At 59.4% G+C, this 171,265-nt stretch carries 133 protein-coding genes and 15 pseudogenes; 76 read left to right on the top strand and 72 right to left on the bottom strand.

Annotated elements, in window-relative coordinates; genetic code table 11:
• Positions 1-245 precede the first annotated feature (245 nt).
• From J2W46_RS28910 to J2W46_RS28895, 4 genes are all read left to right on the top strand, one after another.
• Positions 246-710: a GFA family protein gene (locus tag J2W46_RS28910; RefSeq protein WP_310358477.1), complete on the top strand. Its 465-nt coding sequence runs from the start codon at positions 246-248 to the stop codon at positions 708-710.
• Positions 711-956: 246 nt separating this feature from the next.
• Positions 957-1,571 carry a GNAT family N-acetyltransferase gene (locus tag J2W46_RS28905; protein WP_310358475.1) on the top strand — a complete coding sequence of 205 codons (615 nt, stop codon included), beginning with the start codon at positions 957-959 and terminating at the stop codon, positions 1,569-1,571.
• A 266-nt stretch (positions 1,572-1,837) separates the two neighbouring features.
• Positions 1,838-2,641, top strand: a complete 804-nt coding sequence (locus J2W46_RS28900) for a lipid II flippase Amj family protein (RefSeq protein WP_310358472.1) — start codon at positions 1,838-1,840, stop codon at positions 2,639-2,641.
• 133 nt (positions 2,642-2,774) lie between these two features.
• Positions 2,775-3,662: a bifunctional GNAT family N-acetyltransferase/NUDIX hydrolase gene (locus J2W46_RS28895; protein ID WP_310358469.1), complete on the top strand. Its 888-nt coding sequence runs from the start codon at positions 2,775-2,777 to the stop codon at positions 3,660-3,662.
• A 114-nt stretch (positions 3,663-3,776) separates the two neighbouring features.
• On the opposite strand, the gene J2W46_RS28890 is transcribed toward J2W46_RS28895, so the two are convergent.
• Positions 3,777-3,917, bottom strand: coding sequence for a hypothetical protein (locus J2W46_RS28890; protein WP_310358467.1), 141 nt, complete (start codon positions 3,915-3,917; stop codon positions 3,777-3,779).
• Between the two features lie 77 nt (positions 3,918-3,994).
• Here J2W46_RS28890 and J2W46_RS28885 point away from each other — a divergent pair, with 77 nt between their 5' ends.
• The 3 genes from J2W46_RS28885 (at position 3,995) to J2W46_RS28875 (ending at position 14,127) form a co-directional block, all read left to right on the top strand.
• Positions 3,995-5,113: an FUSC family protein gene (locus tag J2W46_RS28885; protein ID WP_374726883.1), complete on the top strand. Its 1,119-nt coding sequence runs from the start codon at positions 3,995-3,997 to the stop codon at positions 5,111-5,113.
• A gap of 1,774 nt (positions 5,114-6,887) precedes the next feature.
• Complete coding sequence (locus J2W46_RS28880) at positions 6,888-8,474, top strand: ShlB/FhaC/HecB family hemolysin secretion/activation protein (protein ID WP_310358462.1); 1,587 nt, start codon at positions 6,888-6,890, stop codon at positions 8,472-8,474.
• Positions 8,475-8,511: 37 nt separating this feature from the next.
• Positions 8,512-14,127, top strand: coding sequence for a YDG domain-containing protein (locus J2W46_RS28875; RefSeq protein WP_310358457.1), 5,616 nt, complete (start codon positions 8,512-8,514; stop codon positions 14,125-14,127).
• Positions 14,128-14,715: 588 nt separating this feature from the next.
• Here the strand turns inward: J2W46_RS28875 and J2W46_RS28870 are convergent.
• The 4 genes from J2W46_RS28870 to J2W46_RS28855 all read right to left on the bottom strand — a co-directional run bounded on the left by J2W46_RS28870 (position 14,716) and on the right by J2W46_RS28855 (position 18,024).
• Positions 14,716-15,519, bottom strand: coding sequence for a hypothetical protein (locus J2W46_RS28870; RefSeq protein ID WP_310358456.1), 804 nt, complete (start codon positions 15,517-15,519; stop codon positions 14,716-14,718).
• A 3-nt stretch (positions 15,520-15,522) separates the two neighbouring features.
• Positions 15,523-16,071, bottom strand: a complete 549-nt coding sequence (locus tag J2W46_RS28865; RefSeq protein ID WP_310358454.1) for an ankyrin repeat domain-containing protein — start codon at positions 16,069-16,071, stop codon at positions 15,523-15,525.
• A 536-nt stretch (positions 16,072-16,607) separates the two neighbouring features.
• Positions 16,608-16,994: a response regulator transcription factor gene (locus J2W46_RS28860; protein ID WP_310358452.1), complete on the bottom strand. Its 387-nt coding sequence runs from the start codon at positions 16,992-16,994 to the stop codon at positions 16,608-16,610.
• Between the two features lie 808 nt (positions 16,995-17,802).
• Positions 17,803-18,024, bottom strand: a complete 222-nt coding sequence (locus J2W46_RS28855) for a hypothetical protein (protein WP_310358450.1) — start codon at positions 18,022-18,024, stop codon at positions 17,803-17,805.
• 61 nt (positions 18,025-18,085) lie between these two features.
• Between J2W46_RS28855 and J2W46_RS28850 the strand changes: the two genes are divergently transcribed.
• On the top strand, positions 18,086-18,304 hold the full coding sequence (locus tag J2W46_RS28850) for a hypothetical protein (protein WP_310358448.1): 219 nt from the start codon (positions 18,086-18,088) through the stop codon (positions 18,302-18,304).
• Between the two features lie 13 nt (positions 18,305-18,317).
• On the opposite strand, the gene J2W46_RS28845 is transcribed toward J2W46_RS28850, so the two are convergent.
• A complete protein-coding gene (locus J2W46_RS28845; protein WP_310358446.1) occupies positions 18,318-18,581 on the bottom strand; it encodes a hypothetical protein in 264 nt (87 codons plus the stop codon).
• A 307-nt stretch (positions 18,582-18,888) separates the two neighbouring features.
• Between J2W46_RS28845 and J2W46_RS34430 the strand changes: the two are divergent.
• The 3 genes and pseudogenes from J2W46_RS34430 (at position 18,889) to J2W46_RS28830 (ending at position 23,205) form a co-directional block, all read left to right on the top strand.
• Positions 18,889-19,985 (top strand): annotated as a pseudogene (locus tag J2W46_RS34430) (sensor histidine kinase).
• A 666-nt stretch (positions 19,986-20,651) separates the two neighbouring features.
• Positions 20,652-22,823: a PAS domain-containing sensor histidine kinase gene (locus J2W46_RS28835; RefSeq protein ID WP_310358442.1), complete on the top strand. Its 2,172-nt coding sequence runs from the start codon at positions 20,652-20,654 to the stop codon at positions 22,821-22,823.
• A 10-nt stretch (positions 22,824-22,833) separates the two neighbouring features.
• The gene (locus tag J2W46_RS28830; RefSeq protein ID WP_114200472.1) at positions 22,834-23,205 is read left to right on the top strand and encodes a response regulator; all 372 of its coding nucleotides are present in this window, start codon (positions 22,834-22,836) and stop codon (positions 23,203-23,205) included.
• Between the two features lie 285 nt (positions 23,206-23,490).
• Here J2W46_RS28830 and J2W46_RS28825 read toward each other — a convergent pair whose 3' ends face one another.
• On the bottom strand, positions 23,491-23,745 hold the full coding sequence (locus J2W46_RS28825; protein ID WP_310358438.1) for a DUF378 domain-containing protein: 255 nt from the start codon (positions 23,743-23,745) through the stop codon (positions 23,491-23,493).
• Positions 23,746-24,069: 324 nt separating this feature from the next.
• On the opposite strand from J2W46_RS28825, the gene J2W46_RS28820 reads away from it, so the two are divergent.
• Positions 24,070-24,873 (top strand): alpha/beta fold hydrolase, encoded by an 804-nt coding sequence (locus J2W46_RS28820; RefSeq protein WP_310358436.1) that lies wholly within the window; start codon positions 24,070-24,072, stop codon positions 24,871-24,873.
• Between the two features lie 2 nt (positions 24,874-24,875).
• Positions 24,876-26,459 carry a hybrid sensor histidine kinase/response regulator gene (locus J2W46_RS28815; protein WP_310358433.1) on the top strand — a complete coding sequence of 528 codons (1,584 nt, stop codon included), beginning with the start codon at positions 24,876-24,878 and terminating at the stop codon, positions 26,457-26,459.
• A 20-nt stretch (positions 26,460-26,479) separates the two neighbouring features.
• Here J2W46_RS28815 and J2W46_RS28810 read toward each other — a convergent pair whose 3' ends face one another.
• The 3 genes from J2W46_RS28810 to J2W46_RS28800 all read right to left on the bottom strand — a co-directional run bounded on the left by J2W46_RS28810 (position 26,480) and on the right by J2W46_RS28800 (position 29,896).
• Positions 26,480-26,911: a response regulator gene (locus J2W46_RS28810; protein ID WP_310358430.1), complete on the bottom strand. Its 432-nt coding sequence runs from the start codon at positions 26,909-26,911 to the stop codon at positions 26,480-26,482.
• Positions 26,912-28,021: 1,110 nt separating this feature from the next.
• Positions 28,022-28,339, bottom strand: a complete 318-nt coding sequence (locus J2W46_RS28805) for a hypothetical protein (RefSeq protein ID WP_310358427.1) — start codon at positions 28,337-28,339, stop codon at positions 28,022-28,024.
• A 1,422-nt stretch (positions 28,340-29,761) separates the two neighbouring features.
• The gene (locus J2W46_RS28800; RefSeq protein WP_310358425.1) at positions 29,762-29,896 is read right to left on the bottom strand and encodes a hypothetical protein; all 135 of its coding nucleotides are present in this window, start codon (positions 29,894-29,896) and stop codon (positions 29,762-29,764) included.
• An 80-nt stretch (positions 29,897-29,976) separates the two neighbouring features.
• Here J2W46_RS28800 and J2W46_RS28795 point away from each other — a divergent pair, with 80 nt between their 5' ends.
• Positions 29,977-33,996 carry a YadA-like family protein gene (locus J2W46_RS28795; protein ID WP_310358423.1) on the top strand — a complete coding sequence of 1,340 codons (4,020 nt, stop codon included), beginning with the start codon at positions 29,977-29,979 and terminating at the stop codon, positions 33,994-33,996.
• Between the two features lie 94 nt (positions 33,997-34,090).
• Positions 34,091-34,522 (top strand): outer membrane protein assembly factor BamE, encoded by a 432-nt coding sequence (locus J2W46_RS28790; RefSeq protein WP_310358420.1) that lies wholly within the window; start codon positions 34,091-34,093, stop codon positions 34,520-34,522.
• A gap of 203 nt (positions 34,523-34,725) precedes the next feature.
• Here the strand turns inward: J2W46_RS28790 and J2W46_RS28785 are convergent, their stop codons facing one another.
• A complete protein-coding gene (locus J2W46_RS28785; RefSeq protein WP_310358418.1) occupies positions 34,726-36,255 on the bottom strand; it encodes a PAS domain-containing sensor histidine kinase in 1,530 nt (509 codons plus the stop codon).
• Positions 36,256-37,369: 1,114 nt separating this feature from the next.
• Between J2W46_RS28785 and J2W46_RS28780 the strand changes: the two genes are divergently transcribed.
• The 5 genes and pseudogenes from J2W46_RS28780 (at position 37,370) to J2W46_RS28755 (ending at position 41,473) form a co-directional block, all read left to right on the top strand.
• A complete protein-coding gene (locus tag J2W46_RS28780) occupies positions 37,370-37,657 on the top strand; it encodes a DUF1488 family protein (protein WP_310358417.1) in 288 nt (95 codons plus the stop codon).
• 513 nt (positions 37,658-38,170) lie between these two features.
• Positions 38,171-38,491, top strand: a complete 321-nt coding sequence (locus tag J2W46_RS28775) for an oxidoreductase (RefSeq protein WP_310358415.1) — start codon at positions 38,171-38,173, stop codon at positions 38,489-38,491.
• A gap of 11 nt (positions 38,492-38,502) precedes the next feature.
• Complete coding sequence (locus tag J2W46_RS28770; protein ID WP_310358413.1) at positions 38,503-38,946, top strand: oxidoreductase; 444 nt, start codon at positions 38,503-38,505, stop codon at positions 38,944-38,946.
• Positions 38,947-39,087: 141 nt separating this feature from the next.
• Positions 39,088-40,099, top strand: a pseudogene (locus J2W46_RS28760) (chemotaxis protein CheB).
• A gap of 678 nt (positions 40,100-40,777) precedes the next feature.
• Complete coding sequence (locus tag J2W46_RS28755; RefSeq protein WP_310358410.1) at positions 40,778-41,473, top strand: ferritin-like domain-containing protein; 696 nt, start codon at positions 40,778-40,780, stop codon at positions 41,471-41,473.
• A 661-nt stretch (positions 41,474-42,134) separates the two neighbouring features.
• Here the strand turns inward: J2W46_RS28755 and J2W46_RS28750 are convergent.
• Positions 42,135-42,599, bottom strand: coding sequence for a DUF2269 family protein (locus J2W46_RS28750; protein WP_310358407.1), 465 nt, complete (start codon positions 42,597-42,599; stop codon positions 42,135-42,137).
• Between the two features lie 7 nt (positions 42,600-42,606).
• Positions 42,607-43,935, bottom strand: coding sequence for an SDR family oxidoreductase (locus J2W46_RS28745; RefSeq protein ID WP_310358404.1), 1,329 nt, complete (start codon positions 43,933-43,935; stop codon positions 42,607-42,609).
• Here J2W46_RS28745 and J2W46_RS28740 point away from each other — a divergent pair.
• Positions 43,934-44,452, top strand: coding sequence for a hypothetical protein (locus J2W46_RS28740; protein ID WP_310358403.1), 519 nt, complete (start codon positions 43,934-43,936; stop codon positions 44,450-44,452). The genes J2W46_RS28745 and J2W46_RS28740 overlap by 2 nt on opposite strands.
• A gap of 375 nt (positions 44,453-44,827) precedes the next feature.
• On the opposite strand, the gene J2W46_RS28735 is transcribed toward J2W46_RS28740, so the two are convergent.
• The 10 genes from J2W46_RS28735 to J2W46_RS28695 form a co-directional block, all read right to left on the bottom strand.
• A complete protein-coding gene (locus tag J2W46_RS28735) occupies positions 44,828-45,427 on the bottom strand; it encodes a ParB/Srx family N-terminal domain-containing protein (protein ID WP_310358401.1) in 600 nt (199 codons plus the stop codon).
• Positions 45,428-45,477: 50 nt separating this feature from the next.
• Entirely contained in the window at positions 45,478-45,762 is a 285-nt protein-coding gene (locus J2W46_RS34425; protein ID WP_374726882.1) for a DUF6566 family protein, read from the bottom strand.
• Positions 45,763-46,202: 440 nt separating this feature from the next.
• Positions 46,203-46,511: a DUF6723 family protein gene (locus J2W46_RS28730; RefSeq protein WP_374726881.1), complete on the bottom strand. Its 309-nt coding sequence runs from the start codon at positions 46,509-46,511 to the stop codon at positions 46,203-46,205.
• A gap of 56 nt (positions 46,512-46,567) precedes the next feature.
• Positions 46,568-46,750, bottom strand: a complete 183-nt coding sequence (locus J2W46_RS28725; protein WP_310358398.1) for a DUF2934 domain-containing protein — start codon at positions 46,748-46,750, stop codon at positions 46,568-46,570.
• A 592-nt stretch (positions 46,751-47,342) separates the two neighbouring features.
• Complete coding sequence (locus J2W46_RS28720; protein WP_310358396.1) at positions 47,343-48,527, bottom strand: MFS transporter; 1,185 nt, start codon at positions 48,525-48,527, stop codon at positions 47,343-47,345.
• Positions 48,524-49,306 carry a DeoR/GlpR family DNA-binding transcription regulator gene (locus J2W46_RS28715; protein ID WP_310358393.1) on the bottom strand — a complete coding sequence of 261 codons (783 nt, stop codon included), beginning with the start codon at positions 49,304-49,306 and terminating at the stop codon, positions 48,524-48,526. The genes J2W46_RS28720 and J2W46_RS28715 overlap by 4 nt, the downstream gene beginning before the upstream one ends.
• Before the next feature lie 499 nt (positions 49,307-49,805).
• Entirely contained in the window at positions 49,806-50,120 is a 315-nt protein-coding gene (locus J2W46_RS28710; protein WP_310358391.1) for a DUF1488 family protein, read from the bottom strand.
• 85 nt (positions 50,121-50,205) lie between these two features.
• Positions 50,206-50,829, bottom strand: a complete 624-nt coding sequence (locus tag J2W46_RS28705) for a hypothetical protein (RefSeq protein WP_310358390.1) — start codon at positions 50,827-50,829, stop codon at positions 50,206-50,208.
• Positions 50,826-51,086, bottom strand: a complete 261-nt coding sequence (locus J2W46_RS28700; RefSeq protein WP_310358389.1) for a hypothetical protein — start codon at positions 51,084-51,086, stop codon at positions 50,826-50,828. The genes J2W46_RS28705 and J2W46_RS28700 overlap by 4 nt, the downstream gene beginning before the upstream one ends.
• Before the next feature lie 323 nt (positions 51,087-51,409).
• A complete protein-coding gene (locus J2W46_RS28695) occupies positions 51,410-51,694 on the bottom strand; it encodes an H-NS histone family protein (protein WP_310358388.1) in 285 nt (94 codons plus the stop codon).
• Between the two features lie 117 nt (positions 51,695-51,811).
• Here J2W46_RS28695 and J2W46_RS28690 point away from each other — a divergent pair, with 117 nt between their 5' ends.
• On the top strand, positions 51,812-52,255 hold the full coding sequence (locus J2W46_RS28690; RefSeq protein ID WP_310358387.1) for an SET domain-containing protein: 444 nt from the start codon (positions 51,812-51,814) through the stop codon (positions 52,253-52,255).
• Positions 52,256-52,726: 471 nt separating this feature from the next.
• On the opposite strand, the pseudogene J2W46_RS28685 reads toward J2W46_RS28690, so the two are convergent.
• Positions 52,727-53,745: pseudogene (locus tag J2W46_RS28685) on the bottom strand (SDR family oxidoreductase).
• A gap of 1,073 nt (positions 53,746-54,818) precedes the next feature.
• Between J2W46_RS28685 and J2W46_RS28680 the strand changes: the two are divergent.
• The 6 genes from J2W46_RS28680 (at position 54,819) to J2W46_RS28655 (ending at position 56,280) form a co-directional block, all read left to right on the top strand.
• The gene (locus J2W46_RS28680) at positions 54,819-55,079 is read left to right on the top strand and encodes a hypothetical protein (RefSeq protein ID WP_310358384.1); all 261 of its coding nucleotides are present in this window, start codon (positions 54,819-54,821) and stop codon (positions 55,077-55,079) included.
• On the top strand, positions 55,076-55,261 hold the full coding sequence (locus J2W46_RS28675; RefSeq protein WP_310358381.1) for a DUF2513 domain-containing protein: 186 nt from the start codon (positions 55,076-55,078) through the stop codon (positions 55,259-55,261). Before J2W46_RS28680 ends, J2W46_RS28675 begins: the two co-directional genes overlap by 4 nt.
• A gap of 65 nt (positions 55,262-55,326) precedes the next feature.
• Positions 55,327-55,458: a hypothetical protein gene (locus tag J2W46_RS28670; protein WP_310358378.1), complete on the top strand. Its 132-nt coding sequence runs from the start codon at positions 55,327-55,329 to the stop codon at positions 55,456-55,458.
• Positions 55,459-55,537: 79 nt separating this feature from the next.
• Positions 55,538-55,813, top strand: a complete 276-nt coding sequence (locus tag J2W46_RS28665; RefSeq protein ID WP_310358376.1) for a site-specific integrase — start codon at positions 55,538-55,540, stop codon at positions 55,811-55,813.
• Positions 55,814-55,835: 22 nt separating this feature from the next.
• On the top strand, positions 55,836-56,021 hold the full coding sequence (locus J2W46_RS28660) for a site-specific integrase (protein WP_310358373.1): 186 nt from the start codon (positions 55,836-55,838) through the stop codon (positions 56,019-56,021).
• Between the two features lie 22 nt (positions 56,022-56,043).
• Positions 56,044-56,280, top strand: coding sequence for a site-specific integrase (locus tag J2W46_RS28655; RefSeq protein WP_310358371.1), 237 nt, complete (start codon positions 56,044-56,046; stop codon positions 56,278-56,280).
• 562 nt (positions 56,281-56,842) lie between these two features.
• Here J2W46_RS28655 and J2W46_RS28650 read toward each other — a convergent pair.
• Both J2W46_RS28650 and J2W46_RS28645 read right to left on the bottom strand, forming a co-directional pair.
• A pseudogene (locus J2W46_RS28650) lies at positions 56,843-57,005 on the bottom strand (nitrate ABC transporter substrate-binding protein); the annotation flags it as partial.
• A gap of 42 nt (positions 57,006-57,047) precedes the next feature.
• Positions 57,048-57,989: a TauD/TfdA dioxygenase family protein gene (locus tag J2W46_RS28645; RefSeq protein ID WP_310358369.1), complete on the bottom strand. Its 942-nt coding sequence runs from the start codon at positions 57,987-57,989 to the stop codon at positions 57,048-57,050.
• Positions 57,990-59,075: 1,086 nt separating this feature from the next.
• On the opposite strand from J2W46_RS28645, the gene J2W46_RS28640 reads away from it, so the two are divergent.
• Positions 59,076-60,110 carry an IS481 family transposase gene (locus J2W46_RS28640; RefSeq protein WP_310358368.1) on the top strand — a complete coding sequence of 345 codons (1,035 nt, stop codon included), beginning with the start codon at positions 59,076-59,078 and terminating at the stop codon, positions 60,108-60,110.
• Between the two features lie 113 nt (positions 60,111-60,223).
• On the opposite strand, the gene J2W46_RS28635 is transcribed toward J2W46_RS28640, so the two are convergent.
• Positions 60,224-60,778 carry an OsmC family protein gene (locus tag J2W46_RS28635; protein WP_310358365.1) on the bottom strand — a complete coding sequence of 185 codons (555 nt, stop codon included), beginning with the start codon at positions 60,776-60,778 and terminating at the stop codon, positions 60,224-60,226.
• Positions 60,779-60,990: 212 nt separating this feature from the next.
• Positions 60,991-62,142 carry an alkene reductase gene (locus J2W46_RS28630; protein WP_310358363.1) on the bottom strand — a complete coding sequence of 384 codons (1,152 nt, stop codon included), beginning with the start codon at positions 62,140-62,142 and terminating at the stop codon, positions 60,991-60,993.
• A gap of 84 nt (positions 62,143-62,226) precedes the next feature.
• On the opposite strand from J2W46_RS28630, the gene J2W46_RS28625 reads away from it, so the two are divergent.
• The 7 genes from J2W46_RS28625 to J2W46_RS28595 all read left to right on the top strand — a co-directional run bounded on the left by J2W46_RS28625 (position 62,227) and on the right by J2W46_RS28595 (position 68,643).
• Positions 62,227-62,652, top strand: coding sequence for a winged helix-turn-helix transcriptional regulator (locus J2W46_RS28625; RefSeq protein WP_310358361.1), 426 nt, complete (start codon positions 62,227-62,229; stop codon positions 62,650-62,652).
• A 349-nt stretch (positions 62,653-63,001) separates the two neighbouring features.
• On the top strand, positions 63,002-63,622 hold the full coding sequence (locus tag J2W46_RS28620) for a TetR/AcrR family transcriptional regulator (RefSeq protein ID WP_310358359.1): 621 nt from the start codon (positions 63,002-63,004) through the stop codon (positions 63,620-63,622).
• A 105-nt stretch (positions 63,623-63,727) separates the two neighbouring features.
• Entirely contained in the window at positions 63,728-64,450 is a 723-nt protein-coding gene (locus tag J2W46_RS28615) for an SDR family oxidoreductase (protein ID WP_310358357.1), read from the top strand.
• 52 nt (positions 64,451-64,502) lie between these two features.
• Positions 64,503-64,805 (top strand): hypothetical protein, encoded by a 303-nt coding sequence (locus J2W46_RS28610; RefSeq protein ID WP_310358355.1) that lies wholly within the window; start codon positions 64,503-64,505, stop codon positions 64,803-64,805.
• A gap of 444 nt (positions 64,806-65,249) precedes the next feature.
• Positions 65,250-65,672: an NUDIX hydrolase gene (locus J2W46_RS28605; protein WP_310358352.1), complete on the top strand. Its 423-nt coding sequence runs from the start codon at positions 65,250-65,252 to the stop codon at positions 65,670-65,672.
• A gap of 734 nt (positions 65,673-66,406) precedes the next feature.
• Positions 66,407-67,327: a hypothetical protein gene (locus J2W46_RS28600; RefSeq protein ID WP_310358347.1), complete on the top strand. Its 921-nt coding sequence runs from the start codon at positions 66,407-66,409 to the stop codon at positions 67,325-67,327.
• 1,118 nt (positions 67,328-68,445) lie between these two features.
• Positions 68,446-68,643: an SET domain-containing protein-lysine N-methyltransferase gene (locus J2W46_RS28595; RefSeq protein ID WP_310358345.1), complete on the top strand. Its 198-nt coding sequence runs from the start codon at positions 68,446-68,448 to the stop codon at positions 68,641-68,643.
• Positions 68,644-68,702: 59 nt separating this feature from the next.
• Here J2W46_RS28595 and J2W46_RS28590 read toward each other — a convergent pair whose 3' ends face one another.
• Positions 68,703-69,692: a zinc-dependent alcohol dehydrogenase family protein gene (locus tag J2W46_RS28590; RefSeq protein WP_310358342.1), complete on the bottom strand. Its 990-nt coding sequence runs from the start codon at positions 69,690-69,692 to the stop codon at positions 68,703-68,705.
• A 102-nt stretch (positions 69,693-69,794) separates the two neighbouring features.
• Between J2W46_RS28590 and J2W46_RS28585 the strand changes: the two genes are divergently transcribed.
• Positions 69,795-70,688, top strand: a complete 894-nt coding sequence (locus J2W46_RS28585) for a LysR family transcriptional regulator (protein ID WP_310358340.1) — start codon at positions 69,795-69,797, stop codon at positions 70,686-70,688.
• 53 nt (positions 70,689-70,741) lie between these two features.
• Positions 70,742-71,140 (top strand): annotated as a pseudogene (locus J2W46_RS34420) (HAD family hydrolase); the annotation flags it as partial.
• A 157-nt stretch (positions 71,141-71,297) separates the two neighbouring features.
• On the opposite strand, the gene J2W46_RS28580 reads toward J2W46_RS34420, so the two are convergent.
• Positions 71,298-71,618, bottom strand: coding sequence for a hypothetical protein (locus J2W46_RS28580; RefSeq protein WP_310358338.1), 321 nt, complete (start codon positions 71,616-71,618; stop codon positions 71,298-71,300).
• A 9-nt stretch (positions 71,619-71,627) separates the two neighbouring features.
• Here J2W46_RS28580 and J2W46_RS28575 point away from each other — a divergent pair, with 9 nt between their 5' ends.
• From J2W46_RS28575 to J2W46_RS28555, 6 genes and pseudogenes are all read left to right on the top strand, one after another.
• On the top strand, positions 71,628-72,143 hold the full coding sequence (locus J2W46_RS28575) for an alpha/beta fold hydrolase (protein WP_310358335.1): 516 nt from the start codon (positions 71,628-71,630) through the stop codon (positions 72,141-72,143).
• Positions 72,089-72,457 carry an alpha/beta fold hydrolase gene (locus tag J2W46_RS34415; protein ID WP_374726884.1) on the top strand — a complete coding sequence of 123 codons (369 nt, stop codon included), beginning with the start codon at positions 72,089-72,091 and terminating at the stop codon, positions 72,455-72,457. The genes J2W46_RS28575 and J2W46_RS34415 overlap by 55 nt, the downstream gene beginning before the upstream one ends.
• A 492-nt stretch (positions 72,458-72,949) precedes the next feature.
• Entirely contained in the window at positions 72,950-73,228 is a 279-nt protein-coding gene (locus J2W46_RS28570) for a hypothetical protein (protein ID WP_310358332.1), read from the top strand.
• A gap of 468 nt (positions 73,229-73,696) precedes the next feature.
• Positions 73,697-74,281 (top strand): annotated as a pseudogene (locus tag J2W46_RS28565) (cation:dicarboxylate symporter family transporter); the annotation flags it as partial.
• Positions 74,282-74,886: 605 nt separating this feature from the next.
• A complete protein-coding gene (locus J2W46_RS28560) occupies positions 74,887-75,846 on the top strand; it encodes a hypothetical protein (protein ID WP_310358492.1) in 960 nt (319 codons plus the stop codon).
• Between the two features lie 191 nt (positions 75,847-76,037).
• Positions 76,038-77,052 (top strand): annotated as a pseudogene (locus J2W46_RS28555) (IS1182 family transposase); the annotation flags it as partial.
• Between the two features lie 491 nt (positions 77,053-77,543).
• Here J2W46_RS28555 and J2W46_RS28550 read toward each other — a convergent pair.
• From J2W46_RS28550 to J2W46_RS28540, 3 genes and pseudogenes are all read right to left on the bottom strand, one after another.
• Entirely contained in the window at positions 77,544-78,092 is a 549-nt protein-coding gene (locus tag J2W46_RS28550) for a hypothetical protein (protein WP_310358331.1), read from the bottom strand.
• 775 nt (positions 78,093-78,867) lie between these two features.
• A pseudogene (locus J2W46_RS28545) lies at positions 78,868-79,591 on the bottom strand (SDR family NAD(P)-dependent oxidoreductase).
• Between the two features lie 73 nt (positions 79,592-79,664).
• A pseudogene (locus tag J2W46_RS28540) lies at positions 79,665-79,862 on the bottom strand (hypothetical protein); the annotation flags it as partial.
• 1,375 nt (positions 79,863-81,237) lie between these two features.
• On the opposite strand from J2W46_RS28540, the gene J2W46_RS28535 reads away from it, so the two are divergent.
• The 5 genes from J2W46_RS28535 to J2W46_RS28520 all read left to right on the top strand — a co-directional run bounded on the left by J2W46_RS28535 (position 81,238) and on the right by J2W46_RS28520 (position 87,431).
• Complete coding sequence (locus tag J2W46_RS28535) at positions 81,238-81,687, top strand: CesT family type III secretion system chaperone (protein WP_310358326.1); 450 nt, start codon at positions 81,238-81,240, stop codon at positions 81,685-81,687.
• 641 nt (positions 81,688-82,328) lie between these two features.
• Positions 82,329-82,961: a GTP cyclohydrolase I FolE gene (folE, locus tag J2W46_RS28530; RefSeq protein WP_310358324.1), complete on the top strand. Its 633-nt coding sequence runs from the start codon at positions 82,329-82,331 to the stop codon at positions 82,959-82,961.
• A 740-nt stretch (positions 82,962-83,701) separates the two neighbouring features.
• Complete coding sequence (locus tag J2W46_RS34410; protein ID WP_374726880.1) at positions 83,702-83,917, top strand: DUF2934 domain-containing protein; 216 nt, start codon at positions 83,702-83,704, stop codon at positions 83,915-83,917.
• A gap of 72 nt (positions 83,918-83,989) precedes the next feature.
• Positions 83,990-85,147 (top strand): methionine aminotransferase, encoded by a 1,158-nt coding sequence (locus tag J2W46_RS28525; RefSeq protein WP_310358322.1) that lies wholly within the window; start codon positions 83,990-83,992, stop codon positions 85,145-85,147.
• A gap of 1,600 nt (positions 85,148-86,747) precedes the next feature.
• Positions 86,748-87,431 (top strand): HD domain-containing protein, encoded by a 684-nt coding sequence (locus tag J2W46_RS28520; protein WP_310358320.1) that lies wholly within the window; start codon positions 86,748-86,750, stop codon positions 87,429-87,431.
• A gap of 128 nt (positions 87,432-87,559) precedes the next feature.
• On the opposite strand, the gene J2W46_RS28515 is transcribed toward J2W46_RS28520, so the two are convergent.
• Positions 87,560-88,486 (bottom strand): anti-sigma factor, encoded by a 927-nt coding sequence (locus tag J2W46_RS28515; protein WP_310358317.1) that lies wholly within the window; start codon positions 88,484-88,486, stop codon positions 87,560-87,562.
• Positions 88,483-89,028 (bottom strand): RNA polymerase sigma factor, encoded by a 546-nt coding sequence (locus tag J2W46_RS28510; RefSeq protein WP_310358316.1) that lies wholly within the window; start codon positions 89,026-89,028, stop codon positions 88,483-88,485. Before J2W46_RS28510 ends, J2W46_RS28515 begins: the two co-directional genes overlap by 4 nt.
• Before the next feature lie 766 nt (positions 89,029-89,794).
• Here J2W46_RS28510 and J2W46_RS28505 point away from each other — a divergent pair.
• The 5 genes and pseudogenes from J2W46_RS28505 (at position 89,795) to J2W46_RS28490 (ending at position 96,452) form a co-directional block, all read left to right on the top strand.
• Positions 89,795-90,676: an anti-sigma factor family protein gene (locus tag J2W46_RS28505; protein WP_310358314.1), complete on the top strand. Its 882-nt coding sequence runs from the start codon at positions 89,795-89,797 to the stop codon at positions 90,674-90,676.
• Between the two features lie 823 nt (positions 90,677-91,499).
• A complete protein-coding gene (locus J2W46_RS34405; RefSeq protein ID WP_374726879.1) occupies positions 91,500-92,000 on the top strand; it encodes a DUF3331 domain-containing protein in 501 nt (166 codons plus the stop codon).
• Between the two features lie 1,136 nt (positions 92,001-93,136).
• Complete coding sequence (locus J2W46_RS28500; RefSeq protein ID WP_310358312.1) at positions 93,137-93,985, top strand: methyltransferase domain-containing protein; 849 nt, start codon at positions 93,137-93,139, stop codon at positions 93,983-93,985.
• 124 nt (positions 93,986-94,109) lie between these two features.
• A complete protein-coding gene (locus J2W46_RS28495; RefSeq protein WP_310358488.1) occupies positions 94,110-94,667 on the top strand; it encodes an RNA polymerase sigma factor in 558 nt (185 codons plus the stop codon).
• Positions 94,668-95,087: 420 nt separating this feature from the next.
• Positions 95,088-96,452 (top strand): annotated as a pseudogene (locus J2W46_RS28490) (IS3 family transposase).
• A gap of 1,107 nt (positions 96,453-97,559) precedes the next feature.
• Here J2W46_RS28490 and J2W46_RS28485 read toward each other — a convergent pair.
• Positions 97,560-99,023, bottom strand: a complete 1,464-nt coding sequence (locus J2W46_RS28485) for a catalase (protein ID WP_310358309.1) — start codon at positions 99,021-99,023, stop codon at positions 97,560-97,562.
• Between the two features lie 1,636 nt (positions 99,024-100,659).
• Between J2W46_RS28485 and J2W46_RS28480 the strand changes: the two genes are divergently transcribed.
• The 3 genes from J2W46_RS28480 to trpC all read left to right on the top strand — a co-directional run bounded on the left by J2W46_RS28480 (position 100,660) and on the right by trpC (position 105,397).
• On the top strand, positions 100,660-101,796 hold the full coding sequence (locus J2W46_RS28480; protein WP_310358306.1) for a branched-chain amino acid ABC transporter substrate-binding protein: 1,137 nt from the start codon (positions 100,660-100,662) through the stop codon (positions 101,794-101,796).
• 1,272 nt (positions 101,797-103,068) lie between these two features.
• Positions 103,069-104,034 (top strand): homocysteine S-methyltransferase family protein, encoded by a 966-nt coding sequence (locus J2W46_RS28470; protein ID WP_310358303.1) that lies wholly within the window; start codon positions 103,069-103,071, stop codon positions 104,032-104,034.
• A 574-nt stretch (positions 104,035-104,608) separates the two neighbouring features.
• Positions 104,609-105,397, top strand: a complete 789-nt coding sequence (gene trpC / locus J2W46_RS28465; protein WP_310358485.1) for an indole-3-glycerol phosphate synthase TrpC — start codon at positions 104,609-104,611, stop codon at positions 105,395-105,397.
• An 882-nt stretch (positions 105,398-106,279) separates the two neighbouring features.
• Here trpC and J2W46_RS28460 read toward each other — a convergent pair.
• Together J2W46_RS28460 and J2W46_RS28455 are read right to left on the bottom strand one after the other, a co-directional pair.
• Positions 106,280-106,940 (bottom strand): annotated as a pseudogene (locus J2W46_RS28460) (dioxygenase).
• Between the two features lie 35 nt (positions 106,941-106,975).
• Complete coding sequence (locus tag J2W46_RS28455) at positions 106,976-107,158, bottom strand: YciI family protein (protein WP_310358301.1); 183 nt, start codon at positions 107,156-107,158, stop codon at positions 106,976-106,978.
• Positions 107,159-108,638: 1,480 nt separating this feature from the next.
• Between J2W46_RS28455 and J2W46_RS28450 the strand changes: the two genes are divergently transcribed.
• Together J2W46_RS28450 and J2W46_RS28445 are read left to right on the top strand one after the other, a co-directional pair.
• Complete coding sequence (locus J2W46_RS28450) at positions 108,639-109,502, top strand: alpha/beta fold hydrolase (protein ID WP_310358299.1); 864 nt, start codon at positions 108,639-108,641, stop codon at positions 109,500-109,502.
• Positions 109,499-110,002: a VOC family protein gene (locus J2W46_RS28445; protein ID WP_310358296.1), complete on the top strand. Its 504-nt coding sequence runs from the start codon at positions 109,499-109,501 to the stop codon at positions 110,000-110,002. The genes J2W46_RS28450 and J2W46_RS28445 overlap by 4 nt, the downstream gene beginning before the upstream one ends.
• Positions 110,003-110,811: 809 nt before the next feature.
• Here J2W46_RS28445 and J2W46_RS34400 read toward each other — a convergent pair.
• The 11 genes from J2W46_RS34400 to J2W46_RS28395 all read right to left on the bottom strand — a co-directional run bounded on the left by J2W46_RS34400 (position 110,812) and on the right by J2W46_RS28395 (position 126,224).
• Complete coding sequence (locus J2W46_RS34400) at positions 110,812-111,282, bottom strand: DUF3331 domain-containing protein (RefSeq protein WP_374726878.1); 471 nt, start codon at positions 111,280-111,282, stop codon at positions 110,812-110,814.
• 439 nt (positions 111,283-111,721) lie between these two features.
• Positions 111,722-112,921: a porin gene (locus J2W46_RS28440; protein ID WP_310358294.1), complete on the bottom strand. Its 1,200-nt coding sequence runs from the start codon at positions 112,919-112,921 to the stop codon at positions 111,722-111,724.
• An 87-nt stretch (positions 112,922-113,008) separates the two neighbouring features.
• Positions 113,009-113,677, bottom strand: a complete 669-nt coding sequence (locus tag J2W46_RS28435) for a YoaK family protein (RefSeq protein WP_310358483.1) — start codon at positions 113,675-113,677, stop codon at positions 113,009-113,011.
• Positions 113,678-113,798: 121 nt separating this feature from the next.
• Positions 113,799-114,275, bottom strand: coding sequence for a DoxX family protein (locus tag J2W46_RS28430; protein WP_310358292.1), 477 nt, complete (start codon positions 114,273-114,275; stop codon positions 113,799-113,801).
• Position 114,276: 1 nt separating this feature from the next.
• The gene (locus tag J2W46_RS28425) at positions 114,277-116,163 is read right to left on the bottom strand and encodes an amidohydrolase (RefSeq protein WP_310358290.1); all 1,887 of its coding nucleotides are present in this window, start codon (positions 116,161-116,163) and stop codon (positions 114,277-114,279) included.
• A complete protein-coding gene (locus J2W46_RS28420) occupies positions 116,160-116,450 on the bottom strand; it encodes a XapX domain-containing protein (RefSeq protein ID WP_310358287.1) in 291 nt (96 codons plus the stop codon). The genes J2W46_RS28425 and J2W46_RS28420 overlap by 4 nt, the downstream gene beginning before the upstream one ends.
• Positions 116,451-117,072: 622 nt before the next feature.
• The gene (locus tag J2W46_RS28415) at positions 117,073-117,726 is read right to left on the bottom strand and encodes a hydrolase (protein ID WP_310358285.1); all 654 of its coding nucleotides are present in this window, start codon (positions 117,724-117,726) and stop codon (positions 117,073-117,075) included.
• Positions 117,727-118,567: 841 nt separating this feature from the next.
• Positions 118,568-119,518 (bottom strand): AraC family transcriptional regulator, encoded by a 951-nt coding sequence (locus tag J2W46_RS28410; protein ID WP_310358282.1) that lies wholly within the window; start codon positions 119,516-119,518, stop codon positions 118,568-118,570.
• Between the two features lie 253 nt (positions 119,519-119,771).
• A complete protein-coding gene (locus J2W46_RS28405) occupies positions 119,772-120,413 on the bottom strand; it encodes an HD domain-containing protein (protein ID WP_310358279.1) in 642 nt (213 codons plus the stop codon).
• Between the two features lie 1,219 nt (positions 120,414-121,632).
• Entirely contained in the window at positions 121,633-124,695 is a 3,063-nt protein-coding gene (locus J2W46_RS28400; RefSeq protein WP_310358278.1) for a winged helix-turn-helix domain-containing protein, read from the bottom strand.
• A gap of 785 nt (positions 124,696-125,480) precedes the next feature.
• Entirely contained in the window at positions 125,481-126,224 is a 744-nt protein-coding gene (locus J2W46_RS28395) for an SDR family oxidoreductase (protein ID WP_310358276.1), read from the bottom strand.
• A 772-nt stretch (positions 126,225-126,996) separates the two neighbouring features.
• On the opposite strand from J2W46_RS28395, the gene J2W46_RS28390 reads away from it, so the two are divergent.
• Positions 126,997-127,572, top strand: coding sequence for an NADPH-dependent FMN reductase (locus J2W46_RS28390; protein ID WP_310358274.1), 576 nt, complete (start codon positions 126,997-126,999; stop codon positions 127,570-127,572).
• Positions 127,573-128,049: 477 nt separating this feature from the next.
• On the opposite strand, the gene J2W46_RS28385 is transcribed toward J2W46_RS28390, so the two are convergent.
• Positions 128,050-128,289 carry a putative quinol monooxygenase gene (locus J2W46_RS28385; RefSeq protein WP_310358268.1) on the bottom strand — a complete coding sequence of 80 codons (240 nt, stop codon included), beginning with the start codon at positions 128,287-128,289 and terminating at the stop codon, positions 128,050-128,052.
• 608 nt (positions 128,290-128,897) lie between these two features.
• On the opposite strand from J2W46_RS28385, the gene J2W46_RS28380 reads away from it, so the two are divergent.
• A complete protein-coding gene (locus J2W46_RS28380) occupies positions 128,898-129,443 on the top strand; it encodes a TetR/AcrR family transcriptional regulator (protein ID WP_310358265.1) in 546 nt (181 codons plus the stop codon).
• A 707-nt stretch (positions 129,444-130,150) separates the two neighbouring features.
• Here the strand turns inward: J2W46_RS28380 and J2W46_RS28375 are convergent.
• Entirely contained in the window at positions 130,151-130,420 is a 270-nt protein-coding gene (locus tag J2W46_RS28375) for a DUF1488 family protein (RefSeq protein WP_310358260.1), read from the bottom strand.
• A gap of 309 nt (positions 130,421-130,729) precedes the next feature.
• Here J2W46_RS28375 and J2W46_RS34395 point away from each other — a divergent pair, with 309 nt between their 5' ends.
• On the top strand, positions 130,730-130,939 hold the full coding sequence (locus J2W46_RS34395) for a hypothetical protein (RefSeq protein ID WP_374726877.1): 210 nt from the start codon (positions 130,730-130,732) through the stop codon (positions 130,937-130,939).
• Between the two features lie 172 nt (positions 130,940-131,111).
• Here J2W46_RS34395 and J2W46_RS34550 read toward each other — a convergent pair.
• Positions 131,112-131,316, bottom strand: a pseudogene (locus tag J2W46_RS34550) (IS5/IS1182 family transposase); the annotation flags it as partial.
• Between the two features lie 124 nt (positions 131,317-131,440).
• Positions 131,441-132,590, bottom strand: a pseudogene (locus J2W46_RS28360) (IS30 family transposase).
• A 423-nt stretch (positions 132,591-133,013) separates the two neighbouring features.
• Here J2W46_RS28360 and J2W46_RS28355 point away from each other — a divergent pair.
• Together J2W46_RS28355 and J2W46_RS28350 are read left to right on the top strand one after the other, a co-directional pair.
• Entirely contained in the window at positions 133,014-133,823 is an 810-nt protein-coding gene (locus J2W46_RS28355) for an MOSC domain-containing protein (protein WP_310358257.1), read from the top strand.
• A gap of 538 nt (positions 133,824-134,361) precedes the next feature.
• On the top strand, positions 134,362-135,105 hold the full coding sequence (locus J2W46_RS28350) for an FUSC family protein (RefSeq protein ID WP_310358254.1): 744 nt from the start codon (positions 134,362-134,364) through the stop codon (positions 135,103-135,105).
• Between the two features lie 235 nt (positions 135,106-135,340).
• Here J2W46_RS28350 and J2W46_RS28345 read toward each other — a convergent pair whose 3' ends face one another.
• Positions 135,341-135,799 (bottom strand): universal stress protein, encoded by a 459-nt coding sequence (locus tag J2W46_RS28345; RefSeq protein WP_310358481.1) that lies wholly within the window; start codon positions 135,797-135,799, stop codon positions 135,341-135,343.
• Between the two features lie 1,165 nt (positions 135,800-136,964).
• On the opposite strand from J2W46_RS28345, the gene J2W46_RS28340 reads away from it, so the two are divergent.
• Positions 136,965-137,834, top strand: a complete 870-nt coding sequence (locus tag J2W46_RS28340; protein ID WP_310358253.1) for an intradiol ring-cleavage dioxygenase — start codon at positions 136,965-136,967, stop codon at positions 137,832-137,834.
• Positions 137,835-138,096: 262 nt separating this feature from the next.
• On the opposite strand, the gene J2W46_RS28335 is transcribed toward J2W46_RS28340, so the two are convergent.
• Entirely contained in the window at positions 138,097-138,471 is a 375-nt protein-coding gene (locus J2W46_RS28335; protein WP_310358251.1) for a lysozyme inhibitor LprI family protein, read from the bottom strand.
• A gap of 168 nt (positions 138,472-138,639) precedes the next feature.
• On the opposite strand from J2W46_RS28335, the gene J2W46_RS28330 reads away from it, so the two are divergent.
• The gene (locus tag J2W46_RS28330) at positions 138,640-138,840 is read left to right on the top strand and encodes a hypothetical protein (protein ID WP_310358250.1); all 201 of its coding nucleotides are present in this window, start codon (positions 138,640-138,642) and stop codon (positions 138,838-138,840) included.
• Between the two features lie 203 nt (positions 138,841-139,043).
• On the opposite strand, the gene J2W46_RS28325 is transcribed toward J2W46_RS28330, so the two are convergent.
• The 6 genes and pseudogenes from J2W46_RS28325 to J2W46_RS28300 form a co-directional block, all read right to left on the bottom strand.
• The gene (locus J2W46_RS28325; protein ID WP_310358249.1) at positions 139,044-141,266 is read right to left on the bottom strand and encodes a TonB-dependent siderophore receptor; all 2,223 of its coding nucleotides are present in this window, start codon (positions 141,264-141,266) and stop codon (positions 139,044-139,046) included.
• Between the two features lie 277 nt (positions 141,267-141,543).
• Complete coding sequence (locus J2W46_RS28320) at positions 141,544-142,116, bottom strand: cytochrome b (RefSeq protein WP_310358247.1); 573 nt, start codon at positions 142,114-142,116, stop codon at positions 141,544-141,546.
• A 159-nt stretch (positions 142,117-142,275) separates the two neighbouring features.
• Positions 142,276-143,010: pseudogene (locus J2W46_RS28315) on the bottom strand (ABC transporter substrate-binding protein).
• Between the two features lie 37 nt (positions 143,011-143,047).
• Complete coding sequence (locus J2W46_RS28310) at positions 143,048-143,941, bottom strand: GntR family transcriptional regulator (RefSeq protein ID WP_310358244.1); 894 nt, start codon at positions 143,939-143,941, stop codon at positions 143,048-143,050.
• A 40-nt stretch (positions 143,942-143,981) separates the two neighbouring features.
• On the bottom strand, positions 143,982-146,606 hold the full coding sequence (acnA, locus tag J2W46_RS28305) for an aconitate hydratase AcnA (protein WP_310358241.1): 2,625 nt from the start codon (positions 146,604-146,606) through the stop codon (positions 143,982-143,984).
• Between the two features lie 87 nt (positions 146,607-146,693).
• On the bottom strand, positions 146,694-147,566 hold the full coding sequence (locus J2W46_RS28300) for a GntR family transcriptional regulator (RefSeq protein ID WP_310358239.1): 873 nt from the start codon (positions 147,564-147,566) through the stop codon (positions 146,694-146,696).
• Positions 147,567-147,960: 394 nt separating this feature from the next.
• On the opposite strand from J2W46_RS28300, the gene J2W46_RS28295 reads away from it, so the two are divergent.
• The 4 genes from J2W46_RS28295 to J2W46_RS28280 all read left to right on the top strand — a co-directional run bounded on the left by J2W46_RS28295 (position 147,961) and on the right by J2W46_RS28280 (position 152,583).
• The gene (locus J2W46_RS28295; RefSeq protein ID WP_310358238.1) at positions 147,961-149,331 is read left to right on the top strand and encodes an NAD-dependent succinate-semialdehyde dehydrogenase; all 1,371 of its coding nucleotides are present in this window, start codon (positions 147,961-147,963) and stop codon (positions 149,329-149,331) included.
• Between the two features lie 39 nt (positions 149,332-149,370).
• Positions 149,371-149,796, top strand: a complete 426-nt coding sequence (locus J2W46_RS28290) for a cupin domain-containing protein (protein ID WP_310358236.1) — start codon at positions 149,371-149,373, stop codon at positions 149,794-149,796.
• 15 nt (positions 149,797-149,811) lie between these two features.
• The gene (locus J2W46_RS28285; protein ID WP_310358233.1) at positions 149,812-150,915 is read left to right on the top strand and encodes an isocitrate/isopropylmalate dehydrogenase family protein; all 1,104 of its coding nucleotides are present in this window, start codon (positions 149,812-149,814) and stop codon (positions 150,913-150,915) included.
• 108 nt (positions 150,916-151,023) lie between these two features.
• The gene (locus tag J2W46_RS28280) at positions 151,024-152,583 is read left to right on the top strand and encodes a serine hydrolase domain-containing protein (protein ID WP_310358231.1); all 1,560 of its coding nucleotides are present in this window, start codon (positions 151,024-151,026) and stop codon (positions 152,581-152,583) included.
• An 84-nt stretch (positions 152,584-152,667) separates the two neighbouring features.
• On the opposite strand, the gene J2W46_RS28275 is transcribed toward J2W46_RS28280, so the two are convergent.
• The 8 genes from J2W46_RS28275 to J2W46_RS28240 all read right to left on the bottom strand — a co-directional run bounded on the left by J2W46_RS28275 (position 152,668) and on the right by J2W46_RS28240 (position 162,411).
• Positions 152,668-153,630 (bottom strand): LysR substrate-binding domain-containing protein, encoded by a 963-nt coding sequence (locus J2W46_RS28275; protein WP_310358230.1) that lies wholly within the window; start codon positions 153,628-153,630, stop codon positions 152,668-152,670.
• 105 nt (positions 153,631-153,735) lie between these two features.
• Positions 153,736-154,869: an ornithine cyclodeaminase gene (locus J2W46_RS28270; protein ID WP_310358227.1), complete on the bottom strand. Its 1,134-nt coding sequence runs from the start codon at positions 154,867-154,869 to the stop codon at positions 153,736-153,738.
• A gap of 32 nt (positions 154,870-154,901) precedes the next feature.
• Positions 154,902-155,852: a LysR family transcriptional regulator gene (locus J2W46_RS28265; RefSeq protein WP_310358225.1), complete on the bottom strand. Its 951-nt coding sequence runs from the start codon at positions 155,850-155,852 to the stop codon at positions 154,902-154,904.
• A gap of 66 nt (positions 155,853-155,918) precedes the next feature.
• On the bottom strand, positions 155,919-157,037 hold the full coding sequence (locus J2W46_RS28260) for a succinylglutamate desuccinylase/aspartoacylase family protein (protein WP_374726876.1): 1,119 nt from the start codon (positions 157,035-157,037) through the stop codon (positions 155,919-155,921).
• Between the two features lie 168 nt (positions 157,038-157,205).
• Positions 157,206-159,029 (bottom strand): ABC transporter ATP-binding protein, encoded by a 1,824-nt coding sequence (locus J2W46_RS28255; protein WP_310358221.1) that lies wholly within the window; start codon positions 159,027-159,029, stop codon positions 157,206-157,208.
• On the bottom strand, positions 159,029-159,862 hold the full coding sequence (locus J2W46_RS28250) for an ABC transporter permease (RefSeq protein WP_310358218.1): 834 nt from the start codon (positions 159,860-159,862) through the stop codon (positions 159,029-159,031). Before J2W46_RS28250 ends, J2W46_RS28255 begins: the two co-directional genes overlap by 1 nt.
• Positions 159,863-159,867: 5 nt before the next feature.
• Positions 159,868-160,809, bottom strand: coding sequence for an ABC transporter permease (locus tag J2W46_RS28245; protein ID WP_310358214.1), 942 nt, complete (start codon positions 160,807-160,809; stop codon positions 159,868-159,870).
• A 9-nt stretch (positions 160,810-160,818) separates the two neighbouring features.
• Positions 160,819-162,411, bottom strand: a complete 1,593-nt coding sequence (locus J2W46_RS28240) for an ABC transporter substrate-binding protein (protein ID WP_310358211.1) — start codon at positions 162,409-162,411, stop codon at positions 160,819-160,821.
• Between the two features lie 457 nt (positions 162,412-162,868).
• Between J2W46_RS28240 and J2W46_RS28235 the strand changes: the two genes are divergently transcribed.
• The 3 genes and pseudogenes from J2W46_RS28235 to J2W46_RS34570 all read left to right on the top strand — a co-directional run.
• Positions 162,869-164,038 carry a GDSL-type esterase/lipase family protein gene (locus J2W46_RS28235; RefSeq protein ID WP_310358207.1) on the top strand — a complete coding sequence of 390 codons (1,170 nt, stop codon included), beginning with the start codon at positions 162,869-162,871 and terminating at the stop codon, positions 164,036-164,038.
• 366 nt (positions 164,039-164,404) lie between these two features.
• Positions 164,405-164,626 carry a hypothetical protein gene (locus J2W46_RS28230; protein WP_310358204.1) on the top strand — a complete coding sequence of 74 codons (222 nt, stop codon included), beginning with the start codon at positions 164,405-164,407 and terminating at the stop codon, positions 164,624-164,626.
• Positions 164,627-165,107: 481 nt separating this feature from the next.
• A pseudogene (locus tag J2W46_RS34570) lies at positions 165,108-165,406 on the top strand (IS110 family transposase); the annotation flags it as partial.
• A 278-nt stretch (positions 165,407-165,684) separates the two neighbouring features.
• On the opposite strand, the gene J2W46_RS28225 reads toward J2W46_RS34570, so the two are convergent.
• From J2W46_RS28225 to J2W46_RS28215, 3 genes are all read right to left on the bottom strand, one after another.
• On the bottom strand, positions 165,685-166,653 hold the full coding sequence (locus J2W46_RS28225) for an AraC family transcriptional regulator (RefSeq protein WP_310358201.1): 969 nt from the start codon (positions 166,651-166,653) through the stop codon (positions 165,685-165,687).
• Between the two features lie 506 nt (positions 166,654-167,159).
• The gene (locus J2W46_RS28220) at positions 167,160-167,294 is read right to left on the bottom strand and encodes a DUF1427 family protein (protein ID WP_310358199.1); all 135 of its coding nucleotides are present in this window, start codon (positions 167,292-167,294) and stop codon (positions 167,160-167,162) included.
• 128 nt (positions 167,295-167,422) lie between these two features.
• Positions 167,423-168,112, bottom strand: a complete 690-nt coding sequence (locus tag J2W46_RS28215) for a hydrolase (RefSeq protein WP_310358196.1) — start codon at positions 168,110-168,112, stop codon at positions 167,423-167,425.
• A 463-nt stretch (positions 168,113-168,575) separates the two neighbouring features.
• Here J2W46_RS28215 and J2W46_RS28210 point away from each other — a divergent pair, with 463 nt between their 5' ends.
• The 3 genes from J2W46_RS28210 (at position 168,576) to J2W46_RS28200 (ending at position 171,191) form a co-directional block, all read left to right on the top strand.
• Entirely contained in the window at positions 168,576-168,872 is a 297-nt protein-coding gene (locus J2W46_RS28210) for a DUF1427 family protein (protein WP_310358195.1), read from the top strand.
• Positions 168,869-170,716 carry an amidohydrolase gene (locus J2W46_RS28205; protein ID WP_310358193.1) on the top strand — a complete coding sequence of 616 codons (1,848 nt, stop codon included), beginning with the start codon at positions 168,869-168,871 and terminating at the stop codon, positions 170,714-170,716. The genes J2W46_RS28210 and J2W46_RS28205 overlap by 4 nt, the downstream gene beginning before the upstream one ends.
• Positions 170,717-170,795: 79 nt before the next feature.
• Positions 170,796-171,191, top strand: coding sequence for a DoxX family protein (locus tag J2W46_RS28200; protein WP_310358478.1), 396 nt, complete (start codon positions 170,796-170,798; stop codon positions 171,189-171,191).
• Positions 171,192-171,265: the final 74 nt, after the last annotated feature.

Below are 171,265 nucleotides of genomic sequence, written 5' to 3'. Positions count from 1 at the left end.
GATTGGGAGTCAGCGCGCGAATAGCCCATCAGGGTCCTTGCCTCATAGAGGCATAGCTGCAACAGACCGGATATACGTGAGCGATCGATCCTGAGGCTTAAAAGGCGACGTGTTTGCAAACGAGGAGGAGGCCATATACGGTCGTTCGACAATGGTCGGCGGATCGTCGACAATTCTCGCTGGCTCGCGCACGTTCCGAACTAACAAAATTACCGTTTTTAATCTGCGGCATTTAGGAGGCTTGTATGCCGGCACCCTACATCGGTAGCTGCCTCTGCGGTCAGATCAAGTTTGAGCTCCGGCACGAACCACTCACTTTTTATGTTTGTCATTGCACCACCTGTCAGCGAAGAACAGGCGGTGCTGCGCTGCCCGTGATGTGGGTCCGTCGAGCCGATTTGCATGTCCTGGAAGGTGAGCCGATCATGTTGACCTTTGACTTTGGTCATGGGCGGCAGCGGCGTAGCAAGGCATGCGCGCGCTGTGACACGCGGCTTTGGGCCGAGCCCGTTGATCAGCCCGATCTGGCGATACTCAGACCAGGCACATTGCAAAACCAAAGCGAATTTTCTCCGATAGCGCACATATTCACCCGTAGCAAACAGCCATGGTTTCTGATTCCAGATGGCATTCCTAGTTTTGAAGGAAGTGCCGGCGAGCAGGAAGAATTGCTTCGCTTATGGCGCGAACGGAACATCGACGAGCGCTAAGGAACCCGGAATTAACGCCGGACGGGCGGTGCCCAGATCGCTTGTCGCCAAATTAGCGAGCCGATCGCCTGGTTCAGCATGATCCAGTCGTCTTGGGCTCAGTCCGGCCAGGAATGGCCGATCGACGGCAGGCGTTAGATCGCCGACAATCTGAGTCATCGCCGCTGCTTCATCGCAAGCTTGTTTTTGACGTCGTCGAGCAGGCAGCACCTTGCAGCGGATCGTCAATTCACTTCACTCACTGTTATGAACGACACACCTCGGCCGACTCTCGTTGGTAAGACCATTGATCTTCGCGTCCTCGAACTCGAAGACGCGCCCCGGCTCATCAACGCTGCGGCAGACGGCGAGTTATGGAACTTGAAAGTGACCGTCGTGCCGGGGCCGTCGACTATCGACCCATACATCGCTACAGCATTGCGGGGGCTTCACGAAGGTCACGTGATCCCGTTCGTGGTTATCGCTCGTGACAGCGGCCGCATCGTCGGCAGCACACGCTTCTGGAAGATCGACAGGGGTAATAGGAAGCTCGAAATCGGCCACACCTGGCTGAGCAAGTCCGTCCAACGAACGGCGGCAAACACTGAGGCGAAATACCTTCTGTTGAAATATGCGTTCGAAGTAATGCAATGCGTTCGCGTGCAGTTCACAACCGATGAGCTGAACGAGAAATCGAGGGCGGCGATATTGCGCATCGGTGCAAAGCAAGAAGGTATCGTTCGCCATGAGCGGATCATGCCTGACGGCCGCAAGCGGAATTCGGTGCGGTTCAGCATCATTGATACCGAATGGCCTGATGTGAAAGCAACGCTGGAAGCCAAGCTAGCGCGCTCAACAGAAGCGCCGAATACAGTTCTCTAGATTACTGGGCGGGGCGCGCCGTGGTGACCGCGATCGCCATCGATTGATATCCGGCCAGCGTAACCGCTGACCGAGCGAAACTGAGACGTCCTGTCTGAACGGCTGCTTTGGAGATCGGCCACTGTCCCTAACGGGTCGGAGTCAGCCGACCGCGTCAGGCAGGGACCGGCCAATTCCGGTCACACGATCAGTGAGCTAGGATCGCCCACAAACGGGCCGCGGGTACTCCGATAGACTTCGGTTCTTGCCAACCTCGCGGCGACAACATGGACACCCAGCTTTTGGTCATATGCGGGCTTACATTCGTAATCCATGTGATCGCGACACTTGCGTATGCAGTGCGGATTGCTGGTGTTCGCACGCGCCGCATCGCCGTGTCATTTTCTCTATTCGGGATCATCGCCTTGGTTTCCCGAACGGCGAATTCCTTTCAAGGACCATTCATAGCGAAGCGGGTTGAGCTTGATATTGCTCGTCACATGGAGCATGGTCTGCTCGGCGACTTTCGGCTTTTCCTGCTTACCGCCACGGTGGCAAGCACTGCGGGCGCGTTTCTCATTCCTACGTTCCAGCGTTATTTCAGCCGCGCTGTCGATCACTTTCAAGCGAACCGCTCGATCCCTCGTCTGCTACTCCATATCTTTAGCCGCGGGGGCGTCAGCTATATTCGGCTTGGAGCGCGGCTTCCGTCCCGGCGCAACGTCACCCAACTGGCAACTGGCGCGGGCGTTTCCTGGAGGGTTATAGGATTGAACGTAATCGCGATGGCGATCTGGACGGTGGGCGTTTTCGCGTCACTATATGCTGGATTCTTGAAGCCTGACTTGCGAGTTACATGCGCAAACCTGTCATCCGTTATCAATGGCTTCGCGACCGTGGTATTGGCAGTCGTCATCGATCCGCAAGTTTCAGTGATGACGGACGATGTAATCGAAGGTCGGATCTCCGAAAATAGCTTTCGACGGGCCATTACCACTCTCGCGGGCGCACGCGTTCTCGGGACACTATGCGCACAGGCGGTGCTCGTTCCAGCGGCGTTGATCATTGTTCGCATCGCCGAACTCATTTAGCGGCGCGTTTTTTCATTTCGAAGACTCCTTAACGGAGATTTGAGCGATGGCCTCGAAAAGTATCCGCCGGGCAACGGGAGATGACGTACCCGTACTTACACAGATTCGAAACGATGCGCACGCTAGGAAGGTCATGTACGGCGACTATGCGTGGGGGAAGGACGGACACGGGTTTTCGGAAAACTGGGTACGAAACAATGTCTCTCAAGAGGAAGTTTATGTAGTTGAGCTGGAAGGCACTCCAGTCGCAACGTTTTCACTCGTTCTGGATGAGGACAAGCATTGGGGTCCTCAAGAACCGATCGCCGGTTATGTCCATGGCCTTTCTGTCCGGAAAGACTTCAACGGACGTGGACTCGGCAGCTTTATGCTTGATTGGTGCGGTGACAAGATTAGCGCCTTGAATCGGCGTTTTATTCGACTCGACTGCGCCGGCCACAACGCAAAGTTGTGCGCTTATTACGAGTCGCTTGGATTCATCCGTGTAGGGCAGTACGCCGAGCCAGAAGCTGGCGGCTATGTATGGTCACTCTACGAGAAATCGGCGAATCCGTTGCGCAAGCGGCCATCGGCCAGGCTTCCAATAACCACTCCAAAGCGACGCGTGTTGTTGTTCCGTTTCGCCCACAAATCTGGCCCGCTCGCTGGGAAGGCCTATTGGGCAACGCCGGGCGGTGGTGTCGAGCATGGCGAGACGTTTGCAGACGCGGCGATACGCGAGCTTCGCGAAGAAACAGGCATTCGCAAAGCGCGGTTATCACAACCAGTGGGACGACGCGAACTGCTCTTGCAGTTGCCGGACGGCGAGGACGTGTTCGCAGTCGAGCAGTATTTCGTCGTCGATACCGACACGGAATCTATTTCACGCGACAGTTGGACCGCAGACGAGAAGGACGTGATGGCGGATCATCAATGGTGGAGCCGGGAAGAGCTGTCCAGCACCACCGAGACTATCTATCCTGAAGGACTGGTTCAGATGCTCGATAACGCCGGAATTTTCAGCGCTGAACGTCCGCTTTGAAGCAAACCAGACGACCGAAACGGGTCGCGTTGCGTCTGTCCGCTCTTCAAGCTCATCGCCGGAAAGCGGCCAGTGGGATTCGATGCCCGGAAACGGCCGGTCGCCGGTGCGTATTTACGACCCGTTACGGCCTGTCGCCATTCTCTGAAGCGGACCTCCGCTCCAAGGCGGGCCTGCCGCGTCGAGCAGATCGATCGCACCGATTTCCGAATTCGCGCGGATTTTCTGGTTCGCGAGCGTAAACTGCGTTCTCATGATATGGCTGCAAAGATCCATAGGTTGGACGAACGCTGTTCGCAAATCCCCCGAAGAGATCCATCCCTAACGCTTTTATGAACGACCGCCCACGAAGCTGGCCTGATGAAGCCAGAAAATCTCTCCGGGGTATGGTGCAACCCGTCGCCGCACTTGGCCATTGGCTGGACAAGGTCGATCCGGGTACGCATCGTCGGATCAAAGGGCTGCGGCTCGTGACGGCGTACGGAATTGCGGCTGCGCTTGGAACGTTGCAGGACATCGCCAAGAGTGTTCCCAGCAGCGTGTCGCTAAGCTATCTCGCGGGCAGCTTCGCGCTCTGGGCGAGTGTCTCCGAGAGCAAAACGACGCGAACTGAATCCAGTCGTGACCTCATGCTGCTGAGCTTTGCTGCCGCGCTCGGTGCAGTTCTGTTCGTTGTGTTATCCAAGCCGCTGCAACTTATAGGTCGGACAGGGCCGGAACTGGTTCTCGTGACAGGCGCGTTTCTTGTTGGATATCTCAAACGATTTGGTGTCCTGGGCGCGGGCATTGGATCGCAAATTTATATAGGACAATTACTCGCATACGGCGCCCGTTTAGCGACGGACGATCTGTCGGCCATTGGGATCGCCGCGTTGGTTGCGGTTTTGGCGTCAGTCGTACCGCGCATGCTGAGCGGTCCCGCAGAGCGGCCTGCCAACGCTGTGATGCTCGCCGCCGGACCGGAACCGTTGCCCGGGAGATGCTCGCCGGAGTTCATCATGGGACTGCAGGCGACCATCGGCGCGTTGCTTATCTGCCTTCTGAGCGGCCCGATTCATCTCCAGGAGTCTGCCTGGGCGATTACCGCGTGTACGTACGTTGTCGCCGGTTCAGCAACCGGCACGATACAGCGTGTGCGTCGCCGGATTCTCGGTACGCTGGTTGGTGTTCCAATAGGCCTTGCCTGCCTGCCGATTGCTGAGCACGCGCCATTGCTAATTTGGGCTGCAGCCGCGCTCGCGATGGTGATCTATGCGATGGCGTTACCGGAACGCTACGACATCGCCTGCGGAGCGTTCGCCTTCACGCTAATCGTCACGCTTGCAGCAAGTGGGGTTCACTCAATTTCCCTGCTTGCGGCCCGAGCTTGGGAGACGCTCCTGGGTGGATCGCTTGGCTTGGCCGCCGCGATGCTGATTTTCCCACTCCGAACCTCGAGCCCCACTAAATAGGTGGCGGCCTGAACGGCACGCAGTTCCGACCAGATACAGCGGCGAAGCAGCGTTTCGCAGCCTGACTTTGTTGGCAATTTTGCTGGATGCCTCGAGCGGCCGTTCCTAGGCGCCTTGAGGCAACACCGCTGTCATTTTGCTCGCCGCAAACCGGCCATTGCGAAGGCACGGACGAGACCGCAGGAATGCCAGTGGATAGACGCCTCGAGCGGCGACTCTTGGCCGAGCTCGGAAACCCCGCGGCCGGGACGGTGGGTCATGAGACGAGCCAATTACCTTCGGTGTGGCGTGGCGCGTACCGGGCAGTCGCTTCATCACATCTGCGCCTGCAGTTGACAACTTTATTGCGCCCCATCGATTCCGTATGCGGCCAAGCTTTTCAGGCGATGACGCGCCGTACGACCGGAGAGTGACATATTTATTGTCGCAACGGTGACAGAATTAATACGGTCTACGTCACCGTCAGAGACGACTTTGAAATGTCGAAGATAAACGCGTCCCTACGGCGTTCTTCAATTGGAGCTGCCGCGCCGCGATGAAACGCGGCCACGGCGGATCGAGGTTAGGATGACCGTGTTGAAACGGTTGAGGAACTGCTCTCGGTCTGAAAGGTATAGGGGGCAGGCCTGAATGACGCGCAGGCAGCGCCCTACTTTCAGCGTCAATCAACAACCGCGTCAGCGTCAATGAGCATAGACGTCATCAACCTCGCCGCGACATTTATCTCGTTTGTGGCGCGCCTTTAGGATTGCTGTAACCGGTAGAAGCGCTGCCTTCTCGACCGAAAATGTTAAATATAGTCAAACGCACACCTTCCAACGGCTTTCTGTAGACAAAGCAAAAACCTTGTGAGAAAGTTCCGGTCAACAAACTTTCATCTTGTTACATATCCGGTAATTGAATCGATTCGATTAGCGGAGCCGTTGTATCAACGAGAGAAGAAGGGGCGCTTTGCGGGGCGGCACGAAGCCGCTTCTCAGCGAGACGCCGAACGAACGACGTAGCGCACCCGAGAAGAGATTGCCAAACATGAGTAGGGGCTGGATAAGATCATCAGGCTTGCGGCGGGCGAAAACCGACTATCAGCGAATTAGCCGCCTGACGCGCCACCGGGTAATGATCTTAATGGCGTTTCGGTCCAGACCTTCGTAGCGCACCCTCGCGGACAGTGTAATCACGGTAGCCGCCGGACGCTCGATAGCCGCATTTCCCGTCATCGATTGAATTTGCCACGCGCCTTTCCATTTAGGGACGGTGTGCTTTGCTCACGCCAGTCTTCAGGTTTGCCGACACGGTCGCCAAGCGCTATGCCGTAGTGAGCAATGCGCCAGCAATCGGGTAATAGCATTTCACATAATGAGCAATCCTGAAGAAGTGGGTACGTGCACACGCTTGCGGTTGTCAACGGCCATTTTTTTAGCCACAGGAGCGGTATTGGTGTCTGCATACGGACGCGAGTGCCGGCAGTGAAGCCGATCGAATTGTGAGCTGTTTGGTGGTGGACGCCAAATCGATCTCGCTCACAAACCACGGATCGCTCGCGTCCAATGCGGCTTCGAACGACTGATTCAACAGAAGCAGATTTTATGTCTCAACCAACGGCCATAACCCACCTATGACGTTCAGAAGAAAAATTCCTACACCTATTGGTCTGGCGATCCTTATCCTCGCGGCTCCTGCATATGCGCAATCTTTACCGAATGCAGGTTCGATCCTGAACGAGCAGCAAAGCGCCCCACAACCCCGCGCACCGCAAGCTACAACCCCGGAAGAAGTGATCCCGTCCGAAGCCGCACCGGGCGCAGCCGAACCAGAAGCCGGCCCGACCGTGACGCTGAAGTCCGTCACCTTCGACGGTGACAAGAGTGTGGCAGATGCACAAGACTTGCAGTCTGTTACTGCCTCGATGGTCGGCAAGACACTGACCCACGCGGGCTTGCAGAAAATTGCAGACACGATCACCCAATATCTGCGCGGACGAGGCTACGCACTCGCTTACGCCTACCTCGCCCCCCAGGACCTGACGGCGGGCAATCTCGTCATCACGATAGTGGAAGGCCGTCTCGAATCGGGCAAGAATCGCGTAACCATCCACGGCAAAACGCGCAGCAGCAACGAACGTATCGCTGCCATCGCGAACGCAGCCCTTCCGACCGATCGCCCGCTGAAGAAGGAAGACCTTGAACGTGCACTTCTGCTCATTAACGACCGTCCAGGCGTGAGCGCGAAGGCCATCCTGCAGAAGGGCGCGCAACCGGGCACCAGTAAGCTTCTCGTCGAAACGACGCCGACCCCGATCGTCAATGGCCAACTGTTCATCGACAACTATGGCAGCCGAAGCACGGGCATCGAGCGCGGCACGGCGACGTTCTTCGTGAACGATCCGCTTGGTATGGGCGATCAGGTCACGCTCGGTCTGAGCAAGAGCCAAGGCACAGAAGTCGCCAACCTCGGCTACAGCCTGCCGCTGACGCCCACTGGCCTGACCTTGTTGCTGGGCGGCTCGTATCTGCATTATCGCGTCGTTCAGGAGGCTTACTCAGCTCTCGACCTGCGCGGTTCGGCCGTGACTGGTTCGGTCGGTTTGAATTACCCGATCATCCGTACGCGCACGCAGAACCTCAATGCGACCGTGATGTACGACCACAAGTATCTGAAGGACAACGCGCTTGATGTGAGCCTGAGCAAGCGCAAGCTTGACAACGTGACGTTCTCGCTTTCGGGCAACCGTTACGACGGTCTGCTGCAAGGCGGTGTGACGGAAGGCCGGGCCGCAATGACGTTTGGTCACGTCGACCTGTCGGGCAACCCGGTCGATCAACTGGCGGACTCGATGACGGCGCGCACGCAAGGCACGTTCACGAAACTCACTGCGACCTTCAGCCGTCTGCAATCGCTCGACCCGAACTGGAGCGTCTACGGCGGTTGGGCGGGTCAATTGTCGAGCACCAATCTCGACAGTTCGGAAAAGTTCCTGCTCGGTGGTCCTACTGGCGTTCGCGGTTATCCGGTCGGCGAAGGTTCGGGCGACGAAGGCTGGATGGGGACGGTTGAACTGCGCCGTTTCGTGAATATCGGCGTTCCGTCCGTCAAGGTTCAAGCGCTTGGCTTCGTGGATGTCGGCCAGATTCGTTTGCACCACACGGGCTACCCCGGTTCGCAGCTCAACGAAGGCCACACGAACAGGGTGACGTTGACCTCGGCAGGTCTGGGCGTGAACGTGTGGAGCGGTCGTTGGAACGCACACGCGGCTGTTGCACGGACGATCGGCCGCAATGATGGCGCTTCTCTGGCGGGTAACAACGCCGATGGCCTCGATACCAGCTGGCGCGCGTGGCTCCAACTCGGCATGGCGTTCTGACCGAACGGCCTTCTGATCGATTTTAAAAGGACGACAAATGAAAAAAGCATCAATGAATCACGTCTATCGGCTGGTATGGAACACCACGATCGGTGCATTCGTCGCCGTAGCCGAGAACACGAACGCTCGCGGCAAACGCAGCGCATGTAGCGCGGTCCTGCTCGCAGCCCTCGGCGTCGTTGCCGTGGCAGATGCAGCGTATGCAGCCCCGCCGCTTCCGACTGGCGGTCAAATCGTGGCGGGCCAGGGCTCCATCACGCAAAATGGTTCGTCCATGACCATCAACCAGAATTCCGGGAAGATGGTCACGAACTGGAACGGCTTTGACATTGGCCAAGGCAATACCGTCACGTTCGCACAACCGAACAGCGCTGCCGTTTCGCTGAACCGTGTCATCGGTGGTAACGGTGCCAGCCAGATTCTTGGCAACATGAACGCGAATGGTCAAGTATGGCTGATCAACCCCGGCGGCGTGGTCATCGGCAGGGGGGCGACCATCAACGTCGCCGGCCTCGTTGCTTCGAGCGCGAACATCAGCGACAGCGACTTCCTCGCAGGTAAAACGAAGTTCACCGGGGCAATGGGGAACATCGTCAACCAGGGCAAGATCAACAGCCAGGGTGTCGTCGCCCTGATCGGTCAGCAGGTCACGAACCAGGGCACCATTAATGCGAAAGGCGTTGCACTCGCAGCCGGGCAGGATGTCAATCTGGACTTCAACGGGGACGGCCTGATCAGCGTTCAGGTCACGAAGGGCGCGCTCGACGCATTGGTGAGCAACGAAGGTCAGATTTCGGCTGACGGCTCCACCGTCTTCCTGACGGCGCGTGCTGCTGACGCGGCTATTAGCAGCGTGGTCAACAACACGGGCGTGATCGAAGCGCGTTCCCTGCAATCGAAGAACGGCCGTATCGTTCTGGACAACGACGCAGCAAACGGCAATACGACCGTCTCGGGAACGCTGAACGCCTCATCGGCTGACGGCGTGGGCGGTAACGTCGTGATCGAAGGCAAGACCATCGCGATCGACAATGCGGCGATCAAGGCGGATGGTGAATTGGGTGGCGGTACGATCAGGATCGGCGGTGGTCTTCATGGTGAGGACGCTACTGTCAGCAATGCGACCGCGGTCGCGACAGGCAGGAACGTTGTTCTGTCGGCGGATGCGACGCAAAAGGGCAATGGCGGTACGATCGCCGTCTGGTCGGACGGCACCAATGCATTCTCGGGCGAGATCTTCATCCGTGGCGGCAAGGACGGTGGTGACGGTGGTTTCGCCGAAGTCTCGGGTCTCGGTAGCCTGAGTTATAGAGGCTATACCAATGGCTTGTCCGCGCACGGTTTGACTGGAACCCTGCTTCTCGACCCGACGCGCATTGATGTTTATGGCGGCTCCGATCCCAATGGCGGCACTAGCGTCACCGGTGCTGCCGTTTATGAAAAGTCGCTCGAAGCCCAGGATGTGTCGGTGGTGTTGTCGGTAAACGCCAAGGGTAGCTCCACGATCACGAATGGTATTAGCGATGGCGCAGGTGCAGGCGTTATCGAGTTTCACGACCTGAATGGTAATGGTGGTGACGGCAAGATCACGATGAAGCCCAATGTTAGCTTCACGGCTCAAGCTGATGGCGGGGTTAATCCCTCGAACGCGTCCAATGGACTGGATACGTCGAATAGAATTCTATTCGATAATCCGCACAACACCCTTGAGGTTTCGGGAACCGGTCACATCCTCATTGAAGCAGGTGCGCTCGGCGGTGGTGCCATCGGTAATGGGGGAAATGATCCGAATACCAATCGGGGCGTATTCAATCTGATCGCCCACGGTGGCCTGGACGCAAATGGCAAATCGACATCCACGAGCGCTTACGGCAGCACCGATTGGGCGGGCGTGAATACGGCTACGCCGGGAGCAGGAACGATCACGCTTCTGGGCGCAGACGGTCTCGCCATTTCTGGAGACCTGACGACGTATTGCGGCTACGTTTACCTCCATGCTGATTCGGATCACGCAGGTGGCGGCAATCTGGTGGTAAGCAGCAAGATCAAGACCAACGGCGGCGATTTTAACTACGCCTGGGGTTTCAACTCGGGCCAAACCGCAACATTCACCTTTGGAAGTGCCGTCGATCTGGTCTGTACCGATGGTAGTTGCTCCCGTCAAGCGGGCACCTTCCGGGCTGTCCCGGATGCAGGCGGTCCGGGTGGAACGAAACCCGCAAACAAGACGATTCTCGGCGGTGACCTTAACGTAGGCGGTAACGTCAATACCTCCGGTTGGGAGATTCACGGCGGCGCGACGATCAAGACGGACAAGGACAGCACCGTCACGCTCGGCTCGGGTACGACGCTCGACCCGTCCGTTCTGGACAGGACCGGCGCGGCAACGACCACCACGGGTCTCGTCGGTCTGGAAGGTGGCACGATCGCAATCAGCCACACGGGCGTGACGGGCCTGCCGACGACCGGTCTGCAACTGAAGTCGGCCGACAAGGGCACGAACATCTTCGTCAGCAACGACCAGGGTGTGGTCCTCGGTAACGGCACGGTCAACCGCGACGGTTCGGTTACCGGCAACACGACTTCCAGCACCTTCCTAAGCGCAAGCGACCTCGCTTATCTGCAACAGCAAGGCACGCCTTCGCTTGCGATCGGCAGCACTGATCACCTCGGTACAATCGAAGTCGGTCACATAGACGGTACGTCCTCGCCCTTCACCTTTAACGCATCCGGTCAGGTTGGCCTGATCGGTGGCACGGCTGTCGTGAATGGCGCGGTCACGAACAACAACGGTTCCGTGCTCATCCAGGCAGCGGATTCCGTTGACCACAACACGGCCAATGTCGGCAGCGATGCAAACGCAGACCAAACGGCAACGAGCACGGGCCGTGGCAACGTCGTGATCACGAAGAATGGCACGGTCACAGCCGAAACGAACGCCATCCTCGCAGCAGCAACGGCAGACCACAAGGCCACCGACGTGCAAGAGTCGCAAGGCGGCAACTTCGTGAACGACCGTGGCTCGGATGCGATGACGGTAGGGACGGGCGGTCGTTGGCTCGTCTACTCCACGACGCCGGACAAAGATGTCGGCCGCGCCCTGAACGTCGATTTCAAGGTCTATGAAGCGACGTATAAGGAATCGGACGGCACGTACAAGAACGTCAACGGAAACTGGGTCGGCAGCGACGTTGCATCGCTTGACGACCGTGGTCAACCGGACCTGAATGGTGTCATAACCGATCCGGTGGGCAATCGTGCGGACCTCGTTCAAATCCTGAACGGCGACCAGGCGGGCAAGAACGGTTACCTGTACTCGCGTTCTGCGGTCCTGACCGGTACGCTCGTCGGCAACGTCACGAAGACGTATGACGGCACGACGGCCACGCAAACGAACACGACCGTTGTCACGGATGCAAACGGTACGCAAACTGGCAACACGGTTACGCTCGGTAACGTCGCGGTCTCGGGTCTCGTCGGTATTGACGGCGACAAGGTTCCGCTCGCGATCCTGAATGACGCGAACCTGGCGAACGCGCAATTCAGCGACAAGAACGCAGGTACGGGCAAGACCGTTACGCTGTCGGGTGTAAAGCTGGGCGTCGCGCAGAACCAGGGCAGCACGAACCCGGACGGCTCGAAGGTCGTGCAGGTCTACGGCTATCGTCTCGCGGAAGACACGCTTTCAGGCGACATCGGCACGATCACGCCGAAGGCTCTCACGAGCGTTACGACCGTGGACGGCAAGGTCTACGACGGCAACACGGCAACCACGGCTCACACGACCGTAACCGGCGTTATTGCCGGCGACAGCGTGAGCACGGCTGCAAGCGGCCAGTTTGCCGACAAGAATGCGGGCGTCGGCAAGGATGTGACGGTCACTACGTCGCTGACGGGTAACGACGCGGGCAACTATGTACTGGCCTCGGGATCGCAGGCCGCAACGCTGCACATGACGGCCGATATCAGCAAGCGCGCGATCACCGGAACGGCTGCTGCACAGGACAAGGTTTACGACGGCACGAACCATGCGGATCTGACGAACGTCGCACTCGACACGGCTGGCATTGTTGCTGGCGATAACCTGTCCATCTCGGGCAACACCGGTTCGTTCTCTGACAAGAATGCCGGTACGGGCAAGTCTGTTGTCGGTTCGGGTCTGTCGCTGGCTGGTGCGGATGCACAGAACTATGATCTGACGACGACGGTCACGGGTGCTTCGATCACGCCAAAAACCATCACGGCAAGCGCTACGGCCGATAACAAGGTCTACGATGCGACGACCACAGCCACGATCGGTTCGATCACGCTGAACGGCACCATTAACGGCGACAACATCGGTTCGACTGCGACGGGCGCTACGTTTGAAGACAAAAACGCAGGTACGGGGAAGGCTGTCCACGCAACGGGCCTCGGGCTGACGGGTAACGACGCCAACAACTACGTTCTCGCGAACGACACGGTTGCGCAGGCCAACATCGATCGGAAGGTCATCACGGCTACCGCGAACGCAAAGGACAAGACCTATGACGGCAACGTCACGGCTGACCTGAGTAACGTAAAGCTGACTGGTGTCATCGGCAAAGATGTTGTTGCCGCGGGCGGCACGACCGGCAAGTTTGACACGAAGAACGTGGGGAAGTCCAAGTCCGTCAACGGCGAAGGTCTCTCGCTCGTGGGTGACGACTCGGGCAACTACGTTCTGGACACGAAGCATGAAGTCGCTACGGCGGCCATCACACCGAAGTCAATCACGTTGACGGCTACCGCATCCGATAAGGTCTACGACGGCAATACGGTCGCAGAACTGAAGAATGCGCACGCGAACGATGTGGTGGCAGGCGATGATCTGCGTGTGGACGGGACGGTCGGTACGTTCGCAGACAGGAACGTAGGCAAGGGCAAGTCGGTCGATGGCAGTGGCCTGACGCTCGCAGGAGAAGACGCGCAGAACTACGTCTTCGACAACACGGCTGAAGTCGGTAAGGCTGCGATCACGCCGGGGTCCACCTACAACCCGTCTGCGCTCGTTGCTGACGCCACGGGTGCGAACGGTACGGCGCAAGCCACGAATAACGCAGGCAAGGTCGTCAGCGACGGCGCAATCGCGAAGACGGAAGCTCCGTCGCTCGTCGCTGGTCTGCCGGTGACCCTCGCTCAACGTGGTGATGCAGTCGATATCGCTGACGGTGCGCTCTCGACTTCTGTCCTGAGTATGGACGGCAAGGCGAGCCTGGGCCTGAATGACGCACTTGAAGAACGCCCACAACGTAACACGCTCGTCGTGTTCCGCTCGGATCGTCCGGAAGCACTGGACAACCGTGGCACATTCCACGTTGTCGATCGCGGTAATGCCATTGAACTGGAAGGTACGCCGAGCCTGATCAACAAGACGCCGGATCTGAAGGGCACGGGCAGCGACTGGAAGAACGGCACGGTTGTCCGTGCGGACGGCGCGGTGACGGAATACCGCGTTCGGATGCTCAACGACGGTACGCTGGTCGTCATTGTGCCCAACGGCGTCAACGATAGCGACGAAATCGCTGCGAGCTACGGTCTGGCCGTCGCGAAGAAGCAACTCGGTATCGGCGTCAAGGCAGTGAAGGCCGTCGTTATCGAAGCGCGCAACGGTAGCGACGCGAACAACGCCTGACGCTGTCACCGCTGAAACTCGGCGGTCTCCGGAAGCCCGGCGAGACATCGCCGGGTTTTTTTTGTTCGAATTAAGCACCGGTTGATCATGCGTAGCACGAGGAATGTTGGCACTCGACCGTGCCCGCAGGGGCAACGGATCTAGCGATTGAATTGGCGACATTGCTTCGCTAGCTAGCGAAGTAAAGTCGTCACTTCGCGTTATTGCGAATTAAGATTGTCAACTCACGTTCGTCCTGAACCACGAAATCGTCACGCAGGTGGTGCAAATGATCGACGCTTTGCGAAGCTTCGAACCACTCAGGCTGCCGCGTCCCCGCGGCGCGCACCGTTACGAAGTCTTCAGTCCGAAACTGGGGCGACGTCTGACTTGATACAGGCCCAGCGCTTTCGAAGTATGGCTAATGTTCGCGCCGGGAAGGTCAACTAGCGGGCGAATTCTGTCGCTCGTATCGCACCTTCCTGAAAGCTGAGCGCCTCGGTTCTTCCCGATCAGGTTATTTTGAGGCCGGCGCTGGGCGCGTTGAACGCATAGAATGGCGAGATTGTTCAACAGTCCCCATCGGCCGGATTCACCGTAACCTGCCGCTCAGGATTCTCGCAACCTCGCCGCCCGACACGACCGACGGGCGCGCTCGCGTTCTCTTACCCAGGTGCGTGCGGGCCAGCAGACAATCACAATCGCGGGAGTGAGGACACTCAGAAGGATCGACAAGTCTGTCGAGAACTGGTCGTTGTTCTCCAGCAGTACCCGGGTAGCGGGATACGCCAGCAGATAAACGGAAAATAGAGTAACAAAAAAACATTTAACCGACAGGCGATTCGCGCCTGATACCCGATACAGGTCGATAATCGTGCGATAAAAAAAGTCCCAAAATGCGATTGACAACAGGACGCACCCGACGGTGAAGACGAGCCATGGAGACACGCCCCACGCGAACTCTATATGCCCGACATCACCATGTTTCGTAATGGACCGGAGGACGACGTAACTTATTAGCTCAGACAGGTTGGTGATGTTGACCCAAAGGAGGAAATAGAAGAGCAAAGGTCTATGCTCCGTTTCCTTCCAACGAATGAGGCGCCAGGATACCAGGTAGAGCAATGACGTGGCGATAAACGGCCCAGCAAAAGCGATCATTCCTATCGCAAATCTGTTGCCAAGGAGGTAGATCAGGAAATAATTAACATGTTCATCGATGCCGTCAACGAATAGCACATTCTTCCAGTCAAAGCTGCCGTAATCGATATCGAACGCGTTTAGCTTGTACCCAAGTAGCCACGCTGTTATCGAATGGGCGTACTCGTGCGGAAAGACGGAGATCCACAGTGAAAAAAGATAGAAAACAGGCGTGAGGACGACAAAAACAACGGGACGTCTTGATTTACGCATCTATCAGTTCCTATTGCAGTTCAGTCGGGCAAGGCTTTTGTTCCTGCCTATGACACGCGAAGTTTCCTGTCTGCCGCGCCATTGGTCCGCTGTCTGGCGCGCGGTCAGGGAATGTCTGTCCCTCATGCATGGGTCTGCGCCATACGACAATAGCAGTTCAGCTGTCTGCCAGTTGTCCGATGCCACGGCGGCCATGAGCGGCGTAATGCCATCTCTTGTAGCCTGATTCACCGCGGCGCCGTGCTGTTGCAAAGTCTGAGCAATCGCGAGGTCGCCTACCGTTGCAGCGATAATCATGGGCGTGATCCCGCTGACATTGGTCGTGTTTGCGTCTGCCCCGCGAATCAGCAAGTACTGCACTACCTCCGGGTGCTCATTGATGACTGCGTAAGACAGAGCGTCCAGACCTGTATCGTCCTTTGCGCCAATATCGGCACCTTCATTCAACTGGTGCTGAACCCCGGGCAGGTCACCGTGTTCTGCCGCTAGAGAAAGCGGGGGCCTCTCCGGTGCCTTCGTGCACGCGAAGAACAGGAAAAGAACAGGCAGCATGGAAAAGACACCGCGTTTTGAGCGTGTAGTCTTCTTATACGTAAGCATTATCACAATTTTCTCCGCCGGGCACCGCAAACTGGCCGCTCAGGCTTCTTGAGGCGCTGCGCAACCGCGCGAGATGCCGGCATGGCCTCTGGCCCCTAGCATTCCAACTATTCGTCTGTCCGAATATTTACCGCCATCTCCCCAATCTCGCCGATGTTCTCATGCACATTGCCTTCGATCGTGTGCTACCTCTCGCGAAATCGCCTCGCGACCGGCCCGAGATGGCAGTCGCCGAGCTGCCACTACGTCAGATTAGGATCCCACACACGAGGCCAAGTTCGGACTTCCTGTCATGGTGATCGTCCATTCCGCCCGCCACCTGGACGCCGAACTGATCGGCTGCGGCGAAGCCGGAGAAACCCGGTAGAAGAGTTGCGCACGCAATGTTGAGAGCCAGACCGCGGCCAGCATTCTTTCTCTTGCGTATCTTCGCAAAGAGGAGCGGTTCGAGGTTTGAACGGACCTTCAACGACTACCGGTGAACCGCGTTATGGAAGTCTGTCGAGCCCGACCGTTATTTGTAAGGCCCTGATCAAAGCCGCGCCGTCCAACGGTTTTGTCAGAAAACCTGCGGCACCTTGCGCGAGCGCCTTCTCCCGAACGGCCGGTTCGTCGTTGCCAGTAATGAAGATGATCGGCACGCCGGTCCGGATCATGCGACGCTGCAGCTCCAACCCGTCTATCCCTGGCATCTGGAAGTCCGTGATCACACAGACAGGGACGGACGAAGTCGCCGACGACAGCGCGTCCAGCAATGATTCGCCACTGGAAAAAATTTCTGCCTCTACCCCGGCGGAGCGCAGCAAACGCTTGAGGGCGCGCCGAACTGATTCGTCATCATCGACCACCGCGACAGTTTTATTGAGGTTGATCATTTAACGCCGTGCCGCGCCACTGAGCCAGTTCTAGCTACAGCTTAACCGGGAATATGTCGCTCCGCCATGGGACTTTCACCCACCAGATCGGCCGCAGCGACGCCGATGTCCGCGCCAGCTCGTCGCATTGTGTCGGCTCAACTGCGGCGGTCGCTACCAACTGAGTGCGCTGCTACGACGCGTACGGCAAGCAGAGGGGCTTGAGCGACTTTCCTCCGCTCTCGTAGAACTGAATCGCAATCAGCAGATCCGTGAGCGGCGCGCACTCGACGGCATCGTTGCGGGCGGACTCGAAAGCGCAATCGCGAAGTGCTCAAACACCTGAGCCAGCGTTCCGAGCAACAACTGCGGTCAGCACCAGCACAGGACCGAGATGCTGCGCGCGGCCTCCGTTCTCAACGGAGGCACGACATGCTGACGGACTGCCAGCGTCAGTGCAGGGCGCGTGTCCGCGTGTTTGGTTCTCGTTACAAAGCCGGCTTTTACCAGCTGCCGAAGTCGTTGTTTTGCACCGCTTCATCGTCAGGTCGAGATGCGGGTGAGATAGCGCTGAGAATGCTTCCGCATTTATCGCACTGAGCTTTGATGTCCCTGTATTGGGCCCTGTCGCCGGGCCTTCCGCCGAAGAAGAGCGGGGTCATGGCACCGTTCGCGCATATTTTGCATGTCACAAGCACGTCCTGCATACTCCCGGAGTCATTGGCGACACACATTATGCCCCGGTCGTCACCGATGCGCGCCGGAGCCGGTCGTACTTGTTCCCGCTGGGCTTGGGCTTGCGCGGGACGAAATAAGCCGAACACAAACGTCAAAGGTTGCTCTGGCCCAGCTCGTCCGGGTCGCCACCCATCGCTCTGTACACGTCGCGCATAAACTCGGCACCGACGACGTCCCACTCTGGGGAGCCAAACGGAACGTCCTCGGGATTTTTCTTTCCCCGCGCGCGGCGCATGATACGGACGGTTGAAGTGAGCGCCACCATTTCCTCGAAGAGGGGATGACTGGGTCCAATGCGGCGACGTTTATCCATGGTTGATTTTTGTTGGGGGACCCATACACTTTAGGCGATGACGTCGCGTAGGGGAAACCTCATGGACCCACTCAGTATGCGCCTGTCTCTGACCCTGGCTCCCGATTTCGTAGAGGACCTCACAGCCTGGGCGAACGCTGGCGGGATAGACCCGCACCTCTCCATAATCGGCGGGCTGGGCGGCACGACCGACAAGGGATCGCCAATTCTGTATGAGGTGCATGCGAACGAAAGCTTCTTCGATCAGTTCCCGGAATGGAGGATCTACATCGAGCAGTGAAAATGCGCCGTTCTCACGCATTGGCCGCGTCGTCGATCAGCCTCTGGCCAGCGCTATACCCAGCCATCAGTGCTTCCGCTTCTGTCGCAAAAGGTTTTGAACGTGCTCCCGTAAGACGCAGCGGTGCAAAAATCGGGACGCCCGCGGTCCGCGTGCTGATGCGCACTACGGCCAGATAGCCTTCTGCGCCAGCCAAGGATGCCCCGTCGACGGGCTTCCAGATGGGTTCCGGTTGGACGTCGATCTGAAATCCCTTGTACTCGTAGATCCGCTTCATGACCGCCCCTGTGTCGGGTCGATTATCGCACCGCCAGATTAGACGCGGTAGCCCGGCTAGACGCTCCACCTTTGTTGTTTCTGGCTGGATTTGCGATGCGTTGGCTAAGCAAGTGGACGGTGAGTCCGGCCTCGTCTGACAGAATTTCCGACTTCAGGGCGGGTAATTCTTCGAGAGCGTTTTGGCAATTTGCGTTAACCAGCCGCAGACCGGGCCCGTATGATCGGAGGACGAATCGCAACCCCAGGAGCCTTTAAGCGTCTGCTTCCGCGAGCAATGACATGCCACTGATTTCATCGTGCACGATATGGTGAGCTTCCTGACGCGATGAGAGGCGTTCGCCATGAGCTTGCTGCCAGCGGCGGCAACCATGGATTCGCCGGCTTGGCGTGACCACGCCCCTCCGCTGCTTGAGGCGATGGTGGCAGACCTGTCGACCTCGCAGACCCCCGAGGCGCAATCGCAGAGAGCATGGGGATCTGCTCCGCAGGTGGCCGGTGCGCCGCATACAGCGGCACAAACGCACGCCATTCTGCGGCGCGAAGCGGTTCTGACATCAACCAGCTGGTCGCCGCATACCGCGAGTTGCGCGCCAGTGTGCTGCGGTTGTGAATGGCCGATCGCCAGCCTGACGTGGCCCATCTAGATGGCATCATCCGCTTCAATGAGGCGATGGACCAGGCGATTGCCGATTCGGCCCGTTCCAGCGCCGGGGCCGAGCGGGAGCGCGGCCTGTTCCTCGAGATGCTTGGCCATGACATTCGCAGCCCGGTGCAGCCTATCCAGGCGACGGCTTCATATCTTGGAGGAGTGAATGCCGGCGAACGCGTATCGGCTGCCGGAGACCGTCTGACTCGGACCGGTGCCCGGATGCAGGCGCTGCTGGACGATCTGTGCGATTTGAACCTGATGGAGCTTGGGCTGGGAATCAGGATAGTGCGGACTGACGTCGACCTTGCGGCGGTGTCTGCCGACGGGACGGACCAGCTACGCGCGGCTCATCCCGACCGGCGGATCGTGCTAGTGGCAACCCTCAGCGAGCGGGGGTCTGGGACGGTCGACGCCTGCAGCAGGGCAGCAGGTGCTGGCCAACCTCGGCGTCAATGCGATCAGATGTGGCGAGCACGACACGCGGGTGCGGGTGGTGATGACAGGTGACGGGAGGGCGTCCGGTTTGAGGTGAGGAATACCAGTGCCGCCATTGAGCCATCGCTGCTCCAGACGATTTTTGACCCGCTTTAGCGCGGCCCGGATGCCGGAGCCGCGCAGGATGGCAGTCTCGGTCTCGGACTGTACATTTCCCGGGAGATCGTCACAGCGCACGGCGGCACGATCGAGGTGCGGTCGGACGATCAGGAGACTGTCTTTACAGTAAGCCTGCTGCGGCAGGCCGTTGCCCGATGAGTACGGTGATGACGTGAGTCGCCGGGCCGGTGACCAGCGTTCCCGCGCATACCCGTCGAAACGGTTTTGGTAACGCAGCGGTGCGTCTAACCCTCATCCGCGTGCTACCGGCAGTGAGTGTTACTACACCGGTATCGAACCATGCCGCAGCGCAGGAACCGCCCAACACCCGTTGCAGCGCGGCTTAGCGATGTCCTTCAGGACCACGATCAGTCCAGCGTCACGAAAAGCCGTATCCGACCCGTTGCACCGGGCATCGTGAAGTCCGAGATGCGTCCGGCGCGAACATCGAGCAGCAGTCGCTCCAGCTCCGCGAGCCTGATTTCGTCATCGCCTGATCTGTCCGCACTCCGGCCACCGCTCGCGTATTTAAGCAGGGCCTGCTGGCAGCAACTATGCGCGATACGGCGCTTGACTGGAAACAAAGAATTCGTCCATTTCGGTACATCCTGACAGCACGTTGCCGATTCTACGGCGGCAGCCGGCATCGCGGCTCCGGTGCTAAATTCTATGCTGTGGCGCACCGAGTGTATGCTCTGTAATAATCGCGATCTCGGGCTGCAAGGACGACCAGTCACAGGTGCTATGGTATTTCTGGCGCTGCGGGGTCTGTCTTATCATATGGCCGCCGGGGGTTACCCGTGCCAGTCTTCATCCGGTTGGACCATGTCGAATGTTGAACGAATCCCGGACACCATACAAACGATGACGGAACTGCAGGCGCTTCTGGCCGCGACGCCGGGTGCGCTCGACGCGATACCCGGCGCGGTGTACCTTTGCGACCGCGAAGGCTGGCTGCTTCGTTGCAATTCACAGGCCGCCGAGCTTTGGGGGCGAACGCCGACGATGGGCGAGGAGCGCTTTTGCGGGTCACACCAGCTTTTTTTGCCGGACGGCACGCCTGTTCCGCACGAGCAATGCCCGATGGCCGACGCCATCTTCCACGGCACGGTGACGCAAAACGCCGAGGTTGTGATGGAAAGGCCTGACGGCTCACGCATTGTTGCACTCGTCAACATCCGGCCTTTGAGAGACGCACACGGCAACATCGAAGGCGCCATCAACTGCTTTCAGGACATCACGGCCCGCAGGCACCTCGAAGACGAATTCAGGCGGAACACCGAGGACCTCGAGGATTTCTTTGAAAACGGCGCGGTTGCTTTGCATATCGTCGACCGTGAAGGAATTATCGTTAGAGCAAACAGGGCCGAACTCGATCTGCTTGGCTACACGAAAGGAGAATACGTCGGCCGGCATATCGCGGAGTTCCACGCCGACGAGTGCGTCATCACCGAGATCCTGCAACGCCTGGCTATGAATGAGCCGCTTGTCCGGTTTCCGGCGCGGCTGCGCGCGAAGGACGGGTCCATCCGGCACGTTCTGGTGACCTCCAACGGACGCTTTGTCGACGGAAAACTGCTCAACACGCGGTGCTTCACAACCGACGTGACGATGCTGCACCAGGCCGAGACCGCCCGGCGCGAGAGCGAAGAGCGTCTCGCCGCAACCTATGAGGCGGCAACCGTCGCCATCGCCGAAACTGACGCAGATGGCCGCCTCTTGCGCGTGAATAATGCTCAATGCCGGATACTGGGACGCAGTCGGGACGAACTGCTCAGTATGCGCTTTACCGATTACACGCACGAGGAAGACCAGCAGAAAGACGCCGCAATGTACGCGCGTCAGGTAAGCGGCGACCTGGCACATTATTCGATTCGCAAGCGAGCCCGGCGCTCCGACGGAACCATCGCGTACCTGGATGTTTTCAGCTCGTCAGTGCGCGACGCGCAGGGCCGGTTCCGCTATGGCGTGCGGGTAATCCAGGACGTCACGGCAACACAGCGCCTCGAGGACCGGCTGCGCGAACGGGAGCAACACATGCGCGAACTGCTGGAGGCACTACCTGCGGCCGTTTATACCACTGACGCGCATGGACGTATTACGTTTTACAACAAGGCTGCCGTGCAGATGGCTGGGCGTACGCCTGTGGCGGGTGACCATTGGTGCGTGACCTGGCGGCTCTTCTGGCCCGACGGACGGCCACTGCCCCACGACCAATGTCCTATGGCTGTAGCACTGCGCGAAGATCGGCCCGTGCGCGGCCTGGAAGCCGTGGCGGAGCGCCCCGACGGGACGCGCGTGCCTTTCCTGCCGCACCCCACGCCCCTGCATGATGCCGACGGAAGACTGGTGGGCGCCATCAACATGCTCGTGGACATCACCGAGCTTAAGCAGGCGGAAAACCGCCAGAAAACGTTAATCGACGAGCTGAACCACCGAGTCAAGAACACATTGGCTACCGTTCAGTCGTTGGCAACACAGACGGCAAGGCATGCCAGAAACGTCGACGAGTTCGTGGGCGCATTTGAATCCAGGCTTCTGTCGCTTGGACGGGCCCATGAGCTGCTTGCGACGCGGCATTGGCAGGACGCGCCGCTCGAAGCGCTCGTACGCGAGATCACGACTCCGCTCACGGGTGCCATGCAGGAGCGCACAGTCATCGCCGGGCCTCCCATTACCGTTGCCCCGCGCATCGCGCTGAACCTGACGATGTGCATCAACGAGCTGCTGACGAACGCGGCGAAATATGGCTCCCTTGGCGCCGCCGAAGGATCGCTGGCCATCCGTTGGGATGTGCGTCCAGAAGAACGCGGCAGTACGCTCGATCTATGCTGGCTTGAACGCGGCGGGCCCCCGGTCAAGCCGCCCGAGCATCGCGGCTTCGGGACGCGCCTCATCGAACGATGCATCGAGCGGGATCTGGGCGGCCTGGTTGAACTGTCCTTTCACGAGGAGGGGCTGCACTGCCGTCTCACCATTCCTTTAACGATAAATTAGCGGGGAACCCATGACCGGGCTGGTCGGCTTGAAAGCGTTGGTAGTAGAGGACGAGGGCAGCGTGGCTTTGCTGATCGAGGACATGCTCGAATCGTTCGGGTGCGAGATCGCAGCTTCGTTGGCACACGTCGACCAGGCTTGCGACTTTGCCAGCAAGGAGATATTCGACTTCGCGGTGCTGGACATCAACCTGCATGGACGACCGGTATTTCCTGTTGCGCACATTTTGCGGGAGCGCCAGATTCCGTTCGTCTTCAGTACCGGGTACGGGCGCAGCGGCGTGCCGGCGGAATTCGATGCTTGTCTCGTGTTGGCGAAGCCGTTCGGAATGGCCGATCTGGAAGGCGCCGTCTCATCGGCACTCGCCGCGTCGGGCCAGTAGCGCCGCGGGTGTCTGAATCTGACGCACGCGTGCGGGGGCTGATTGAAAAAACATCCCGGTCCAACCTTCGCTGCAGGAAGACGGCGCTCGTCGCTGCGAACGACCTTTGCCGCAGGTTCCCTCCTGCTGCCCGGAGTGATAGCACGGACGACGGGAAGGAGTTGGAGCAGGCCGGTTACCTGGCGACCTTGGTAGCAGGCGTCGGCATCGACGTCCCCAACGTGCTTTTCTAGTCACGTTAAAGGTGATCGGCGCAATGTGTGAGTTGTACACTGCATCTGACACCTACCTGCTGGCGACGGGGCCGCTCTTTGGGGGCATGAAGGCTCGAACCAGGCAGTAGATACCCGAGATGCCGACAAGGACATAGACGGCGCGCGTGGGCACAGTTCCGCTGCCGAAGATGGCCGCTACAACGTCTAACTGGAGAAGGCCGATCAGCCCCCAGTTGAGGGCGCCGATGATGACGAGCGCCCCAGCGATCCAGTCCACAGGTGTGCGATGAACGTGAACGGTGCCGGGCGATGGTGCGGTGGCCATGATTACCTCCATGTGCATACGACGTTACAATCGATGGTCCGGGCGGACTTGCCGTTTTACCAGCAACCGACGTGCCGCCAGGGGGCTGCCCTTCCGTAAATGCATCGCCCACGTTCAGGTTGCTCTCGCAAGTCCGACCTCGCCAGACTGCAGGTAAGCCGGTCGCGGGTCGGTCGGCTCGAGGCCAGTGCCTACCTGCGCCCCTGTTCATCGCGGACCATGTCGCGCCGGTGAGAGCGCCGGAGAAGTTGCTGTAAAAAACGCGAATCGTCAGGCTCGTTTGTCTGACGCTTGTGCGATTCCTCTTCGGGCGCGGAGCCTCAAATGAATATCCATCAACGCAATAACCTGAATGTCATTGGTGAGGGCGCTACAACCCTGGTGTTTGCACACGGCTTTGGCTGTGATCAGAACATGTGGCGGCGCCTCGTTCCCACTTTCAGCGACCGTTTCAGGATTGTGCTGTTTGACCTGGTTGGCTGCGGCCAGTCGGACCTGAGCGCGTATGACCGCGACAGGTACAGTAGCCTGCAAGGGTATGCAGCCGATGTCCTTGAGATTATTACGGACGTGGCGGAAGGTCCTGTGATCTTCGTCGGTCATTCGGTCAGTGCGATGATCGGGCTGCTGGCCGAAATCGAGGCGCCCGACCGGTTCGCCGCCCAGATCATGATCGGGCCTTCGCCGTCGTACATCAATGACGGCGACTACATCGGCGGCTTCACTCGCGAGGATATCGAGGGCCTGCTCGAGACGATGGACGGCAACTACCTTGGATGGTCCAGCACCATGGCGCCGGCAATCATGGGCGCGCCAGACCAGCCGGAACTTGGCGAAGAGTTGACGAACAGTTTCTGCCGCACCGATCCCGAGATTGCCTCGCACTTTGCGCGCGTTACTTTCCTCTCGGATCATCGCAACGATCTGGGTCGTATCAACAGTCCCGTCCTGCTGCTTCAGTGCAGCGACGACCTGATTGCGCCACGCCCGGTTGGAGACTACATGCACCGGGTCATGCGTAACAGCACGTTGCGGATTATCGAGAACGTCGGCCACTGCCCGCATCTGAGCGCGCCGGCCGCCAGTATCGACGCGATGGAAGAATTCCTGCAGCAGCTGGAGCGTTGACCATGACCGGCCCACCCGAGGATCGCGCATCATGGCCTGAACTGCTCGAATACGCACCTTGCGGACTGCTCGTCACCGAACCCGATGGGACGATCCGGCTGGTCAACGCGACGTTCTGTACATGGACGGGCTACCGGGCAGCCGAACTGGTCCATGAGCACCGCATCCAGGACCTGTTCACGGTCGGAGGCCGCCTGTTTCACCATACTCACTGGCTTCCGCTGATGCAGATGCAGGGGTCCGCAGCGGAGGTCAAATTCGACGTACTGCATCGGGAGGGACAGCGTGTGCCAATGCTGTTCAACGCGATTGCCCGCCAGCGTGGAACACGTATCTATCATGAACTGGCGGTCGTCGTGGTCCATGACCGCCAGAAGTATGAGCAGGAGCTGCTTCGGGCCCGGAAGAGCGCCGAATCCGCGCTTGCCGAGCAGCAGAAAGCGCAGCAGGCCCTCGCGCGCAGCCGTGACGAGCTCGCGCAGGCTGATCGTCGCAAAGATGAGTTCCTCGCTACGCTGGGACATGAACTGCGCAATCCCCTGTCTTCCATGCACAATGTGCTGGCGATCCTGCGTCGCCAGTCACCGGGCACCCCCGAAATGGACCGGCTGCACGGCATGCTCGGGCGCCAGGTGCACTATCTGAGCCGGCTCGTGAGCGACCTGCTTGACGTGTCACGCATCGCGCAGGGGAAGCTGCAAATGCGCAGGCAGCCCACGGAGCTGGCAAGCGTGGTGCGCGACGCCGTGGAACTGGTGCAGTCTCCCATCGACTCGGCGGCACAACGTCTGGACATATCGCTCCCCCCCAAACCGGTTGTCGTCGACGCAGATCCGGTCAGGCTCACGCAGATGTTGCTGAACCTGCTGCATAACGCGACCAAATACACGCCGCACGGCGGGCAGATTACGCTGGGCGTGACCTGCGATGATGACTATGCGGTGATCCGCGTCCGCGACTCGGGCGTCGGTATCGCCCGGGAAGACCTCGGCAGTGTTTTCGAGATGTTCTCGCAGGTTTCAGGCTCGGCCGGGCACTCGCAGGGAGGGCTGGGTATCGGGCTGGCACTTGTGCGCGGTCTTGTTGACCTGCATGACGGAATCATCGAAGCGGGCAGCGAAGGCCCTGGAAAGGGAAGCGAGTTCGTCGTCCGGCTGCCGGTGTTGCGCACCAAACCGGAGGACGAGGCTGTTCCGCCCGTTTCCGCCGCGCAGTCGCCGGGGGGGCGCTGCCGGGTTGTGGTGATCGACGACAATCAGGACGCCGCAGAGAGTCTGGCCATGCTGCTGGAACTGGAGGGCCATGAAGTTCGCGTCGCCGGCAGCGGTCTGGCCGGGCTGGAACTCGCCCGCAATTCCGATGCTGAAGTCGTCCTGCTCGACATCGGGCTGCCGGACATCGACGGCTATGAAGTGGCCCGCCGTATCCGGCAGCAGCCATGGGGCAGGAAGCTGCTCCTCATTGCGGTATCCGGGTGGGGCCAGGAGCGCGACAGGCAGGCCGCAGCGGATGCGGGCTTTGACCGTCACCTGACAAAACCGGTTGACATCGGCGAGCTGACGGCGCTGCTACGGGCTGCCGGCTGAAACGGTGCGCGCGGGTGCAGCTACCGTGATTGCGCCGGGCACTCGACGAAAGCTTGCACCAGTCGGACCAGGTGCCCGACTGGCTGCCCTTTCTGGATATATCCGTCAAATTCGTCGCCCCTGACATGCCCGCGGACCTCACCCTGCTTGAGGGACGTATGGGCAATGATAACGATTTTGCCGGTGAGTGCGCCCTGTCGCAGGACGCGCGCGACGTGGTAGCCGCTATACCCCGGCATTGAAATGTCCATCAGGATCACATGCGGCAACCATCGGACAGCACCGTCAACAGCTTCGGTGCCTCCGGTCGCCACGCGCGCGTGCATGTCTTCAGACACCAGGCAGGCCGCTAGCGCCCTCGCCTGAGTGTCCTCATCGTCGACGATCAGTACGCGCAGCGGCCGACCATGGGTGCAGATCTGCCGCCCGGTCCAGCGATGATGGTCGGTCATGGTACGAACTGGATACATGTAAATCTGGGCGTCCGGAGGAATGCAATGACCCTTAACTGGCGGTCTCGGGTGCCAGAAAAAGATCGCCGGTCCGGGACATTGGACCGGCGGAGAAAAAGCCCTGACCAGTTCCGATGGAAACATTTGCGGTCAGGACCTGAGAGAGCGGAGGCGATACGGCCGGTCGGGTCGCCCTACCTGACTTCTTCGGAGGCGGCCTGCGTGCGGTAGGCGGCACACACGGTCGGACACATTGTTTATGCCTTTCGCATGAAATGCAAGCGAGAAACAGCGCGAAGTTAGAATCCAGAATGAGCGCAGAACCGGGGCGAGCGCAGGCAGGGCGAGAAGCGGCAGAAGCGCACGCGCGTCCGCGCATTTCGCACCGGCAATCGGTGCATTGAATCGATTGAACGAGCGGACGCGGCTACCAGCGAACGTTCGAGGCCTACCCAATCGCGACCAGGAAAGATTTTCGTTGCGCCCCCTGGACAAAGCAAGCCACTGGTCACGCTCGCAGCGCTTTTGCGAGGTCCGCAAGGCGATGGGGCTTGGGGACGAACAGCACATCGCTCAGTCCGCCTTTCCCGTCGCGAAGCGCGGCAGGCAAATATCCGGACGTAAGCACTACCCTGATCTTTGGATGGTCTGAGCGCGCCAGACGTCCAGTCTCGAACCCATTCGTGCCATGCGACATCGGAATGTCGTTGAAGAGGCGTCAATGTCGCGGCGCTCCCGGATGATTTCCGCTGCGTCGGCGGCACCGCTTGCCGGCACGGCGTCAACCCCGATGCTGTCCGGTAGTTCCGACGCAACCACCAGTGTATCGGCATCGTTCGCGACAAGCAGACCCATCTCCCCTTGAGCGCTGGCGGCAAATCCACGCCCGCTGCTGGTTGCGCGGCAGGCATAGTTCCTTGCCTATCCCGTAGGCGATTGGCGCCGAGGGGCCGGGCTCGCTCGGCCGCACGTTGCGCGCTTCGTCGGATGCAAGTGACGTCCGCGGCAATCAAGGTGGGAGCGCGTGTTGCCTCACGAATGATGTAACTCCCGATATTTGTCCTGCCTGATTTGCGCGGTCCGTGCGGAGTTTTGTAGCTGAATCAGCCTTCACCGCGTCCGCATGACAAATATTCTGTTGACCAGCTCGCTTGCACGGTTCGAGCGCCATGCCTTCACGCGACGCTGCAGGGTGCGCAACTCGGCACTGGAACACATCGCCGGAGTTATCGCGACGAGGCTGCTCGACTCGTCCCGGTTGTTCTTCTTGTACGGTAGCGAGCGGGTGACTCGATACCCGTTGCCTTGCAGAAAGGCCTCATTCATGAAGGCACTATCATTACCGTAATCGATACCGCACAGCGGAAACGGTGAGGTACGGCTGACGCGCTTGATGTCAGGAACAAACGCACCGCTGGGACACGGCATGGCCAGGCACCCGATTCATCCGGTCGCGATGTTTGTCATCGCAAAGCTGTACACGACGTCGCCGTCAATCCTGATGCCACCGCAATGCCCGACGATATCTGGCTCGAGATAGCCGGGTAGCGGATCTTTTCCAGTCGGCGAACGTGCGGACCGCCACGGCGCAGCGAATTGCGTTGCCGACTCCACCAGCGCCGGCTTGTTCGCCGAAGGCCTTTCCGCGGACGGCGCGCCGCTGCCGGTCAATGGTGGCGGCGCTCAACTGGTCCGTGCGTTGGCGCAGTTCGCTCCGACAACGTCGGGTAACCATGCCGGGTCATCGAGTCAACAAACGTAGGGATAAGCTCCTCGGGACCTTGCCGCACATCCGGTCGGCGGCTTTCCATAGCGTGATCAGGGCATCCCGGCACTCATTGTCATAACGCCGTTGCGGCCCGGCTCTTTCCCTCGGAGGTTGACGCTACCGGTATGGAACGCGGATGACGTGCCTGCGGTGACAGCCGGTTACTGAATAAAGTCGTCAACAAGCTGGCGCTTCCCACACGGTTGAAACGACGGTACGGCTCACCTACCGCCTCCAGTCAGACTTCGGCCACGCCGGCTGGCCCGCCAATCGTAGTCAGCCTGTCAGCATTCTGGCGGATAACAAATACATGAGGCAACAGCCGTCGCGCGGTAGGTAACACCTGGAGTCAATGCGCTTCCATTCCAGATCGCCGCGCCATAGCAATTGCGTCAGGCACGCCTTGGAAATGCTAAACGTTCTTATTTACGACGCAATGAACTGGGCAATGGACCATTCGCTATTCCGCGCTTCTTTAAACGCAAAGATGGATTGAAAAATCGCTGAAAAAGCTTTAACGAATTCATCTCACATATTGCTATGGCGATGGGCCCGGAGGACGCTTGGGGGCGCCAGCGAAGGCGCGCTTCCGACCAAAGCGCCGGCCGGAGCCCAGCGCCGACATGCGGAGCAGCGCTGCGGCCTCCGTCATAAAATGTTAAATAAAGTGAAACGCGGACACTAGGGCGGCTTTCTGTAGACAAACGAAAAGTCTTATGAGAAAGTTCCGCTCAACAAACTTTCTTTTTGTTACATGCCCGGTAATTGAGTTGATTTGAATGAGCGGCTCCTCGTATTAGCGAGAGAAGAGCGGGCGCCTTGCTGCTGCATGAAGCAGCTTTGTCAGCGATACGCCAGATGAACTGACGTAGCAACTCAAGAAGAGATTGCCAAACATGAGTAAGGGCCCCATAAGATCGTCACGCTTGCTCCAGGCGAAAAGCGACTATCAGCGAGGTAGCCGCCTGGCGCACCACCGGGCAATGACCTCCATGGAATTTCGGCCCGGACCTTCATAACGCACCCCTTGCGGACAGTGCAACCGGATTAGTTGCCCGACGCACGCTAGTGGCATTGCCTCATCAATAGATTAACCATGCGCCCTCGATGTTGGGGGGTGCGGTCTGATCGCGCCAGTTTAATGTTCTCTGCGGCTGGTGGCAAAGCGCTATGCCGTCGGTCAGCAACGCGCCAACAGCCAGGTAGTTGTGTTTCATATAAATAGTAATCCTAAAGAAAGGATGAGTGCACACGCTCGTGGTTGCTCATAGGCATCTTCTATCTACAGGAAAGAATCATGAATACGGTGTACCGGACAATCTGGAATAAGGCGCTCAGCGCGTTCGTGGCCACATCGGAGCTGGACGGGTCGCCCGCCAGGGGCCGCTCAGGTGTGGCAGCCTCGGTATGTGATGCGCGCATCGGTGGACCTGCGGAAGGCGGTGCTTTGCCACTGCGCAGCGCCTATCCACGTGTGCTGACAGTGCTGGTCGCAATGGGGGTAGGCGGATGGGGCGCGCAGGTCCAGGCTCAGGCGAGCTGCTCCACGGCACCGTACAACTTCTACAGTGGGAGCACCACCTGCGTGGGCCTTGCGTCAACAGCCAATGGTGGCGGAGCCACCGCGGTCGGGTATGGCGCGAACAGTACGGGACTTAACGCCGTGTCGTTCGGCTTCCAGGCGATTGCGTCCAACACCAACACTATTTACGTGGGCGCTCGCACCGCAGCGGGGACGGGCGCGACTGCGCAGTCGGCAATTGGTATCGGTACGGACGTCACCGCGAGCGGGTCGGCGGCAATTGGTATTGGCCTTGACGTGGTTTCAAGCGGCAATTCCTCGACTGCAGTCGGTCCCCTGGCTAAAGCAACCGGAGACCACGCCATCGCGCTTGGCGACTCTTCCCAGGCAGCGAGCAGCTACACGACCGCTGTAGGTGAAGGTTCACGGGCAACGGCCGGCAATACCACTGCGCTCGGTGCAGGTGCGCTGGCGACGGCCGGTAATGCCACAGCGCTCGGCGTCAGTGCAAACGCAAACGGAGGTAATGCGACCGCCGTCGGTGAGAATGCTACGGCCGGCATCGGTTCGACTGCATTAGGTGGCAGCACCAACGCCAACGGCAATGGTGCGACCGCGGTAGGACTGTCGACCCAGGCGACCACGACTCATGCGACGGCGATTGGGTGGCAGGCGTATTCGACTGCCCTCAACGCCATTTACGTCGGCGCGCGCACGACCGGGGTGGGGGCTGCCGCAGAATCTGCTATTGCCATCGGCACAGACGTGCAATCTTCCGGTGTCTACGGTATCGGAATGGGCATTCAGGCAAATGTCGCTGGCGCAAGTGCCGTTGCCATCGGGGCCTTCTCAAATGCGTCCGGCAATTTTGCGCTGGCTTTTGGTAATCAGGCTATTGCGTCAGGCGTGGCCGCCATTGCGCAAGGATCGGGTGCTCAAAGTACGGGCACGGCCGCTGTGGCGATCGGTAACGGTGCCAACGCGAGTGCTGCCCAGGCCGTTGCGATTGGCCGTTTGTCCAATGCGCAAGGCGCTTCGACGGTGGCCATCGGTGACAGCAACACGGTTGCGGCCGCGGCCGGCACCGGTTCAATAGCGGCAGGCCACAATTCTCAGGTCACGAGCGGTACCGGCGCGGTCGCGCTGGGTGAAGGTCAAACGGCAAGCGGCAATGGCGCGGTGGCGATTGGCGATCCGAATTCGGCGATCGGGAATGGCGCCGTTGCCGCAGGTGCAGACGATACGGCGATCGGGAATGGCGCCCTGGCGATGGGCAATGGCAACACCGCAACAGGCCAGGGGTCGGTCGCGCTAGGCAACGCCTCACAGGCCAATACAGCGGGTTCCGTCGCGATTGGGGATGCCGCAGTAGTTCAAGGCGCAGCAACGAAGAGCCTCGCACTCGGCTCTGGTGCGACGGCAAGTGTCGCGAACAGCGTTTCGCTTGGGGCGGCGTCGACGACCACAACGGCTACGCCGACTGCGGGCGCGACCATTGGCAGCGTCAACTACACCTTCGCAGGGGCGACGCCGGCGGGCGTCGTGAGCGTCGGTGCGCCTGGCGCCGAGCGCCAGATCCAGAACGTCGCGGCGGGCCAGTTGAATGGCAGCAGCACGGATGCGATCAACGGCTCGCAGCTCTATGCGACCAACCAGCAGGTGACGGCAAACTCGACAGCTATCACAAACATCGAGAACGGCGCGGGGATTAAATATTTCCATGCGAATTCGACGCTGGCTGATTCGTCGGCTTCCGGCATCGATGCCATCGCAGTGGGAGGCAACGCGCAGTCGACTGCAGCGAATGCGGTAGCCGTGGGCACCGGCGCAGTGGCAAGCGTCGCCAACAGCGTCGCGCTTGGCGCGGGCTCGACAACAACAGCCGCTACGCCCACGGCAGGCGCTACGATCGGGAGCGTCAACTATGGCTTCGCGGGCACAGCACCGGTGGGCGTCGTGAGCGTTGGGGCAGTGGGCGCCGAGCGCCAGATCCAGAATGTCGCAGCCGGCCAGTTAAGCGGAACCAGCACCGACGCGGTCAACGGCTCGCAGCTTTATGCGACCAACCAGCAGGTGACGGCGAACTCTACCGCGATCAACAACATCGAGGCCGGCGCGGGCATCAAGTACTTCCACGCCAACTCGACCGCCGCCGACAGTCAGGCGACAGGTACAGATAGCGTTGCAATCGGCCCGCTCGCGGTCGCGACCGGCACAGACAGTTTCGCCGCAGCCAACGGCGCGCAGGCACAAGCCGCAAGCGCGCTTGCGCTTGGCGCGCAATCGACAGTGTCGGTGACGGGCGGCGTGGCCATCGGCTCGGGCTCGCTGTCCAATCGCGCGGTTGCGTCTGGCACCGGTTCGATCGCCGCGGGAAGCTACTCAATCCCATACAACACGACCGACGCAACCCTGCTAGGTGCCGTTTCGTTTGGGAACTCGACCGCCGGCAGCGCGACCTACCGGCAACTGACCAACGTCGCCGATGGCACGCAGGCGCAGGATGCGGTTACGGTCAGGCAGCTGGCAGGAGCGCTACAAGCCTTTGCGGTCACGCCAACGCTGTACTTCCACGCGAATTCGACTAAAGCGGACTCTTTAGCGATTGGTACCGATTCGGTCGCTGTCGGTCCGGCGACGGTCGTCAACGGTGACAGTGGCATCGGAATGGGCAATGGCGCGACCGTCGACATGAACGCGCCAGGGGCAGTGGCCATTGGCGAAAGTGCGCATTCAGGCCAGGCGGACGCGATGGCGCTGGGCAGCGGCGCGTCGGCGCTCGGAGCGCAGTCGATCGCTCAGGGCGCCAACGCGACTGCGACAGCTGCCGGCGGCATTGCATTCGGTTCGGCCGCGAACAGCAGCGCGGTTGATGCCGTCGCCGTCGGCGCCGGTGCAACGGCTTCGCTTGCAAACAGTGTGGCGCTAGGGGCAGGGTCGCTGACTACGGTGGGTGCATTGAGCAGCTATATCGCCTATGGATTGAGCAGCCCCCAGTCGTCAGCCGGCGAAGTCAACGTCGGCAACCGCCAGATCACCGGCGTTGCTGCCGGACGCCTCGGCACCGATGCTGTCAACGTCTCGCAACTCGCTGCAGTGACAACCCAACTGACTACCCTGATCGATCAGCGCACCAGCAATGGCGGGAGTTATACCTCGACGCCGCCAGGCGGCACCACAGTGCCGCCGTCGTCGACTGGCGCGAATTCGTCTGCGGGCGGCTCAGGCGCGGTTGCATCGGGCTCTAACAGTACTGCAGTCGGCAACGGCTCGCAGGCGACTGGCAACGGATCTACGGTGGTCGGCACTGGTGCGACGTCGACGGGGTCCGGTTCGGCGGCGGTCGGCGCTGGCAGTAACGATGGCGGGCGCTCCAACGTTGTTGCTGTGGGCTCGGCAGACTCGACACGGCAGGTAATCAATGTCGCAGCGGGGACTGCGCCCACTGACGCGGTCAACGTCGGACAGCTGAACGCAAGCGTCAACAACGTGCTGACGCAGGCAAACAGCTACACGGACAGTCAGGTCGCAGGCCTTCGCAACAGTCTGGACTCGTATCGTCACGACGCCGATGGCGGCACGGCGACGGCGATGGCCGTAGCCGGTCTGCCTCAGCCCTCGGGCCCTGGTAAGAGCATGGTGGCCATAGCGGGCAGTGTCTATCGTGGTCAGTCCGGACAGGCGCTTGGCGTCTCGACGATTTCAGAGAACGACCATTGGGTCTACAAGGCGGCCGTGTCAACGAATACGCGGGGCACCTATGGGGCGGTAGTCGGCGCCGGCTACCAGTGGTAAGCCGGCTCGGTGACAGCGCGGGCGTTAGCCATCGACGATGCGCTCCACGTCCGCTTCGTTCCCAGTACCTTTCAACATCTGGATGCTTATTATCATGAACATGAGATCGATCACGGCGTTATTAGTCACGCTTTCCTGTCTCGTTGGCCTCGCTGCATGTGCGGGGCCAGGTGCCGCCGATACCGCGTTCCCAACAACGGACGCATCGACGTGGCCGGAAGGCTCTTTTCCGAACACCGAGAACCTGAGCAAGGTTGCGCCAGGCATGACGAAGATCCAGCTATACCAGCTGATAGGAGCCCCGCATTTCCATGAATCGGTCTTCCATGTGCGTGTCTGGAATTACCTCTTTCACTTCCGTACGACCGATAGGATAGCCACCTGCCAGTATCAGATCCAATTCGACGATCAGAGCCGGGTAAGCAAGGTGCGCTGGGCCGAACAGACCTGCGAGAAATACGGCAGTACGCACGGTCGCGCGCCAGACGAGAACGCAGCCATGCCGTCGGTGCCAAAAGCCCCTTAACTGAACACATTGCGCGCTGCGCCCTTCGCCGCGGGAAGGGCACAGCTTCATTCCCGGAGAAGGAGATAGAAGTGCTTCCCGCTGTCAACGGCGGGGGAGGATAGGCAGACGAGGTAACGGCAGCATTCCACACCGTTCGCCTTGTCTCTTTCTCCGAGAGTGTAACCATGGGCGCTGGCGTGCGCACCGCATAGAGTGGCTGTTCACGCTCGCAACGCTTTCGCGAGGTCCGCAAGACGATAGGGTTTGGGGACGAACAGCACATCGCTCAGTCCGCCTTTCCCGTCGCGAAGCGCGGCAGGCGAATATCCGGACGTAAGCACTACCCTGATCTTCGGATAGTCTGAACGCAACAGACGTGCAAGCTCGATCCCACTCATGCCGTGGGACATTGAAATATCGCTAACTACGACGTCAATGTCACGGCGTTCCCCCAGGATTTCCGCTGCCTCGGAGGCACTGCTTGCCGGCACGACGTCATACCCGATGCTCCCCAGCAGCTCGGACGCAACGCCCAACATGTCCGGTTCGTCCTCGACGAGCAGAACCGTCTCCGCCCTCGGTACCGGCGCGACGTCTGCGCTTTCTGCACGCTGCACGACGGGCAGATAAAGATCAACGGTCGTGCCCTTGCCCACTTCGCTCGAGAGGTGCACGTCGCCGCCTGACTGGGTAATGAAGCCGTAAACCTGGCTCAGCCCCAGTCCTGTTCCCTTGCCTTGCTGCTTGGTCGTGAAAAACGGCTCGAACGCCTGTGCAAGAACATCGCCTGACATGCCCGTGCCTGTGTCCGACACCGAAACGCGAACGTAGCGGCCTTCTGGCAGGGCCGGGGTCATCGTGGCGTTTGCCTGGACCGTATCAGTGCGGATCGTGATGATGCCGCCCGTCGGCATGGCGTCGACCGCGTTGACAACGAGATTGAGCAGCGCCGCCTCGAACCGCGCTGCGTCAACCGATGCAAACGCATCTCCGGGTTGGAGGGCAAGTTCAACATGCGTGCTGCGGTTGCCCGCGCGCGACAGCATGGGCGCGAACTCGCGGATCAGAGCATTCAGGTCGTGTACCTGCGGCTGCAAGGGCTGCTGGCGCGCGAATGAAAGCAATTGCTGGGTGAGCGTCGCGCCGCGGTCAATCGCGCGCCGCATGCCTTCGATCATTTTCGTGTGAACCGGTGTAGGCGACTGGATTGCAAGCACCTGCAGACCGTTGGAGAGAACCGCCAGCAGGTTGTTGAAGTCATGGGCGACGCCGCCCGTCAGGCGTCCGATTGCCTCCATCTTCTGCGCCTGGAAGAGCGCTGCGTTCGCTTTCTCGAGGGCGGCCGCGGCTTCCTTGCGCTCGGTGATGTCGCGCGTGACTTTTGCGAAACCAATCAGGGCACCTTCTGCGTCCCGGATGGCATCCACTACGACGTGAGCCCAGAAACGGCTACCGTCCTTACGGACCCGCCATCCTTCGCGTTCGGCACGGCCGGTCTTCGCTGCCGAGGCAAGGATCAGGGCCGGCAGGCCAGCCGCCTTGTCCTCGTCGGTATAGAACCGCGAAAAGTGCTCGCCCACGATTTCGGGCTGCCTATAGCCCTTGATTCGCTCGGCGCCGAGGTTCCAGCTCGTAACGACTCCCGCAGGCGAAAGCATGAAGATTGCATAGTCCGTAACGCCTTGCACCAGAATCCGGAAAAGCTCTTCTGTTTCGACTGCACCGCCGTGCGGGTTCGGAAGCTGGTCCATATTGTCTGTCCTTGTTCAGGTACCGGTGTCGCTGCGACGTAAATTCTACCGCTCACAGCCTCGCAGTTTGTGTCCTTCCTCGCATGTACCGACGCCGACGCGTTCACACCGTTTCGGTGCTGCCCAGGTGCACCCTTCATTTATTGCCGTGCGATCCCGTAAAGCGAAGTGATGTCGTCACGGGTCAATGCCCGCCAGGACAGGGCTCGCTCGCCCTGAATCGACTACTTTGCTTCGCTACTGCAAAGCAAAGTAGTCGATTCGCATCGTACGTAGTAACGCTGTCAATTCCCATTCGCCCGGGGCCATCGCATCGGCTCGCGCAGGGCGGGCTGGGCGGTTCTCCATGATCCGCGAGCTGCTCACGTGTTACCGCGTCCACGCGACGCCGGTCGCTACTGATGGGTTCAGTCCGCAGTTGAGATAAGGTCGACACTTTACAGTCGCGGGCCATTCACTGCACGAGCAGCAATCGATTCATTACTGCTGGAAAGGCGTCACAGGCGGTCGTGGCTCTCTGGCGCTCCGGGCACGCGATACGTCGTCGGTTTCCCTCCAACAAGCTGGACGTGTCTGTCGACAAAGGCCTATTGATCGTTGCGGGCCACGCCTGACGCGCGATAGTGCGTTGCCCGAAGGCATATGCGCGAGTATGCACAGAGCTCCTCAGCGGCTCTTTCCGGCGCGCCATCGAACTCAGGAATTTCATGTTGCTGTTACCGGTGACCAGTACGGCCCCGACGATACCTGATCGGCTCATGCTATTCACCTTGCGGATCAGCTTCTGAAAAAATCTTCAGACCTATGGCCATTTGTCACCGTCCAGGAATCAGCGCCTGCATAACCGAAACTGAACCTCAACCAGCCCAGGTAGATAAAGACGTTATGGCGCGTTAAAGGGTATACAGTGAGGATACCGGCCGCCCATTCGTGGCCTACAGCTTCAGGACGCTATCATGCAATCGCAAATAAAACGTACGTCGGGTGCAATTCGCAGCGAGAGTCCAGACGCCGTAGAACGCAGGGCACGTGCCCACATACTCGGCACTGCGGACGCTGCGAGAGCGGAGAAAAGACGCGCCAGTTACGCCACGATTGACTCCAACGCCACTAAATGGCGTTACTCGGCCGTGTACGGAAAAAGCTGATCGCGGTGCTTAACTTTCCCAACCCCAGCCGTAGCTACGATACCGCCCGACATTGCGTGTGTTTCTGGGGGTATGACAATTCGCGTGAAATCACCTTCATGGTCGACGACACGTTGCTCAGAACTCTGCAGCCTGGTCTTGGAACCGACGAGCGCTCGGTGCTTGGCGCCTTCGACGAGTTCCGTGAAAAGGTCCTCCAACTCGCCAACAAGCAGTATGTCGCCGGGCCACAGAATCGGTATTCGATTTCATGAGCTACCGCTCTGCCGCGACAATGCTTCCTGATCTGTCAGCTCCCGGCCTCGCGCAGCGCCCTGTCCTCCTCTAAAGGGTGCAACGCCGCTTGGCTTCTGACAGCGATAAGAAGTGCCACTATCGCCTGTGCTGCGTTCAAGAGCAAGGTAGCCTGAATCGCCTTTCGTCCAGGCGCCCCCTCAATGGTAGTGTCGCAGGTGCGGCGGTCATACGTGCCAAGAGCCTTACCGTTCCCTTCTGTCAGATGTGCCGCGACCCCGAGCAGGCGAACCGCATGCGCTCCTGGTTCTCGCATACGAAATGCAAGGTAGATTTACGGACTAACACGGGTCATTGGATCATGCGGCATCGCCGGGACGACGTGAACTCAGCGATTACCGCGTGGATCGACGCCTCTATCAACGGCCTTTGTCAACTGGGGTCCGGAGCCCCGGTGCCCGATCTCTAACATTCTGCTAAGCCCTTATCAACTCAATGGCCTCGCCGTGCCGAATCGCGTAGTCATCGCTCCGATGGCACGGTCGTTCTGCCCAGGCGGCGTACCGACCGCCGAGGTTGCCGCGTACTATCGGCGACGTGCGACGCACCGCGTCGGTCTCATCATCTCCGAGGGAACCGGTGTTGGTCGCGCGGCTGCGCTCGACGATCCGAACGTCCGGCACGTTAATGGCGAGGCGGCACTGGCCGGCTGGAAGAAGGTGGTTGAAGATGTTCACGCGGCTGGAGCACGCATTGCACCGCGACTGTGGCACGTGGGAAATGAGCATTCGAACGGAGCGGGCGAGCGGGCATTGTCCGCTTATCGCTACGAGAGCCCGTCGGTCTATCTATAACCGGCGAACGCGTGGCTCGGCCCATCAGCGAGTCAGACGTCGCGGACACGATTGACGTATTCGCACTAGCCCCAGCGAATGCAGAGCGACTCGGCTTCGACGGCGTCGAGCTGCGCTGCGGCCATGGCTATTTTTTCTCGGAGGATATCAACCGGCGCGGCGACCGGTATGGCCGATTGACGCTCCTCGAACGTTCGCGGTTCGCTGTGGAGGTGCTGAAGGCGACGAGGTCGGTGGTGGCACCGGGATTTCCAGTGATTCTTCGCCGCTGGCAATGGGAGCCAAAGGACTTCAGCGCACGGCTCCCGGGGACGCCAGGAGTGCTCGAAGAGTGGCTCGGCCTGCTCGTGGACACTGGCGCCGATGCTTTCCACCTTTCCATGCCAGCCTACTGGCAGCCCGCGTTTCCGGAGTTGATGCAAACCTTATCCTGGCAGGCTGAGCAAAAAAAGTAACGTGCGTTACGACCATTACGTTTTGGTCTGTTGGACCGGCAGGCGACAACACCCGGAACGCCTGAATCCGACCGAACGGTAGTCGTGTGACGGCAAGCGACACGCTCGTCGTTTGCTGCGCTTTGCGACGGAGGGCGACACATGGATCAAGGACGCAACGCGGGCCATGTCGTGGTAGTGGCGGCGTCGCTGGGCGGGCTGCAGGCGCTGCAAGCGATCGTCTCCACACTGCCGGCCGATTTCCCGGCGAGTATGTTCATCGTCATGCATATTGGCACGCAAGCCAACTGCCCGCGCTGCTCGCACCAAGCAGCTGCCTGCCGGTCGTCCATGGCTTCCACGGTACAGCCATCACCGCAGGGACTGTTTATATTGCTCCGCCAGATCGGCACATGCTTCTTGCTACGACAGCACTGGCCTGTCGAGCGCGCCGAAGGAAAACTTTACGCGTCCCGCCGCTGACCCGCTTTTTCGCTCGGCAGCGGCCAATTATGGGAGCCGCGCAGTCGGCGTTGTACTCACCGGAAAGCTGGATGACGGCGCAGCGGGATTGAAGGCCATCCATGCCTGCGGCGGCTTTACGATCATTCAAGAGCCGTCGACGTGCGTTGCTGCCGACATGCCGCAAGCTGCTCTAAAAGCCGTTCTCCCGGACCTGGCTCCCGTCGAGGACATCGGCCCGGCCATCGTCAAAGCGTTGACAGACCATTTGTCCAGGGGCTTTGACATGAACGAGAGGGAGCGCGCTGCGCTTGAAGTGAAAATTGCCGCCACCGGCCATTCGACACCAGCCGAGCTGGAACGACTCGGACATCGAACGAGTATGACCTGCCCGGACTGTGGCGGCGTCATCTGGCGCATCGGAGTGGGTTATCCGCTCAAATACCGTTGCCATACAGGCCACGCATTTTCCGCAATGTCGCTGGAGGCAGAGCAACGCGCAGGTGCGGAGAATGCGCTGTGGTCAGCGGTTCGACGCCTGCAGGAAAAGCTGCTTTTGGCGCAACAACAACTTCATCTTGCGGAGACTGAGCACAGTGCCGACGCATCAGCGTTTCTCGCCGAGATAGTTCCGTTGGAGATCGCGATCGAGACGGTCAGACGCCTGGCGATCGAATCGGCCGCCACCATCCCGAATCAAAGTATTGAATAATGGAGCGGCCGGACTTCCCATCGTCGGCACCTTCCCGCAGGACTGTCGTGTCTCGTCGAGCACAACTGAGACCGGGGTACTCCAAGGCCGCTTCGGATTCTGTGAGTAAGGCAATGGTGTCAGTATTGCCCAAATCCAGCTAGCCGCGTGCCAAGCGGCTCATCCCGGTATCAAGTGCTAACGCGGCCGGTGCCGTCGCTTTGCGACGCCGCCAACGTCGCGGTCCTTGCCTGAGTTTGCTTCGGCCTTGGCGTCGTGCCCGGTGCCATCATCGTGGGGCGCGGTCTTCACGATCAATCCCCATTCGCGCATGGCAAGGTAACGACCGAGTGGTTGTGCGTGTCGCACGCGTCGATAGTCCAGAAGAGCAGCCGCCGCCTCGCGAGCGGCGCTTCGATAAGTCGTCTCGACGAAGATACCGCGAGGGTTTGCGCCAGCTTGGCTGCATGTTTCCGATGTTCCTTGCCGACAGGCACACCGGGGGCCACGAACGCATTGACGTCCGAGCCCTCGCACTGCGCGGCTGCGCTAACATCAAGCGAGTTGCCGACCCGATGAATGTGCAATCGAGATCGGATATCCGCAAGGGGATCGTAGCGCCGTCGTTACGATTCATTGTTGGGAACTCCTGCACAACCGTCCGCGATGCGTGGGCAGCGTTGTTGCTTGCGAACTCCGATGGCGGCTTCGCTCTCCCATTCGATACGCGGTGCCTGGCGCAAGGCCGTTATTCGTCTTTGCGGCCATAGCGCAAGTCGAGGCGTCACCGGCAGCTCCGTTGGAACCGCGACGCCTCTGCGCGGCATGTCAATTGCGCAGGGAAGAACACGCGCATTCGAGCGCGATTGTCTTAATAGGAGCACATTCATGCCCGAACCTGCTGAACACCTGCTTGACGGGCTGCGCGACGCTCACGCAATGGAGCAACAGGCGGAGCAGATGCTTCGCGCGCAGTCAGGAAGGCTCGAACACTATCCGGAGCTGAAGACACGTATTGACCAGCACCTGGAAGAAACACTCGGCCAGCAAAAAATCGTGGCGGAGTGCATTGAGCGTCTTGGCGGCTCGACGTCCGTCATGAAGGATCTAACCGGCAAGATCATGGCGTTTGGTCAAGCCGTAGGCGGCATGACGCAGACCGACGAAGTCGTGAAGGGCGCCAACATGAGCTATGTCTTCGAGAATCTGGAAATCGCGTCCTATACGGCGCTCATCGCCGCGGCCGACCGTTGCGGCGATATGGCGACCAAGGCCGCGTGCGAACGTATCCTGCCGCAGGAGCAGGCGATGGCGCATTGGCTGCTGGAACATATCCCTATGATCACCGCGCAGTATCTTGAGCGCTCTGCCGCAGGCATCGAGGCAAAGAAGTGACAGTCGTGCCACCCACTCAGGAGGTAACGGGCGGCTATCGGTTTTTTTCCTAATGTTGGGCTGGTCGTGCCAACCGTCTCGTCAAGCGGAACACTCTGGGCCCTGCAGGGTGACCGGCAATTCGCGGACGTCCTGGCGCAGGCAAACAGAGCCGGCACGCCAAGCTTCCGGTGTGTGCGAGCCTCGCGACCCGCCCGCAAGTGTCATTGATTTCGTAGCGGTGGCGAGTGGCCCTCTACAGTGCGAGCGGGCCCCGATGCGCAAAGAGATACTGCCAGCGGCACCCCACTTGACCGTTCCGGCCATCCAGTGCGATCCGCCGCGATAGTAGGGCCGAGGCGAGCGCGTCTGCATCCGTTGAGACGTAGCGACCGGCTTCAGCGCGGGGGTCACGCTGACCAGCACCGGCTATGCAAGTGCAACTTGTTGTTTCCTCTGTTGCCATCGCGCCATCCCCGCGCGAGTGGACGAGCGACACCGATCATCTTGGCCTCTTTATACTCGAGCCTGACTGCGCAGAACGCCCTTGCGATAGCTGCGGTGCCATCGGGAGCTTAGAATATCTGGCTCGGGTCCGCGTACCACGCAACACTGAGAGCCAGATGCGCGGCTTAGGGACGGGATCGGTCCGTGCCGCTGCGTCCAGCGGTACGTGAGCGCGTCAAGCCTGCTTCGTCACCATTAGCCAGAAAATGCCTAGGAACGCGAAGAACGCCACTGCGCCGAGCGCGGCCCATATCGACAGCAGGCGCCAGTATGCGGCACTCAGCGGGCGGCCGCTGTTGGCGCTGACACCGGCCGATGCCGCGAGGCGTATCTGCAGAAATACGACCGGGAGCCAGCAGGCGATAGCCAGCAAGTACAAGCCGATCGACCACGAGAGCCATCGGTTGCCCAACTGCAAATTGGCAAGATGTGCGAGATAGAGGCCGGTAACGGGCTGCATAATCGCGGTGGGCGTCGTAAAGAGCCAATCGGCGAGCACGACGAGCCGGCAGACGCGCGCCACCGTCTTCGCATCGCGGCCGAGACTGGTGAACAGCATGTAGAACGCGGAGCCAACGCCTGTGCCAAACAGGATCGTCGAAGACAGTACGTGCAGCCATTTGATAACAAGATAGGTCACGGCTAACTCAGCGTTTGCAGGTAGAGCCGGATCGGCCGTCAAGCTGTATCAGTAAGGTCAGCAGCGCAATCATGGGCAGATTCTTGGACAGTGGCCCGTACGGATGCAGCCAGAACTCCGGCAAGCGCCAGCTGATCAGCGCCGTATAAAGCACGATCAGCGCGATCTGAAGCGTCCACAACCGCGCGCGCGGTCCGAGGCTTCGTGGCCACCCGAGCGAAAACACGCCGAAAGCGAGGTCGAGAAACGCCGCGCCGTAAAGCAGCAGAGGTGCGAGTGCCCCCGGCGCGCCGACCCGAGCGAGAAGCTCCACGCTGGATGCGCGCGGATACAAGCCCGCCGACACGACCCCGGTCCAGATCCACACCGCCGCGATGGATAGCCGCAGCATCGGCAGCAGCCACATCAGGCGCGCCGGCACGCCAAAACGCTCGCGGTCGGCGGCCATTTCCGAGAGAGCGCGCGGAGCGTGGCCGACTAGCCGCTCGAAGCGTCCAGTCGGTGCTACATTGCCGCGCTCGAGCATCGCGAGCGCATCGGCGCTCATCAACGAGCCCGGCAGAAGCTCGCCAATCCGAGTTGCAAGCCGGACTAGCGGCATCGGAACGGGCAAGAACCAGCCTGGCGAATCGCCTGCGACGCGCCGTAGAACCGCAAGATATTCCTTCAGCGTCAGCGGCTCCTTGCCGACGGCGGCGACCCTTCGCGACGGACCCTCCGACGACACTTCCTGCGAAGGGGATGCAAGCGCTCCGGCCACGATGAGCTCAACAACATCGTCGATATGGACCGGCTGAATGCGTTGCGCGCCGGCGCCGGGCAGCGGCACCACTGGCAAGGTCGCCCATGCGGCGAAGAAGCGTGTGCTGCGTCCCTCCGGCGCAAACACGAGCGACGGCTGCACGATCAACGACGACACCGGCAACGCCAGCAGCGCCTCATCGGCTGCCAGCTTGCTGCGATGGTATGGGCTCTGCGCGTTTGCATCGGCGCCGAGCGCGGAAATCTGCACGATGCGCCGCACACCCGCTGCGACGGCCGCCTTGAACAGCACGACCGGCGCAACAGTATGCAATTGCCGGAACTCCTTGCCGCTTGCATCGCTAAAGATGCCCACGGCATTAATCACGACGTCGACGCCGTCCATAAGCGGCACCAGGCTTGCTATATCACAGAGGCTGGAGAAGTCGAGAGTAACGAGCCGGCAGTTTCCCAGTCGAGGCGCGGCGGCGACCGGGTCACGCACGCCACACACCACGGAGTGGCCGACCGCGGCGAGCGCCTCCGCGACTCGAGCGCCAATCAAGCCGGTAGCACCTGCAAGGAAAATTACCATGGGTCGGGACGTTAGGCCGTTAGAAGACATTGTGCTGCCTGGCATAGTCGCAGGCGTGTTCTCGACACTGGCGCTCAGCGCCCTGGCGCGCCTCGTCGGCAAGTGCCCGGCCGCGCCCGTGAGCGCCGTAAGTCACTGGATATGGCCGCAAGAAGTGAACCAGACGGCGCGGCCCCGTGCGAGGCATCTTGTGACGGGGCTCGCGATTCATCATCTGATGTCGATCGGATGGGCCGCCGCTAATGCGTTCACGCTTGCAGTCGTTCAGGAATCCACGCAGCCGTGCCGCGGCTCACGTTCGGACCACCTGCAACGTACCGTGCTGGCTGGGGCGATGACGCTTGCCGCCGCCTTCAGCGACTACATGGTGGTGCCGAAGCGCTTCACGCCGGGGTTCGAGTTTCATTTGCGGGCACCGCAGATCGCAGCGGTCTACGTTGCTTTCGGCGCTGGCCTGGTTGCGCCGTTTGCAGTGGAAGATCTGTGCCACCGGGGGCCGCGCGCGCCGTCGCGATAAGACGCTGACGCGAGGCATGCGGCGCGCCCGAGGCGATTCGTGAGGCTGACCGCCGCAGTTCAGAAAAACTCGATGCGCACGAAACGTTGCTTCATTGCAAGAAGACGCCAAATCAGGGGCGCGTACGGAGTCCGGCCGATTCTCCCGAAGTTGGCGCTGCTGCCCAATGGCGGGGCACGACGGTCTGTATGCGAACTGGGACGCAAACGCAGGGTAGCGCCATGCAACGCCACGATTGAGCGGGATCAGAAACAATGCACCTCGCACTACAAGCGTCGACGCGTGACCGACGGCCAGACGCTGTCGCCGGCCGGCTCGAGTAGCCTATGACCGCCTCGCAGTGCGTACCGCACGAGCCTCGGATGTCGCTTTTGATTAGCTGTTCTTTCGGCCGATGTAGCCGGGGAGTTTCCGGGCAGCCCGGCTCTGTGCAAGGCGGATGGACTCGAGCAACGCCAGGGAAAACGCTCCGGGATCTTCGCCCGCGATTGCTACACGTGTCCTGAGAAAGTCGGACCAGACAAAGCTGCCGTAAGCGCTGTCCGGCTTCCGATAGGCGCCTGCCCTCCTGGCAAAGGCAGCCAGACTGTGATAAGGATCGTCAGTCATGCCGCCCACGTCCATCGGGAGATCACTGACGTCGCAACGCCTGCCCTTGGCGTCAAACGGATGCACCCAGCCCTTTGTTTCCATTTTCCTCCAGAACTTCACATGCCCCAGACGTCTCCAGTCGGCGACGATCATGACCGGTGCTTTGAGGTGTCCGAGATCGTGCCAGGCTCGTGCCCAATGATGATGATCAACGATATACGACCTGTCATCGGGGCCCATGACAATATGGATCGCATGGGCGCTCATGAAATGCTCCAGTCCTGAGCCCGCGTGGCGCGCAGTGATCAACGCTTTTGCCTTGACATAGTCCAGCCCGACGGTGATCTGCGTCGGCCTCAAAATTGACAACGCGAGGTAGTTCATGTTTCACCCAATGATTTCAGCAACTGGTTGGTCAGCTACTTGATAGACGGCTACCGTTTTCCGGTCAGCAGGACGTTGCCAATTTCTGACACTGGCACTTCGCGCTCATCGATCAACCGAATGCCCCAGGCGAGTGCCTGGCATATCGCTGCCTCCCTGGTCAGGTGCGCCCGATCGGGACGCTCGCGACTCAGCCCAATGCGTCTTCCGGGCAGAGTTACCGTAACGCACGGAAGCCATTGGCCACGCCCATTTGTCAACGCCGTTGATGAAATGACGTACCCGCGATATTCGGCCTGCCGCGACGTCAGTTCTGTGCTCTCCCGGTCTTCCATGATGCCTCCGTCGCCCGTTCTGTGGACAGGTCGATACAGTGGGGAAGCGAGCAAGGCCCGTACCGTGCGGCATTGGTCTATCATTACTCGGCTTGACAGGGGACAGCGAACGACGCGGCAGGCGTTGACCATCGTGGCGAGCGGCCTGCACATCGATGTGCTATCGCGAACAGGATGATGCCGGGCGCCGGCGCGGTCCCAGAATGGCCGGAGCGCAGTTAGAGGTTGCTGGAGGGATCAAAAAGGGGGAAACCGGCAACCGGGCGGATAACCTGCCAGGAGCCACCGGAAATGGCCCTGCCTGCGCGTTCTGCGCGTAAAGAAGCCGCTGCGTCTGTCGAGGCAACCTGCGAACTTCCTGGGCTGGGCACGGTGTGTTGCAGCGTCGCCCTATGCGCCCAATCGGGCTGCCGGTAAATCGGTGGATAGCGTGGTGGCAGTTATTCCGGGTTGTGCAAATCCGCTTTGACCACTTCTTGCCCCTTGCTGCTGGCGGCCTCCCTGGCCGCGGATGCCTCCTCAAACGGGCCGATTGTCGGTGCTCCGTCAAAGGGGTATAGCAGCCGGTCATCCGATGTCCGCACCACCTTCAACTCGCCCACGTATGCACCGGTGGACGTGCGCCGGCACGTGGCATAGATACGATAACCTCCCGCGCCACCAGGGCAGCCGTCGTACGGTGGTCTCGGCGGCCTCGCGAAGATCAGTTTTGGTCTCGCCACGTTGGTCCTCCATCTGATTGCAGGCATCCTGCGGCACTATCTGCTATCCATTGCGGCAGACGCAGCGGTGCGGCGATGCACAACTATTTTTCGGGGCTGTTGCCACCATTGACATCCGGTGACGGCTCCCGGCTGGCAATCTCCTTTTCGACCAATGCACGAGCGATATGCCAGTATTCATCAGCGCATCCTTCGAGGCTGCCGTCCTCTTGCCACAGTTCGTACGCTCGCGCCCTGATCCGTTCCTCCACGGTCTTTCGATCCATTGCATATCCTCGCGAGTCGATGACGAAGCAGTGTGTCGATGGGGAAACGCTACACCTCATGCCGGCGCTTGACAAAATACCCACACACGCGACTTGGGTGTTGCTGGCAACATCGCGGCACCGATCGTGGGCCTCTCGCCTGCCGCACCTTTTGGTTCGATTGAGGAGGTCGACATGCAACCCGTGGCGGAAGTCTCGCGCAGTGGCTGAGCGACACGCACGCGATCGAAAATCAATCCCATCCGGTGTGCGATGACCGCATCATAGAATAATCCATCGCCGGTAGTTCGGGGCGCGCAGACGAGTAAGCCATCGCATTACTGCGTTGCGCCCGTTAATCGACCGCAGGAGCGTCCCTCAATCAAATCGCCAGATCATCCCAGCGAACTTGGTCCGTCGTGGAACCGTTGTCGATCCGGGACCTTGTCATGAGTTCGATGCGAGGCAATTTACCGGCAGGTGACGAAGCGCGAAACTAATTCTGGCCTGCGTGTGCTCTGATAGCGCGGCCTGAGATCGGCATTGAGATATCGACGTCAGAACGCTGCGGCTTCGCCGAGATCGGACGTCCACAGGGCAACGTGGGCGATCTTCATGGGCGGTTGGGTTGCCCGCGCCGCGTTACCAGATGCGCGCATGCCGGAACGAGACAGAGCAGTGCGGCCAGTGTCCAGAAGGCAGCAGGCAGACCGATCGCCTTCGCAATAAAGCCCACGCCCGCTGGTCCGGCGAGATGCCCCGCGTAACCAGTTGTCGTGATCGCGGCAACCGCGAGTGTGGAAGGCATCGCGCGCTGCGACCCGGCGCGCCGGAACAACACCGGCACGACGTTCGATGCACCGAGTCCGATCAGCACGAATTCGCTCATCTCAAGCGCCGCGCTCCGTGCAGTCAGCAGCACCATGAAACCGGCGGTTGCGAGCACTCCGCCCCAGAACATAGTGGCTCGGTCGCCGATGCGGGCAGTCAGCGTGTCACCGCCGAACCGGCCTGCGGTCATGGCGATCGAGAAGAAGATATACCCAAGTCCGCCATGCGCGTTGGCAACCAGTCCCTTGCCGGTAAGCAGCAGCGCACTCCAGTCGAGCAATGCGCCCTCGACGAGAAAAGTGATCGCGGCCAGCCCGGCAAGCACGAGCACGATGCCGCGTGGCCAGGCGAACAGCGGTCCATCGCACGCGTGCCTCGACACGATCAGACGAGGGCGCGCCGCCGCGATCGCAATGAGCATCAGAACGGTGCAGGCCAATGCGCTGGCGAGCGTTCCGACGTGCAGCGAAAGCAGAAAGGTCATCGCCGTTGCCCCGGCGAATCCGCCGACGCTGAAGAGCGCGTGGAAGCCTGACATGAGTGGCCGGCCTTCCGCCCGTTCGACATCGACCGCATGAATGTTCATGGCGACATCGAGGGAGCCGAGGCACGCGCCGAAAGCAAGCAACGCACTTCCCAGCGCGGGCGACGTACTGGCGATGGACAGGAGAGGCAGAACGATGGCCAGCCCGAAGCCGCCTGCAACGATGATCGGCTTTGCTCCGTATCGCGCACTGACCGCCCCGGTGAGCACCATCGCCATGACTGAACCGAGTCCGATGCAAAGCAGGAGCAGGCCGAGCACGTCGTCGCCGACGCCGAGCCGCTGCTTGGCGAAGGGCACGAGCGGCGCCCAGCACGCCACGCCAAAGCCCGCCACGAGGAACGCAAGGCGTGTCGCAAGCCGGGCCGCGGGCAAGCCCGGTTCGGTTGCTGGCGGCGTTGAAACTTCTGACCGGGTGCTCATGGATTCGCTGGCTCCTGTGCCTGCACGACCGACGCGCCGGCTTTCGACAAGGCCACGCGCTGAGCGCGCGGCAGATCATGCTCGACGACGACACACTCGATCTCTTTGATGGCCCCCACCTTGTGAGCGGCGCGATTATCGAATTTCTCAGACAGCGCTAGCACCACGCTGTGCTCGCTAGCCGCGAGGACAGCGCGTTTGAAGGTTGCGTCGGCGAGGTCGAACGCGCTGATGCCGCTGTTCGGGGAAATTGCACAGGACCCGATGAAGCACCGATCGATGTTCATTCGCATAACATTCTGTACGGCGCTGGCATCCACGCATCCGCCGACCGCTGGATCTACCGCACCGCCGATAACGAGCAGACCAATGTCCGATCGGCGCAGCACTGCCGCGGCGATGTCGACCGAATTCGTCGCAACGGTGATGTCGGCGTCTTCAGGCAGGAGGTCAACGAGCGCGAAATTGGTGCTGCCGCTATCGAGAAACAGGAGTTCGCCACGCTGGATGAACGGCACGGCCGCACGCGCCAGTGCTGACTTCTGTGCGAAGGCGGTATCGAGGCGGCTCGCCATTGGCGCGGACGCGGGCGTGATGGGCAGTGCACCCCCATAGACGCGCCGGCACAGTCCCTCGGCGGCGAGGGCGCGCAAATCGCGGCGAATGGCGTCTTCGGATATGTCGAACTCGGCGGCGAGCGCTACCGCGCCGACGGGTTGGCCGTTGGCAAGCCGTCTGGCGATCTCGTCGCGCCGTGAAAGAGGAATGTCGTCGTTCATGCTTCATGGTAACGTGCATGAACGAGAATGTAAACGTGCATAAACGTGCACTTGCGTGGTTGACTTAATTGAGTCACACCCGCAGTGCTGGCACCGGATCTCATCTGAAACGGTCCGCTATGCCCGGAGAGATAATCGCCGGTCGGCCACGCTCGCTAACCGCAACGATGCTTCCGGGTGCCAGAGCCCTTCCGCATCTTTCGCATGCGGGTTTCAATAATGCGAAAACCTCGTCCTTGCCAGCGTAGCCTCCCTGACAGGACAGCTTCCTAAGCGTGAAGCGGGATTGTGCGTGAGTTTCGAGCGGCAGGCTTGCGTCGCAAAGCTCGACGATGGATCCACGGCTCCCGCATTGGCACTGTAGATAGAAAATGATGCGTCTTTCCATTTGCGTTGCGATGCGAGAACCAGGCGATATAGCTCCTGGTGGCAGCGCTCTATTTGTCCGCGAGCCGAAAGGTACTTTGGTTATTGCAGCAGTGAAAGCCGACAAACGCTTTTAGCGGCCGGATAACCTTGCAAAGTCCGCGGGCGTGATTTCTATACGATCGCCAGGTTGCGCGCGAAGTGACTTACGTTGTGCTACCGCGTGGATCCTTCGAAAGCCGTCGCGGAATGTCTGCAGTATTCGCGCATCGCCAGCATCTGGTTGCAACCAGAAGTACGTTTGCAGCGCGGCGATGGTGACGACGCATTCAATGCGATTTATCCCGGACAGCACCGAAAACGCTACTCCGCGCCGTCCCTCGAGAACGTAGGGAGCGTCACCGAAGCTCTGCACTTCCTGTCGGTGGCTTGAGGTGTCAGTGTTCATCGTAACCAGTCCCGCTTGCGCGTCCGGGGGACGGATATCTCCAGCATGCCGCGAGCCCGCCAGCCCAATAGCGAAAAAAACGTGGTCATGGTGGACAGTGGTCGAGCAGCGGGCTGCCGTGAGACGAGGCCATGCGTGCACGAACGTCGACTTCATTTCGCTTCACGTCTGTACTCGATTCGTCGAGCGGGAATGAAGGTGGAGTGATGCAGGGCGAAGCAGCCAACCGGACGATCGCACCGAGGAGCAAATCGTTGATCGGCTTGTCGTCTGTACGCGGTGGGAAAAGAAGCGCGCCGTCGGGTAACCGATGAAGCCGTTGCCATGCCGCAAGCGCAGGCGTCGAGAAAGCGGGAAGGGCAACGTCCTCTCGAGACGTGTCCCTCGCTTCGGGACGGATACCTGCGGCCTGATCCCTTCGACGACGACGTCGCGCGCCGCGCAGTTCAGCCGCAGTGAGATCCACGCCCAGCAGCAGCGCCACAACAGCGCGGTTGCGGCACAGGCGGGCATCGTCGCCGGCGTCGGGTTGGACATAGCACTGGAGGGCGGTGTCCGCGTCGGTATCGAGAAAGAGCGGTTCAGGCTCGTCCTCGGGCGAGGCTGCCGAGAGCGCGAAGGTTGCCGAGAGCGCGAAGGTTGCCGCCGGATTGCTGTGACGCAGGCCGACGTCGACCAGATGGCGGCACAGCCGGTCGATCAGCTTCACCTACCGCAGGGGCATGGTCGTCCTTGGCGCACAACGGTTTTCGACGTCGTCAAAGAATGACTCAAGGTGCTCGGCCCAAACGTCGCGAGTGCCACGCCGCGGGTCACCAGATGGCGCAGGAACCGGTCGAACATCGCCTTGTGTTGCACGATCGAGCGTTGGGAGAACCGGCGGCGGTCCGCTCCGGCCGCCTCCGTCGTCTGCCACTGCAGGTAGGCGGTGCGTGGCTCGGCTGTCCACAGATGCGATTCGTTCATGGCACCCAGCACCTTATATACTGAAATGGCGTCAACCCTACCCCTGGCGAATCTGCGATCCGCCATTCTGCCTGCAAGAGAGGGGGCTGTCGTCCCACACTCATAGGCGCCGTAAGCGTCGGAGATTGCACGCAGGCACTCGGCAGGACCGCCGCGGACGATCTTTGCCGCGCACGCGAGCCAGCCCCAGGTTGAGGGCAAGCTCGAAATTGTCCACCAGATACCCGCTGGAGCGAGCGATCACAGTCCAGTGCATCAACACGGAAAACGTCGAACTCCCGCGAGATAGATCCGGGCCTTCGCAATGCCGTGCGGCGCGCCGCTCATTCAGTGATGCGAAAGCGTTCGAGGTCCTGATCCTTGATCCAGCGCGGTGCGCGGCCGCGTCCGCTCCACGTCTCGCCGGTCTCGGGATTGCGATACTTCGGCGCCGCCGCCCGACGGCCATTCCTGCGAGGCTTGCGAAAGATGTCTTCCGGCGTGAAGCCGAACTGCGCAACGGCCTCGCGCACCCGTTGGAGCGCCGCTGCAGCTTCTATCTTGTGCGCTTCGGCGATCAGCTTTTCCAGCTGTTCCTTCTGCGCAAGCAGGTCCTTATAGCGTTCCATTTCCTTGAAGTTTCGCTGGTTATGATGGACGATTCTACCAGGCTCCAGCTGCTGTCAAGTTGCCAGCCGGGGCCATGCCAATGAGCGCACGCTCCACATTCGCTGCAACAGGTATTGATGAAAAGAATTGTTGTCCGCCGCTCGGGCGTTCACGGTCGCGGCGTCTTTGCGCTACGCCCCATCAGCGCGGGCGAACTCATCCTCGAGTACGCCGGCACGGTCATGAGCTGGAAGCAGGCGATAGCTCGCCATCGACGTTTCGGCAAGGAAGGTCACACGTTCCTTTTCGGACTATCCGATGGCCGGGTCATCGACGGCTCGCTTGGCGGCAACAGCGCGCGCTGGCTCAACCACGCGTGCGTCGCCAATTGCGAAGCTGTCGAATCCAATGGGAGGGTATACATCCACACGGTCTGGGATATCGAACCGGGCGAGGAGCTTTTCATCAAATATGGGCTCACTGTAGAGGGCCGCCTGTCGGCAGCCGTGCGGGCGCAATACGAGTGCCGCTGCGGTCACCGTCGATGTCGCGGGACGATGCTGGCCGCTACCGGGCGCTAAAACTAGCACCGTTAGCAGATGCCACCCGCTGCTTCCAGAATTGGCGAGCCGAGACGAGCCGCCGTCTTTCTCCGATAGCATTTTCCAGCGCGGCGCCACAGCAAAAGCAGTTACTCCCGTCCCGGGCACGTAAGCGTCCCTGGACGCGACGACTGCTTCGTCTGACCGGGATCAGTGGCGTCTCGCGGTCTGCGTGAAGACGACGGAGCTGTCGCAAACGCAACGCAACTGCGCATCGAATAGCGTCCCGCCATTGATGGACTCAACATGAGGGCGCCCGACGATAAGGTGACCAATGCCCTCACGACCCGCACGGTGACTCACTTCATCGCCCGGGATTCCGGTGTCCGCGCTAGTTGCGCGCGTTGGCCAGATGGTCCGAATGGTGACCGGCAAACGCCGCGAGTTAGCGCTGCACCGGGCAGTTCGCGACTGACGCGACGGCCAACGCTGATAGCGACGTGCCCAAGCTCACGGATTGCCGGCCCCGCCCGACGCGCCGTACACCTGACCGGTCACATAACTTGCCTGCGCTGACGCGAGCTGCACGTATAGCGGCGCGATTTCGGCGGGCTGCCCCGGACGTCCCATCGGCACCTGCTCGCCGAACTTCTGCACGTTCTCGGCAGTTTGTCCGCCGGTGACCTGAAGCGCGGTCCAGAAGGGCCCGGGCGCAACCGCGTTCACACGGATGCCTTTCTTAATCATCTGCTTCGCAAGTCCCTTTGTGAAGTTGGCGATAGCGGCCTTGGTCATCGCATAGTCGAGCAGATTCGCGGATGGATCATAGGCATTGACAGAACTCGTGTTGATGATTGCCGACCCCGGCGGCATGTGTGGAATGGCGGCCTTCGTAATCCAGAACATAGCGTACAGAGTTGTGCGCAATGTCCAGTCGAATTGCTCGGTTGAGATGTCAAGAATCGAGTCGTGGCTTTGCTGACGACCTGCGTTGTTCACGACAATGTCCAGACCGCCTAGCTGCTGCACCGCGTTGTTCACGAGCGACTGGCAAAACGACTCGCTGCGAATGTCGCCTGGCAACGCCACTGCCGTCTGCCCTGCCGCGCGGATGAATTGCACCACTTCTTTCGCGTCAGGCTCTTCGGCAGGCAGATAGACAATTGCGACATCGGCGCCTTCGCGCGCGAAAGCGATGGCCGCCGCGCGTCCGATGCCCGAGTCGCCACCTGTGATCAGCGCGCGTCTGCCGTTCAGCCGGCCGGTTCCGCGATAACTTGTCTCGCCATGATCGGGGCGCGGCGTCATGCGCCCGCAAGCCCAGGCCACGGCTGCTCTTGCGCAGGGAACGGCGGATGCGGGTAGAGCCCGCGAGGATCAACCGGCGCTGTCGCGCCTGCCGTGCCGGTTGCATTGGCGCTGCTTTCGGATTGCGCCAATGCGTGGCCCGCCACCGCTGTCATCAGACCGGCGGTGGCGCCTTGCATGAGCTTGCGGCGCGATGGCGACATGGTGTTATCGGAAGGCATGAAGGACTCCTTGGTTCAGGGTTGTAAGGAGCCCGCTTTGCCTTGCCCCAACGCGTTACTTCAACGCTTGCTTTCTACCCGAAAGCCGCAATCGGGCTCTTTGACGAGTTGAGCAAGGGCGATTCCCGGTCCGCGGTTCGCTGGCCGCATGCCGCTGCGCGGCCGCGCAGCTTCGTCCATGTCCGAGGTCTGAATAGATGTGAGGCGCCTGGCAAATGAAACAGTAGACAGAGCCAGCCGACGCACTGAAGACCCGCGCGAAACGCGAACACTGCGCCAAGCTTTAAGGCGTCCTTCGGGTTCCTTACTCGACAGTTCCCTGACATTCGGCCAGTCGATCCTACCAGCGGCGCCCTGAGGATTTCAGAAGCTTGGACCAATACGATTGGGCTACTTCACTGCGATCTGGGCCCATTAAGCATTCGAAGCGCTAAACCGCGCATTCTTTCTGTCGATCAACGCGACACCCCTCGACGCCCGTTTGGCTCATCGACGCGGCGCGCATTACCGCCGACGATGTGATTTACCTCATGCGGCTCGCCGTCGCGGCCCGCACACTTTAGACGTGTCACGCACTTTTGGATTCTTTTTGTCTTCTCCAAGACAGTTAAAAACTGCCTCGGAGGACACGGAGCGCTGGCGCACATGGACACCCCCGATGCGGATCATCGGGGTCACGGGCTGGCGCTCCGCGTCTCCAGCTGCGGCCTCGGAGAAGCACCTTTTTGGGTAGCTCCTGATCGGGGATAGAGAAAGCGGGCAGGCAAAGCGGTACAACAGCGGCAATTACTTGCGTGTACAACGGGAACCTCGGCCGGGCTCGAGAGGAAGCAATGTGACTTCAAGCGCGGTTGGGCTTTTACTCAACTCATGCTGTGTCCGGATCCAAAAAGGGTACCGGGCACCTATCTGTACTACGTAATCTTGATACTTCATCACGCCGCTGTCGGCCTGATTGAAAACATACACAAGAATGCAGGTGGCACAAGTACCTGCTTGGACCGCGCCAAGGCGCGATGTAGAAACCCGTATGTATATGGATAATGTCCTTTATCAAGTATAAGAGACTGCCCATGGCAACTGGACTGGACGACTTGGTTCGACAGCTGAAGGACGCTTCTCGAGCATTCGAATCGTTGAAGGGGGAAATTGCTCAGGTCCGGGTTGTGCCGGGGGACCACGCCACCGTGCAGGCGGCGATCGAACAGATAGAGGCGGCCATTGACCAGAAGGCCGCTCTTTACCGGGGCAATCCATTCCTGGAGCCGGTCGTCAAGGCGCTCAAGGAAAAATGTCGCGCACACATCATTGAACGCGGCCGGGAGGGTGTATGAAGCGCGACATGGATCTGATCCGCGAGTTGATGCTGAAGCTGGAAGCGTTGCCGGTATCGCCGGGAAGCACCGTGCATCTTGCTCCAGACTCCCGGGAGGTTCAGGTGGATGGTTACGATGCCGACCAGGTCGGCTATCACCTCTTGGTCATTCACGGCGCGGGGTTCATCACTAAAACCTGAAGCCCGCGCCGTCCGGAATCTACTTTCGCCGGCTGACGTGGGTAGGGCATGATTTCCTGGATTCTGTGCGCAGCCCCGATGTGTGGGAGAGGACCAAGCAGGCAGCGTCGGCGGCCGGCGGTTTCACGGTCGACCTGCTGGTGCTTGCTGCGAAGACCTGTCTCGAAGGGAAAATCAAAGGGATGATCGGTGGTTAGTGCGAGCCTTGTCATTCCCGTTGGCGCGAAGTGCCCGCACTCGTCAAGGCAGCCGGCGACCGGGCTGGTATCCGCTTTCTTGAATTCTTTTGCGTCGGCGATCCGCAATCCGCACACGCGGCGGGCGTATGCGCGCACCGCGGGCGATTTCCTGACCTGGTGCGCGCGCCGGCGTGACGTCCATCACCGCGGTGCAGCCGCTGCGTGTGGCTGCTGGATCGAACTGCAGACGCAGAGCCTGTCGGCGCCGACCGTCAAGCAGCGGCTCGCGACGATCCGCCGCCTGTTCGACTGGCTCGTTACCGGCCATCGTGCCGCACAACCCGGCCGCGTCGGTGCGGGCTCCCAGTCATAACGCAAAGAAAGGGAAAACTCCGGTGCTCGATGCGAGCGAGGCGCGGCAGCTGCTCGACGGCATCGATATGACGACGTCGATCGGCCTGCGGGACCGGGCGCTGATTGCCTTGATGGTGTTTTCGTTCGCGCGGGTGGGGGCGGCGCTGGCGATGCGGGTTGAGGACGTCTACGTGGCAGCAGCGGCGCCTGTAGGTGCGCCTGCGTGAAAAAGGCGGCAAGGCGTGCAAGATGCCGTGTCACCACTCACTGGAACTCTATCTGCACGAGTATCTGGAACAGACCGGCTTGCGCAACGAACCAGGGCCGCTGTTCCGCAGGATCGCGCGCGGCACCGCGCAGCTGAGCCCGCGGCCGCTGCCCCAGGCGAGCGCGTATGCGATGGGGCGCCGGCGCGCGCTTGCCGCAGGGATCGGCACCGTGATCGGCAACCACACGTTTCGCGCGACCGGCATCACGGCTATCTGAAAAATGGCGGTACGCTGGAGAACGCGGCGGCGATGGCGAACCATGCCTCGACGCGCACCACCCAGCTGTACGACCGACGCCGCGATGACATCAAGCTAGACGAAGTGGAGCTCATAAGGGTGTGAGATTGCATGCACGACGTTGCCGTTCGGAAGTTACGTTGCGCCGATAGCTCCTGCTTCGATGCAGGTTGGGCTTGCCAGAAGCCGGCCTGTAACGCAGCTGTCAAACCGATCGTGATCCCGCGCCGAAAGATCAATAAAGTGAAATAATCGTTCCGCTCTGCTTAAAGTAATTGAAATGCTCCCATCCGGTTCTCACTGACCTGCTTTTGATGCTCGCTGGACCAAGCAACCGCTCAATAGACGCACGTAGAACGTCGAATTCTCGCACCGAAGGGAAACATGCTTAAGTTCCAAATCCCGGCTGCAGGTGTAGATCTTATATACGAGGGAGATCAGATTGGCGATAACCGATGCGTCTTGGATGAGCTCGCAAAGAACAATGTAGTGAGAGTATCTCGCGTATTTTGGTTCAAACCCGTGGATTTGCTAAATCCGCCCACAGTCGCTGCCGACGACCCGCCGAACGTCGGCGGAATCGCCGTTGCCTTGCTGGGCGACGGCGATGTGGATAGTCGAGGGTTTGTCGGCGAACGCGGCGTTCGCCACGAGAGCGAACGCGCAAGCAAACACGACGCTTCTGAAAAGACGCGAAGGAGTCATCGAGAAAAGAATCGAAGTGAAAAGAAAGTGCAGCGAGCGCCGTTATTGAAGCAAGGCCGCCGTTTTGAGCGCCACGCTGCGCTTGCCGTCGATACCGACCGGCACGTCGCCTTGCACGGTTGCACGGCGCACGACCCGACGGGCATCGCCATAATCGTTGATCGCGTAATGCTGCGTCGCGCGGTTGTCCCAGATCGCGACGTCGCCCTCGGCCCATTGCCAGCGCACTGTGTTTTCAAGGCGCGTGATGTGTTCGTGGAAGATTTGCAGCAGACTCGCGGAGTCCTGCGTGGACAAGTCCTTGAAGCGTTGCACGAAGTGGCCGAGCACGAGCGTGCGCTCGCCCGTCACCGGATGCACGCGCACGACCGGATGCTCTGTTTCGTACACCTTCGAGGTGAATACTTCGCGATAACGCTTGAGCTGCGTTTCGTCCGCATCCGCATGCGTCGATGCGTAGTCGTAGGCGTTGGTGTGGATGGCGCGTGCATGGTCGGCGAACACGCGCAGCGGCTCGGGCAAGCGCTCGTACGCGGCGGCCGTATTGGCCCAGACCGTATCGCCCCCCACCGGCGGGATCGTGATCGCGCGCAGGATCGACACTTTTGGATAGGCGTCGACGAACGTGACGTCCGTATGCCACGAATTAGCGCGTGCGCCGTGGGTGGAGTCGAGGTCGAGCAGGTCCGAGCTGTCCGCACGCGAGGGAATGGTCGGGTGCGCGACCGTGTCGCCAAAGCGTCGCGCGAAGCCTTGATGCGCCGCGTCGTCGAGATGCTGCTGCCCGCGAAAGAACAGAACCTTGTGCGTGTGCAGCGCGGCTTCGATCGCGTCGAAGGTCGGCTGATCGAGTGTCGGCGAGAGCGTGACGCCATCGATTTGCGCGCCGATACGGCCCGCGACACGACGCAGTTTCAACGCTGCTTTAGCTGCATTTCTGACGCTGGCGGAAGCTTCCTGATGCACGGACTGAACCTCAGACATCGACTTTCTCCAGAAGGGCATGGTGAAGGTCTTATTGAAGCAGCGCGGCCCGTAAAGTTAAACTGACGATTTGTGCGTCGTTAAGCGGGAGAAGTGGAATAAGCTAAGAAGCTGATGTTCGCCGCTGTAAAAGCCACGCATGGCGCATGCTGTTGGCGTCCGTTAATTCTGCTAGCGATGTTCATAGAATCGCTAATGGGAGATCAGCCGAATAGCCCGCCAGCATGACGGCGAGGGGAGACTGCCAGTAGAGTCATCCGTTGCGTTCCTGCAACGGGTGGCCAGGAGGATGTTGGTCAATACTGCAAGCGCGTCGTCATGTCCTCTAATTCGGCTAATGTGGCTGACGATCGACGCGACAGGTCCGCAAGCCACAGGCGGCGGCAAGTGAGGTGACGAAGGCCAACTATTTCGATATTCGGGCGGTGCCAATCTTTTTAGGTGAACGAAAACGCCGTACAGGGAGGGACTTCTTGCTTTATGTCGACCCCTTATCAAGTGCATGTTCAGATGTCGACAACCGAAGTGCCGTGCTGCGCCTAGTTAGTCGTTCCGGGCGGAGTCTCGCTGTACCGCTGCAAAAGCCACGCTAGCAGAATGAATGGACACCATTAGCGCCGTTATGGGCACCCCTCGCAGAACCAGCGATCCGCAACACGAGCACGCATGCAACTTTCCATTGTGTACACGCTTGAACGAAACGAACCTCAAATCGTGACACACATGAACACCGCAAAAGCGGGCGCATGGGTCAGCCCCTACACGCCGCAAAACGTTGACGCCGCAATCAGGCACCTCGAACGGGATATGCGACGCGCGGACTCGTGCGGCCCCAGAAGAACGGCTGCAGCGATTGCTCGAGAGGGTCGCCACCTCGTGAGCAGATGCCGGGCGTCGGAGGTGACGGGCTGCCGCTTGGGTGCTCTCCGCGACTACGAGCCTCTGATGGGAGAGGCTAGCAACGGTTGAATTGCGCCAAGCTTGCATGGCGACATATCGGTCTTCCAATTGCATCCGTCTCTGATTCTCCACGGCCGATTACTAATGTGTGTGATTCATAGACATCGTTTCAACTAGAATGAGCCTATGGATCGAGAAATTGCCGCGCGATTACGTTGGGTGCGCATGTATCAGGAGACCGGCAACGCCGGTCTCGTTTGCGCGCGGTGTGGCATCTCGCGACCGACACTGCGCAAGTGGCTACGCCGCTATGGGGAAGCTGGAGAAGAAGGACTCTGTTCTCAAAGCCGCCGCCCTCTCAACAGCCCTAACCGGAAGGTCACGGAGGCTGATCGCGCAACGATTCTTCGACTGCGCACCGAGCACAAGGGGGCACGTCGGATCCAGAATGAGTTGCGGCTGCACGAGCAAAGAGAACTGTCCCTCGCGACTATTCACAAGATTCTGTGCGAGGCCTGTGTGAAGCCGTTGATTCGTTCCAGGCGGCCGGCACAAGCGAAACGCTACAGCCGTCCGGTTCCGGGGGATCGGGTCCAGATGGACACGATGAAGATCGCGCGAGGCGTCTATCAGTACACGGCTGTCGACGACTGCTCTCGCTTTCGCGTGCTGGCTGTTTACCCGCGCAGAAATGCTCGTAATACGCTGCTTTTTCTTGATCGCGTCATCGAGGAAATGCCGTTTCCGATCCAGCGTGTCCAGACTGATCGCGGTGGTGAGTTTTTCGCCGAATCAGTGCAGCGACGTCTGATGGGTGAATGCATCAAATTTCGACCGATCCCGCCGCGCTCGCCACACCTCAATGGCAAGGTTGAGCGTTCACAACTCACCGACCTGAATGAATTCTGGTTCCATCACGAACCGACCGAGAACGAGATCGACCAGCGAATTGAGGAGTGGCAGTTTGACTACAACTGGCGTCGCCCTCACGGTTCGCTCGGCGGTAAGACTCCCATTGATCGCGTCGGCGAGTTGGGCGAAATCATACCCCTCCGGGAGGACGTGGAAAGCGCCTACGACAAACTGAAAGAGCGAATCCGGCACCGCGAATGGCGAGTTGACAAGATTCTTGCCGAACATCAACGGCGCATGTCAGAGCTCGTAGCTCCTACCGGAACTACGAACTCTGACATGCCAAGAAAACGGCCTTCAAAGAATTGAAACCATGTCTGTGAATCGCACAACTAATGGGAATCACATTGTGGTGCTGCTCACGGAGCTGGGCTTCGGGTGGCTCAAAATTCAGCCGCTGCGGGCAGTAAATCACTCTGCGGCTATCCTTCACGAATTTCCAGAATAGACAACATACGGATCGGCTTGGAAAAATTTGCGAGGTTGACCGACGTTCTGGTCACAACCGTGTGAAGCTCCGCTACCCTCTCGCGCGAAGCGTCAGTGTGCAGGCGAACGACATAGCTTACTTCGTTGTAACCAGGGTTCACCGTCTCGTCGAGACCCAGGAAACCGCGCAGATCCAGTTCGCCGCTAGTTTCAATCTCCAGACTATAAACTGTGATACCCATGGCCGCAGCATTGGCAACGTAGCCCACTGACAGGCATGCATTGAGTGCGGCCATCAGCAACTCCTGAGGATTAGGCGCGCTGTTCAGGCCTAACAGTTCAGTTGGTTCGTCGGCAGCGATTTCAAAATGCCGCTGACGTCTTGTTCCCCCCAACGTGTAGTGACTGACGGTTGCTACGGAACGAGTCTGGTGCTCCCATCTCGTCTTGACGTTGAACCGCGCGTTGCCTTTCGAGGCGTCACCGGCGACTGCTTGCGCAAACTGGTGCAAGGCCGGCACATTGATCCCATTGGGGTTGATGGTCATCTGGTGGTCCTCCCGGAAGCGCATTTACGCAATAAATACTGGAAAAGTTTGAAGCATGCCGACATAACCTTGCTACGTTAAAGGGCGCCGGGACATCGCACAACCGCAGCGCCAGAACAGGTCGCTTTACGACACAGACATGTGACCTTATCGCCTTATTGGCCGCACGCGGGCACTGCGGCCGAGCCCCGTGCGGCCCCATCAAGCCAGATTCATCTGGTTTCCCGTGCTACCGAATAGACCGGGTAGTCGGTGTAACCAATGTGGCCGCGTCGAGTGTAATAAGTTGACTGATCTGCTTCCGCCAAAGGCCAGCCGTGCTTCAGACGCTCGGCAAGATCCGGGTTTGCGATGTATGGTCTGCCAAAGGCAATGAGGTCTACTAATCCTGTGTCGAGCGCAGCTTGAGCGCTCTCGCGCTCAGTAAAGCCGCCGCACCAGATGATTGCGCCGTGAAACGCCCCCCGAACCTTGGCGAGCAAAGCGTGGTCGATGTGGCGTTCCTTGAACTCGATGCTCTCCATGTTTCCCGCTGGCATCAGTTGGTACACCAGATGGATGTATGCGACGCCGCGGCGACCCAGCTCCTCGCAAAGGTACAGCAACGTTTCCTCGACAAGTGGATCGGCCGGCATGGAGCCGTACTCGCCGAATGGAGACAGGCGGACGCCAACTCGCCCCGGGCCTAATTCACGCACTGCCGCGTCAACGACTTCAATCAGGAAACGGGTGCGATTTTCTACGGTGCCCCCACCGTATTGATCCGTGCGCGTATTCAGAACCGAGTTCATGAACTGGTCAAACAGGTAGCCGTTCGCGCCGTGGATTTCCACACCATCGAAACCGGCCTGGCGCGCATTGGCGAAAGCTTGGGAAAAGGTGCCGACCAACGCCGAAACTTCGTCCGTTTCGAGGGGCCTCGGAGTGCCTGCACGCGTATAGGTCAGCTTGCCATCCGCGTCGTGGGCAAACACATCTGAGTGCTCAGCCCTTTGTTCGGTCACCCCCCACGGGGCCTCGCCGTTGGGCATGAGCGACGGATGCGCCATCCTGCCGACGTGCCATATCTGCAAGAATATCGTTCCGCCATTGCGGTGAACCTCATCGGTCACCAGACGCCAGCCTTGTCGCTGGCCCTCGCTGTATATGCCGGGTGTCAGCGCGTAGCCTTTGCTGGACGGAGCAACGTCAGTAGCTTCGGTCACGATCAGGCCGGCACTGGCTCGCTGCCCGTAATAGGTCGCCATCAGCTCATTGGGGGCGTCGCCTTCTGATGTCCGCGTGCGAGTCATCGGCGCCATTGCAATACGGTTTTTCAGCGGGACGGTGGCACCAAGCAGTTGAGGTTCGAACAGGTCTATCATAGATCTTCCTTCGGTGAGATTTGCACCAGAGCTTATTCGTCTGTAGCCTTTCCCATCTACCTACACTTTGGTTAGTGGTCGACAATGAAGATCACCAAGAGGCTGCCGGGCCTACCGGTCGAGCGCGCGCTCGCCGTCCTTTCAGGACGCTGGAAGGCGGTCATCCTTTATGTGCTGTTAGACGGCAAGCAACGCACTTGCGAACTGGAGAGGCGCATTTCCAGCATCTCCCAGAAGGTATTGATTGAGCAACTGCGAGCGCTGGAGGAACATGCATTGGTGAGCCGGCAGCCCAGCGCCGACGATAGTCAGGGCATTGAATACCTGCTCACCCCGCTCGGCGAAAGCCTGCGACCCATCCTCGATTCCCTGATCGAATGGGGAGTGCATCACGCCAGGGAACTGAACGAGGACCATAAGCTGCTGCCCTGCGATGCTGTCGTTCTATCCGACGCGGATTGGCAATCTTTGTCCGATATCAGGCGGTCAAGGTGTGAACGAACCGCATGATGGAGCCTCGTTATATCTGCAAGCGCATGCCCCGTTGCATCAAGTGCCGCTACACCGGGCAGCTTGATACCGGCACTGAAAACACTTCAAGCGCCAACTGTCACCTATCCTCTAGCAGGGCTCAAGGTTCCGGCCATGCCGATAGTCAGGTTCTCACCGACCAGTGCGATCCGTGACTGATGCCCCGCAACTTTCCTGCTGCGAAAAACATTGGTACCCCACGATGGCCGGCGGAATCTCTACGGGCGCCCGTCTTTTACACTTGTGTTTTATGACGACCGTTATATAATTGCGACATCGGCCTTGGCGGAACGGCCCCAAGTAAGCAATAGTTCGAGAGAAGCAGCTGATGGCGCGACCACGCGAGTTCAATGAAGAGCAGGTGCTTGATGCGGTGACCGACGCGTTCTGGGCGAGAGGTTACGAAAACACATCAGTGCGCGATCTTCTGATGCTCACCGGCTTAACGCAGCCAAGTTTGTACAATGCGTTCGGCGATAAGCGCGCCCTGTTCCGTCGTGTACTCGAGCATTACGTCGACAGAACGCTAAGAGAGAGAATTGCGAGGATCGAGTCTGAACTCGCCCCGGCGGCGGCGATTACAGCGTTTTTTAGCGAAGTAATCGCCCGGTCGCTTTCGGACCCGCAGCAGCGGGGCTGCCTGCTGGTCAACTCGGCGCTGGAAGCGACGCCCGATGATGCCGAGTTCCGCCGTGCGCTATCAGGCGAACTCGCCCAGTTAAAATCTTTTTTCAGGCGTTGCGTGACTGCAGGGCGGCAGGACGGGGAAATACCAGCGACGGTATCACCCGACGATGCCGCTTCGCACCTGCTGGCGGTTCTTGTTGGCGTGCGCGTGCTGGCGCGCGTCGATCCGCAGCGCGGCCTGCTGTTGGGCGCCGTAGCGCAAGCATTGGCGGCGCTCGGTTTGCCAGCGCTGCCAGCGGCGGTGTCGCGCACTCGCTCGTGATGACGATACATCCCATCGTTTCGCTGAGGCAGCCTCGGCGGAGCCCTCATCTATAGCGGTGTCAGCAAGCTTAATCTCTTTCGTGTTTATATTAAGGATACCTACATGTCAAAACGTACCTTTCTTGTTACCGGTGCTACCAAGGGAATCGGCCGCGCATTGTCGAACCGGCTGGCCGCCGCTGGCCATCACGTGGTCGGACTCGCACGCCGTACCGATGATCCCACGTTCCCGGGTACGCTGGTGTCTGTCGACCTCGGCGATCGCAGCGCAACGGAGGAGTCTCTTGCGGCACTCACCGCACGCTTCGCGTTCGACGGAGTCGTCAATAACATGGGCTTCGTCCGCCTCGCGCGGGTGGGGGAGATTGATCTCGACGACCTAGAAGCAAGTTTTCGGATCAATCTGACTCCGGCAGTTCAGACCATGCAGGCCATTCTGCCTAACATGCGCAAGCAGGGTTGGGGGCGTGTGGTTAACCTGTCGAGTTTGACGATTTTGGGGGTTGCGCAGCGCTCCGCTTATGCAGCCGCAAAAGCCGCGATGGTCACCATGACGCGTACGTGGGCGCTGGAACTCGCAGACGCCGGCATCACTGTCAACGCTATCGCGCCGGGACCGGTGGAAACCGAAATGTTCCGCGAGAACACACCTGTCGGAAGCGAGGCGGAGCAGCGCTTCCTTTCGTTGATCCCAATGAAGCGGCTTGGCAAGCCCGATGAACTGGCTGCGGGCATCGAATTTCTATTGTCGGAGGACGCAGGATTCATCACCGGCCAGACGCTGTTTATAGATGGCGGTGGATCGATCGGAAAGGCACTCCTGTAAAACGTGCACAACGTACAAGGGGCAAGGCGGATGCTGGAATAGAGGGAAGAAAATGCTCATCGAGCAGATTACGAATCATCTCCTGCATTTTCCACTCCGTTCACCGGTGGGCGGATCTGGCGTATCAGCTGTCGATGTGCTGACCACGCAGCTTTCGCTCGCTTCCGGTGCAAAAGGCCTCGGCTTTTCCTTCGTTTTAGTTGGCGCCGGAAAATCCGCATCGTGCTGTGCGGAACTTCTGGCTGCGGCCATGGTGGGCACACATCTTCATCATCCCGCAGCGGCATGGCGAGCCATGCGTGCAACCCTCAACCGTATCGGAAGAGGCCCAACAATACTTCAAGGCGGCTATTGACGTAACGTGTTGGGACGCATACGCGCGAGGGCGAGGTGAGGTTCTCGTGGTTGAAGTGGGAGGCGCACCGCGCGCGCTTTCGGTTTATGGCGCCTTCGGGAGGGCCGAAAACAGGCTCATGACGAGGGACGCTACTGCCAGCGATTCTTCTCACCGTCCACGGGGAGCGATGAACTCCCATTGCACCTGGGGCCGTCTCTGATTGCCGTAATCAACACGCCAATGACCGATAGCCGCACTTGTCATGCCATATCCGAGCTAGCGAGGCTTCTAAATCGCAGATGCCTCTGCCCAAGCTGGCCTTTCCTGTTTGTGCAATCCTCGGCTTTTCGATTGGCACGAACTTACGGTAGCTACAAGGCCGAAAAGCCGTTTCTCAAGGAGCGAAACTATCATCAAAGTGTTCCATTTTCAGCGCCTTGTGCCTGCAGTCGGACAGATGTGATGAAAGACGGAGCAACCAGCTTGTGCGTCCGAGACAGTCGTATTTTGCTGGTTGCCGGGCTCAGATCACGATGGGCGCTTCCGGGCGGCCGTGTCCGTCGAGGCGAAGCGCCCCACGAAGCCGGTTTCCGTGAACGGGAGGAGGAGACGACATTAACGGCGACCGGATTGACTTACCTGTTCCAGTTCCGCGGTTTCAACACGGTGCACCACGTATTCTTCGTCGAATTGCAAGATGAATCAATTGCGCAGCCAAGCAACGAAATCGCGAGATGCAAATGGTTTGCCCCCGTCAAAGTCAGGACGCTCTCCACGAGCGGGTCGACCCGCGGCATCGTTGAACTCTTGCTGCGACACGTCGCCGCTGTGGAGCACGCCGGTTTGCGGTGGCAGTCGGAGCAAGTAATAGACGTCGCGCCATGAACTGCCGATATCAATATGGGGCGGGCGTCCTCCATGACAGGCCCCTTCGTATCCGGCGGTTTGCAAATAGATTGAATCCATTTGACGCCCAACGGCTGAAACGGGCGTACGAACTGCCGTTCTGCTATTTCTCGCAGGTGTGGGCTCATGGCCGATTAGATGAGGCCGCCAACGGCCGTTCACCGGCACCCTCAGTTCGCAAACCTGAATTTGGCTGATGGACCGGATTCCACGAACTTGTTCGGCCTGAGCGGGTCGTCGAGGCCGCTCCCCGTTCGCGGAAGCCAACGGTTAGGTGATGCATCCCCAATGACAGAGATGCGGTGGGCCGCTGCCGTGCGGCGACGAAACCGCGAGCGTCGGCTTTGGTCGAGCCGTCAGCATTCGGGATATATACTCACGAAGAGGGCACTGCCTTACCCGTCAGTCCGAGTTACTTCCTGACCACGCCCTCGAAAATGTCCAGGGACGCGGCGGTTCAATCATGCGGCAAAGGGCCGTCAATTTATCCAAACTCGAATAACCCGTTGCGTCGTACCCGGGCGTGGCGGCTAGTGGTCGGTGGCGAATTCGCGCACCTAAAGTCAGCAAATACGGCCAACGATGGCTGGGCACGGTGACTGCTGAGGTCCAGCCATCAGCTCTCGCGAGAAAAAACCGTCATCATCACGTGGCTCCTGCGGGAACGCATGCGTTCTTTTCTGTGGCGGACCAGCCGCGGGGGAGGTAGCCCGATGCAAGCTGTCAATGTTGTGGAAACCGGATTTGACATCGGTTGGGATTTCGCTCGATTTGGCCGGGGATTGGACCGCGCGTCCAGCGAGCGAAGTGTACTTGCTGGATACCGTGCTGGACGCGAGCATTTTCGAGTTCCGCAGCATGTTCCCGATCGCTTCGTGTCGAAATGGTTGCAACTTCGTCTGAACGCATTTCGACGCCGCCGCATTCTCGACCAGGAAGTTACGCCCGACTACCTAAAAAGGATCGACTGCGCGAGGTGTCCGATCACATTGATCGCCATGACACATGCCGCCTTGGCCGAGAGTGACTGGTCGGTCGACAGGATCAACAATCATGGAGCCTATGCGCCTGGCAACCTTATGGTGATGTGCGTCAGAGCGAATCGAGCCAAGGGAGCGAAGGGCTTCACAGAGGTTGTTGAACTGGCGTCGAGAAGCGCGGAGGGCCCGGTGCTCGGTCTTTCGAAGCGTGAGTGGGCACGCCTTGCCTGCGTGATGGCCGGCGCGGCGAACATGCCCGGGCCTAGGCCACTTCTCCCGCTTTTTACCCGCCTCCCAGAGGACTCTCGGGCGCCGCTGTTCTTCGTTTTCCAGCAGATGCTCCTGCTTTCGGCGCCTTTGGCTAGAGAGCGCAATCGGGTTATGAAGGTCTTGTGTCGATTGCACCCTTCCAGCGAGCGGTCCGCTGTTCTGAGATGCGCAGTGGAAAGGCTGGCAGTGAATTTGAGAGATGCCGCTTACCCCTACGACGCGTTGTGCGACGAAAGCGTCCAGCGCCCGATGAGGAACTGGTTCACGACTGTCCCGGCAGACAGCGTCCCCGGATTGCTCCAGCTATGTTCCCGATACGGCGCCGGGCTTTGCGAACCTGCGCCTCCAGCTGCATGGGCGCTAGAAACGAGCGGCCGCTTTTAATGCAATTTCTCAGGAGACGCGCGAACCCGTCACTCCGACCAGGCAGTTAGCAAGCTTTACACGCGTGTTCGAGTTCGCGCCGTCGAACCGGCATCTGAAGCTTTCGGCGGACGCAGTCGCTCCAACGAGGACATAGGCCCAACTATCTCAAAGCCTTGACAGACCATTCATCCAGAGGGCTTTGACATGAAACAGAGAGGGCGCGCGCACCGCTCTCGAAGTGCAAATTGCCGCCGTCGGCCATTCGACACCAGCCGGGCTGGAACGACTCGGACATTGAACGAGTATTGACCTGCCCGGAGTGTGACTGCGCCATCTGGCGCATCGGAGAGGGTTACCGCACAGGTCTCTGTGTCATGCAGGCCACGCGTTCTCCGGAATGTCGCTGGAGGCGAAGCGACGTTCAGGTGCCGAGAATGCACTGTCGTCAGCCGCTCGACGTCTGGAGGAAAAGCGGCTTTTTGCGCAAGAACAACAGAACAACTCCATGTGGCGGAGACTGCGCGCAGGGCCGACGCATCAGAGTTTCTCGCGGAGATAACTCCGTTGGAGATTGCGATTGGAGACGGTCACGCTCTTGGCGATCGAGTCGGCCGCTACGATCCCGATCAGAGCACTGGGTAATGGAGCGCCGATCGGCCCGCTGCGGGCCTGTCGGCCGCGAGGGTTCAAAATGACCACCCTGACACATGCCGAGACCCGCATGCACCGACGCGATGTGGACTTCGCACGTGAGCCACAACCGCTGCCTTCTTTTGCTCCTCGAGGTCGGGCCGAAAAGGAAAGCGAAGGCTGGTACTAATCCAAAGCTGACGTTAGAACGTCGTGGACCGACTGCTAGCGAACGTCGCTTCATGGCGTGCGTCGTGAAAAGGTAGAGCTTTCCCAGTGGGCGCAAGCCCCACTCGGCATCCGCTCCAGCCGGAAGCAACCGGAGCAATCGTGGACGTAACGAAGCGGTTGAAGCGTTCGGTGAAGCGTGTCACGGAATACGGTGGCAGCGCAAGTGCGCAGGCCGTAACGCGAGTGAACGCCGAGCAAGCCTCGAAAAGGACGATGTGTTGATTTGCATGGAATCCTGACCCTCGGGGCACACATTCCTTTTTTTGGACTATCCGATGTGCGTGTCATCGACGGTTCGCTCGGCGCCACAGCGCGCGCTGCGCATCCACGCGTGCGTCGCCGATTGCGAAGCTGTTGCGTCCGATGGAAGGGTGCACATTCATGCGGTCTCGGATATCGGGCCGGGCGAGGAGCTTTTCATCAAATATGGGCTCTCAGTAGAGGGCCGTCTGTCGGCAGCCGGTCGGCGATAGCCTGAGACCTTGAGGTCGTGAGCCGCTCGGCCCCTTCTCTCAAATTCCGCTAGAACAGCTCACACGGTGACAACGATCTTCCCGAACTGCTGGTTAGACTCAAGATAATGATGAGCGTCGACAATTTGTTCGAGCGGAAAGACCTTGTCGATCACCGGCTTCAGCACGCCCGACGCAAGACCGTCGAGAACGAAGCGCTTTGCCCTTTCCAGACGCGCCGGATCGCTGACGATCAGCTTGTACTGGTAGCCATACACGGTCAGCATCTTGCCGAGGATCGCGAAAAGCGGGAACGGCGTCGGGTCGGGGCTCAGCGCGCCGTAGGCGAACACAATACCGCGCTCGGCCAGCGTACCGGCCACTTTTTCGAACTCGGGCCCGAGCACGGGATCAAACGCGACGCGCGCGCCCGCGCCGCGGGTGATCTCATTGACGCGCGCGACCAGATCTTCCTGCTGCGTGACAATCACGTGGTCGGCACCCGCTTCCAGCAGCGCATTTTTCTTCGCCTCGGTGCGGGTCGTTGCAATTGCGATGGCGCCCACGCTCTTTGCCACCTGGATCGCCGCAAGCCCCACGCTGCTAGACGATGCCGTGATGATCACCGCTTCGCCTGCGCGCAGTTTCGCGATCTCGATGAGTGCGCCCCACGCCGTCACATACTGCATCCATACTGCGGCGGCCTCGGCGAATCCTAGCGACGGCGGATTTTTCACCGCGTGCGCCGCAGGGAAATTGCCGGTGTCGCCATAAGCGCCCCAGCGCGTGATCGACATGGGCGGAATGATGGCGACCGCGTCGCCGACCGCGACATTGGTAACGGACGAACCGACAGCGCTGACGACGCCGGACGCTTCATAACCGAGCCGCGCGGGAAACACGGGCGACTCCACATAGAGCCCGGAGCGGAACATGGACTCCGCTCGATTCACGCCCAGCGCACGAATCTGCAACTGGATCTCGCCCGCGGCGGGCGGCGGCACTTCGACCTCATCGATCCGCAGCACTTCGGGACCGCCATTTTCATAAAAACGCACGACACGCGGCATGTTCGCTCTCCAACGAGTAAGTGACGAACTCACCATAATTTGAGTCGGTCGCTCGATAAATGGCGCGTTCGCTCTGACAATCGAACTCAACTGTTTCTAATCATGGATCGTCTCACCAGCATGGCGGTCTTCGTCAAAGCAGCGGAAACGGGCTCATTCGCCGCGGCGGGAGCGGCGCTCGGCCTGACATCGCAGGCAGTCGGCAAGCATGTGCGGTTGCTCGAGGAGCGCTATCGCATGCAGCTCATCAACCGGACGACGCGCCGCCAAAGCCTCACCGAAGCCGGCCGCGCGTTTTACGAGCGCAGCAAGTCCGTGCTTGCCGAAATGGAAGCGGCGGAGGCGCTGGCCGCGAACCTTCAGGCCGCGCCGCGCGGCAAGCTGCGCATCAACGCGCCGGTAAGTTTCGGCGCGCACAGCCTTGTACCGACGCTCGCGCAATACATGCGGCAACATCCCGAGGTCAGCGTGGACCTGACGCTGAGCGACCGTCTGATCGACGTAATCGACGAAGGTTACGACGCGGTCGTGCGCATTGCACCGATCGCCGACTCCCGGCTCATCGCGCGCCCGCTCGGGCCTTATCGACTGACGATCTGCGCATCGCCTGCCTATCTGGCGGAGCGCGGCACGCCTGAACGGCCCGAAGATCTGACGCGGCATGAGTGCCCCGGATTCTCTTACTGGGGTCGCGGGCCATTGCGCGAATGGCACCTGGCCGGGCCGGATGGCCGGCACGTGGTGCCGGTCAGCAGCCGCTTTTCGATCAACAACGGCCAGGCGTTGCGCAACGCCGCGGTCGAAGGCGCGGGCATCATCCTGCAACCGTGCGACATGCTGCGCGACGATCTGGCTGCCGGGCGCCTCGTGCGCGTGCTGCCGGACTACGAACCGCCGCCGCTGCCAATCCACCTATTGTTCGCACCCGACCGCCGACCCACGCCGAAGCTGCGCAGCTTCATCGATTTCGTCGTATCGCGCTTCGGCGGGGGATAGACCTGTCGACGCAAATCGTGGTTCGCGCGCATGCCGGGTTGCTAAACCAGCTTATGTTTGGCCGTGCGCATGCGAACCTTGGTCGGTGCGCTGGACGCCCGAGCGTCCCGACCATGATCTCGATCACCAGGGTGTGTAAAGAACGTGCGATCAACGCGTGCCGCGCGGCGGTGCGTCACTGGCTGCGCAGCCTGATGAGCCGCTATATTTCGTTCGAGCAGGTGACGGAAGAAGCATTGCGCTTCACGCTGCGTCTCAAGCTGGAGCTGGACGAACGTGCGTGCCGGGCGTTGTCGCATGCGTATCTGCGCCTTCAGCCGTATCCGGAAGTGTCCGATCCGCTACGTGCTCTGCGCGATCGTGGACTGAAGCGCGCCATCCTGTCGAACGGCTCACCGCACATGATCGACGCGGTGGTCGGCAATGCGAGGCTGCGGCACTGCTTCGACCAGGTGCAATCGACCAGGCTGTGCCATCCGAACGCGGCACAGCGCGCGAACGGGTATTTGGCCGCTTGTCAACCTGTCTGCGCCGTGCGATGCCTGCACTGCCTGAGTGCCAGGTCGCGGCATAGTCTTGTGCAGAAGGCAAGGCCAGAACCTGCAAGCGCTAATTCGCGCGGAACATGTCATCGAGCACCTTACAGGCTGCGGCTGCGGGCTTATCTTCTAGTGAAGCGGATCGGCTTCCGCCGTTGCCACTACTGGAGAAGTCATGGCGCGCTCTCTCAACAAAGTTCCTGTACCGTCCAAAGCAATCGGAGCTCTCGCGGCTGTCGCAACCGCCGCCGCCGTCGGTGCACTGTGGGTTCGACATCGTGCCCTCAAGGCCGAACGCGATCATCCGCCAGTCTGCCGTTTTGTCGAAGTTGAGGGTGTACCGCTTCATTACATCGACAAGGGTGAAGGCCCCGCAGTCGTGCTTCTGCATGGAAATGTCGTGCTGCTGCCAGATTTCATCGCCAGCGGGCTAGCCGACCGGTTGGCTGAGCGGCACCGCGTGATCGCGTTTGACCGCCCGGGCTTCGGATTCGGCGGACGACCACGCGAGCGGCTGTGGACCGCACAAGCCCAAGCGGCAGTGACACTACAGGCGCTCGCGCACATCGGTGTGAAGCAACCGGTCGTGCTCGGACATTCCTGGGGCACTCTCGTCGCACTGAACATGGCGTTCGGCGACGCCGCAGACCTGCGCGGCCTCGTGCTGGTCTCCGGTTATTACTACCCGACTTCCCGCGCAGACGTAGCGCTGGCTGCGCCAGCGGCGCTTCCCGTCCTCGGTGACGTCCTCCGGTACACGGTTTCGTCGTTAAGCGGCCGCCTCCTGTTCAGGCGCACGTTGCGAGCAATGTTCGCCCCGGCCCCCTTTCGGACGGCTTCGTGCAATCCATCGCCCGTGAAATGGTGCTGCGTCCAGTGCAGATCAGAGCTGGGGCAGAGGACGCCGCATTCATGATCCCCGCTACCACGCAGTTGCGTGCCCGTTATTCGGACCTCAAGATACCGGTCAGCATCTTTGCGGGGGCGGATGACAAGGTCGTTGACCCCGAGTCGAATTCTCTCCAACTGCATCAGGCGATCCCTCAAAGCACGCTCCTCGTTGCACACGGGGCGGGTCACATAGTGCACTATGCGATCCCCGCTCAAATAGCCGATGCGACTGAACGCATGAGCGCAAGGTCCCCCGCCATACCCGGCGATAGCGGTGCCGCCGTCGGCGAGACGTCGGGCACAGCTGGAAAGGTCCGGGCCAAGCCGGCGCAGGCATAGGGCGCACTCGCGCTTGTCCAGGTGGGGGTGGAGGCGAACGCTGAAACGGCGGGCAGCGCAGAACCGGGCAGCGGACGATCGCCTAGCGGTGCTTCGACGGTGCGAGTGGGCTTCCGGCTAAGGGATCATCCTTCCCGTCCGCATCGCGCTGCGTTGCCGGCTGTGCGAGCGCCCCTCACGGAAGTTTGAAGTGTCCGATGGACTGTCCTGCGCTAATGGCCTGTTTCAGCCATTGAGGCGTTTCCCCTCCACCGCCTAGGGTTTCACCACTCGGGCTATGGTAGCGACCGGTATTCGATCCCGCAGGTTTGTCGCCAGAAAGGAAGCGACGCACCCGGGTTGAGGCCAAAGTCATCTATGCGGTGGCGGAGATACGCAATCATGCTGTCCCGTTTCCTCTCGTCCATCAGGATTCCTGTAAGGTGTTTTGCCGTTGCTTCTCTCTTCAGTCAAAGCCAGTGAGGTCGAGCGCGCAGCGATACGCGCCTCGTGATGAAGATATGGAGGCTCTACATCACGGGTCTCGCAATCGGTTTCCAGAACGCCGCACGCTACCCGTTGGTGGTCTGGATGCCGGTCCATTTTCTCGCCATGGACTGGAAGACGCCATCGGCGCTGGTCGACCCGAAGTGGATCATGGTCGCATTACCGGTAAGCATGGCGCTCGGCTGTCTGTCGAATAGCTGGATATCCGACATATTGTTTCAAGGGCGCCTCTTATGGCAATTTTCCAGTACATGGTGCGAGCCTGCGCGACGGCGATCGTCATGATGTTCGTGCCGCACGGTAGTATGTTTGTGATCGTGCTTGTGTTTTTTTGCGGCTATTTTTGTCTTCGGGCCGGTGTTCTCGTTCTGGACCTTGTGTCCTGATATTTTCGGGCACCGCTCTGCGGGGACAGCAACAGGTGTGCTCGACACCATGTCGTACAGTTCGCTGGCATCGGCGAACCGGTTATCGGCCACATTATCGATGCCACCGGCCATACGGCGATCATCTTTCCGATTGTCGCGGGACGTTGCGCAGCAATCGCAGTGCTTTCGATGCTGATCATTTCAGAGCGGCCGTTTGGTCGCGCCGACTAGAACGGCCGAGTTGGGCCGGAAGTACTCGCTGGCGAACGACCGCTTCCGGGCTAGTGACTCCCAAGGGGCCGCTTCGCGGTGATGAGTTCCAGCAGCCGACAGGCGCACGCCAGCCCTTACTGCCGTTCCCCACCAGTTGGCCTCGATCTCCATCCATCTCAAGGAAGAACTGTTTATCGTTCTGGGAACCTCCTCGTCCGAAGCCGCGCTGCCTCGCGTTATGGTGAAGCTGGAGAATCTTGGCGCGAAGAAATCAGTGGTCGGACTCGTCATTCCCACCGGATACTCTTTCAATCTCGATGGCACGTCGATCTATCTCACACTGGCGGCCATCTTCATCGCCCAGGCGACGAATACGCCGCTGGACCTCACACATCAGCTGACTTTGCTCGCCGTATTGCTGCTGACCTCTAAAGGCGCTGCGGGTGTGACGGGCAGCGGGTTCATCGTGCTGGCGGCAACGCTGTCCGCTGTCGGCCATGTACCCGTTGCAGGTCTTGCGCTTATCCTGGGCATTGACCGCTTCATGTCCGAAGCGCGCGCGCTGACGAATTTTATCGGCAACGCTGTGGCTACGTTGGTAGTCGCCAGGTGGACCAACGAACTAGACCAACCCAGATTGCGCCGGGTGTTGGATAACGAGACTCCGGAGGAAGCGGACGAGCCGGAAAAGGTGTTTGACCGTACGGATGAGAGGATGCCCATCGCGACGGCAAGACCACGATCGCAAAACCTCTAACGAGCGTGTGCACAGTGTAGTCTCTGCTTCTGGACCGTACACATTACATCACCTCAAATGTATCTCCCAAAAGGAGATCCGGCCGATCGCGAGAAGGCTTTTGCGAGAGGTGCTGCAGGCTACCTGAAAAAGCCGTTGCCACGGCGACGCGTTGATTAGGGCTGTAGAAAAAGCGCTAGAGCTACACGTACTCCCACAAAGCTCTTCGCCCAGTTGCGGCTGAATGTCAGGTTTAGGCCCACTTTCGGACGCACCAAGCCTCGCGGCAAAGTCGTGCGGTTTCGCCCCAGGGCATAACAGATAGTAGAAAACAATGGACGTTTAAACGTAACCGATCTGCGCGACAAGGCGGTCGTGGTTACTTCGGCGAAGAGGGTCATTGTTTACATCGGCGCTAACAGGTACGTTCGCCAACACACATATCGGCCCATGTCGGAGCGGTATTTTTCGCGTATCGTGTGTCTCACTTACTACCTTCGTCGCTGCAAATATCGCGTCGGGAAACGTAGCTAGTCCCGAGACGCTGTCTTTCTTATTTCCAGTCTGCCAATGGTGGGGTAGTGTCCGCAAACCGAAGCGGAAACGAGCATATTCCTTCCCTGCCGATGTTTCTGATCGGCATCTTCCTCGTCCTGTCTTCGCCCGCAAGTGCACAGGAATTCTCGCTGCTGGCCGGCCCCCTCATCAGTGACAGTGCAAACACCTATTCGTGGAACGCCACTTATCGCGAAGGCCTCGGCCGCTTCGCCGCGTGGAGCTTTTCCTGGATCAACGAAGGTCACATTCCACAGCATCACCGCGACGGCCAAGCCGTGCAAGCCTGGGGGCGTCTGCCACTGTGGAGCAACCGGCTGGAGTTATCGGCCGGCACAGGGCCGTACCGATACTTCGATACAACCGCAGCGCAGTCCGGAGGCGACTACTCAAACACGCATGGTTGGAGTCTGTTGTGGAGCATGCGCGCCGCATATTATTTCGATCGCCGTTGGATTGCCCAGGCGCAGCTAAATCACGTCCAGGCATTTGGCGGCCCCGACACGACCGCGCTGCTGTTCGGCATCGGCTATCAACTCGAGAACAAGGGCGAGCCCGGTCCACGACAGCGCCCGATACCACGGACATCGAAGGTAACGAGTAACGAAGTCAGCGTGATGCTCGGCAAGACGATCCTGAACAGCGAGAACTCCGAGCCGGCCAATGCCGGAAGTCTCGAATACCGGCGCGGGTTGTTGCGCTATGTTGACGTGACGGCCTCATACATCCACGAAGGAGGGAAAATCCAGTCGCGCCGCGACGGCATTGCCGCGCAGCTTTGGGCCACCCGCGCTTTCTTCGACGACGGGTTCACGCTGTCAGTGGGCGTCGGGCCGTATGTTTCCATCACACAGAACGATGGGCTTGCGCAAAACCGCACCGGTGACGGTCGCATCTCGGCGCTTGTTGCAGTATCAGCGAGTTATAGGCTCGGCAATCACTGGCTCACGCGCATCACATGGAATCGCGTCGTCACGCGCTACAACCGCGACACGGATCTGATCGAAGCCGGAGTAGGCTTACGCTTTTGACTGCAGCCTCACGGCAGTTCCCAAGGCAGAGCCGATGTTCGAACGTCACTGGGAAAGCGCGGGCCGGTGTCCGCTTCTGGCCGAGGTTGTGTAAAAACTCAGTTGATCATCTAGACTGTATCAACCTGCTGGAGCGAGAGGCGCAGATGGGGTGATTTGTCGAAGGTGCGGAACGCAGTCAGACGACACTCCTGCCAGAATGTCTAGATGACTTTATCGCTGGAGATAATCCTGTGCGGATTGTCGACGCATTCGTCGAAGAACTCGAACTGGCATCCCTCGGATTCGAAGGCACTACGCCAGTAAGCACCGGGCGACCTTCTTACCACACAGCCGTACTGCTCAAGATCTATATCTAGCTATCTCAACCGCGTGCAGTCTGGCCGACGCCTGGAGCGGGAGTGCCAGCGCAATGTCGAACTGATGTGGCTGACCGGCCGGCTTGCGCAGGACTTCAAGACGATTGCCGAGTTCAGGCGGAGCAATGGCGAAGGCATTCGCAACGTGTGCAGTCGCTTCGTGATGATATGCCGTGACCTGAAGCTGTTCACACAAGCGGTCGTAGCCATCGACGGTAGCAGGTTCACGGCCGTCAACAGCCGCGACAACAACTTCACGCCCAACAAGATTGCACGGCGTCAGGAGCAGATCGGGCAAAGCATCCGGCGTTATCGGGACGCGCTGGAGACCGCCGATCGCACTCAGCCGGCCGAGGTAGACGCGAAGACTGAACGCCTACGGGAGAAGATCGAGACGCTGCGTGAACAGATGCGCGATCTGAAACGCGCAGCGGAACTCCTGAACGATCTGCCGGAAAAGCAGATCTCACTGACCGACCCGGACTCACGCTCGATGATCTCCCAAGCCAAGCGTACGGGCGTGGTTGGCTATAACGTTCAGGTCGCCGTCGACGCCCGGCACCATCTCATCGTTACCCACGAAGTCACGAACGCCGGCAACGACCGGACGCAGTTGAGTGCGATGGCCAAAGCGGCGCGCGACGCGATGGGGAAGAAGGAAATCAAGGCACTGGCAGACCGTGGATATTTCAGCGCACCAGAGATCAAGGCGTGCGACGACGCGGGTATCGCGGCACCGGTACCTAAGACGCAAACATCCGGCGCAAAGGCCGACGGCCGCTTCGATCGGGCTGACTTCATTTATATCGCCAAAGACAACCAGTATCCATGTCTGGCGGGCCAGCGTGCGCAGATCCGCCTGCTGATGCGGAATGCTCACCGGCAGCGGATCGGGATATTCACAGCCGCCTGCTTTCTGCGCCATATTGAATGCACGGACACGCTCATGACCAACACTCATTATGAATCGGGACAATCGGACGTCGTTGCCGCCGCATAGATGCGCGGGACGGGTCAAGGTCCAGCGTAGGGTTGTGAATTCGGCGTACCCGTCGATATGTGTGCGGAGTACGACATGTGAGTCGCGGGGCGCGCGCATTCTCAACACAGTGATCGGTACGGCAGCATCGAATCCGTCTGCTACAGGGCGTGTGCCAGACTAGGCAGATCCAAAAACGCTGAAGGAGCGGCTGGGCGACAAGGCCAGCGACGAGCAGCGAGTCAATGACTGCAACGTGCTGGCGGAAGAGCGCGGCACAAAGCCGCCCCCGGATAACTGCAGGTGAGCGCTCCAAGAGGGCGTTGAAGGTTCACCGGTGAGTTTGCCCTCAATTGCCCTTAGTACCCTGACCCGTACCCGCCAAACTGTCCGGGATACGGCGGTCCAGGATAAGGTTGGCCCGGATGCAACCGGCCAGAATATGTCTGCCCCATGCGCTGCATCAGCTGCGGCGGCTGCGGCGGCATTCCCGCATCGCTCAACGGCCGATGAACGACGGTCAGAAGACGATGGTTGGGCGGCGCCTGCACGCCGCCTCGCTGCCAGTTGAGACCGTTCGCGAGATCCAGGTTTTCCCAGCCGATGGGATTACCCACACCGACGCAGTCGTTCTTATTGCCTGAAGCTCTGCCCGCTCCGGTCCTGACCATCACGTGAACCAGCCGGTCCCCGTCGTAAAAGCCGATCGAGTGGCCGGCTGGAATACTTGCCATTTCATGCGCGCTACTGATCCTCGAGTCGTGCAAGCTCACCAGATCGTGCTGCGGATTGATCGGGCGCGTCACAAGACCGGTGAGCTGGCCGAACGAGCTGACTGCATCCCAGCACATCTGCGACGACAGCATGGGGTGGTGCAGGTGCATCGCCAGGTGACTAGGGTTAGCCATCGGCGGTTGCGCAGACGGCTGCTGCGATATATTCGGGCTGCTGTGAGGTCCCATCGGTCGCAGTGCGATGCCTCCGCCCGGCGGCGGCGAAGGCGAAGGTCTGCACGGACCGCATGACGCGTAATAGCCGAAGCCGTGCTGCGGCTGTCCTGTCTGTTGCGTGCGAGCACTGCGCGGTTGCAGGCCCCCTAGCGCGGCCGGAACCTGACGTGCGGGCGCCGCGTGAGATGGGGGGTGTTGTGGAAGCGAATGGCTCGATCCGTAAGGGCTTGAGTGACCAACAGAATGGCCGCCGCCAAGCGGTGGTTGCGGAAACCGCGAATTGAAATTCGACGACATATCAGAAAATCTCCCGATGAATGTTGCGCAGGGCAACGCCACCGTACCTCGATTACGGCTCATGAATGTGACGGTTGCGAAGCAGTGAGCGCGGACGCGCAGTTGATGCATTTGTTAGTCGATGTCATGAATGACCGCGAAGTCCCACGCGGAGCGATGCGAGTCCGGGTGGGAACCTCGTGACAGTGCCCGGCCCAACCAGTGGATTGCGCTTAGCGCGATGCCGCTTCCGTGACATGTCCGGCGGTGCGATGCGCTGCGACCTACACACGTTGATAAACCGTCGTTAGCGCCGCGTGGGCCGTCGAGTTCGATATCCTGGTACTCGCCGATAGTGTGATACTGACATCCCGGTGCTGCCGCCCCGGCGGGTGTCATCGCGACTATTGCCTGTTACTGCACGGCGATCAAAAAATCGGCGAGTCCCAAATCACCGTCAAATTCTGACAAGCGTGTTCAGATGAGTGCGTGAGCGAAGCCGGGTCAAGCGCCTCGCGCTGATTGCAATGGAGATGCCGCGACGCCAGAGCAGTCCCTCCGACAATAAGAATTCGATGCCCGCAGCGAGTTCATGGGGCTTGCCCAGTCGCTTTATCGGGATCAACGATAGGAAGCGGTGCTTCGCGTCGCTCCGGCAGGAGTGTTCTCGCGAAACATCTCGGTCTCCACCGGTCCGGGCGCGATAGCGTTGACAGTGATGTCAGCGTCTGCGAGTTCCAGCGCCCATGTTCGCGTCATGGTGACCGTCGCGGCTTTGGCGGCTGCCTAAGCGGAGCGCTGCGCATGAATCGTCAAACTGGACAGGTTAACCACACGCCCCCATCCCTGTTTGTGCATGTTAGGTAAAATGGCTCGCATCGTCTGAACTGCGGGAGCAGATTGATGCGAAAACTTGCTTCTAGGTCGTCGAGATTGATCTCGCCCACCCGTGCCAACCGGACGAAGCCCATGTTATTGACGACATCATCGAACGTGTAGCGTGCGGTAAGTGTCTCAAGAGACTCCTTAGTTGCGTTGCAATCGCCGAGGACGAGAGACACCAGCGTACCCGGGAACGTTGGATCATCGGTACGTCGTGCGAGTCCGACGACGTGATGACCAGCGGCGGCAAGCCGGTTCGATAATGCGCGACCAATGCCTTTGGTAGCACCGGTAACCAGAAAGGTACGTTCTCCGAAAGTGCACGCCGGAACTCGACATCCTCAGACGTCGCTTCCGACGTTGAATTGACCATCAAGCGGCCCCGCTGCTGCGGATCTGAAAGCGACCGCCCAAATTACTTTTGTTAAAAAAGCCGTGATTGCTCTTAGCGTTCTCTCGAGCTAATGCTCCAAGGCACGGCGAGACAAGCGCCCGCTTATCGCCGAACGCGTTGTACAAACTGGGCTGCGTTAAGCCGGTGAGTAATGCGAGATTGCGCACTGAAGTGCTTTCGTATCCTCTCGACTAGAATGCGTCGGTCATAGCTTCAGCACCCGCTCTTCATTAAACTCGCGCGGTCGCGCCGTGAGCTGTTTCTCTCGACAATTGCTTGGTTGAGGCCGTTCTCCCGCCGCCTATGTGACAATTATATCGATCGGTACAGAACGCAGGTAGAAATAGATAACAGGCCCCTTACACTCGTCAGTGGTGGGATTCAGTTCGCGGATCCCACTGTTTATCGGGTACCGCTCGATTAGACCACCAGGACACGAGGACGTGGCTCCAATGACCGACGAAAAGATCGACGAGCATCGACATGCAACCGCTACGACTGAAAGTCGCGCCGAAGACTTACCCGCACCTGCGAGCGCTGCAAGAAGGGGAGCTGACTGATCCGTCTGTGCACCCGACATTCGAGGATATCGAACCGATTCACCGCGCGTTCGCTCCCATGGCGCGTCGTCAGGCTTGACGCCGATCGTTCGACTGACGGTCGCCTTGCACGGCACGCGCAACAACAACGACGTGAAGTATAAGTACGTCTTCGGACCATTGCTTTTCGAAGCCTTTTGGGGAGGATCTGCGCGATGCGGTCGCGCCGCATCAGGCCACCACCAACGGCTTCGGCGGCCTTTCGTGGATCATCACGCCGGATCTGGTGTCCCGCGGCGGCTAGTTGTTATCCACGCGGGCTACTGTTTATCCCGAGTTCGATTACACGCCATACCGGCGTGCAGTGGTCAGCACGCTTCACCCGCCGCATTGATCACCTGTTCTAGACAACCACTGTGGTGGAACGCGGGCTAGCTCGCATGTTCTACGGTCGGGGAGTCAAGTACTACCCGAGAGCGCCGCACGATCCGCTACCGCAAGAAGGCAACGCCGACCAAGAGACGTCCTGCTCACCGGTTGCCATGTCGGAGAGCGGGCCAGATCAGGCGTCGATGGCGTCGCACTGCAAACGCCATTGCGATGGAAACTAATGCGACGACGTCAGGAAGCAGCGCCATTGCGTTTGGCAACCGGGCGGTCACGAGCCATGTCAATGTAACGTTGGTTGGCTTTACGTCCGACCTAGTCCACGCCGACGGCGATGCCGACATTCGCATGAGTTGGTTCGCGGACGCAGTGGGCTCCCTCGCATTAGGCGTAGGCACTGCGCCGCAAGCCGAGCCCGACGGCACGCGAGTTCCGTCGCGGTCTCCCGGCACTGTTTCTCCAGTCAACGAGGTCATCGCCGACGTGCACAGTCACCTAAAGATCGCGCGCATGCTCAGTGGAACGTGATCGTGCTGCAAGCCGGCGCCTTCGCCCCTGAGATCACGCCTGATGAATTTCCCTGTCGAGAACGTCTGGTTACAACGCCAAGCGGATCGGGTGCGCCGTGGACATCGATTACTACAGGCCGCTGATTGAAGCGCTATGCGCGACGGTCGGCTTGCCCGATGCCGATCATATGCTCGACAAGCGCTTGATCAAAGTGGAAGGCTTTGACATCCGGCTCGATCATTTCAATGACGACACCGGGTTACACATCGTGTTCGAGCTCGGAGCAGTCGCGCCCGAACGCATGCTCGACATGTATCGGCTCATGCTGGAAGCCAACGTGCTCGTCTATGCGCAAGACAAGGCGCAACTCGGCGTTGATCGGGGCACAGGCAACTCCGTCCTGCTGGTGCGCGCGGAACTGCCCGAACTAACCGGGGAAACACTCGCGGACTTGCTCGCTCACTACGCGAAACACGGCCGCTACTGGCAACAAAACATTTTCAGAGCCACCGACGGACAGTATCAGGCGGTCGTGTCGGACGCGTCTGTGTGGATCCGCGCGTAGTGCACATGTTCGCGCGCCTCGGTCGAACGCTCTCATGCCGGAACCGCATTGACTGCGATTTGGAAACGCTCGGCACGCATACATTGACTGGGCTGGAAGGGCAGGTGCGCGCGTCTTGACCTGAAACCGGGCAGCGTATGCTGCCCGTGATTGTTGCCGCACGACCTCGCCGAACCTTCGCTACTCGGCGCGATCGATCGCATCTTCGCGTGGCATAGATCGCTGATGGGCGATAGCCTGACTGCCGCAACCTCGGCGCTGCGCTGAAGGGCCTCTGCGTTTTGGGCACGCGTCGTTCGCCGCGCCCGTTACGTCCAGTCACGCCATGCGACCTGCGCGTGCTCGTTCAGCCAGTTACTCGGAGCTGCCGAAATCGACGGCGGCGGCGGCCGAGAGTAATGGGCTGCCACGTGCATGCCTGGCTGGGTTGACAAAGCCTCATAACGACAGACGACGTCCACGCCGTCCGAATCACTGAAGCGCGGCAGACTGTTGCGCGGCAACGAACCCTGCCTCGGTCCTTGCCTCCGCGCTTGATGCGGCACGTGCAGGTGGAATATTCGTTTCCTTGAACTGTTATCTCCAATATGACAGCAACCCGGTGCGGCGTCCGCCATCGCCAGACCGACTAGGAGTGATGAATGCCTTACCACGAATTTCAACCCGCCCCCGGCGAAACGCCGCCGACCTGCGTCGGTGTTGAGCGCGTGAGGTCCTTTGACTCGGCTGCGTTCGAGCAAGCCGTGATTGGCATGCTGAAAGCCGCAGGTTTTGATGCGCAAAACGAACAATTTCGCGCCTCTGCGCGAAGTGCGCGGGAACTATGGCAAAACCGCCTGCTGGACGGCTACGAGAGCGACCCAGCCACTGCGCTCGGCTGCGGTTTCGCGGACCCTCGCCGCGACATGGTGGTCATGCGCGGCATTACAGTGCATGGAATGTGCCCACATCATCTACTGCCGTTCCGCGGCGTCGCGCACGTCGCGTATCTACCCGGAAGCCGACTGTTCGGGTTCGGCCGTCTCACGCGGCTCGTTGACGTTGTGTGTCATCGATTTATTTATCAGGAGCACGCGACCGACGCGGTTGCTCGCGCGCTGGTGGAAGATGGCGATGCTCGCGGCGCTGCATGCGTGATCGAGGCGGAGCAACTGTGTCTTTTGCTTGGTGAGGTACGGCGCGGCGACGAACGGGTCGTTACCCAGTCGTTTGTGGGGGAACTCGCGAGTGACCGGAGTGCTCGCGCCGAATTCCTGCGCGCAATCGGTGTCTGACACGCCCACCTGCAAACTCTGGACACTGCACAGCAGGCGGGCCACTCGCCCGAAAAATCGCGACATAGCGCCGCATTGTTCCCGACCTTCCGCCAGACCGTCTTATCGAAGCCGTCCAAGTTTCTCGACGACCCGGCGGCCGTTGCGTCGGCCGTATGGCCGGCCGCCCAGGCGAACCTCGACTATATGCGCGAACGGCGATCGTGTCGCGCCGAAGCTCATGTGCTCGGCCGCCGGTTTCATTGCCGTCCGGCACACTTGGCGCCGAGATCCACGTCGTGTTGGCGTTGTCGCGTCGCTCACCGAAGCTTTCCGGGCCGGCGCTGTCCGATCCTTAACCCACGATATATGCAAGATCGAGCGTATTCCGGCGCAACCGAAACTGTGATGAGGAACGGCCGAGATCGGCACTTCAGACGCGAGTGGCACCATCGGAAATTTCGGCTTGTCCCGTCCGATCACCGGCAGGTCGACTTCAGATAGCAGTCCCTCTCACCGCGCCGATCGACGGTTTCGAAATCCGTCGCACACAGACGACGAAATGCAACGCAGAGTCTCACGTTCTGACTCCCATTAAGAAGCCGTAGACACTTTGGCGTCGATAGTTGTCCACTTGCAGGAAGTTTGACTTCTGCGGGAATAAGGCCGCGTCTCAAGTGTTCACTAAGTAATCGCGGCAAATTTCTATCTTCCAATGGCCGCACGCGACACTTTTGTTCAGATGCGAGAGGAACCCAGTGATGACCGACCAAAGGACCCTTGAAGCGAAGCTTCGCATACGTGCCGTTTACCTATGGGAACGGGATGGTCGACAGGAAGGCCGATTGGCCGACTACTTTCCCAAAGCGCAGGAGTTGCTGGATCGGGAGGCCTCGACTACCACGCCAATTGACGAATCGACCGGAGCTCGCGATCTGTTGACCGGACCGCTCCTATGTCCATCCGGCCGTAAGTAACCAGTGGTTTGGGGATGTCTTGCAAATCCTAACCCGCCAATCAACCCTACAGGTTCATTCTCGACCCCGACGATGCAAAGCTCTCTTGTTCTGAAGTCCAAGCTGAAAAGCGGAATTTCTATTTTTTCAACAGTCGGCCAACTCGCTGCTGAATACAATGCGATCAACCTGTGGCAAGGTGCGCCCGGCTTCGTGCCCGACCAGGTTCTCGTCGAATCTGCGTTTCAGGCAATACGGGATGGCTTGAACCAATATGCACCGATGCCTGGCCTACTTTCGTTACGCCAAGCGCTGGCCGCCAAAACCGCAAAGCTGTATGGTGCTCAGTACGACCCCAACACCGAAATCACGATAACCGCAGGCGGCCTCGAGGCCGTATATGCCGCGATCACAGCGCTCGTGCATCCAGGCGACGAAGTGATCTACTTCGACCCCGGGTTTGAATGCTATCAGCCGACGATTCAGTTGCAAGGCGCGACAGCGATTCCGATTAAGATTCCTCTCGATACGATGAGAATAGACTGGAATTTGGTCCGAGCGGCTATCACGGCGCGCACACGAATGATCATTATCAACACACCGCATAACCCATCGGGCGCCGTGTTCGATCGGCACGACATCGAAAACCTGATCTCGGTGACGCGCGGAACAGATATAGTCGTTTTGTCCGACGAAGTGTATGAGCATATGGTCTACGATGGAAAGGTCCATCAGAGCATGGCCCGTTATCCAGAGCTGGCAGAACGCAGTGTGATTGTTTTTTCATTGGGCAAGACCTTTCATGTCACTGGCTGGCGCGTTGGGTATTGCGTCGCGCCGGCCGAGATCACGAAAGAGATACGGATGATTCACCAGTATCTCGTCTACTCGGCTCCTGCACCGTTTCAAGTTGCCCTTGCAGCCGCTCTGGCGGATGAAACCAACTATCTTAATTTGACCGACTTCTACCAGAAGAAGCGAGATCTCCTGATCGATTCGCTCAGCGAATCGGCGCTTAAAGTGCAGCCCTGCGCCAGCGGGTTTTTCTTGCTGGCTGATTTCCGCGCCGTTTCAGATCGCAGCGACCGTGATTTCGTGCTTGATTTGTTACGGCGTAAGCGTGTCGGCACGATCCCTTTATCGCATTTTTATAGCGATGGCGCCGACACGGGCATGATACGTCTCAGCTTCTGTCAGCCTGATGAAGTGCTCCGCGAAGGCGGGCGTCTCTTGTCACAGCGCGATTTATAGTACCGTCGCATCTCGTGCCATGTTAGTGCATGCGTGATCGCGCGATCCAGTGTTAGTGACCAAAGCGGCCCAATCGCGAGCGATTGCAACGCGGTGTGGACCGCATCCTTTGGTAATCGATTGTGCATGTCCCGGGTTTCAGCGCTGCGCACTCTCGCGGCGGTGGAAGATGGGGTGTCGGTAGAGTCAACCACCCGACCGGATCTGTTTTCCGACGGGCAGGAGGCACTGATGGCAGTGCACGTATAGCGACCCAGGCGCCCTGACAGCTAAGCCAACGGCGGTACCAAGAGCCCCCGGCTTTCGACGCCCGACAATTGATTTCTTTGTATATGGTTTGCCAATCACTCTGCCCAGATCGCGCTGACCAGCCATTTTTGCAGCATCGTGCGCAAGAGTCGCAGCTCCCGATTTATCGCGGAAACGGCGCAAAGTAGTATCGACATACAAGCGTACGGCTGGCAACGGATCGTCACCCCGACGGAGCATATCTGTTCAGCCTAATGCTCGCCGTTTCCGCGCGCGTGAGAACGGCTCTGCGACGATGTCGCGATGGGGCGCGTCGGCCGACGCCTCTGCGTTCGCCAGCCCGCAGGAAGAAGAGGGCGATATTGGCCCGCACATTGCCTGCGAGTAGCATCGTTCAGCGCATTGATTATGTTTAACTCAGTATTTAAATGCGCGTGATAGTCACTGCGAATGCCGGTTCAGTCCCTGTTGAAGGAGGTAACGCTGAAGCCAAACGTCTTTCGGACGCGTGAATGTTTCTTGCAAAAGGTCAGGAACACGAGGCTTCGACCACACATTGAGCAATGGCCGATCTGCAAGTACGGCCTTAATGTCGCTTGTACCAGCACTTGGCGCGCTCGATCAAGCGTGGTGACGCCTGAGAGGAATCGGCGGCGACCGTCGAGACCGTCGATCCACGACACCGCCGCGCGTTGGTCTGAGACGCACCGCTCGCTTAATTACCGATCCTTCGAGCTTCAAATTTTCTCGTCACATTCGATTTCTTTGGGTGACTTATGGGGATCTGCGAAGACGGCCGCTGAATCGGGTTCAGTCACACAGGGGCGCGCTCACGCTCCTTGGGCACGCGAGATTCGACATGTCCAATTGTTTGAACTGGATCCATCGTCAAATTGAAAACGAACGGTGTACAAGTCTCTCGATGCCTAAGCTAGATGGCTCGCGCGTTGATTCTGAAGGGCACGCAGTGCAATGGCTGCAATCTGGTCACTAGCCGATGGAAAGTGGGGGTAGCTTCTCTGTGATGCTCTTTGAAGTCAACCCTTCCCTTTATCGAGCCCCGATTTGCCGCGGTTGCAGGGCAACGTGGACTTGGCAGAAAACACTGGTGTATTGGCCGTGTTCCGCGTATCTATCAAGTTGAAAGCAGGTGGCTGCAGTCCGATACTTGTTCGATGGTTGACCTCCATCTTCGAATTCCTTTGCCAAGACGGACGGCGCATAGGCGCGCGCAGTGCGACCAAAGAGCGGCAGTCCAGACTCGCTAGAAGAGGGGGGGCATGCCCCAAAGCGTCCTGTAGCCGCTTCAGAAGAGGTGCGGTCAGAGCAAGCAAATATTGGAGCAACAGCTATGACGACAATCGCAGGTGTAGAGATCCCCGATAGCGCAATGGCACGCGCGGCCTCTGAACTGGTTCGCGACACGGAGTCGGACCTGCTTTTTCACCACTCGACTCGCGTGTTTCTTTTCGGCGCTCTCACGGGCGAGCGTAAGCAATTGAAGTATGACCCAGAGCTTCTGTACATCGGCGCGATGTTCCACGACATGGGGCTCACCGAACAATTCAGGACGTCCCAGAACCGCTTCGAGGTGGACAGCGCGAATGCGGCGCGTAGCTTCCTCGAGCAGCACGGCATTCCCGAAGGAGATGTCGACCTCGTGTGGGACGCGATTGCGTTGCATACCACGCCGGGTATTCCGCCATTCAAGAAGCCGGTCGTTCAACTGGTGACGGCAGGCGTCGAGATGGACGTGCTCGGCTTTGCATTCGATGAGTTCACCGAGGAACAGCGCAAGGTGGTGGTTGCAGCTCACCCTCGCGGGCTAAACTTTAAAGAGCAGATTATCAACGCCTTTTACGACGGTATGAAGCACCGCCCAGACTCGACGTTTGGCACAGTCAACGACGATGTCCTCGCGCTCAAGAATCCCAGTTTCCGTCGCATGAACTTCTGCAGCATCATTCTCGGGAATGCGTGGAACGACTCGAATTACGCGTGCGCTTGCAACGAGCCGACACATCCGCATGATTAAGTCAGTCAGCAACAATCAGTGCGGGCAGTATCGGAAGATGTTGTGTTACGGAGGACGGCTATCCGGATGTGTGCCTACTCCCACGGCGCGTTCCAATGTTTTACGCCTCATTGCTGCACCCGGACTGGCTAGGCTGCCCAGGGAGCCATCCCGGGTGGCACGTCCGTCAATTCAGTGTCGGTGAACAGCGGGGCAACGTCAATGTTCGAGATCCGTTTGCCAAGCTCACCCAGATCAGGGCCTTTCGGGTCACCAATCAGCGCGTAAGAAATCTCCGCTTGCCGCCACAGCGCCACTTTCATCGCATCCACGGTGCGCGTTGCCACTCGTTCGTCGCGTCGGGGGTCTTTCATCACACACAACGCGATGGGCGGACCGCTGCGGGGCAAATAGATGATGTGCACGAGCGGCTGGTTGTCGAAGCGCAGCCTTTGCACTGCCTTGAAGGTCAGCCCGGCACTGCGGAGATCGGGGACGCGTATTTGAAGTCTGTCATCGTTACGAATGTCGCGGACGATCTTCGATGCAGCCGACCGATCCGTGCTTGTATATGCGACAGTTTCTCGAGCGAAAAGCTTCTGGTAACCGACGGCAGCTGCGACCCACGATGAGGCATCAGCGTTGCTCGTAGTCTGTCTGCCGTCGGACGCCCGAGTGGCTGGCGCCTCGCCGGCCAGGAAGTTAATGTGCGTGAACTGGCCGCACACAAATGCACACGCCACGCATGCCGCGGTGAGCCAGAGAGGGACGCCGGGACTCTTTCGTCGATGTTCCTGCTGAAAGGTCCATATCTGACCGGGATCCGGCTTTTCACACACTTGCCTCGTTTGAAGCACGCGCGACATGTCGTCTATCTTTAGCCTTAGCGACTCGGGTACGGGCGGCATCCCCTGATGTGCGAAAGCTTTGCGGAAGTCGACGCGTGACGCGCGCAGCAATGCAATTTTTTGCCTCATCTCCGCGGACGTGCGCAGTTGCGCTTCCACCGCCGCGCGCTCATCTGGCCGCAAGCCGCCATCCACATAGGCAAGAAGTTGAGGGTCGTCGACCTTCATGCAATAAAGTCCTTTTGCGGTTTCGACTGCACCAACGGGACGGCACCGTCCCTGAGCATTGCGCCAACCGCCTGTCTTGCGCGAGACAGGCGGCTCATTACGATGCCGATCGGCACCTCTAGGATGTCGGCGGTCTGCTGATAAGTCATGCCCTCGACCGCGACCAGCAGCAACACCACTCGCTGTGCCTCGGGCAGCCGCTGTGTTGCATCCACTATCTGCGTGTGTACTGGGTGCGGTTGCTGTTGCCTATCCACAGGGTTCGCCAGAACTTCAAGGAGGCGGTCGTCCCACTCAAAGCTGCAACGCTTGCGTATGTTGCGCGCATGCATGTCATTGATCCAGACCGAATGAATGATAGAAAACATCAAGTTCAGCGGCGACTTGCCGGGCTCCAATTGATGCACGCGTTCCAAGGCCCGCAACGAGGCTTCATGCACCAGCTCCTCGGCGTCGCCCCGGTCTCCTGACAGGCGAAGCGCGAAGGCCCATAACCGTGGCAGCATTTCAAAAAGCATGCTTGGCAGATCTGCACCGCTCATTACACGTATTTCTCCTTTACCCTCGTTTATATCGATCCCGCACATGGTGTCGCAATCATGAGAGATCGTCTGCCTCTGGCGGTGGGCTGTAGAAAGTGTAACGCACTACGAACAATTTTGCAGGTAGCGGAGGGCGTGCTAATGTATGCTACCGTCTGCATTGATGCCGACCCGGCGATGACAATTTTTTTAGTTCCCTAGACCCTCAACGACACTGCATGTGTGTCGATTGAGCGCCACCGCTGTTTGATCGAGCATCTGGGAAGCGGTCCATTGCGCTGGCAACCGACGCTGAACGTCGCGTTGCTGGGTGACACGACCGACGACTCCACGCGGCAATGGGCGCAGTCGCCCGATCGAATCCAGATCGACGTGGGTACTCTAGTGATCGATCGAGCGCAAGCGCAGATAGAAGGCCCGTGCTGCGATATCATTTTCGACCCGACGACCCTGCCCGAACGGCATCCCGCCGTCGTCGGATCCGCTGCTTGCAGCACGCTGGGCTACGTATGCCGAGTCGTTTGGCCGCCGCATGAAGGAAGAGTCGGCAGCGCATGCAGGCGCGCATTGATTTTGCATGAGTGGATCTACTATGCCTTAACGGTCGTGACCAATGGGCCTTCACGGAGTTGGTAAGTCCATTGCGAAAGTCTCGTTCGACGTGAAGTTGCAACTGCTGCGGTTATCATAGATGTCCGCTTGAAAACGTAAGTTTCGCGGGCCCGAGCCTACTCAATCCTCATTCCTCCTTTTTGCATAACGTCCAATGAAGCTCGACGACAGCCTACTGATCGCATACGCCGACGGCGAACTGAGCGCTGCCGATGCTGCCTCGGTCGAGCAGGCGCTGGCTGAATCGGTCGATCTGAGGCGCACCGTGGAATTGCTGCGTACGTCGCGGCTGCCTTATTGGGAAGCATTCGCGAGGCAGAAGCTGCCACCGGTGCCGGATGAACTTCGGCGTCGGGTCGAGGCAATGGCGAGTGCCGCACAAGAAAGAACCGATCTCGCGGCGAGACAGCCAGCACGGCGCTCACCAAGCCTTTTGTGGCTTGCCGCGGCTTTCGTCGCCGGAGCGTTCTGCGTGGGCCTCGTACAACAATTGAACGCGCGCCTGCCGGGCGCGTTCAGCAACGGCGCGGCGACGACTGCGAGCGTCGACAGGCGGTCGTGGGTTAGCGTCGCCGCGGATTATCAGCGGATGTACACGCGTGAGACCGTTGAGAATGTAGCGCCGGATCAAACGGCGGCGGCCGATAAGATTGAGGCAATCCGCAACGTGGACGGTATTCGCTTGCGCGTTCCGGACCTGCGTCCGGCAGGATTCGCGTTCAAGTCGGTTGAGCGCTTGAGTTATGACGGCAAGCCGCTTGTGCAGATTGTGTACCTGCCCGAGCACGGCGTGCCCGTCGCCCTTTGCGTAATCAAGGATTCGAGGCCAGACGAGTCGATCGCGCAGAAGAAGGTGGACGGCATGACTGTCGTGTCGTGGCGGCAGAACGAACTTGCGTACGCGTTAATCGGCACGCCTGACTCGGGCGACTTGTCGACCATTGCTCGGCAGATCGCAAATGCCAACGTCGACGAGATATCTCCGCACTTGCAGCAGGCCGTCCGGCACGGGGCTGTTGTTTCCGCATTCGCATAGCGAGTCGGCCGAGCAACGGCCGGTCAACGGCAATCCTGCCAGCGGGGATCGTCACTTACCTTTTGCATCTGTCACGGGCGAAAGCGTGGAACTTCACAGATGCCTGTCTAGGTGTTTGGTATGCTGCCGTTGGGAGACAACGCGCGACGGTTTCCTTCGGTCGTTCCCGGTCGGCTCTAGCGAGTTATTAAAACAAAGGCGCATGTGGACAAACCGTCCGTTACGCATGCTCAATGATAGCTTTCGGGACTGGTCCAGCTAACGCTGTTTTTATTTGTGATCGTTGCAGGAATAAAACTCGATGGGAAGTGTTCTGCATGCACAGGCATCGCACTTTGGAAGGATATCCTCTTGTTAACGCCTACATGGCGTAGCGGAGCCGGCCGGCAAAAATTGATTATTCCGCTTGCGTAACCTCCCGGACCCGAAGGGGTTGGAGGTGCACGCATCGAGATATGGCCAGCGGACAGCGGAGGTCTGTACGACGTTCAGCAATTCAGCGGCGAACAGCGGCGTCAGGCCGCGCAACACGCCTCGCTACGCAGGATAAGTAGCGGATGACAGCGCGTGCATATTCTGTGCGTGAGGTCGCTCGACAAATCCTTGTTGCGCCGCAAACCGCCGGCCAATGCTCATCGAGGAGCGGGTACGTTACTGAGGACCCTTGGTCGCCCGTGATCATCCACGAAGCGACGGCGCGGGTGGGGCAGGGTCAATCCGCTAGCTCGCCAGCTCACAAAGTTGGTCCGCTGCTCTAGCCGCGCCGCTTAGCGACTGCCCTAACGCAGCCCCTAAATTCTTGTTGACATGTGAGCCGGACGATATGAGCAATGTCCTAAATGAAAGCATCTGCGCTGCACACAGGGAAATCGATCGAGGCGACTGTCCTGAGGTCAACACGGCTTCGAAAGATTTCTACTTTCGCGCCTTGATCGAGGTCCTGATGCCTAATCCATTTGCGCAGATCTTGGCGTCAACTGGCGGAGTCCGCCAGAAGAGTAAGCATAAGATCTTGCCATTGATGCAAGACAATATGTCGGCGCCCGCTTACAGTAAGATCCCACTTGTCCAAGTGTCAGTTATTGAACGGCTCACAACCAGGACGCTCAGCGTGTCTTGGAGCGATCCGCGCTGCGGCAAGTACACCGACCAACTATGGCGACTGGGCCTCGCGCGCGACGACGGGCTATGTATTTTCAGCGGTGTGTATGTTAGACGCGGTGATTCCGTGTTTCGCCCTTCCTCGTCAGTGAGATTGTGTCCGGCGGCTTTTGACCGTATGATTTTGGCCTCTCAGGCGCCCAGTCTCGAGAGCATGTCATAAGAGTTGCTGAGTGACATGGATGGTGCGGTGCTGCGCGCGCTCGTCGAACAGTTCTTTTAGCGGGCTCCGATGAACTATACACGGCGCAGCGTTTCGCAGGAGTTTGAATGCACTTATGGCTCCGCATCGGTCACCCCACGCTCCGCCTCAAGCGCAACGGTGTCCACTTGACCCCCGCCTCGACTTCCTGCGATTTTCCCGAAGCGGCATCTGCTGACCGATGCGTCGAATTTGCCAAACGCTCCCTGCTTCGCGATTCTCCCTCTATGGGCGCACGCAAGACCAGGCGGCGTGAAGTAATCGGATCCTGTATGCCTCTATTCCGCAATTCCATCAGACGTTGAATCAACCTTTTCACACCCACCTCACTTCGATGGTGTCGCCGCGACGAACAACGTGTACTCATTAAGGCTATGCGCATGCAACGGCGTGTTTCGGCGTCCAAATTCCATCGATCCAATGGTCTCCGAGGTGCGAGCGGTGCAGCCGGCACCGTACTGGTCCGAGCCTTCCCGGAAGATGGTCGGGGAAAAGGGCTTGAAGCCGTCTAAGCCAACCGTCACAACGTGATGAAGCTAATCCCCTCAACTGTCGTTCGCCGCATCGCTCTGATTGTGGGCATCGACATCGGAGAGCGGTGCCTCGCATGCGCCAGTGCATCATGGAGAGCGAGTCAGCGTTCGCGATTTGGAAAGGCAGATTCGCGACACACGCACGCACGAGATCGTTCTTCCAACTACACTGACGTCTCCTTCTGACATAGGAGGTGCAGGCGCCGCCGACCCGTCGCGCGGAAAGAAAGCGTACTCAGTGTGCGTAAGTATCTCACTCCGACGGAAAAGATTTGGTCATAGCTGGCGATTTGCTTCTGACCGATTGTCCAGCTCGAATGTCGCCGACAACGATCCGACACGACTCCCGGCGCCCAACAGTTTGACGTCGTGATTGTCCGATGCGTTAACTCGACCGTCGTTCCGTGAGTCACTCAATCAACGACCTGCTGGATGAGTAGCGAACCGTCCGCGCAATAGACGGCACACGCTTGACTTGACTCTGGGCCTTGCGGATTGCAAATCTTAAGGGACGATTGATGGGCCTAACAAGTTTGGCCTTTCCCCATTTACCTACGGTCCACTATGGTTTCACAAAAACAGTTGAAGGGCCCCGATGTCTTCGGCCGAACTTTCGCGGCAGATGAGAAGTCGCTGTTAGCAATTGCTTCACGGTTGGAGGCCCGCGCCAAACACCGCTTTTTTCAAAAGGTGGTTGACGAATATGTCAATGCATTAGAACTTAAAGGACACGAATCGGTTCTCGACCTTGGCTGTGGCACGGGGGCTATCGCCCGCATGATCGCGAGTCGTGACGACTGCAAGGAACGCATCACCGCAATTGATATCAGCCCCTACCTTGTAGAGACCGGGAAACGGTTAGCATCAGAGGAAGGCTTGTCCCACAAGATAGATTTCCTAACTGGCGACGCTCATTCAATCATCGAACTACAGGGCCAATTCGATGTGTTGATTATGCATACTTTGGTAAGTCACGTCGTTGACCCCGTCACCGTTTTGCAAGAGGCGCGGCGACTCCTCCGTCCTGGAGGAAGGCTCGTGATATTTGACGGTGATTTTGATTCGCTAACCTACGCAACCGACGCTCCTGACGGGGGCGCGGAAACTGACCGGCTGCAAGCGATAGCGGGCCACACCCAAGGCCGAGTCATGCGGTTGATGCCCAGGCTTCTCTCGGATCAAGGATTCAGCCTTGAATGGTCAAGAGCCTATGTCGCCGCCGACATTGGACGCGCCGATTTCTGGTCCTCGACCTTGCCCGCACTACGCGTTTTGCTGCCGAGCTCCGGAGTAATGTCGGAGCTCGAGGCCAGTGAGTACGTCGACAAGTTGGAAAGTGCATCGTCGAGTAACACGTTCTTTGCATCGTGCAACTTCTACACGATGATCGCGCGCGGCACGATATGGGACTGAGTGTGCATGCATGAATGGCTGCAGGACGTGAGTCGATGGGAATGGATGGTCGCAGCGGTACGTCGGTCAGTAGCCATCCGGCGCGTTAGAGCGTCCGGTAATCTTCCCTTCCAGCTGGTCGATGATGTCGAAAACAGACGCTGAGAGTCTGCCCAATATGCTGCCGCTCATGCTGCCGCGTCTGTGGGCGTTCTCCCTGCGCCTGTGCGGGAACGAGCACAGCGCTGAGGACGTACTTCAACGTGCCTGTCTGCGAGGCCTAGAGCGTGCCAGCCAGTTGCAACCAGGTACCTCGCCGCTAAGCTGGATGTTCTCCATCGTTCACTCCACGTGGATTAACGAGCTGCGGGCGCGTAAGGTGCGTAGCCGTTCGACCGTGGAGTGGGACGCAAGCTTGCTCGCTACCGTGGCTGATCCCGGCGCGAGCAATCCTGAAGCGGTCGTGCTTAGCCGCCAAATCATAGCGGCCCTTGAGCGGCTGCCCGAGGCTCAGCGAATCGTGATGCTGTTGGTGGCGATCGAGGGGTTGAGTTATGCGGAAGCGGCCGAAACGCTCGGCGTGCCAATTGGCACGATCATGAGCCGACTCTCTCGCGCGAGGCAGACGATTGGCGCGCAATTCAGCGATCGGGCGGCTCCGATGGCGCATTCGACCGGCAAAAGCAACGGACCGGCGCGGTGAGGCTGGCGGCACCCGCGCTTGGGTCGGTGGCGATCTGCAGAGCAATGCGACCGAGCTAGGTTGGCGCGGTTACCAATGCACATGGGCACAGTGCCGACGGCCGCAAGGTGGCGCTGGCATCGGCCGCAAGAGGGTCGTCGTCGCCGCAATAATGCGATCGCGTTGTTGCCCACAGAAACAGGTGGCAAAAGATGAAAGACATCGCCGTGGACGACGTTTTCAATGCACTCTCGGGCGCAGAAACGCGCGCAAGCTCTGAGCAATCCGCACGCGAGCCGGTGCCGGCGTGGCAGCATGCGCGGTCGGGTGTAAGCGCGCAGAAATGGACGTCTGGAACTCTTTGATCTGAGCGTGCAGGCTATGTCCACTGCTTTCGATGAACTGACCCCAAGAAGCTGGACACCCTTTTAGAGGCTCTGGGTGAAATACAGCGAGAAGAAGAAACTGTCGGCGACGAAGGATTACTGCACCGGCCATGCCGGGCTGAAGAGAGTTGCGGCCCGCCACAACGTGGATGTTTCGTCACTTCGGAAGTGGATAGCGGCATATCAAGCGCACGGCGAGGAAGGTCTACGAACAAGAACTAGCCGCGTGCGGTATAGCGCTGAGTTCAAGGCCGCAGTTGTGAAGCGGATGCGGAAGGAAGGCCTTTCATTCCGTCACGTCGCAGCGCTCGCGAACGTTCGCAATTTCAATATCATTGCAGTTTGGGAGCGGCAGTATGATGACGGTAGTCTGGCCGCGGGACGTTCGCGGCCTGCAACCTACACCCTCAGAATGCCGAAACCACCGACATCAGAAAACAAGCCGGCAGCGAATGCAGACCGCAGCCGCGAGGATCTGCTTGCTGAAGTGCAGCAGCTGCGCATGGAGAACGAATATTTAAAAAAGCTCGACGCCTTGGTTCAAGCGAAGACGAAAGCAGCGCGGCAGAAAAAGCGCAAATCGTACTTGAACTGAGGCAGCGTTACCCCCTTGCAGCCGTCCTTAAAGTCGCCGGCTTGGCGCGCAGCACTTTCTATTACCAGCAGAAGGTACTGCAGACTGGGGACAAATATGCGACTCTGAAGGAGCGAATCCGGCCCCTCTTTGAGCGGCACAAGGGCCGCTATGGGTACCGTCGAATCACCGCTGCCATTCGGTGCCAGGGCGACAGAATCAACCACAAGAGGATACAGCGTCTCATGGGCGAGCTGTCCTTGAAGTCATGCAATCCGACCAAAGAAGTACAAGTCGTTCAAAGGGAACGTTGGCAAGATCGCTCCCAACGTTCTGAAGCGGAAATTTGGTGCATCTCGCCCCAATCAGAAGTGGGTAACGGACGTGACTGAGTTCAACGTCGGCGGCCAGAAGCTCTATCTTTCTCCGGTTCTTGATCTTTATAACGGCGAAATTATCGCCTACGAGACGGCACGACGTCCGCTATTCGACATGGTCAACACGATGCTAAATAAGGCTTTTGTGAAGCTTGGGCCACGTGACAAGCCGATATTGCATTCCGATCAAGGCTGGCAGTACCAGATGCCTGTTTATAGCCGTCGGCTAAAACAGCAGAGAGTCAGACAGAGCATGTCGCGTAAAGGAAATTGCCTCGATAACGCCACGATGGAAAGCTTCTTCGGAACGCTCAAGTCTGAATTCTTCCACCCAAACAGGTTTCGCAACATCGACGAACTGCAAGCTGGCATCAAAGACTACATTCACTATTACAACCATGATCGAATCAAGCTAAGATTACGCGGACTTAGTCCAGTTCAATACCGGATGGATTATAAGCACCACTAACGTCAACGTGTCCAACATTCCGGGGTCAGTTCATCTAAAACACTGGACATAGCCTGCACGCTCAGATCAAAGAGTTCCAGACGTCCATTTCGGCGCGCTTACTCCGGAAGTAGGGTAGCCGTGCGCGCTGACGCCATAGCCTTTGAGTCTATCTACGGCGGTCCGTGACGCATGGCGGGCGTTTTCTTCGAGATGGCTATACGCAAGACTCGGTCAACGTTCATGCGGATCTCGCAGTGGAGCTAAAAGGGTCGACGACCGACGTCACATCAACCTGTGCAGATAGGGCCAGCGAGAGTTGTGAATAACGAGACAGCGCAGCAAGAGATTCGGCTGCGCCGTCGTACTCCAGTAGCATTCTGTAATTGTGATGCCATGGCGAGCCGGCGTTCTCTTTCCGGGGCGGTCGTGGGTCGGCCTTACGGCGTCGGTGTTCGCTGCACTCAGCCGACAAGGGTGCACGCTTGCATCTGATCACGCGATCCACCTCGGTTTGAGAATTGCCAGTATGTAAATCCTTTCGCTTGGTGCATTTCGCGCGGCTGTGGCAGGCGGATTGCCATGGGCATACCTGCCGATCTCAATACACTCTGTACTGAACAGACGCGGGCTGAACGGTAAGCTCATGCTGAGATCGCCGGGCTTGCGCCGCTGAGGGCAAAGACCCATCAAGTCTGTCTTTCGGGGGACAGTGCCGCGCAGCTGTCCGACCTGAACGTGTTGATCTACAACTTCGCTGGAGCTGCGCTGGCTACGATGCGCGCGTTTTTTTGGATGGCGCGGCAAGCCCGCGGCGGGCATGCGTCGCACTATTGGTTCCTCGCCATCGCGCGTGGATCACATCTAGCGCGAGCCGCCGCTCCACCACACGAAGCTGGCTATGCGGCCAACGTAGTGGGGTTATGGCTTACCCGACGTTTCGACGAAAGGCCTCGGTGAGGCGTTTTGGAGGCTGCGCGGGTACCGCCCGCATCCTCTGTCCAAGGCGCACAGCTAGGACATCAACTGCGGATACAAGGGGCTGTGAAGCAGTGCGAGCCTCCGCAAAGGCTCGCAGCGATCGAGGTACCCGCCGATTTGTTGAGTGCTAGCTAGCGCGAATTTTGATCACACGGCGCGGTTAGGCGTCGGACCTGCACTCCTTACTGACTCGATAGCCGCCGCGACTCCCTGACCGTAAGCCGGATCGGCCTTCGTGCAGTGCTCGATGTGCAGCTTTTGAATCGGGTCTGACACGCCCGCCATCGCGCGTGCAGTGTTGTCGAAGAGCGCCTGCTTCTGCTCCGGCGACATCAGACGGAAAAGCGCACCTGGCTGCGAGAAGTAGTCTTCGTCGACCCGATGGTTCCAGTGATCCGCCGCTCCTTCGAGCGAAAGCGGCGGCTCGCTGAAATCCGGCTGATCGAGCCATTCGCCGCGCGTATTCGGGTTGTACGGCGTCGTGCCGCCCATGTTGTTGTCCACGCGCATCGATCCATCGCGATGGTAGCTGCGTGTCGGACACCTCGGCGCATTGACAGGAATCAGGCTGTGATTCACGCCGAGCCGATAGCGCTGCGCGTCGCCGTACGAGAACAGGCGGCCTTGCAGCATCTTGTCCGGAGAAAAGCTGATGCCGGGAACGACGTTCGCGGGGTTGAACGCGGACTGTTCGACTTCGGCGAAATGATTGTCCGCATTGCGGTTCAACTCCATCACGCCCACTTCGATCAGCGGATACTCTTTTTTCGACCAGACCTTGGTGAGATCGAACGGGTTGAATGACGTCTTTGCGGCATCCTGCTCGGGCATGACCTGCACGAACATTGTCCACTTCGGGTGTTCATTGCGCTCTATTGCTTCGTACAGGTCGCGATGCGAGCTTTCCCGATCCACGCCCACAAGAGCGGTCGCTTCGGCGTCGGTCAGGTTCTGGATGCCTTGTTGTGTGTACAGATGAAACTTGACCCAGAAGCGTTCCTTGTCCGCGTTAATGAAGCTGAACGTGTGGCTGCCGAAGCCGTGCATATGTCGGAAAGACTTGGGAATGCCGCGATCGCTCATCACGATCGTGATCTGATGCAGCGCTTCGGGCAATTGCGTCCAGAAGTCCCAATTGCTTTCGGCGCTGCGCAGGCCCGAACGCGGATCGCGTTTGATCGCGTGATTCAGGTCGGGGAACTTGAGCGGATCGCGCAAGAAGAAAACCGGCGTATTGTTGCCGACCAGATCCCAGTTGCCTTCTTCGGTATAGAACTTCACTGCAAAGCCGCGAATATCGCGTTCGGCATCGGCGGCACCGCGCTCGCCGGCAACCGTTGAAAAACGCGCGAACAGGTCGGTCTTCTTGCCGATCTGCGAGAAGATCTTCGCGCGTGTATATCTGGTGATGTCATGCGTAACAGTGAAGGTGCCATATGCGCCCGACCCCTTGGCGTGCATACGCCGCTCGGGAATCACTTCGCGGTCGAAATGCGCGAGCTTTTCGAGGAACCACACGTCTTGAAGCAATGCGGGGCCGCGCGGCCCGGCTGTTTGAACATTCTGATTGTCTACAACAGGTGCGCCAAAAGCAGTCGTTAACTTGTTCATGTGAAGTCCCCTATGTGAAATGACATGCTCGACACGGAACGACGTCGCACGGAGGCCTCCGCAGACTAGATTATCGCCAGCCCGAAAACTGAGACGAAGCCGTGTGAGACACGGCTCGCGGCTATTGAAAACGAGTGCTCGCGACTTGTGATACCGAGATGCGAACACTTGCAGTTTTTCGTGCAACGGAACTGTTACGTGCGACGCGCTGCTCGTGAATCATATGAAAAAACTTGACAGCAAAAACCTTTGCGTCGCTGCCTTAACGTGCGGTCGGGCGCGGATGGCGCGACAATGCGTCTTTAATGAACTGGACGGAATCACAACTGTTCCGTTCCTTTCCTCCTCGCTATCGGCGTCTCGCCCTTGCGTTGCCTTGCCGACGCTATCCTCAACGCGATATACGTTACTGCCGGTCCTCCCACCGACGGAATGTCTCCAGAAGCTTTGCGTCAATCGTTGCACGCCGCAAGTCATTAAGCGGCCCTGACGTCGCCACTTGACGGAGGAGCCGTCTTGCCAACGCACGGAAGTTTTTGTAGCTTAGATCTCCATTCGGGGGATTTCAAGGATGGCTCGCTGCTCCCGGCGCATCACTTGGTGAGCAGCGGGTTGCCACCTTAGGCGCACAATATGCAAGCGCCTCGTGCTCCCGCATAGTTCGATACTTGCGCAGGCGCTCGCGCCTAGACGCTCCATTGCTCCGGTCTGCTGACGTTCAGGAACCAAATCTCAGACCCTCCATGCAATACATTTTTAACCTCACTGAGCCGATACCATTGACGAATTAACAAGAAGCGCTTTAAGAACGTTTCAGATTCATTCAGAGTATTCGGACAGGAAATTAGTAGAGCTCCTGCAATCGGGTCGCTTAGCACTTTTTCCGCCGAAGACCTAACAATCGTCACCTTCTACGCCCTCATCGTTTTTTCGTTGGTCACCTAGACAGCTCGTCGAACGCTCCGTTGAATGCGTTCCCCGTCGCTTCCAGTTCAGATATCGTCCGACACCTCACCGGGTCAATCCTACGAGGCGAATAACGAGTGACAGCCAGCCACCCTGAATGGTTCTCCGATCCTCTTCGACATCAAAAACGATCGCCGCCTGCCCACCGGTCATCGGCAATTGGGAGCTTAGACAAGAGCGCGGAACTACCCGGTGCGACGGTGCAGTCAAGAGGAAACATCCGGAGGTGCTTGGAAGTTATGGTGGTAGCACTATTAGTGTCGAAACGTTGCAGTCTACGGGTCGAAGATAAACGAGAAGCGGGGAAGTTCGTCTCGGCGATGAGCCCGCTCCACTGGCCGCCGAGCAGGGTCTCGCTGTCGCACTTCTGCCTACGGCGAACATCACCGTCTATTGCACCAATGTAGCGCTAGCCCGGTAGCATCGAAGAACGACCGGTCGGTTTTAGCAGACTCAATTGGGTCGAAGACGATCAGTCACGTTTTGCGGGAGCCATGTAGGTGTCAAACATGCAGATCTGGTTGGAATAAATTGGTATCTACAAATGTTCTCATGGCGCGGACGTTCGTCGGCTTAATCTTGTCGAAACGCTTCCGCTTGACCATCTCTGCCCGCGGAACGCTGGTTGAGTCAACACTAACCTTATTGATGCATTAGCCGGAAAAGCTAAATGGACAAAATTTACTGCGCGTTATCAGGTGCAATCGCCGTTGCCCTCTCCGTATGTGGCACTGCTCAAGCAAACGAGTTCGTGAAGATCGGTAGCGCCGAGCCACTAACTGGCGAGATTGCACACCTCGGTAAGGACAACGAAAACGGTGCCCGCCTGGCCGTAGAAAACATTAATGCAGAGGGGCTCGTCATCGGCGGGCAGAAGATCAAGCTTATCCTCGACTCGGTGGATGATCAAGCTGACCCGCGCATAGCCACCGAGATTGCCCAGAAGCTGGTTGACGATAAAGTTGTAGCCGTAGTTGGCGACATGAACTCCGGCACGACGATCCCAGCGTCAAAAATCTATAGCGACGCTGGCATTGTGCAGATCTCGCCTTCCGCCTCGAATCCCACTTATACCTTGCAAGGCTACAAGACCGCCTACCGCGTGGTGGCCACCGATGCACAGCAAGGTCCTGCACTTGCAAACTATGCAGCCAAGGGGCTGAAGGTCAAGAGCGTCGCGATCGTGGACGACTCCACCGCTTATGGTCAGGGTCTCGCGAACGAATTTGAGAAGACCGCAAAGTCGCTGGGCCTGAGGGTAATCTCCCATGAGGCGACTAACGACAAGGCCGTCGACTTCCGTGCAATTCTGACGAAGATCAAAGGTGAAAATCCGGACGCCATCATGTACGGCGGTATGGATGCAACAGGCGGGCCGTTCGCGAAGCAAGCCAAGCAGCTCGGCCTTCACGCCAAAATCATGGGCGGCGACGGAGTCTGCACCGAGAAGTTGTCGGTTCTCGCCGGTAACGCGATTGACAATTTCGTCTGCTCGGAAGTCGGCACCGCACTGGAGAAGATGCCTGGTGGCAAAACTTTTCAGGCGAAGTATGAGCAGCGCTTCCACCAACCGATCCAATATACTGCCCCGATGGCATTCGACGCTGTGCACGTTATCGTCGCTGCCATGAAACGCGCGAACTCAACGGAGCCAGCGAAAATTCTTGCAGCAATGCCGGACACCGACTATCGGGGCGTTACGGGCGAGATCAGGTTTGACTCTAAGGGCGACCTCCAGCGAGGCGTCGTGTCGCTATACCGCTACGACGCGGGCAAGAAGACTTTGATCGACGTGGTCAAGATGTAAGCGGCGCGCACGCGCATTGGTTCGGGGCCATGCCAGTCGGAAACCGGCTGGCCCTTCTCACGTGCTTTTGTCCCTTTGGGCATTTGGGTGTTGACCGGCCCGGCGGCCAGACCCAGCGTGGCTGTGGCGTTCGCCTAAATCGCAATGTCGCGACGAACATGCACGGCACCACTTGCTCCCTCCCCGGGCAGACAGCAGGTGGACGGTTCGCCGATTATGCGGTCGACGGTGCCGTGCGGTTTACATCACTCCAAGTCGCGACAACTCGGGATTCTCTGGACGGAGCCGTACAGACGCGCAAAGATATGTGGGCGCTGCCATGCCGTGGACCGGGTGCCACCGACAGCAGATTTTCTGTTAAGCCGCGACGACACAGTCTTAAACAGCACTTCCTCGCAGCCGCTTAGCTCAGGCAAGAATGCGAACGTGCAATCCGGTTGGGCATGTGACAAGGTCGGCAGGCAAACGGCAACGGTGATAAAGCGAATTGTCGTTTCGATCGCAATGTCTTGGCCATATGACAGATAACGTCGCGGTACCTCGTGTTCACTGCCGAGCGCTTCTTGAGGTTGGGGAGCCGGTGGCGTTCTCCTGCGGCACCGAGACCCAGTGCTTGCGCGGCGCGCCCATACTGCAAGCGGTGCGAGCAGATGCGCCATCCGACCTAACGCGTGACGCGGCGCTCTACGGCAGTGCCTCACCGGAATGAGCCGCCACTGCATACATGTTGCGCGCCGGATATATCATTGCTGCGCGGGCATTAATGACGACGGCCACGCCGAGCGCCTTGGCTATTTCCTCGCGAGGTCAACGCTGTGGACCTATCAAGATTACGGTGCAACGGACCCTCGGCGAGGCGCGTGTTATGCGACGCTAGCAAAGTCTGTCAAACAGGCACGCAACGCAGCAACGATAATCGGACGTCAGACTCGGCGCACTTATGGCCATACTTTATATTTTTATTCGCGCCTCGTGCCTTGGCTTCGCCGTCAGGACATTGTGAACCGGAAGGGACGTTAAGTTGTTAGCCGGACGTCAATGACGTTTTCTTTTTCTAACATGGCCCACATTGCTAGAGCGATCGATGTCCGATTTGGATGAAGGTCTGAGTGCTGCTGCGCGTCGTCCAGTCGGCGAGAGCAGCTTCAAGCAACGCGGACGCGATATGAAACGCCGATGTGTTTCTAGCCTCCCGCTCGTGCGGGGATGAAATCAACGTTCAGCAGTATGGATTACAGTACTGCTGTTCAGTTCACTTGGACAGCAATTTCAATGAGCAAATACCGTGACCGACTTCCGCTATTGGAAGACCGCCCATTCATGACTGACGGCGGACTGGAAACATCGCTGATTTTTCACCATGGAATTGAACTGCCGCATTTCGCGTCGTACGATCTTCTCAAGACGGAGGGTGGCAGCGCCCTCATCGAGCGCCACTATGAACGCTTTACCATTCTTGCACGCAAGCACGAGGTAGGAATTGTGCTTGCAACACCGACTTGGCGCGCGAGCCGAGATTGGGGCCGCAAACTCGGTTATTCTGACATCGCACTCGCCGATGCAAACCGCCGCGCGGTCGATCAGCTGGCCAAGTTTCGATGTAAGTGGGAATCGCCGACGACACCGATTGTCATCGTCGGTACGATTGGCCCGCGCGGGGACGGATACCAAGTTGATTTGCGGATGAACGCCGACGAGGCGCAGGACTACCACAAAGAGCAGATCAATTCCCTTGCGGCGACGCAAGTCGATATGGTGGGCGGATTTACGTTGAACTATATTGATGAGGCCATCGGCATGGTGCGAGCAGCCAAAGCCGCTGAGGTGCCAATTTCAATCTCTTTCACTCTCGAAACGGATGGACGACTCCATTCCGGTGACACCCTCCAACGAGCCGTCGAACGCACCGACGCTGCAACGGCTGGTTACGCCTCATTCTTCATGATCAACTGCGCTCATCCGTCGCATTTTGAAAGGACGCTACAAAGCGGTGGTGATTGGCTTCAACGCATTCGTGGGGTACGAGCCAACGCTTCACGACGCAGCCATGCAGAATTGGACGAAGCGGAGGAACTCGACGATGGTAACCCTCTGGAATTCGGCCAAGAAACCGCTGCCTTGCGGCGATTCCTACGACGCTTCAATATCGCCGGGGGATGCTGTGGGACCGATCATCGGCATGCCGATGAGTTGTGGAAGGCCATCAAACGGGGCAACGCAAAGCCGGCGCAGCAGTAGGGGGAAATCCGCCGTCTCCGGCTAGTCATGCGTTAGGCCGTGAGCCGCATGCCGAGCAGATGCCAAGTTCGGACGCTTCTCTTGTGGACCGGCAAGTCATCAGGCTCATCGTGACTGACTGATGACTCGTCACGACTTCACGCGGCGCGAACGAAAGCACCGCCGCTTTCCTATACGCCCACTTGGGCGGTCCGGCACCGCGGAGCCGCTTACAGTCGGAATCACAAACTACTGTCTTGTGGTACATCGTCGAGCGTATGTGAACATTGGCGGCGCTACGACCTCACTCGGCTTTGGCGCGCTACGTGGTGGGCGAAGCAAACGCGACCGGTGGTCTAGCACTCGCATGTGTAATTCATCCGTTAGGCGCCTGATCTTCGGATGAACGGAAGCCATCCGTGATGTTCGTAAGCGCTCTTTCACGCTGTAAACATAGTCATCATCTGCCATGGCGGTCAACCGCTCTGCGTGGAAAATTTGTAGTCGCAACGTGTTTCTTATGGTGCGTGCCCCTGTGGTACGCCAGTTCCCCAACGACTGGCATTCCATGCCGTCCAAGACCAGCGAATCTAATATGTCCGATGTTTTGAAGAAGATTATTGCCGTCAAACGCGAAGAGATCGTCGTGAACCGAGCGGCGAAGCCGATAGAACTGCTGCGGCACGAGGGCGACGCGCGTCCGGTACGCGACTTTGTCGGCGCGTTGCGGAGGAAGCACGCGAGCGGCTTGCCTGCTGTGATAGCGGAAGCGAAAAAAGCCAGTCCGTCAAAGGGTCTAATTCGCGATCCGTTCGAACCGGCTCAGATCTCTGCGTCGTACCAAAAGCACGGCGCGGCATGCATGTCGGTGCTTACCGATCGAGCTTTTTTCCAAGGGGCTGCCGCCGATCTTATTGCTGCGCGCGATGCGTGCACTCTGCCAGTGTTGCGTAAGGACTTCACAGTTGACCCGTACCAGATCTACGAAGCCCGCGCGATGGGAGCTGATTGCATCCTGCTGATCGCGGCGGAACTCGATCCTGCACAGATGCGTGACTTCGAGGCGCTTGCGCATTCGCTCAAAATGGCGGTGCTCGTGGAAGTGCATTCGCGTGAAGAGCTTGACATCGCTCTGACCCTGACCACGCCTCTGATCGGCATCAATAACCGCAACCTGCGCACGTTCGAAGTCACTCTCGAGACAACACTTAGCATGCTCGACGACATTCCCGACGACCGCATTGTTGTCACCGAGTCGGGCATTTTGAAGACCACCGACGTCGAGCGGATGCGAAGCGCCGGCGTAGACACGTTTCTCGTTGGCGAAGCATTCATGCGCGCGGCGGACCCTGGCGCTGAACTCAAGCGGCTCTTCGAGGCCTGACGCGAGGCTCCCGCATCGCACCCCACCGGGTCTTATGTCGAGGGACGCATGTGAACATGAGTGACGACGGTATTTTCAGATAACGCTTAGTGCTGGTTGTGACGGGTCGTGACCGAGGCGCCTCTGAGCGAGGCCCCGGTAACCAGAACCGCGCGCCCGTCGCCAGCGCGATGGCTTCGTGGCATCAGACGGGGCAGTATGCTGATTGCGTCGCGGAGGACCTGGCACGTGGTAACGAAGCAGCATTGCGGAACCGCCTGTGCGGCGCAACGAGAAGCGCTCGGCGGCCCTCTGCTCGCCGCAACCGCCGAACTGGCAGCCGCCAGCCACGCATGGCTGATATTTGATCGCGGACGCAAATGAGGTGCCGGCGCGGCCAACCGTTGGACTTCGGCTCAACGCGGAATGAACTGCTCGGCCTTGAGCCGATCGAACAGTTCCAAGAAATGCCTCGGGCGTGTGCTGACAATCGAGTGATGCCGCCTTGCGGCTCCTCGTCGTTTTGATGAGCACCTCCATTGGACGCCTCGAATCGACGTCCGTGTGCCACGATGACGCGAGGTTTCCCATATTGCTTTCGCGCAGATCGAACTGTGCGACGAGGTGCCGCCCATTCTACATGCTGGAGGAGCTGGCGGGCGTCGGTCATGCGGGTGATATTTACCCATTGCGCGACGGAGCCCGGGAAGACGGACGGCTTACCCGTTTGTTTGTCCAGCCTTGCATAGACAGCGAGCTTCATGCTCTTGCCGGTTCTCTTTTCCCCGCGGGGAGTCATGCCATAGAAGCAAATGAAAATTCGTCGAAATCTCCCGCGAGCCGCACAAAAGAAACCCGCACCGAAAACGATGCGGCCCGACCTGCCGGTACATGTGAACGGAGTTACGTTGAGCGGTTCACCACCAATTCGAACTGACGCGGGCTGAAGCAAGTTTCCAACGACGTTCCGTCGGGTGCTTTGTCGGCCTCGTGTCTTACCCATGGTGGAACTAGGGAGCAGCGAACGCCGAATACGGCGTCCGAATTCAATTACGGGTCGCCCTCACGGAAGCCGTGCATCGGGAGCCGTTCGTAGTCGGGCGCCGTGATCATGAAATGCAGATGTGCAGGGCCTCTTCCCATTCCGCACGACGGCCTGGCCCATTGGCGAGATGCTGGAAGCACTTGGCCGGCATCCGTGGTGGCCCTCGAATCCGCCCGCCAGACTTCAACTCTAGCGGGCCCTCGACGAAGCACGGCCCGAATACCGTCGCCTCGGTGCAGCCAGAGGGCTTGCGGTTCGCCATCGCCGTCACCAGTATCGACAGCCCCAGAGCATCCGAGAGCAGGATGAATTTCTGGCGCTTGTCGTCGGTGATGTGCCCGACGTCGGTCAGAAAATGGATCCTCTTTCCCACTTGCCTCCGGTCAGGTTTATTTGTCGGGCAAGCGCGTGCAGATGCCATACGAGGCGGCTGACAATGGTGTTTAGCCGAGGGTCGGTTGCATATTCGTGGCACGCTAACACAGCTTCTGTGTTGGTGCTTCCGTCGAGATTACGCATGGCCGTAATGTCTAGTTTGAAGACCTAGCGGTTGTCTACCCGTCTGAAAAAAGCCAGATATCGGCGCTGCGCCAGACGCCTGCTTCAGTGAACGGCTTACTGCTGTTTAAGCGCATCATGTCGTCGATGCTGTCCGCTCCGTAGGGAAAGAGGCGGCCGATTGTGTCTTCTTGGTCGCGCGACAGCTTTGTACGCCCTATCGGCAACGGGAGCGCCATCGGCTTAGTCGATCGGCTCTGCGCGGGTGCGCGAACGACCTGAGCGCGACGCTTGTCGTCATCGTAGATAGGCGTTTTGCGGTTCGTTCACCCACAGATCCGACTCGTTCATCAAGTGCGGCACCCCATATCTGAACTGCGTCACCTCTGCAACGCGCGAATCTCCGATTCGCCACCTTGCCTACAACAAGAGGGGTGCGTCCGCAAACCGTCCCCGTGTGCGATCGACCGCAGGCATGCGAGAGGCCCGCCTTCCACGATGCACATCGCACAGGCGACCATCGGGACCGCGCGAGGTCCGAATGAGGCCGCAGAACGAATCTCGAAGTCAATACCGCTGTCCGCCTCGCCGGCCCGCGCAAGTGCGCCAGGTCGGCCATCACAATATCCGCCCGGCGGACCGCGGCGAGATTTCGGAGCGGTAAATGAAGGCGGCCTTACCACGAGACAAAACATCGCAGCCGTACGCTCGCGCCGAGCGGGCAGATTCCTTCGAAGCCGAGGTCTGCACAAAGGCGCCGAGTACTTTGGCCGTATCCGACTGCGTTGACCCGAAAGACGTCGAACCCCCTCGAGTAGCCGCGGTTCGCTCTTACGCTCAGAGCCATCATTATTCGGTGATGCGGTACTGCTCAAGGGGCTGATCATTCAGCAATCGCCGCGCCCGCCGGGGGCCGCTCCAGGTATCACCAGTCTCGGGGTATTCCGCAGCCACCGACCGGCTCAGGTTCCGCGCGGCTGGCCGAACACGCCCTCAGGCGTGAACCCGAACTCGGCGACACCGAAGGTTAGGAAAACAAAGGGATACTCGTCGGCATCAGGCGCTTCTAGGTGTCGCTACGCGAGTCATCGCTGCAGCGGATACGCCGATGGCACTCCAGCGGTAGCAACGCACACATCAGAGCCTCAAACATGCGCTGCTCGATCGAGGCCGCACGGCGTACGCCCCGGCACATGATGCCCTTGTAATCAGATCAACGGAAGAACGGACTAGCAAGAGCAGGGAATCGCGGACTTCTGCGCGCGAACGATGGACGCACAGTTCTTGTTGATGCGACTCTGCTTCAGTTTCCAAGCGACGTTCAAGATCCCTTCACCCGTTCTAACGAGATGTTCGAAAGCATTATGGAATGCTGGAGCCAGGACGATGAACGTTCGGTAGACGTAGCAAGTGCCGCGCAGACCACCGCCTGTGCCTCCGGCAGTATTTTGCGCGGATGCTGAGCGCAGACAATAACCATGATCCGGACTTGCCGCGGTCGTGCATAGATAATTCTGCATTGTCGCTTAAGAAAGTTTCAGATGAGGCCCAAGACTTTTAAGGTCCCGGTCGCAACGCAAAGGGGTAAGCTTAAGCATCAGTCAGTCTACATCCGCAGAGACAGATAGCCAATGGCTGGGCTTGGTGTTAACCGGTTTCAATGCTCTGCCAATTCCACGTACTTCACTTCCGCTAAGCACTTTATATGGAGAAACGGTCATGGAAAATCTAACGAGCAAACGTGCCACCGCCAATGGCTTGACGCTTCACTACATTACTGCGGGTGAACCCTCGCATCCCACAGTGCTGGCTATGCATGGATGGCCCCAGAATCACCGTGAATTTCTTCCTATTATCGACGCGCTCGGGGGGCAATATCGCTTTATCGCTCCCGACCTTCGGGGCTTTGCCGACAGCGATAAACCGTTCTCCGGCTACGAGCCCAAGACGATCGCACAAGACATGCTCGATCTGCTCGAAGTGGAAGGGATCGACCGTTTCCACATTCTTAGTCATGATCTCGGTGGGCCGCCGTCGGTCGCGCTCGCATACGTGGCGGGAAAACGGGCCATTTCGCTTTCTACCATCGAAACGCCGTTTTTTGGCCTGAGCTTCCAAGGATATGTAGATCCGAGAGTGCCGTACTGGCATCTCAGCATGCACATGAACATGGACATCACGCGTTTTCTGATCGAGGGAAAAGAGGAACAATATTTGCGTCATTTTTTCCGAGATTTCGCTTTCAACCCTCAAGCAATTCCCGAGGAAGAGGTCGAGCGTTATGTGATGCAGATGAGGCAGCCGGGGAACCTGCGGGCCAGCCTTAATCACTACGGCTACATACCACAAATGGCGGAACAAACGGCTGAGCTGACCCGGGAAAGGTTGAACGTTCCCATGCTGGCATGGGGCGGCAGTCGCTCGTTTGGGTCGCATTGTTTCGATTGCGCGAAAGCGATTTCGTTGGACGCAACCGGCGGAGTAATTGACGAATGTGGCCACTGGGTATTCGAAGAGAAAACGGCATTCATCTGCAATGAATTGCGGACGTTCTGGGATCGGACAGGTAGGGAGGCATCATGACGTCGAGCACGAGCGAGATCCGGGATCCGCCGTTCCGGATTGGCAGTGTGGATCACACTGGAATAACGGTTTCGTCGATAGCGAGCTCGCTCGATTTTTGGGTGCGAGGTCTCGGATTCCGACATCTATACACTTGGGAATTCGAGAATAGTACCTTCGTCGAAAACCTCGTCGGCGTGAAAGGCGCGTCTTTGACTCTCGCAATGGTGCAGGGGTTTGGGCACCAGATCGAGCTGCTCGAATATCGCTCTCCGGCAGACCGTGCGATCTTCAGGCCGCGGTCCTGCGACGTGGGCTCCGTCCACCTTGCAATGTATGTAGATAACCTCGACGCGCTCATCGAGTGCATCCGAGACGCCGGTTGGCTGCCGGTCGGAGCGCCGCAACGCATCGAAGGAGGCGAGCGTGACGGCTGGAAGCTCGCCTATGTTCGCGATCCAGACGGTGTCACGCTGGAATTTCTCCAGCCGGCCTCGGCAGCGGAACACGCAGAAGCCTGACTCGCCAGATGAGGTTGTAAAGTTGCGACGGCTTTTCGCTACCGTCGATTTGAGTAAGCCGGGCAGCTAGCGTGGATTTCCAGTTAGACGACGGCGGACATGTGGCTCGGACAGCTTGCGCAGATAGGGCGAACGGCCGTAGCTGGCACGATCCTGGTTCTGCGCCTGCCCGCCGTCATGCCGTATTTCAGTCCGTCACGCTGACTACACCGCCCTCATTTTGAGGCCGCTTTTTGATGAAGGCATGCAAGCGGTTCTCGCCCTCTGGTGGAACACGTTATCAAAATACAACGGTCGAAAACATCACGTACGTATCCTCTCCCGAAAACATCCAGAGCTCTGGCTCGGCTCCAGCTCGGAGGCACGGCCGGCCACTGCCGCTCCCCGTTGTTCGGATCTGTCGCTCCGTTGCGAGGAAGGCTAGCGACCTGTGATGCTGAAGCCGCGACAGGGCACGCAATGCGCACGGTTGGCGTGCGTCCGGGTTTCGCTGGACCAGCTAGTGATGGCGGAGCCGAGAACGTCGGTCGCCACGCCGTGGAGAGTCGAACGCATTCTGAAGGAGAGAACATCCGCATTGTCGCAGTGACAGCAGCATGTTCAAGGAGACCGAACGCCTGCACGTCGCGGCAAGGTCCGGCGAGACCCTATAGATCTTTTTTCGACAACTAGGGGCGGCGGGCGCCCGAGCAGTTGCAGCATGCATGATGCTTGGTATGTAACAGCAACGCAATCGCCCAGACGGCGAATGGAAATACAATGGTTAGCGAACATTGAAAAGTGTTTGAACCCATCTTCATAAATAGTTCTTATGAGGGGTCTGAAGAACTAGGGATCGGAGTAGGGCGCACGCCGACAGTCATGTACTCGATCGCCTCGGCAAGAATCATTTCTGTACTATTGGCAGGTTTCGTTCTTCCCCTCCAACGAGGTTTAAAGATGAGATCCCCTCTTCGGATTACCCTCCCGCAGAGCGCACAATAACCGCCACGACGGGCATAACCGCTAGTCCACACTTGGTCGAGGTAGCGACAACGAGTGGAGTCGCTCCACGTGACGAGAATTGCGTTCTCCGATTGCTTTTCAACTAGACGCACGGATGCTCCGCTAAACGCGAGTGGGGCTGGCCCGGGATCTCGCTTGCAGTCAAAAAGCGGCCGATCAGCTCGGCTGCCATACGATGGGACGTTGAGGTATTCACCCGAGAGACGTAACGTGGCGTTCGCCGCCCCGGATATCAACGCCCCAGTTATCTTCGACCAACGGTCGGTCTCGTCCATAGAGGAATCCTTAACGAGGATGCATTACTTGCGTAGAGCCGGCCGCCGAGAGCCCCCCGAGAGCCGCGAAGTGAGTCATTGAGGCTTCAGCCTTAATTGAGGTAACCTCGCCAGACATTGCTGCAATAAAAAGCTGAACAGTGCTTTACTAGAACTGAACATTCTTCAAAGCAGGAAAAACATGATACCCAAAAGCTCTAATTGCCGGAGCTTTCCGCCGCAAGCTAGCTTGATCGATGCCGTCCCATTGCACTATGCGCACGAGCGCACCGTTGCTAGCCGGTTAACCGAAGTCGGCAAGGACCCTCGACGACTATCGGTGCGCGGCTGACACGAGCACGGTCACAATGATCCGTGGTTGCTGGCGCGTGCGAACTGGACCGACGCCCCGGCAGGTACTCTGCCACCGCCGGACGGGCAGTGGCGCAGAGGCTGATAATCAGAAGTTATGGATTAGGCCGACGCCCGCACCGAACTGGCTGCGCGACGACGACGGCGAGTTGTTGAAACCGTTGCCGATGGATGCCGTTGCATCGATAATCTCCGCACCATTGAGCGTCATACCGTTTGAGCGCTGGTAAGCCTCGACCGCATAGAGACCGGTCCGCTTAGACAGATAGTAGTACTGAGATAGCGTGAGCTGGTGGTACTGCGCTGCGGTGTCGATGCCGTTCGACAAGGTTGCACGTGTATAGCTGTAGCCACCAGCGAAGACCCACGGGGCTGCGGGAGACTTCCATCGCACCACCGCGCCTGCCGTATTGAATGTCGCCTGATTGCGGAAGGTCGAGTCGATACCCGGAATGTACTGTACGTTCGAGTACGACGCTGTGATGTCCCACCCGGACGTAAGGTAGCCCGCCGTCACAGCCACGCGCTGCTGCGCTTGCGCCGTCTTATAACCGTTGTTGATCGCCGACACTGCCGTTTGATCGCCACCGTTCGACAACGTGGACTCAGCCCCCCAGACACCGCCGCCCGGCGTTGAGTTATTCACACGCTGAAAGGCGACCGCGATGCCATAAGGGCCGTGGCCATACCGGGCGCCCGCACTCCAGCTCGAGCCGGCGTTTATGCTGCCCGGCGCGCCGCCGAACGCGTACGACCCTCCAACCGTGAAGCCGTAAAATTCCGGCGACATGTAGACGAGCGAATTGCTAGCGCGGTAGTCGACATCGAGCGCGTCTATGTCGCCGGGGTGCGCGCCGAAGTAGCCGGTCAGCCAGTTGTTCGGGGTGTAAGGTGACAGCAGCGTGTAATACGCCGTGTATTGGCGGCCTGCCGTCAGCACGCCGTAGCGCGGATCTGACAGCCCCAGCCACGATTGACGCGTGAACATGCCACCACTAAATTGCGAGGTACCGTTATTGGAATTTACACCCGCTTCGAGCTGAAAGATGGCCTTCAGGCCACCGCTCAGGTCCTCAGCTCCCTTCAGCCCAAACCGGCTTCCGAGCCAGACGCCCGTCGACATCTTTACTGCAGAGTGCCCGCCAGTCGTCGAACCGAGCGTCGTGCCACTGTTTTGATAGGTGACGCCGTTATCGACGACCCCGTAGAGGGTCACGCTGCTTTGAGCGCAAACAATGCCGGACGCAAGACTTACGGCCGTCGTGGCGATCGTGACGCACTTATTCATCGAATTTTCTCCGTCCTCATCTATTCCCTTAACGCGGTCGCACAACAGGACATTAGACCGAGTCCTCAATGCCGGATCGCTTGCACGCTAGCCTCGCTCTTTTCCGGCAAGGACGACCGCGACGGCGATGAGCACCGGTGGCACGGCAAAACACCAATGACCGGCAAGGCGAAACATGCCTGCCGCTACAGCGCATCCTGCCGCGAAGCTCGCGACACTTCCGGCCATCCGCACGAGAGGCGACGGTCCGGCGGACGCCGAAGGCTGGACCTTCCCGACGCGATCAGCCAGCTGCAGCATGAACTGGGTGACGGTTCCCGTCATGAGCGTCGATGGCGGCGCATCCGACAAATGGATCCGGTGGAGCGCATTCTGGATGGCCATTGCGGCGACCAGGGTAAGGCCAGTAGCGACTGCGGTCCAGTCGTCTCCGTCGGTGAGCGGACTAAGACGTATAGCGAGCACGGCGCCGAACGCCAGTACCAGCGCCTGAGCGCTGAACATGACGCGCAGTACCGGTGCGCCGGCTGCTGCCAGCCGATAGCTAACCGCCCCCGCCAGCATCACCGTCAGGCAGAACACCGGCAATGCGAGGAGTTTTGCGATAGCGCCCGCTGTGCCAAAAACGAACGTTGCCCCTAACGTGACGAAGTTCCCTGTGACGTGCGCTGTGAACAAGCCGTGCAGCGCGACAAAGCCTGCCGTGTCGACGTAGCCCCCGTTAAAGCTCAGCAACGCCGGTAAATTGCGCCTCAAAGAGCCCCCTTTGATTATCTGCATTCGTCCTACGACTGAGCACCGCGTGCGAGAGACTTGTACGCTAGTGACAAGAACGATGGTTAAATTGGCACTGAGCGCACTGCGCGCAGAAATGACATCAGTCTTGCGTTGCATCGCGGTTACGGACACCCTTAACTGCTAAGTCGTGCCAAGCGACCAGCAGAAATCCGCCCATCAGACCGAGGTGTTCGAAAAATGCATTCGCTGTCGCCATGCGGTTCGGCGGCGCCATCTCCCAGAAGCGGTTGACGAGGAACGTCGCCATCAACGTGAACGCTGCCAGGGCCAGCGCGCCGAGCCAGCGAAAACGACCCGTAAGGATCGCGAGCGGCGCCGCTAACTCCAGCGCGATTGTCACGACAGCGATCGGTGCGGCAGGCGCAAGTCCGGCGTGAGCCATCTCCGTCACCGCCCCGCTGAAATCTAACGCCTTCACGAGGCCGCCCTGCAAATATGCCGAGCAAAGCCCGAGCAATGCGATCCATCTCACCGCAAGGGCGGTCCTTGACGAGCGGGTCCATAAGGCCGACACCGAGCCGGAGCGCCGCGCTGTTGCCTGTTCACCGCGTCCCATCTCAGACGGCCCAACAGGAGCAGCCTAGCGCGCCCCAGAAGCTCTTGAGGTCTGACGCCGGCACGCTCTTTGACCATGCTCGCGCATGCGCATGACCATGCACACCGCAGGCGGTTGCGCAGCCACAGCTGTGAACGTTTTGGCTGCGCTGCAACGGCGTACCTTGCGCTGCACCCCATCCCGCGTAGCCACCGTATGCCCGCACGGGCGACCAGTCGGGCATCGCCGGCGGCAGCGGTGCATCATGATCCGAGAACGGGCCTGCCGCGTAGACGATTTTGCCGCCGACGACGGTGAGGACGGCCGTCGTCCCGGCAATCTCGGACTCAGGACAGTTCATGTAGTCGCGGTCCGGCACGGTCAGGTCGGCAAGTTGCCCAATCTGGATGCGGCCCTTCTTGCCTTCTTCGTTGGAAAACCAAGTGACGTTCTCAGTCCACATCCGCAATGCTGTCTCACGGTCCAGACAATTGCGCTGGGGATAAATGCGTAGTCCTGAGAGCGTCTTGCCGGTGACAAGCCATGACAGTCCGACCCACGGGTTGTACGAAGCGACGCGTGTGGCGTCGGTCCCCGCCGATGTCCTAACACCCTTTTCAATCATCCGCGCGACCGGCGGCGTCGCTTCGGCTGCCGGTGCACCGTAACGCTCGACGAAGTATTCACCCTGATATGCCATCCGGTGCTGAACGGCAATGCCACCACCGAGTGCGGCGATCCGGTCGATCGACCGTTCGCTGATCGTCTCAGCATGGTCGAAGAACCAATTCAGTCCTGTGAGCGGAATTTCACGGTTCACCTTCTCAAAGACATCAAGCGCGCGGCTGATGGTCTCATCGTACGTCGCATGCATGCGCCAAGGCCAACGATTCTCGGCGAGCACCCGGACGACTTCCTCAAGGTCGCCCTCCATCTCGGGGCTCATGTCAGGACGCGGTTGCCGGAAATCCTCGAAGTCCGCCGCCGAGAACACAAGCATCTCACCCGCGCCGTTATGCCGGAAGTAATCATCTCCCTGCTTGTACTTCGACGTGCGAACCCAGTTCAGAAAGTCTTCCTTTTCGCCTTTTGGCTTCTGTGTGAACAGGTTGTACGCAAGGCGAATCGTCAACTGCCCATCTTCTGCCAGTCTCTGGATAACTTCGTAGTCTTCAGGGTAGTTCTGAAAGCCGCCGCCCGCATCGATGGCGCCTGTTACGCCTAACCGGTTAAGCTCTCGCATGAAGTGGCGCGTCGAATTGATCTGATACTCAAGCGGCAGCTTCGGGCCTTTTGCGAGAGTCGCATACAGGATTCCGGCATTCGGCTTGGCGAGGAGCAGGCCCGTTGGATTGCCTGCCGAATCCCGCATGATCTCGCCTCCGGGTGGCTGCGGCGTGTCCTTGGTATAGCCCACGACGCGCAGCGCCGCACCGTTCAGCAGCGCGCGATCATACAGGTGAAGTATGAACACCGGCGTATCGGGTGCGACCGCATTCAACTCTTCGATCGTCGGAAGACGCTTCTCGGCGAACTGATGCTCCGTGAAGCCCCCGACCACGCGGACCCACTGAGGCGCCGGTGTGATCGCGACCTGACGCCTAAGCATTTCCATTGCGGTAGCAAGCGACGGAACGCCATCCCAACGCAATTCCATATTAAAGTTCAGGCCTCCCCGAATGAGGTGCAGGTGATTGTCGATCAAGCCAGGGAGGACGCGGAGGCCCTGCAGGTCGATCACCTTCGTCGCACGGCCTGCAAGCGGCATAATCTCGGCATCGCTGCCCACGGCGCTAAACATACCTTCATGTATCGCGACGGCCGTCGCATCGGGCTTGCTCCTGTCGAGCGTGGTGAAGCGCCCGTGGTGCAGAATCAGGTGGGGCGTGTTGTCAACGTGAGTACTCATGAGCGTCTCTCCGATGAATTGACAGTGGCGGTCCGCGACGTTTTGCTGTCTTGACGTCCAGGGAGCGTCCCAAACATATGCTGGGTGCACTTGGACTCCCGCCAGGCTGTGTGGAAGCCGGTGCCCGATAGCATCTGTTTGGCCACGGGGATGATTTGCTCGCCCCCAAGAATGCCCAATAGACCCACGAGCGCGACAAGAGGCGGAGCCGGAGACCGTACGTTGATGACGCTGTAGATCACGCCGACCAGTACGCCAGCAAGCAAGGAGAAAAGATAAAGTTTCATGTCCTCGTAGTCCTGAAGTTCGCGCGCCCCGCGACTCGCATTAAGAGACAAATCTATGGCAAAGGACCGCGACAACGAATCGTCATCGAAATTGAAGTTCCGGCGAACGCCAGAGTTTTTTGGGCCATGCCTTACCATTATTAATACTGCGACCAAGTGCGTTGCCTGAATGACACGCGCACATTCGACTTCCATTCGAGACCGCCGGCACAATTTCGCGATTAGTTTTGCGTTTTGCTACTTCCGCTGCGAAAGGGCCGTATAGGCCGACGATATTCGCCAACCAGTTACCGAAGATCCGTTATCAGGCCGGTTTGACCCATCCGCATGTCGCGGTGCGTCCGCTGAATCCATCTTCGGTTTGTGCGGCGCTTCCCCCCGTTCACGAATTTCCAACTACATCTGGGTACGCCAGCGACGGATGTCCGTCTTCCACACAGCAGTGCAGGCGTGCGATCCGGCGCTCGCACTTCACTCGGGTTTTTCGTCGCACGATCACAAGTCCAAACAGGCGATCATGCGAGGATCTGACCCGACCGTGCTCATCGCCGATCGATGACCACGCCCGCCGTCGCCACAGAACAGCCATCGGCACGGACGTGTTGGCAACTGATCCAGCGGATCAGTGCCCTTCGCTGCCGCCGAACATGGTCTTCGCATAGATCAAGCCCAGACCATACGCGCCGCCGTGAGCGATAGAGGTGGCGACCGTTTGGTCGTACGTATCTCCGCGCGCCCAGTCACGCTGCAATTCCAGCAAATACTGCAGTGAAGTCATCGGTCGCGCGCCCGCTTGAACCATCCGGTCCATGGCACGTTCATGCGCTTCAACGGACACGTCGCCACAAGCGTCGGCAATCACATAGACCTCAAAGCCCTGGTCGATGGCAGATAGCGCTGGGCCGACAATGCACACGGACGTCCACAGCCCGGCGAGTGCAAGCCTCCCTTTGCCGATGGTATTGACCCGCTCTGCTATGCGGCTATCTTCCCAAGTATTCATTGTTGTCCGGTCGATCACCGTTTCATCCGGAAAAACAGCTCGGATTTCATCGAAGATTGGACCCGAAAACGATTTCTCAGCGACGGTGGTTAAGATCGTGGAAACCTTGAACTCTTTCGCTGCTTTTGAGACAAGTGCAGCATTGTTGCGCAACGACACTGCGTCGATCGATTTGGTCGCGAAAGCCATTTGCGACTGATGGTCGATCATGATCAGCGTGTGATTGTTCGGATCCAGCAGTAATTTGCCGGGCTGAGCGTTGGCGGTAGGCATGATGGCCTCCTATTGATGATGCCAGTTGAAAATCAGAATTTTTCGATGCAACTATGATCAGGACCGCAATGGTCGAACGTGCAGATGTTTAGGATTGAAAAAAATCAACTAACGCTGTTGCTTCATCACTGATACTAAATCTTCATAGCCGCTAAATTGCTGGATACTAACTAACTGTGAGGCAACGCGCATTACGCGACCGACCATGACGACCGCTGTAAGCGGTCGTCAGTCCAGCATTAACACGAGTTCCCTGCAGCGCGCCCGCCGATGGGTAGTTCCGAAAATCGTTGACCACATATGATCGAACGCCACGACTCACTCAACGTATGTTTGGTTGGAACGGACGAGGCAGAGTCTTTTAGTTGCAGGCAACCTTGCATCTGTCTCGCCTCTAAAATGCCTTCGACGCTTTCATGGTTCGGCGCTGTGAAGTCACATTGACAACAACGATAGTAGAGTGACGCCGATAAATCTTCTTAAGCGACGTTAAACTTCCTTAATCGCGCTTCGCAGTGAGCACTTGGTTCGCTCCCTGAAGCACCACAGCTAGCTGACTAGGTAGACATCGCCCGCTTGGGGGATGGGCTGTCTTGCGGTTACGCGATCTGGCAAGCGCTACGACGTGTAGGTCCTCTTGCTTGCTCGGGTATCGCAAGGCCGAGCAAATGATCGGGAGCGGCGATCGCGAGCCGCGCGCGCTACCGCCCGGGATGTCACCCAACGATTGATACGGCCGGCAGCCTACCGAGGATGCTCAACAGAAGCGTCCAGCCGCAACTTTTGAGGTCGGCATGCAGCTGTGGAGTAGGCCACTTGAGTCTCATGGCACGCCCACGAGTCACTTGAAAATTGCCCGCCAACGGGCCGGTGTATGTCCGACGATTTTTTTAAAGACGAGTGTGAAGTGACTTTGGTTCTTAAACCCAAGCATTTGAGAGATGGCTAGGAGCGGTAAATCTGTATCTCGAATCAGCCGCTGCGCGCGACCGATCCTCATCTTTACAACGTAGGCGTTGGGGGTTGCACCCGTAGCAAGACGAAATTGGCTCGAGAAGTGCATGCGAGATAGGCCCGCCACGGTGCTCAGATCGTGAAGATATATCGGGTCGAATATGTGGGCTTCGATGTACTCGGTCACACGTTGCAGTCGCCACTTGGCGAGGGGCGACACCCGGGTCCGAGGCACGGACCTTTTTGAACCGAGCAAGATGCATCGCGACGCGATAGCCATACTGATGCTGTCGAGAACCATTTGATTACTCGGGCAGTTTTCCTCGCCAATCTCAAGCATGGCATGGATCAGATGTAGAACAGGTTTGTCTTCTAGGAACGCTACATTGCCCAGAACGATATCGCTCGGCGCAGGGACACCGAAGACACTTTGATGGCATTCCTCCAATAGCGTTTGCGAAAGGTAGAGGCGATAGGCGTCTGCGGCATCGGTGAAAACGATGCGGCTAGGTTCGCCAGGCGGTACTAGCAAGCTGGAATTGATCGCTACATTTGCCAGCGAAATCTCCTTCCGTCGGTAGGAAAAGAGGCCAGCGCTAACTGTTCTGTTAATGGTAATCGTGTGGTTTCCATCTGCAAGTTCTTGGCGAAACTCAATGGGCTCAACCGGTTTCGGTAGATTCCACTTGCAAAGTATCGGTCGGACACTGTCTTGTTGGGGACGTAGGATCGGACGCTGGCGCCACTCCAGCTCCTGAATCGCTAGGAGGCTTGCAACGCCGGGCTGCGTGGGTCCTGCAGGTTCGGTAAATATGCTTTGTAGTAAGGTCGTTTTCATCCCCGGATAGTAGTACGCACATCAAGGGGTCGACAACCCGGCTTTTCCAGCGAGCGTCCCACGAATAGCGGGCTTCGCAGTGATGTGTGGCCCAATGCCATCCAGTGGTGGTGTTCCGCAGCGTCAGCCACAGCGGCCGGTCGCGGCCTCGCGGCGCCGGCAAGTGGCCCCCGGGCCTTGACTCCCTGTCGCAAGTCCTCGGTTTGCGGACTCGGTCCAGCAGGACGCAACGCGTCGCACTGGTCAAAGCTTCTTAGTCGTCCCACTGTGAACCCAATATCAGCCCACAAAAGTTCAAGCGGTAGAAGTCGGGATCGCATCTGTCTAGTACATCAGCATTAACATTCCCGAAGGTAGTTCTCGGCCGCTGCTTCATGCCGTCCGCCAAGGCCTCGATTATGCGAAATTTGAATGCACGTTCACGAGGGTATGCTTGGAGCACTGCGCGGCGATCGTTTTCCCCGATTTCGTCGTAATACAGTGCAATGAGGTCTGTCGCGACACCTGCATGCAGAAGGTCAACTAGCGGCGATTCGAACCCGTCCAAGCCGAACGTGGTGTGAAGAGCGATTGCGTCGCGAACACTTCGCGCTTCTTGCTTCGTCACTCCGTTGGATGAAAGGAAGTCTGCCGCTGCGTCCGCCCCATCCAGTTCGAACCTGCGACCGGATTGATTGTAGCGTGGCGCCAAGCCATAGTGGTGAAACACCGCACCGACGAATAAAAGCTCCAACGAGAAATCTAGAGACCGATTGCGGCCGATGAGCGAGGAAAAAAGGAACGCGCGGAGGGCATGTCTGACTAGCATTTGCGGCATGTCCTTCTGGATGAACCGCAACGCCCCTTGAGCGATATCACTGTCGGGTATCGGCACGCCTGCAATGTGAACGTTCATCGCCTCTCCCGCGCGGCAACCGCTTGACTTCAAACTGGGCAGCGGACCGCCTGTAGGCAGCGGTCAAGGTCCGGGAGCTGCATCCCTGCGGCGGACTTCCATCACGCTGATTCGGAACAGCGTACGCCAGGCCGAAGGTAAGCGTCCTTAAACTTTATTTAACTGACTTTTTCATTTCCGATCGCTAGTCGACGGCGAGTTGCGCACTGGTTAAGTTCAGAAGAAGAGATTTGGACGAAGACGAAGTGCGCCGATCGCGCGGTCGCAAGTGCCAAGCCGTCCTGCCTGGAATTGCGTCGATGGTCGGTGAGCATCGCGACATCCAAAATTACTACACATGATCACTGTCGAGGAGTATGTCTCAGATGGCCGGCGTCGACGCCGGCCTTGTGGCGCGGAGGTCAAGGCACAGGGGTGGTAGCGTACCAATGGCTAGGGGCGGCGCTCTCGGTCATCGCGTTGCGCAACAAGCTCAACGCGGAACTGCTCCGTCGTTGGGCAGAACTGTCCAAGGGAAGCGAGCGATCGCTGGTTGCATGCAGGGACCTGGTGGTGGCCCCGTAATGGAGCGAGTATTCGTACCGATATCGCTCGAGCCGAGGAACGCAAGTCCGGGTGACCTTCGCGTCGAAGGTCGCCGCGCGGACTAGCCGATGACGCTAGATAGCCCGTGTCTCAGGCAGCGCAATGCGCCACCTGAGTGCGAGAGTGGCTCGGGTCGGGACTGATGAGACATGGCTGGCAGTCGAGCCGATGGACATGCGCGGGGCGTTGCCACGGCACTGGCGAGGGTGGTTGTGGTGAGCGACGCCGCACATCGGCGCCATGTCTCCTCCTCGTCAACTGGCGAGCCGATTGCTCGAAGGTACCGGTTCACAACGGCATCGAGGTCTGGGTGGCAGCGCAACGGCTCAAGGAGGGCCAATTCCTCTGGCCGCACGCTAGTTGCGAACCGGAGCAACTCGCACTCACGCAGGAGCATCTCGCGGGACACGGCGGGAGGTTTGCCGTGGGAGCGCATCGGTCGAACGGTGGGAACGGCGTCGCATGGAGACGACCGAAACCTGAACGGTTGCACTTCCACGGTGCCTGCCGATTCGGCAGAGTGGTCCGGACAGACTTGCCAATCGACCCCAACCCCTTAAGCCCGGCGCTGTTGCTTTAAGGTGCCGCCGTACAAGCGCACGTGTAAATATCGGCGAGCAAGATGTCTACGAACTTACAGAGCCGGCTTCTGCGCTGGCGCCGTCGCCAGCTCGTGCGATGTGCCGATTATCGCGGGAACAGGGGTGTTCCTCACCGGAAGCATCAAAGCGACCTCCATCCTATGGACTGCAGGGACTAGGTCCTGCTGCCGATTGAGTTTTGTCGTCTCGGGTCTTGACTGCATCGCCTCACTCAAGTCTTGATCTAAGCGCGATGCTTCTTGAGCTTCAGGCCAAGCGCAATCATCAGGAAACAAAGCGCACGCTTGTTTCAAGCGGTCCAGCGCATCAGCGAAGCGCCCCTGGGTGTGCCACAAGCGTGCAAGACTGAGGGCGGCCCGCAATTGCAGCGATGCCGCGCCTTGCCTTTCAGCAACTTCAATAGCCTCGAAAAAGCACTGTTCGGCCTCCAGCATTGCTGAGACGGCTGGCGTACCCGCCATATCTGCCAATAACGCACCGCGCACACGATGTAGCTCGCTGACATACCATCTGTTCCCGGTTTGGTCGCAACGCCTCAAGGCGCGACCTACCGTCGCAATTGCTTCGCCGCGCTGTCCGCAGCGTCCCTGAAGAATAGCGTACTGCGCCAAGAGCATCGGAGCGTGCGCGCCGAGACCCCCAGCGTCCAGTTCGTCTATCGCAGCAGAGAGTTCGCTGAGGTGATCGGTCGTCGGTCGGTCCCGAGCTACCAAATATGAATCGTAGGTCCGACTAAACGCGCAAGCGGTCTTGAGGCCAATCCGATTTGACGCGTCGCACAATAAGCCAATCGCTTCTGTTGCCGCTTTCCGATCATTTGACAGTAGCGCTATCGGGATCGCCGCCTCGATCAACGTGTAACAAGTCGCAATTGCTTGCTCTTTCACGCGCGCCTCGTCGAGCCATCGATTGACGAACATCAAAGCTCGTTCCCGCTCCCCCCTTAACCAGAGAACGCGTGCGAATACTGCGCCGTTAACGACGTTGTGACCGATCGTGCGTCCCGGAGGGATCCATGACCCGGCAGCATGTGGTTCAAAGATGAGTCGTTGAAGAGAGCTATTGGCTTGGCGCTGGTCTCCCGCTAAATGAGATGCCATCCCGACCAATCGGTAACCCAGCATGCTGAAATCCGGACCGGATACGTCGTCAGATGATTGGTCTTGATGCACGTCCGCTTCGAGAAGAGAAAATCGGTTGGCGAACGATAGAGCGCTGTTCGCATCGCCCGCACTCTGGCAAACATTCCACAAGCCCCATAGTGCGCATGCCTCAAGTGTTTTGTCTCCACTTGCTATTGCCGACGTAAGCAGTTCTGCCCATAGCGCAGTAGTTTTACCGGGCGCTTGCAAATATGCGCGCGCCGCTGCCATTGCAGTCTGCAGATGCATTCGGGCATGCTTTAATGAATCCGTGTTCTTTGGAAGTGCGCTCACGAGTGCGTCAAGTGACCGCTGCGAACACTTGACGCACTCGTCAAACAACGAAAGCTCGAACAGCAGCCAAACGAAACGAACGGCTAGCACTTCCGCAATCGCCTTATCTCCTTGCGATGAGAGAGCCCAGGTAAGCGCTGCACGAAGGTCACCGAGCACAGCTCGCATGGCGTGTTGCCACGCGCTGTACGCGCGAAAGGAGTTGGTATCGGACATTGGGCCAAGCGTTTCACAGAAAAACGCGGCATGGCGCCTGCTCGCCTGCTGCCGCTCGCCGTTATCATCGAGTCGCTCTTGTGCGTAGGCGCGGGTGGTTTGTAGCAGTTCATAGGCGCTTGTGCCCGCGCAGGTAGTCCGGGCGACGAGTGACTTGTCTATTAGCCCGGCGACCGCATCTACGATGGCGAATTCGCCGAGTAACGAATCCGAAGCTACCGCCACGGCGGCCGGCATCGTAAAGGCTGCCGGGAATACACTAATCCGTCGAAGCGTGGCACGCTCCGGTTCGTTCAGTAATGCGTAGCTCCAGTCGAACGTGGCCTTGAGCGTCTGGTGTCGGGGCAACGCGGAACGGCTGCCTCCAGTAAGTACGCTGAAGCGGCTGTCCAGGCGGGTTGCTAACGTTTCCACACCTAAGACCGACGCACGCGCCGCCGCCAACTCGATAGCAAGAGGGATACCGTCAAGTCGACGGCAGATAGAGTGTATCAATTCATGACTGCGCTCATCGGACGGAAAAAGGGGGTCCAGTGCGGTTGCGTGCGAGAAAAAAAGCTCAACAGCACTGCATCTTAAGGCGTCATCTTTGAAATTTGTTTGCTCCGCGACACTGAGCGGCTCGACCCGGTAGATGCGCTCCTTTGTAAGATGTATCGGTTCCCTACTAGTGGCGATCACGCGGGTCAGCTTACTTGCACCGGCTAGCGCCTCGGCCAATTGTGCGGCTGCGGCAGCAACGTGCTCGCAGTTGTCCAATAGGACCAGCACCTGCGAGCCGATGAAGTCCTCGCTTATTCGCGTCAAGGACAGCGGTCCGTCCGACGCCTCAACAGCAAGAGCGCGCGTGGCCGCATGCAAGACGTCTTGGAAGTCAGTTGCTGACACAAGCGAGATCAAATAAACCCCATCTCGGAACAGGCTTAGCGCTCGGTGTGCGACTTCAATAGCAAGCCTCGTCTTCCCTATCCCACCAGGACCGACAAGCGTTACATGCTGGTCGACTGCTAGTACGTCAATAAGCTCTGAGATCGCGTCATCCCGTCCAATTATGGGCGATGTGAGGGTGGGAAGGTTGTTCGGTATGGGAAGCTTAGCTGATGCCTTGGTTTCTTCGGCTTGGGCAATGCGCGAGAGGCGATACTGGTGCTGCGCGCCAGGGATAGTCAAGCGGTAGCCGCGGCCGGTGACCGTTTGCAGCAGCGATCTGTTCTCTCCCAGGAGGCTTCGTAGCTTGGACAGGTGTACGTAGAGATTATTTTCCACGACGATCGTTGAGGGCCAAACCTGCCGTATGAGATCATGCTTTGATACGAAGCTGCCGTGGGCTTCAACGAGGACTACGAGGATGTCAAATGTTCGCGCGCCGACGGCCAACCGAACGCCATTCCGCAGCAACTGTCGGCCTTCAAGATCGACATCGAGGGATCCAATCTGAATCATGGTAAGGGTCCGGCTAATGCATATTACTCTATTGGCAACCGCGGGCTACCGACTTGCTATCGCGGCCGCACGCAACGACATTGGCTAGTCAGGCCCAAGCGCAAAGCTTGCCCTTGGACTGCAGGCGCACGCAGAATGGCTCCTTCACTCAAGGCTGTTCGCGGAACCTACGATGCATACGGCAAACGAGGCTATTGTTGCTCTATCACTACGTCGCGTCTACCAGGATCGATTTATTTTTGCCAACTTTTCACGAATGACGATGTTGGGCTGGGGCTGTTGAAAAGGGGGGGCGGGCGCACTCGGCGAGAGCTATATCCATTGGCTTATAGACAATCGCGCGTGTTAGCGCCGGCACGATTACGTGTGATGTCTTGGAAGGCGTGAACCGCTTGAAGCCGATCCAGATCGCGAGACTTACAGTGGCCTCTGGCGGCGATCGAATTTTCCGCGCGCAATTTATCGCAGAACCCCGTTGAGCTTTGGCTTGCCGGGTGCTTGGGTTGGGTGCAGTGAGCAAGTGCGCGCGCCGAACGTCATCTAGATCGAAGAACAGTTCGGCATCAATTTCGTGCCAGTGAGGCTATACGCGTCGGACGAGCCACGCGCCAACCCACGCCCAGGAATATCGCCATGCTCGGTTTGAGCCGCTCAATGGTGCAAAACTGCGGACCTTCTACACGGCAACCTGTTCATTAACAGAACGCAAAATCTCGGTTCCCCAGCGTAGTTACCGCGAGCACGATCTGCACTACCTAGCAAATAGACCGTCAACGGCGGCAGGCCTATGCGTTGAAGCCGCCGTCGATGGTAAGGCTTGCGCCCGTCACAAAACTTGCTTCCGGACCGACGACATAAGCGACCATTCCAGCGATTTCGTCGGCCGACGCGTGACGCTTCAAGGCCATCAAGTCGTGCAAAGCCTGTGCGAATTCGCCGGCTTTTGGATTCATATCGGTGTCGGTCGGTCCGGGTTGCACATTGTTGATAGTGATTCCCTTGGGGCCCAGATCGCGGGCCATGCCTTGTACGAGTCCTTGCAGAGCAGCCTTGCTCATGGCGTACGCACTTCCGCCGGGAAAAGGCATCCGCTCAGCATTGCAACTACCGATATTAACGATACGACCGCCATCACCCATGTGCGGCAATGCGGCCTTCACTGCAATGAAGATGGCTCGCACGTTGACGGCCAGCGTTTTGTCGAAATCCTCAATTGAGAACGTATCCACTGAGCCTAATAGCAAAACGCCGGCGTTGTTCACCAGGATATCGATTCGCCCAAACTTTCGGGCTACTTCTGTGATGGCGCTAGCCAAGGCAAACGAGTCGACAACATCGGCTTGCAAGCTCAGAACGCGACCACCTTTCGCCTCGATTTCCTGTGCTAACCGTCTCGCGTTCTCTGACGAGCTTTGATACGTGAAGGCGACTATTGCGCCCTCGGCGGCGAGTCGCCGTACGATCGCAGCGCCGATGCCTCGAGCGCCACCCGTAACGAACGCAACTTTCCCTGATAACCTGTCTTTCATCCCTTTCTCCTCCGTCCATTCGGCTGGCCCGTGCTGAGGCAACGGTCTGTAAACGTACGCCATTATGGACCGTAAGGTTCCTAATGTCACGCGGCGACCGTCGGACCCACGAAGCTAAGGCGAGCCGATATTAAGTTGGGCGGCGCGCCATGCAACAATGAATACCGAAGAGTGTCTGCTGAGCGTCATCAGAAAAAGATCCGTCTCCCTCCGCAGACGCCCGCTTTTGCCCGCGTATATTTTGAAGCGATCGAGTATGGCGACTGTCGGGATCGAGCGTCTAGTAAGTTGAATCTGCGATAGAGTGTGGCCAATTTCGCGATTATTGCGACGACGACGCGGCGGCAGTCTAGTGTCTCTCGAATGCGTGCGTATCGAGCGAACCGTCTGATGATTGCGATACGGGCTCTGTGTTGGAAAGCCGCGTTGGCCGGCCTTATAGATACACAAGTTATAGCTCGCGGCCGAATCGGGCTTAGGGAGCGCTTACCAATCGCTGAGCGATCAAGGGACATTGGGATGCGCGGCACAGGCCGCCGGTGCGGTCGCCGCGTGCTGTACGGACCTGACTTAGAACTTTTCAGGGCCATTAACATGACGTGAACTCGCGCTGCTGCTAACGTGATTTTAGCAGCAGCCAATACAAAGGCGCGTTCGGCGGTGGCTCGGCCAACGGATTCTCCGACGGCCAGTGAAAGTACTGCCTGCTGGGACTCGATGTACTGTCAGCAATTTTCCGTTTCGTCCCCAACGACAAGGTTCCATTACAACCATGACCGTTAGAATTCTGGCCCTCTCTGGAAGCGCCCGCCGCGACTCGCTGAATCGAAAATTGCTTGAGATCGCGATCGGCGGTGCACGCGATAGTGGCGCATCAGTCACTGTTATTTCTCTTGCCGACTACCCGTTACCGCTCTATGACGGTGACCTTGAGGAAGAGCAAGGCGCCCCGGAAAACGCACTGGCTCTTCAACGACTGCTCGCAGACCATGATGGCCTTCTGATAGCGTCGCCCGAACATAACGGTGGCTATACGGCTGTGCTGAAAAATGCAGTCGACTGGATCAGCCGCACCACATCGACCGGCGAGTCAGGAGTCCTTCTGTTTTCGAACAAAGTTTCTGCAATAATCTCCGCCTCGCCGGGGCCGATGGGCGGCCTTCGCTCTGCGTTAGCATTTCGTGGCGTTTTGGAGAAGCTCGGTTCGATCGTTATTCCGCAGTCGTTTTCTCTCGGATCTGCGCACAAGGCATTTGAGGGCAGCGCTATCCTCGATGAGAGAGCGAGCCTAAATGTACGTTCTGTTGGCGCAGCGTTGGCCGACGTGGTGAAGCGCCTTTCTGCCTAAAGGCCGGACTGGGATGCCGGGTCAACCGGTAGTCGCTGGCTGTTGCCCTGGCGAGTCGCATTTTCGACAGGGCACAGGACGAACCCGCCGCGGCGACCGCTAACCTGCGCGCTTTTCTCTTGTTCCTAAGGTAAATCCTTTGCAGCGCAAGTTAATTAAAGTGTGCGGCAGAAGGACGATGTTTTTACGACCTGCCGATGAGCCGGCCGTTTCAGCGTAATGCGAGATCGTTGCCGTCGCCGCTCGGCCTAGGCGCCCTCGGTCGAGGAGTTTCCGGTGAGTCGAACGCTACTTCTTCTGCTGCAAAGCAGCGAGCGCCTCGCTGGCTCGCTGCTACCATTGGCGGCAGAGGCGACCGAAAAGTGATGCCATGTGACGCTATCTCATAGTCGCTTACTTCACTGCGCGCTCGAAGCCGCGAACCGGTTCAAGCCATTCGAACTTCCGCTCGGACTTCAACAGCTGCTGCAGCTTGCTTTAATACTCTACTCGATATGATCTTTTCAGATGAACATCTTTGAAGTATTGGGGGCTGCATGCCCAAGTCTCGTAGAGCACCAGTGTCTCCGGATCTTCCATCGAACGATGGAGATACGTGTTGACGAAATCCGGTTCATGGGACATCTGCTCAAGAACTGCTTCGAGGCTGGTAAATAGCTCTTCGCGGGCTTCCGGCTTGCCGGGCAGATGGACGATGAAGGAAATATTGTCGGTCATGATACGACTCCAGTGGACAAGTGTTTAGCGGCGGTTATGCTTCTGATTCGAGCTGCTTCGACGGTGGCGCGTCCCAGATAGCTTTTCGCCGACGCGCTGAACGCGCTCAGGAATTCTGCGATGCGAGGATCTGCCCGGTGGAATGACGTTGGCACTCTTCTCGGCGTTGGGCTGGGCCGCTGCCCCGCAAAGAAAGCCTGTCGTTGTCGATGCGTCCACCCTCGACATCAAATGATCGTAACGGGCAGTTCTGTCCTGGCCGGCAAAAATAGCTCTTTGCCAGGTGGCGTCCACGAACGTCCGGAACTCCCATTTAAGAGGGTAGCAAAAAAGGGATGATTTTCGTTCCGCTGACCGGAGTCACCAATCGGTGACGGCGATCTGATTGTGGACCATATGGTTTATAATGCACAATGGCTGTCGACGCAAATTGGACGTTTGACTTTCCGCGGTAATGAAGACTTATACGTGGGCGGCCGGTGCTCGCACGGCGCGCATCGTGCTGAATGCACGTTTGAAATCAACGTCACTTCGGGCGGGCTTTCATCAAGGAAATTGAGGTGGGACGGCCAAGAGAATTCGATGAGGACGACGTACTGGAGAAGGCAATGCATGTCTTCTGGGAAAAGGGCTTTGACTCATCGTCGTTGGCCGACCTCCAAGAGGCAACGGGCTTAAAGAAGTCGAGTCTGTATAAGGCTTTTAAAAGCAAGGAAGGGCTCTTCCGGCGAGTCGTTGATCGGTACAATAGCAATCATCTGTCGTTTCGCTCGAGGGCACTAGCGCAGTCAACGCCGCGACTTATTGCCCAGGCGCTGCTGGAAGGCATTGTCGACCTCCATACGGGAAAGAAAAGACCATCGGGCTGCCTAGTTACGTTTTCTGCGCTAGCTTGTAGTGCCGAGGCCCGCTTGGTGGCGCAGGAACTATCTGAGAGTCGAAATGAGTTCGAGCGGAGACTACGCGTTCGTCTCGGCGAGATCGAGTACGCAGGTTCTTTTCCCGCTGGCATGAGTGCTGCTGACGCTGCGTCGTTTCTCACGACTTTCATTCAGGGCCTAGCCGTTCGGGCCAGAGGCGGCGCGACGCGTCGCCAGCTACGTCACCTTGTTGCCGCGGTGATGCAGAGTTGGCCAGCTGAGGAGCCCATGTAGTCCAGATAATGTGTAGTGCAAAGGAGTGCAGCCATTGCACCGAATACATTGTCGACCCCACCCCAGTTATCGTTGCTCATTGGGCAAAAGTAAACGGCCGATATTTTGTTATCACTCCGCGCTGGCCTAAAGTTCGACATACGCCCGCCTTGGTGGGTTCAGCGAACAACCATGCGATGGCGGCCTCGGACCCTCGGCGCGGCTCAGCTTGGCCTGGTGCTGGCGAAGGGCGCAGATGTCACGCGTCCCGATCGCGGGTTTCGTATGCACTGCGGTCCTTTCACGTGCTCTCGAACAATGCATGCGCACAAATTCAGTTGTTGCGCGCAACGAACCGGTTCCGTACACCACCGCCCGGAGCACTGTTTGACTCAATGCAACATACCCTCATCGGTCCGACGAAGGTCGACATAACGTCTAAGCACCGATTGCCAGCGGCCGGCGCTTTCGCGTTTGACTCAGGGTAGGGCCTTCATTCGCGCAATCAGATGCTTGCGGGGCTCTGTGTCAACCTGCATCCGGATGCCGACTGGTGACGTTACGTTTTTGAGCTCAATCAACTACCCTCGCAGATGCCTTAGGCGCGGCAACCACTACCGAAGGCGAGCGCTAACACACCAATTCGCGTCGAATTGATGACCGAACACGGTGAGACGAGCCAGTCGCTGACTCGGACCTTCTGTCCTCTAGGCGCTTGATCACAAGCATCAGGTCCGAATGAAATCATTCGGTGTCAACTCGACCTTCCTTTGCGGACGGACTAGTAGCTTGCGTTCGGCCATGGCGCGGATTCGGCGGTATCCGTCGCTGAACGTTTTGAGCATGCGAGCGTCGCTGGCCGCGGGTTCCAGCCAGAAACAGGATTCTAGCGCGGCGGTCGTAACGAGGCATTCGACAGCGCGGCCTTGATGAACGAGAGTAAAGGCAACGCCCCGGCGGTTCGTTGCAACGTGTGGTGCGGTGTCGACTGTCGCCATGGTTGACAGACTGCGTTTCGAAGTTCTTTGCCATATTCTTGCATAATGTCGCAATGAGCGTTCCGTCGGTCAGGGCGGCCGTAAGCGTTGCTGCCGAGGCTGAGAGCTTGGGCCGATACCGACTGTATGGGACAGCATGGTTCGCACCGGCGAGACGGCCGATGAAGATGGGAACGTCTCGATGGAAGAAGTGGTGCTCGGCGAAATGCTCGCCATGGGGCAGGCGACGCGCCGGGCCTGGCCCGGGGGCCATCGTCGTCGTCCAAGTAAAGCTGATGGCCCGATGCGGTATCCTTACCCGGAAAGCAGGTGAAAATCTCCGGCATTCTGGTGGATTTCGTGGTCGTCGACGCGGAGCAGCGCCAGCGTTTCAACGGCAGCGATCACCCGATTGATGCCGCGCTCGACCGGGCTGCTGCCAATTCAATCGTTGCTGAACCGGCGGTCGAAGCTTGCACTGGGCAAGTCGTTTGGACGAGATGCGCCAGATACAGCTCACTTACTCACGGTGACACTTGACGGCCCAGGCTGTGTGGAAACACCAAGAGAGTTTGAATGCACGCGATTCCGACCTCGCGTCACACATGTGGCGGTTTGCATGTTGACAGTTCAGTCGGCGATACGAACTGCTGAAGGGGTCTAGCGCCCTTTAAGTAGCGATTTTGAGCTTGTTCTAAAGGTCGATGAGTACTCAGGCACCCACCGGCCGCATCGCTTTCATTGTCCTCTTGAGTCCCAAGATTCTCGGCAATCTCATGAGGTTGTAGGTAAGCACGTTTAGACTCATCTCGGTCCACCCGTTGGACAGCCGTGCGCGTCAAGAAGCGCGTTTACTCCAGCCAGTGCTTGAACGTCCCGAAGACATGATCGGCGGTGCGTCTGCGTTTCGTCATTGCGCCGAATCATCGCAATATGCCACGCGTGAATCGCGGACGAAGCCGTCCTATGCAAGGTCGGATTGGCTTCTCAGATGAATGTCCGCTGGAGAGGTGTCTCGACTGTCGCTTGGGAGTGGCGGATTCAACCGGTCGATGCAACGGTTTGATGAAATCGCTCAGCCGGCGTGTCGAAGTTTAGTGTTTTTCGGGGGCGTTCGTTGAGCCGCCAGGCTACGACATTAAGTCTGGTTTGTGAATAGACGGAGAGATCAGTGCCTTTAGGGAAGTACTGCCTCAGAAGCCCATTCGTGTTTTCGTTCGAGCCGCGTTGTCAGGATGCTGTGGATCGCAGAAATAGACCTTGATGTCGGTAGCCACGGTAAAGCGGTTGTGATCGGCCATTTCCGAGCCCCTGTCCCAGGTCAGCGATTTATATAGTTCCCGAGGTAACTTGCTGGCGTGTCGTATCAGCGCGTTGACCACAGCCTTAGAATCCTCGCTGGCTACTTTCACCAGCATCACGAATCGACTTTGACGTTCGACGATAGTTGCAATCTGGCTGGTAGCGTTGCCATACAGCAAGTCACCTTCCCAGTGCCCGGGTATTGCGCGATCCTCCGCTGTAGGGGGGCGTTCGCTGATCAACACAGCGTCGCGAATGTTCGTGCGGTCTTCAGTTTTCAATGTGTGGTGCCGGGACCGACGCATGACTCGAGAGCGTCGCAAGTGTTCAAGCAATTCCCTTTTCAGGGGCGCCCCGAGCCTGAGCGATAGATCGTCTCGTGTGACACCAGATGGTCCTTGTTGACGGCATATACATGCCTGAGCCAACCAGAAATCTGCTCAGGAGACCACTGCAGCTTCAGCTTTGCAGCGACGACTCGCGCCAGCGTCTGGTCTCTCACCAATTTGCAAACCTTCGGGCGACGTGCCCGATCCCAGGCGAGCGCGTCCGCCTGACTCGCTCGATAATCTTGCATGCCTCCGTTGCGCTGGAGCTCGCGGCTGATCGTGGAAGGAGCTCGTCCCAGCCTGGCTGCAATAGACCGAATCGACAATCGGGCTACCAGGCAGCGAGAAATTTCCTCGCGTTCCGCAAGCGTCAATGCCTTCAGTGCGCGATGCCTTTGCGGTGGCTCGATGCCGCCCGCCTTCGCGAGTATCCGCTGTATTGAAGAGTGGCCCCGATCGAACAGTCTGGCAATCTGATGAATTGTTTCGCCTTTGCGCCAGCGGTCCCACATCAGTGCCCTCTGACTCTCAGAATAGTAGATCCTCGGCCTCTGTTTCATTGCAACACCTCCACTGCCTGCGCAGACTCTAGTGTGTTGCATCGACCGGTTGAATCCGCCGTCGACTTCGGCTGTTTGACGTGAGATCGTGTCCGGGAATGGAATGCCATTCGAATCTGCGCTCAGGCAAAAGTTCAAATGCCACCTGTGCCGCGATATGCGGGTATCTATGAGCACCCATATTTTCTCTAACCCAATTTTTGACGCTGGAGTTGCTCCGTCGAACTTTGCCTGGGCGGACGAGTTGGTTGTTCCACGTCCGAGGCGGTTGGCGTCAAATGCTTGGTTACGCCCGCGAATGGCAGAGTTCGACGCCACCTTGGCAGGATCCGCTGCATGGTTTTCCACGTTTGAAAGGTGTTGCGCCAGTAACATCCATTTCAGCGTGGCACCCCGGCCCCGCAAGAATAGGAAGCCTGTGCGATGTCAGCCTTACAAACCGTTATTGCATCGATTTGCCGATATCCCGTCAAGTCAATGATGGGAGAGGAACTCAACTCGGTCCTGGTTACGAAACGCGGAGTAGCGGGCGACCGCGCTTACTCGCTGATCGATGTTGAGACCAACAAACTCGTCAATGCGAAGCATCCCCAAAAGTGGCCGGAGATGTTCGCGTATCGTGCCCGTTTCACAGCGCCTCCGGTTTCGCCTGAGGAAGTGCCACCGGTGCATATCACTTTGCCCAACGGCGACGTGGTCGACTCGACATCCGGCGACGCTGAGCAGACGCTATCCGCGGCGCTGCGCAAAGCCGTACGTCTCGTGCGGCCAGATGAATCGGACAAGGGGTTCGAGGGTTTCGTGCCTACTGTCGAAGGCGTGTCCGACCACGACTTCGTTTTCGACAAGATATCCCCGCCGGGGACGTTCTTCGACATCGGTCTGATCCATATCCTGACGACGTCGACCATCGACGCGCTCCGAAAAACAGTGCCTGGAAGTCGGATCGAAAGCCGCCGCTTCCGTCCAAATCTTGTCATCCGAACCGATGGCGAGGAAGGCTTTGTCGAGAACGCATGGGTTGGGCGAACCTTGCGCATAGGTGAGGTCGTGCTGAAAATAAAGCAGCTGACTCAACGATGTGTGATGACGACCTTGGCGCAAGGAGATTTGCCAAAGGACATGGCTGTTCTCAAGGCGATTTACCAGAATAACGGTGGCAACATCGGCGTGTACGCGGAACCTATACAGGTCGGGACTGTGCGAGTAAACGATCCGGTCGAGTTGATTTAAACGTGGCTTGACCAGCAATCGCCTGGCCGGCGTGAATTGGTGCCATGTACGGCCACTACCGTTTTGGCAAGTTGAGTTTCCATAGTGCAATAGCCATGGCCTTTCCCCTCTCGCTGGGCTTGATGAACATTCGACACTCCATCATGGCACGGCGTTGCCGATATGCGGCTTCAGCCGCAGCCGCGTGGCGGAGAGGTTCCTCTTATTCTCTCGAATAGAGTTCGCTGCCAAATCGAGCGCGCGCGGTCAACAGGAAGCGCATTCGACGGGTTAGAAGACAGACGAGGTCAAACTTCCAACAACACTGTTGCTAGTGCAACCACGGGAGGCGCCCGATGAATGCCCGCCGAACTCCCACATCTGCCGGGAGGCTTTTCAGGGCGGCCCGTAACGGGCTGTTCGGAGGGCTCGCGGCGATGGCCTTACTGCGGACCGTGCTCGCCGCGCTGCTCGTCATGCGCCTTTGCATGCAGCTTGATCTACCGTCGCCACGCACGGCGATGGTGGCCGCTTTCATCGTGATGCAGCACAAACGGGCATGGTACTCGCCAAGAGCTTTTACCGCTTTACGGGCACCATTATTGGGGCTGTCATGGCCATTGCCATCACCGCTGTGTTCGGTCAGGTTCCAGAACTCTTTTTGCTCTCCATTGCAGTGTGGATTGGTTTCTGTACTTTCGGCGGGGCGCTAAACCGTAAGTTCCGAGGGTACGGGTTTGTGCATTCGAGGTACACGACCGCGCTCATCGGCATTCCTGCGTTGGCCCATCCGGACGGCGTGTTCCTTGCTGCGACTACAAAGGTTTCCGACCTGGCGGCACAAGTCAACACCGAATTCATCAATGTGTCGCATCAATGGCTAGAACGGCTGCGCTGGCAGGGTGACGCGGACGCAGATGCAGCCGTCGAAACTTGCCTTTACGATGTACCGGCGTTGCTGGCGCTGGAAGTAACCAAGCCGGTGCGCACCGCGGCAGAGGCGGCCCATGCAGAAGTACCGCTGCAGGCATTCGTAGCCGTCCTGCCGGGTCGGCTGGCGCGCGCGCGGGGCTGGTGCACTTGCCTGACGAGGCGCTGCTGGAATTTGGACACGGCCGCGGAACTGCTAGAGCGTTTCATGGCTGAAATGCTCGCCTACACTCAGACCTACGCCTCGCTTGCATTGGAAACTGACACCCGCGAGCTGACCGCAGCGCACTATGTCTTCAAGACCAATGCTGCTGCGGATGGATGCCCTTGCGAAACATTCGTGCGCTCTTCAAGATGGGGCGCTTTCGCCTAAAATTCCAGCGGAACCACCGTCAATTTGTTCCAGCCTACTTGAGCAACTCCTGCGGTTCCAGATATCCGCGAGACGGTCTCGACTACGCGCTACACGCCTGCGTACCGAGCGGTGTGCGCTTGCGATAATAACGCCCTCTTCTCCGCATGGCGTCGGAGCGACACCAATGACTTCTCTGCTTAGGCGCGCAAGGCGTGTTGCCATCGGCGCGAAGACGATGGGTGGGTGGTCGCAGTCATCGGCGTGTTTGTTGCGAGCGACCTTTCGCCAACGGCAGTGTCACAGTGACGACAGTCGATCCGCACAGGCGTTCGGCCAGATCGAGATGAACTGGTCGCTGGCCGAGCCAGCGCGCGAGTCGATTACGTCTTCGATGGCCTACCACTACGATATTCGAACTGAGAGCCGCTGCATGGCGCGAGACAGCGTCGACGATGTGTTCAAAGTAAATGTAGCCGTGCGCCGTGACGCCATTTTGCGCAAGCTTTGCGATGGCGATGCGAAGTGTATGGCGAGCGACTTCTTCTTGGTAGCCATAGGCGAGATCGCTTAACATGCCTGCGGACCTCGCGGTCGGGCTGAGGCAGTCAGCGACCGACACTACGTCGACCTGCGCCGACAACGCGAGAGAGAGTTGCGCGCAACGCGCCAGCGCCGCCTGTGATTCGTCTGTGCCGTCGTATACGAGCAGCATTCTGTAAAGGGGGGACATGACTATCAACCACAAATTAAGGCCACAAGGCCGGGGTTGACACCAAAACACGCCACCCATCACATTTATTCCGCATTGACGGTAACCACGCGATTTTGCAGGGGCTCGATGAGATGTTTCCGCGCGGTGGTCGGCACGGTGCAAGTTGCAACTAACCTTGCCATGCGCTGCCTCATCGCATAGTCATGGCCCCCGCTTACGTGGGCTATTGTGCGCGGTCAGGCGCTGGCTTTGACAACGCCCACCCTCGTGCCGGTCCATCCTGCGGAGACTGATGCGCCTTTGCTTCTCGGTCTTGCATGAGCTGTTGTCAAGTGTAAAGGCTTCTTCGGGCGGCTCAAATGGAGCTCTTTTAGCCATTCGACTGGCGTAGTATGACCGTTGATCGCTTCTCTTTAGTGCTCGGCTCTTACATCCGCTGCTGCAGTGCGACACGTGTCGCCGTCGGCTGCGCGGTGAGCGGCATGCAGTAGGCGGGAAAGCTCGCTTTTTTCTTGTCACGCTTCGCAAGGTGCCGTGTTGCCGTGACCTGCTCTACGGCTAGCAATGCCTCATTAGACAGGCGCGGAGGGCAACTGCCGGGTCTGAAGCTCAAAGGACAAGCACTCGTCGAAAGACACCGAGCTCCGTGATGATGTGTGGTGATGCTGCGAGCCGCGATGCGGACGTCGAGGCAAGGCAAGTTCCGCATGTGCAAAAAATGTCAATCCGGCAGGTGACCCGCAAGGGGACCTAGTGGACAAGTCGATATCAGAGCGCGGAAAAAGCGAATGGCGGCCGGCAATAGTCCGTATAGAGGTTGAGGATTTGCCCTGATGTGAAAGGGTGCCGACTTCGGCGTGGTGCAATTGTCGCCGGTCACGTTAGAGATTCGTGGGCGCTAACAGATACAGATAGGTGGATGCTCCCTGGTGTGAGACGCGGCGCAATCAGGCGGGGCCCCGGGGCGGGCGCGGACACCGTCGAAACTGGCGCTTTTTGTTTAGGTCGAGACCGTCGTGGGAATAAAGCCTTATGGAAAGTGTTCTTACTTCAAAGGCATGACTGCTGCGCCTCGCTCTTATACCAACGCGGCAGTTGGTTGCCACGATGCAGTTCTCATTTCCGATTCCGTTCACAACCAAGCGCTCCGCAAACAAGGTGCACAATGCAAAACCTCGACGAAAATTCCATTACAGAGGCCGTTATTGCGAGCCACGAATGCGCCCCTGACGGCAGGCTAAAGGCTATTGTCTCCTGTCTCGTTCACCATCTCCATGCTTTCGCCCGCGAGGTTGGCCTCACAGAAAGCGAATGGGATGCCGGGATTCGCTTTCTGACCGATGTCGGGCATGCTACGCATGAGCGCCGTCAAGAATTCGTCCTTTTATCGGATACTCTAGGCCTTTCGATGCTGGTCACGGCCATGGCACACCGGAAGCCGGATGACTGCACGCAGGCCACCGTTTTCGGCCCATTTTTCGTCGAGAACGCTCCGGCCTATCAAAACGGCGATGATATCGCCAACGGTGCGATCGGTGAGCCATGCTTCGTGTCTGGGGTCGTGCGGGGTCCCGATGGTCAACCGCTTGACGGCGCTCGCATCGAGGTGTGGCAAGCAGACGCTCAAGGGCTTTACGACGTGCAGCATGCAAGCGACGGAGAGCAGCGTGCGCGGGGGGTGCTGCACACCGGTCCGGACGGACGGTATTTCTTCCGCTCCATAGTGGCCGAGCCGTATCCGATCCCGCACGATGGTCCGGTAGGGCGCATGCTCCGAGCGTTGGGCCGTCATCCCTGGCGCCCAGCACATCTGCACTTCATGATCACTGCGCCCGGGTACGACCGGCTCGTAACCCATGTATTTCGTGAAGGCGATCGGTATCTCGATTGTGACGCCGTATTCGGAGTGCGATCCTCGCTCATCGCACCTTGGATTCGTCACGAAGGCGGTCGCTCACCCGACGGCACCATGATGAGCGGCCCGTTCAGCACACTTACTTTCGATTTCATACTTAGCCGATCGCAATGCTCTTAAGTGTGGCGACTTGGCGTGGCGAACGAGGATGGGTTGTGCATTTGGAGCAGTATATGTATAAGACCCGGCGATACCGGGTCTCGTCCGCCGTTTGATGAAGAAAGATATCAACACTATCGAAACGATGGTGGGGTGTGCAATGAACAATCACAACGACAATGAACTCGGTACTCCTACATAAGATCGACATAAGGGAATTTATCAACCAGACTGCGATAGATGAGTTCCATCCCTTGTTGTCAGCGACCAGTTGGCTCCCACGTCAATTGCACCGGCGTGCCGATGCGATCATCTTCGCCATACGATCGGTCTCTGCGGCCTGGCAGGCGGCAATTTCCATCAGGACGATCGAACCGCCTCCGTTTACTGCCTCTGCCGACATCTTGCAACTCGCATCGCGTCGCTTCCTCAATGCGGTGATTTTGCTGTCGAGGCGGGCTTTGCAGCCGGGTGACTTTGCGACTCTGTCGTCGACGATGTCCTGCAGTCTCTGTTCGGCAACAACTCTGTCGCGCCACGCACAGAAATTCAGGCTGACCTGATTTGCATCGCAGTTCGCAAGCATGCCTTGCACCTCACCCGCGGGTAGCCCGCTCTGCCGCGAGATGAGGTCGGTAGGATCAACGGTGCCGGCCATTGCTGGCGAGCATGCGAGTACGAGTGCAAGGAAAGCGGCTTTCATCTCGACCCTTGAGCGAACGGCGCCGCCTGTTCACGACGTCGGTTGACGAGCCCATTGTCTCGCGGTGGCGGCAAAAGGTGACCGTGGGCGTCGCGCGGATGTACATATACGCAGAGACTCATATTGCTTGCGACCAGCCTGTCATTACCGCTGTTCGCGGTAGCAGACGTATCGCCCGACCCACCTTCCCCTGAGTTGTGGGCGAAAGTCACCCTGTGCGTCGAACCGCGCCTCGGTGAGTTCGTGGTCACGCACAATGCGGCGAACAATCTGCTCGGTGAGCCGGACCTTTGTGGCAAATTTCGCATTGACCTGTGCTATTGACACGGGGCGCTGACGTTCAGCCGAGGCGCAAAATCCCAAATGAGCGAGCGTACCGACTCCGTAGGTGCAGTTACTACTACGTCGTTGTAGCAGCTCATCGCGGCACTTTCTCGACGCCACTAGTGCGCCCATCCAGCCGTGCGGGCATGGACAGGCCGCTCTCGTGCAGCGCGGCACTCATCCCACAAATCGCCGCTGCACACTCAGAAGTCGGTTCTCGCCGAGAAGCGAATCGAGCGGGCCGGACCGACGATCAGCAACCCGTTGCCGGCCGCTGAAAAGTGGCGGTCGTTGGCAAGGTTATTTACGTTGAGCGCAAGGGTAGTGCGATGACCGGCGATGCGGGTCGTATAGCCCGCACCGAGCGTGTACACCGTATAGGCGGGGATAAAGGCCTGGTTGGCGTTATTCACCGCCTGACCGCCGGTGCGGAACATGCCCGCGCTCAAGCTGCTGCCCGGCAGGATGCTCGGATGATAGGTGACGCTGATGCTCAATGTGAAGTTAGGCGTGTTTTCCGGCCGAGTGTCCGACAACGCGGGATTCGACGCGCCGGAGGTGCGCGCATGCAGATACTGACCCGCCAGATTGAACGTCCATGCGCGGTTGACCTCACCGCCGAACGACGCCTCCACGCCTCTGTAGGTCGAGCGGCCGTCAGTCACGAACACATTCTGATCATTCAGTTGCGCGGTGCCGCGGTCGATATCAAAGTAGGCCAGGGTGCCGTTGAAGCCGAACAGGGCGCTCGAGCGGATTCCGACTTCCTTCTGCTTGGCGACCGACGGCGGTAGCGTCTGGAACGCGTTGACGGCCGTGCTGGGCGCGAGGCCCGTCTCCTGCAGTCCCGTCATATAGCTCGCATAGAGCGAGGTGTCAGGACGCAGCAGGAAGGTGACGCCAATGGCCGGCGAGTAATTAGTCGTTTGAAAATGGGTGCTTGGACCTTTTGCCTGCTGGGCGGTCAACGAATAATCGGTGCGACGCATGCCGCCGATCACTGTCAGGCGTTTGGCGAACGTTACGGCGTCGTAGATGTACACGCCAGTGTCCTTGCTGTCCTGCGGTAGTTCCACGATCGGCTGGGTGCGCACCGGTGCGGGTAGCGTGACCGGGTTGAACAGGTTTTGCGGCGTGCTGACCGATTGCACGGACGGATTGTTCTGATATCGATCGTTGTACATCACGCCGAACGTCAGATGATGCTCGAATAGAGCACCGGTGTTGAACTTGCCGTTGGCCTCGACGCGGGCATACTTGTTCACGTAGTCCTGATCACGCACGAGCTTGGTGACGAGCGTCCCCTGGCCGGTAATCGGGTCGTAGTTCATGAGCGTGGAGAGGTCGCGGGTGTCGCGGATAGTCTCGGCACGGCCAGCTTCTGCGAGTACTCTCCAGTCGTCGGTGATCTTGTAGTCCGTGCGCAACAGAATGTTCTGCGCCCGGGCCTTGTACGCGGCCCAATCACCCGAAAGCAGCCGGTTCGGATTTGGCACGGCGGGAAGCGTGATCTTACCGTTCACCGGAGAGAGCAGGCCGATGGTCGACTGCTCGGTGATCCTGCGCTCGTAATCCTCGAAGTCGAGTTTGAACGATAGGCGATTGGTAGGCCGCCAGTCGGCTGCCACACCCACGAAGTTGCGCGAACCTTCGACGTCGTCGATCGTACTCGACAGGTGACCGCCTGCCGCATTCACACGCAGGCCGAACTGATTGTCGGGACCGAAGCGCCGGCCCACGTCCACGCTGCCCACGATCTCTCCATTGGTCGTGCCAGAGATGCCGATGGACGCATTGGGCGTATCGCCCGCGCGCTTGGTGACCAGGTTGACGATGCCCGAGGGGCTCGCAATCCCGAAGAGAAGGGCCGCCGCACCCTTCAATGCTTCTTCGGCCTGCTTGTCTTCAAGCGGCATCGCGAGGAAGTTGTTGATGGGCAGTGCACCGTTGAGGCGGAAACTCGTGCGGCCTTCGAGCGCAATGCCGCGAATCGACACGTTGTCCGCCACCGACGCACCGGCCGAACTGGAGATGCCGGCCGCACCGCGCAAAGCCTCGTAGGAGTCGGTGGGCTGCTGCTGATCGATCGACGAACGCGACACCACGTTGACTGTCATCGGGATGCCGTTGGCGGCGCCGCTGCCGCTTTGGCCGGCGGCCGCTGCCTGGGCGCGCCGGGTCGCGGTCGCCGTACTCGCGCCGCTCGCGGGGGCGGTGCTCCCTGCCGCGCTATTCGGCGTGTCCGCGGCAGCAGGCACGTCGGCCGCTTGAACCGCCGCATCCTTACCGGCCAGGTCCGAGGACGACTGACTGGCTGCAGCCTGTGCATGCACGGCTCCCGGCATGACCACCACAGATAGTCCCAGGCTGGCTGCAGCGAGCGCCGCTCGCTTGCGTCTGGATGTCCGTGTTGATGTCTTCTCCATCTCACTTCCTTGTTTTTGTTTGCGACCTTGATCGACAGGCACGACGATCCCGCGCCTGGGTTTTCAGAGGCCGTGGTAATGGGGGTTACGTTGGTGAACTTAAGGGCGCTGTCGGCTAGAGGGATGGCTGGCCGAGTTGCCCAGTGCGTCGCGGAATGGGGCGAAGCGACTCGGCGACCATGCGGAAATCAGCTTTGGGTCCGCATATTTCCGCATCGATAAACAATGTAGTTATCCAGAATTGTCCAGGGAAGGGCAGATCTGTGATCGTGATCGGCTATTTCGATATCCCCGGCTGTGCGGGGCGCGTGCCGGTGCGTCCGGTCATGCGCCGTAAGGTGTCGTCCTTGAAGATCAGGTGATGGACCAGCGCGGAGAGCGCGTGCAGCCCGATGATCCAGTAGAAGGCATTGCCGATCACGATGTGAATGTCGTGAATGACCTTGCGGGCGAGCGGATCTTTTCCTACCAGTTGGATATGCAGATCGATGCCGGGCAGCACCAGAGGGAAGCCACTGCTGTTGAGCGTCAGGAGGCCGAGCAGAGGCTGCACGAAGATAAAGACATAAAGTGCGAGATGCGCGAGCCGCGCGAGAAAGGTCAGCGCGCGCGACGCTTCGATGTCGGGCGGCGTGCCATTCCACAAACGCCAGAGCACCCTGAGCACCGCCAATGTCAGCACGAGCGCACCGGCGCAGTAGTGCACGGTATTCCACATTACCCGCGCATCGGTGCCCTTGGGTCCGCGCACGAGCATCGCAGTGTAGGCAAGCGCGACGAGCGCGGCGATGATCCAGTGAAGCAAGACAGCGGGTCTGGAATAAGCTTGGGATACGGCTGCAGGACGCATTAAGTGCTCCGCCACGAATGGCTAGTGGGTTGATCGGTATTTGCCTTTCCTTGACGAAGGGCAATTTAATGATCAAAGAATGTCTCGGGAAGGGCAATCGGTTGATCGCGATCGACTATTCCGATATCCCGGTCCGTCCGTCCTCGAGTTCAGGGCCGCTCAGGCAAACGGCGCAACCGAGGCCCCGGCAATTTCATGCCGGGCGAGCGACGTTGAAACGAAGCCGGATTCTTTCATCTCTTCGAGGAACTGATGCAATACCGCAGGCGCTGCGGGGCCGCGTGTTCTTTGGCGTGCCGATCGTTTGCTGGACGACCATGAACCGCTCGTCGCGAAGCCGTAAGCCTGGCAGTCGGCTGGCATCGGCCTCAAGTCGTTGTTCACGCCCGCCGCGATCTCCAGCTCCTGCCCGACAAAGGTCTGAACGACGGTCGGCGAGGTTGGCTCGTGGACGGTTTGCGCGGCTTCGAGTGCCCACGACAGAAACAGCTCATACGCGCTGCCTTTGCCTTCCACCACCCTGTTGTCCGGCTGGTCGACGTCCCGTTTCGCGGTAATGGAAGAACTGTCGCGAACGAGGTCGAAGCCCTCGATCAGCAGGTACGGCGCGGTGAACGCAATCGCCTGAGCACGTAGCACATCGACTGCAAGAAAGCCGATATCGGCGCGCTCGTTGCTGATGGCCTCGACGGATTTGCCTGCCGCGTCGAATACCGCCAGCTCCAGTTCGACCGCCAAATGTTCGGTGAAGGCGCGGGTGAGATGGACCGATACGCCGAAAGGATCGCCTTGGGGTGGGACGCGGCTGGCGAGGATCATATTGCCTAAGTTGATCGAAGCACGCAGCTTCCCGGCGGGCGTTGGGGCGGTAACGATGAGTTGACCGAAGTCCATAGGTTTCAGGATTCGACAGTGTTCATTAAAGCGCGGCTCATGGTTGAAGGATTTCCCTGATGCGGGATAGGGCGTCGAGCGTATGCATCAGATGCTGACGGAGCGCTTCGGATGCCTCGTCGTTGCGCTCGCGTTCGAGCAGATCAAGCACATGCAGATGCTGTCTGCAGTGCTCGACATAGCGTTTGCGATGTTGCATCGATCGATAGGAAAGAATCCGACGAACCCGGTTGACCCGTTTGATCGTGTCGATAAAGAAGTTGTTTCCCGACGCTTCGATCAGCGATTCGTGAAAGCGTACGCCTCGATCGTGCAGCTGATCCGCAGTCGCGGTTTCAATGCCGCCCGCGAGCAGGTGAAGCTCGACGGCGCGACAGCGCTCGAGAATCTTCGGATCGAGGTGATAGCCGGGTTCGAGCAGTGCGGCGGGTTCGAGCGCAAGACGCAGGCGGTACGATTTGAGCAGACTGTCCGGCGTCGTGAGCATGGGCGAGAATCGCCAGCCGTAGCCGGGCTTGCGCTCAGCCCAGCCTTCCCTAGCGATTCGCGCGAGCACTGCGGTCAGTTGCGCGCTGGTGAGGCCGTAGCGGTTGCGGATCAGTTGCTCGGAGAATTCGTTAGGGAGTTCGCCCTTCAGCAGATCGTCGGCGATCTGGAGGTACACGCTTGTGATGACATCCGTCTCGCCCAGGCCGAACAATCCCACAACGTCGGAAAGCGGGTCTACGACCGGCTTCGCCACAAAGAAGCCGCGGTTCTTCTCGCGCGTCAGCACGCCTTTCTCATGCAACAGCGCGAGCGCCTCGTTCACCGGCGAGCGCGACACGCGTAAGCGGTCGGCCAGCATCTGCGCGGGCAGATGACTGCCGGCCTCCAGTCCTTCCGACCTGATCAGTTCGACAATCTGAGTTGCAATGGAGCGCTCAATCACGGGAATCGGCCTGTCTGCCGGCGCACGAACGGACTTGTCCTCAGCCCTTCTGGGCCGCGAGAGTGTTCTGCAATATCAGTGGGATGACGCCACCGGAACGCAGCAACTGACATTCCAGTTTTGTCTCGACCGCGGCAGTCGTCTCCACCGGTTCTATTCGCCCGTCAACGCGAACGACACGCACGGAAATCCGGCATCTCGGTGACAACGATTGCGCCGGCGCATCGACTTCGAGCGTATCGCCGGGCTGAAGGGCAAGCGTGTCCGGATGGATGCCGGACGCGAAGCGTAGCGGCAGAATACCCATGCCAATCAGATTCGAGCGATGAATCCGCTCGAAACTCACGGCCAGTACCGCGCGAATTCCGAGCAGCCGTTGGCCCTTCGCAGCCCAGTCACGCGACGAACCCGTGCCATATCGCTCGCCGGCGACGAGCACCACCGGATCGCCGTGTTCCCGGTACCGGTTGGCGGCTTCGAAGATTGGCAGCACGTCGCCGCTGGGCACATGTAGCGTATGCGCGACGGGCATGCCGGGTCGCAGCCGGTTTACTAGCGTGCGGTTGTAGAACGCGGCGCGCATCATCACTTCCCAGTTGCCGCGGCGCGACGCGAATACATTCAGGTCGTTGCGGTCGTCGCCACGCGAGACCAGAAAGTCGGCGACGAAGCTGTCTTTCGGAATGCCGCTCGCAGGCGAAATGTGATCTGTTGTGACGTCATCGCCAAGGACGAGCAGTGGATAAGCACTGTAGCTGCCGAGCTGGCTGCCTTCGGCGAGCGACGCAAACGGCGGCCGGCGCAACGCGGTGGAAGCGGGGTTCCACGGAAATTGGGCGCTCGCGGGCGCAGCGAGATCATGCCATGACGGATTCTTACTCGCGAGCGCAAATGCACGCGGGTAGTCGAGCGGGTCGGCTGCGGCGCTCAAGACTTCGGCCACTTCCTCGTTGGTGGGCCACAGGTCGCGCAGATACACCGGCGTTCCGTCAGCAGTGTTCTGGAGCGGTTCTTGGCTTAGATCAGCCGCGGCGTTTCCTGCAAGCGCGAAAGCAATCACAAGCGGCGGCGACATGATGAAGCTGAGGTCCATGTCCGGATGGATACGGCCAGGGAAGTTGCGGTTGCCGGACAGCATCGCCACGGGATAGATCGATTGCCCGGCCATTGCTGAGCGTACCGGCTCCGTGAGTGGTCCGGAATTGCCTATACATGTGGTGCAACCGTATCCGACAATAGCGAAGCCGACAGCCGCGAGATCATCGATCAAACCTGCGCGTTCGAGATACGCGGCGGCGGCGGGCGAACCCGGGCCGAGCGATGTCTTGATCCACGCCGGCACCCTGAGGCCCAGCGCGCGCGCCTTGCGGGCAACGAGCCCGGCAGCGATCAGCAAGGCAGGATCGGACGTGTTCGTGCAACTGGTGATCGCGGCGATCGCAACGGGGTACGTCGGCATAAGCCGGTGCGGCCGGACCGGTTTGAAGTCCAGTTGAACCAGTGCAGAGGAGGTTTGCGAATAGTCGAGGAGGTCTTGGGGACGACGCGGCCCTGCAACGTGCATACCGATACTTGCAAGATTGACGCTGATCGTGTTCGTGTAGCGCGGCTCGCTGACCGGATCGAACCACAGGCCCGCCTGTTTCGTGAACGCCTCGACCAGCCGGATTACTTTGGCGGAGCGGTTGGTCGAGCGCAGATAGGTCAGCGTATGGTGATCAACCGGGAAAAAACCGGTGGACGCGCCGTATTCAGGCGCCATGTTCGCCACCACCGCTCGTTCGCCGGCAGTCAGTGTTGACACGCCCGGCCCGAAGAATTCGACGAACTCGCCGGAGACGCCGATCTCGCGAAGCCGGTGCGTGACGGTCAGCGCGAGGTCCGTGGCGAGCACGCCCGGGCGCATCGCGCCGGTGAGACGAACCCCGATCACGTCAGGGATGCGCTGCATCACCGGCATGCCGAACATCACGGTCTGCGCTTCCAGGCCGCCCACCCCCCAACCAAGTACACCGATCCCGTTAATCATCGGCGTGTGACTGTCCGTGCCGATCAGCGTATCGGGCACAGCCCACGGTTCGCCGGCGTGCTCGACAATCGACACCACCGTCGCGAGTTGTTCCAGGTTGATCGTATGCATGATGCCCGTACCCGGCGGATGAATCCGCACGCCCTTGAGCGCTGCGGATGCCCACCGCAGAAACCGGTAACGCTCCGCATTGCGACGAAGTTCGAGTTGCAGATTGAGCGGGGCCGCGTCGGCTTGAGCGAAATATTCCACCGCGAGCGAGTGGTCGACCGATGAGTCCACAGGCAACATGGGATTGAGTGACGCGGGATCGACGCCGGCCTCGGCGAGCGTGTCCCGCATGGCGGCGATGTCGACCAGCGCGGGTGTGCTGGTGGTGTCGTGCATCAGGACCCGATTTGGCTGAAACGCGATTTCCACCTCGCTGGTGGCGTGCGCGGTCCATCCAAGGATGCCTGCCACGGCTTGCCGCCGTTCCTCACCGTCGGTATTCCGCATGACATTTTCCAGCAGCAGACGGAGTACGACCGGCAACTCGCACAATGTGTCGCCGAACTGGCCGGGAAGGTCGATATAACGAAAGCTGGCGTCATCGACGACCAATTGCGCTTCGTTCGAGGAGTATGTGGAATTCATGGCTTTATTTTTGCATTTTAGCGAGAATAAATGCAATCAATCTGGGCTATCAGGCACGTCGATCGCAATCGCAAGACGTTTTCGGCTTCAGTCGGACGTCTTCTCCCGAACAGCGTTGTGCAAGTGCAGCTTCAGGAAATCCGCCGCGGCCTCCCGCTGATCCGTGAGGAGCAGATCGATAAGCGTCAGATGTTCCTGGCAACGCCGCTCCGCCTGATCCCGGTCGACGGCTTTGCGGTATTCCATCAGCCGGCGTAGCCGGTCAAGACGGCGCAGACCGTCGACGATAAAAGCATTGCCCGAGCATGCCGCGATCGTTTCGTGCAAGCGGCTGTTCGCGTCGAAAAGCACCGCAGGCGACGCAGTGCGAACTCCGCCGTTCGCGAGAACCTCCTGTTCCGCCCGGCAGCGCAGCAAAGCTGCTCGATCGAGCTGAAACGTGGGTTCAAGTATCCCGGCCGATTCAATCAACAGGCGGTATCGATAACCTTGCCGGTACGTTTCGGCAGAGGTCAAAACCGGCTGAAACATCCATCCATGCCCCGGCCGGCGCTCTATCCAGCCTTCCTGCGCCATCCGCCGAAGTATCGCGTTTAACTGCGCACGCGTGACCCTGTATCGGCGCATCAGTTCGTTTTCCGTCACGCGTTCCGGAAGATCGCCGGCAAGCCGGTCTTCAGCAATCGCCAGGTAGGTCTGCTCGTTGGCATCGCCGGTCTCACGGGTCGCCGCGGCAGCGGCCGGCATGACTGCTTCGGCAACGGCGTATCCGCCATCGGGATGTGCGGCGACCACCGCTTGAGCAGCGAGACGCTTCAGCGCCTCGCGAACGGGCGAGCGTGACACGTGGAACCGCTCGGCAAGCGCGCGTTCGGGCAATCGTGTCCCGGGCGCGATAGGGGTCTGGACGATGTACTGGTGGATGTTCGCTGCGAGCACGTCAGCGAGGGCGCGTGTCATGTGGAAATCGGCTCCAGATACTTCGGCGTGATCGTACCACAACCCAAATTTGGATCTATAACAAGCCAAAGTACCAGTTCAAAAAAACCCGCATCGACAAGTATCAGTCTCCGCGACGAGCGCGCTTTCCCTAGTGTCGGGCGGGCAGAGGAGTGGGAGCGATCGAAAGATCGACCGTTGCTTTGTCCAGTTATACGAATAACAAAAAAAGCTGTACAAGGTTTTGTGAGTATATAAAATACCATTATTCTGCATTGGACCTCCCGCAGGCGCCGTTTCAGCCCGGCTACTATCGCGGCCCTCGGCTGTCCGGAGCGTCCGATTCCTGCTTGCCTAGCCGGCCGTACGCGCCCGCGCGTGCAGTCCGAACACTCCTCACATTCCAGGAATGCGCATGTTTCGCACTTTGAATCCAGCCACGGAAGGCGTCGAAGCCACCTTCGATGCCGATTCGCCCACCCGCGTCGAACAGGCGCTCGTGGAGGCGAGCGCCGCCCAGCGACGTTGGAGCCGCGAGCCACTCGCGCTGCGGGCGGCTGCGGTCGCGCGAATTGGCGACGTGCTGTTACGCCGCAAAGCGGAACTCGCCGCGCTGATCACACTGGAAATGGGCAAGCCAATTGTGGAGTCGGAAGCTGAGGTCGAAAAATCGGCGTGGACGTGCCACTTTTATGCGGAACACGCGGCGCAGTATCTGCATGATGAGACGGTCGCGAGCAACGCGAGCGAGAGCTTCGTCGTTTACGATCCGCTTGGCGTAGTGCTGGCAATCATGCCGTGGAACTACCCGCTGTGGCAGTTCATCCGCTTCGCGGCGCCGGCACTTTGCGCAGGTAATGGCGCCATCCTGAAGCACGCGGCCAACGTGCCTCAATGCGCGATGGCGATCAACTCGGTATTTGCGGACGCCGACCTGCCCGCCGGTCTTGTTGCGTCGCTATTGATCGAGTCGCAAGACGTCGCGGCGCTGATCGACGACCCGCGCATCGCCGCGCTTACGCTGACCGGCTCAACCGCCGTCGGCAAGCTGGTCGCATCGCAAGCCGGACGCGCGATGAAAAAGCAGGTGCTGGAACTCGGCGGCTCGGACCCGTTCATCGTGCTCGCCGATGCCGACGTCGAGGCCGCCGCGAAGGCCGCCGTGAAGGCGCGCTTCTCGAATACGGGGCAAAGCTGTATCTCAGCCAAGCGTTTCATCGTCGACGAGAAGGTCGCGGACCGCTTCGTCGAGCTGTTCTGCGCGGGTGTGAAGCAGTTGAAAGTCGGCGACCCGACCGAACGCGACACGACGATCGGCCCGATGGCGCGTGCGAGCCTGCGCGATGAACTGCACCGGCAGGTCGGGCGCACGCTCGAGGCCGGCGCTGTGCTGAAGGTGGGCGGCCAGCCGCTGGCCGGTCCGGGCTTCTTCTATGCACCGACGGTGCTCGACCGGGTGGCGCCGGACATGGTCGCCGCCTGCGAGGAAACCTTTGGCCCGGTGGCTGCCATCCTGCGCGTGGCCGAGACCCACTCGGCGATCGCGCTCGCGAATGCGACCGAATTCGGGCTCGGCGCCGCCCTCTGGACTGCCGATGTCCAGCACGCGAAAGAACTTGTCCGGCAAATCGACGCCGGTGCAGTGTTCGTCAACGGCGTGGTGGCTTCGGATGCGCGGCTGCCGTTCGGCGGCGTCAAGCAATCGGGCTACGGACGCGAACTCGGCGCGGTCGGCATTCGCGAATTCACGAACATCAAGACAGTTTGGATCGGGCCCGCTCGCTGATCCTGTTTCCCAACCCGACGTTGCACTCAGGAACACTTCATGACGATCACGACCCCTTCCGGCGCCGCGTTGCTGCAACCCGACCACCTTCCCACCTATGATCGCGGCGGCGGCGCCAGCACCACGCCGCTGGTCAGCAAAGCGCTAGGCTCGGACAGCTTCATCACCGGCTACACGTCGTTCGCGCCCGGCGTCGAAATTCCGTTTCATAGCCACAACTGTCAGGAAAGCGTCGTGTTGGTCGAAGGCGACGCGATTCTCGACATTGACGGGCTCGAGTACCGGCTCAAGCCACTCGATACCACCTTCATCCCGCCGAACTTGCCACACCGCTTCCGCAATGTGTCGAAGACCGCGCCGATGAAGATCCTATGGATCTATGCACGTGCCGACGCGACGCGCACTCTCGCCGACAGCGGCGAGACTCGACCCGTGTCCGCCGAGCACCGGACCCCTTCGAAATAACCTGAGCGAATCATCATGCGTATCCTTGTTTTGCCCGGCGACGGAATCGGCCCGGAAATCATCGCGGCCTCGATTGCGGTGCTTGAAAAAGCCGACCGGGCCTTGGGTCTCGAGCTTCAATTCGACTACGAAGATGTCGGCTTCAAAAGCCTCGACACATACGGCACCACGCTGCGCCCGGAGGTACTGGAAAAGGCCGCGGGCTACGACGGCCTGATCCTCGGGACGATCTCGCACGCCGACTACCCGCCGCCCGATAAAGGCGGGCGTAACGTGTCGGCGGCGTTCCGCTGCGGTCTCGACCTGTACGCGAACGTGCGGCCCTCGCGCACGCGCCCGTCTCTGACGTCGAACCTGCGCGAAGGCAAGCGCATGGACCTTGTGATCATGCGTGAGGCCACCGAAGGCTTCTACCCCGATCGCAACATGCACCTGGGATGGGGCGAGATGATGCCGTCGAAGGACATGGCGCTCTCGGTGCGCAAGATCACGCGTCGCTGCAGCGAGCGGATCGCGCGGCGGGCGTTCGAACTCGCGATGAAGCGCAGGAAGAAGGTGACGGCGATCCATAAGGCGAACAGCTTTCACATGACGGACGGATTGTTTCTCGAATGCGTTCGCCATGTCGCGAAGGACTTCCCCGAGGTCCAGCTCGATGATCTGCTAGTGGACGCGTCGGCGGCTCACCTCGTCCGTTCGCCAGAGCATTTTGATGTGCTGGTCGCCACCAACTTCTACGGCGACATTCTCAGCGATCTCGCCGCGGAGTTGTCGGGCAGTCTTGGTCTGGGCGGCTCAATCATGGCGGGCGATGCGCTTTGCTGTGCACAGGCGCAGCACGGTTCGGCCCCAGACATCCAAAACCAGGACAAAGCGAATCCGACCTCGATGATCCTGTCGGTCAGCATGCTGTTGCGCTGGATTGGCGAACATAGCGCGCAAGCCGCTTTTATCCTAGCCGCAGATGCGATCGAAGCAGCCGTCGACGCCGTGCTGGCCGACCCGGGTACGCGTACGGCGGATCTGGGCGGTACGATGGGCTGCCACGCATTCAGCCAGCAGGTCGCCAACGCGGTGGATGCCCGCCTGGCACTCGCCGATCCGATTTCCGGACGGTGATAGGTTGGACTGACTTCCTTCGCGGCGCCGCTGTCCCTAGGATCATGGGCGCGGCGGATGCATACAGTGCCCGCCATGGTCCCCGATCTCGTTTCACCCGGAGTATTCATGTCTGATCCTGTCGTCGATTCCGTCGCCGCGCCTCTTAACTCTCTCGCTGCCGCGCGGCATGACGACGGGCTCACACGTGTCGCACCGTCCGTTGTCGGTGTCGACGCCGATGCGGTAGGTGCCTTTCTCGACGATGTCGAATCGACCGGTCTCGATCTGCATTCGTTCATGCTATATCGCGACGGCCATGTCGTCGCCGAGGCATGGCGCTGGCCGTACCGCGCTGACCGCCCGCGCATCCTGCACTCGGTGGCGAAGAGCTTCACAGCCTGTGCGATCGGCCTCGCACTGGAAGACGGCATGTTCCGGCTCGACGACAAGGTGGTGGACTTTTTCCCGGAGGCGAGGCCCACGCCGGATCGCAGCGGTGCGGGCAACGACGAAAACTGGCTCGCGCAAATGACCATCGAGGATCTGCTGACAATGCGCCTCGGTCACGAGAGCGAGACGTCCGGCGCGCTATGGCGTTCGCTGCAGACGAGCTGGATCGCGGAGTTCTTCAGGATTCCGCTGGTCCATCGACCGGGCACCGCGTTTATGTACACCAGCGCGGCCAGCTACGTGCTGTCCTCGATCCTGAGCCGAGTGACCGGCGAGACGCTGCACGACTATCTGAAACCGCGCATCTTCGAACCGCTCGGCATTCAGGGCGAAACGTGGGACCTGGGGCCGGACGGCATCAATCCGGGCGGCAACGGTCTGACGGCCAAGGTGGTCGATATGCTGAAGCTTGGCATCCTGCACGCGCAGAACGGCGTATGGGAAGGGCGGCGCCTGTTGCCTGAGAAGTGGGTAAAACAGGCAACCCAGCCTCACGGCGAGCCGTTCAGGTATGGCTATCACTGGTGGACGCGCAGCGACGGTAACTTCAGTGCGATCGGGCGGTTCGTGCAGATGGTCACGGTGTTCCCCGCGCATGGCGCCGCGCTTGCCGTCACCGGCGCGATCAAGGGCAGTGGCCAGCTGTTTCCGTCAATTGACCGCCATTTCCCGGCCGCCTTTCGCACTCCGGCGACTGGCCGCGCAGCCGCCGCCGCCGACGCCGCGGCAGCCGACGCCCGTCTCGCGGCGAAACTCGCAGCATGGCAAAGCCCCAACGCGCCGGCACCGTGGAAATGCGTCTATGAAGCGGCCAACCCAGCGACCAACGCAACGCCGGTGCTGTCCGGCATGCGGCGTTTCACGATGGCGTCGAACCCGTACGGTGTCGAAGCGCTCGAATTCGGCTTCGCGGACGATCGTTGCACGTTCAACCTGCTCAATGCGCAAGGATGTCATACGATCGTCGCCGGTATCGGGCGCTGGATCGAAACGCGTACCGACATGCCGGGCAGCGATCTGCATCATGGTTACGATCTGGACAACAGTCCGGTCGTCGCACGCGCGCACTGGCTCGACGAAAAGCGTTTGCAGATGACGTGGATTTTCGCCGAAAGCGCGTTTCGCGACACCGTCACTGCGGAGTTTGACGGCCCGCAACTGGTGTTCCGGCGCGAAGTCAACATCAATGGCGCCGGCCTGCGCCATGACGATCTGAACGGCACGCTCGCGAGCTGAGCGTGACTGAACGCAGCGGTGCGCGCATCTGTGGAGGGCCGCTGCTTTCAGCCATCCTTCCGGGCTATCCTCCAGCTATTCCTTTTAGCCGCGGCCCGAGCCGGCGCCATGCAACAGACGCGAGTACGAAATCAGCATGCTGACCAATTCCTGCGCGACCATGGTCAACGGCGCTGAACGCCGGCTGATCAGGCACACGTCGCGCGGGTCGAATGCTTCGCGAATCGGAATCGCCACGATTGCCTCGGAGAACAGCTTGAGGTCCACCAGCACACGCGGTTCGATGGTGAGAAAGTCGGACTCGCAGACGATGTGCAGCGTCTCGAGCAACGACTCGGCCGTGACCACTATGCGTGGTGGCCCAAGGTTCAGTGCATTGAACAGACTGACCAGGCGGTTTTCCGCACCGCCGACGATCCCTGCCGGCCGGATACTTACCCATTCGCAATGTGCTAGCTCGCGCACCGATGTCGCCTGCGCGAGAGGATGCCCCTTTCGCGCGATGATGCCGGGCGCCGATCGGTACAGCCGCTCGATATTCAGATCGACGTCGCTTACTTGCGGCGCGATCGGACACAGCGCGAAATCGAGCCGCCCATCGCGGATCTTCTCGATCAGCATCTTCGAATAGCCGCTCGACACGTGCACGCGGACCTTTGGGTAACGTGCAATAAAACGCTTGAGCACCGGCAGCAGAAATTCCGCCAGTGGTTCTGAGGTCACGCCGAGTGAAATGTGACCTTCCGGCTCGCCCGTCACCTGCTTCATTTCTTCGGTGGCGCGTTCGCAATCAAGAATGATCGCATTCGCGCGCACCAGAAACCGCTCGCCCGGCGCGGTCAGACTGATGCCCTGGTGAGAGCGGTTCAGCAGCGTCACGCCGAGCTCGGCTTCAAGACTCTGGATCGCCTGCGTCAACGTGCTTTGTCCGATATCGAGTGCTCGCGCGGCGGCCCGGAAGCTACCCTGGTCGACCACCGCGCAGAACACCCGAAGCTGGATCAACGTCATGAAAATACCCTTTGCAATGATGGCGACGTCGTTCATATCGCACGCCAACCGACAGCGTCGCCGCGCGCGAGCCCCGCAAGCATAGCGCCTCAGAAATTTTTCGGGTACTCATCGGCGAAGAACAGATCCGCGTGTTCCTCGCTATGCGCCGGCGACCGACGAATGCAGGCCGTGGGACGCCGCCCGCAGCATCTGCCGTGCGCTCTGGCTGACAGCGTCGGCAGCCGTGAGCGGACGCGAGCCCGTGAGCAGTTCCGAGTCCGGTGCCACCAGCGAATACAGATCCTTGCAATTTGATGGACGCGCGATCAGGTCGATAATTTCGCCGACGCCATGTTTGCCCGCCAGGTCGTTCAGATAGCGGAGCGCGGAGAAATCCTCCAGCGCGAAGCCGACCGAATCAAAAATGGTGACCTGTGCAGGGGATTCTCGTCCCGGCATTTCACCGGATAGCACGCGCCAGAATTCGACCACTGGCGAGTCCGCGGGCAATTGCTGGATTTCACCTTCGATACGGGTCTGAGGTTCGAACTCGATCATCACGCGCGCGCCGTTCAACACCTGCGGATGCAACTCCGTCTTGCCCGGGCAGTCGCCGCCCACCGCGTTGATATGCATACCGGGTTCGATCATGTCCGGCGTGAGGATAGTGGCGTTGGTCTTGTCGGCAGTGACCGTCGTGACGATGTCGGCGCCGCGTACGGCGTCGTGAACGCTGGCCGCGCGCGTAAGCGTCAGGCCTTCGATACAGGACAGATTGCGGATCAGCTTCTCGGTAGCGGCGGGGTCGGTGTCGAACACGCGGACTTCGTCGATTCCGAGCAGCGTCCTGAAGGCCAGCGTCTGGAATTCGCTTTGTGCGCCGTTGCCGATCAATGCCATCGAGCGGCTGCCGGGGCGCGCCATCACGCTGGCCGCGAGCGCCGAGGTTGCGGCGGTGCGCAGCGCAGTGACAATGGTGAATTCGCTGAACAGCACCGGGAAGCCGGTGGCCACTTCGGCGAGTACGCCGAACGCCATCACTGTCAGCATATTGCTGCGTGTGTTGTTCGGATGGCCATTCACGTATTTGAAACCGTACAGTGCCTTGTCGGCGACCGGCATTAGTTCGATCACTCCGTCACGTGAATGGCTGGCCACGCGTGGCGATTTGTCGAACTCGGGCCAGCGCAGATAGTCGGCGCGGATGTAACCGGCGAGTTCGCGGATGAAGTGCTCCGTACCGGTATGGCGGAGCAGTTGCTTTACGTCGTTGACGTCGATATATCGAGTCATGATGCTTTCCTGATTTAGATGAAACAAACGGGCTACATGGGTCTGTGAGCGTGCGAGAGTAGGGTGCTGACGCCGTCCCCGCGTGGTGTGCGCGAGAACGAAATCAGCATGTCGACGAATTCCTGCGCGACGCTGGTCAGCGGCGACGCGCGCCGGTTGATCAGGCAGACATCGCGCGGATCGAATGCTTCGCGGATCGGAATCGTGATCAGCGACGGCGAGAACAGCTTGAAATCAGCCAGCATGCGCGGCTCGATAGTCAGGCAATCGGTTTCCGAAACAATATGCAGCGTTTCCAGCAGTGATTCCGCCGTAGTGACGATACGTGGCGGCCCCAGCGCTTCAGCCCTGAACAGGCTGATCAGGCGGTTCTCGATACCGCCTACGACACCCGACGGCTGCAGGCTCACCCAGTCGCAGTCCGCCAGATCGCGGATCGAGGTGGCGTGCGCCAGCGGATGGCCTTTACGCGCGATGACACCGGCTTCCGAGTGATACAGGCGCTCGATGCGCAGATCGGCGTCATTCACCTGGGGCGCCAGCGGACACAGCGCGAAATCGAGCCGGCCGTCGTGAATCTTTTCGATAAGCATCTTCGAATAGCCGCTTGACACATGCACGCGTACTTTTGGAAAACGTGCGATGAAGCGCTTGAGGACCGGCATGATGAATTCGGCCAGTGGCTCCGACGTCACACCGAGTGCGATCTGTCCTTCAGGTTCGTCGCACTGTTGCTGCATGTCCTGAGCCGCGCGTTCGCAATCGCGGATGATCGCATTCGCCTTGACCAGGAAACGCTCGCCCGGCTCCGTTACGCTGATGCCTTGATGCGAGCGGTTCAGCAACGTCACGCCGAGTTCGAGTTCGAGATTTTGAATGGCCTGGGTCAATGTGCTTTGCGCCATGTCGAACGCTCGCGCGGCGGCGCGGAAGCTGCCTTGTTCGACGACGGCACAGAACACTTTCAACTGGATCAGTGTCATGAACGCAGCCCGGTGGGAACGAAGGTGCGGAGCATGCGGCGTGGCGGAATCGAAGTGCAAATCGGATCAGGCGCTCAGCAGCATGCCGGCACGCTGCGCCACGGCGCCGGTCACACGGCCAAGCGGATCACCGGCGCGTACATATCGGACATCGCGGCGCATGTAGAGCACGCCCTGCGTGTGGCTTTGCAACGTGGTGCACTGACCGCTGACGGTGTCGAGCACATCGAATACTGGCTGGCCAATGTCGACCGTCTCGCCGACCTTGACGCGATGGATCAGGATGCCAGAGATTGGCGCACGGAATTGCTCGCTGCCGGCGAGCGGCGTGGCCGGCCCAAGCAGATCCGGCAGCGGCGCGACAGGGCCGTCGACGATCTGCTGATGCGTGAGGTAGGCGATGATCGCATCCGCATCCTGCCGGGCGAGTTCGTACGACACGTCGCGCTGGCCGCGATGTTCGACCGTCACGGCGATCGAGCCGTCGGGTATCGGAAAGTCACGGCCAAAGCGCTCGCGCAACTGCCACCAGGTGAAGCTGTGCGCTTCGTCGAACGAGCGGCCACCGGAATCGAGCGCCAGCAGCGAGGCGACCGCGCCCAGATAACGCGCGAGCGGTTCGACCCGAGGCCAGATCGCCTCACCGGTGTAGAGGTGCATCGCGGCTTCGCGCGAGCAATGCAGATCAAGCACGATGTCGGCGTCGTGGGAGAGCAGCATCAGGCTGCGCTGCAGCGCGTCGAACGTGGTCGACGGTTCGCGGTGCAGCAACGCCGCGCGCCACGCGCCGCGGATCACTGCGAGATTTTGCGCGCTGTCCTGGGTTAGTTTGCCGTCGACGGCCTCGGCGATCTGGCCGGCGAGCATCGGATAATCACGATTAAAATTGCGGCCGCTGGACAGATCGAAACGGCCAATTGGCGCGCCCATCACCCATTGGCTTAAGCCGACCGGATTCGCCGCGCTCACGAGCACGACCTCGCCTCGCAATTTGCCTGCGGCTTCCAGTTCACGCAGCTGTTGTTCCAGTGTGACGGCCACCAGAATGCCCGGTGTTTCGTCCGCGTGCAGGCCGCCCTGGATATAGACCTTCCTCCCGGTGTCCGCGGGGCCGAAGTGAAGGCTTGTCAGTTCATACGCGGCACCGTCACTGGTGTGGGGTAGGGTGTGCAAGGATAGGTTCATGAAAAGGCGTAAGGCGGATCAGGTAGTGGCGGCGATTTGATGCTACGTGGAGTTCGCCCGGTGCAGAAGGCGATCTGCTCGATCGCGATCGACCGCGCGGATCGCCGGCCAATGGAGGCCCGGACCGGCAACCCGGTGGTTCATGCGGACGATGTCACGCGTGTCATGTCATGACGGCGATTCCATCGCGATCCGATGATGCGCGAACACAGGCGGCATCACGTCGATCAGCACCGGCGCAACGGTGCCGGTCTGCGTGGCGTCGAAATAGGCGCGGCGCGGATCGAGGTCTTCAGGCACAGCGCGGGTGATTACCTTGAAGCCGTCAGTGCGATTGCCGCGCAACTCGGGCACGGCCTGCAGCAGCCGCCGCGTGTACGGATGGCTAGGATTGTCGAACACCGCGTCACGCGACCCTTCTTCGACAATATGGCCGCGGAACATCACCACCACGCGATCGGCAATCTGTTCGACGACGCCAAGATCGTGCGAAATCAGCAGGCAGGCAAAGTGGTAGCGTTTTTGCAATGACACCAGCATATCGAGAATCTGCTTTTGCACGGTGACGTCAAGCGCCGACACGGGTTCGTCGGCAACGATTACGGCGGGCCGGCTAGCCAGCGCGCGCGCGATCGCTACGCGCTGACGCTGGCCGCCCGATAGTTGATGCACCAGCCTCGAGCCGAACTGTTCAAGTCCGACATCGGCGAGCGCGGTGGCGACGCGCTGCTGGCGCGCTTTTACATCGAGCGTGGTGTCGAGGCGCAGGCCTTCGCGCACCAGCGCGTCCACGCGCATACGTGGATCGAGTGACGAATACGGATCTTGAAACACCATCTGCACAGAGCGCCGTGCGGCCTGCATTGCGTCGCGACCGGCGTTCAGGAACGGCTTGCCGTTGAGCAGAATCTGTCCTTGCGCGATCGGCGCAAGCCCGAGAATCGATTTCGCCAGACTTGTCTTGCCGCTGCCTGATTCGCCGACGATTGCCACCGTCTCGCCGGCGCGCACGCTCAACGACGACGGATGCACGGCACGGCTTGTCTGGCTTCTGAACCATGTGCCGGGCACCGTGTAGTCGATCGCGACGTCGGTGAGTTCGATCACCGGCGGCGCCGCAGGCATAGCGGGCTCTTCGGCTTGAACCGCGGCGTCGGCATCCGCTTCAGCGCGGCGCGGCAGTGCTTCGAGCAGGCTCAGCGTGTAATCGTGCGACGGCCGCGCCAGCACATTCGCCACCGCGCCGGTTTCCACCACCACGCCGCGCCGCATCACCAGCACGCGTTCGGTGTACGCCGTCACCAGCGCGAGATTGTGGCTGATGAAAATCAACGCGGTGCCTTCCTCGCGCGTGAGTTCGAGCAGCAGGTCCAGCACTTCTTTCTGGACCACGCAATCGAGCGCGGTGGTGGGCTCGTCGGCGATCAGCAGGCGCGGGCGCAACAGCATCACCGCCGCGAGCAGAATGCGCTGTCGCATACCGCCGGAGAACTCATGCGGATAGCGTTTCAGGCAGCCGCGCGGATCACGTACGCGAACCCGTTCGAGCATGCGCACGGCAAGCTCGCGCGCTTCGTTACGACCCAAGCGCCGGCGCCGGACGAGCGCTTCGGTCAGTTGGTCGCCAATCCGTGCGGCCGGATTCAGCGACACCATCGGCTCCTGAAACACCATGCCGATTTCGGTGCCGCGTGCGGCGAGCCATTGCGCGGGCGTATTGTCCAACCACTCGCGGCCGTCGAAGCGGATGCTGCCAGAGACGATCTGCGCGCGCTCGGGCAGCAGGCCGAGCAGTGCCCGCCCGACCAGCGTCTTGCCGCTGCCGGATTCGCCGACCACCGCCAGCGATTCACCCGCGTTCAGCGTGAAGTCGACGCTTTGCGTCACCTGTTTGAGTTGTCCCTGATCGTCGGGGAAACCGATCGTCAGATCGGAGACGGCAAGCAATGGGTTGGGCAGCGCACGCACCGGACTGCGATCGAGCGTCTGCATTACATGACTCCTTTCATACGCGGGTCGAGCAGGTCGCGGACTCCGTCGCCAAACAGGTTGATGCCGAACAACGCGATCGAGATCGAGGCACCCGGGAACAACACCAGCCAGATCGCCTGTTCGATCGCGGTGCGTCCGTCGGCGAGCATGCCGCCCCACGTCGGTTCAGGCGCAGGTACGCCGAGACCCAGAAAGCTCAGTGCGCTTTCCGCTAGCAGCGCCGAGCCGAACAGCGAGGTGGAGAACACCAGCAACGGTGCAACGCAGTGCGGCAGCACGTGCCGGACAAGCGTCCATACACCGCTATTGCCCATGGTGCGCGAGGCAACTACGAAGTCGCGCTCGCGCAGCGACAATGCCGCGCCGCGCGCAATGCGGCTTACCGACGGTGTGTACGCGAGACCGAGCGCCAACACCACGCCCCATTTCGACGGACCGACCACGGTCATGATGCCCAGTGCGAGCAGCAGGCCGGGAAACGCCATCAGCGAATCGATCAGCAAGCTGGCGATGCGGTCGCACCAGCCGCTTGCATAGCCGCAGACCACCCCGATCGAGGTTCCGGCCAGCAGCGCGAACAGCACCGAACAAATGCTGACGGTGAAACTGACGGCCGCGCCGGCCATGATGCGCGACAGCACGTCGCGGCCGAATTCGTCGGTGCCGAACCAGTGATGCCATGACGGCGCCGCGTAGCGGGTATGAATATCGACATCGAGCGGACCGTATGGCGTGTAGACCAGATCGACGATGGCGACCAGCAACAGCAGGCCGACCAGCACGGCTCCGATCACGAGATTGGCGCGCCTGGCGCGCTTCATAGGAGTGGACATGAGGTTCAGAGCTTAAGACGGGGATCGAAGATTGGATACAGCAGGTCGACCACGAGATTGATGAGGACGTACAGCAGGGCGATGACCAGCAGGCACCCCTGGACCACCGGGTAGTCGCGTGAGTAGATGCTTTCCACCAACAGGCGGCCCATGCCCGGCAGCGTGAAGACGGTTTCGATCACCGCGCCCCCTGCCAGCAGGTGGCCGAGTACGAGCCCGATGACGGTCAGCGTGGGGCCGAACGCATTCGGCAGCGTATGGCGCAACAGTACCCGCTGTTCGGGTAATCCTTTGGCGCGCGCATGGGCGATGTATTCGAGCCGCAGCACTTCGATGCTGCTCGCTCGCATCATCCTGGTGACGACGGCGATTTCGCCAAGCGAGACCGCAATCACCGGCAGCACCAGATATCTGAGCGACGCCCAGCCCACTTGCGTGAACGGTTCGAAGCCGAAGGTAGGCAACAGATGCAGCTTCACGCCGAATAGCCAGATCAGCAGGATGCCGGCCCAGAAGCTGGGAATCGACACGAGCAGAATGGTGCCCATCACGACCGCCAGATCACCGCGATGGTTTTGCGCCCATGCGGCAAACAGGCCGGCGGGAATGGCGATCAGGCACGCGATCAAGGTGGCGGCGAGCACGATCTCGGCAGTGACCGGAAAGGTCTCGCGGATGAGTTCGAGCACCGGTTGATGCCGTACGATCGACGTGCCGAAGTCCCCGTCGAGCAGATGCCGGACCCAGATCATGAATTGAGTGGGAATCGACTGATCGAGCCCAAACATATGCCGCATTTGCTGCAGCAAGGCGGGATCGTTGATATCGCCGAGCATCAGCGAGGCGGGGTCACCGGGGATAGCGCGAATCATCCCGAACACGAGCATTGTGACGATGATCACCGTCGGAATCGACATCAAAATACGCTTGATGATGTAGCGGAGCATTGAACAGCCCTAGTTCTTCGTGACGTTGAAAAAGCGCTTCGTGCGCAACGGCCAGGTGCCCATGCCGTGCAGGCGGTTGCTGACCAGCGTGAGGTCGGGCGAGTCATACAGGACGATCATGGGTGCGTCGGCCAGCATCATCTGGTGCAGTTGCGCAAACACCTGTTTTCTGGTGCTGTCGTCGGTCACGCTGTCGAGGCTGCGCAACAGCACGCGCGCCTGCGGGTTCTCCCATTGCACCATCGGATTTCTCGACTTGTCGCCGAGCACATCGCCGTACATCAATGCCGGCTCGATGCGCGCCGAGTAGCCGAATGACATCAGCTGAAAATTGCCGGAGTGGAAATCGTCGGCCTGCGTGCCCCATTCGAGTACCTGCAGCTTGACGTTGATGCCGGCCTGCGACAGCAGCGATTGCAAATAGACCGCTGCGGAGTACATGTGCGGATAGCGCCGATTTGTCTTGAGCGTCAGCGGCTCGCCCTTATAACCGACCTGCGCGAGCAGGCGTTTGACCTCGGCCAGATTCTGCTGGTAGCCGACTGCGTCCGTCGGCGTGTAGAGATCGTCGGCCGTCGGCGTGAGCGACGGGTTGTAGCGTGCCCGCCCCCCGCTCACCGCATCCACCACGCCTGGCAGGTCGACCGCGAGCGCAATTGCGCGGCGCATCCGCGGGTCGGACAACAAGGGATCTCGCGTTTGCATCAGCAGTGCGGCGGGATCTGCGCCTGCGCCAGAAATCAGATGCCAGTTCGGATCGGATGGCGGCAGATTGTTCTCTGAAATGTTCATCGCGTCGATCTGGCCGGACATCAGCGCGGAAAGCTGCGCGGCTTCGTCGGGTATCGCGACGATGCGCACATTCGCCTCGGCCCGCTTGGCGCCCGCCAGACCACTGGACGGCTCGCTGCGCGGCTTGTAGCCGGCGTAGGGCGTCAGCAAGACATATTGCCCCTGCTTCCATTCACTGAAGACGAACGGTCCTGTCGCCACTGGCTTGATCCATTCGCCGTTCGCGCCAACGCTGGACGGATGCAGCACGGCGAGCGGACAGCGCAGTTCGGTCATGCGGGTCAGAAAAAGCGCCGACGGCCGCTCGAGTTCAAAGACAACCGTGTATCGATCGGGTGTCGTTACCGCCAGTACTTTCGGGCCGCGCTCGCCGTTGTAATTGCTGCGGCACACGTAGCCGGAGCGCGGCTTCATCAGATAGTCGTAGCTCCATTTGACTTCCGCGGACGTGAGCGGTGCGCCGTTCTGAAACGTCACACCATGGCGCAGATGAAACGTATAACGCTTGCCGTCCGGCGAAATGCTCCAGCTATCGGCGAGCATCGGTCCGATCGACAGATCACCCCTCAAGGCGACCAGCGATTCCACCACGTTGGCGAGAATCTCGTCGGTATAAGCGTTGCGAAGCACATTGCCCGGCATCGAGGTTGGCGTGTCGGTGCTGATTGCAAAGCGGATCTCGCGAAGCGGCGCGGCAGCGCTTGCCTGCGTGGGAGCGGCGCAGGCCGTTGCGCTGATCGCGGCGGCGGCTAACGCGATCGAAAGGTGCGAAAGCCAGCTGCCCACTGGTGCCTTTGCCAAGCGCTTCACGAATCACACCTGCACGGCAATTGCCAGGCGCCATCGAGCCTCGCACTTGGGCCCACAAAAGAGGGCAAACTAGGGTTCGACATCGAGAGTGTCCTTGTGAAATGAGGAGCGCGTGACGATCGTGGCACCGAGGCCTACTTGTCACGGCCAATCGGCATGACGCGATCGTAAAAGCACGGATATTCGTTGGGAAGAGCAGTCCTGTCGATCGGACACTGAATTTGCGATCATGCGGGAAAACACGGGTAGACCTGAAGTTTGAAGGTAGGTTCGAAGGGCTTGCGGTGAACTGTGTGTCGCAAACGATATAGAGAGCTTGCGTCCGCCGCCGCAACTGCGCCCCCGGAGATCAGTCTCACAGATCATGATCGTCCGAAGTGGTCTTACTTCACAAATTTCTTTTGCCTAGCATGGCGCTGTTGGCCAGATGCGGTATGGCCTGCTGTCGCAACTCAATATGAACCGCTTATCGGACGATGCTGTGGCTGGATTCGTGATTCCAGATGGCGCAATTTACTGCGCACACCGGTTGCATAAGCTGCGGCTGCGCAGTCAACAATTGCGGCAAGGACCGAGCCGTGACGAGGTGCAATGGATCGTCGGTTTCATCGGCGACAGTTGGGTGCGCGGTTCCGGCTTACCTGCTGCTGGCGATCCGGCGCGCGAGCGCTATTTCATGCCCCGCCTGGCACGCGCGCTTCAGCAGCTTTACGGTGATGCAGGCGGAGGTTGGTGCGGATTGTCATACACCACATCTACTGAACGGCGTGGCGGGTCGGCGAATCCCAATCGTCTTTACCAGGCCGGGACTGGCTCGTGGACCACGCAGGTGAACAACCGCCCCGTGCCGGACCTGTGTACGAGTGCAAGCAGCGTGGCGGGCGACGTCATTCGCGTGACCAACATGACGGGACCAACGCGCAGCGTGAAGCTGCATGCGGTGGCGGCGGGCAAGATCGAATATCGGTGGAACGAGGGCGATTGGACGATGCACGATCTGGGCGGCGCAGGCGCGACGCCGGTTAGCAGGCTTGCGGGCTTTCCGCTTGACGGCGGCTGGACCCTCGACTTACGCGTGGTGGCGGGCCCGGTGGAGCTGGCGGGCATCGTCCATAACAGCGGCCGCCCTGGGGTATTGATTCACAATCTCGGCGCGGGCGGCAGTTCGGCGCAGCACTGGGCGTCGGTGAACCAGTCAACATTGGGCAGTGCGGTGGAGTCGTTTGGATTCGACACCTTGATGACCCTTTTTGGCACGAACGATCAGAAGCTGATCGAGCCGCACGAGCATCGCCGCTGTCTCGCCGCACTGATTCAGACGCTAAAGCATGCAGCGCCGCATGCTGATATCGCACTCGGCACGTCGCCCGAAAGCGGTGACGTGCAGGAGCCGCGGCCTCGCCGCCCTATGCGTCTCTATCGCGACGCAGACCGTTCTCTTGCGATCCAGGAAAGGCTGGCGCACGTCGATTTGCAACCGCTGTTCGGCAACCTCGACGAATATCGTTATGGTGGATCTAAGCCATGGCTGGACGCGTCGCTGATTCACCCTGCCGTGCCGGGCATGCGCGCGATCGAGAAGCTCTATCTCAGCCTGTTCAATCCGGTGGCGCATCGGTCCGGATGAATTTATCTTCGATGACGCCGTAGGCACGCATATCTTCCTTGCCGTACTCGCGACATCGATGATGAGCTTCCCTTGTTCGAGCTTTCCGACTCTCTTGGGACGGGGAAACATCCTTTGCGTGATCGGACGCATCGGCCGCGCAGCGAATGAGGCGCCTTGCTGCATCGACAATGGCAGCATCTCCGCGAAATATCATTGAACACGTCGTTGCTCGAATACTGGTAAATCGGAGAACCGCCTGTCACGCTGGCTTCGCGCGGTGAACTCCGCGGAGCTGCGATACAGTGCGACCACCAATGGCAGCCATCGACACCATGTCGTGCTGTACTTCGAACTTCGTTTCATGCACCGGTATAAAGAAAGCAGATGAAGCCGCAATTCGGCGTGATTTTTCGCGGCGGCAACGTGAAGAGTGCGTATGAGGAGCGGCTGCGGAGCATGGTCGAGAGATTGTGCGGCGCGGCCGACGTCCTCGGCGCGACGGTCGACGAGCAGATCGCGCTTGCAAACCAGTTGTCGGCACGTATCGCCGGCGACGCAACGCCCCGTGCGATGACCGTCCCCGAGTCGCGGAGCCTTGCGGCGTGATGGGCGAACTGCTGCTGCTCGATTACGCTGGGTTGAAGTGTCGAACTCGTCGCCGCGAATTCGGCTTGGCGGCGCTGGGCCGTGCGACCGCGCTCGCCGCTGACCACGGCCTCGCCGCGCGCGTAATCTTCATTCCCGCGCTCAAACTAACCGCGAGCTGCGCAAAGCAATGCAGATTGCAGCGGAGAACATCGCGGATAAAACGCTCATAGAAGTTGTTCCGGACAGCCGTTTGGTCTTCGTCTCATTTGACAAACTCGCGGCGGGTGCCGAATGGGATGACGACGTCGAGTACCATTTTCGCTGCCTGCATTGCAATGAAGCATTTGGTTGCGTCCGGAAACGTATCCCGGTAGGCGGTGGGTACTGGAACCGATAGACCCAGCATCGATGCACGCAGCGTCACCGACTAGCAGGGAACGGCCGAGATGGAATGGACACCACCCTCCCTCCGTGGAATTGGGCACGACTGGAGGCTCAAATGAATGCTACGACATACGGATAGACCTTGCAAAACGAGTGTTTTGGATGTACTGGGTCGACGCCCAAACTGGCGAACCGCGAATCGGAAGTTCGGACCTCACGATTAATTGCATTTCTTGCGCAGCGCCCCGCCGGTCGCGTCGCCCTGGAAGCGTGCGGAAGTGTTCACTGGTGGGCGCGTAAGATTCGCGCCCTCGGACATGAGGTGGTGCTACACACGCCCAATCCATTCCACCTTTCATGCAGGCGAACAAGACCGACGCCGCGGACGCCCGGGCAGTTTGGACTGCAGTGCAGATTGCCTGCATGTGGCCCTTGCCGGCAAGACAGAGGATCAGCAAGAAGCCTTCATTGTATGCGCTCGTTACTCGTCAAGTTTCGAACGACGCTCTGGACTGACCTCCAAGGTCGTGTTCAACTTTCGGGGTCAGTCTATTCCCGCGGCGGTTAACTTTACGCTAGGCCGAGATGAGGCAGTCGGCTTGACAGTTTGCTTCGAAAAATTTTTTGAGTGCATGTTTTTTGCGCCGCGCAAATAGGAGCGACTGAATATTGCTTTGATGACGAAGGCAGGGTCATGTTTCCGAGTCCGCGTTTCGCGAACGGGAGCGCCACTTTGCTGGTGTCATACCAACCTGCCGTTTAAACGTGCGCTGAAACGCAGCTTCCGATTGATACCCCACCGCTTCGCCGATCTCGGCCACGGACATCCCAGTTTGTGCCAGTTTACGCCCAGCCAGCGCCATGCGAATCTGCGTGAGCACGACGCTGGCTGATTGGCCGATCGCCCTGTCAAAGTGGCGTACGAAGGTGGCGCGCGACATGTGACACAGCTCAGCCAGTTTGGGGACCGTCCACGGCTTCTCTGGTTCATCGAACATGGCCGCGAGAGCCGGTTGAAGGCGCCGACGTTGCGCAAGCGCAAGCAGGCCGCGCGGCGCGTCATCGGCGTGGCAGGCGCAGCGCAGAGTGAGCGCGAAAAGGGCGGCAGAAAGGTGGTTCACGACCGTCGCGCTTCCCGGGCGTTGCTCGAACGCCTCGTCACGCATTAATTGAATGACTCGGGCGAGCCTGGTTGCAGCAAAGGCAGCGTCGCGCAACTGTCCATCGTTCTCCTTAACGCTGCTGACCAGCAAACGACTGGGCAGATGGTCGCGCATTAGCTGCTGCGGCACGACTGGCAAAACGAAACGCCCGCACAGCACGTCGGCAATCTGGCTAGCACCGCCGTTCGTGGCAATGGTCAATCCGTCCTTATGCTGCTCGCGGGCCGCGCGGGGCGGATTGCCGCTACCATCATGCAACCAGTGAGCGCTGCCGGACGGGATCAGCAGGATATCGCCGGCTTTCATGCGAAGCGCAGGCTCGCTCTTCCCGCCCGTCCGGCTTTCCACGACCGCTTCCCCACGCAGAAGCACGTGATACGGCACTTCCCATTCGTTTGCCTCGGGTCGGTCAATTCTCCACGGCGAGCCAAAGTGACAACGTACGTCTAGCCGCCCAGCGACCGGTATCAGCGACAGCATTCGATCGAGCAGTTCCATAAAAGCGTTCTGTGTCAAGTCGCGAAAGTGTGGGTTCCAAATTATATCTGCGCGTCCCCTTGGACCGGCCCTGTTGCTATAAAGGCAACGCGTTCCACAGGGAAAGGAGGGCATGTGCGGCGGCCGCTGAAGTTTAAGCTACGCCCGTCACTAGTCACAGCGGCAACTGTGAGGATCACGCGTCACGAGATTCTGCGCCGGCAACAAGTTGCACTGGGGCGACGGGTGTTGGAACCCATCACGGGATTCGTCAGTCCGGTTGCCTCAATCCAACTAAGCCCCTGTCTGGTGGTCCCAGGAAGCGCGTTTTCGTATTTAGGGTGATCCCAGTCGCCGACACGCGTATTCTGCACATGCCTCAGGTTCATCAAGACGCGACGCTGGATGGCGCGTGTGTTACCACTCTCGGTTTGTGGAATTGGGTGGTTGAGTAGTGTGCGTTTGGATGACCTCCGGCTTTCCGAGTGGAAGTGTGCTGTTCGCCAGCAGCTGACGCCCGCTCGGAATCATCTGAGTTCCGATAACCATCCCAGTAGCCCCACCAGGGCGACTATAGGCGGTGCTGTGGAGCGGACATGAATCAGGCTAGATATCGCTCCGGCGAGAAGGCAGCCAAGAAGTGACGGGATATAAGGCTTCATAGCCAGGAACTTCTTCGGGCGCGCATACCACCATGCTTGACGTTTTTACGTTGCGTTGCAGGCCCGCCCCGAATGACGATTCAGAGCCAGGCCTCGCCGCTCAGCAGATATCGTTGGATATCGTTGCCTCAGGTATTTGCCGGAACCGGGGCAAGAGATTCGTGTTTTGTTTTGGTGCGCTGAGCGGCGTTATGGACCCTCGTATAGGCATAGTCGACGCCCATTCCGTATGCGCCCGAATGCTCTTTCACGATATCTATCACGGCGTCATAGGTTTCTTTGCGCGCCCAGTCGCGTTGCCACTCGAGTAGCACCTGTTGCCACGTGACCGGAACGGCGCCGGCCTGGACCATGCGCTGCATTGCGAAGTCGTGTGCGTCTTTCGATGTGCCTCCGGACGCATCGGCAACCATGTAGATTTCGTACCCGCCTTCGAGCATTGCGCACAGCGCGAAAGTCGTGTTACAGACCTCCGTCCACAGGCCGGACACCACGACCTTGTTCCGGCCGTTTTTCTTCAGCGCGTCGCGGACCTTCTGGTCGTCCCACGAGTTCATTGACGTTCGCTCCAGAGTAGGATGCTCCGGGAACACGTCGAGCAACTCTGGGTACGTGAAGCCGGAAAAGCTCTCGCTCTCCACCGTCGTTATAGTCGTCGGTACGTTGAACGCCTTCGCCGCCTTCGCGAGTCCGACGACATTGTTCTTCAGGACTTGCCGGTCGATTGACTGAACGCCAAAAGCCATCTGGGGTTGCTGGTCTATGAAAATGACCTGGCTGTTGGCCGGAGTAAGTACCTCCAGTTTCGCTTGGCTCATGATGTCCTCTCTTCAAATGAGGTTTCAACAAAACGTCGCGCCAGACGTGAGCGTCGGGCAACTGTTCCGGTTGTCTGAAGACTGCAGAAACTACATGTCCTCGCTGAAAAAAGAGGACATAAGCGATGGCGTCTCTTGTTCCAGAATCATCATAGTTCACATTGCCAGGATGTGAAGTTGTCAATAGCGATATCAGGAGTTCTCTGGATGAGGGCGGCGCTAACCTGACCTTTTAATTGGAGATTGGAAGGCCTAAGCTGCTAGGGCACCGGAAGAAATCGGGTCCGCGGGCTGCGGGCTTCGGTCGGTTTGTGTACTTCCCGGAGCACTTGATTCGTCGTCCGTGCAACGTCCTTGAACGGCGGGTGATCATTGGTTCTCGCTTCGGTTCAAGCGCTTGTTTCCGGCTTTGTCATCGTCGCCGCGAGTGCCTGCGCGCGGTGTACCAGAGGAGGGTTAGTCGATGAGAGCTTATGTGCTTTCGCTGCCGGATGGAATCCTGGTAGGCGTGGTCTATAGCTTGATTGGCGTCATGTCACCGGCCCCTCCCGTAGTAGCCCTCGTGGGTCTGCTAGGAATACTCGCTGGTGAGCAAAGCAAATCTTCCCCGTTGCAAAAAAAATGCTTGCGGGCGCCAACATTCGCGCAGCCTGGAAAGAGGAGCATTGCAATCAGCCACCTGTTTGGGTCTTTGCCCGGCCGCAACTCCGTAGGCTCTCGACCCAAAGAGGAAATATCGTCTGAGGAGAATCGCTCATGACGTCTCCTCAAGATGCATCGGACCTTATTTTTTTTAATGGCCGGTTTACGACATTGGACAAGTCGAACCCAACTGCCACTGCGGTCGCTATCAGGGATAGTAAGTTCACGGCCGTCGGTAGCGACAGCGAGGTAAGTCAGCTCCAGTCCGGCAGGACGCGCAGTGTCGACTTGAACGGACGCTCGGCACTTCCGGGTTTAATCGACAATCATCTTCACATCATCCGTGGCGGCCTGAACTTCAATATGGAGCTTCGTTGGGATGGTGTGCGGTCATTGGCAACGGCGATGGACATGCTGAAAGCGCAGGTTGCTATCACCCCGCCGCCTCAATGGATACGTGTCGTCGGAGGGTTCACGGAGCACCAGTTCGACGAACGTCGGCTACCAACCATCGTGGAGTTAAACGCGGCAGCTCCGGACACGCCGGTTTTCATGCTGCACCTATACGACCGCGCGCTGTTGAACGCTGCGGCATTGCGAGTGGTGGGCTATACGAAAGAGACGCCTGAGCCCCCTAGGGGCGAGCTTGTGCGCGATAGCGCGGGTAATCCGACGGGATTACTGCTGGCGAAGCCCAATGCGGCCATCCTCTATGCAACGTTGGCGAAGGGCCCTAAGCTTCCGCTTGATTATCAGTTGAACTCGACGCGGCATTTTACGCGCGAGTTGAACAGATTGGGCGTGACCGGAGCGATTGATGGTGGCGGTGGTTTTCAGAACTTCCCCGAGGATTACGAGGTCATCCAGAAACTCGAGGCTGAAGGACTGCTGACCATCAGGCTGGCCTACAACCTGTTCACTCAAAAGCCCAAGCGTGAGAAGGAAGACTTCCTCAACTGGACGAAGACTTCGCGGTACAAAGACGGGAACGACTACTTTCGGCACAACGGAGCAGGCGAGATGCTCGCGTTCTCTGCTGCGGATTTTGAAGACTTCAGGGTGGCCCGCCCGGATATGCCTTCGGAAATGGAGGCCGACCTCGAACGGGTCATCCGTGTGCTAGTGGAGAACCGCTGGCCGTGGCGCATGCATGCGACGTACGACGAGACCATCAGTCGCGCGCTCGATGTGTTCGAAAAAGTAAACCGCGACATACCGCTCGCCGGACTTAACTGGTTCTTCGACCACGCCGAAACAATTACAGAGAAATCGATGGACCGCATCGCTGCTCTTGGTGGGCGCATTGCGGTCCAGCATCGGATGGCGTATCAGGGCGAGTATTTCGTCGAGCGATACGGTGAAAAGGCTGCTGAAAGGACGCCGCCTGTTGCACGAATGCTGGAGAAAGGGATTCATACCTCCGCGGGGACCGATGCAACTCGCGTAGCGTCCTACAACCCTTGGGTCTCACTGTCGTGGCTGGTGACAGGCAAGACGGTCGGTGGCATGCGCATTTATCCCCAGCGCAACTGTCTTGACCGTGAGACTGCACTGCGCATGTGGACTGAGAAGGTCACCTGGTTCTCAGATGAAGTCGGTAAGAAGGGGCAGATTGCAGTCAGTCAGCTCGCAGACCTGATTGTTCCTGACCGCGACTTCTTTGCTTGCACCGAGGACGACATCGCTAGCACTTCGTCTTTACTTACTGTGGTAGGCGGCAAGATAGTGTACGCGACTGGCGAGTTCGCCGCGCTGGACGATAACCCGCTACCTCCCGCGATGCCCGACTGGTCTCCGGTGCGGAAGTATGGGGGGTTTGCCGCGTGGAAGCAGGTCGAGGCGTCTGGTGCTCCGTTGCAGCGCATTGCGTCCACCGCATGCGGCTGCGCGCGTGCTTGCGCGGTGCACGGGCACAAGCACGGTCGCGCCTGGTGCTATGACGCGCCGACCTCGGACTACTAGGGCTTTTGGGGAGCGCTTGGGTGCGCGTGCTGGGCGGTCTAGAGCGGGAGCAACGGTGAACAGTCCATCGTGGGTCGAGATGCTATTGCGTCAACCGTGGGTAATGCCACTGGTCCGCATTTGTCTCGTCTCAGCCTTCCTGGTTGGCGGCGTCTCGAAATTGCTGCATTTCGATGCTGCGGTCGCCGAGCAGGTGCACTTCGGCCTCCAACCGGGGTGGCTTTGGGCGGGCCTGGCAATTTTTGTCGAGATAGCTGGCTCCGTCTGCGTTATCACGAACCGGTTCACGTGGCTAGGGGCGGGAGGGCTGGCTGCGCTGACGCTCGTGGCGATGATGGTGGCGAACAACTTCTGGCGTCTGGAGGGCGCGGCGCGCTTCATGGCGTTAAACAGCTTCTTCGAGCACCTCGGGCTGATTGCCGCCTTCGTAATGGTCACCTACCTTGCCAGCGGCGAGCGACGGTCTCGCGTCTAGAAAGACAGTACAGGAAACTCACTATCATGCGTAGAGTTCAATCTATTGGCGTCACCGTTGCCTTAACTTTAAGT

This window comes from Paraburkholderia strydomiana (assembly GCF_031456815.1).
GTDB lineage: Bacteria > Pseudomonadota > Gammaproteobacteria > Burkholderiales > Burkholderiaceae > Paraburkholderia > Paraburkholderia caledonica.
Note: the sequence above shows the minus strand (reverse complement) of the source record. Positions and strands in the feature narration are given on the sequence as shown.

Coding starts and splice junctions, on each gene's coding strand:
- J2W46_RS28910 (WP_310358477.1), top strand. CDS start 246: ATGCCGGCACCCTACATCGGTAGCTGCCTCTGCGGTCAGATCAAGTTT.
- J2W46_RS28905 (WP_310358475.1), top strand. CDS start 957: ATGAACGACACACCTCGGCCGACTCTCGTTGGTAAGACCATTGATCTT.
- J2W46_RS28900 (WP_310358472.1), top strand. CDS start 1,838: ATGGACACCCAGCTTTTGGTCATATGCGGGCTTACATTCGTAATCCAT.
- J2W46_RS28895 (WP_310358469.1), top strand. CDS start 2,775: ATGTACGGCGACTATGCGTGGGGGAAGGACGGACACGGGTTTTCGGAA.
- J2W46_RS28890 (WP_310358467.1), bottom strand. CDS start 3,917: ATGAGAACGCAGTTTACGCTCGCGAACCAGAAAATCCGCGCGAATTCG.
- J2W46_RS28885 (WP_374726883.1), top strand. CDS start 3,995: ATGAACGACCGCCCACGAAGCTGGCCTGATGAAGCCAGAAAATCTCTC.
- J2W46_RS28875 (WP_310358457.1), top strand. CDS start 8,512: ATGAAAAAAGCATCAATGAATCACGTCTATCGGCTGGTATGGAACACC.
- J2W46_RS28870 (WP_310358456.1), bottom strand. CDS start 15,519: ATGCGTAAATCAAGACGTCCCGTTGTTTTTGTCGTCCTCACGCCTGTT.
- J2W46_RS28865 (WP_310358454.1), bottom strand. CDS start 16,071: ATGCTGCCTGTTCTTTTCCTGTTCTTCGCGTGCACGAAGGCACCGGAG.
- J2W46_RS28860 (WP_310358452.1), bottom strand. CDS start 16,994: ATGATCAACCTCAATAAAACTGTCGCGGTGGTCGATGATGACGAATCA.
- J2W46_RS28855 (WP_310358450.1), bottom strand. CDS start 18,024: ATGGATAAACGTCGCCGCATTGGACCCAGTCATCCCCTCTTCGAGGAA.
- J2W46_RS28850 (WP_310358448.1), top strand. CDS start 18,086: ATGGACCCACTCAGTATGCGCCTGTCTCTGACCCTGGCTCCCGATTTC.
- J2W46_RS28845 (WP_310358446.1), bottom strand. CDS start 18,581: ATGAAGCGGATCTACGAGTACAAGGGATTTCAGATCGACGTCCAACCG.
- J2W46_RS28835 (WP_310358442.1), top strand. CDS start 20,652: ATGTCGAATGTTGAACGAATCCCGGACACCATACAAACGATGACGGAA.
- J2W46_RS28830 (WP_114200472.1), top strand. CDS start 22,834: ATGACCGGGCTGGTCGGCTTGAAAGCGTTGGTAGTAGAGGACGAGGGC.
- J2W46_RS28825 (WP_310358438.1), bottom strand. CDS start 23,745: ATGGCCACCGCACCATCGCCCGGCACCGTTCACGTTCATCGCACACCT.
- J2W46_RS28820 (WP_310358436.1), top strand. CDS start 24,070: ATGAATATCCATCAACGCAATAACCTGAATGTCATTGGTGAGGGCGCT.
- J2W46_RS28815 (WP_310358433.1), top strand. CDS start 24,876: ATGACCGGCCCACCCGAGGATCGCGCATCATGGCCTGAACTGCTCGAA.
- J2W46_RS28810 (WP_310358430.1), bottom strand. CDS start 26,911: ATGACCGACCATCATCGCTGGACCGGGCGGCAGATCTGCACCCATGGT.
- J2W46_RS28805 (WP_310358427.1), bottom strand. CDS start 28,339: ATGCCGTGTCCCAGCGGTGCGTTTGTTCCTGACATCAAGCGCGTCAGC.
- J2W46_RS28800 (WP_310358425.1), bottom strand. CDS start 29,896: ATGAAACACAACTACCTGGCTGTTGGCGCGTTGCTGACCGACGGCATA.
- J2W46_RS28795 (WP_310358423.1), top strand. CDS start 29,977: ATGAATACGGTGTACCGGACAATCTGGAATAAGGCGCTCAGCGCGTTC.
- J2W46_RS28790 (WP_310358420.1), top strand. CDS start 34,091: ATGAACATGAGATCGATCACGGCGTTATTAGTCACGCTTTCCTGTCTC.
- J2W46_RS28785 (WP_310358418.1), bottom strand. CDS start 36,255: ATGGACCAGCTTCCGAACCCGCACGGCGGTGCAGTCGAAACAGAAGAG.
- J2W46_RS28780 (WP_310358417.1), top strand. CDS start 37,370: ATGGCGTTACTCGGCCGTGTACGGAAAAAGCTGATCGCGGTGCTTAAC.
- J2W46_RS28775 (WP_310358415.1), top strand. CDS start 38,171: ATGGCACGGTCGTTCTGCCCAGGCGGCGTACCGACCGCCGAGGTTGCC.
- J2W46_RS28755 (WP_310358410.1), top strand. CDS start 40,778: ATGGCGGCTTCGCTCTCCCATTCGATACGCGGTGCCTGGCGCAAGGCC.
- J2W46_RS28740 (WP_310358403.1), top strand. CDS start 43,934: ATGGGTCGGGACGTTAGGCCGTTAGAAGACATTGTGCTGCCTGGCATA.
- J2W46_RS28745 (WP_310358404.1), bottom strand. CDS start 43,935: ATGGTAATTTTCCTTGCAGGTGCTACCGGCTTGATTGGCGCTCGAGTC.
- J2W46_RS28735 (WP_310358401.1), bottom strand. CDS start 45,427: ATGAACTACCTCGCGTTGTCAATTTTGAGGCCGACGCAGATCACCGTC.
- J2W46_RS34425 (WP_374726882.1), bottom strand. CDS start 45,762: ATGGAAGACCGGGAGAGCACAGAACTGACGTCGCGGCAGGCCGAATAT.
- J2W46_RS28730 (WP_374726881.1), bottom strand. CDS start 46,511: ATGCCTGCAATCAGATGGAGGACCAACGTGGCGAGACCAAAACTGATC.
- J2W46_RS28725 (WP_310358398.1), bottom strand. CDS start 46,750: ATGGATCGAAAGACCGTGGAGGAACGGATCAGGGCGCGAGCGTACGAA.
- J2W46_RS28720 (WP_310358396.1), bottom strand. CDS start 48,527: ATGAGCACCCGGTCAGAAGTTTCAACGCCGCCAGCAACCGAACCGGGC.
- J2W46_RS28715 (WP_310358393.1), bottom strand. CDS start 49,306: ATGAACGACGACATTCCTCTTTCACGGCGCGACGAGATCGCCAGACGG.
- J2W46_RS28710 (WP_310358391.1), bottom strand. CDS start 50,120: ATGAACACTGACACCTCAAGCCACCGACAGGAAGTGCAGAGCTTCGGT.
- J2W46_RS28700 (WP_310358389.1), bottom strand. CDS start 51,086: ATGAACGAATCGCATCTGTGGACAGCCGAGCCACGCACCGCCTACCTG.
- J2W46_RS28695 (WP_310358388.1), bottom strand. CDS start 51,694: ATGGAACGCTATAAGGACCTGCTTGCGCAGAAGGAACAGCTGGAAAAG.
- J2W46_RS28690 (WP_310358387.1), top strand. CDS start 51,812: ATGAAAAGAATTGTTGTCCGCCGCTCGGGCGTTCACGGTCGCGGCGTC.
- J2W46_RS28680 (WP_310358384.1), top strand. CDS start 54,819: ATGGCAACTGGACTGGACGACTTGGTTCGACAGCTGAAGGACGCTTCT.
- J2W46_RS28675 (WP_310358381.1), top strand. CDS start 55,076: ATGAAGCGCGACATGGATCTGATCCGCGAGTTGATGCTGAAGCTGGAA.
- J2W46_RS28655 (WP_310358371.1), top strand. CDS start 56,044: ATGCCGTGTCACCACTCACTGGAACTCTATCTGCACGAGTATCTGGAA.
- J2W46_RS28645 (WP_310358369.1), bottom strand. CDS start 57,989: ATGTCTGAGGTTCAGTCCGTGCATCAGGAAGCTTCCGCCAGCGTCAGA.
- J2W46_RS28640 (WP_310358368.1), top strand. CDS start 59,076: ATGGATCGAGAAATTGCCGCGCGATTACGTTGGGTGCGCATGTATCAG.
- J2W46_RS28635 (WP_310358365.1), bottom strand. CDS start 60,778: ATGACCATCAACCCCAATGGGATCAATGTGCCGGCCTTGCACCAGTTT.
- J2W46_RS28630 (WP_310358363.1), bottom strand. CDS start 62,142: ATGATAGACCTGTTCGAACCTCAACTGCTTGGTGCCACCGTCCCGCTG.
- J2W46_RS28625 (WP_310358361.1), top strand. CDS start 62,227: ATGAAGATCACCAAGAGGCTGCCGGGCCTACCGGTCGAGCGCGCGCTC.
- J2W46_RS28620 (WP_310358359.1), top strand. CDS start 63,002: ATGGCGCGACCACGCGAGTTCAATGAAGAGCAGGTGCTTGATGCGGTG.
- J2W46_RS28615 (WP_310358357.1), top strand. CDS start 63,728: ATGTCAAAACGTACCTTTCTTGTTACCGGTGCTACCAAGGGAATCGGC.
- J2W46_RS28610 (WP_310358355.1), top strand. CDS start 64,503: ATGCTCATCGAGCAGATTACGAATCATCTCCTGCATTTTCCACTCCGT.
- J2W46_RS28605 (WP_310358352.1), top strand. CDS start 65,250: ATGAAAGACGGAGCAACCAGCTTGTGCGTCCGAGACAGTCGTATTTTG.
- J2W46_RS28600 (WP_310358347.1), top strand. CDS start 66,407: ATGCAAGCTGTCAATGTTGTGGAAACCGGATTTGACATCGGTTGGGAT.
- J2W46_RS28595 (WP_310358345.1), top strand. CDS start 68,446: ATGTGCGTGTCATCGACGGTTCGCTCGGCGCCACAGCGCGCGCTGCGC.
- J2W46_RS28590 (WP_310358342.1), bottom strand. CDS start 69,692: ATGCCGCGTGTCGTGCGTTTTTATGAAAATGGCGGTCCCGAAGTGCTG.
- J2W46_RS28585 (WP_310358340.1), top strand. CDS start 69,795: ATGGATCGTCTCACCAGCATGGCGGTCTTCGTCAAAGCAGCGGAAACG.
- J2W46_RS28580 (WP_310358338.1), bottom strand. CDS start 71,618: ATGCAGAAGCACGACTGCGGGGCCTTCACCCTTGTCGATGTAATGAAG.
- J2W46_RS34415 (WP_374726884.1), top strand. CDS start 72,089: ATGGTGCTGCGTCCAGTGCAGATCAGAGCTGGGGCAGAGGACGCCGCA.
- J2W46_RS28570 (WP_310358332.1), top strand. CDS start 72,950: ATGAAGATATGGAGGCTCTACATCACGGGTCTCGCAATCGGTTTCCAG.
- J2W46_RS28560 (WP_310358492.1), top strand. CDS start 74,887: ATGTTTCTGATCGGCATCTTCCTCGTCCTGTCTTCGCCCGCAAGTGCA.
- J2W46_RS28550 (WP_310358331.1), bottom strand. CDS start 78,092: ATGGCTAACCCTAGTCACCTGGCGATGCACCTGCACCACCCCATGCTG.
- folE (WP_310358324.1), top strand. CDS start 82,329: ATGCCTTACCACGAATTTCAACCCGCCCCCGGCGAAACGCCGCCGACC.
- J2W46_RS34410 (WP_374726880.1), top strand. CDS start 83,702: ATGACCGACCAAAGGACCCTTGAAGCGAAGCTTCGCATACGTGCCGTT.
- J2W46_RS28525 (WP_310358322.1), top strand. CDS start 83,990: ATGCAAAGCTCTCTTGTTCTGAAGTCCAAGCTGAAAAGCGGAATTTCT.
- J2W46_RS28520 (WP_310358320.1), top strand. CDS start 86,748: ATGACGACAATCGCAGGTGTAGAGATCCCCGATAGCGCAATGGCACGC.
- J2W46_RS28515 (WP_310358317.1), bottom strand. CDS start 88,486: ATGAAGGTCGACGACCCTCAACTTCTTGCCTATGTGGATGGCGGCTTG.
- J2W46_RS28510 (WP_310358316.1), bottom strand. CDS start 89,028: ATGAGCGGTGCAGATCTGCCAAGCATGCTTTTTGAAATGCTGCCACGG.
- J2W46_RS28505 (WP_310358314.1), top strand. CDS start 89,795: ATGAAGCTCGACGACAGCCTACTGATCGCATACGCCGACGGCGAACTG.
- J2W46_RS34405 (WP_374726879.1), top strand. CDS start 91,500: ATGAGCAATGTCCTAAATGAAAGCATCTGCGCTGCACACAGGGAAATC.
- J2W46_RS28500 (WP_310358312.1), top strand. CDS start 93,137: ATGGTTTCACAAAAACAGTTGAAGGGCCCCGATGTCTTCGGCCGAACT.
- J2W46_RS28495 (WP_310358488.1), top strand. CDS start 94,110: ATGTCGAAAACAGACGCTGAGAGTCTGCCCAATATGCTGCCGCTCATG.
- J2W46_RS28485 (WP_310358309.1), bottom strand. CDS start 99,023: ATGAACAAGTTAACGACTGCTTTTGGCGCACCTGTTGTAGACAATCAG.
- J2W46_RS28480 (WP_310358306.1), top strand. CDS start 100,660: ATGGACAAAATTTACTGCGCGTTATCAGGTGCAATCGCCGTTGCCCTC.
- J2W46_RS28470 (WP_310358303.1), top strand. CDS start 103,069: ATGAGCAAATACCGTGACCGACTTCCGCTATTGGAAGACCGCCCATTC.
- trpC (WP_310358485.1), top strand. CDS start 104,609: ATGTCCGATGTTTTGAAGAAGATTATTGCCGTCAAACGCGAAGAGATC.
- J2W46_RS28455 (WP_310358301.1), bottom strand. CDS start 107,158: ATGGCGCTCCCGTTGCCGATAGGGCGTACAAAGCTGTCGCGCGACCAA.
- J2W46_RS28450 (WP_310358299.1), top strand. CDS start 108,639: ATGGAAAATCTAACGAGCAAACGTGCCACCGCCAATGGCTTGACGCTT.
- J2W46_RS28445 (WP_310358296.1), top strand. CDS start 109,499: ATGACGTCGAGCACGAGCGAGATCCGGGATCCGCCGTTCCGGATTGGC.
- J2W46_RS34400 (WP_374726878.1), bottom strand. CDS start 111,282: ATGGACGAGACCGACCGTTGGTCGAAGATAACTGGGGCGTTGATATCC.
- J2W46_RS28440 (WP_310358294.1), bottom strand. CDS start 112,921: ATGAATAAGTGCGTCACGATCGCCACGACGGCCGTAAGTCTTGCGTCC.
- J2W46_RS28430 (WP_310358292.1), bottom strand. CDS start 114,275: ATGGGACGCGGTGAACAGGCAACAGCGCGGCGCTCCGGCTCGGTGTCG.
- J2W46_RS28425 (WP_310358290.1), bottom strand. CDS start 116,163: ATGAGTACTCACGTTGACAACACGCCCCACCTGATTCTGCACCACGGG.
- J2W46_RS28420 (WP_310358287.1), bottom strand. CDS start 116,450: ATGAAACTTTATCTTTTCTCCTTGCTTGCTGGCGTACTGGTCGGCGTG.
- J2W46_RS28415 (WP_310358285.1), bottom strand. CDS start 117,726: ATGCCTACCGCCAACGCTCAGCCCGGCAAATTACTGCTGGATCCGAAC.
- J2W46_RS28410 (WP_310358282.1), bottom strand. CDS start 119,518: ATGAAAACGACCTTACTACAAAGCATATTTACCGAACCTGCAGGACCC.
- J2W46_RS28405 (WP_310358279.1), bottom strand. CDS start 120,413: ATGAACGTTCACATTGCAGGCGTGCCGATACCCGACAGTGATATCGCT.
- J2W46_RS28400 (WP_310358278.1), bottom strand. CDS start 124,695: ATGATTCAGATTGGATCCCTCGATGTCGATCTTGAAGGCCGACAGTTG.
- J2W46_RS28395 (WP_310358276.1), bottom strand. CDS start 126,224: ATGAAAGACAGGTTATCAGGGAAAGTTGCGTTCGTTACGGGTGGCGCT.
- J2W46_RS28390 (WP_310358274.1), top strand. CDS start 126,997: ATGACCGTTAGAATTCTGGCCCTCTCTGGAAGCGCCCGCCGCGACTCG.
- J2W46_RS28385 (WP_310358268.1), bottom strand. CDS start 128,289: ATGACCGACAATATTTCCTTCATCGTCCATCTGCCCGGCAAGCCGGAA.
- J2W46_RS28380 (WP_310358265.1), top strand. CDS start 128,898: ATGCATGTCTTCTGGGAAAAGGGCTTTGACTCATCGTCGTTGGCCGAC.
- J2W46_RS28375 (WP_310358260.1), bottom strand. CDS start 130,420: ATGGCGACAGTCGACACCGCACCACACGTTGCAACGAACCGCCGGGGC.
- J2W46_RS28355 (WP_310358257.1), top strand. CDS start 133,014: ATGTCAGCCTTACAAACCGTTATTGCATCGATTTGCCGATATCCCGTC.
- J2W46_RS28350 (WP_310358254.1), top strand. CDS start 134,362: ATGGTACTCGCCAAGAGCTTTTACCGCTTTACGGGCACCATTATTGGG.
- J2W46_RS28345 (WP_310358481.1), bottom strand. CDS start 135,799: ATGCTGCTCGTATACGACGGCACAGACGAATCACAGGCGGCGCTGGCG.
- J2W46_RS28340 (WP_310358253.1), top strand. CDS start 136,965: ATGCAAAACCTCGACGAAAATTCCATTACAGAGGCCGTTATTGCGAGC.
- J2W46_RS28335 (WP_310358251.1), bottom strand. CDS start 138,471: ATGGCCGGCACCGTTGATCCTACCGACCTCATCTCGCGGCAGAGCGGG.
- J2W46_RS28325 (WP_310358249.1), bottom strand. CDS start 141,266: ATGGAGAAGACATCAACACGGACATCCAGACGCAAGCGAGCGGCGCTC.
- J2W46_RS28320 (WP_310358247.1), bottom strand. CDS start 142,116: ATGCGTCCTGCAGCCGTATCCCAAGCTTATTCCAGACCCGCTGTCTTG.
- acnA (WP_310358241.1), bottom strand. CDS start 146,606: ATGAATTCCACATACTCCTCGAACGAAGCGCAATTGGTCGTCGATGAC.
- J2W46_RS28300 (WP_310358239.1), bottom strand. CDS start 147,566: ATGACACGCGCCCTCGCTGACGTGCTCGCAGCGAACATCCACCAGTAC.
- J2W46_RS28295 (WP_310358238.1), top strand. CDS start 147,961: ATGTTTCGCACTTTGAATCCAGCCACGGAAGGCGTCGAAGCCACCTTC.
- J2W46_RS28290 (WP_310358236.1), top strand. CDS start 149,371: ATGACGATCACGACCCCTTCCGGCGCCGCGTTGCTGCAACCCGACCAC.
- J2W46_RS28285 (WP_310358233.1), top strand. CDS start 149,812: ATGCGTATCCTTGTTTTGCCCGGCGACGGAATCGGCCCGGAAATCATC.
- J2W46_RS28280 (WP_310358231.1), top strand. CDS start 151,024: ATGTCTGATCCTGTCGTCGATTCCGTCGCCGCGCCTCTTAACTCTCTC.
- J2W46_RS28275 (WP_310358230.1), bottom strand. CDS start 153,630: ATGAACGACGTCGCCATCATTGCAAAGGGTATTTTCATGACGTTGATC.
- J2W46_RS28270 (WP_310358227.1), bottom strand. CDS start 154,869: ATGACTCGATATATCGACGTCAACGACGTAAAGCAACTGCTCCGCCAT.
- J2W46_RS28265 (WP_310358225.1), bottom strand. CDS start 155,852: ATGACACTGATCCAGTTGAAAGTGTTCTGTGCCGTCGTCGAACAAGGC.
- J2W46_RS28260 (WP_374726876.1), bottom strand. CDS start 157,037: ATGAACCTATCCTTGCACACCCTACCCCACACCAGTGACGGTGCCGCG.
- J2W46_RS28255 (WP_310358221.1), bottom strand. CDS start 159,029: ATGCAGACGCTCGATCGCAGTCCGGTGCGTGCGCTGCCCAACCCATTG.
- J2W46_RS28250 (WP_310358218.1), bottom strand. CDS start 159,862: ATGTCCACTCCTATGAAGCGCGCCAGGCGCGCCAATCTCGTGATCGGA.
- J2W46_RS28245 (WP_310358214.1), bottom strand. CDS start 160,809: ATGCTCCGCTACATCATCAAGCGTATTTTGATGTCGATTCCGACGGTG.
- J2W46_RS28235 (WP_310358207.1), top strand. CDS start 162,869: ATGAACCGCTTATCGGACGATGCTGTGGCTGGATTCGTGATTCCAGAT.
- J2W46_RS28230 (WP_310358204.1), top strand. CDS start 164,405: ATGAAGCCGCAATTCGGCGTGATTTTTCGCGGCGGCAACGTGAAGAGT.
- J2W46_RS28225 (WP_310358201.1), bottom strand. CDS start 166,653: ATGGAACTGCTCGATCGAATGCTGTCGCTGATACCGGTCGCTGGGCGG.
- J2W46_RS28220 (WP_310358199.1), bottom strand. CDS start 167,294: ATGAAGCCTTATATCCCGTCACTTCTTGGCTGCCTTCTCGCCGGAGCG.
- J2W46_RS28215 (WP_310358196.1), bottom strand. CDS start 168,112: ATGAGCCAAGCGAAACTGGAGGTACTTACTCCGGCCAACAGCCAGGTC.
- J2W46_RS28210 (WP_310358195.1), top strand. CDS start 168,576: ATGAGAGCTTATGTGCTTTCGCTGCCGGATGGAATCCTGGTAGGCGTG.
- J2W46_RS28205 (WP_310358193.1), top strand. CDS start 168,869: ATGACGTCTCCTCAAGATGCATCGGACCTTATTTTTTTTAATGGCCGG.
- J2W46_RS28200 (WP_310358478.1), top strand. CDS start 170,796: ATGCTATTGCGTCAACCGTGGGTAATGCCACTGGTCCGCATTTGTCTC.